This window comes from Stappia indica, assembly GCF_009789575.1.
GTDB classification, from domain to species: domain Bacteria; phylum Pseudomonadota; class Alphaproteobacteria; order Rhizobiales; family Stappiaceae; genus Stappia; species Stappia indica_A.
On sequence record NZ_CP046908.1, the window covers coordinates 224399 to 453521 of the forward strand.

Below are 229123 nucleotides of genomic sequence, written 5' to 3' on the forward strand. Positions count from 1 at the left end.
ATGGGAGGTGGAGACCGCCGCCGCTGCCGCCCTGCCGCTCGAACGGCTGTTCGTCTCGACGCCGTTCCGCTTCCGGCCCGATGTCGTGCGGCTGATCGAGGCTGTGGCGGAGGGGACGGTCGGCGAGATCCGTTCGGTCGAGGCGACCTGGCGACGCCGCTCCGGCATCCCGCGGCCCGGCTCCTGGTACACCGCGCGCAGGCTGTCGGGCGGCGGCGTACTTGCGGACCTGGGGCCGCACCTTCTCGATACGGCGATGACATTGCTCGGCTGGCCGGAAATGACCGTGCTCGCCGCGCGGTTGACGGCGGCGGCGGACGCCCAGACCGATGGCGGTGCCAGCACCTGGATGGCGGCGGGCGCGGCCGACGACCTGCCCCTCGACGTGGAGATCGCCGCCGATGCGTCGTGGCGCGACGCGCGCGGGCGGGACCTGCGCCTGCACGCCAGCTGGCATGACGATGTTGCCGCCGACGCCACCGTGATCGAGGTCGCGGGAACGCGCGGCAGGCTGCGCCTCGACACGCTGTTCGGCTTCGCGCCGGGGCCTTCGCTTGGCCGCTTGTCGGGCACGGTCGACGCCTCGATCCCGCTCCGGCGCCAGCCATCGGCCGACTTCGCGAGGATGCTCCGTCTTGTGCAGCAAGGCCGTGCGGCAACCGGCGCACAGGGCCTTGCGGTCATGCGCCTGATTGCCGGTGCCTATGACCGCGGCGGGGTCGTCTCGCCCGGCACGGCGGCGACCGACGTGCCGCGATAGGGCAGCCAGTACCACCAGTTCCGCGCCTCGGCCGGCAGGTCGGGGTCGCGCACCTGGGCGACCGCGCAGCGGAACACGTCCTCGACGCAAGGATCCACCGGCCTGCCGACGCGGGCGGTGAACGCCATGTACATCTCGGCCGGATCCGCCTTGGCCAGGTCGTCGAAGGAGCGGTAGCCGAGCGCCCAGATATCGGCGGCGAGCGAGGGGCCGACCGAGCCGAGCGACTGGAACCGCGCCAGCGCGGAGAGCATCCGGCAGCGATCGAGCGGGATGCCGGTCTCGGCGGCAAACTGCTCCGGCGGCGTCCATGCGGTGTCGCGCAGCCGGATCCGCGCGCGCCGCAGCGCCGTCCGCTCCTGCGGCCGCAGCGGCAGTTGGGGCGCGGCCGTCTTGAAGGCGCGGGGATCCCGGGCAGGTGCGCTCATCTTCCGTCCAGACAGGGTTGGGTGTTCTGGACCTGCGATGCCGGCAGCATCGACGATCCGCCCGAATATACACGCAAAAGTATAAGGATGAAACTGTTGACCGCTCCGATTGTTTGCAGGATGATCCTTGCCTGAGGCTGCAACCCGTCTGACATGAGTGCGCCAACATGACCCGAGCGGTTGTCATTGCCGGCATGGGGGTGAACTGCTCGGCCGGGGCGACGCTTGCGGCGTTTCGCAGCTCCCTGCGGGAGGGACGGCACGGCCTGTCGCCGCTCGAGGGCATCCCGGTGTCGCGCAGCAACGCGACCGCCTCGCAGATCAAGTCCGTTTCCCCGACGCTTCCCGGCCGGCTGCGCCGCATCGCCCGCACGGCGATTTCCGAGGCGCTGGCCCATGCCGGCATCGCCGCCGGCAGCGACGAGGCCCGGCGCATGGGCCTGTATTTCGCCACCGTTTCCGGCGACGGCCACACCGCCGAGCGCCTGTTCGGCGAGGTGCCGGAACCGGCGGAAATGACACGCCGCCACCGCCTGGCGCTCGCGACCTTTCCCTCCGGCACGCTGGCCGACCGGCTCGCCCGCGACTTCGGCCTGGAGGGGCCGCGCCAGGTCAATTCCAACGCCTGCGCCTCCGGTCTCATCGCGCTGGCCGCCGCGACCTATGCGATCCGCACCGGGCGGATCGATGCGGCGGTGGTGTGCGGCGCCGACCAGTTGAAGCCCATCACCTATTGGGGCGCCGACAGGTCCGGCATCATCGGCCCGACCGTCCGCCCGTTCCACCGGCTGCGCAACGGCACCGTCTTCGGCGATGGCGCCGGTGCGGTGGTGATCGAGGCGGCGGAGCACGCGCTGGCGCGCGGCGCCCGTCCGCTCGCCGAGATCGCCGGCGTCGCGCTCGGCTGCTCCGACGATCCGCACGAGATCATCCCGCAGCTGGAGGGCAGCGGCATCGCCCGCTGCATCGCCGCGGCGCTGGCGGAAGCGGGCCTTGCGCCGCAGGACATCGGCTACATCAACTGCCATGCCAGCGGCACGGTCAACATCGACATCAGCGAATATGCGGCCATCCGCAAGGCGTTCGGTGCGGCCGCCGACGACATTCCCGTCAGCGCGACCAAGTCCTTCACCGGCCATCTGTCCTCCGCCTCGGCGATCATCGAGCTGGTCGTCGCCATCGACGCGGTCGCCACCGGCTACCTGCCGGAAACGCTCGGTCTCGACGATCCGGACCCCAAGCTGCCGCTGCGCCATGTTCCAAAGGGCGGGCTCCAAGCGCTGCCTCGCCCGGCCCTGTCGCTGTCGATGGGCGGGGGCGGCGTCAACACCGCCGCGGTGCTGAAGCCCTTGCCGGAGGCAGGCGCGCCTCCCCTCGGCGCTGCTGCCCCGCCCCGTGCGACACCGGCCGCCCCGCCGCGCCTGGTCGCCGCCCTCACCCTGTCCGGTGCCGCGCCGCGCTCCCTCGGCTCTCGCACCGGTGCCGGCCTCCACTGGCTGCCGCTTGCCGATCTCGACACCCTGTCCGGCGGCGAGGCCAATGCCCATTACAACCGCGCCGCGCGGCTGGCGCTCGCCGCGACGACGGGCCTCGTCGCGCGGACAGGCCTCTCGGAGGAGGAACTGCGGTCCGAGCGGCTCGCGCTGGTCGTCGCCACCGCGCTCGGCGGTACCGCCACCTGGAGCGACCTGCTCGCCCGCACCTATGCGATCAACCCCCGCCACATCACCCCCTCGATGGCCCTGTCGCACGGCGCCCATCTCGGCGCGACGCTGACGGCCCGCGCCTTCGGCATCGTCGGCCCCACCGTGACGCTGACCTGCGGCGAGACCAGCGGCCTCGCCGCCCTTGCGCTGGTCTGCGACATGATGGCGCTCGGGCTGATCGACCGGGCGCTCGTCTGCGGCGTCGACATTGCCGACGAGCCGACATGCCGCGCGCACCGGCTGCTCGGCATGCCGGACCTTGCCCCGCGCGATGCGGCGACGGCGATGCTCATCGAGGCACCGGGCATTGGCTCGAACCGTCCGGCCCTCGGCCGTCTCGCCGCGGTGGCCGAGACAAGCCGGGCCGTCGGTGCCGGCCGGCCCGGCGAGACGGCCGCGCAGGCATCGCTTGCCGCCGCGCGAGCCTGCACCAGCGTCGACCTCTCCCGTTGCCGCATCGTCGAGGCTGCTGCCTCCGGCGGCGACGGACCGCTCGCCGCCCTCGCCGCAGCCCTTGCCGAGACGCTGTCGGAATGCGGCGACGCGCCAGAGGAAGGAGCCGCGCCGCCGGCAACCCTGGCGCTCGTGGCGGCCGGGCGCGGCGGCGTCGGCGCAACGGCGATCCTGCAGCACGGAGGGTGGACGTGACCGGAGCGCCGCAGTGGCAGGACGCGGTCGCGCGCGGGCTCGATGCGGCCATCGCCGACTATCGTCGCGACAATCCCGGCTCTGCCCGCTACCGCGAGACGGCCGCCGACGTGCTGCCTGGCGGCGGCACCCGCTCTTCCTATCATTTCGCGCCCTTCCCGCTGGTGCTGGCTTGCGGGTCGGGCGACCGGGTGAGCGATGTCGACGGCCGGACGCGTCTCGACCTCAACGCCAATTTCGGCGTCAGCGTGCACGGGCACGGCTTCGCGCCGATCGTCGAGGCGGTGCGGGCGCAATCGGAACGCGGCTTCTGCTTCGCCGCGCCGAACCCGCTGGAGGCGGAGCTCGCGCGGCGCATCTGCGAGCGCGTGCCCTCCATCGAGCTGCTGCGCTTCACCTCGTCCGGCACGGAAGCGGTCATGGCCGCGCTGTCTGTCGCCCGCGCTTTTACCGGGCGCCGCCGGGTCGCCAAGCTGCATGGCGGCTATCACGGCTCCTCCGACTTCGGCACCGCCAACGGTCCGGGCAGCGCGCCGGACCTCGGCAGCAATTCCGCCCGGGCTGCAGCCGTGCCCGCCGACATTCTGCCGCTGTCGGTGGACGAGCCGGACCGGCTTGTCGCCAGCCTCCGCGAGGCGGCGGACGACCTCGCCGCCGTGGTGGTCGAACCGGTCCAGGGCGCCGCCGGCCTCATCCAGGTCCCGCCCGAGCTCCTCGCCCGCATCCGTTCGGTGACGCAGGAACTCGGCATCCTGCTGATCTTCGACGAGGTGATGATGTTCCGCATGCATCGCGGCGGGGTGCAGTCGATGCTGGGCCTGCGCCCGGACCTGACCGTGCTCGGCAAGCTGATCGGCGGCGGCCTGCCGGTCGGCGCATTCGGCGGGCGGGCCGACATCATGGGGCTGTTCGACCCGTTCCGCGAAGGAGCGATCCGCCTTGCCGGCACGTATAACGGCAATCCGATGACCATGGCCGCCGGCATCGCCTGCCTCGACGCGCTGGAGGAGGCCGACTTCACGCGGATGGATCACCTCGCGCAGGCACTTGCGGGCGCCGGCAACGCGGTCCTGGCGCGCCGCGTCGTCCCGGCCTCCATCGTCGCCGCCGGCGGCTTCTTCTGCCTGCATGCCCTTCCGCGCCCGGCGCGCTCGCACGCACAGTTGCTGCAGCAGGACCAGGCGCTGCACCGGCTGCTGCATCTGGGGCTGATCAACGAAGGGGTGCTGGTGACGCCGACCGGCATGGGCGTCGTGTCCACGCGCACCGGCCCGGCGGAGGTCGACGAGTTCGGCGCGGCGCTGGAGCGTGTCCTTGCGCGCTATCTCCGCCCGGCGCAGGCTTGAGGGACCATGTGCGGCATCACTGCCCTCTATCCACGGTCCGGCGCAGTCCCTCCGTCCGCGCCGGCGATCTCGGCCATGCTCGAGACGATGCGTCGGCGCGGGCCCGACCACAGCGGCATCGCGATTGCGGCATCGGGAGCGCTCGGCGCCGCCCGGCTGCGGATCCGCGACCCGGCCGCAACCGCCGACCAGCCCTTCGCCAATCACGACGCGACGCTGCGCATCGCCTTCAACGGCGAGATCTTCAACAACGACGCGCTTCGCAAGCGCCTGGGGCCGCCGCCGGGCGGCTGGCGCACCGGCTGCGACGTCGAGACCGTCCTTTCCGGCTACGAGGCGCTCGGCCCTGCAATCGTTGAGGAGCTTGAGGGCCAGTTCGCGTTCGCGATCCTCGACGACCGCAACCGCACGATGCTGGTCGCGCGCGACCCCTTCGGCATCTGCCCCTTGTTCCTGGCCGAGGTCGGCGATCTCGTCGTGGCCAGTTCCAGCCTGCGTGCGATCCTTGCCGGGTTTCCGGGCCGTTTTCGCCGGCCGGATCCGCTCGGCATTGCCGAGACGCTGCTGCTGCGCTTTCCGCTGGCGCCGAACACCGTCGTTGCCGGCATCCGCCAGCTGCCGCCCGGAGAGCTTGCCGTCTTCGACGGAGAACGGGAGCACCGCAGGCGCCATTGGAGCCTGCCGCAACCGGCGGCGCCGACGGGCGGCCAGGATGAAGAGGACCGGCTGGCCGAGTTGCTGGAGCATGCCGTTGCCGGCAACTGCCTGTCGGATGCTCCCGTCGGCCTCTTCCTGAGCGGGGGGCTTGATTCCGGCATCGTCGCCGCCCTTGCCGCGTCGCGGCTGGCCTCCGGCACGCCGGCCGCCACGCTGGCGTTTGCCGGACCCGACGGCGAAGGCGAGGCCGCGCGCGCCCTCGCAGCCCGCTTCGGCTACCGTTCGCATCTCGTCGACGTCGAGACGCTCGATCCGCACGCCCTGGTGGCCGACACGCTCGATGCCATGGACATGCCGCTTGGCGCCCGCGATGCACCGGCGGTCATGGCGATGGCCCGCGCGCTGCGCGAGGCGGAGCCCGCGGTCAAGGTGGTCCTCACCGGAACCGGTTCGGACGAACAGTTCGGCGGCTACAGAAACACCTATTTCGGCCCGGCCGAGGGCTCGCTGGAGCAGCAGATCTCCCATTTCATGGCCTGCTACTCGGCTATCGATCCGTCCCGGCGCGCCTCGGTTCTCGCTCTTGTCGGGCCGGATGCGGTCGCCGACATGACCGCCCGACTGGCCGCAACGCTTGCCGCGATGGCGCCCGGGCTCGCCTCCACCACGCCGGCACGCGTTCTCGATCTTCTCTACATGACCACCCACCTGCCCGGATGGGAGCTGGCGACAGCCGACATGATGTGCATGCATTGCTCGCTGGAGGCGCGGGTTCCGTTCCTAGACCGGCACCTCGTCGGCTTCAGCCTGACCCGCGCCGATCCGGACGCGCGCAACGGAGCTCCCGACAAGGCCCTGCTCCGGCGCACCGCCGCCCGCTGGCTCGGCGCCAAGGCCAGCGCCCGGCCCAAGCTTCCGCTCAGCCGGCCGCTCGCGGCCTGGATCGAGCGCGCAGCCCCCTGGCAAGGACAGCCCGCCGGTCCCCTCGCCGATCTCGGCCTCGATCCTTGCGCGCTCGCGCAGATGACGGGACCCGGCGCATCGTTCGACCTGCGCTGGCGGGTGCAGGTCCTCCAGCGCTGGCTCGACCGGCACCTTGCCGGCTGAGGGGGAGAGGAAGCGATGGCAGGACAGGCCCCGGACATCGTCATCGTCAGCGGCCTGCCGCGCTCCGGCACCTCGATGATGATGCGCATGCTTGCCGCCGGCGGTCTCGACCTGCTGGTGGACGAACAGCGGCAACCGGACAGTCACAACCCCTACGGCTATTTCGAGTTCGCTCCCGTCCGCCGGATAGCCATCGACCATGCGTGGCTCGACCAGGCCCGGGGCAAGGCCGTGAAGGTCGTCGTTCCCCTGTTGATGCGCCTGCCCGCACGCGCCCGCTGCAAGGTGGTGCTCATGCACCGCGATCTCGAGGCGACGGCCCGCTCGCAAGGCCGGATGATCGCGGCCGCCGGCGGCGATCCGGGCGCCCCTGAAGACTGGACGGCCCCTCTTGCGGCTCTCCAGCAAGAGGCGCAGGACTGGTGCGCACGCCTCGGCCCGGGGCGGACCCTGGCGGTTTCCTACGAGGACTGCCTCCGCGATCCGCCGGCTGCGGCCGGCCGCGTCGCCGCGTTCGTTGCCCCCGATCTTCCCTTCCCTCCCGACACCGCCGCTATGGCCGCCGCCGTTGCTCTGCCCCGCCCTTCTGTCTGAATCTCGCCCTGCTCCTCTGCGCCGGCCCTAGGCATTTCTACCTCTACGGAAGCGGGAGAAGCAAAAACAATACATCTTTATGTTGCTTACCTGGCGAGATCGGCGCACCATATGGTTGCCAGCGCATCCGCTCGCATTATTGGGTTGTATTTTTCTGCTTGCCGCGTTGCACGCTCAGGCGTGGCGTCGTGTCGGTCCGGATCGAGATGGATCCGGCCAGAGCGCCATCTTTTCGCCTCGACACATCAGTGGACCAGCTTGAAAAGGGAGATCACCATGCCTTCCGTTGAACTTGCAGAATCCCGAAATGCCAAGATCCAGGTGCGCCTGACGGCCGACAGGGGCACCATACCGCGCATCGTCATGGCCGCCTGTGGCGGAGAGGACATGCTCGCGCGTGTCTCTTATCCGATCGCCGAGATGCAACAGCGCGGCTTCGGCAAGAGTGTCATCGAAGACCGCAGCGTCAAGGACTTCTCTCTCAAGGACTACATGGCCGACTTCGACGCAGCCATCAAGACGACGCGCGCCAAGTCGCCCGTTCTTCTGGGATATTCCCATGGCGGTTACTTCACGACGGCCTACGCGCTTCACAATCCGGGCGCGGTCTCCGCTCTCATCCTCGTCGAACCGGCGCTGTTCACCGAGCGCGCCGAACTCGAGCACCGTGCCGAGCTCGCGTCCAAGGGCGATAGCGACGGCGCCATCCAGGCGATGCTGAGCTATGTCGACCGGTCCGTCGGCCTCGACCGGTCGAAGTCGACCAAGATGTCGAAGGCCATCGTCAGCGAATCCCAGAGCAGCGAGACGCTGGCCCAGGAGTTCCTGATCCGCGCCCGCAACCCGATCTCGAAGCGGGACCTGACCAAGCTGACGATGCCCGTGCTGCTGATCGGCGGCACGGAAAGCCGCGTCGCCGACTCGGTCGAGAAGGCTGCGGCGGTGATCCCCTATGCCAACGTCGCCTGGATCCGCGGCGCCGGGCATCTCGACCTGCTGTGGAACGGCAGCGCCGAGGTGGGCGCCAAGGTCTCGGCCGTCATCAACGGCTTCATGGAAACGCTCTGAACGGCGCTTCGCCAGCGGTGCCGGGGGCTCTCCCCGGCGCCGATTTTCAGCAAAAGCCCATTTTCAGCAAAAGACTGCCTGTCGGAGACGTTCTGCGCTCAGGATGTCTGCGCCATGCCGATCAGGTCGGCGACGTCGCGCGGACGGGACAGGAGCAGATCGCACGCCACCGGCCGCGCCCCGCCCCACAGCGCCAGGATCGCCGGAACCCGGGCTTGGCGCGCCGCCTCCATGTCCGTTGCAGTATCCCCGACAAATCCGTGGCACAGCGGTGCGCCGAGCCGGTCGAGGCACAGCAGCAAGGGGTCCGGCGCCGGCTTGCCCGGCCCTTCGTCGCCGGCGACCAGCGCATCCACATGGGCGATCAGGCCGCAACCGGCGAGCACCGACAGGGAGCGCGCGCGATCCTTGCCGGTCACCACGCCGATCAGGCAGCCGAGGCTCCGCAATCCGGCGAGCAACTCGGCAACGCCGTCGAGCGGCACCGCGAGGTGGTCGAGCCGGCGGGCATGGGTGCGAAACGTCTCGCCGAAACCCGCGGGCAAGTCGAGTTGCCGGGCGATGTCCTCGATCGGCCGGCCGAGGCGGTCACGGAAGCCGGAAACGAGTTCCTCGCCGTCGCGGCCGATCTCGGCGCAAGCGCCGACGAAGGCGGACCGCGCGACATCCCAACTGTCGATCAGGACCCCGTCGAGATCGAAAAGCAGACAATGACGCGCGCCCGGCATTGAGCGTCCCTACCCTTGCGTGTGCAATGGAGCTTGTGCGACTTTACTGCGAAATGCGGCGGGCACCAATGTCTATTTGCCCCGGCTCCGCCTCACCCGTTCCAGCCCGGCAGCCTTGCGGCCTGTTCGATCCAGCTTGCCAATTGCGCCTCGTCCGGCCCCTCGTCCTCGTGGATATGGACGTAGCGCGTCGCCTCGTCCTTGGAGGCGACGGGCGGCGGCGGCTCCAGCTGCGCACCGCGGAAGAAGGCGAGCTTGATGTATCTGTTGAAGCAGTGGACGCCGAGGAACCAGCCCTGCCCCTCCACGCCGTAGAGCGGCGAGTTCCATTTCACCGCCTTGCGCACGTCCGGCACGGTGCGCTCGACGAGCGCGTCCAGCTTGCGGCCCGCTTCTCTCTTCCAGCCCGGCATGGCCGCGATATAGGCCTGGACGGGCTCGTCGCCCTCGCCCTTGGCGATCTGCGGATTGCCGCCGGACAGCAGCCTGGGTTCCTTCGGCGCTCCGCGTTTTTCGGCGGCCCTCACGCCTGCTCCTGCAGGCCGCCCCCCTTTTGCCCGTCGCGCCGCGTCAGCCAGGGCCGGGCGAACAGCCACAGGCCGGTCAGCATCAAGGGGATCAGCGGCACCAGGGCCAGCACCCCCACCAGGACGGAGGGGGTGCCGGCAAGGTTCATGGCGATGTTGGCGAGCACGGCCAGGGTGAAGGCGAGCGACAGCCAGCGGTGGGTCTGGCGGATCCATCCGTTGCGGGTCATGGCAATCTCCAGGTTCGGGGGTAACGGTCCGGTTCAGGTCGCGGCGGAGCCTGTCACTCCATCCGCGCCAGCACCTCTTCCATCTTGTCGAGGAAATGCGGCCAGCCGGCCTTCGCGCCGCCGAAATAGCGCGGCTGGTCGCGGCGGAAGCCGGTCTGCTCCATCCGCAGCCGCGTCCCGCTGCCCGTCGGCGTCAGCGTCCAGGTGACGATGCTCTTCAGATCGTGATCGCCCCAGCTATAGGCGAGCAGGTGCGGCGGCTCGATGTCCAGCACCTCGCAGTCGACCGAGCCCCAGTCGGCGCGAAAGCCGAAACGGTGGCCGATGGCCGGGCGGAAATCGCCCTTCATCAGCCATTCCTCGATCAGGTGCGGTTCGGTCAAGGCGCGCCAGATCTTCTCCGGCGGGTGGGCGATATCGCGTTCCATCACCACCGACAGCGTGTCGTCCTGCGTCTGCGTCACTGATCCATCCTTCCAAGCAGGTCTTCCAGGGCATCGAACCGGGCTTCCCAGAAGCTGGTCATCCGCCGCGTCCAGTCGGCCAGCGGAGCAAGGGCCGTCGCATCGGCGCTGTAGTGGGTCTGTCGGCCCGCCTGGCGGTCGCGCACCAGTCCGGCCTGCTTCAGCACCGAAAGATGCTTGGAGACCGCCGGCTGCGACACTCCGGCCTGCGCCGTCAGCGCACCCACCGTCTGCTCGCCGTCGCGGCACAGGCGCTCGAAGAGCGCCCGCCGCGTCGGATCGGCGAGCGAACGGAACAGGATGCCCTGCGCAGTGTCTTGTGCGGTTTCTTGAGCGGCGTCTTGAGCGTGCGGCATGAACCCATAACTCCGTGGCTATGTATTTTCTCATAGCCGGATGGTTATGGATTCGTCAACCCCGCCCCGGTTGCCCCGTTCCCGTCTTCAGGTGTCCTCGCCGCCGTTGCGGCGGGCTACCAGCCGCAGCTGCTTCTCGATCTCGATCAGCGCGAAGAATACCGCGCCCACCGCAACGATCAGCACGCCGTCGAAAAGCGGCACGGCCGTGGTGCCGAAGATCGCCTGCAGCGGCGGCAGATAGGTGATGGCGAACTGCGCCAGCGTGATGACGATGACGCTGGCCCAGACCATCGGCGTGCCCTTCGCCGCCTTCCAGGTCAGCGACGTGCCGTAGATGTTGCGGATGAAGAACAGGTGGAAGATCTCCAGCACCACCAGCGTGTTCACCGCCATGGTGCGGGCCAGCTCCGGCGCATGGCCCCGGTCGACTGCATAGAAATAGATGCCGAAGACGGCAGCCAGGAACAGGCCCGAGACCAGCAGGATGTGCCACAGCAGCTCGCCGCCGAGGATCGGCTGGTGGCGCGGCCGCGGGTGGCGGCGCATCGTGTCCTCCTCGGTCGGCTCGAACGCCAGCGCAAGGCCGAGCGTGACCGCGGTGATCAGGTTGACCCACAGGATCTGCACCGCCGTGATCGGCAGCGCCATGCCGAGCAGCAACGCCAGGGCGACGGTCAACGCCTCGCCGCCGCTCGTCGGCAGGGTCCAGCTCAGCACCTTCTTGATGTTGTCGTAGACGGTTCGCCCCTCGCGCACGGCGGCGGCGATGGAGGCGAAATTGTCGTCGGCCAGCACCAGGTCGGCCGCCTCCTTCGCCGCCTCGCTGCCCTTGCGGCCCATGGCGATGCCCGCGTCCGCGCGCTTCAAGGCCGGCGCATCGTTGACGCCGTCGCCGGTCATCGCGACGGTCAGGCCATGCGCCTGCAGCGCGGTGACCAGCCGCAGCTTGTGCTCCGGGCTGGTGCGGGCGAAAATATCGGTCTCCACCACCTGCGCCGAAAGCTCCGCGTCGTCCATCGCGTCGAGATCGTTGCCCGTCAGCACCCGGTGCGGGTTCTTCAGGCCGATCTGCCGGCCGATGGCCGCTGCCGTGCCGGCATGGTCGCCGGTGATCATCTTCACCCGGATGCCGGCGCCGTGGCACTCGGCGACGGCGACGACCGCCTCGGGGCGCGGCGGGTCGATCAGCCCGACAAGGCCGAGAATGACGAGGCGCCCGGCCAGTTCCTCCTTGCGCAGCACGGCCGGATCGCCAGAGGGCTGCCCGTCCTCGTCGAGGGTCGCCAGCGCCAGCACCCGCTGGCCCTTCTGCGCGATCGCATCCATCTCCCGGGTCCAGAAGGCCTTGTCCAGCGGTTCGCTTCCCCCTTGCGGGGTCCGCTGGCCGGCGCACATCGCCAGCACCTGTTCTGGGGCGCCCTTGACATGCAGCTCCGTTCGGCCGTCGGGGCTGCGATGGCGCACGGCCATATAGCGATGCGCCGCATCGAAGGGTATTTCGGCAAGCCTTTGGTGATCGGCAAAGGGCGCGTGGCCCTCGCCCGAGATCTTGGCGGACAGCGCCATCAGCGCCCCTTCCATCGGGTCGCCCTCGGTGCGCCAGCCCTCGTCGTGCGGATGCAGCGCGGCGTCGTTGCACAGGGCGGCCGCGCGGGCGATCTCCATCAGGACGCCGTGCTCGCCTGCCGCGATATCCCGGTCGTCCAGCCGCAGCGTGCCGTCCGGCGAATAGCCCTCGCCGGTCACGGCAAACAGGTGCCGCGAGGTGGCGACGGTCGCCGCCAGCATCTCGTTGCGGGTCAGCGTGCCGGTCTTGTCGGAACAGATCACCGAGACGGAACCCAGCGTCTCGATCGCCGGCAGGCGGCGGACGATGGCGTTGCGCCGGGCCATTGCCTGCACGCCGACCGCCAGCGTGATGGTCAGCACCGCCGGCAGGCCTTCGGGGATCGCGGCGACCGACAGGCCGACGACGGCCATGAACAGCTCGCCGAAGGGCATGTGCACCACATAGTAGCCCCAGGCGAGCAGCAGCCCGGCGATCAGCAGGATCAGCAGCGTCAGCCAGCGGGCGAAACTGTCGAGCTGGCGGATCAGCGGCGTCGTCAGCGTCTCCACCGAGGACAGCAAGCCGCTGATGCGGCCGATCTGCGTGGTCCGGCCGGTGGCGACGGCAACGCCGCGCCCGGTACCGGCCGTGACCAGCGTGCCGCTATAGGCCATGCCGTGGCGGTCGCCGAGCGGCGCGTCGGCCGCCGCGGTCCGCGTTTCCTTTTCCGCCGGCACGGATTCGCCCGTCAGCAGCGCCTCATCGATCCGCAGGCCCGCCGCCTCCAGCAGCCGCAGGTCGGCCGGTACCCGCTGGCCCGCCTCCAGCAGCACGATGTCGCCGGGCACGATCTCAACGCTGGCGATGCCCTTGCGGCGCCCGTCGCGCAGCACCGAACTGTGCGGCGCCAGCATGTCGCGGATCGCGTCCATCGCCTGTTCGGCGCGCCCTTCCTGGATGAAGCCGATCACCGCATTGACGATGACGACCGCCACGATGACGCCGGTATCGACATAGTGGCCGAGCAGCGCGGTGACGGCCGCCGCCCCGATCAGCACATAGATCAGGACATTGTGGAACTGGCTGAGCAGCCGGATCAGCGGGCCCCGGCGCGGTGCTTCCGGCAGCCGGTTCTCGCCATATGTCGCCAGCCGGCAGGCAGCCTCCTCGTCGGAAAGACCGGATGGCGCGGCATCGAGCGCGGCCAGCACCTCGCCCCCCTCGCGCGCATGGGCATCAAGGACATCGCGCTCGCTGGTCGGGGTCATGTCATGCATCCGTGATCTCGGGGGCGAGAAACGATCCGGCCCCAATCTGGCCTCCCGAACAGCCAGGTCCTAGTCCGGGAAACACCTAGGAGCAGGTCTGCGCGTGTGCAGAAACCCGCAGCAGGTCCTTGCACCTGGCCGGCCACTTGAGACCCTCCGTACCTGAATGCGTTCTTCGCGCGCTACAGGCTGGAGCGGAACACCTCGCCGCCCTTCATGATCAGCCGCAGCGACGTGTCCGGCGTTCCCAGGAACGACAGATCCGTCTCGGGTTCGCCATCGACCACCAGCAGGTCTGCGAGCGCGCCCGGCGCCACGACGCCGACCGGCGCGCGGTAGGGATTGCGCTCGCCCGACATGGCAAGCAGCTCGCCGGCGCGCCCGGTCGCCGCACGCAGCGCCTCCAGCGGGCTCATGAACCGGGTGAGCTTGGCCAGCTGGCGCCCCTGCGAGGCCGCGTTTCCGGGGCTCATCAGCACATCGGTGCCGAAGACGGAGCGCACCCCCAGCTCGCGCGCCATCGCATAGGCCCCCACGGTCCCTTCCGAGACCCGTTGCTGGTCGGCGCGCATGCGCGGATCGGCGTAGACATTGGCGTCCTCGTCGGTGAGGAAGGGCTGCAACGACCACCAGATGCCTTCGTCGGCCATCATCGCGATGGTCTCCTCGTCGGCGAGCTGGCCGTGCTCGATGCAGCGCACGCCGGCGCGGATGGCGCGCTGGATGCCCTTCGGCGTGTAGACGTGAACGCAGACATAGGTGCCCCAGTCCGACGCGGCGTCGACGCCGGCGCGCAGCTCCGCCTCGGTGAACTGGGTGCTGTCGAGCGGGTCGTAGGCGGACGACACGCCGCCGCCGGCCATCATCTTGATCTGGCTGGCGCCGCGCATCAGCTGCTCGCGAACCCGGCGCAGCACCTCGTCGACGCCGTCGGCGATCGCGGTGACGCCGACCCGGTCGGGATAGCTCAGCGGATCGCGGTCGGCCCTCGGCAGGTCGTTGAGCATGCGGAAATCGCCATGCCCCGAGGTCTGCGAGACCAGGGCGCCGGAGGGAAAGATCCTCGGTCCGGCGACGACGCCTTCATCGATCGCCCGCTTGAGCGCGAAGGCGGGTCCGCCGACGTCGCGCACGGTGGTGAAGCCGCGCAACAGCGTGGCCCCGGCCTCGCGCGCGGCCAGAAGGTGCACATAGGCGATGTCGCCGGTAAGCGCCGTGACCTGCGAAACGCTGACCAGCGTCGAATGCCAGTGGCAGTCGATCAGCCCGGGCATGGCGACGCGGCCGCCGCAATCGAGCCGGGTCGCCTCGGCCGGCCCCTGGCCTTTCGGCGGCAGGGCCGAGATGACGCCGTTCTCGATCAGGATGTCGACATCGTCGCGGATGCTCAGCTCCTGCCCGTCGAAGAGCCGCAGATTGGTGAGGAGCAGCGGCCGGCCCGGCTCGCCCGTCTGGGCGCGCGAGGGAGCAAGACCGAAACCGGCGAACAGGCCTACGACCGCCGCGGCACCGCCGATCAACTCCCGGCGCGACAGATCCGCCTCGATCCGGCGATAGGCGGCAAGCGTCTGCGGCGCGCCGCAGCGACAGGCCATGGGAAGCCCGTCCTGATGTGGGGTCCCCGTGAAACAACAGGCGCACAGAAGCATCACATACCTCGCTGGACATGCCGGAACGCATGCCATTGTGGGTCGCGTTCGACAGGACTGTCAAACCACAGCGAAGACTATCGTCAGTTTCAACAATAGACGTTCTGATATGACGAAATATTCAAGGTAAACGCGGCCCGTGAAACCGGCATGACAACTGGATGAAAGCGTAAGAAAATGGCTCTTCTCAAACTTTCCCAGCAGCCGGAAACTGGCACTCTTCCGGGTACAACGGCAACACAGGATGCCAAATTGCCGCCTGGGCAATTGACGCTTGGAGCTGCGGGGCAGTAGCGTTCAAGTCGCCTGTGCAGCACACCCGTGCTGCGGACTGGATCGCACGCGTTGCAAGGATCACGCGTTGCAAGCAAGGAGCGGCCCCATGGTCGACGGATCTGAGGGCTCGACGCCCACATTCAGCCGACGAATCGCCCGTCGGGCGCGGGTCCTTGCCGCCCTTGTGCCGGCGCTGCTCGTTTCGGCCCAGTTGCTGGCGCGCCCTGCCCATGCCGAGGACGGCTGGCGCTTCCAGGTCACGCCTTATGCCTGGGCGCCCTCCCTGTCGGGCAGCATCCGGCCGCGCCCGTTCCTGCCGACGGCCTCCTTCGACCGCCGCTTCAGCGACATCCTCGAAAATCTCGACGGCGCCTTCTTCCTCACCGGCACGGCCCGCTACGACCGCTTCGTGATCTTCGGCGATTTCACCTGGTCGGCCGTTACCGAGCAGGACCGGATCGCCCTGCCCTTCGCACCCTTCGGCTTCGATGTGCACGGCCAGGTGCGGCAACTCTCGGCGACGCTCGCCGGCGGTTATTCCGTGGTCGACCGGCCCGAGTTCACGCTCGACCTGCTGGCCGGCGTCCGCCTGTGGCATATCGATGCCAGCGTCAATATCCGCGGCACCGGCCTTGCCGCCAGCAAGAGCGACACCTGGGCCGATCCGGTGCTGGCCGCACGGGCGCGGTGGCAATTCGCGCCCGACTGGTCGGTCATTGCCCTTGCGGATGTCGGCGGCTTCGGGGTTGGCTCTGAGGTCACCTGGCAGGCGGTCGGCACGCTCAACTACCGGATCAACGATCGCGTCTTCCTGTCGGCCGGCTACCGGCACATGGCCTTCGACTATGATCGCGGCGGCATGAAGCTCGACATCGACATGAGCGGCCCGCTGGCCGGCGTCACCTTCCGGTTCTGAAGGCCCGCCGGGTCAGGATGCGCCCGCCCGCGGGCAGCGCAGGTCCTGGTTCTCGCCTTGCTGCGGATTGCGCCGCGAGGTGGCGAAATCGCGCCGCACATGGTCCCACCAACAGCCGAGATAGGAGCGGTCCGAGCGTGCCGTGAAGGCCTCCGGCGCCGTCTTCGTCAGCTCCGGCAGCCGCGTCCAGGGCACGTTCGGGAACGTGTGGTGCTCGTTGTGATAGCCGGTGTTGAAGAACAGCCGGTTGACCCAGCCATAGGTGGAGCGCGTCGGCACCTCGTCGTCGTCGCCCGGATGCTCGCTCAAGGACTGGCCGAGATTCGAGATGCCGCACTTGCCCAGAAAGATCGACAGCGCCCAGTTGTGATAGAGCCAGCCGAGCCAGCCGAAGGCCGCCAGCAGCACCAGGTTGACGCCGATGGACCAGCCGATGAACAGCCGCCGCTGCCATGCGGGCGCGCGGGTCGAGCCGATATGGCGCTGGCGGTCGCGCGACACCCGGCCCGTCAGCCGCTCGTAGAGCCGCGGGAAGATCTCGTCCGAGATGATGAAGCCGAACGGCAGCAGGTGGACGACCAGCGTTGCCACCGTCAGCACCCGCTGCAGGCGCGGCCGCCCTTCCACCAGCATTTCCCGTGCCTTGAAGGCGCACAGGTCCTCGTGTTCGTAGTCGCGCTCGTAGTCGCCGATATAGGGGTGATGGCTCGACAGGTGCTCGTGCTGGTAGGTCAGCTGCTTGCCGAACGAGCCGAGGATCGTCTCCAGCCCCAGGTCGAAGGCGAGCTTCGCCTTTTCGCCGCGAAAGATCAGCCGGTGCGCCGTCTCGTGCACCAGGGCGCCGGCCGCATGGATGACGAACTGGCCGATCAGGAAGGCGGCGAGGAACACCACCAGCAGGTTGCTGTCCGACACCGCCCAGGCAACGCCCCAATGCAGCGCCAGCAGCACGGGCACGAACAGCACGGTGCGCCAGTCCGGCCCGGCCAGCGTGCGCAGCTCCGGATGAGTGCGCAGGATGTCCTTGCGCATCTGCAGGTGGCGGCGCGACTGCGGCGAGATCGGGCCATTGCCGCTCGTTGAAGCCTCGCTCGGGGACGGTGATGTGTCGATGCTGCTCATGGGGGCCGGAACGTAAGGGGCTGCCGAAGTGACTGGCAGCAAGCAGGCTGAGGGGCGAACAGTCAAACGGAATCTGCCACAATCCTGCCATCAGGAAAACTGACGCTGGCGCCGCGAGACTGCGAGGCCGAATGCCGGACGAACGATGGCGGTCGGTCGCAACTCATAAAAATTGAAACAATTGCCTTAAAGGCGCTTTCACGACTCGCGGGTATCCGTTTCTGTTTGGGGGAGACCGGAGATGACGATGCCAGAATCCCTTCGCGCCCCTGCCGCTGCCCGCAATGCGGTCCGGATTGCGATTCTGGCTGCTTTCGCCGTCCTGCCGGGGGCGGCGCTTGCCGACAGCGACCCGCAGCAGCAGACGACGCTCGACGCGGCCGCCGCTCTTGCCGGGCGGGCTGCGGGATCTGATCTGGAGCGGGTCCGCGGCGACGTCGTGGAGCTGGCGGATCTCGCCCGCCGCCATATCGACGAGGCCGGTCTCGATGCCGCCTTGAAGGATTTCCTGTCGCCGCCCTGGACGCGCGAGGCCAACGGTCTGCACCTTTGGGGCGTCACCACCGACGGCGTCAGCTGGTTCGACACCGGCCACCCGGAGCTCGTCGGCATCGACGTGTCTAACATCACCGATATCGAGGGACGGTTCTGGACCCAGCTTGCCGAGGCCTCGGCAAGCGGCACGGGAGACAAGGTGTTCCTGCTTCTCTTCCCCCATCCCAGGACGGCCCGCTCGGCGGCGGGATATCACACGTGTTTCATGCTGGACGACGACGAGCGGATCCTGTGTGCAGGGGCATTCGAAGATGCGCCGACCGGATAGCCTGATCGGGCGCCTGCGGTTTTCCAACTGGCCGGTCACGGCAAAGGTGATGGCCGCGCCGCTGGTCAGCCTGATCGCGCTGGCCGCGATGACGGTGCTTGCCTGGCAGGCATTGACCACGCAGCGCGTGGCCATCATCACCAACCTGTCCCGGCTGGAGGCGGTGCTCGACCGCGCCTACGAGGTCTCGCATCACCTGGCGAGCGTCGAGGCCAATCTCTACAAGCTCTCCATGTGGAGCGAGATCGGCGTGCGCGGGGCCGAGCTTGAAGGGACGCTGCGGTCCATCAATTACGGCCTCGAGCGGGCAGCGACCGACATCGCGATGCTGGAAGGCGCGGAGCTCGAGGGCGTCGACAAGCTCCGCGAGGCGTTCGGCATCTATCGCCAGAACACCTCGCAGGCGGTGCTGCTGATCCTGCGCAACGCCACGCTCGGCGCCGTCGCCACCCGCGGCGGCCACAAGACCTATGCCGAGGTGGAGGCCCAGGCCCAAGCCCTCGGCAGCAACGCGTCCGAGCAGTTTCGCCAGGCGACCGAAGAGGCCGCGGCGACGTCCGACCGGTTGATCCGCAACTTCGTCATCCTGTCGCTGCTGGGAGCCTTCGTCGCCGTTGCCGCCAGCATCGCCGCCTCGCGCGCGATCATCCGGCCGGTGACCGGTCTGGTGCGGACCATCCGGGCACTGCTGCAAGGAGACCTTGCGACACCCGTCCCCCACACGGCCCGGCGCGACGAGATCGGCAGCATTGCCGTCTCGGTGCAGGAGCTGCAGCGCGCCTTGGTCAGCAACCGCGAGCTGGCGCAGGAGCGCGAGCAGAAGCAGGCGGAGCTGGAGTTCATCGCCGCCCATGACGGGCTGACCGGCGTTGCCAACCGCAAGGCCTTCGACGCCTATCTCGACAAGGCGGCACAGGCGGTCGGTCCCGACGGCGAGCTGATCTTCCTGCTGGTCGATCTCGACAGTTTCAAGCCGATCAACGACGCCTACGGCCACGAGGCCGGCGATACGGTGCTGAAGGTGCTGGCGCAGCGCTACCGCAACCTGGTGCGCCCCGGCGACATGGTCGCGCGCCTCGGCGGCGACGAATTCGCCATCGTCATCGTGTCGCAGGAGGGCAGCCGCGATCCGGAGCACTTCGCCAAGCGCGTGCTGGAGGCGACGGTCAATCCGGTGCGCCATGGCCCGCGCGAGCTCAGGGTCGGCGCCAGCATCGGCGTTGCCGGCAGCCAGTCCGTGCCGGGCGGCGCGCAGGCGCTGATGGGTGCGGCCGACCGGGCGATGTATGTCGCCAAGCAGGAAAAGCGCCCCTCCTACGCGGTCTATTCGCCGCAGATGGCGCCGCAGCGCTACGGGCTGGAGGACAAGGAGGAGATCGAGCGGGCCCTGCGCGAGGGCGAGTTCGTGCTGCATTACCAGCCCAAGGTCGCGCTCGCCGACAACGGCCATGCCGGCTTCGAGGCGCTGGCCCGCTGGCGCCATCCCCAGCGCGGACTGCTGACGCCCGACAAGTTCCTGCCCCGGATCGACAGTTTCGGCCTGCAGGCCGACTTCACCATGCAGATGGCCCGCCAGGCGGTTGCCGATCTCAAGCGCTTTGGCGAGCTCGGCCTCGACAGCGGCGGCGTGTCGCTGAACCTGGAGGAATCCATGCTCGCCACCCGCAGCGGCATGGACGAGCTGCGCCGGCTGGTGATGGAGAACCAGCCGCTCGCCCGTCTGATCACGCTGGAGATCACCGAGGACGTGTTCATCGCTCGCGCCGCGGAGACGATCCGCGACAATGTCGACATGCTCGCGGCCCTCGGCATCCGCATCTCGATGGACGATTTCGGCACCGGCTACGGCTCGTTCAAGCACCTGCGCGAATTCACCATCCACGAGTTGAAGATCGACTGCGAGTTCGTCCACGGCATCGGTCGCGACCGCTCGGCCGAGGTGATCATCGACGGCTTCCTGGCGATCGCCTCCGGCCTCGGCGCCGTCGTGGTGGCGGAAGGGATCGAGACACGCGCCCAGGCCCGCTACCTGCTTCAGCGCGGCTGCCAGTTCGGCCAGGGCTTCCTGTTCTGCCGTCCCATCCCCTTCGAGGCGGCGGTGGAGTATCTCAACGAGCAGCAAACCCGTTCCTGCGCGGGCTGAGCGGATTTTTGCCGCCGCGCACTTGTTTGTGCGCCGTCGGTTCCCGCAAACTCGCCGGGCGACTCGTCCAGCCGAAAGGGCCCGCCGATGATCTGCCGCCTTCCCCGCCCCTCACTTTCCCGCCTTTCCCTTGCCGCCGCCTGCGCTGCCGCGCTGCTTTCTGCCGCGCCCGCCATGGCCAACACGCCGTGCGGCGGCGACTTCGGCGCGTTTCTGAACGGCGTCGCCGACGAGGCCCGCACCAAGGGGCTGCCGGATGCGGCGATCCGCAAGACGCTGGGCGGCGCGCAGATCGACAGGACGGTGCTCTCGCGCGACCGCGCGCAAGGCGTCTTCAAGCAGGATTTCCTGACCTTCTCCAAGCGCTCGGTCAGCGGCTACCGGCTGAAGCACGGCGCCGGCAACATGAAGAAGTTCGCCAGGACCTTCGCCCGCGCCGAGGCCGACTACGGCGTGCCCGCCCCGGTGATCACCGCCTTCTGGGCGCTGGAGACGGATTTCGGCGCCGTCCAGGGCGACTTCAACACGGTGAACGCGCTGGCGACGCTCGCCCATGACTGCCGGCGGCCCCAGCTCTTCCGCCCGCAGCTTCTCGCCGCCATCGAGATGGTCGCCCATGGCGACCTCGACCCGGCCCGCACCACCGGCGCCTGGGCCGGCGAGATCGGCCAGGTGCAGATGCTGCCCGAGGACATCATCCGCTTCGGCAAGGACGGCGACGGCGACAACCATGTCGACCTGAAGAACAGCGCGCCGGACACGATCCTCACCGCCGCCGGCTTCATCAAGAGCCTCGGCTGGCGCGCCGGCGAGCCCTGGCTGACCGAGGTGAAGCTGCCCGCCAGCCTGCCCTGGGAAAAGACCGGCCTCAACTTCGACACCACCGTCGGCGAATGGGCCAGGGCCGGCGTCACCGCCCGCGAGGGCCGCCTGCCTGCGGCGAACCTTCCCGCCGCCCTCTTGATGCCGCAGGGCCACAAGGGCCCGGCCTTCCTCGCCTACCCGAATTTCCGCGTCTATCTGGAGTGGAACCAGTCGTTCATCTACACGACGACCGCCGCCTATCTGGCAACGCGGCTCGCCGGCGCATCCCGCTACGATCCGGGCAATCCGGAGCCCGGCCTGTCGGACGCGCAGATGCGGCAGTTGCAGGAAAAGCTTGCCGCAAGGGGCCACGACGTCGGCAAGATCGACGGCATCCTGGGCGCCGGCACCCGTGCGGCGGTGCGGGCCGAACAGCTGCGCCTCGGCCTCCCCGCGGACGGCTGGCCTACACCTGCGCTTCTGGCGCGTTTCTAACGCGGTGGATTTCGATCCCGGCGACAAGGTTGCTCGGCCGCTTTGAGCCCGGAGCAGACAAGCAAACTTTCTACAATGATCCACATCAACACGTGAAAAGAAAACTGAGATTACCCTCAACACATTCAGCGCTGTAAAACGAGGGGACAATGAAGATAACCCGCCGCAGATTTACGCAGGTCGCCAGCTCCGCCATTGCGTTCACAGCCGCAGGGGTAATCGGACTTCCCGCTCGGGCCGCCATTACCGTTTCCCCCGAAGTGGCCCGCGCCATCGCGAAGGAGGCCTATATCTATGGCTTCCCCATGGTGGATTGCTACCGCATCATGTGGGCTTACTTCGTCAATGAGAAGAGCAGGGAATACAAGGGACCGCCGAACGGTCTGTACAGCGAGGCCAACGTCTACACACCTGCCGACACGGCCGTGCAGACCCCCAACTCGGACACGCCGTATTCCTTTTGCTGGCTTGATTTGCGAGCCGAACCGATTGTACTGACCTTGCCGAAGATCGAAGCGAAACGCTACTACTCGGTTCAGTTGGTCGACTCCTACACGTATAACTTCGATTATCTTGGCACCCGTGCAACCGGAAATGACGGTGGCAGCTTTCTGATCGCCGGTCCGGGCTGGAAGGGCGAGACGCCAGAAGGCATCGCCAAAGTCATTCAGGCCGAGACGGACTTCGTGCTGGCGATCTACCGCACACAACTGTTTGGCCCGAAGGACATCGACAAGGTCCGCGCGATTCAAGCGGAATACAAGCTCGCACCGCTTTCCGCCTTTGCGGGAACTCCGGCCCCGGCCGCCGCGACGCCCGTGAACTTCGCAACACCTCTGTCTGCCGCCGATGAACGGACCTCGCTTGAACTGTTCAATCTGCTGTCCTTCATACTTCAGTACGTCCCGGTTCTTCCCGATGAAAAGGATCTGCGGGACCGCTTTGCCCAGATCGGCATCGTTCCGGGCGAAAAGATCGACATCGCCTCCTTGTCGAGCAAAATGGCTGAGGCGCTGAAGGCTGGAATGGTCGACGGGCAGGCAGAGATTGACGCGCGCCGAAAGACAACTGAGACTTCGGAGAACCTGTTCGGGACACGGGCTTTCATCAATGGTGACTATGTGAACCGTGCAGTGGGCGCCCAGATGGGAATTCTCGGGAATTCAAAGGAAGAGGCCTACTATGGCCTTTTCGGAGAAGCGGCGGATGGCAAGCCGCTCTCGGGCGAGACTAGCTATGTGATGCGATTTGAAAAGGGTCAGCTTCCGCCCGCGAAAGCGTTCTGGTCGATTACCATGTACGACCTGCCGCAGCAGTTTCTCGTGGCCAACCCGATTGACCGTTATCTGGTCAACTCCCCCATGGTTCCTGATCTGGTGACGGAGGCCGACGGCAGCATATCGATCTACCTCTCGGCAACGAAACCCGAAGGAGCTAAGGCCAAGAACTGGCTGCCCGCACCGAAGGGTCCCTACATGGCGGTGCTGCGGGTCTACTATCCAGAGGCGTCCGTGCTCGATGGCACATGGAAGCAGCCGGAAGTGCAACTCGCGAACTGATACACATGCGCGTCTCGATCGGTCAGGCTTGGAGAGCAGCTCAACCAGATCCGCCGACATTACAGGCCCGGGCGTTATTCGCCCGGGCTTTTATTGTTTGTGTGATGTCAGCTAAGGACGTGGAGCGTTGATGGCCTGCCGGACGCAGAGAACCGCTCCGAGCGGCAGCGCGCGACGCGGCCGTCCGAGTTCCACAACAGGCCTACGCGGTTAAATGAACCGCGATAGAGGTGGCGCCGAAAGCGGACATCGGTCTTCCATCATTTATGAGTTCACGACCTAGCCGATCTCGATCTGGTCGTTCGACGACGGCGTGTCGGCCATCTTGCCGTCCGGCTTTTCCTCGCCCGTCTTCTTGTGCAGGAAGCGGATGCCGGCCTCGTCGCCGTTCATCCAGACGAGCTCGGCCTCGACCTTGATGGCGCGCTTGGGAAACTCGAAGACGAACCGCTTGCTGAGCGCCGAGTGGCCCTTCATGCGTACGCGGCAGCCGGTGATGCTGAGATCCTCGACAAGGCAGGAGATCGACACGCCCCGGTCGACGATGATCGCCGGGATGGTGCAGGAGGCTCTCGGGGCGGAGCGGATTTCCCCGCGCACAGTCGGCTTGTGGCGCATGTGTCAACTCGCGGGCACGCCGGCGGCAATTTCCGGCAGTCGGGCAATTGTCTGACGATTGTTAGCTGCCCTTGTCTGAACGGGAGGTAAAGATCCTGCCTTTGCGCTGTCTGCGGCATCCGGCGGGCGCTTGCTTGCGTAAGGTCAGGCAGTGGCGGTGTTCGCGGGCCAGATCCTGCGAGATCCGCCTGTCCCGCCTCCGCCGGCGCGGCGGAAGGCCAACCAGCCGGAGGCCGTCATGCCGCTTGCCGCCCTGCCCCGCTTCACGCCGAACCTGTCGTTCCCGTCCTGGCTTTGCGCCGCGCTGCTTGCGCTTGGCGTCCTTGCCGCGCCGGCCCGCGCCGATGACGCCGCCTCCCTGCGTGCCCTGGTCGAGGGCCAGATCGCCGCGATGCGCGCGGGCGATGCCACGGCGGCCTATGGCTATGCCGCCCCGGCGATCCGGCAGATGTTCCCCTCGCCGGACCGGTTCATGCAGATGGTGAAGCGCGGATATGCCCCGGTCGTCGCGCCGCGCTCGGTGACGTTCGGCCGGTTGCGCGAGACCTCGCGCGGTCCCGTGCAGGAGGTCTTCCTCACCGACAGCGGCGGCACCGACTGGCTGGCGCTCTACACGTTCGAGCAACAGGGCGACGGAAGCTGGAAGATCGCCGGCTGCGTGCTGACCAAGAGCCCCGGCGCCTCGGCCTGAGGCATCAGGTCGCCGAAGTCTAAATCCAACGGCGCCAGGTCGCCTCTCTGTTAGTCGAGCGGCGCCAAATCGCCTCTTTGCTAGTCCAGCGGCGCCAGGTCGCCTCTCTGTCAGTCGAGCGGCGCCAGGTCGCCGCGGGCCCAATCCTCGCGCGTCTTCGCCCGGAAGTCCTCGAACCGGCCGTCCTCGATCGCCGCGCGCATCTCGCGCATCAATGTCTGGTAGTAGGCGAGATTGGTCCAGGTCAGCAGCATGGCGGCCAGCCCCTCGCCGGCCTTCACCAGATGGTGCAGATAGGCGCGCGAATAGTCCCGCGCCGCCGGGCAGTCCGAGGCCTCGTCCAGCGGGCGCGGATCGTCCGCATGGCGGGCGTTCTTCAGGTTCACCTTGCCGTAGCGCGTATAGGCGAGGCCATGGCGGCCGGCACGCGTCGGCATCACGCAGTCGAACTGGTCGATGCCGCGCGCAACGCTCTCCAGGATGTCTTCCGGCGTGCCGACGCCCATCAGGTAGCGCGGCTTGTCCACGGGCATTGCCGGCGTCGTCACCTCCAGCATCGCCAGCATCACGTCCTGCGGCTCGCCGACCGCCAGCCCGCCGACGGAATAGCCCTCGAACGGCATCTCCCCCAGTGCCTGCGCCGAGGCAATCCGCAGGTCCGGCACGTCGCCGCCCTGCACGATGCCGTAGAGCGCCTGGCCGCGCCCCGGCCCGCCCATCGTCTCGAACTGCGCGCGCGAACGCTCGGCCCAGCGGAGCGACAGGCGCATGGCGCGCTCCACGTCCTCGCGCGGCGCCGGCAGCGCGATGCACTCGTCGAGCTGCATCTGGATGTCGGAGCCGAGCAGCTGCTGGATCTCGACCGAGCGCTCCGGCGTCATCACATGGCGCGAGCCGTCGATATGGCTCTGGAAGGTGACGCCATCCTCGGTCAGCTTGCGCAGCTGCGCCAGCGACATCACCTGGAAGCCGCCGGAATCGGTGAGGATCGTGTGCGGCCAGTTCATGAAGGTGTGCAGCCCGCCGAGCCGGGCGATGCGCTCGGCGCCCGGCCGCAGCATCAGGTGATAGGTGTTGCCCAGCACCACGTCGGCGCCCAGCTCCCGCACCTGGTCAGGATACATCGCCTTCACGGTCGCCTGCGTCCCCACCGGCATGAAGGCCGGCGTTGCGACCCGCCCGTGCGGCGTGACGATCTCGCCGCGCCGGGCCATGCCGTCGGTCGCGAGAAGGCGGAAGGAAAAGGGCGCGGTCATGCAGGATCCTTGGGGAAGAGAAGCGAGCCATCGCCATAGGAATAGAAGCGATAGCCGGTCGCGATGGCATGGGCATAGGCCGCGCGCATCGTGTCGAGGCCCGACAGCGCCGACACCAGCATGAACAGGGTCGAGCGCGGCAGGTGGAAATTGGTCATCAACGCGTCGATGGCCCGGAACCGGTAGCCCGGCGTGATGAAGATCGAGGTCTCGCCGGCAAAGGGCGCCAGGCCCTCCTCGCCCTGCGCCGCGCTTTCCAGGATGCGCAGCGAGGTGGTGCCGATGGCGACGACCTTGTTGCCGCGCGCCCGCACGGCGCGCAGGGCGGCGACCGTCTCAGTGCTCACCTCGCCCCATTCGGCATGCATGCGGTGCTCGTCGGTGTCGTCCGCCTTGACGGGAAGGAACGTGCCCGCCCCCACATGCAGCGTCACCCGGTGCCGCTCGATGCCGCGCGCGTCCAGCGCCGCCAGCAACTCGTCGGTGAAGTGCAGCCCGGCGGTCGGCGCGGCGACGGCCCCGTCCTTTTCCGCAAAGATCGTCTGGTAGTCCTGCCGGTCCTGCTCGTCCTCGCCGCGCTTGGCCGCAATATACGGCGGCAGCGGGATATGGCCGACGGCGGCGATGGCCTCGTCCAGCATCGGGCCGGAGAGGTCGAAGGCGAGCAGCACTTCGCCCGTGTCGCGCTTTTCCGCGACCGTCGCGTCCAGCGTGCCCAGCAGGCAGGCCTTGCCTTCCCCCCCGGACTGCACGCCGAACTGCACGCGGTCGCCGACGACCAGCTTCTTGGCAGGGCGCACGAAGGCCCACCAGCGGTCCTCGCCTGCGCGCAGGTGCAGCGTCGCACCGATCCGCGCCACCGCCTCGCCGCGCGTGCGGGTGCCTTCCAGCTGCGCCGGGATCACCCGCGTGTCGTTGAAGACCAGCGCATCGCCCGGCTCCAGCAGCATGGGCAGGTCGCGCACGCCGCGATCGTCCAGCACCGGCTCGCCATTCGGGCGCACCACCAGCAGGCGCGCGGCATCGCGCGGTCGGGCCGGACGCAGCGCAATGCGCTCCGGCGGCAGCTCGAAGTCGAAATCGTCGACGCGCATGGCCTTGCAAAAACCCGGTGAAAGATGGCGTTGGTACAGGGTTTCGGCTCATATCCCTCCCCTGCCGCGCGGTCAACCGCGCGCCCTCTCCACCCGGCCTGGGCAGCGCTTTTCCCTTCGGGAACCGGACGGCGTCCGGCGCGTTCTGCAGGGGACCCGGATTCGGAGCGCCCTTGCGACAATGCGGATGCGGGCGCAACTATTTTGCGATGCACAATCTGCATGGCTGCCGTGCACAATCTGCGCTTTTTTTCGGGGGGTGAAAAAAGTATCTCTTGGTCATCGGATCGGAGCGCTGACGCGGGATGACCCAAGCAGCCAACTCCCGCACAGATCGTGCATATGAGGATGCCATGTTCGACTCTCTCGCCCGCAAGTACCGCAGCTGGCGTACGTACCAGACCACCGTTTCCGAGCTGTCGCGGCTCTCGACCCGCGAGCTCAACGATCTCGGCATCGCCCGCGGCGACATTCGCTTCGTCGCCCGTCGCGCCAGCCGTTAACAGTTCACGTTCAAGGAGATAGACCTCCTCCCCTGTCTCCTGACGTGTTGCCGACGGGATATCCTCCTCCCAATCCCGTTCGGACATTGCGACGCCCGCCGGTACCTCCTCCCACCGGCGGGCGTTCGCATTTTTTGCGTGCATGCCGCAAGGCCGGGCGACCCCGGCGAAAGCCGCAAGGCGGGCATGCGAAAATAGCGCCTCACAAACGGCGCGAAGCACTCCATATGAGTGCCACCGAACGATGACGCAGCGCAGCATAGCGTGCGAAGAGCGGCCGCTTCGGGAGCAATAAGAAGAACATCACGGAGTTGGAAATGTTCACGACCCTCGCTCGCAAGTACCGCAACTGGCGTGCCTACAACAGCACCGTCACCGAGCTTTCTCGCCTGACCCCGCGCGAGCTTGACGATCTCGGCATCTCGCGTGGCGAGATCCCGGCCGTCGCTCGCCGTGCGGTGATCGGCTAACCAATCACGGACCGGGGCGCGACCCTCCTCCCACGCGCCCCAGATCGTGCACCGACGGGTCTTCTCCTCCCGGACCCGTCAGGCAAAAGCGCCGCCCGCCGGTTTCCTCCTCCCGACCGGCGGGCGGACGCGGCCCCCGCAAGACGGGGACCGACAGGGAGCGGGCCGGCGACAGCCGCCACACAGGAACACCACATCGCCGGGCAGAGGCACCAACGGACCAGCGCAAGAACGCGCGGCGTCCGGCAGGCAGCCCGTCCGGTTCGACCACCCCCGGTTTCGCACTCAAGGACAACGACCATGATCAACACGCTCATCCGCAAGTACAATTCCTGGCAGCAGTACCGTCGCACCTATGACGAGCTGTCCCGCCTCTCCAATCGCGAGCTCAGCGACCTGGGCATCGGCCGCGGCGATATCGACTACATCGCCCGCAGCAACCATCGCTAAGCGCTCGCTCCGCCTCGCGGGGGCACCGCAGCCGAAAACGCCGTCCCATTCGGGGCGGCGTTTTCATTTAAGTCGCTGAAATACCTGATCTTTCAAATTTTTATGCTGCTCTGCACAAAAAGCGGGGCTGATATGCAAGATCGTCTCTTTAAATAGACGCGGGACTCGCCCATATCAGGGGCAACGGAGCCAAGCGATCCTCCTCCCACGCTTCGCTCCCGTTCAGGCCGGTGTTCCTCCTCCCTCACCGGCCCTCCAAAACGACGCCCACCGGATCCTCCTCCCACCGGTGGGCGTTCGTTTTTGGACCTGGCCCTTTCCCCCGACATCTCTTCGCATGCACTGCCGCTCCGGCGCGAGCTCCCTTGCGCGGACCTCTCCCTGCGTCTTCCCGGGCAAGGCGAAGCCGGAGGTCCGGGGTGACCTCGGTGGGGATGCGAGATTGTGCCTTTCGCGCGGACGCTGTCGTGGGCGCAGACCAGCCACCCTCCCAGGACGTCATCCCGGCCAAGCGCAGCGCAGAGCCGGGATCCATTGGCAACCCCGGCAGTCGCGGACTTTCAAAGCGCCAGCCTCCCTCTCTGTTCGTCATCAACTCAGATCGTTGAGGTGGTCTCTCAGTCCGGCAGTGAAGACGACGACGATCTTTCGCAACTCGGCGAGGAAAGCACGTCGTCCGCCTCACCCAAAGGCTGTCGTCCCGGTTTCGGCGAAGCCGAAGACCGGGAACCAGTACCCCCGAACGGTTCGGGCGAGGCCTCAGCGCTGCCGCAGGAACGCCGGTGGTGGCTAGCTTCGCGCTGCCATCAGCCCCGGCGGATACTGGACGCCTGCCTGCGCAGGCGTGACAGCGGAGGGTGGAACGAGTGCCGCCCGCCTCACGTCCGCTCTGGAAACCAATAGACCCCGGATCTCGCTCCGCTCGTCCGGGGCGACGACAGAGGGTGGGGCGAGGCCGTGCCTCCTACTCGGACGTCATCCCGGCCAAGCGCAGCGCAGAGCCGGGATCCATTGGCAACCCCGGCAATCGCCAGCGTTCGCGGGGCCAGCCACCCTCTCCGCCCGTCTTCCCGGCCGCTACGGTGACGGGCGACTTTGCGCAGGACTCGCTTTCGTCTTCCCGGGCGAGCATCGCACGCCCCGGGATGACGAAGAGAGGATTGCGTACAGAAGAGGACAAACGCAACGGGCGCGCCCCTACGCGCCTGTCTTCTCGGCCTTGGCGCGGGCGAAGCGCGCCTTCAGCTGCGCGCCGCGCCCTTCCTTCACCACCTGCCGCGCCCGGCCCAGCGACAACGCATCGGCCGGCACGTTCTCGGTGACGACGCCGCCGGCCGCCAGATACGCCCCGTCGCCGATGGTGACCGGCGCCACCAGGGTCGAGTTCGACCCGACGAACGCGCCCGCGCCGATATCCGTGTGGTGCTTCAGGAAGCCGTCATAGTTGCAGGTGATGGTGCCGGCGCCGATATTGGCGCCCGCCCCCACCCGCGCATCGCCGATATAGGTGAGGTGGTTGACCTTGGCCCCGGTCTCGACCCGGGCATTCTTGATCTCCACGAAATTGCCGATATGCGCGCCGGCGCCGATCTCCGCGCCGGGCCGCAGCCGCGCGTAAGGCCCGAGCGTTGCGCCCTCCGCGACCCGCGCGTCCTCCAGATGCGAGAAGGCGCGGATCGTCACCCCGTCGCCGACCTCGACGCCGGGACCGAACACCACGTTCGGCTCCACCACCACGTCGCGGCCGAGCCGCGTGTCATGGGAAAAATGCACGGTCTCCGGTGCCACCAGCGTCGCGCCGCCCTCCATCGCGGCGATCCGCGCCTGGCGCTGGTAGTCGGCCTCCACCCGGGCCAGTTGCACCCGCGTGTTGATGCCCTGCACCTCCCACTCGTCGGCCCGCTCGGTGACGACCGAAAGACCCAGCTCGGCGGCGATTTCCACCGCGTCGGTCAGGTAGTATTCGCCCTTGGCATTGGCATTGCCGATCCGCTGGACGATCCCGGCAAAGCGCGTGCCGCGAAAGCCCATGATGCCGGAATTGCAGAAGCGCACGGCCCGCTCGGCCTCGCTCGCGTCCCGTTCCTCGCGGATCGCCAGCAGCCGGTCGCCCTCCGTCAGCAACCGGCCGTAGCCGGTCGGATCCTGCGCCTCGAAACCGAGCACCACCACGTCGGCGCCCTCGTCCAGCCTTGCGCAGACCCGCGCCAGCGTTTGCGGCGAGACCAGCGGCGTGTCGCCGAACAGCACCAGCACCTGGTCGGGCAGATCGCGCCAGGCGGGCTCGGCGGCGCGCGCCGCGTGGGCGGTGCCCAGCCGGTCCTGCTGCACATGGCACTGCGCGTCAGGTGCCCGGCGTGCCACCTCGGCGACCAGCTCCGGCATGTCGGGCCCCACCACCACGGACACCCGGCCGATCCCGGCCGCATCGACCGCCTTCAGCACATGGCCGACCAGCGACAGCCCGGCGACCTGGTGCATCACCTTGGGCCGGTCGGACTTCATCCTTGTGCCGAGGCCGGCGGCCAGGACGATGGCAAGGCGGGACGTGGACGGCATTGCAAACCTCTCGCATGAGTTCCGGCGGGCCAGTCATCGGAATCCGGCGCCCGTCCGTCAAGTCGTTGCACCGGCCTGCCCGGCACTTTGTCGCAGGAAACACGAGAACGGATGTTGGCGAAAGCCGGCGCGGACGGATATTCAGGTATCCGAATAGGTTTTCACACTCGGGCGGGCGGAACATGAACACAGCGACGGCATCAGTCCAGGCCGGGGCGGCAGACGAACCCTGGCTGCGGCATTTCCCGATCACCTTCTTCGCGGTGGTGATGGGTCTTGCCGGCCTGTCGCTGGCGACCCGCCGCATGGAGGTCGCGCTGTTCGGCGCGCCCGGCACGGCCAGCTTCGCGCTGACGCTCGTCACCGCCGCTACCTTCTGCGTCATCGCCGCGGTCTATCTCGCCAAGACGCTGCGCCACACGGATGCGATGAAGGCGGAGTGGAACCACCCCGTGCGCATCGCCTTCTTCCCGGCGATCACCATCGGCGTGCTGCTGGTCTGCTCCGGCATCCTGCCGCGCGCGCACGGCCTCGTCGAGGCGGTGTGGATGGTCGCGACGGCCGCGCATCTCGTCATCATTCTCGGCGTCGTTTCCGCCTGGATCAGCCACCGCACCTTCGAACAGGCGCATCTGACGCCGGCCTGGTTCATTCCCGCCGTCGGCAACGTGCTGGTGCCGGTCGCCGGCGTCGATCTCGGCTATGTCGAGATCTCGTGGTTCTTCTTCTCCGTCGGCATGCTGTTCTGGCTGATCTTCCTGACGCTGGTGTTCAACCGGCTGATCTTCCACAACCCGATCGCCGAGCGCCTGTTGCCGACGCTGGTCATCCTGATCGCACCGCCTTCGGTCGGCTTCGTCGCGTGGATGCTGCTGAACGGCGGCCAGGTCGATGCCTTCGCCCGCGTCCTCTATTACAGCGCGCTGATGTTCGTGCTGGTGACGCTGACCCAGGTCGGGCGCCTGTTGCGCCTGCCCTTCTCCATGGCCTGGTGGGCCTATTCCTTCCCGCTCGCCGCCTTCACCATCGCCTCGGCGCTGTTTGCCGAATCGACGGGCGCCGCCTTCCAGCGCACCCTCTCCTTCATCGCCTATGGCGTTCTGTGGGCAGTGATCGCGATGCTGGTCGTCAAGACCTTCGCCGCGATGCGGCGCAACGAGATCTGCCGCCCGGAGTAAGGAAGGTGAGGCCTGCGCCTCACCTCACCACAGCGTCTTGCGCGCCCGCTCCGGCCATTCGCGGTCATAGGCCTCGCCGCCGACCGTCGCCTCGCTCAAGGCGGACAGGATCGCGCCGGGCGTCGGCAACCCGCTTGCCGCCTCCTGCGCGTCCCGCTCCCACAGCCGCGAACGCACGATGGCCCTTGCGCACTGGAAGTAGACCTTCTCCACCTCGATCAGGATCACGCTGCGCGGCGCCTTGCCGTCCACGGCAAAGTCTTCCAGCAGCTGCGGATCGGCGCTGATCGTCGCCCTTCCGTTGAGGCGCAGCGTCGTGCCGCTGCCGGGAATGAGAAAGAGCAGCGCCACGCGCGGGTCGCGCACGATATTGCGCAGCGAATCGATGCGGTCGTTGCCGCGCCTGTCGGGCAGCGCCACGCGCTTCGCATCCAGGATGCGCACCACCTCGCCCCGGTCGCCGCGCGGCGAGCAGTCCAGCCCCTCCGGCCCGGCGGTCGCCAGCGCCACGAAGGGCGAGGCCTTGATCAGGGCGGCATACTCGTCGCTGATCCAGTCGATCTCCTTGACCGTCGAGGCCGCCCCCGGCGTGCCATAGAGCGCTTCCAGCTGCTCCACCGTGGTGATCGTCGTCATGCGCCTCTAACTCCTTGTTCCCGTCGGCCTTCTGCTCCCGGTCGGGCCCGGCCGCGCGCAAGCTAGCAGCGGGAAGGTGCGGGCGAAAGAGCAGTCGGCCGGGCAGTGGACACGGGCAGCCCGTTCCCCCCTCCCTGTCCCGGACGGCGCGGGCCACGACAGGCAGGCCGAGCCCCACGGAACTCTCTCCCCCCTTGAGGGGGAGATGTCGGCGAAGCCGACAGAGGGGGGTAAGCAGCGCCCACGATGGAGCGCAGCCCTCTCCTTTCGTCCTCCCGGACGGCGCGCAGCACCGAGCCGGGACCGGAGAGCCGAGGGCCTATGGGGCACGCTCCTGAAAGATGCCACGGCCGCCGTGCCTCTCCGGTTCCGGGTCGCGGCTTCGCCTTGCCCGGAATGACGACCGAGGGGTTGGTGTGCAAGGCGGAAACGACCCGCCGCCCCGCCACCTCGCCCTCCGGCTGTCGTCCCGGTTTCGGCGCAGCCGAAGACCGGGATCCAGTAACCCCGAACGCTCCCGATCGAGGCCGCTGAGCCCGCCGCCGGGTGACCGTTGCTCTCGCACGACCACACGCGCCGGCGGATACTGGATGCCTGCCTTCGCAGGCATGACAGCGGAGAGAATGGCCGCGGCCTCCCGCCTCGTATCTGCCCGCGTCCTCCCGGACGGCGCGGGCCACGACAGGTAGGCAGAGCCCCACGGAACTCTCTCCCCCCTTGAGGGGGAGATGTCGGCGAAGCCGACAGAGGGGGGTAAGCAGCGCCCACGATGGAGCGCGCCCCTCTCCTTTCGTCCTCCCGGACGGCGCGCAGCGCCGAGCCGGGACCGGAGAGCCGAGGGCCTATGGGGCACGCTCCCGAACGATGGGCCGCAAAGAACGCCACGCGCAACGAAAAAGGGGCAGGCGCCGCATGGCCCCTGCCCCTTTGGTTCGTCGTGTCCGCTCCAATGCGCGGGCGCGCGTTACGCGATGTCGGCCGCGACCTTCATCGAGACGATCTTGTCCGGATTGACCACCGGCTCGCCGCGCTTGATCTTGTCGACATTGTCCATGCCCTCGATCACTTCGCCCCAGACCGTGTACTGGCGGTCGAGGAAGCGGGCGTCGGTGAAGCAGATGAAGAACTGGCTGTCGCCGGAATTCGGGTCCTGGGCGCGGGCCATCGAGCAGGTGCCGCGCACATGCGGCTCGGCGTTGAACTCGGCGCGCAGCTTCTTGCCCGAACCGCCGGTGCCGGTGCCGCGCGGGCAGCCGGTCTGGGCCATGAAGCCCTCGATCACGCGGTGGAAGACGATGCCGTCGTAAAAGCCCTCGCGCGCCAGCTCCTTGATGCGCGCGACGTGGTTCGGCGCAAGGTCCGGGCGCATGTTGATGACGACCTGGCCCTGGGTGGTTTCCATAACCAGCGTGTTTTCTGCATCCTTGTATTCGGCCACCCTCGGTCTCCTTCGTATGTTCGTGGAATCTGTGTCGAGCTGTTCGTAGCGTCAGTTGGCGTCGGCGGCAACGCGCATGCGCACGATCTTGTCCGGGTTCTGCACCGGCTCGCCGCGCTTGATGGTGTCGACGTGCTCCATGCCCTCGACCACCTCGCCGAACACCGTGTACTGGCCGTTCAGCCAGTCGCCGTCGGCGAACATGATGAAGAACTGCGAGTTGGCGCTGTCCGGGCTCTGCGAGCGGGCCATGCCGAGCGTGCCGCGGCGGAACGGCTCGGACGAGAATTCCGCCTTCAGGTCCGGCAGGTCTGAACCGCCCATGCCGGTGCCGGTCGGGTCGCCCGTCTGGGCCATGAAGCCGTCGATCACCCGGTGGAAGACGATGCCGTCATAGAAACCCTTGCTCGCCAGCTCCTTGATGCGCGCGACATGGTTCGGCGCAAGGTCGGGCCGCAGGCGGATCACCACCTGCCCGTCCTTCAGGTCGAGCAGCAGCGTGTTTTCGGGGTCGGTCGACTGGGCGCCGGCCGGCGACAGGCCGATAACGGCGGCAAGGAGAAGCGCGGAAAAGAACGAAGCAAGGCGTGCCATGGAAGGAAAGTCTCCCGCAACGGGGGTTGGAACTGTCAGCGCGGGGCCGCCAGCCGCTCGGCCAGGCGTTCCGCGACATGAGCCGGAACGAAATGGCGGACATCGCCGCCCATCTTGGCGATCTGCCTGACCAGCGTGGCGGTGATGTGGCGGACTTCCGGAGAGGCCGGCAGGAACACCGTCTGCACGTTCGGCTCCAGCGAGCGGTTCATGCCCGCCATCTGCATCTCGTAGTCGAGGTCGGTTCCGTCGCGCAGCCCCCGCACCAGGAAGGCGGCGCCGTTGCGCCGGGCCGTCTCGATGACCAGGTCGTCGAAGGAGATCACCTCGATGCGCCCCGCATCGGCCGCGCCGAAGGCATCGCGCGCGACGCGGGCGATCATCGCCACCCGCTCCTCGAAGCTGAACATCGGCGACTTGCCGGGATGGACGCCGATGGCGACGACCACCTTGTCGGCAAGGTCGAGCGCGTGGCGCAGGATGTCGACATGGCCGTTGGTGACGGGGTCGAAAGAGCCGGGATAGAGCGCGGTGCGTGTCATGCCGCCGATGTACAGGGCGAGCCGCTTTCAGGCAAGCGGGACGAAGGGGCGAAGCCCCATGCGCGCGCCTTCACCCGGCAAGGTCCTGCATGACGGCCCGGCCGGCGAGCCGGGCGACGGCGAGCAGCCGCTCCAGGTCGTGCCCGTCGCGCGCCCTGGCCGAAAGGCCGGCCATCACGGTGGAGACGAAATCGGTCACCCGCTCCGCCTTGTCCGGATGGCGCGCGGCAACGTAGCGGCGCACCGTGTCTTCGGCGGCTGTATAAAAGACGCGGGCCGCCTCGCGCGCCTCCGCGTCGTTGCAGCGGATCCCTTCCAGAACCAGGCACCCGGCAGCCGCCGGATCGGCCGCATAGCGGCGCGCCGCCTCCTCGATGAGAGCCGCAAGGCTCTCGCCGACCGGACGGCCGGGGCTCAGGATCTCGTCGAAGGGAATGGCCGCCGTTGCCGAGTAGCGCTCCAGCGCGCGCGCATAAAGGCCTGCCTTGTTGCCGAAGGCGGCATAGAAGCTCGGCGGGTTGATGCCGAGCGCCTCGGTGACGTCCGCAACGCTCACGGCATCGTAGCCGCGGGCGCGGAACATCTGCTGCGCGGTCGCGACCGCCTCCTCGGGATCGAAGCGGCGCGGGCGGCCGCGCGGGCGGGATATATTTTTAGTCATCGCTATAAAAATCCTTGAACAGCCCTTCCATAGCCTTATGTAGCGTCCACTACGTTAATACTCAAGGAGGGCCAGATGGCCGACTTTCAGGGAAAATCCGTCCTCGTGCTCGGCGGCAGCCGCGGGATCGGGGCAGCGATCGTCAGACGGTTCGCGGCAGAGGGGGCGAACGTGACCTTCACCTATGCCGGGTCGAAGGAGGCAGCGCACAAGCTGGCGGCCGAGACCGGCGCTACGGCGGTCATGACGGACAGTGCCGACCGGGATGCGGTGATCGCCCGGGTCCGCGACAGCGGGCCGCTCGCCGTGCTGGTGGTGAATGCCGGCGTCGCCGTCTTCGGCGACGCGCTGGAGCAGGATCCCGACGCCATCGACCGGCTGTTCCGGATCAATGTCCAGACCCCCTACCACGCCTCCGTCGAGGCGGCGCGGCAGATGCCGCAGGACGGCCGGATCATCGTGATCGGCTCCGTCAACGGCGACCGCATGCCCGTCCCCGGCATGGCCTCCTACGCGCTCAGCAAGTCGGCGCTGCAGGGCCTGGCCCGCGGGCTGGCGCGCGATTTCGGGCCGCGCGGCATCACCGTGAACATCGTGCAGCCGGGCCCCATCGACACCGATGCGAACCCCGCCGACGGGCCGATGAAGGAGCTGATGCACAGCTTCATGACCATCAAGCGCCACGGCAGGCCGGAAGAGGTCGCCGGCATGGTCGCCTGGCTCGCCGGCCCCGAGGCCGGCTTCGTCACCGGGGCGATGCACACGATCGACGGCGGCTTCGGCGCCTGACGGGCGGAAGGCCCGGCGCAAAAAGCGCGGGGGCAGGCGTCTGCCCGCCCCGCGCCTCGCGAGCCGAGCTGGCTACTCCGTCAGCTCCCCGTGAGTTCCATGAAGCGGATGCGGTTGCTGAACGGGTCGGTGACCTGCAGCTCGAGCCGCCCTCCCTGGTCCTCCAGCCCCGGCTTCATGTAGCGGTAGTCCTTGGCCTGCAGCTCCCGGTGCAGGTCTCGGATGCCGGGCATGTAGACGCACATGTTGCCGCCGGGCGTCGCGTCGCCGGCATGTTCCGACAGGTGCAGCCGCAGTCCGGAGCGCGAGATCTGCATATAGAGCGGAAAATTATCGCCGTAGCGGTGCTCCCAGTCGAGGGAGAAGCCGAGAAAGCCGAAATAGAACTCGCTCGCCTTGGCGACGTCGAAGATGCGCACGATCGGCACTGCCTGCTCAAGGCGGAGGCTCTCGCGGCTCTCGGCCGCCTCGCCCCCACCTTCGCCCTCCCCGATCTTCGCGGCCAGCACGTTCCAGTTGGCAAGGCCGAACTGGCGGGCGACGATTTCCAGTGCTTCGCTGTGGGTGATGGTCAGGTTTTTCTCGGCAAGAGCCTCGCGCATGGCCTTGGCCATGAGCTTCGAATGGCGATGGTCGCGCATGTCCGTTTCCTCGTCACGGCGAAGTCCTCGTCAGCACCCGCATTACCGACGCCTTCGCCCGACGGTTGAACGGTCAGGACGCATCGCTTCGGAGGCATTCGCCATGCCCCGCCATATTCACGGCGGGGTGCGGGCTGCCGGCTGCCTCCGGCCATGGCGCAGGATAGCGCGCGGCCCCGCCCCTGTCAGCCGGCGAGTGGCAGGCCGTAAGTCTCGGCACCCCTCCTTGCACGCGGCGCCTCCGCCGGTAAAACGGTGGAAGCCCAACCGGACAGCGAGACGAGACCTTGCCGATCCTGCCGACGTTCCGCACCGCCCGCCTCACCATAAGGCCGCGAACCCTCGCCGATCTGGACGCCTGCCTGGCCATGGACCGCGATCCCGAGGTGATCAGGTTCGTGCCCAAACCCTGGACCGATCCCGCCGGCCACGCGGCTTTCGTGCGCGGGCGGATGCAGGCCGATTACGGGCCGGGCCTCGGCTACTGGTCGGTGTTTGCGCATGACCGGCCGGAGCATTTCCTCGGCTGGATCCTGCTGATCCCCTGTGACGGCATCGGGCCGGAGATCGAGATCGGCTGGCGCTTCCTGCGCGAGACCTGGGGCAAGGGCTATGCGACCGAGGCGGCGCAGCCCGTCCTCGACCATGCGATGGACACGCTGGCGCTCGACCGTGTCGTCGCGGAAATCGATCCCAACAACGCAGGCTCGATCAAGGTCGCCCGCAAGCTCGGCATGACCGACGAAGGCCTGATCCACAAGGACGGCGCGACCTGGCACGCCTTCGCGATGCGGTAATGGCGGCGCAAACCAAGGCAAGGCAGCGCGACTTCGAATCCTCTCAGCCCGTGGCCACGTCGTTTCCCCGCCGGCGCCATTGTTTTGTAATTGTTGCCGTAAAGTCACTCACTGCGAATTTATTTAAGTCGCGCCGCTTTTCTGCTAGACTGTTGCTCATAAGCAAAAGGAGGCGCAGGACATGCGTGGCATTGCAGCTTTGGGCCTTGGCGGCCTTGCCGCCATTGCCATATCCGTTGCCGTCGGAGGCCTGACACTCGGCACCGCGGATCAGATCAACACCGCGAAGAAGGGCGACCGCATGGCGCGCACGGTGCAGGTCGCCTGTGCCGCCGGCACCATGCAGGACGTGGCACCGGGCTGCGCGGATCTTGCCCGCAGCGTCGATCCCGCCTCCGCGCCCGCCTGGCACACCATCGCCACGAGCGACGGCGCCACCACCGTTCTCGCGCGCGCCCGCGTTTCGGAGTGATCCGATCGTCCTGACCTCGGACCTCTCCCGGCACGGCGCGGCGCGCAAGCCTCGCGTCCTGCCCGCAGCAGCGTGACGGCGGGTTCCCCGCCTCGCCGTCATGCGCTCCCCCGGCCCCCTCTTCACTCTCCTCCCGTGCCGCTTCGCGCCTGCCCGCGCCCGATCACCGACCTTTCACCGGCCTTTCACCTTCGCGCGAGCTTCGCCGTTTGCGCGCGCCTGCCTCTTGGCCCGCGTCCGGGCGCTCCCCATCTTATCTTTCAGGGTTGCAGGGGATGCGTGCCGCGCGGTCCCCGGCTGGACCGGCACCATGCCGGTCGCGGGCAGAAAGCAGGAGCGTTTCGCATCCGCGAAGCGTCCGGAACCGCCGAAAGGCCATGCGATTGATGCATGGCTGGCATGCGAAAGCATGCCCGGCTTATACGCAACTCGCTGCAATCGTTCACAAAAGCAGCACAGGCCGTTCACGGAATACTGAACCGGCAAAGCCTTGCCAATCCCCTCGGGATACTACATATGGCGGTGCATGATGACGATTCACAAAATTCATCAGCTGTCGACTCCGATCGCCCTTTGGGGTGCCGGCGTCGTGCTGCTTGTCGCAACGCTCGGGGCCGGATTGGCCGCCTCGGATGTCGACGCCGCGGCGGAAACCGCTGCCAACATGCAACCTTCTGCCCACGAGCGCGTTGTCTCGGCAGGCAAGGACGAACGTGCCATCGCGCAAACCGTCGAGGCGGTGTGCGGCGGCATCATCTTCCGGGAAGAGGATCCCGATTGCTTCGCCGGCACCCCGCCGCAGAAGCATCCGGTGATCGCCGAGCCGGCGACGGGCAACCAGGCGCTGCCGGTGCAACCCTCCGGATCGTGATCCGCGTCACGGTTTCCTTGCCCGTTATGCCTCAATGTGGGGCCATCGAAGAACGGTACTAAGCAGGGACGTGACGACAATGACCTTCATTCACGATCATGGCGAACAGCACGCTCATCGCATCCGGGATCTGGCGATTGCCACCGTCGCGGCCCTGGCCGTCTTCGGCGGCATCGCAAGCATCGCCCACACCGTCCAGACGGCTTCGGCCGGCGGGATGCAGAGCGAGATGGCAGCCCCCAAGACCGACCGCGGCGCCGCCGGGCTCCCGGCTGAGTGCCAGGGCCAGACCTGGGGTCACTGGACGGCGAGTTGCGCCTCGGCGCTGAGCGGCACCAAGGGCATGCGCCAGGTGCAGTTCACCACCGTCGAGACCCGCGAGCCGGCCGCCAACACCTCGGTCCTGGAGCGCGTTCCGGCCAGCTCCTGATCCCCGGGTGCCGTCCGCCGGCAACCCAAGAGCTGCATCGGGCGCCGCATGCCGGCGAGCCGATACTAAAAAGGGTCGCCGCATGCCGGCGAACCGATACTAAAACGGGCGCCGCATCCCGGCGATCCGACACTGCAAAAGGCGACGCCCTGCACCCCGCAGGCGTCGCCTTTGCCGTTTCAGAAGGCCGAGGGAACGGGCCGGGCGACGTTCCGCCTCTCCCGAGAACAATCACGGCTCCGTGATCGTCTCAGAATCGCATACCCTTGGCGCGAACCTCCGCAACCCGGATCCGCAAAGGCTCTGCCCGATGTATCTCGCCGCCCTCTTCGCCCTGCTGCTTGCGGCCCTTGTCGCCGCCGCCTTCGGCCCCATGCGCCTTGCCGGCCTGCTGACCGTCGCCAGCTTCCTCGCCGCCGTGCTGGTCTACCTGCACCACGCGACCGATCCGCTGCCGCTGTCGTTCTGAAGGGGCGCATCATGATCTCCAGATCCTTCGAGACCACCCTCAACGCGCTCGCCCTCCTCGCCATCTCCGCCGTGCTCGGCGTCGCCTTCCTCGACCAGTTCGCCAATGGCGAGCTGCCCTGCCCGCTCTGCCTGCTGCAGCGCGCCGGCTTCCTGCTGCTGGCCGTCGGTCCGGTGCTGAATGTCGCGCGCGGCCCCCGGCCCGCCCATTACGGCGTGACGATCCTTGCAGGGCTTCTGGGGGCGGGCTTTGCCATGCGCCAGGTGCTGCTGCATATCGAGCCGGGCGACGCGGGCTATGGCGCACCCTTCCTCGGCCTGCATTTCTACACCTGGGCCTTTGTCGTCTTCGTCGCGGCCGTCGCCGCCTCAGCGCTCATGCTGGTGCTGCGTGCGCCCATTGAGGAGGCCCGCCCGGCCGGAACCCGCGCTGTCCGCCTGACCGGGCTGTCGCTGGTTGCGGTGCTGCTGGTGCTGGCGATGGCCGCGCTCAACACGGCGAGCACGCTCATCGAGTGCGGCTTCGAAAGCTGCCCGGACAATCCGACCGTCTACCGCCTGCTGCAATAGGCAGGCCCCGACGGGCTCTAGCTGGCGGCGATCATCGCGCGGATGCCATCGGCGATGAACTGGATCGACAGCGCCGCCAGCAGCACGCCCAGCAGCCGCGTCACCACCACCGCGGCGGTGTCGCCCATCATCCGCTCGATGCGGTCGGCCAGCAGGAACGACACGAAACAGGCGCCGATGATCACCAGGATCACCAGCGCCAGGCCCAGATAGGTCACCGTGTCGGTTGCCTGCGAGGACAGCAGGATCACGGCCGAGATCGCCGCCGGACCCGCGATCAGCGGGATCGCCAGCGGAAACACGGCGACGTCGTGCAGCTCCTCCTGATGCGCCGCGTGCTGCGACAGCGCCTTTTCCGCGGTCTCGGATTTCCGGCGGTTGCGCTTCTCGAACACCATCTCGATGGCGATGATCAGCAGCAGCAGCCCGCCGGCGATCTGGAACGCCGGCACGGAGATGCCGAGCATGCCGAGAACGCCGCGCCCGGCGACCAGGAAGAGGAACAGGATCGCGCCGCCGATCAGCGTCGCACGCACCGCGATGCGCCGGCGCGTGGCGGCCGTGGCGCCGGCCGTGACCGCCAGGAACATGGGCGCCAGGCCCACCGGATCGATGGTCACGAACAGCGTCGCGAAGGCGTTGATGAAATAGTCTGCCAGCATTGCGCAAGCCCCCCGCGCGACTCGTCCGACCCCGTTATATCAGCCAAAATACGGTGTGTGGGCATGCGGGCGGCACCCCTTGTCCGAACTTTCCCTTGGGAAACTGACAAGCCTCTGTTTTGGCTATGGTTTTCGCGTCGCAAAATGCCCTGGCCGATTTGGCTGGCAGCGCGAAATCGGCTATAAGATCGGGACAGATTCAACAAGTGTGAGAGATCCCTTGACCGATCGGGACACGAACGCACCTACCGGCGGCCTGCCGTCCGATATCAGGCCCGTTTCCATCACCGACGAGATGAAGCGCAGCTACCTCGATTACGCCATGAGCGTGATCGTCAGCCGTGCCCTGCCGGATGTGCGCGACGGGTTGAAGCCGGTGCACCGGCGCATCCTCTACTCGATGCACGAGAACAGCTACGAGTGGAACAAGCCCTACCGCAAGTCGGCCCGCGTGGTCGGCGACGTGATGGGTAAATACCACCCCCATGGCGACAGCGCGATCTACGACGCGCTCGTGCGCATGGCGCAGAACTTCTCGCTGCGCCTGCCGCTGATCGACGGCCAGGGCAACTTCGGCTCGGTCGACGGCGATCCCGCCGCGGCCATGCGATACACCGAGTGCCGGTTGCAGAAGGTCTCGGCGCGCCTCCTTGACGACATCGACAAGGAGACCGTCAACTTCCAGGACAACTACGACAATTCGGAGAGCGAGCCGGTCGTTTTGCCGGCAAAGTTCCCGAACCTGCTGGTCAACGGCGCCGGCGGCATCGCCGTCGGCATGGCCACCAACATCCCGCCGCACAATCTCGGCGAGGTCATCGACGCCTCCATCGCCCTGATGGAAAATCCGGCGATGACCACGGCCGAGTTGATGGAGATCGTGCCCGGTCCCGACTTCCCGACCGGCGGCATCATTCTCGGCCGCTCGGGCATCCGCTCGGCCTATGAGACCGCGCGCGGCTCCATCGTCATGCGCGGCCGCGCCGAGATCGAGGAGATCCGCAAGGACCGCTACGCCATCGTCATCACCGAGATCCCGTATCAGGTGAACAAGGCGTCGATGATCGAGAAGATCGCCGAGCATGTGCGCGAAAAGCGCATCGAGGGCATTTCCGACATCCGCGACGAGTCCGACCGTACCGGCATGCGCGTCGTCGTCGAGCTGAAGCGCGATGCGGTCGGCGACGTGGTGCTGAACCAGCTCTACCGCTACTCGGCGCTGCAATCGACCTTCGGCGCCAACATGGTGGCGCTGAACGGCGGCCGGCCGGAGCAGCTCGGCCTGAAGGACATGCTGACCGCCTTCATCGCCTTCCGCGAGGAGGTGATCGGCCGACGCACCCGCTTCCTGCTGAAGAAGGCGCGCGACCGCGCCCATGTCCTCGTCGGTCTCGCCATTGCGGTCGCCAATATCGACGAGGTCATCGCGCTGATCCGCACCGCGCCGGACCCGGCCACCGCCCGCGCCCAGCTGATGGAGCGCAACTGGCCGGCCCATGACGTGGAGCCCTTGATCCGCCTGATCGACGATCCGCGCCATATGGTCAACGAGGACGGCACCTACAAGCTGTCCGAGGAGCAGGCCCGTGCCATTCTCGACCTGCGCCTGCAGCGCCTCACCGCGCTCGGCCGCGACGAGATCGCCGACGAGCTCAACAAGATCGGCGAGGAGATCCGCGACTATCTCGATATCCTGCGCTCGCGCTCCCGCATTCTCGACATCATCCGCCAGGAGCTGACGGACATCCGCGAGGAGTTCGCAACGCCCCGCCGGACCGAGATCATGGACGGCGGCGCGGACCTTGAAGACGAGGATCTCATCCAGCGCGAGGAGATGGTCGTCACGGTCAGCCATGCCGGCTACATCAAGCGCGTTCCGCTCGACACCTACCGGGCGCAGCGGCGCGGCGGCAAGGGCCGCTCGGGCATGTCGACCAAGGACGAGGATTTCGTCACCCGCCTGTTCGTGGCCAACACGCACACGCCGGTGCTGTTCTTCTCCTCGCGCGGCATCGCCTACAAGCTGAAGGTCTGGCGCCTGCCGCTCGGCGGCCCGACCTCGCGCGGCAAGGCGCTGGTCAACATGCTGCCGCTCGAGCAGGGTGAGCAGATCACCTCGATCATGCCGTTGCCGGAGGACGAGGAGAGCTGGGGCAACCTCGACGTGATGTTCGCCACCACGCGCGGCACCGTCCGCCGCAACAAGCTCTCCGACTTCACGCAGATCAACAAGAACGGCAAGATCGCGATGAAGCTGGAGGATGGCGACGGCATCGTCGGCGTCTTCACCTGCACCGAGCATGACGACGTCATGCTGACCACGGCGCTCGGCCAGTGCATCCGCTTCGCCGTCACCGATGTGCGCGTCTTCGCGGGCCGCAACTCGGTCGGCGTGCGCGGCATCAACCTTGCCGACAGCGACCGCGTCATCTCCATGTCGATCCTGCGTCACTTCGACTGCACGGCCGACGAGCGCAGCGCCTATCTGCGCTGGCGCCGCCTGATGCGCGGCGAGGCCGACGAGGCCAATGGCGAGGCGAACGGCGAGGACGAGAGCGAGGGCGTGCCCGCGGGCGAGCTGACGCAGGAGCGCTATGCCGCCATGAGCGCCACCGAGCAGGTGATCCTCACCATCTCGGAAAACGGCTACGGCAAGCGGTCCTCGTCCTTCGAGTACCGGGTGACGGGCCGCGGCGGCAAGGGCATCACCGCCATGGCGGTGACCAAGCGCAACGGCCCGCTCGTCGCCTCCTTCCCGGTGGAAGACAGCGACCAGATCATGCTCGTCACCAATGGCGGCCAGCTGATCCGCTGCCCGGTCGACGGCATCCGCATCGCCGGCCGCGCCACCCAGGGCGTCATCGTCTTCAACACCGCCGAGGGTGAGGAAGTCGTCTCGGTCGGCCGCGTCTCCGACGAGGAGGACGCGGAAGACGCGGTGCTCGACGAAGCCGGCGGCGAGACCCCGGCGTCCGGTTCCGACACGTCGGGCGATGCCGGCGACGACGAGACCGGTGACGACGAGGCTGGCGAGGACGAAGCTCCGGGCGACGACGCCTGACCCGCCTCACCGCCTGAAGACACCATCACGGGCCGCAGGACACTCCTGCGGCCCTTTTGTTTGCGCGCTTCGCTTGCCCGGGAAGACGCAAGGAGAGGCATGCGCGACAAACACCTGCCGACGGCGCCAATGGTTCCCGGCTCTCCGGCCTTCAGCCTCGTCCGGGAAGACGCCAGCGGAGGTTGGAGCGACAAACACCTGCCGACGGTGCCTCTGGTTCCCGGCTCTCCGGCTTCGCCTGCGGCCGGGATGACCTCCGAGAGAGAGGCACGTCCTCGCATCCCCTCTGCCGTCACCCCAACCTCGTCCGTCACTCCACGGCCGGAGATCCAACCTCAGCCGTCACCCCGGACGCAGGCGAAGCCGGAGATCCGGGGCCTATTCGTTCCCAGAGCGGCAGCAAGGACACCGAAACCTCTCCTCGTCCTCCCGGACGGCGCCCGCTTTCGCGCACCGCCCTCACTGTTCGTCATTCCGGGCAAGCGCCAGCGCGACCCGGGACCGGAGAGCCGAGGGCCGCCCCCTTCACCCGTTCGGGCTGAACAGGTGCACCGGCTCGGCGACGCCGCGAAGGCGATGCTCGCCGAGATCGTCCAGCGCCACGTCGAGCCCGCGCGCGGCCGCCTGCGAGATCAGGATCTCGCGGCCGAGCTCCTTGGTCAGCGCCTCGATGCGGCTCGCCGCGTTCACCGCCGGGCCGATCACCGTGAAGTCGAGCCGCCCGGCCGAGCCGACATTGCCGAAGAACACCGTGCCCTCGTGCAGCGCGATGCCGGTGCGCAGCGGCGCCCACACATCCCGCATGTCTGCGACCGCCGCCGGCGGCGCCGCGTTCAATTCCGCGATCCCGGCAAGGGCCGCCCGCGCCGCGCGCAGGGCCGCGGTTGCCGCCCCCTCGCCTTGCGGAAACACCGCCAGAACCCCGTCGCCCATGAATTTCAGGATCTCGCCGCCTTCCGCGATCACCGCCCCGGCCAGCCGCTCGAAATAGGCGTTGAGCAGCGCCGTCATCGCCGGCCCCGGCAGCCGCGCCGACAGATCGGTGAAGCCGCGCAGGTCCGACATCCAGATCACCGCATCGATTTCCTCGCCGACGCCGCGCCGGATGCTGCCCTGCAGCACCTTGCCCCCCGCCGCCGGCCCCAGATAGGCGTCGAGCAGGTTCGCCGAGATCCGCCGGTCGACATGCCGGGCGACATGCAGCGCCAGGATCGACAGCAGCCGGGCGATGCCGGCCCGCTCTCCCTCAGTGAAGCCGCCCGGCTGGCGCGTTGCCAGCGACACCAGGTTGTGCTGCCCGCCGCTCCCGCTGCCGGTCTCGCCGCCTGCCGTCAGCGGCAGCGCCATGTAGTGGCTGTAGCCGAGTTGCCCGAGTTCCCGCAGCAACGGGTAGCGCGCCGAGGTCTCCGCATCGATGGTCCGGTCGAAGGCCTCGCCCCGCTCGATCACCGCATGGATCGGGCTCAGCCGATAGGCATCCGTCGCCAGGATCTCCTCGGCCACCTGGATCTCGTCGCAGATCCCGTCACCCGCCTCCCAGTTCCAGGCAAAGCCGTAGATCTGCGGGTGCAGCGTGCCCACATGCAGGCTCGCCCGCTCGACCGCCGGCAGCGCCGCCGCCATGCGCCAGCAGAACGCCTCGAAGAAGTCCAGCACGTCGCCGACCGCCAGCGCCTCGCCCAGCAGCCAGGCTTCCACATCGGCGAGCGTTCGGCCAAGCGCCCCTTGCGCCTCCGCCTCGCGCTGCGAGCGCCGGCGCAGCACCACCCCCTTCGCATAGGACCTTGGAAACGGATCGAGCCCCGCCATTCGCGTCTTCCCCTCTCGCCGCCCGGTCACCTGCGAACGGCAATTCACGGCCGCACTTTACCTCAAGCGGACAGGCACGGGGACAAGTCGGAAAGCAGCTGCCGCGCCCCGGCGGGGATAAGTGCCGCGCCCTGGCGGGGACAAATGCCGACGCGCCAGCCGCCCGGCAGCATCGGCGATTTCGGGAGATTGAGAGGCCCCGCGTCAAAATTTCGCGATTTCGAGACGGAATTTTGCAAAATCCGTCTCGAAATTCTCAAGGCCTATTCGGCTGCCTCGGTCTTCGGCTTTATCACCGGCTCCATCGCGCTCAGTTCCGCCGGATCGAGATGGCACAGGATCCTGTGTCCATCGCCGAAGCTGCGCAGCGGCGGCAGCTCGACATCGCAAGTGCCCGGCATCATGTAGGGGCAGCGGGTGGAGAACGGACAGCCCGGCGGCGGGTTGGTCGGCGACGGGATTTCCCCCTTGAGCACGATATGCCGCTTCTCGATCCGCGTGTCGGCGATGGGCACGGCGGCCAGCAGCGCCTCGGTGTAGGGATGGTAGGGCGGCGCGAAGATATCCTCGGTCGTGCCCTGCTCCATGATCCGGCCGAGATACATCACCACCACCCGGTCGGCGAGGTACCGCACCACCGACAGGTCGTGGCTGATGAACAGCATCGTCGTTCGGTTCTCGCGCTGGATGTCCATCAGCAGCTCGGTCACCGCCGCCTGCACCGAAACGTCCAGCGCCGACACCGGCTCGTCGGCGATCACCACCTTCGGATTGCCGGCGAAGGCCCGCGCGATGCCCACCCGCTGCTTCTGTCCGCCGGACAGCTGGCGCGGCTTGCGCTTGGCGAAATCGCGCGGCAGCTTCACCGTGTCGAGCAGCCGGAAGACGATCTCCTCCACCTCCTCGTCCTTGCTGGCGACCCCGAACTTGCGGATCACCCGGGCGATCTGGCTGCCGACCGAATGCGACGGGTTCAGCGTGTCGAACGGGTTCTGGAACACCATCTGCAACTTCGAGATCGTCTCGGCCTTGCGCCGCTGCACCGGCAGGTCGCCGAGCTCCACATTGCCCAGCATCACCTTGCCGTCGGTCGCATCCTCCAGCCCCATCAGCACCTTGGCGAAGGTCGACTTGCCGCAACCGCTCTCGCCGACGATGGCCACCGTCTCGGCCTCGCGCGCGGTGAAGCTCAGCTTCTCGTTGGCCTTCACCACCCGCTCGCCGCCCCGCACGAACAGCCCGCCGTCCTCGATCAGGTAGTGCTTGGTCATGTCCTCGACGGACAGCACGACATCGCCCGCCTCGACCGGCGGCTTCGCCTCGCCCTTCGGCAGGTCGCGGTCCCAGTCGATCTCCTGGAACCGTTCGCAGCGCACCTTGTGGTCGTCGTCGCCCGGCACCGCATGCATCGGCAGGCGGCCGACATTGCACAGCCCGTCGCGGAAGAAGGTGCAGCGCGGCCCGAAGTTGCACCCCTCGGGGCGCTCGTGCGGCAGCGGCAGCTGGCCCGGAATTGCCACCAGCGGATGGGCGTTCTTGTCGGCGCCGGGCAACGGGATCGAGCCGAACAGTCCCCGCGTGTAGGGATGGCGCATCTCGTCGAAGACGTCATGGATGTCCCCGACCTCCACCGCCTCGCCGGAATACATCACGGTCAGCCGGTCGCAGGTCTCCAGGATCAGCCCGAGATTGTGCGAGATGTAGATCATCGAGGTGCCGAACTCCTCGGCGATCTCGTTGATCAGCTCGACGATGCCCGCCTCCACCGTCACGTCCAGCGCGGTCGTCGGCTCGTCGAGCAGCAGCAGCTTGGGGTTCGACAGCAGCGCCATGGCGATCACCACGCGCTGCTGCTGGCCGCCGGAAATCTGGTGCGGGTAGGACGCCAGGATGCGCTTGGGGTCCGGCAGGCGCACCTTGGCCAGCATCTCCTCGGCCCGCACCAACGCCTCGCGTTCGCTCAGGCCGTCATGATAGATCGGCACCTCGGCCAGCTGGTCGCCGATGGTCATCGACGGGTTCAGCGAGGCCATCGGCTCCTGGTAGACCATGGCGATGCGCGAACCGCGGATCTGCCGCAGCTCCTCCTCGCTCATCTGCCGCATGTCGCGGCCCTCGAACAGGATTTCCCCGCCGACGATGGCGCCGTTCTTGCCCATGTACTGCATGATGGCGAGCGCCACGGTCGACTTGCCGCAGCCGCTTTCGCCGACGATGCCGTGCGCCTCGCCCGGCATGAGCTTCAGGTTGAAGTCGACCACGGCCGGGATCTCCCCGGCGCGCGTGTAGTAGGAGATGCAAAGGTTCCGGCACTCCAGGACGGGCACCTGTTCGGCGGCGAGCTCGCTCATTGTGTCCCCCTCCTCAGTCGCGCAGGCTCATTTCCCGAAGGCCGTCGGCCATCAGGTTGAAGCCAAGGATCAGGCTCGAAACGGCCAGCGCCGGCACGAGCAGCATGTAGGAGAACTTCCACAGCATCGCCGTCTTTGCGCTCTCGCGGATCATCAATCCCCAGTCCGGGTCGGGCGGCTGCAGGCCGAGGCCCAGGAAGGTCAGCGTGGTGATCGCCACCGTGGTGTAGCCGAGCCGCAGGCAGGCATCGACGATGATCGGCCCGCGCACGTTCGGCAGCAGCTCGAAGACCATGATGTAGAGCGGATGTTCGCCGCGGGTCTGCGCCGCGTAGACGTAGTCGCGCGTCTTGATGTCGAGCGCCAATCCCCGGACGATGCGCATGATCGCCGGCGCCGAGGCGAAGGTCACCGCCACCACGATGTTGAAGCCCGACGGTCCGAGATAGTTCAGGATGACGATGAACAGCACCATCACCGGGAACGACAGCAGCACGTTGGCGACGAACGAAATGATCTCGTCCCACCAGCCGGCCAGATAGCCGGAGATCAGGCCGAACATGGCGCCGAACACATAGGCGACCATGGTCGCCGTGACGCCCCATACCAGCACCCGCTGGCAGCCCCAGATCATGCGCGACAGCATGTCCCGGCCCTTGAAGTCGGTGCCGAGCCAGAAGAACAGGCCATTCCGCTCGGTCAGGGGCGTGGCGAACGGGGCGATCGGCTTGTTCGGGTCCATCAGGGGCAGGTACGGCGCGCTTACCGCCATCAGCAGCCAGAAGAACACCAGCGTCAGCCCGATCACCGCGACCCGGCTTTCGCGAAAGGCGCGGATGCCCAGCACGTAAAGCATCAGCGTCGCAGGGATCGCCGGCAGCAGCACGGTCCGCGCCTCGCCGCCGATCGTCTGTCCGAACATCACATAGGCCATCAGCGGCACCCACATCAGCAGGATCAGCGCGATGACGGGCTTGGGCCGCGACAGGCGGTCGAGGGCGGAGGGGCCGGACGGGATCTCGGTCACTGCCATTGAGTGCGTCTCCGGTCCTTACGCAAAACGGATGCGTGGGTTCAGGAAGGTGTAGCCGATGTCGGAGATGATCTGCGACAGCACGGCGACGGCGACGGCGACCAGCGTGCAGGCCTGCACCACTTCCACATCGGGAAACAGCGCCGCCTCGAGCAGCAGCTTGCCGAAGCCGTCATATTCGAAGAAGACCTCGACCACGACGACGCCCGACAGCAGCCAGTTGAGCTGCAGCACGATCAGCGTGAACGGCGCGATCAGCGCGTTGCGCAGCGCGTGCCGCATCACGACCCGGCGGTACGGCAAGCCCTTCAGGATCGCGGTGCGGATGTATTGCGAGGTCATCACCTCGGCCATCGAGGCGCGGGTCATGCGCGCCACATAGCCGAAGTCGTAGATCACCAGCGTCAGCACCGGCAGGATCAGCTCGCGGAAGCTGAACCCGCCGATCATCGCCGATTTCACCGGCAGCCAGCCGAGGCCGAGGGCGAAGATGATGGTCAGCAGGATGGCGCTGGCGATCTCCGGGATGCTGGTCGTGAAGACCGATATGAACGAGATGCTCCGGTCCTGCAGCGACCCTTCCTTCATGCCGGCCAGGATCCCGAGGATCAGCGACAACGGGATCATCAGCGCGAAGACGAAAAAGGCCAGGATGCCGGTATTGGCCAGCCTATCCGCCAGCAAGGGGCCGACCGGACGGTTCTTCTCGTAGGAGAAGCCGAGATCGCCGCTCAGGATGTTGCCCACCCAGTTGGCGTAGCGCTGGTAGAACGGCACGTCGAGGCCGCGTGCGGCGAGCCAGCTCTTGTAGCTCTCCTCGGTCAGGGCCGAGACGGCGAAGCCGCCAAGTTCTTGCACCGCCAGCCGTTTCTTGAACTCCGGCGTGTCGAAGATCGCGAACAGCAGCAGCGAGGAGACCGCCATGATCAGAACCATCTGAACCAGGCGTCTCAGGATCAGTTTCAGCATGTGGCGCCCACCGTGTCGGCCCCTCGATCATGCCTCAAGCGCGGCATGCGGGCCCTCCCCCTGACCTCGGCAAAAGACCGCCGCGCCGGAAATATCCCGGCGCGGCAATCGGTTGTCGGCGTCAGCTCATCCAGACCTTGTTGAACTGGTGATACTGGGTCGGGTGGGCCGGATAGCCGTTCACCGACTTGGAGGCCATCGTGTAGACCGGCCGCCAGATCGGCATGACCATCACGGAGGCGTCCTGCAGGATCTGCGAAGCCTTGGCGAGCAGCCCCTTGCGGGCCTCCACGTCGAGCGTCGCCTCGGCCTCGTCGAGCGCCGCGTCGAACTCGGGCGAGGCGAAGCCGGACTCGTTCCACGGCACGCCCGTGCGGTAGCCGAGCGACATCACCATCGTGCCGAGCGGACGGTGGGTCCAGGCGGTCGCGCCGAACGGCGTCTTGGTCCAGATCTCCCAGTACTTGGAAGCCGGAATGACGTTGATGTTCAGCGTGATGCCCGCGTCCTTGAGCTGGTCGCGCATGGCCTCGGCGGCCGTCTGGTGCCACGGGCCGTCCGTGTTGCCGACATCGATCGTGATCGTGATGCCGTCGGGATGGCCGGCCTCGGCGAGCAGCGCCTTGGCGCCCTCCACGTCGCGGGTCAGCGGCGCCAGCGCCTGGTAGTCCGGATGCACCGGTGCCACGTGGTGGTTCTCGCCGACATCGCCGCCTTCCGGGTAGACCAGCGGCTTGATCGCGGCGTTGTCGATGGCCATGGTCACGGCCTTGCGCACGCGCTCGTCGGTGAACGGCTCGGCATCGACGCGCATGCGGCAGCACAGGCACTGCGCCGTGCGGGCGGCGATGATGTTGCCGTCGATGGCCTTGGCCAGCTCCATCTGCTCGACGCCGAAGTCGTAGATCGCATCGACGCTCTGGCCGGCAAAGGCGGTCAGCTGGTTGTCGGCGTCGAAATTGTAGTAGTGGATCTCGTCGAGAAACACCGTGCCGCCCCAATATTCGAAGGGCTGGCCGCCGGCCTCGGTCACCTTCTTGAGGATGCAGCGGTCACCGACGACGTTCTCGGTGATCGTGTAGGCGCCGGTGCCGTTGATCGCGTCGTCGAGCGGCGGCTTGAAGCCGCGATGCACGATGGCGGTCGGGTAGTTGTACATATCCTCGGGGAAGGACAGCACCGGCTTGGTCAGGTTGAAGCGGATCGTGTGATCGTCGACGATCTCGATGGCGCCGTCGATGAGGCTCTTCTTGCCGTCTTTATCCTCGACCATCGCCGAGACCGACGAGAGGCCGATATTCGACGAGCCGAGATCCGGGTTGGTCCAGCGCTCGAAGTTGAACTTGACGTCCTCGGCGGTGAAATCGTCGCCGTTGTGCCACTTCACGCCCTTGCGCAGGTAGAAGGTCCAGGTCTTCAAATCCTCGGATGCTTCCCAGCGCTCGGCCAGCATCGGCCGGGTCACGTTGTCCGGGCCGGTCATCGCCAGGTATTCCAGCATGTGGCGCGTCTGGTTGGAGGCCTGGGTCCACGAGAAGGTCGCCGGATCGTCGATCTTCTGGACCTGCATCGCCACCTTCAGGATGCCGCCGGCCTTGGCGTTCGGGTCGTCCGCCGGGAACGGCAGGTTGGCCGCGTCCTGCGCGACCGCCGGGCTCGGCAGGCCGGCCATCGCATAGGCCGCACCGGCACCGACGCCCAGCAGCGCCGCGTATCGGACGAACTCGCGGCGGCTCAGCCGGCCGCTGTCCATCTGTTCCTGCGCTTCCCTGACTTTCGGATGCATCTTGCTTGACGTCTCGTTGGTCGACATGCCCTGTCTCCCCTCCAACCGATTGCTGTGTTTGCTCTTTTTCACTGCCGCCGCGGGCCGGAAGCCCGCCGCGCATGTCGTTCCTGGCCTTGCCGACCTCGCCTTGCGCTGGCGCGCGAGCGAGGTCCGACTGCGGACCTGCCCTGGAGATCCTCCGTGTCGGCCGGTCGCCGTTCCGGCCCCTCGCCGGATGTGCGAACCGATGGTCTTTTCCGATGCCGCAGCGTCCCGCAAGGCGGCTGCCGCAGATCGGATCGCGTCAACCTAACATGCAATCATGGTGCCTTGGCAAAGCCTTGCAGCCATTTTTTTGAGATCCGGCTCGGGCGTGTCGGTATCGAACAACGGATCGTCGCATAATCGATATCGCCTTTCCCTCGTTGACGGCGCTAGGCTCCTGTCATATCGCGCGTATTGAAACGCGAACGCTTCCGAAACAACTGGCCGTGTGCTTGTCGTTTTCGGAAACGGCTGGACTTTACTAAGACGGATACGAAACTAGACGTCCGCAACCGCAGCGGGGAGCCGGGTTCGCATGGCCGAAACGGACGAAATCGAGGGCGTCGCTCCGGGCGGCGACGAGACCGCCGGCCGTCGCCGCGGACGCAGGGGCCGCCGGGAGGTCCAGGGCCATTCGGACGCCATCGAACAGAAGCCGTTCCGGGCCCGCCGCAATCCCTTCGCGCCGGTCCAGGCGGTCTCCGAAGATCAACTTGAGGCGATCCATTCCGCCTCGCTCGACGTCCTGGAAAATATCGGTGTCGATTTTATCAATAGCGAGGCGAAGGCCCTTCTGAAGGCCGCCGGTGCCGATGTTTCCGCCTCGTCCGACCGAATCAGGCTGGATCGCGGCCTGGTTCTGGAGGCGCTCGCCAGCGCGCCGGCGGAGTTCATCCTCCACGCGAGGAACCCGGAGCGGAACCTCAAGGTCGGCGGCGACAGCGTCATCTGGAGCGGCGTCGCCAGCGCCCCCAACTGCGCCGACGCGCAGCGCGGCCGGCGCCCCGGCAGCCAGCAGGACTATCGCGACTTCCTCCGCCTCAGCCAGGTCTTCAACGTCATCGACCTGAACGGCGGCTACCCGGTCGAGCCGGTCGACATCCACGCCTCGGTACGCCATCTCGACTGCATCTCAGACTTCGTGACGCTCACCGACAAGGCGTTCCACATCTATTCGCTCGGCCGCGAGCGCAATCTGGACGGCATGGAGATCGCCCGGATCGCACTTGGACTGACACATGAGGAATTCGAAAGAACTCCTTCTGTCATATCGATTATCAACTCGTCGTCGCCGCTGCGTCTCGACACGCCGATGCTTCAGGGTATCATCGAGATGTCGCGGCGCGGCCAGCCGATCGTGCTTACGCCCTTCACCCTTGCCGGCGCGATGGCGCCGGTCACGGTCGCGGGCGCCCTGGTGCAGCAGAACGCCGAGGCGCTGGCCGGTCTCGCCTTCGCCCAGATCGTGCGTCCCGGCGCGCCGGTCGTCTATGGCGGCTTCACCTCCAATGTCGACATGAAGTCCGGCGCCCCCGCCTTCGGCACGCCGGAATACATGCAGGCGGCGCTTGTCGGCGGCCAGCTCGCCCGCCGCTACAATCTGCCCTACCGCTCCTCGGCCGTCTGCGCGGCCAACTCGCCCGACGCCCAGGCCGCCTGGGAGACGGTGTTCTCGCTCTGGGGCGCGCTGATGGGCGGCGCCAACTACATCAAGCACGCCGCCGGCTGGCTCGAAGGCGGGTTGACCGCCGGCTTCGAGAAATTCGTCATCGACATCGACCTTTTGCAGATGATGGACGCCTTCCTGCAGCCGCTCGACACCTCGCCGGACGCGCTGGCGGTCGAGGCGATCCGCGATGTCGGGCCCGGCGGCCACTTCTTCGGCACCGCCCATACGCAGGCCCGCTACAAGACCGCGTTTTATCCGCCTATCATCTCCGACTGGCGGAACTTCGAGACCTGGCGCGATGCCGGCTCGCCGACCGCCTACGACAAGGCGCAGGTGGTCTGCAGGAAGGCGCTGGCCGAATACGAGGCCCCGCCCCTCGATCCGGCCATCGCCGAGGAACTGGCGGATTTCGTCGCCCGGCGAAAGGCCGAGGGCGGCGCGCCCACCGACTTCTGACGCGGCCGGCACGCGGCCGCGTTCCAACTCATTTTCCAGACAAGCAGGGAAGCAGACGAATGAAATCCCAGGCTCGCGTGGTGGTGATCGGCGGCGGCGTCGTCGGCTGCAGCGTCCTTTATCACCTGACCCGGAGGGGCTGGACCGACGTGCTGCTGATCGAGCGCTCGGAGCTCACCTCCGGCTCGACCTGGCATGCGGCCGGCGGCTTCCACACCCTGAACGGCGACCCGAACGTCGCCAAGCTGCAGGCCTATACCGTCTCGCTCTACAAGGAGATCGAAGAGCTTTCCGGCCAGTCCTGCGGGTTGCACCTGACCGGCGGCCTGCAGCTCGCCGATACGCCCGAACGGCTCGACTGGCTGAAGATGGCCCATGCCCGCGGCCGTTACCTCGGCATGGAAACGGAGATCATCTCGGCGAAAGAGGCCAAGGAGCTGCTGCCGCTGATCGACGAGCGACACTTCGTCGGCGCCATGTGGGACCCGATCGAGGGCCATCTCGACCCCTCCGGCACCACCCATGCCTATGCCAAGGCGGCGCGCAAGGCCGGCGCCGAGATCTCGCTGCGCAACCGCGTTGTCGAGCTCGCCCAGAAGCCTGACGGCACCTGGCTGGTCGTCACCGAGCAAGGCACGGTCGAGGCCGAACACGTGGTCAATGCCGGCGGCTTGTGGGCGCGCGAGGTCGGCCGCATGGTCGGGCTGGAACTCCCCGTCCTTGCCATGGAGCACCACTACCTGCTGACCGAAGACATGCCGGAAATCGCCGAGATCGTCGCCTCGACCGGCAAGGAGATGGTCCACGCCATCGACTTCTCCGGCGAGATCTATACCCGCCAGGAGCGCGGCGGCATGCTGCTCGGCACCTATGAGCGCGCTGCGACGCCCTGGAGCCCGCGCCAGACGCCCTGGGACTTCGGCCAGGAGCTGCTGGCGCCGAACCTGGAGCGCATCGCCCCCTCGCTGGAGATCGGCTTCGAGCACTTCCCCGCGCTCAAGCACACCGGCATCAAGCAGTTCGTCAACGGCCCCTTCACCTTCGCCCCCGACGGCAATCCGCTGGTCGGTCCGGTGCGCGGCCTCACCAATTTCTGGTGCGCCTGCGCGGTGATGGCCGGCTTCAGCCAGGGCGGCGGCGTCGGCCTTGCCCTCTCCAACTGGATGGTCGACGGCGATCCGGGCTTCGACATCTGGGGCATGGATGTCGCCCGCTTCGGCCCCTGGGCCAGCCTCGCCTATACCAACGCCAAGGTGCGCGAGAACTATTCCCGCCGCTTCCGCATCCGCTATCCGAACGAGGAGCTGCCGGCCGCCCGTCCGCACCAGACGACGCCGCTCTACGACCGCATGCGCGCGCAAGGCGCCGTGATGGGCGACAGCTGGGCGCTGGAAACCCCGCTCTGGTTCGCGCCAGAGGGCACCGAGCCGCGCGACATCGTCTCCTTCCGCCGTTCCAACGACTTCGAGCACGTCAAGGCCGAGTGCCAGGCGGTGCGCACCGGCGTCGGCATCACCGAGATCGCCAATTTCGCCAAGTACGAGATCGCAGGCCCCGGCGCCGAAGCCTTCCTCGACAAGCTGATGACCAACCGCATGCCGGCGCTCGGCCGCATGGTTCTGACGCCGATGCTCAACGAGACCGGCAAGCTGATCGGCGACTTCACCATCGCCCGCATTGCCGACGACCGCTTCCTGATGTGGGGCTCCTCGCAGGCCGAGATCTATCACATGCGCTGGTTCGAGCGGCATCTGCCGCAGGACGGCTCGGTGCGCGTGACGCCGATCAATCTCGGCTGGGTCGGCCTGTCGATCGCCGGTCCCAGGGCGCGCGACCTGCTGGCGCGGGTCACCGGCGACGATGTATCGAACACCGCCTTCCCCTTCATGGCCAGCCGGGCGATGGATGTCGCCGCGGCCCCCTGCCATGTCAGCCGCATCAGCTATACCGGCGACCTCGGCTACGAGATCTGGATGGCGCCCCATTACGAACGCCGGGTCTACGACGCGTTGAAGGAAGCGGGCGCCGATCTCGGCCTGCGCGACTTCGGCATGCGCGCCCTGCTCTGCCTGCGGCTGGAAAAGAACTTCGGCACCTGGTTCCGCGAGTTCCGCCCGATCTACGGGCCCTATGAGGCCGATCTCGGCCGTTTCGTCGCCCTGAACAAGGGCGATTTCATCGGCCGCGAGGCAGCCCTGCGGGAGAAGGAGAGCGGCGGCACGCTGCGCCGGGTCAGCTTCGTCGTCGAGGCGAACGATGCCGACGTGATCGGCGACGAGCCGATCTGGCACGAGGGAAAGGTGGTCGGCTGGATCACCTCCGGCGGCTACGGCCACTTCGTCGACGCCTCGCTGGCGCAGGGCTACCTGCCGAAGGACCTGGCCGCGCTGGGCGCGGACGGCGCCTTCGAGATCGAGATCATCGGCGAGCGGGTGAAGGCCCGCATCATCAACGAGCCGCTGTTCGACCCGCGCGCCGAACGCATGCGCATGTAGCCGAGCGGCACGGCGCGTCAGCTTCCGGGGTTCATCTCGCGGAAGCAGGCGATCACATGGCTGGCGAAGGCATCGCTCGCCTTGCCGGCATTGCCCGCCTCCTTGAGGATCAGGTGGTAATCGCCGATCTCCGGCAGGCCGTGGCGCGCGTCGAGCTTCTGCAGCGGCGGCGTGATGACGCTGGTCGGAAACGGCGCAACGGCGAGGTCGGCCAGCAGCGCCGCCTCCTGGCCCGCGCTGTGAAAGCTCTGATAGGCGATGCGGTAGGGATGCTCGGCCTTGTCGAGCGCGATGCGCGCGGCCTTGCGCCAGGGGCAGCCGGACACCGACAGCGCCAGCGGCAGCGGGTTGCGGCTATAGGCAACGCCCCCTTCCAGCCCCGCCCAGGCGAGCGGCTCGGTGTAGACGATCTCCCCGCCGCGGGCGAGGTCGCTGTCGGGCCGCGCCGTATAAAGGATCAGGTCGAGCTGGCCGTCCTTCAGCTTCTGCAGCAGCGGCGGGCTGCCGTCGAGATGCACGTCGACATTGACCGCCGGATGCGAACGAGCGAAGCGCGTCAGGATGTTGGGCAGGAATCGCGTGCCGAAATCCGACGGCGCGCCGAAGCGCACCTCGCCCTCGATGGAGGGCGAGCGGAACATCGCCACCGCCTCCTCGTTGAGCAGCAGGATGCGCCGCGCGTAACCGAGCAGTGCTTCGCCCTCCGCAGTCATGCGGACACTGCGCCCCTCCCTTGCGAAAACCGCAGTGCCGAGCAGCGTCTCCAACTTCTTCACCTGCATCGAGACGGCCGAGGGCGTGCGCCCGATCACCTCGGAAGCCTTTGAAAAACTTCCTGTTTCCGCGATGACGAGAAAAGTCCGATAGAGGTCCATCTCGATCAGCGGCGTACCTTTTCCTGGCACCAGGTCCATGGCTCGGCCTCCTTGCGCTTCAGTTCAATGAAATTGATCATATACATGAGTTCTTTTGGTTTGCCTGATAGCACGAATGCGACCATATCCCGGTCAGGGCGGCATGACAGTTCGCCCGCGCGCGAACCGCCCGGCCGCCACGACACGCAACTCGAGCACATGGAGAGCGACATGTCCTACCTGACCCGGGTACTCGGCAACACTTTCGGCATCGCGACGCGCGTCCATGCGCTTTCGGTCGCCGACACCGACCCGCGCACCCTTGCCGATCTCGGCATGTCGGGCGACGCGGCGAAGCAGGCCCGCTTCCAGTCGTTCCGCGCCGGCGAGCCCGGTGCCTCGAACGCTGCCCGCCTCGGACTGAACGGTCGCTGAGCACGCATCCCCGCCGGCCCACCGACCGTATCGATCCGCTGTAACGACAAACCGCCGAAGCTCACGCTTCGGCGGTTTTCGTTTTTCGTGCAGGCGTGACGAGGAACCGCTGCTCAGAGGCGGCGGTTGACCAGGTTCTCCAGATATTCCTGGCGGCCCGAGACCGGGCGCGGATCGATCCCCTCGCGCTCGACGCGCGCGGCGATCTCCTCCAGCGTGCGCTCGCCCTTCAGCATGGCGACCGCCTCCGGCGCCTGCCATCCGGCGTAGCGCCTGGCCATCGCGTCCGACAGATCGCCCTTTTCCAGAAGCTCGGCCGCGGCCAAAAGTCCGCGGGCGCAGGTGTCCATGCCGCCGATATGGCCGTGGATCAGGTCGGCCGCGTCCAGCGACTGGCGGCGGAGCTTGGCATCGAAGTTGAGCCCGCCGGTGGTGAAGCCGCCCGCCTTGAGGATGTAGTAGAGCGCCAGCGCCACTTCCGGCACGTTCATCGGGAACTGGTCGGTGTCCCAGCCGGACTGGTAGTCGTTGCGGTTCATGTCGATGGACCCGAAGATCCCCAGCGCGGAGGCGAGCGCCACCTCGTGCTCGAAGGAATGGCCGGCGAGCACCGCGTGGCCGACCTCGATATTCACCTTCACCTCGTTCTCCAGGCCATAGGCCTTGAGGAAGCCGTAGACGGTGGCGACGTCGAAATCGTACTGGTGCTTGGTCGGCTCCTGCGGCTTCGGCTCGATCAGGATCGCGCCCGGAAAGCCGATCTTGTGCTTGTAGTCGACGACCATCGACAGGAAGCGCCCCATCTGGTCGAGCTCCTGGCGCAGGTCCGTGTTGAGCAGCGTCTCGTAGCCCTCGCGCCCGCCCCACAGCACGTAGTTCTGGCCGCCGAGCTGGTGCGTCACGTCCATGCAGGCCTTCACCTGGCCCGCCGCATAGGCGAAGACGTCCGGGTCCGGATTGGTCGCCGCGCCGGCCATGTAGCGGCGGTGCGAGAAGAGATTGGCCGTGCCCCACAGGAGGCGCGTCTTCGAGGTCTCCATTTTGCGGGCGAAGACCTCGGCGATCTCCTGCAGGTTGCGGTTGCTCTCGGCGAGCGTCGCGCCCTCCGGCACCGCGTCCCGGTCGTGGAAGCAGAAGAACGGCACGCCGAGCAGGTCGAACATCTCGAAGGCGACGTCGGCCTTCAGGCGCGCCATCTCCATCGTCTCGCCGAACCACGGCCGCTCGAAGGTCTGGCCGCCGAACGGATCGCCGCCCGGCCAGCAGAAGCTGTGCCAATAGGCGACGGCAAAGCGCAGATGCTCCTCCATCCGCTTGCCCAGTACGAGCCGGTCGGCATCGTACCAGCGATAGGCAAAGGGATTTTCGCTCTCCGGCCCCTCATAGCGGATGGCGGGAATGCCGTCGAAAAACGCAGTCATCGCAGAACCTCTTTCAGTGCCGGATAAAGGGCCCGGTAGCGGGCGAGCCCTTCCTCGTGGAAGGAACGCAAGGCCCCGTCGGGGCCGATGGAATGCGCCGTGGGCGGCGGGGTGAAGCGGTCCGCACCGCATGCGCCGGTGGCCGCCGCACGGCCGAGCCGCGCCGCACCGAAGGCAGCGCCGAAATCCCCGTTGCCCGGCACGTCGATCTCGATGCCGAGGACCGTCGCCAGGATCTCCAGCCAGTTGCGCGAGCGGGCACCGCCGCCGATGGCGGTGGCGCGTTCCACGCGGGTGCCGGCGGCCGACAGCACGTCGAGGCAGTCGCGGAAGGCATAGGCGACGCCCTCCAGCACGGCGAGCGCGAGATCGGCCCGGTCATGCGCCTGCGACAGCCCGACGAAACTGCCGCGCGCCGAGGCATCGTTATGCGGTGTGCGCTCGCCGGAGAGATACGGCAGGAACAGCACCGGCGGCCCGTCGCGCCGGGAGCGCTGGCGGGCGGCGGCCTCCGCCTCCAGCGTCGCGACATCGCAGCCCGAAACCCGCGCCAGCCAGTTGAGGCTGTCGGTCGCCGACAGGATCACGCCCATCTGGTGCCAGGTGTCGGGCAGCGCGTGGCAGAAGGCATGGACGGCGCCGGCGGTGTTCGGCCGGAAACGGTCGGTCGCAACGAAAAGCACGCCGGAGGTGCCGAGCGACAGGAAGGCCTCGCCCGGCCGCACCGCACCGATGCCGCAGGCGCTGGCGGCATTGTCGCCGGCACCGCCCGCCACCACCGGTGGACGCGCAAAGCCCCAGCGGGACGAGAGCTCCGGCAGGATCGTGCCGGTCGCATCGGTTCCTTCGGCAAGGCTCGGCATGTTGGCGCGCGTGAGACCGGTTGCGGCGAGCAACTCGTCCGACCAGTCGCGCCGGGCAACGTCGAGCCACAAGGTGCCGGCGGCGTCCGACATGTCCGAGGCCGCCGTGCCGGTCAGGCGCAGGCGGACGTAATCCTTCGGCAGCAGCACCAAGGCGGTCCTGGCAAAGATTTCGGGCTCGTGCCGCGCGACCCATTCCAGCTTCGGCGCGGTGAAGCCGGGCATGACCAGATTGCCGCCGATGCCGCGAAAGTCCGCCCGCGCATCAAGCGCCATGCACTCGGCTTCCGAGCGGCCATCGTTCCACAGGATCGCCGGGCGCAGCACCTCGTGCGAGGCGTCGAGCAGGGTCGCTCCGTGCATCTGCCCTGAAAGGCCGATGCCGGCAACGGCCGACATTTCGGACGGATAGCTGCGGGAAAGCTCGTCGAGCGTTGCGACCACCGCCTCCCACCAGGCGTTCGGGTCCTGCTCGGACCAGCCGGGATGCGGCCGGGAGACGGTCAGCGCGCTGGAGGCGGAGGCAAGGATCGCGTCCGTCTCGTCCATGAGCACGGTCTTGACCCCGGACGTGCCGATGTCGATTCCCAGATACACGCGTCCTCCCGCGCCGCCATGCGGCTGTTCATATTATTTTCGATACCAAAATATACCATGGCGCGAGGAAATAAAGAGGCTCGATGAAAAGCGGCGGCGCGTCTGGATCGCGCCGCCGGATAAGGGGTTCGGAACCGCCGGTCACGCGGCGGCGCTCGATGTCCCCACGCGCCCCATGGCCCGCTGCTCGGCAAGGGCAAGCACGGTCACCGCGACGGCCTGCACGCCGAGAAAGGCGTAGCCGAGCCCCGTCGGCGAGACGAGACCGAACAGCGGCAGGGCGATGCTCGCCGCCACCCAGAGCCAGTTGCCCGCAACGACCACGAAGACGCCCGCTGCCGGCGGGGCTGACGGCGCTGCAACCGCCAGCATGAACAGCGCGACCGGCAGCAGCACGAGCCCCGCGTAGAACAGGAGAGCCTCGGGAAGGCCGAGCGGCGGCGCCAGAAGGCCGCCCGCCGCAAGCAGCAGGCCGCCCATCACAAGGCAGGTGACGGCATCGAGACCGAGAATGGCGCGAAGGGACAGGCGGTCGAAGATCTGCAACATGGGAACTCTCCTTGGCTGGCAGGCCGGCCTCATGCCGGGCTGGATGGCGGGAGAGAACCACCGCGACGTCATCAAGGCGATTACCTCCAAGGTCATTGAAGTCAGAAAGGATCGCGGGCACGATCCGGCCATGATGAAGATGCCGCCCGCGAGCTTTCCCTATCTTCTGCGCCAGTGGCGCGGCCGCCGGCGCCTCAGCCAACTGGCGCTGGCCGCCGAGGCGGGCCTGTCGCAGCGCCATCTCAGCTTCCTGGAATGCGGCAAGGCGCAGCCGAGCCGGGAGATGGTCTCGCGGCTGGCAGACCAGCTCGCCCTGCCCTTGCGCGAACGCAATGCGATGCTGGTGGCGGCCGGCTTCTCCCCGGAGGCAGGCGAACGTGGCGCGGACCATCCCGACCTTGCCGCCGCGATGGAGGTGGTCGGGCGCATCCTCGACGGCCGCGCCCCTCACCCGGCCCTGGCCGTCGACCGCAGCTGGAACCTGGTGCGCGCCAATGCCCCGGCGCTGGCCCTGCTCGACGGCATCGCACCGCACCTGCTCGAGCCCCCGGTCAACGTGCTGAAGGTCAGCCTGCACCCGGACGGCCTTGCCCCGCGCATCCGCAACTACCGCGAATGGCGCGCCCATCTGCTGGAGCGGCTGGGCCGGCAGGCCGACATGTCCGGCGATGGCGAGATTGCCGCGCTGGTGGAGGAACTGGGAGCCTACCCCGTGCCGAGGAGCGCAAAACCGCAGCCGGTGGCAGGCCGCGACAGGCATGCAGGCATCGCCGTGCCGCTGGAATTGCTCGCCGGCGAGACGGTCCTGTCCTTTCTCAGCACGACGACGGTCTTCGGCACCGCGCTCGACATCTTCCTGTCGGAACTGACCATCGAGTGCTTCTTTCCGGCCGACGCGGCGACCGCGGCGGCGATGACGGCGCCTGCCGCAAGCTCTGCCGAGAAGTCCGCGGCCGGGTGATCAGTCGTCGGGGCCCGAGCGCATCCGCTTGATCGCCCCGCGCTGCTTCTTCGCGGCGAGCCGGCGTTCCTTGGAGGCCTTTGTCGGCCGCGTCGCCTTGCGCGGCTTCGGGCGTTCCAGCGCCTTGCGCACCAAGGCGGCGAGACGCTCCAGCGCATCCAGGCGGTTGCGCTCCTGGGTGCGGAACCGGTCGGCCTGGATGAGGATCTCGCCGGCCAGCGTCAGCCGGCTGCCGGCAAGGCGGGAAAGCCGCTCCTTGACGTCCTCGGCGAGCGTCCGGTTGCCCGAAAGGTCGAAACGAAGCTGCACGGCGGTCGCGACCTTGTTGACGTTCTGCCCGCCGGGTCCCGAAGCGCGCACGAAGCTCTCCGACAGGTCGCCGGCCGGGATGCTCACCCCCGGCGCCACCTCCAGATCCATGTCCGCCACTGACGCCATCGCCGTTCCGTTCCGTTTGTCTGTCGCCGCGGGGCATGCGCTTGGAACGCCCCCGGTGCAATGCTATGTCGGTCGCCAGGACCAGATATGAGGGGCGCCAGCGTGACACCGGACCGCGACATCAAGCGACTGATCGAGATCATGGCCGCCCTGCGCACGCCCGGGACCGGCTGCCCCTGGGATCTGGAGCAGGACTTCGCAACGATCGCCCCTTACACGATCGAGGAAGCCTACGAGGTCGCCGACGCGATCCAGCGCGGCGACATGGTCGACCTGCGCGAGGAACTGGGCGACCTGCTCCTGCAGGTGGTCTATCACGCCCGCCTTTCCGAGGAACAGGGGGCTTTCGCCTTTCCCGACGTGGTGGAGGCGATCACCGCCAAGATGATCCGCCGGCATCCGCATGTCTTCGGTGACGACGATGCGCGCTCGGCCGGCATAGCCAAGGGCATGTGGGAGAAGATCAAGCAGCAGGAGAAGCTGGAGCGCGCCAGCGCCCGGGCGGCGGCAGGTCTCGGCGAAGAGCGCCGTCGGTTCCTCGACGACGTGCCGGCGATCTTCCCTGCCCTGACCGAAGCGGAAAAGCTGCAGCGCCGCGCCGCGCGCGTCGGCTTCGACTGGGGCAGCGCCGGTCCCGTGCTCGACAAGATCCGCGAAGAGACCGAGGAACTGGCGAGCGAGATCGCAGCGGAGGACGGCACCACGCCCGACCGCGAGCGCATCGCTGGCGAGATCGGCGACCTCATCTTCGCCGTGGCGAACCTGGCGCGGCATCTCGAAATCGACCCGGAAGAAGCGCTGAAGCGCACCAACCGCAAGTTCCGTCGCCGCTTCGCAGCCATCGAGGACGCCGCCGAAGGCGAAGGCCGCACGCTGGCCGAGATGAGCCTCGACGAGATGGAAACGGTCTGGCAGGCGGCGAAGTCGCAAGACGCCTGAGGCCGCGGCGGCGGACTTCAGTCCGCCGCGTCCTCGTCGATCTCGGTGAAGGCGCCGCGATAGCGGGCGGTGAACTCGCCCTTGCGGCGCTCGCCGACGCGCACGCGCAAGGAGATGCCCTCCTCGCCATCCGTCCGCCGCAGCACATCCGTGTTGCGATAGAGCCAGGCGAGCCCCTCGCCGTCCTCCGGCGCCAGCGTCATCTCGTAGACGAGACTGTCCTCGGCCAGCCGCAGCTCCACCCGCGCCAGAAGATCCGCAACACCCTCGCCGGTCACGGCGGAGACGGCAACAGGGCCCTCGTCGATGCGGTTGGCAGCAAGCAGCGTCTGCCGGTGTTCGTCGGACAGCTTGTCGACCTTGTTCCAGACCTCGATCAGGCGGCTGCTTTGCGCCTGTTCCAGACCCAGGGCATTGAGCGTCGCGGCGACATCGGCGGCCTGGGCCTCGGTATCCTCGTGCGAAATGTCGCGCACATGCAGGATCAGGTCGGCCTCAGTCACCTCCTCCAGCGTCGCCCGGAAGGCGGCGATGAGATGGGTCGGCAGGTCGGAGATGAAGCCGACCGTATCCGACAGGATGACGTCGCGCCCATGCGGCAGCGTCACCCGCCGCAGCGTCGGATCGAGCGTCGCGAACAAGAGGTCCTTGGCGAAGACCTCGGCCTGGGTCAGCCGGTTGAACAGGGTCGACTTGCCGGCATTGGTGTAGCCGACCAGCGCGACGACCGGTTGCGGCACCTTCTTGCGCTTGGCCCGGTGCAGCTCGCGCGTGCGTGTGACCTGCTCCAGATCCTTTTCCAGCCGGTTGATCCGCTCCTGGATCAGGCGCCGGTCGGCCTCGATCTGGGTTTCGCCGGGACCGCCGACGAAACCGAGGCCGCCGCGCTGGCGCTCCAGGTGGGTCCAGGATCGCACAAGCCGGCTTTTCTGCCACTTCAGGTGGGCAAGCTCCACCTGCAGCGTGCCTTCCGCCGTGCTGGCGCGGTCGCCGAAGATCTCGAGAATGAGGCCGGTACGGTCGAGCACCTTGCAGTGCAGCGCTTTTTCCAGGTTGCGCTGCTGGATCGGCGTCAGCGGATGGTCGACGACGACGAGCTCGATCTCCTCCGCCTTCACGATGGCGGCGAGTTCCTCGACCTTGCCGCTGCCGAACAGCGTGCCCGGCTTGGGCGTGGCGACCGTGACGATGCCGCTGGAGACGATCTCGAGGTCGATGGCCGCGGCAAGGCCGATCGCCTCCTCAAGCCGCGCCTCGGGCGAGCGACGAAGCTGGGCACCGCTCTCATCGCGATGGCGGCCGGTGAGCACGGGAACGACCACGGCAGCGCGCGCGCCAGCGGCCCCGCGCGGGCCCTCGAACGGATTGTCCGGTTCCTGCGCGGGTTTGTCCTTCCGATTCGAGCGGGGCTGGTTCTTCAATCAGCCCGCCGTCTTCTCGCCGGTCTCGTCCGGCTCGAACAGCTGCACCGGAGCATTCGGCATCACTGTGGAAATTGCGTGCTTGTAAACAAGCTGTGAGTGTCCGTCGCGGCGCAGAAGAACACAGAAGTTGTCGAACCAGGTCACGACGCCCTGCAGCTTCACGCCATTGATCAAAAAGATCGTCAGCGGGGTCTTCTGCTTGCGTACATGGTTGAGGAAGGTGTCCTGAAGGTTTTGAGCGCGGTCAGCCATGTTTTATTTTTTCCTGCATTCGCATTGTCGTTTATTGGTGCGCCCAGCCGGAAACAAAATCTGCCGCCATGCAGTCCTGCTGCCCGCAGCATTGCGCCCGGCAGATCCGACGTCAAGAGCCCGGGGGAAGACCCTCGGGCGCACGATGCCAGTCTAGCGCATCCTCGTTGCCATTGCTGCCCGTTTATATGACACAGCCTGCCTCAAGTCACACCGCACTGACTTCGGCCGTTTCATGGAACATGCGTCGCAACTCTCGCGTCACCTCGCCGGGATGCCCATTGCCGATCGACTGATCGTCGATCCGCACCACCGGCATCACCACGGTCGTCGCCGCGGTCATGAAGGCTTCCTTGGCCTGCTTCGCCTCTTCCAGGCTGAAGGCCCGCTCCTCGAAAGTGAGGCCGTTGCGCTCGATCATGTCGAGCACGACCTGGCGGGTGATGCCCTTCAGGATGCCGCTTGCGGCCGGCCGCGTCACAAGACAGTTGTCCTTGGTGACGATCCAGGCATTGGTCGAGCCGCCTTCGGTCACCATGCCGTCGCCATCGACGAACCAGGCTTCCTTGGCACCGGCCTCTTTCGCCTTCTGCTTGGCCAAGACGTTCGGCAGCAGGCCGACGGTCTTGATGTCGACGCGCTCCCAGCGGTTCTCCGGTACGGAAATCACCGAGACGCCCTTTTCGGCCAGGGCAGCAGCCGCCGCCGGCTGAGACGAACGCGCCGTCACCACCAGTGCGGGCTCGACGGAGGCCGGCGGGAAGACGTGGTCGCGGCGCGACACGCCGCGCGTCACCTGCATGTAGACGAGGCCGTCGCGCACCTTGTTGCGGCGAACCACCTCGTGCAACACCTGCGACAGCGCCGCCCGGCCCATCGGCATGCGGATCAAGAGCTCGCCCAGCGACCGCTCGAGGCGGTCGAGATGGCGCCGCTCGTCGACGAGATGGCCGTGCCAGATCTCGCAGACCTCGTACACGCCATCGGCGAACTGGTAGCCCCGGTCCTCGATATGAATGGCGGCCTCCGCGTGCCGGACATAGCGTCCGTTCACATATGCGATGCGGCTCATGCTTCCTCCAGTCGATTGCGGAACGCGGCAGCCCGGCCGCGTATCAGAAGAATTCCAGGCTGACGCGGAACATCTGCTCCACCTGCCGCACCCGCTCCGCGATGGCGAAAAGCACGCAGCGGTCATGGGCGCGGATCACGGTCGAGCCGTCCGGCGTGATGACGGTCCCGTCGCGGAAGACTGCGCCGACGCGAATGCCGTCGGGCAGTTCGACCTCCCGCAAGGGCTTGCCGACAAGCGGCGAGGTTTCCAGCGCCTCGGCCTCGATGACCTCGGCCGCGCCGTTCTGCAGGGCATGGACGCCGCGGATACGGCCGCGCCGCACATGCTGCAGGATCTTGGAAATCGTCACTTGCCTCGGATTGACGAAGGCGTCAATGCCGAGCGCATGGGCAAAGGTCGGGTAGCTCGGATTGTTGAGCAGCGCCAGGTTGCGCTTGCAGCCGAGCTTCTTGGCCATGACGCAGGAGAGGATGTTGACCTCGTCCTCGTTGGTCAGCGCGATCAAGGTGTCCGCGTCCTGGATGTCGGCTTCCTTGAGGATGGTCTGGTCGAGCGCGCTGCCATGCAGGATCACGGCGCGCTTCAAGGTGTCGGCGATGCTGAGCGCGCGCTCGCGCGAATGCTCGATGATCTTGACCTTGGCGGCCGACTGGCGCTGCTCCAGCGTGCGCGCGACATAGTGGCCGATATTGCCGCCGCCCGCGATGACGACCCTTGTCGCCTCCGGCTCCTCATGGCCGAAGATCGCCAGCGTCCGCCGCACCTGGTCGCGCCGCGCGACCACATAGACGAGGTCGTCGACGAACAGCGTGTCAGAGCTCTTGGGAACAAAGAGATGATTGCCGCGAAAGACGCCGGTGACCACGGCGCCGAGATCGGGAAACAACTCCGTCAACTGGCGCAGCGGTGTGTTGACCACCGGGCAATCCTCCCGGCAGATCAGGCCGACCACCACCACCTGATCATCGGCAAAACGCACGGTCTCCACCGCGCCCGGCAGCGCAAGGCGGCGCAGCACCATCTCGCCCACCTCGATCTCCGGCGAGATGATCACGTCGATGGGCATGTTGTCCCGGGAGAAGAGGTCGCTCCAATGCGGCTTCAGATAGCTCTGCGCACGCACGCGCGCCACCTTGGTCGGCACCTTGAACAGGGAATGGGCCACCTGGCAGGCGACCATGTTGACCTCATCATAAAGCGTGACGGCGATCAGCATGTCGGCCTGGTCGGCACCGGCCTGCGCCAGCACGTCCGGATGCGCGCCATGACCGACGAAACCGCGCACGTCGAGCGTGTCGCGGATCGCGTTGATCAGCCGCGGCGAGGAATCGATGACGGAGACATCGTTCTGTTCGGCCGCAAGCTTCTCGGCAATGCCGTAGCCCACCTGGCCGGCGCCGCAAATCACCACTCTCATCGGATCGAAGTCCCTTCAAGGTGTCCGGTCAATCCGGAACCTACCACGTCGCAACGGCTATGAAAGACCAAGCGACTTCAGCTTCCGGTGCAGGGCGGAACGTTCCATGCCGACGAACTCCGCCGTGCGGGACACGTTGCCGCCGAACCGCTTGATCTGGGCCTGCAGATAGTCCCGCTCGAACATCTCGCGCGCATCCCGAAGCGGCAGCGCCATCAGATGCTCGCCGCCGCCATTGGTTGGCAGGCTCGGCACGTCCGCGCCGATCTCGCCCGGCAGCAGGTCGGCGGTGATCACCGCTTCCGGATCGCCGCGGGTGAGGATCATCAGCCGTTCGACGTTGTTGCGCAGCTGGCGCACGTTGCCCGGCCAGTCGTGTGCCTGCAGCACCGCCATCGCATCCTCGCCGATCTTGCGGATCGGCAGGCCGGACGCGGCCGAAATCTGCTCCATGAAGAAATGGACCAGGTCGGGAATGTCGTCGCGCCGCTCGGCCAGCGGCGGCACCTGCAGCGGCACCACGCCGAGCCGGTGGAACAGGTCCTCGCGGAAGCGCGCCTCGGAGATCTCGCCCTCCAGATTACGCGCACTCGACGACAGGATGCGGATGTCGACGTTCACCTTGCCGACGCCGCCGACGCGGGTGAAGGTCTGGTCGACCAGTACGCGCAGGATTTTGCCCTGGGTCTCGTAGGGCATGTCGGCAACTTCATCGATGTAGAGCGTGCCGCCATGGGCCTCTTCCATCGCGCCGACCTTGCGGATGCGCCCCTCGGTGTCCTCGATCCCGAAGAGCTCGTCCTCCATGCGATCCGGCGTGATCGTCGCCGCATTGATCACCACGAAGGGATTGCGCGCGCGCTGCGACATCGCGTGGATCGTGCGGGCGGTCAGCTCCTTGCCGGCGCCCGAGGGACCAATGATCAGCACCCGGCTGTTGGTCGGGGCAACGCGCTCGATCATGTGGCGCAGGTTGTTCATCGCGCTGCTGGCGCCCAGCAGCTCCGGCGCATCGCCGCTGCGCTGCCGCAGCTGCTTGATCTCGCGCTTGAGCGAGGATGCCTCCAGCGCCCGCTCGGTGATCAGCACCAGCCGGTCGGCCTTGAACGGCTTCTCGATATAGTCGTAGGCACCGCGCTTGATGGCCGAGACCGCCGTCTCGACATTGCCGTGGCCGGAAATGATGACGACCGGCAGCTCGGGGTCCTGCGCCTTGATCGCATCCAGCAGCTCGAGCCCGTCCAGCCGACTGCCCTGGAGCCAGATGTCCAGCACGACCATGGATGGACGGCGTTCCTGGATGGCAGCGAGCGCGCTGTCGCTGTCGCCGGCCGTGCGCGTCTTGTAGCCCTCGTCGTCGAGGATGCCGGCGATGAGGTCGCGAATGTCGGCCTCGTCGTCGACGATCAGGATATCATACGCCATCTGTAGCAACCGTCTCCGGGGTCACGGACGCCTCGCCTGTGTCTGACGGAAGATCCGCCGTGTTTCTTACCATCGTCAGGCGGACCATGGCCCCTCGCCCGCCTCCGACGCTCTCGTCCCGCACCGGCGCATCGAGAAGTTCGATGCCGCCGCCATGCTCTTCCATGATCTTCTTGACGATTGCGAGACCAAGGCCGGTGCCCTTCTCCCGCGTCGTCATGTAAGGCTCCAGCAGCCGCTGTCGGTTCTCCACCGGCAGGCCGATGCCATTGTCCACCACCTCGATGGCGATGGTTTCGCCGTCCTGGTGCACGGTGACGTCGATGCGGCCCTTGCTGCCGTTGTCGGCCGGCACCGCCAGCACCGATTCCGTCGCGTTCTTGATGACGTTGGTCAGCGCCTGTCCGACCAGCCTCTGGTCGAACCGCGCCTTCACCGCCGTCTCGGGGAGATCGGTGCGGATCGAAATGTCCGGATTGGCGACGCTCTGCAGGAAGGCGGCCTCGCGCACGGTGGTGCGCAGATCGCTGCTGCTCATCGTCGGCTTCGGCATGCGCGCAAAGGACGAGAACTCGTCGACCATGCGGCCGATGTCCCCGACCTGGCGGATGATCGTATCGATGCACTGGTCGAACACGGTGCGGTCGTCGTCGACGATCTTCTTGCCGTAGCGCCGGCGGATGCGCTCCGCCGACAGCTGGATCGGCGTCAGCGGGTTCTTGATTTCGTGGGCGATGCGGCGTGCAACGTCGGCCCAGGCCGAGGTGCGCTGGGCGGTGACGAGGTCGGTGATGTCGTCCAGCGTGACCACGAAGCCGTGCTCGCTGCGGGTCGACTGCTCGCTGGTCACCCGCACGTTGACGCTGCGCTCGCGCCCGTGCCGGTGCAGCGACACCTGCGTCTCGGTCATCCGGTCGTCGGCGCGCGCCAGCACGTCCTCCACGACAGAGGCAAGCTCCGGCACCACGCGGCCGAGCGGTTCGTCCAGAAGCGCGCTCTCGCTGACGTCGAGCAGCGACAGAGCCGAGCGGTTCACCAGCGTGATCCGGCCGCTATCGTCGATGCCGATGACGCCGGCGGTGACGCCCGACAGGACCGCCTCGGTGAAACGGCGGCGACGGTCGATCTGGTCGTTCGCCGCCAGCAGCGCGTCGCGCTGGCCGCGCAGCTGCGCCGTCATGTTGTTGAAGGTGGTGCCGAGATTGGCAAGGTCGCCCGCCGACTTGTCGGTCTCCACCTGGACATAGAGATTGCCCTTGGAGACCTGATCGGCCGCGCCGATGAGCCGGCGGATCGGCGAGACCAGCTGGTTGGCGAAACCGAAGCCGATCCAGATCGACGACAGCAGCAGCACCAGTGTGACGCCGGTATAAACGAGCGCGAAAGCCACCTGCACGCCGAAGCGGCTCTGCTCCATGCGCCCGTACTGGCTCGCCCCGTCCTCGGCCAGACGCATGTAGTCGACCACGCGCTTGTCCATCGCGCGGGTGACATAGAGATACATGTCGTCATAGGCGGAGAGCTTCATCACGCCGCCGACGAGATTGGACACGCCGGGCGCGATCAGCACCGGCTCGCCGGCCGCCGCCTGTCCGAACGCCTCCACCGGCGGCAGGATGACCTCCACGTCCGGGTTGACGACGACGCGGGTGATCACCGTGCCGTCCGGCTTCATCAGATAGGCCCCGCCGAGCGCACGCAAGGTGGTCTGCGTCTGGAAGAAACTGTCGAAACGGGTCGGCTCGAAGTCGTAGACCGCCTTGGCCCGGTCGATGTCGTTGGCCATGGCGATGAGGTCGCCGCGCAGCACGCGGGCGTGCTCCTGCAGATAGGCCTGCGCGACGGTGAGCGCATTGTCGATGATCAGCCGGGTGCGGTCCTCGAACCAGCGGTCGAGGCCGCGGTCGAGGGTGATGGTCGCGAGAATGGCGACAAGAACTGCGGGAACCGCCGCCACGACGCTGAACAGCGTGACGATGCGCCCATGCAGGCGAGCCGCCGCCCGCCCTCGCCTGCGCGCCTGCAGCAGCGCTGCAAATTCGAGCCCGATCAGCAGCAACAGGATGGCGACGAGAACGCCGTTGATCACCATCGCAACCTGCGCGACGGGACCGTCCGGCGCGATCGGCGTCACGCCCATCAGCACGAAGAAGGTCAGGGTGATGGAAATCAACGAAACGATGACCAGCACGAGGCCGATGCGGCGCACGCGCAACCCGCTCCGACCGCTGTCGGATGGAGAATCTGCTCCGCTGGTTCTCTCGGCAAGCACAGTCGGCAACCGTCGCTAGAATCGGCCCAGGCGGGTCCGTTGCTGGGAATGCGGCACCCTTACCACACAATGTTGCCAAATTACGACAGAGATGCCGCCGCGTGAAGCCGACGTCAGCGGTTGGAGCGGATCACCTGGACGTCGAGGTCGCGGATTTTCTTGCGCAGCGTGTTGCGGTTGACGCCGAGCAGTTCCGCCGCCTTGATCTGGTTGCCGCGCGTGGCGGCGAGTGCTGCGCCGATCAAGGGATACTCCACCTCGCGCAGGATGCGATGATAGAGCCCGGGAGGCGGCAGCGCATCGCCGAAAGCCTGGAAGTAGGTGTTGAGATAGCGCTCGACCGAGCCCGAAAGGTCGATCTGGGCATTCTCCTCCTCCTCGACGCTGGGCGCCGGCTGGCTGAGTTCCTGGTCGATCAGCGCCGCGGAGATGACGTCCTGCGGATAGAGCGCGGACAGCCGGCGGACGAGGTTTTCCAGCTCGCGCACATTGCCCGGCCAGCGGTAGCGGCGCAGCCGGTCGATGGCAGCGGTCTCGATCTGCTTGGCCGGCAGCCCTTCTTTCTCCGCCAGCGTGAAGAAGTGCCGCACCAGGTCCGGAATGTCCTCGATGCGCTCGCGCAGCGGCGGGAGCCGGATCGGCACCACATTGAGCCGGTAGTAGAGATCTTCGCGGAAAAGCCCCTGGTTGATCAGCTGACGCAGGTCCTTGTTGGTGGCCGCGACGATGCGCACGTCGGTGCGGATCGGCACCCGCCCGCCGACGGTGGTGTATTCGCCCTGCTGCAGCACGCGCAGGAGCCGCGTCTGCGCCTCCATCGGCATGTCGCCGATCTCGTCGAGGAACAGCGTGCCGCCGTCGGCCTGCTCAAAGCGTCCGGCCGATCGTTGCTGCGCGCCGGTGAAGGCGCCCTTCTCGTGGCCGAACAGCTCGGCCTCGATCAGGTCGCGCGGGATCGCCGCCATGTTGATCGCGACGAAGGGGCCGTTGCGGCGCTTGCCGTAGTCGTGCAGCGCGCGGGCGACCAGTTCCTTGCCCGTTCCGGACTCGCCATTGATCATGACGGAAAGGTCGGTCTGCATCAGCCGGGCGAGCACCCGGTAGATCTCCTGCATGGCCGGCGAGCGGCCGACCAGCGGGATGTTCTCGCCCGCCTCCTCCGGCTCGTCGAGCTTCATCCGGCGCGGTTCCGAAAGGGCGCGGCCGACGATGCTGGTCAGCTCCTTCAGGTCGAAGGGCTTGGGCAGATATTCGTAAGCCCCCTTCTCCGAGGCCCGGATCGCCGTCATGAAGGTGTTCTGCGCGCTCATCACGATGACCGGCAGGTCGGGGCGCAGCTTCTTGATGCGCGGCAGCACGTCGAAGGCGTTCTCGTCCGGCATCATCACGTCGGTGACGACGAGGTCGCCATCGCCGGAACTGACCCAGCGCCACAGCGTCGTGGCGTTGGACGTGAGCCGGACGGTATAGCCGGCCCGCGACAGCGCCTGGTTCAGCACCGTGCGGATTGCGGCGTCGTCATCGGCAACGAGGATGGTCCCGGTCGGCATGGTCGGTGTCCCAGATGTCAGATTTCGTCCTGCGTCGCGTAAGCGGGCATCAGGATGCGGAAAACGGTGCGGCCCGGCTGGCTGTCGCATTCGATGACGCCGCCGTGGTCGCCGATGATCTTGGCGACGAGCGCAAGCCCCAGGCCGGAGCCGTTGGCCTTGGTCGTCACGAAGGGGTCGAAGAGATGCGGCAGCAGGTCCTCGGGAACGCCCGGACCGTTGTCGCGTACGCAGAACTCCAGCGGCAGGCTCACCCGCTCCCGCGAGCCGGGCACCGACAGGCGGATACCGGGGCGGTAGGCGGTCGTCAGGGTGATCTCGCCCGCCGGTTCGCCCGCCACCGCCTCGCTGGCGTTCTTCACCAGGTTGAGGAACACCTGCACCAGCTGGTCGCGATTGGCCAGGACCAGCGGCAGGGACGGGTCGTATTCGACGTTGATCGGGATGTTGCGGGCAAAGCCGGAATTGGCGAGGCGCTGCACATGGTCGAGCACCACGTGGATGTTGACCGGCTCGCGCTCCACGGGCCGCTCGTCGGAGAACACTTCCATCCGGTCGACCAGCTTCACGATACGGTCGGTCTCGTCCATGATCAGCCGGGTCAGCGGGCGGTCGTCCTCGGCGGCTGAGGCTTCCAGCAGCTGCGCCGCGCCGCGAATGCCCGACAACGGGTTCTTGATCTCGTGCGCCAGCATCGTCGCAAGGCCCGAGACGGTGCGCGCCGCACCGCGCGAGGTCAGCTGGCGGTCAATCTTTTCCGCCATGCCCCGCTCCTGCAGCATCAGGACGACGGCGCCCGGCCGGTCGGCCACCGGTGCGGCGATGATGTCGACGATCTTCTCGGCGCCGATGCGCGGCGAGCCGATGTCCACCTTGTACTCGTTGACCGGCGCGCCCCGCTCCCTCACCTGCGAGATCAGCATCAGCAGCGGGCTGCCGAACGGCACGAAATGGGACACCGGATGGCGGCGGAGCACCTGCGCGCTGGCGCGGAAGAAGCTCTCCGCCGCCATGTTCGCCTCGATGATGCGCCCTTGCGGATCGACGAGGATGAGCGGGTGCGGCAGTGCATCGAGGATCTGCCCGTTGGTGCCGGGGATCGGGCCGGCGGCGGCTTCGCGTGCGCCTCTCATGCGGCGGCCTCCAGGCTGAATGCGGTCTCCGCCCCGCCCGCAAAGCAGGCTCGAACGCCGGCGGTGACGAAGCCCGCGTCTTCCGATGTCAGGATCTTCTGGCGCATGGGGCCGGGCACGCCGGGTGCGCCGGCATCCAGGTACCAGGCGATATGCTTGCGGGCGAGGCGCAGCCCTTTTTGCGAACCGTAGAGCTCGCGCATCATCTCGATATGCTCGCAGACGAGTTCACCGAGCTCGGCGCCCGAAGGCACAACAGGAGCCGGCAGGCCGTCGAGCCCGGCAGCGATGGCTCCCGGCAGCCAGGGGCGACCGTAAGCAGCGCGGCCGACCATGACCGCATCGGCGCCCGACCGGTCCATCATCTCGCGCGCATCCTCCACCGAGGTGCAATCGCCATTGGCGACGAGCGGAACGGAAATTCGCTCGCGCACCGCCCGGATCGCATCCCAATCGGCCTGGCCCTTGTAGAACTGGCAGCGGGTGCGGCCATGGACGGTGATCATCGCGATGCCTGCCGCCTCGGCCCGCGCGGCAAGCTCCGGCGCGTTGAGCGAATCGTGGTCCCAGCCAAGGCGCATCTTCAGCGTCACCGGCACGGAAACCGCGCCGACGGTGGCTTCCACCAGTGTCAGGGCATGGTCGAGATCGCGCATGAGCGCAGAGCCGGAATAACCGGAGGTCACCTTCTTGGCCGGGCAGCCCATGTTGATATCGATGACGTCGGCCCCAGCGGCCTCTGCCAGGCGCGCTCCCTCGGCCATCCAGCGGGCCTCGCGGCCGGCAAGCTGCACCACATGCGGCGCGCCGGCGATTCCCTCGCTGCGCAGACGGGTTTCGGGATGCCCCTCGGCAAGCTGCTCGCACGCCACCATCTCGGAAACGACGAGCCCGGCGCCGAAGCGGTGCGCCAGACGCCGGAAAGCCACATCGGTAACGCCGGACATGGGCGCGAGAAACACGCGATTGGCGCTCTCCACCGTCCCGATCCTGATGCCGCGGCTGTCTGCGCCGCCGTCCTGAATGCTCATATGATGTGCACTTTCCACTGTGCCTACAGAATAGACAATGTCGTTTACGCTGCAAGTGCGAAATTCGCGCGTCCGACATAAGCCTTGTGGATGCGCGGCGAAACCGTCAAAACCGCCGCATCCGCATTGACGACCGGACATGACGATGACCGCGCCCGACCATTCCCCGCCTAGCGCTGCCGGCCGAGTGGCCATGCTGATCGTCGCGGCAGGCAAGGGCCTGCGCGCGGGCGGCGGCGTGCCCAAGCAGTACCGACAGATCGGCGGCACACCTGTGCTGCGCCGCACAATCGAGGCGGCGCTCGCCTGCGACCGCGTGTCTGCCGTCGCGGTGCTGATCGGCGAGAACGACGACGCCCACTATGCCGACTGCATTGCCGGGCTCGCCGATCCGCGCCTGCAGCCGCCGGCCCGAGGCGGCGACACCCGCCAGGCAACGGTGCTGAACGGCCTGCGGGCGCTCGAACACCTCGCCCCGGACATCGTCCTCATCCATGACGGGGCCCGCCCCTTCGTCTCGATTGAGGTCATGAACGCCGCCATCGACGCGATTGCGGCCGGCCACCGCGCAGCGGTTGCCGCCGTCCCCGTTTCCGATACGCTGAAGCGGGCAGATCCGGAGAGCGGCGCAATCCTCGGTACGGTGGAGCGCAGCGGACTTTATGCCGCGCAGACGCCCCAGGCCTTCCGCTTTAGCGATATCCTGGACGCGCATGAGCGCGCAGCAAGCGAAGGCCTCGCGTCCTTCACGGACGATGCAGCCGTTGCCGAATGGGCCGGCCTTGCGGTCGTGCTTACGCCCGGTGAGGCCGGCAACGTCAAGATCACCACGGCGGAGGACCTGCGCCGCTTCGACAGGGACAGCGCCACCAGGGAGCCTCGCATGGACATGGAAACACGGGTCGCCACCGCCTACGACGTGCATGCATTCGAGGCGGGCAACGGGGTCGTTCTCGGCGGCATCGCCATTCCCCACGACCGCGCGCTCATGGGCCACTCCGACGCGGACGTGGTGCTGCACGCGCTCACCGACGCGGTGCTGGCAACCATCTGCGACGGCGATATCGGCCATCACTTTCCGCCAAGCGATCCGCAGTGGCGGGGCGCGGCCTCCGACCAGTTTCTCGACTACGCGGTCGACCGGCTGCGCCAGCGCGGCGGGCGGATCTCGCATCTCGACGTCACCATCGTCTGCGAACGCCCGAAGATCGGGCCGCACCGCGAAGCGATGCGCGCGCGCATCGCCGAAATTTGCGGCACGCCGCTTCACCGGGTATCGGTAAAGGCCACGACCTCGGAACGGCTCGGCTTCACGGGGCGCGAGGAAGGCATCGCGGCTCTGGCGACCGCCACCGTCCGCCTGCCGGAGCAGAATGACGACATCACCGCGCAAGGAGGCCATGCGTGACCGATCTCGCCCGCGTCGAGGACAGTGCGGCCTGCGTCATCCGCGAGGCGACTGCCGCAGGCCTGCTGCTGACAACCGCGGAATCCTGCACCGGCGGTCTGATCGCCGGGGCTCTCACGGAGATCTCCGGCTCGTCGGCGGCGGTCGACCGCGGGTTCGTGACCTATTCCAACGAAGCAAAGAGCGACATGCTGGGCGTGCCGGCCGATCTGATCGCCCGCGTCGGCGCGGTCAGCCGCGACGTCGCGATCGCCATGGCCGAGGGCGCACTCGCGGCCTCCCGCGCCGATGTGACCGTCGCCGTGACCGGGATCGCCGGACCGGGCGGCGGCTCGGCGGAAAAGCCGGTCGGTCTCGTTCACATGGCTCTGTCTGCCAAGGGCCTTCCGACGCATCATGAGGAGTTGCGCCTCGGCGATGCCGGGCGGAGCGCAGTGCGCCTTGCCACCGTGGAGCGCGCCCTGGCCGCCCTGTCGCAGACCATTGCTAAAGTTTTATCGGTTCGTGAAACCGGCGAATGACCAGTTCAACAACGGCTTTCCCCTGTTAATTGTTTTTTCTGGGGAATGCACCCAAAGTCCTGTTCAAACAAGGACATGTAACATGCGTAAGACCTGCCTGACCGTTGCCCTTGCGATTGCCCTTCCGGCAAGCGCGCTTGCCGACGACATCCACATGATCTCGCGGCACTCGGACGGCACTTTCTATGGCAGCCACAAGGTGTTCACGCGTGCCGGCGATAATCTCTACGAGATCTCGCTCTGCGGCCATGCCTACTACGCCCGTGCAGCAACGGTCGCCTGGATGAACTACGAGGCAGAGGAAGGCCGCGACGTCGGCCTGGAGTTGAACCAGGGTAAGGGCTGGTACCGCATCTGCGAAGAGCCGAGCGAGCAGGTCAAGCTCGCCGATATCGGCGTCGAGGGAACCAATGCGGAGGTGATGCGCGCCAGCGAAGAGGCGATGAACCGCCGCATGCGCTTCATCTACATCCGCCAGGTCTTCTCCAAATACGGAAATTCCGGCGCCGCCTCATCGTCCTATCACGCAAGGTGATGCGCGGGGAGCCAGGCTAGCCGGCGCCGTAGACCACGTCGGCCCGCGCCTCGAAGGCGTCGGAGAACTTCCTGAAAGCCCGGTCGAACATCGCCGACATGAGCGCACTCAGCGTGCGGCTCTTGAACTCGTAGGTGATGTCGAAACCGACCTCGCAGGCATCCTCGCCGAGCGGCTTGAACGTCCAGACATTTTCCAGATGCCGGAACGGGCCGTCGAGATACTCGACGAGAATGCGCCTGTTGTCAGGCTCCAGCGTGACCCGGCTGGTGAAGGTCTCGCGAAACAGCTTGTAGGCGACGGTCATGTCGGCGACGAGCACCTCGCGCCCTTCGCCGAGATCCTTTCGCCCCCTCACCTGCAGTTTCTCGCAAAGCGGCACGAATTCGGGATATTTCTCCACATCGGCGACCAGCGCGAACATGTCCTCGCTGCTGTGAGCCACCTTGTGGACGGTCTGGAATGACGGCATGTGACTTTCGGTCCTGCGTCTTTCTCGTGTCGGCGGCCCGGCGCGCGGCCGGGCCGGAAGATCAGGCGGAAGCGGCCTGGCCCAGCTTGGCGGCGCGCGCACGCTTCAGGTCGGCGAAGTCCTCGCCCGCGTGATGCGAGGAACGGGTCAGCGGGCTCGCCGAAACCTTCAGGAAGCCCTTCGCATAGGCGATCTTCTCGAACGCCGTGAACTCGTCGGGCGTCACGAAGCGCATCACCGCGTGATGCTTGGAACTCGGCTGCAGGTACTGGCCGATGGTCAGGAAGTCGACATCTGCGGTGCGCAGATCGTCCATCAGCTGCAGCACCTCGTTCCGCTCCTCGCCGAGGCCAACCATGATGCCCGACTTGGTGAACATGCCGGGGTCGATCTCCTTCACCTGCTGCAACAGGCGGATGGAGTGGAAATAGCGCGCACCGGGACGCACCGTCAGGTACTTCGACGGCACCGTCTCCAGATTGTGGTTGAAGACGTCGGGCCGCGCGCGAACCACCGTCTCCAGCGCGCCGGGTTTGCGCAGGAAATCGGGCGTCAGCACCTCGATGGTGGTCGAGGGCGCGCGCTCGCGGATCGCCTGGATCACTTCGGCGAAATGGCCGGCACCACCGTCGGCAAGATCGTCGCGATCCACCGAGGTAATGACGACATGCTGAAGGCCCATCGTCGCGACCGCCTCGGCAACGCCGCCCGGCTCCTTCGGATCGACCGGGCCGGGCATGCCCGTGCGCACGTTGCAGAAGGCGCAGGCGCGGGTGCAGGTATCGCCGAGGATCATGAAGCTGGCATGCTTCTTCGACCAGCATTCGCCGATATTCGGACAGCCCGCTTCCTCGCAGACGGTCACGAGATTGTTGGAGCGAACCACCTGCTGCGTCTCCCGATAGACGGGGGACGTCGGCGCCTTCACCCGGATCCAGGCAGGCTTGCGCTGGATCGGGTTGTCGGGCCGGTGGGCCTTTTCCGGGTGGCGGGGCCGCTCGGCCTGCGAGTTGCCCTGGGTAACCGTGTCGAGGAGTGTAACCATGGCACCTAAGTGTCGCTGTTGGGGTGAAAGGTCAAGCGGTTCCGCGCCGGTCTGCTATACCGCCGCAGCAGGTCTCATATAGCTTTTCAACTGCGCAACGGCGGCCTCGCCGAGCGGCTGCGAGCGGCGGGTGGCCTCGTTGATCTGCACGACCACGCTGCGCGCCTTCGCGAGCGACCGTCCCTGCTGGCAGATCACCTGCTCCAGCGTCACCGAACTGCGCCCGATGCTCGCGACCGCCGTGCCGATCTCCACCGTGCCGGGCCACAGGCCCTCGGCAAGAAAATCCAGTTCCAGCCGGGCGATCACAAAGGCCGCACCCGGTTCGGCGAGTTCGCCTGCCACATGGAACAGAAGCTCCACCCGGCCGGTCTCCAGAAACGTCGAGTAGACCGCGTTGTTGACGTGGCCCTGGCGATCTGTGTCGCTGTAGCGCAGCTTGTCGCTCGTGCGCAGCGGAAAGGCATCGATGACGGAAGCGTCGCTCAACCGCGGATCTTCCGCCAGACAAACAACAGCAGGATCGCGCCCACCGTCGCCAGCACCAGCTGGTCGATGAACCCGCCCGACACATTGAGCTTGAAGATTTCTGCAAGCTTGCCGCCGACCAGCGCGCCGATCAGACCGACGACCAGGCTGCCGAAGAAGCCGCCGCGGCTGTCGAGCACGCGGTGCGCCACGGCACCGGCGATCAGCCCGATCAAGATCCAGAGGATGATGCCCATTCTGCCCTCACCTGAAAGCCGGCCGGGGATCGCCCGGCCGGTAATGTTACCCGTCCGATCAGGCAAGCACCCGAGCGATCAGCACCACGACAATCGCGCCGACCGCCGCGACGATGACCTGATTCACGAAGGCATTGCCGACATTGATGTTGATGCCGGCAAGGTTGAACAGGAAGCCGCCGACAAACGCACCGATCAGGCCGGTGATGAGATAGCGGACAAGACCGCCGCCGCCGATCAACAGGCTGGCGAGCCAGCCGGCAATGAGACCGATGGCGCACCAGATGAGGATGTTCTTGACGTCCATGTCGAAAGTCCCCGTTTGTGAAATTGCGCCGGAAGGCACCCGCCAAGGGTAGACGCTTCGAGGCGCAACTCAAGATCGGACCGACGCCTGTCCTCAGGCGTTCAGCACCCGGCCATAGGCGTCGAGCACGCTTTCCTTCATCATTTCCGACAGGGTCGGATGCGGGAAGATCGTGTGCATCAGCTCTTCCTCGGTGGTCTCCAGGTTCATGGCGACCACGAAACCCTGGATCAGCTCGGTCACTTCCGCGCCGACCATATGCGCACCGATCAGCTCGCCGGTCTTCTTGTCGAAGATCGTCTTGATCATGCCCTGATCCTCGCCGAGCGCGATCGCCTTGCCGTTGGCCGCGAAGCTGTAGCGTCCGACGCGGATGTCGCGGCCCTGCTCCTTGGCCTTGGCCTCGGTCAAACCGACGGAGGCGACCTGCGGGTTGCAATAGGTGCAGCCCGGAATGCGGCCCATCTCCATCGGATGGACGCCCGGCACGCCGGCGATCTTCTCGATGCAGATGACGCCCTCGTGCTCGGCCTTGTGGGCCAGCATCGGCGGCCCGGCGACATCGCCGATGGCATAGAGGCCCGGCACGTTGGTCTTGCCGTAGCCGTCTATGACGATGCAGCCGCGGTCGGTCTTGACGCCGAGCGCCTCGAGGCCGAGGCCTTCGATATTGCCCTGGACGCCGACGGCGGAGATCAGACGGTCGGCGGTGATCTTCTCCACCTTGCCGTCCTTGGTCTCAACATGCGCGGTGACGGAATTGGCGCCCTTCTCAACCTTGGCGACCTTCGCCTCGGTGAGGATCTTCAACCCTCGCTTTTCCAGCTGCTTGCGGGCGAAGGCGGAGATCTCGGCGTCTTCCACCGGCATGACCTGCGGCATCACCTCGACGACGGTCACCTCTGCGCCCATCGAGCGATAGAAGGACGCGAACTCGATGCCGATGGCGCCCGATCCCATCACGACCAGCGACTTGGGCATGACGTCCGGCTTCATCGCCTCGAAATAGGTCCAGATCAGCTTGCCGTCCGGCTCGATCCCCGGCAGCGCACGAGGACGCGCGCCGGTCGCGACGATGATGTGCTTGGCCGTGTAGGTGCCCTCGCCCTTGACACCCTTCGGCACCGGGTTCTGCGGCTCGACCACCGGCTTCGTCGACTTGCCGACGCTGATCTCGCCGGGCTTGGTCAGCTTCGCCTCGCCCCAGATCACGTCGATCTTGTTCTTCTTCATCAGGAAGGCGACGCCGCCGTTGAGACGGGCCGAGACGCCGCGCGAACGGGCAACCACGTCCTTGACGTCGGCGGTCATCTTGCCCTCGAGCTTCAGGCCGAAGCTCTTGGCGTGGTTGGCGTTATCGAGGATCTCCGCGGACCGGAGCAGCGCCTTGGTTGGAATGCAACCCCAGTTGAGGCAGATGCCGCCAAGATGCTCGCGCTCGACGATCGCGGTCTTGAGGCCGAGCTGCGCCGCACGGATGGCCGTGACATAGCCTCCCGGACCCGAGCCGATGATGATGACGTCGTAGGACGTGCCGCTCATGAAAAGTCCTCCAGATAGGACGGCGGGCGCGCCGCAAGGCTGCGCCCGGCGGAAACCGGAATTGATGGCGAGACGGCCGGCGCCGCGATGCGGCGCCGGCCTGTTGGATCACACCAGCATGCTCATCGGGTTTTCGATGAACTGCCGGAACGCAGCCATCAGTTCCGCGCCGAGGGCGCCGTCGACCGCACGGTGGTCGGTCGACAGGGTCACCGACATGACGGTGGCAATCGCCAGCGCACCGTTCTTGACCACGGCGCGCTGTTCGCCCGCGCCGACCGCGAGAATCGTCGCGTGCGGCGGGTTGATCACCGCGGCAAAGTCCTTGATGCCGAACATGCCGAGGTTGGAGACCGACGTCGTGCCGCCCTGGTATTCCTGCGGCTGCAGCTTGCGGCTGCGGGCGCGACCGGCCAGGTCCTTCATCTCGTTGGAGATCGCGGACAGGGTCTTCTCGTCGGCCCGGCGGATGATCGGCGTGATCAGGCCACCCTCGATGGCCACCGCAACGCCGACATCGGCGTGCTTGTGGACCAGCATGCCGCCGTCGGTCCAGCTGGCATTGGCCGCCGGAACCGCCTTCAGCGCCAGTGCATGGGCCTTGATGACCATGTCGTTGACCGAGAGCTTGTAGGCCGGCTTGCCGTCCTTGTCCTTCGGCGCCGCGTCGTTCAGCTGGGCACGCAGGGCCAGCAGCGCATCGAGCTCGCAATCCACCGTCAGGTAGAAATGCGGCACGGTCTGCTTGGACTCCGTCAGACGCTTGGCGATGGTCTTGCGCATGTTGTCATGCGGCACGACCTCGTAGCTGCCCTCCTCGAAGAGCTTGAGCACCTGGCTTTCGGCCATGCCGGACGGCGCGGCAGCCTTGGGAGCCTCGGCAGCGGCGGGCTTCTCGGCCGCAGCGGCCTTCGGCGCATCCGCACCCTTGCGGCCGGTACCGGACTTCAGCGCCTCGTCCACATCGCGCTTGACGATGCGGCCATGCGGACCGGAGCCGGAGATCGCGGCAAGGTCGAGGCCGTCCTGCGCCGCAAGCCGGCGGGCGAGCGGCGAGGCAAAGATGCGCTCGCCCTTGTCGCCGGCCGGGGCCGGCGGTGCCTTGGCGGGAGCCGCCTGCTCGGCAGCGGTCGGAGCGGACGGCTCCGACTTTGCAGGTGCCTCGGACTTCGCAGGCGCTTCGACCTTGGCAGGTGCAGCACCGGCCTTCGCGGCGCCGGCGAGCGAGGAGGCATCCTCCCCCTCTTCCAGCAGCAGCGCGATGACCTCGTTGACCTTCACGCCCTCGGTGCCTTCCGCCACGAGGATCTTGCCGACCGTGCCCTCTTCGACCGCCTCGACTTCCATGGTCGCCTTGTCGGTCTCGATTTCCGCGATGACGTCGCCGGAGGAGACGGTGTCGCCCTCCTTGACCAGCCACCTGGCGAGATTGCCCTCTTCCATCGTCGGCGAGAGGGCCGGCATCAAAATCTTGATTGGCATCGTCTCTTCCCCGCCTCAGGCCGTGTAGGTGACGGCTTTGACCGCGTCGATGACTTCCTTCACCGAAGGCAGAGCCAGCTTCTCGAGGTTGGCCGCGTAAGGCATCGGCACATCCTTGCCGGTGACCCGCAGGATCGGCGCATCGAGCCAGTCGAACGCCTTCTCCTGGACCTGATAGCCGATCTCCGAGGAGACCGAGCACATCGGATAGGCTTCCTCTACCGTGACCAGGCGCCCGGTCTTCTTCACCGAGGCGATGATCGTGTCGATGTCGAGCGGACGGATCGAGCGCAGGTTGACCACTTCGGCGGAAATGCCGGCAGCCGCCAGTTCCTCGACCGCCTTCATGACATAGGTCATGCCGATGCCCCAGGAGACGATGGTGACATCGCTGCCCTTGCGCTCGACCTTGGCCTTGCCGATCGGCAGGACGAAGTCCTCGACATCCGGGATCTCGAAGGTCTGGCCGTAGAGGATCTCGTTCTCGAGGAACACGACCGGGTTCGGATCGCGGATCGCGGCCTTGAGCAGGCCTTTGGCATCGGCCGCCGACCACGGCTGCACGACCTTGAGGCCCGGAACATGCGCATACCAGGCCGCGTAGTCCTGGCTGTGCTGGGCGGCAACGCGGGCCGCCGCACCATTGGCGCCGCGGAACACGATGGGCGCGCCCATCTGGCCGCCGGACATGTAGAGCGTCTTGGCGGCGGAGTTGATGATCTGGTCGATCGCCTGCATGGCGAAGTTGAAGGTCATGAACTCGACGATCGGCTTGAGGCCGGCCATCGCCGCGCCGACGCCAAGGCCGGTGAAGCCGTGCTCGGTGATCGGGGTGTCGATGACGCGCCTGGCCCCGAACTCCTCGAGCAGGCCTTGCGAGATCTTGTAGGCGCCCTGATATTCGGCGACTTCCTCGCCCATCAGAAAGACGTCGCCGTCGCGGCGCATCTCTTCCGCCATCGCATCGCGCAAGGCTTCGCGAACGGTGGTCTTCACCATCGGCGTGCCTTCCGGCACATCCGGATCGCTGACGTCATCAGGGGCCGGAGCGACGGGCGCCGCGGCAACCGGAGCCGGCTTTTCGGCCGGGGCCTCGGCTGCCTTTTCCTGCGGCGCGGGCGCTGCAGCAGCGGCCTTCGGCGCCGCGTCGAGGGCGGATGCGTCCTCGTCCTCGCCCAGCAGCATGGCGATGGGCGTGTTGACCTTGACGTTCTCGGTGCCCTCGGCAACGAGGATCTTGCCGAGCACGCCCTCGTCGACCGCCTCGACCTCCATGGTCGCCTTGTCGGTCTCGATCTCGGCGATCACATCGCCGGCGGCGACGCTGTCGCCTTCCTTCTTCACCCATTTGGCCAGGGTGCCCTCTTCCATCGTCGGGGAGAGGGCCGGCATCAGAATCTCAATCGGCATCGTACGCTCCCGCGATCAAAGAAGAATGTCGGTGTAGAGCTCGGAAACATCCGGCTCCGGATCCGTCTGCGCGAACTCGGCGGACTCCGCCACGATCTCGCGCACCTCCTTGTCGATGGCCTTGAGGTCGTCCTCGCTCGCCCATCCATTGTCCAGCAGACGCTTGCGGACCTGCTCGATCGGATCGTGCTCGGTGCGCATCTTCTGGACCTCCTCCTTCGACCGGTACTTGGCCGGGTCGGACATGGAGTGGCCGCGATAGCGATAGGTGATCATTTCGAGGATGTACGGGCCCTTGCCCGAGCGGCAGTGCTCGAGCGCCTTCTCGCTGGCCGCCATGACGGCGCGCACGTCCATGCCGTCGACCTGCTCGCCGGGAATGCCGAACGAGGCGCCGCGCTGCGAGAGATCCGTCGTCGCGGAGGCGCGCTCGACGCTGGTGCCCATGCCGTACTTGTTGTTCTCGATGACATAGACCACGGGCAGCTTCCACAGCTGCGCCATGTTGAAGCTCTCGTAGACCTGGCCCTGGTTGGAAGCGCCATCGCCGAAGAAGGTCATCGCGACCGCACCGTTCTCGCGGTAGCGGTTGGCAAAGCCGAGGCCGGTGCCGAGCGAGACCTGGGCGCCGACGATGCCGTGGCCACCGTAGAACTGCTTTTCCTTGGAGAACATGTGCATGGAGCCGCCCTTCCCCTTGGAATAGCCGCCCCGGCGTCCGGTCAGCTCGGCCATGACGCCCTTCGGGTCCATGTCCATGGCGAGCATGTGGCCGTGATCACGATAGCCGGTGATCATCTGGTCGCCGTCCTTGGATGCCATGCGCATGCCGACGACGACCGCTTCCTGACCGATATAAAGGTGACAGAAGCCGCCGATCAGGCCCATGCCGTAAAGCTGGCCGGCCTTTTCCTCGAAGCGGCGGATGAGCAGCATGTGCCGATAGGCACCCAGCTCCTGCTCCTTGGTGAACTCTACGATCGCGGGCGACGATTTGGCCGCCCCTCCCTTCGACCGGGCAGCGCTCTTCGAGCGTGCACCGGAGGTCTTGCCAGACGTTCCAGCCATGTCCCTCGTCTCGGTTTTGCGTCCCTTGCGGGACTGCGTTTCCCCTTCAGCAATCTAGCGGAAGGTACGCGAGGGGAAAAGTCAATGAAAGCCGGAAGTTGATGGCGCAAGAATCATATTATGTTGCTGATATTGAACATGTTTTTGAAATTTAACTGAAAGATGGTTCAAAATTCGCTTTGAACCTGTTTTCGGTTACTCTGCAGAGGCGCGGCTCGGGCGCAGGATCGCCAGCTCCTGCGAATGCACCAGGTTCAGGCTTGCGCGCGCCCGCTCGTCGATCATGTCCGGATCGAGGCTTTCGGGGCGCAGCAACATCACGCGCCTGAGCAAGTCTTCGCGTTCCCCGCGCACCACGGCAAGCTCTTTCTCGAGCTCGGCATAGCGATGCTCGATCCGTGCCTTGCCCACGAGACCGAGCTCGCCGTTCAGCGCGTGAAAGGCGAAGTAGGCAACAAGCCCCACGGCAATCGCGGGCACCGTGAGGCGCTGGCGAAGGGTACGGCGGCGATGGCGAGTGGAATTGAACGGCACGGAAGCGACCCGACTCGATACGAACAGTTCGACGGGATCACTATCGGCCATCAGCCTTAATGGTTGGTTGCCGCCCGGGCGAAAGGCTCAGGCGGCAGCGGTTTCTGCCTCCGCAAGGCGCACCAGCTTGAGCAGCACGGCAGCGCTGCCCTTGAGCCGCTGCTCGGCGCTGTCCCAGTCGCGCGCCAGGACCACCTTCTGGTCGGGGCGGATCTTCGCCAGGACGCCCTGCTCGGCGATATAGGATACCAGCCCGGCCGGATTGGCGAAGGAGCTGTTGCGGAAGGCGATGACCACGCCCTTCGGCCCGGCATCGATCTTCTCCACATTGGCCCGGCGGCACAGCCCCTTGATGAAGACGATCTTCAGCAGGTGTTCCACCTCTTCCGGCAGCGGACCGAAACGGTCGATGAGCTCGGCGCCGAACGCGTCGATCTCCTCCGGCGCGGCAAGGTCCGCCAGCCGCCGATAAAGAGACAGGCGCAGCGGCAAATCGGCGACATAGCTTTCCGGGATGAGAACAGGCGTCCCGACCTGGATCTGCGGCGACCAGGTCTCCTCGGCCTCGGCACCGTCGCCGGTGCGCAGCTGCGCCACCGCCTCTTCCAGCATCTGCTGATAGAGTTCGAAGCCGACTTCCTTGATGTGCCCCGACTGCTCCTCGCCGAGCAGGTTGCCCGCACCGCGAATGTCGAGGTCGTGGCTGGCGAGCTGGAAGCCGGCACCGAGGCTATCGAGCGATTGCAGCACCTTGAGTCGTCGGTCGGCGGTGGTCGTCAGCGACTTGTTGGCCGGCACCGTGAACAGCGCATAGGCCCGCGTCTTCGACCGGCCAACGCGCCCGCGCAGCTGGTAGAGCTGGGCAAGGCCGAACATGTCCGCCCGGTGGACGATCAGCGTGTTGGCGGTCGGGATATCGAGACCGGATTCGACGATGGTCGTCGACAGAAGCACGTCGTACTTGCCCTCGTAGAAGGCGTTCATGACGTCTTCCAGCTCGCTCGGCGCCATCTGGCCATGCGCCACGGCAACCTTCACCTCCGGCACGCTCTGCTCGAGGAAGGTCTTCTGATCGGCAAGATCGGAGACGCGCGGGCAGACATAGAAGCTCTGGCCGCCGCGATAGCGCTCGCGCAGCAGCGCCTCGCGCACCACCACCGGATCGAACGGCGAGATGAAGGTGCGCACAGCAAGCCGGTCCACCGGCGGCGTCGCGATCAGCGACAGTTCCCGCACGCCGGTCAGCGCCAGCTGCAGGGTGCGCGGGATCGGCGTCGCCGACAGGGTCAGCACATGCACCTCGGATTTCAGCTCCTTGAGCTTCTCCTTATGCTTCACGCCGAAATGCTGCTCCTCGTCGATGATCAGCAGACCGAGATCGCGGAAGGTGACGCCCTTGCCGAGGAGGGCATGGGTGCCGACGACGATATCGACCGAACCGTCGGCAAGGCCCTTCTTGGTCGCCGCTAGATCCTTGGCCGGCACCAGCCGCGAGGCGTGCGCGACATTGATCGGCAGGCCCTGGAAGCGCTCGGAGAACGTCTTGAAGTGCTGGCGGGCCAGCAGCGTCGTCGGCACCACCAGCGCCACTTGGCGGCCGGTCATCGCGGCGATGAAGGCCGCCCGCAGGGCCACCTCGGTCTTGCCGAAACCGACGTCGCCACAGACCAGACGATCCATCGGGCGCCCGGACGCAAGGTCCTCGAACACCGCGTCGATGGCGTTGAGCTGGTCCTCGGTCTCGTCATAGGGGAAGCGCGTCGCGAACTCGTCGTAGACGCCTTCCGGCGGAACGATGGGCGGAGCGGTACGCAGGGCCCGGGCGGCAGCGGTCTTGATCAACCCGTCGGCGATCTCGAGGATCCGCTTCTTCATCCGGGCCTTGCGGGCCTGCCACGCCCCGCCGCCCAGTTTGTCGAGCTGCGCCTCGGTATCTTCCGATCCGTAGCGGGTCAGAAGCTCGATGTTCTCGACCGGCAGGAACAGCTTGTCGCCGCCGGCATATTGCAGCTCGAGACAATCGTGCGGCGCGCCGGCCGCCTCGATGGTCCGCAGACCGATGAAGCGGCCGATGCCGTGGTCGACGTGAACCACGAGATCGTTCTGGGCAAGGCTTGCGGCCTCGGTCAGGACGTTGGCGCCCGACGCCTTGCGGCGGCGCTGGCGCACCAGGCGGTCGCCGAGAATGTCCTGCTCGCAAATGACGGTGAGGCCGTCGACCTCGAAGCCCTGCTCGATGCCGAGCACGGCGAGCGCGGCCATGCCCTTGGGCAGGCCCAGCGCATCGCGGTCGGTCGCAACGGGCGCTGCACGGTCGAGACCGTGATCGGCAAGGACGTGCGACAGGCGCTCGCGCGATCCCTCGCTCCAGCAGGCGATGACGATGCGGTCGCCTGCCTTGCGCCGGGCGCTGGCATGGGCCGCCAAGGCATCGAAGACGTTGACGTCGCCGGCGGAGCGCTCCGCCGCGAAGCTGCGCCCCTGCCGGCCGCCGAGCTCCAGCACCTGCTGCCCCGTTCCGGGCGGCACGTCGAAGGCCGACAGACGCAGGCTCGCACCATCCGCAAGGGACGTCGCCCATTCCTCGCCGGTCAGGTAGAGCGCGTCCGGCGCCAGCGGCTTGTACGGCACCGCTCCGGAGCCCGAGGACTTGCCCAGCACATCGACACGCGCCTGATGGTGTTCGGTGATCTGCTCCTGACGCTCGCGCACCACGTCGTCGATGGCGGCAGAGAGAACGAAGGGCGCACCCGGGCAGTAGTCGAACAGCGTGGCGAGCCGCTCGTGGAACAGCGGCAGCCAGTGCTCCATGCCGGCATAGCGGCGGCCTTCGCTGATCGACTGATAGAGGATGTCGTCCCGGTCGGCAGCGCCGAAGCTTGCCACATAGCCCTTCCGGAACCGCGAGACGGTCTCGTCCGTGAGCACCACCTCGCTCATCGCGACGAGATCGAGATGCTTGATCTGCCGCGTCGTGCGCTGGGTTTCGGTATCGAAGGTACGCAGCGACTCCAGCGTGTCGCCGAAGAAGTCGAGGCGAACGGGCGCTTCCATTCCCGGCGCGAAGACATCGACGATACCACCGCGCACAGCATACTCGCCCGTGTCCTGCACGGTCGAGGAGCGCACGAAGCCGTTGGTCTCCAGCCAGGAGACCAGCCCGCCGAGATCGACCCGGTTGCCCGGACGGGCGCTCCAGCTCTGGCTGCGGGCGAAGTCCGGTACCGGCAGGCGCTGCAAGGCGGCATTGGCGGTGGTGAGAAGGATCGTCGGCCGCTCGAACGCGGAGCTCCCGCCAGCAAGCCGGCTGAGCGACGTCAGGCGCCGGGCGACGAGCGCGGAAGTCGGCGAAACCCGGTCATAGGGAAGGCAGTCCCAGGCCGGCAGGTCCAGCACATCGCAATCGGGCGCGAAATAGGCGAGCGCATCCTGCACGCTGCGCGCATGGCTGGCATCGCGCGCGACGAAGACGAGGGCAAGGCCCGGACCCGCATCCTTGACGAGAGCCGCCAGTACATAGGCTTCGGCGCCGTCCGGCACGCCGGTGATAACGGCATTGCCTGCCTTGAGGGAGAGTTTGTCGACCACGATTCGGTTCCCGGCCCGGCCAGCCACGCCCCATGCGGCTGGCGGAGAGTTTAGCTGCTCTTGCTGCGATAGGCGGCGATGGCGCGATACAGCGCGGTGTCGTGCTCGGCCGGGACCGGCTTGCGCCCGATCATCCAGGCGAACAGCTCCTGGTCGGAGACATCCATCAGCACTTCCAGCGTGGCAAGATCCGCCTCGCTCATCGTCCCGGCATGCTCGCCCACATAGCCGCCGAGGAGAATGTCCATCTCCTTCATGCCGCGATGCTGGCAGCGATAGAGAATGCGCTTGCGCCGCGCGTTGTCGTCGTCGCGCTCGCTTTCGGACGTGACCGTGCGGTCTGCCATGCCGTTTCCTTTGTCTTCGCCAGCGCCCGCTGGGGACGCATCTGCCCGGCCGCACGGGTGCGGCCTTGACAGAACCCTGATCGTGCGCGGGTTATAGCGGTCCCCGCGTGAAACTCAATGCACGGGGCTGCCGCCGGTTCCAGCGACCGTGCCCTTGGCAGCATGTCCACCAGCCAGAAGACCGGCCCGCTTCCTGTCCATGCGCCCTTCGATCCTCGACCCCCTGTTCGCTCCCGTTTCGTCCCTGCCGGGCGTCGGCTCCAGGCTGGCGACTCGGCTTGTCAGCCTGCTGGGAACGGACCCGGAACGCGAGCCGCATGTCATCGACCTGTTGATGCACATCCCGAGCGGCATCATCGACCGGCGCCTGCGCCCCGGCATCGCGCGTGCACCGGAAGGAGCCATCGTCACGCTGGAGGTGCGGATCGACCGCCATCAGGCCCCTCCCCGCGGCAGTCGCGCCCCCTACCGGATCTTCGGCCACGACGACAGCGGCGAGATCGCCTTCGTGTTCTTCCATGCCAATTCCAGCTGGCTGGAAAAGTCCATGCCGGTGGGCGCCGATCTCATCGTCTCCGGCCGGGTCGAGTGGTTCAACGGCCGCCCACAGATGGTTCACCCCGATCATGTGGTGCCGGCGGAGGAGGCCGACACGCTGCCGCTGGTCGAGCCCGTCTATCCGCTGACGCAGGGCCTGTCGGGCAAGGTGCTGCAAAAGGCCATCGCTGCGGGCCTGGAGCGCGTGCCGGATCTTCCCGAATGGCTGGATGCTGCCCATGGCAAGCGGGCGAACTGGCCCTCGTTCCGCGAGGCGCTGATCGCGCTGCATCGGCCGGACGAGGCGCGCCTTGCCGAACAAGGCGAGGACAGCGCAGCTTTGACGCGCCTCAGCTATGACGAGTTTCTCGCCAACCAGCTTGCTCTTGCCCTCGTGCGGCGCTCGCTGCGCCAGACACGGGGCATCGGCCGCACATTTGACGGAGCCTTGAAGGCAAAGATCCTGGCTGCCCTTCCCTATTCCCTCACAGACGGCCAAGCGCAGGCAGTCCGGGAGATCGAGGAGGATCTCGCCTCGCCGATCCGCATGCTGCGTCTGCTGCAAGGCGATGTCGGCGCCGGCAAGACCGTGGTGGGTCTGCTCGCAGCGGCCGCCGCCATCGAATCGGGCGCCCAGACCGTGATGATGGCACCGACCGAAATCCTCGCCCGCCAGCACCATGCCTCACTCGCCCCGCTGTGCGAGGCCGCCGGCATTCGACTTGCCGTCCTCACCGGACGAGACGGCGCCCGGCACAAGCGCGAGACGCGGGCAGCGCTGGAAGCCGGCGAGATCGACCTTCTCGTCGGCACCCACGCGCTTTTCCAGTCGGACATCGCATTCGCCAATCTCGGCCTGGCCATCGTCGATGAGCAGCACCGCTTCGGCGTCCACCAGCGCCTGATGCTCGCCTCCAAGGGACAGAGCGTCGACATGCTGGTGATGACGGCAACGCCCATCCCGCGCACGCTCGTGCTCACCTATTTCGGCGACATGGAAGTCTCCCGCCTGACGGAAAAGCCCGCCGGCCGTCAGCCGATCACCACGGTCGCCGTGCCGCTCGACCGCATGGACGAGGTGGTCGAGCGCCTGCGTGCCGCCTTGCAGGAGGGCAAGAAGGCTTACTGGGTGTGCCCTCTCGTCGAAGAATCCGAGAAATCCGACCTTGCTGCGGCCGAGGAGCGCCATGCGGTCCTGACGCAGCTCCTGGGACCGCGCGTGGCGCTGGTGCACGGGCGCCAGAGCAGCGACGAGAAAGACGCTGCCATGCGCGCGTTCAAGGACGGCCCCGTCCAGCTTCTGGTTGCCACCACCGTGATCGAGGTCGGCGTCGATGTGCCGGAAGCCTCCATCATCGTCATCGAACACGCCGAACGGTTCGGCCTGTCGCAGTTGCACCAGCTGCGCGGCCGGGTCGGGCGCGGCAAGGAAGCCTCGACCTGCCTCCTGCTCTACAAGACGCCGATCGGCGAGACGGCCCGCGCGCGTCTTTCGATCATGCGCGAGACCAACGACGGCTTCCTGATCGCCGAGGAAGATCTGCGCCTGCGCGGCGAGGGCGAAATTCTCGGCACCCGCCAGTCCGGCACGCCGGGCTTCCGCATCGCCGATGCGGGTACCCAAGCAGAGCTGCTGGAGACCGCGCGCGACGACGCCCGGCTGGTGCTGGAGACGGAGCCGGCCCTCGACGGCAAGCGCGGGCCGCATCTCAGGATGCTGCTCTATCTGTTCGGACGCGACGAGGCCGTCCGCCTGCTCCGCGCCGGATGACGTCGGGAGCTGCTCTCCGGCACGATCTCAACCAGGGGAGGCGGTGGCCTCGTCCTCGTTCTTCTGCAGCTGTGCCGAGGCCAGCTTGTCGTATTCCGGGCTGACCAGGCCCGCGGAGATGACAAGCTTCGCCGCTTCTTCCACCGTCATGTCGAGTTCGATGATCTCGTTCTTGGGAACGTAGAGCAGGAAGCCCGAAGTCGGATTCGGCGTCGTCGGCAGGAAGACGGCGGTGACATTCGCCCCCTCCTTGTCGAGCCGGTGCGCGACCTCGCCGCGTGCATCGGTTGCGATGAACACGATCGCCCACAGGCCCGGGCGGGGATACTGGATGATCGCCGCCTTCTTGAAGCTGTTGGAACGCTCCGCCAGCACCGTCTCGAAGATCTGCTTCAGGCCGCTGTAGAGATTGCGCACCACCGGCATGCGGCCCAGCAGCAGCTCGCCATAGGACACCAACGTCTTGCCGGCGATATTCGCCGTCAGGAAGCCGATGACGACGAGCGCGAGGAACGCGACGATCAGGCCCACGCCCGGAACCGGAAGGGGAAGATAGGTGTCGGGATTGTATACCTGCGGGATCAGCGGCTTGATCCAGCCGTCCACCCACTGGACGATCGACCAGGTCAGATAGGCCGTGATGCCGAGCGGGCCGGCAATGATCAGTCCGGTAAGGAAATAGTTCCGCAGCCGGGTCATTGCCCTCGGCCGCGCCGCTGGCGCCGGGACTGGCTCCAGCTCTTCGGGATTGCTGCTTCCGCTCATAGTCGCTTCACGTCCTGCCATGCGGCGATACGGCTCTGGCTGTACCGCCCTCGCACGCTGCCCACCCTCGCACACTTACGATGTTGCAGCGCCGAACTAGCCCCCTGCCCGAACATTTGATAGTCAGCCTGAGCGATTGAGCAAGTCGCCATGGAGACAAACCGGTTTCATGGACCAGAATGCACCCACGCCCGGCTCGTCTTGGGCCCTGCGTCTCGGTTACCGGCTGCTCGGTGCATTGCTGGTGGCGATCGGCATAGTCGGCGCGTTCCTGCCGCTGCTTCCCTCCACCATCTTCTTCATCGGTGCAACGGCTTGCTTTGCCCGCTCCTCACCGGCACTCGAAGCCTGGCTGCTCGAGCACCCGCAATTCGGCCCCGGCATCCGCGCCTGGCGCGACGAGCGGGCGATCCGTCCGCGCGCCAAGATCGCTGCACTGTGCGGAATGGCATTCGGCTATGCCGTCTTCCTGCTCTCGGCCAAGCCGACCTTGCCGCTGGCCGTTTTCGTCTCCGTTGTGCTGATGGGCTGCGCGACCTATGTCGCCTCGCGTCCCTCGGGCTCCGAGTTTGACTGAAACAACCTGGCTGCCTCTTTCTCACCAATGGTTTACCATCGCGCGACAAGGCGTCGCACCATGTGATGCCGGTCACGGCGACAGGACACTCCTGCGCGCAGACTTGCCTCATCCCGTCATCCGATCCCGCAAGGACAGGCCGACGGTCAAACCAGAGAATGCGAGGATTTGGCAATGACCAGGAGATCACATGTCTTTGCAGGCGCGACCTGCGCCGACCCGCCGCCCCTGACTGCAAGCCTGCGGGCTGCCGTTTGGTTGCTCATGGGAATGACGCTGGCCTTTTTCGCCCTTCTGCAGACGCCGGCTGCGGCCCAGCCGCTGGACCTTGGCCGCGACAGGCCCATCATCCTGCCCGAGCGGCCGATCCTGTGCGCCCCGCCGCGGGTGATGCAGAACGGCCGTTGCGTGCGCCCCGACCGGCCGATCCTGTGCCCGCCGCCGCGCGTGATGCGTGGCGGTCGCTGCGAAATGCCCGAACGTCCGGCCGTCTGCCTGCCGCCCAGGGTCATGCGCAATGGCCAGTGCGTGCTGCCGGCCCCGGTGATCTGCGCGCCCCCGCGGGTGATGCAGAACGGCCGCTGCATCATGCCTCCGATCGTCTGCCGCCCGCCGCAGGTTCGCCGCGGCAACCGCTGCGTCATGCCGGAACGTCCCGAAGTGTGCCGTCCGCCGATGGTGATGCGCGGCGGCCGCTGCGTTGCGCCGCCGGTCATCTGCCGTCCGCCGGAAGTGCGCCGTGGCAATCGCTGCGTGATGCCCGACCGGCCGCCGGTGTGCCGTCTGCCCTACATCTACTCCGCCCGCGAGCGGCGCTGCATCCTGCCGGTTCCGGTGCCGCCGATCGTCACCCCGCCGGCCTGCATTGCGCCCTGGCAGTACTCGCGGTCCGCAGGCGGCTGCATCTGCCCGAGCGGCTATGTGGTCGACCGCGGCGAATGCGTGCGCCGCGACAGCCAGGCCTGCACGTTCCCGTTCGTCTATTCCTCGAACCAGAACCGCTGCGTCTGCGCACAAGGCTATCGCCCCTTCGGCGCCGGCTGTGCACCGGAGCGTCCCGCCCCCACGCCGCAGGAGAACATCTCCTGGATCCAGGCCTGCCTGAACGCCGCCGGCTACGATGCCGGGCCGGTGGATGGCCTGACCGGCCGGCGGACCCGCGACGCCTGGGCCAGCTTCCGCGAGGACAGCGACCTTGGCACCGACGAGGCTCCATACACGGACCCCGCAACGCTGGCCAAGCTCTTCGCCGCCTGCAATCCGGCCGGCGAGAGCGAGAATAGTGCACCCGCGCCCGATACAGGCACTGGCGGGGATTCGGGTGCCGACGGCACGGATGCGAGCGATACAGGCAGTGTGCCCTCGGCCGGCCCGTTTGCCGCCGCCCCTGCCCTGTGCGCCAGCGGCCGTCTCTACAGCCTGCTCAGCGCCGAAGACGAAAGCCTGGAGCCCTGCGGCCGCAGCTGCATCCCGGCGCCGGAAGGCATGAGCGAGGAAGAACTGCTCCAGCAGCAGGACCGTCAAGGCATCACCTGGTGCCGCTCCTGCGTCACCGTCGGTGCGCTGGGCATGCTGTGTCCCGCTGCGGCCGACGATGAGGAGACGGAAGCCGACGGGCAGAAGCCGGCGAACTGATCGTCCTCGACGCCCGCAAAAACACGGCCGCCCGGAGATCTTCCGGGCGGCCTTTTCGTTGCAGCGTGGATACGGGCAGCGTGGATACGGACGCGACCGCCTATTCCACCGTCACGGATTTCGCGAGATTGCGCGGCTGGTCCACATCCGTGCCCATGAAGACGGCGGTGTGATAGGCGATCAGCTGCACCGGCAGCGCGAAAACGATCGGCGCGATGAACTCCGGCACGTCGGGCACCACGACGGTGCGCCAGGTCGGCGCGCCGCAGGCGGCGGCCCCCTTCTCGTCGGTGATCAGCACCACCTTGCCGCCGCGCGCCGCAACCTCCTCCATGTTGGAGACGGTCTTCTCGAACACCTGGTCGAACGGTGCGATGACGATCACCGGAACATCCTCGTCGATCAGCGCGATCGGGCCGTGCTTCAGCTCTCCGGCCGGATAGCCTTCCGCGTGGATGTAGGAGATTTCCTTGAGCTTGAGCGCGCCTTCCATGGCAAGCGGGAAGCTGGTGCCGCGCCCGAGATAGAGCACGTCGCGCGCCCGCGACAGCGGCTGGGCCAGGGCTTCTATCTCCGCCTCGAGCGACAGCGCGCGGTTGACCGTGCCCGGCACCTCGGCAAGGGCGCGCACCAGCGCGGCGGCCTCATCGGCGGAGACATGGCCGCGCTGCACGCCCGCATGCACCGCAAGCGAGGCAAGGACCGCCAGCTGGCAGGTGAAGGCCTTGGTCGATGCGACGCCGATCTCGCGCCCCGCAATCGTCGGAAACACCAGGTCGGCCTCGCGGGCGATGGTCGACTCCGGCACGTTGACCACCGCCGCGACCTTGATGCCCTGCGACTTGCAGTAGCGAAGGCCCGCCAGCGTGTCCGCCGTTTCGCCGGACTGCGAGATGAACAGCGCCATGTCGCCCTTGAGGATCGGCATTTCGCGGTAACGAAACTCGGAGGCGACATCGATGTCGACGGGCAGCCTTGCGTAGCGCTCGAACCAGTACTTCGCGACGAGGCCGGCGTAATACGCCGTTCCGCAGGCCGAGATGATCAGCCGGTCCAGCGGCGCGAAGTCGATGGATGTGCCGTTGGTGAAGGTCGTCTGCATCTTCGACAGGTCCAGATAGCGCGACAGCGTGTGGCCGATGACCTCCGGCTGCTCGTGGATCTCCTTCGCCATGAAGTGGCGATAGTTGCCCTTGTCGATGGTCAGCGAGACGGCCTGCGAGGCGATCACCGGCCGCTCGACCGGCGCATTGGAAGCGTCCATGATTTCGCAGCTGTGGCGGGTGAGCACCACCCAGTCGCCTTCCTCCAGATAGGAGATCCGGTCGGTGAAGGGCGACAGCGCGATGGCGTCCGAGCCGAGGAACATCTCGCCCTCGCCATAACCGACGGCGAGCGGCGAACCGCGCCTTGCACCGATCAGCAGATCCTCCTGACCTTCGAAGAGGAAGGCCAGTGCGAAGGCGCCCCGGAGCTTGGGCAGGGTCACGGCCACCGCATCGCGCGGGCTGGCGCCGCGAGCGAGCTCGCGCGAGACCATATGCGCGACGACTTCCGTATCCGTATCGCTGGAGAGCTTCGCGCCGCCGGCCTGCAGCTCGCCGCGCAGCTCCAGATAGTTCTCGATGATGCCGTTATGGACGACGGCAACGCCCGGCGCCGAATGCGGATGGGCGTTCGCCTCGGTCGCTGCGCCATGCGTTGCCCACCGGGTGTGGCCGATGCCGGCAAGACCGGCAATCGGCGAGCGCTCCAGCTTGTCCTGGAGGTTGCGCAGCTTGCCCGGAGCGCGGCAACGCAGCAGCCGGCCAGCGTCGAGCGTTGCAACGCCGGCCGAATCGTAGCCACGATATTCCAGCCGCTTCAGCGCATCGACCAGCAGGCCCGCGACCGGCTGCTTTCCCAAGATCCCGACAATTCCGCACATATGTGAGTGTCTCCAAAGGCCGCAGTCAGGCGCGTGCCATTTCGACGTTGCACCTGTCGTGTCTGGCCACACCCATAGCGAACGCAGCCTCTTTCCGCACAATCAAAACCTGTTTCAATTCGTGACACGGATTTGCAAACAAAGACGAAACAGCCCTCCCGCCATCTCCGCAAAATTGCCTAAAACCCTTTGTGTCGACAGAAACTTCAGGCCTTGTTAACCATGTCCGGCGTTTTCTGGAACGAGACGAAGCAAGCGCGGGATACGCGGCGTGAAACCGCTGAAGGCGAGCAAGGGAAGAAGGCCGGTTCAAATCACCGGCGACACGCGGTCCGTCGCGCTCTGGGGCGGCGGTGCGATGCTCTTTGCCGTGGTCGGTGCTGCATCTGTTTTCCTTGCGCAAGATCCTCCCTTTCATGGCCGCACTGCCGGTGCGGTGCTGTTGCCCGCGCTGGGCGAAGTCGGAAACACCGCCTCCATTTCCGCGCGCAAGCCCGGCGGAATCGAGATCTACGCCTCGGACGGCGGGGTCGAGGGCGCACAGGCCCGCCGCCTGATGCAGGCCGAACTCGAAACGCTGCGCCGCGAGGTCGCCGAATTGCGGCGCGCCATGTCGGTGATGCACGAGCGCGGCGAGATCATAGCCGAACGCAGGGAGCAGGCTGACGCGCAGCCTCCATCCGCCACCTTCCGCGAGAACGTGGATGCGGCCGTCGACGCGCGTGCGGGACCTGCGAGGCCGGTCGAGACCGTACCTGCGCCGACCGCACGACAAACCGCACCGCAAGCCACTCCGCGCACCGTGGACGCAGCACCCGCGAAGGCCGAGGCGGTCGAAACCAAGCCGGAAAACCTCATCGAGGCCGCCCTGCCCGAGACCTTGCGACAGCCGGTGCGGATCGTTGCTCTGCCGGTGCCTGGAGAGGCGACGACAACCGCGTCCATTCCCGCCTCCGGTGAGCAGGGTGCCGTCATCGAAGAACCCACCCTTTCCGTGAATGTCGCCGCCGGTCATATCGCCTCGGACAGCGGCGACCGGATCCAGCGCACCGACTTCGGCATCGACCTCGGCCTGCACGCCTCTCGCAGCGCAGCAGAAGAGGCATGGACGGGTCTGCGCGCGGCACGCAAGGACCTGCCGGGGCAGCTCATCAGCCGCATCGTCCCCGAAGAGCATGGCAAGGGCGTGCGGCTCTATGTCGGCCCCTACCCCAACGCTGCCGATGCAGCTGCGACTTGCGTCCATATCGCCGACGAGGGTATCAGTTGCCGGCCCGTGCCGTTCCCGCGGGACCGCGCCGAGTAACGCCAGGCCCAAGGCCCGGCCGGCCGGAAGCCCCAACGGCCCCCCTCCCCAGGTCAGGCTCTCCATGTTCGATCCCACGAATGTCCGGCAGCGGGCCTTTGCCCTGCTTCTCGTGATGCCGCTCTTCTTCGCGTCCAACATCGTCATCGGCCGCGCCGCCGCCGGCACGGTGGAGCCTTGGACGCTCGCCTTCCTTCGCTGGCTCGTCGCCCTGCTGATCCTCTTGCCCTTCGCCCTGCCGGGCCTCAAGGCGCATGGGCGCGACATCGCCCGGAACTGGGATCTCATCGGCCTGATGGGCCTGCTCGGGATGTGGTTCTGCGGCGCCGGCGTCTATTTCGCGTTGCGCTATACCAGCGCGACCAACGGAACGCTCATCTACACCTCTTCGCCTGTGCTGATCCTGGTGCTGGAATGGCTCTTCCGCGGCCGCGCCATCGGCCGGCGCGAGGCCATCGGCATCGTGCTGGCGATCCTAGGCGTCGTCGCCATCGTGGTGAAGGGGTCGCTCGCCCAGTTGTTCGCCCTCCGCTTCAACGCAGGCGACGTGATCTTCGCCATCGCCGCCCTCAGCTGGGCGGTCTATTCCGTGCTGCTGAAGCGCAGCACGCTCTCCGCTGTCCCGACGATGTCGCTGTTCGCGGCCCTCGCCTTTGCCGGTGTCGTCACGCTCGCCCCCTTCATGCTGGTCGAGATCGCCGAGACCGGACATTTCCCCGCCTCCCTGGACGCCTGGCTGTCGATCTTCGGCCTCGCCTCCATCTCCTCGGTTCTGGCCTTCTACTGCTTCCAGCACGGCGTCGCAGTGGTTGGACCATCGACAGCCGGGCTCTTCATGTACCTGCTGCCGCCTTACGGTGTGCTGATGGCCGTGGTGTTCCTGGGCGAAGAGCTGCATGGCTATCACTTTGCCGGCTTTCTTTTGATCATGGCCGGCCTGCTGCTGGCCACTGCACCAGGTGCCCTGTGGCGCCGGATTGCGGCAAAGCTGCCGCCGTCGCTCGCCAGTGCCTTCCCCCGCCGCACCTTGCACGGCGCGGAGTAGACCGCCGAAACCCCACGAAAAAGCCGCCGGACCAAAGGCCCGGCGGCTGCGAACACTCCAGCCGAAAACAGTCGGCGCTCAGCCGAACATGTCGGCGGTAATGCCCTCGTACCAGCCGACCGATTCCTCGTATGTCGTCTTTCTCAGGGCCGCATCCTCCCCCGTCTGGCTGATGAAGCTGTCGACCGAGGCGATCTTTTCTTCGCCGGCTTCATATCTCGCGCCGACCTTCACCCCGTCGTCGGTTGCGATGAGGCTCCAGCAGGTGTTGGAAAACCGTGGCGGGAACTTGCTGGATCCGGTCAGGTCGGCCCGGATCGCCATTGCCGCAACCTTGGCCTGGCTGTTGGCGGAGAAACCGGACTTCGGCATGTCGCCGGCAATACAGGCATCGCCGATGACATGGATGTTCGCGTCCGCCTTGCTCTGCATCGTCGCCGGTTCGATGGCGCAATATCCGCTCTCGTTGGTCAGGCCCGCCGCCTCGGCAATCCGCCCGGCTTTCTGCGCGGGAATGATGTTCGCGACGTCCGCCTTGATCGTATCGAGACCGGTGACGATCTCCCCCGTCTGCGGATCAACGCTCTCGATGCCGCCATGGATGGATGCCGGCAGCCACTCGACCATGCCGGGATAGTGCTTCTCCCAACCCTCCATGAACAGCGCCTGCTTAGAGAACGCTTCCTTGGGATCGATCACCACGATCTTCGCCGTCGGGTTGGACTGCTTGAGCAGATGCGCGACCATCGAGATGCGCTCATACGGTCCCGGCGGGCAGCGATAGGGGTTGGGCGGCGCCACCATGGCGAAGGTTCCGCCCTCGCGCATCGCCGCGATCTTGTTCTTCAAAAGCGCGGTCTGTGTCCCAGCCTTCCAGGCGTGCGGCATCAGCGAAGAGGCTTCCAGCGAATAGCCCGGCACGCTGTCGTAGATGAGATCGATGCCCGGCGCGACCACGAGCTTGTCGTAGGGAACGCTGCCGCCGCCGGCGAGCGCCACCGTCTTGGCGTCCCGGTCGATGCCGATGGCCCAGTCGTGGACGACATTGACCCCGAAGTCGGAGGCCAGCTTGTCGTAGGTGTGACCGATGGATTCCAGCGAGCGGAAGCCGCCGAGATACAGGTTCGAGAAGAAGCAGGTGTAGTAGGCTTTCGTCGGTTCGATCAAGGTGACGTCGATGCCGCCCTGGCTGTCCTTGGCGAGATAGCGCGCCGCTGTCGCGCCGCCGGCACCGCCGCCGATCACGACGACCTTCGGGCGTGCCTGGCCATAGGCCGCACGTCCCATTCCCGTCAGAAGGCCCGCACCGGCAACCGCCGCCGCGCCCTTCGCAAACCCACGCCGTGTGATACGCATGTCCTGCTCCTCCCGTTCCCGCTTTGCGGGCTGCCCTTGAATTTTCAACCCAAAGTTATCCCCTTCTCCACTCCTCACTCAAGCGTTTCGAAATAGACTGCCAGCGACGCGATTTCCTCGTCCGTCAGGCTTGCGGCCACGGAGCGCATGACCGGGTTGTCCCGGTGCTTCGACCTGTAGGCATGAAGGACGGTGACGAACCGGCGCGCCGGCCAGCTGGTGATGGACGGGATGCCCTTGTCCTCGCCGCTCGCCTGGTGGCAGGTGACGCACTCGCTGGACAGGTACTCGCCATAGGCAGGGTCGCCCGCAATCGACAGGATGTGCTCGGGCAGATCCGGATCGCCTGCGGAGGCATGCACGGGCGCAGTCGGCGGCGTCTCGGGAATGTTGGACGGGCCTGGAGAGTGCTGACGGATGAAGGCGACGAGCGCCGTCCGGTCGGCCTCGTCCTTGAGGCCGCGGAACTTCATCCGCGTGCCTTTCACGGTACCGGGCGGATCGGCGATGAAGGCAGCAAGCGCCGCCTCGTCCCAGACGAGACCGTCCTGCCCGGCCTGCTCCATCGCATCGGAATAGCGGAACCCCTCGAGGGTTCCCGCCCGGCGACCGAAGATGTTGTTGAGATAGGGTCCGACCGCGTGTCGTGCCTTCGGCCCGACCTGATGGCAGGACTGGCACTGGCGGAACAGCTTGCTGCCCCGGTCCGCCAGTTCGTCGCGCGCCTGTGCCGAAGGCAGGCTTCCCGCCCAGGCAATCGCAAGCGCAATGCCCAGAATGCCAGACAGAACGCCGGACCGAACGCCACTCATTGCCATTCCCGCACTTCCCCCTCCCAAGGTGACGAGAAACGATCGCGACCCGCTATCCCGGGCCGGCTGTCTAGTCGACGGACATGCCGGCGGCCTCTTCATCCTCCGGTGTCACGTCGATGATGCGGGCCCGCTTCGTGATTTTCACATCCGTCTTGCAATCCGTCATGCAAGGCTCGGCCGCGGCCTTCATCGGCTCTTCCGGCCGCGTGTCGTCGATGAACCCGCCCTCGTTCGGCATCTTGATCGAGGTGAAGTTCTCCTTCGAGAGCTCGAACTCCTCATCCGTCACGACGTCGTTCAGATAAAGAAGATACGCAACGATAGCATAGGTTTCGTCGGGCGAAAGGCTCTGCGCGTTCCCAAACGGCATGGCTCTGTAGACGTAATCGTAGACAGTCGACAGATACGGCCAGTAGGAGCCGATCGTCTTCACCGGGTCGTGCGACGACAGCGAGCCGGCACCGCCAGCCAGCACCGGCCAGCGTCCGGCGCCCTCGCCGAAATCGCCGTGGCACACCGCGCATTGCTCGGAGAAGATGGCCTCGCCCTCAGCGACTGTTCCGCGTCCTTCGGGCAGGCCCTGTCCGTCCGGGCGCACGTCGATGTCCCAGGCGGCAACCTCCTCGGGAGTGGCCGGCGTTCCAAGGCCGAGCTTGCCGGCGCTCGCCGGCATGCTGCCGGCGACGGCCAACGCCAGGACGAGAGCTGCGGACTTAAGAAATCTCGACATTTTCCACGCTCCCATCGGCCTTGACCTCCCAGGTCTGGATACCGTTGTTATGATAGATGGAATTGGTGCCGCGGGCGGCACGCAACGCGTCCTTGGTCGGCTGCACGTAGCCGGCATCGTCATGGGCGCGCGACTGCAGCAGCAGCGGCGACCCGTCCCAGTCGAACTCGTAGTAGAAGCGGTGCAGCGCCTTCGGCAGGCTCGGCCCGTCGATCCGCGCCTGGTGCCAGTTGCGGCCGCCATCGGTGGTGACATCGACGCGGGTGATGCGCCCATTGCCCGACCAGGCAAGGCCGGTCAGCACGGTCTGGCCGCGGCCATGCAGGATGGGTGCCTGGGGGCTGGGATTGGTGATCACCGACTTGGTGTCCATCACCCAGGTGAAGCGCCGCGCCTTGCCGCCCTCCAGCAGATCCGTATATTTCGACGTCTCCTCGCGGGCATGCCACGGCTCGTCGCCCACCTCGATGCGGCGCAGCCACTTCACCCACATGTTGCCTTCCCAGCCCGGCACAACAAGGCGGGCCGGATAGCCCTGTTCGGGGCGCAGCGCCTCGCCGTTCATCTTGAAGGCGACCATGCAGTCGTCCAGCGCCTTCTCCAGCGGGATGGAGCGGTTCATGCCGGCGGAATCGCCGCCTTCCGGCATGACCCAGCGGGCATTGGTCTTCACCCCCGCCTCTTCCAGCAGGTATTTCAGCGGCACGCCCGTATACATGACGCAATGAACCATGCCGTGGGTGAACTGGCAGCCGTTCAGCTGGGCACCGCGCCACTCCATGCCGGAATTGGCGGCGCATTCCAGGAAATACAGCCGGTTCTCGCGCGGGAAGCGCTTCAGATCATCGAGCGTGAAGACCAGGGGCGTGTCGACCAGACCGTTGATCATCAGCCGGTAGTCCGTCGGATTGACATCGGCGACGCCGCTGTGATGACGCTCGAAGCACAACCCGTTCGGGGTGATGACGCCGTCCAGCTCATGCAGCGGCGTGAAGTTCACCGAGCTCTCGCGCGAGGCCGTGAGCCACTCGACGCTGCGGCGCACCACATGCGCCTCGTATTCGGACGGAACGCCGTAGGGCGCCGCATCGACGCCCGCGCCCAGATAGCGGCTCCAGTCGGCGACGTTCGGCGGCAGGTTGTCGGGATTGACCTCCGATCCGCGGGCAAGACCGCCGGTCGCGACCAGCCCGCCGACGGCAAGACCCGCCTTCAGAAGCGAGCGGCGGCCGGGGCTTGCCGGCGCGCCGTCAGGTCCTGGTGTTTTCTTCATGTCGTCCTCCGCAGGCATCTTTTCAGATATGCGATTTCATATGATTGAACATTAAAGTCGGAGCTCCGCCCCGCGTCCGATCTCTCAGAGCCCGGTGACGCGCACGGCGCGGTTCGGCTCGAGCGTAACCGTTCCGTGATCCTTCAGATGGGCCTCGACCACATCCCAGATCGCCGGGCCTTCCGTCCCCTCGTTCACACTGGCCCAGCCGGTCACCACATAGCTCTTGTTCGCCTCGACTGCCGTCCCGTCGGCGATGACCGTCATCTCGGAAATCCGGCTTCCGATCTCCTTGGTAGGATCGATCGAATAGGCCATGCCGCCGACGCGGACCATGTCGCCGCCCTGCTGGTAGTAGGGATCGGCGTTGAAGAGATTGTCCGCCACGTCCTCGAGGATGTCCTTGAGCATCGTGCCGGTCATCTCCGACCGGTAGGCCGCCGGATAGGTCATCGATGTCGCGTTGTGCAGGTCCTCGACCGTGATCGGTTGGCCGGCCGGAACCGACGTGCCCCAGCGGAATCCCGGCGACAGGGCGATCTGCGCCTCGCGCTGCTCCAGCAGGGCATCGCAGATGAGATCGTCGAACGTGCCGTTGAAGTTGCCGCGGCGGTACAGCAGCGTTTCGGTCGTCGCCAGTTCGCGCGCCAGCTCATCCGCATGGGGCGCGCGGATCTTCTCCACCAGCGCCGTCATCTCCGCATCGGGTGTAATGACGTCCGAGAAGATCGGGATCAGCCGATAGCGGAAGTCCTTCACTTCGCCGCCCTGCACGTCGAGATCGAGGCGCGAAAGGAACTTGCCGTTGGAACCGGTGGCGACCAGCAGCGTCTTGCCCACCTTCACCGGCTCGGGCAGTGCATCGTGCGTGTGGCCGGTCAGGATCACGTCGAGACCGGTTACCCGGCTCGCCAGCTTGCGGTCGACGTCGAAGCCGTTATGCGACAGCAGGACGACGAGCTCCGCACCCTCCGCCCGCACCGCATCGATATTGGCCTGGACTTCTTCCTCGCGGATGCCGAACGACCAGTCGGGCATCATCCAGCGCGGATTGGCAACCGGCGTATAGGGGAAGGCCTGGCCGATGACGGCGACCTTGACCCCGCCCCGCTCGAAGATGCGATAGGGCTCGAAGACCGCCTCGTCCCATTCGGTGTCGCGGATATTGCTGCCGAGGAAGGCATAGGGAAGTCCCTCGACCAGTTCCTTCACGCGCTCCGCACCGTAGGTGAACTCCCAGTGCCCCGTCATCGCATCGGGCGCCAGCGCGTTCATGACCTCGATCATGTCCATGCCGCCGGTCTTCAGCGAGGTGTAGCTGCCCTGCCAGGTGTCGCCGCCGTCGAGGAACAGCATCCGGTCCTCGCGCTCGGCGCGGATCGACTTGAGCACGGTGGCGATGCGGTCGATGCCGCCCATCCGGCCATAGGCGCGCGACAGGGAATCGAAGTCGACCGAGGTCAGCGCATAGGCCTCCGGAGAGCCCGGCTGGAGATTGTAGAGCTTGAGGAAATCCTCGCCGGTCACATGCGGTGGCAGACCCCTGACTTCGCCGACGCCGAGGTTGGTCGAAGGCTCGCGGAAGTAGACCGGCATCAGCTGGGCGTGGATGTCCGTCAGATGCACGAGGGTGACATTGCCGAGCGGCCGGAACGACAGAAGATCGTCCTGGGTCAGGCTCTGCTGGGCCGCCAGCCGCGCCCACTGGCCGAAGCCGGAACCGCTGGTCAAGGCACCGGCGGCCACTGCCGCCATCAGGAACTCACGCCGCGAAATCATGCTCGCTCATCCACTTCCGGGTCGTCCGCCGCCAGGGCTTGTTCGCGAAGGCATAGCGGGGCCGTTGCGCCGCAAGGGCGCGAACGGAACAGTCTGTTGTCAAACGGGTCGGGGCGGCCCGCGCCGCCCCGGATCGGGCGCGCGCCTAGTTGCGCACCGCCGGCGTCTCGACCGAAAGCCCCGTCCCGCGCCAGGCGAGATAGGTCTCCAGCGCGACGAACTCGTCCGACCCAACGTCATAGGGTTCGGCACGGACATCCGCCATGCAGCCCTTGAGGCGACGGTGCAGCGAGCCCATCTTCTGCCACTTCAGCCGGTATGTCGGGAAGCCGTTGGACTGGCCCTGGCTGAGATGGTCGGCGCGGATATAGTTGCCGTAGTTGCTCTCGTGGCAACTGGCGCAGGCGAGATCCAGCTGGCCGCTGCGGGTGTAGTAGATCTCCTTGCCCTTGTCCCACCAGCTCTGCATGTCTCCGGCCTTGAGGTCGAGCGCGACAGGCATGCCGCGGGACTGCAGGCCGACATAGGCGGTCATGCCCAGCATCTGGTCGGATTCCCATTTCCAGGCATCCGCGCCCATGCGCTCGGTCCGGCAGGCGTTAACATACTGCTCCATGGCCATCGGCTTGCCGGCCGCCTCGTTCCACTTCGGCATGGAGGCGCGCACGCCCTTCATGCTTTCCGAGGCATCGCCATGGCAGCTCTCGCAGGACTTGCCCGCGCTGCCCTCGACCGTCGACCAGAGCGCCTCGCCCTGCTCGACCATCAGGAAGCCCGGATTGTTGAAGTCGTCGAGCTCCAGGTCCTGGGTTTCCTTGGTTCGGAACTCGAAGCCCGAGATCACCTCGCTCAGGGGGTGCCCTTCCGGCGGCGCCGCGCGCGTCACGATGGTCGTACCGTCGATGCTCGGCATCTGGGTCTCGTCACCGTTCGCGGCGCCCGTCGCCAGGACCGCGATAGCGGCGGTGCCGGCGATAAGTGTGCCCGCAAGTTTCTTCATAAGCCTCCCCCTGTGATGCGAGCTGCCAACCCGCCTTATGCCGTTCGACTGTCCGCCGGCGACCTCCATCGCCGGCAGGGGCCGCCTTACTCGACGGTGATCTTGGATTCGCTGGAATAGACCGAGCCGTCGTCGTCCACCCAGGTGAACTTGAACGTGCCCGTCTCCGGCACCCTGGCGCTGAATTCCAGGTAGGGATTGGCCGAGATCGCCGGCTCGAGATCGCAGGAGAAGACGGTCTTCCCGTTGAACTCGCAGGTGAACTTGTTGATGATCGACCGCGGAATGACATTCCCTTGGTCGTCCTTGCGCTGGCCGGACTCCATCTTGTGGGAAATGAGGGTCTTGATCTGGATGACCTCGTCCTTGGACGCCGTCTTCGGCACCTTGACGCGGGGCTTGGAACTGGACATCTCGCGCTCCTGCTGGCGATGAATGTAGAAGAATGGACGCAGGCAGGCCGGCTTAGCCGCCGCAGCCGCCGATCGTCACCTTGACGGTCTTGCGGTCCATGAAGACCTTGCCCGTCGACGTCTTGGCCAGCGCGATCACATCCTGCGTCTTGGCAAGGCGCATGCGGGTGGTGGCATCCGCGGAGCCCGACATGGACGAGAAGTGGAACGTCGCCACCCCCGGCTGCGGGTTGCCTGCCGCCAGCAGCATGACGGCGGTCACGTGGTCGGCCTCGGTCATCGGGCTGTCGACGGAAACGCCGATCGGCACGGTGTTGCCGTTCTCGGCGATCTCCGGCGCGGACAGCGAAACGGTGCCCGTCTCAACGGAGGCACCGCCGGCAAAGGCATCGATGGCCGCCTGCACCTTGGCGTCTTCGGCCGATGCAAGGCGCGGCAGGCCCGTCATTCCGAGAATGGCGGCTCCAGCACCAAGGGCCAGCGCCTGGCGTCGTGTCATGTTCATCTTGAGTTCCTCGCGAAAGATCGACTGGTCGCAGCAGCCCGTCCGGCGTCCGCGGCTCAATCCTTGAGCGTCATCAGATAGGCGACCACATCCTCGACCTGCTGTGCGGTCATGATGGTCTTGCCGGCGAATTTAGGCGCCACCCGGTGGAAGCCTTCGTTGCGGTAGAAGGCCGGCATCACGGTGCCCTCGTAGACCATCTTGGGATTGACGATGATCATGCGCAGGGTCGCTTCGTCCCAGCGATCGGCAACGCCGTCGAGCGGCGGGCCGACTTCGCCATGGAACTGCTGGTCGGACAGCTCCGTCGCCGTATGGCAGGCAACGCAATTGCCCAGCCGGCGGTCGATCACCGCCTGGCGACCGGCAGCGGCGTCGCCGGGAACGCCTGTCAGCGATTTCGGAATGGTTCCGTCGACAACTTCGTAGGACACGATGTCTTCGGCAGCAGCCGCTGCAACGCCTGCAAGCAGGACGCACGCGGCCGTCATACCCCTACGAAAGAGGCTCATGGGCTGTTTTCCTTCCCTCTGACCGGCTTGCGCCAGCGTCAAGCCGGCGTTCCCGGCCTTGTCTTCTTGGTGGCCGATTCAACCGACCTGTCGAAACCGTAGCACCATCGGGAAGGGCAATCAATTCACATATTCATTTATGAGAATACATCGATGCGACCGCATTCTCCCCCCAGGGTGCGGGGTCGAGCTTACCCTATGACGGCGAGAGCGGGAAACGTTTCGAGCAACCAGAAGGAGAGCCGCGCCATCTGTCCGGTCATGAAGGCGACGCCGGTAATGATCAGGAACACTCCCATCACCCGCTCCACCGTCACCATGTGCTTGCGGAAGCGGCGCATGAACCGCATGAACGGCCCGGCAAAAAGGCCCGCAATCAGGAACGGCACGCCGATCCCCAGCGCGTAGGACCCGAGCAGGACAGCCCCCTGAATCACCGATTCCTCGGTGCCGGCAACGAACAGGATCGCTGCCAGGATCGGCCCCACGCACGGCGTCCAGCCGAAGGCGAATGCAAGGCCGATGGCATAGGCGCCAAGCAAGCCGGCGGGCTTGCGCTCCACATGCACCCGCGCCTCCCGGTACAGCAGGCCGATGCGGAACACGCCGAGGAAATGCAGGCCCATGACGATGATCGCCGCGCCCGCGATATAGCCGAGCACCTGGATATGCTGCGTGACGAACTGGCCGATGAAGGATGCGCTGGCACCCAGCGCCACGAAGACGGTCGAGAAGCCGAGAACGAAGGCCAGGGAGGCGAAGAACACCTTGCGCGGATCGGCCTTTTCCTCCTCGCCCTCCCCCGTCAGCTGATCGAGGGAGACGCCGGCGAGAAAGCCGAGATAGGGCGGAACCAGCGGCAGGACGCAAGGCGACACGAAGGAAAGGAGGCCCGCGAAAAACGCGCCGATGACTGTGACGTCCTGAAACATGAGCCTACCTGCTTGCTGCCTGGGACCGGGCGGGACGCCGAGGTGAGCGGCGATCCGATATCGCCCGGCATAACGGATACACGCTACACGGCAATGTGACCCCTTGCCTCAACTCGTATTCCCCTTTTCGCATATGATCCACTTGTTTTGGTATAGGCTGGCGGGATAGACGTGTCCCCTCACCTTTTGGCGAGCAGGAAGAAAGATCATGCGCTGGCCGGTCCCGACGCTTCCCCTGATGCTGGTGACGGCTCTTGCCGTTCTTGCCGCCCCGCATGCGCGCGCGGCCGAACTCGTCATGTTCGAGCAGAAGGGCTGCGAATGGTGCATCCGCTGGCATACGGAGATCGGGCCGATCTACCCCAAGACCGAGGAAGGCCGGCAGGCGCCACTTCGTCGCGTCGACATCCACGAGCCGATGCCCGATGATCTGGCGTGGTTGAAGGGCGAACGGTTCACGCCCAGCTTCGCGCTGATCGAGGACGGCCGCGAGATCGGCCGCATTCGCGGCTATCCCGGAGAGGACTTCTTCTGGGGCCTTCTCGGGCAGATGATCGAGAAGCTGAAGCCGTCCGCAGACGGCATGCAGGGCCGTCCCGCCTCGGGCTGAACCGAGGCGGATGCGTCGCGCGCACCGGCCCTGTATACTGACCATGACAACTTTCCCGCCCGCGTCCCGCGCGCGAGCGGACCGACGACAAGGGATACGCATTTGGCACTGCCGGGAATCAAGGAACTCCAGTGTTCGGACGACCTCGACAGGATCGTGGACCGCGCGAAGACCGCGAGCGACTTCCTGAAGGCCATCGCTCACGAGAGCCGATTGCTTATCCTGTGCATCCTGGCGGAAGGCGAAAAATCCGTCACGGAGCTGGAGGCCCTGCTTTCGCTCCGCCAGCCGACCGTTTCCCAGCAGCTCGCACGGCTGAGAATGGACAAGCTCGTCACGACGCGGCGCGAGGGCAAGACAGTCTACTACCGTCTGGCGAGTGACGATGCCCGCCAGATCATCGAGGCGGTCTATACCGTCTTCTGCCGGAACTGATCCGGCCGGAACGCCCTCCGGCGGACGACGGACCGCCGGCGGAGACGATCGATAGATCCAGTCGTACGCGAGGGGGAGGCGCGGCCGATGGAGATGCAGACATCCTTGGTGATGGCGCTGTGCGGCTTTGCCGGCGGCGTTGTGCTGGGCCTTGCCGCGCGTGTCGGCCGGTTCTGCACCATGGGCGCGCTCGAGGACGCGTTTCTCGGCGGCGACATGAGACGGCTGCGCAGCTGGGCGCTGGCGATTGCCGTCGCGCTCGCGCTGACCCAGATCGCGATTGCCCTCGGCCATATCGATCCGGCGCGCTCGATCTACCTTCCCTCCACCCTCCCCTGGCTCGGCGCGATTGCCGGCGGGTTGATGTTCGGCATCGGCATGGCGCTCGTCGGCACCTGCGGGTTCGGTACGCTCGCCCGTATCGGCGGCGGCGACCTGCGCTCCGTCGTGACCTTTCTCGTCATGGCCGTTTCCGCCTACATGGCCATGCGCGGGATCACCGGCGTCCTGCGCCAGGTCCTGATCGATCCCTTCACGCTGTCGTTCGCCGCGCTGGGCGGCACGGCGCTCAACGACATTCTCGACAAGGCACTCGGCATCGAGACCGGCGCCGCCCTGGGGCTCGTCGTCGCCGGCATGCTGGGCGCCTGGGCGGTGCGCGACGGCACCTTCCGGTCCGAAACGCGCCTCGTCGTCAGCGGCATCGCCGTCGGCCTTGCGATCACCGGCGGATGGCTTGCCACCGGCCTGCTCGGCAACAATCCGTTCGAGCCGCAAAAACTCGAATCCTTCACCTTCGTGCGCCCGCTCGGCGACGCGCTGGTCTATGTCATGACCTATAGCGGCGCGACGCTGACCTTCGGCATCGGCTCGGTCTTCGGCGTGATCTTCGGGGCGGTGGCCGGCGCCCTGTTCAAGCGCGAGTTCCGCTGGGAGGCCTGCGACGACGTCCGCGAGCTTCGCCGCCACATGGTCGGTGCCTTCCTGATGGGAACGGGCGGCATCCTCGCCTTCGGCTGCACCATCGGCCAGGGCATCACCGCGGCCTCGGTGCTCGCCGTCTCCGCGCCGCTGGTGATGGTGTCCATCGCCGTCGGCGCACGCCTGGGCCTCGCCTGGCTGATCGAGGGCAGCATCATGGGCCTCTTCGGCCAGCGCGGCTCTCACGGCACCTGACACCGGAACTGTAAAGGCGGCGCGGAGGCGCGGCAGCGCCTCCCCCTTGCAGGTAACCTCGCCGTTCGCTCTGCCGGCGCCTCAGCGCTCGCGCACGACCAGCACCGACACCTGCGCATGACGGACCACCCGGGCCGCGTTCGGACCCAGCAGATAGTCCTTCAGCTCCGGCCGGTGCGAGCCGATGACGATGAGATCGGCGCCGACCTTGTCGGCCGCCACGAGGATCTCCTCGTAGATGTTGCCGTGGCCGATCACCGCCTGCACCCGCGTCCCCTTGGGCACATGCGTATCGATGAAGCCGTGCAGCGCGTCGCGCGTCTTCTGGATCGCCGACTTCTCGTAGTCGTCCGGGAAGAACGAGCCGACGATGCTGCGGCCGAAATCCGGCACCGCGGTGAAGACATGCAGCGTGTCGTCCGCCCCCACCGTCTCCATGGCGGCGGTGATCACCTTGGCCGAGGTCGGCACGTCGCCGAGATCGATACAGGCAAGAATATGCTTGAACATCGAACTCATGCGGTCGCCTCCTTGCCGGCCTTCAGCCGCTTCTCTTCCACCTGCTGCCGCTTGCGGCCGCGCTGGAGCATGTAGACCAGGCCGAGCAGCAGCAGCGCCGGAATGTAGAACAGCTCGCGCGGTGGCTGGGCGGTCGGCACGTCCAGCGTCTGGACGACCTGGTCGAAGTCGAAGCCGGCCTGCTGAGCCGGCGAATCGTAAGCCGTGCCGTCGACGATCAGCTTTCCGTCCTGCTCGAACACCATCAGGCCGAAGGCTTCAAGTCGCTCCTCACCCGTCGCCTCGCTGCCGACCGGGATCATCATCGTCAGCGTGATGGGATCGCCGACATCGTTGATGCCCGCGACGGTCGTGCGCAACTCCGTCCCTGGCGTTGCCCGCTCCAGCGTCTCGACCAGGCTGGTCGGTTCGACCTGATCGTAGGGCGCGACGGCGAGGTCCATCCAGAAACCGGGACGGAACAACGTGAACGCCACCAGGATCAGCGCCGCCGATTCCCACAGCCGCGAGCGGACGATGAAGTAGCCCTGCGCCCCGGCCGTGAAGACCAGGATCGCCGCCGTCGCGACGATGAAGACCACGACGCCCTCCAGCGGCGTCACGTCGATCAGCAGGATGTCGGTGTTGAAGATGAAGAGGAACGGCAGCAAGGCGGTGCGCAGCGAATAGAAGAACGCCACGAAGCCGGTGCGTATCGGATCGCCGCCCGACACCGCCGCTGCCGCGAATGAAGCCAGTCCCACCGGCGGCGTCACATCCGCCATGATGCCGAAGTAGAAGACGAACAGGTGCACCGCCACGAGCGGCACGATCAGCCCGTTCTGCTGCCCCAGCGCGACGATCACCGGCGCCAGCAGCGACGAGACGACGATGTAGTTCGCCGTCGTCGGCAAGCCCATGCCGAGGATCAGGCTGAGGATCGCGGTGAAGATCAGGATCAGCAGGATCTGGCCCTGGCTCAGGAACTCGACCAGCGCCGCCAGCACCGAGCCGACGCCGGTTTGCGACACGGCACCGACGATGATGCCGGCCGCCGCCGTGGCGATGCCGATGCCGATCATGTTGCGGGCGCCGGCGATCATCCCGTCGATCAGCTCCGACCAGCCGCGCGCCACCGTTCCTTCCGTCGGCTCATTACGGAAATAGGCGAAGAGCGGGCGCTGGGTCAGCAGGATGAAGATCATCAGCACCGCCGCCCAGAACGCCGAGAGCGACGGCGACAGGCGCTCCACCATCAGGCACCAGATCAGCACGAAGACGGGCAGCAGGAAGTGCAGGCCCGACTTGATCGTCGGTCCCGGATCCGGCAGCCGCACCACCGGCACGTTCGGGTCGTCCATCTCCAGATCGGGAAACTGCGCGCAATATCGGACCAGGCCGACATAGACCGCCAGGAGGAGCGCCGCGACCGCCCACTGCGTCCAGTCGCCGGTAACGCGCGACAGCACATCCATGAAGAAGAACACGCCGAAGGCTGCGATGGCGGAGACGCCGATCACCAGCGCCCCGGTCGAGAGGACGCGCATGCGCGTGTCCTCGCCGGCGCGCGAGCGCAGCAGCGCCAGCACGCAGGCGATAAGCCCCAGGACAATCAGGACCGCGAACAAGCGGTTTCCGGAACCGCCGAGCGCCTCGAAGGCCGCGAACAGGTAGTAGATGCCGCCGGCGATCGCCAGCATCACCGAGATCGTCACGCCGAAGGAAATCAGCGCCCATTTCAGCGGCTTGGGCTCGTTCGCCCGCGGCAGGCCCTCCATGCCCTTCCGCATGGCTTCCAGATGCACGATGTAGACCAGCGCGATGTAGGAGATGATGGCCGGGACGAAGGCGTGCTTGACCACCTCGAAATACGAGATGCCGATATATTCGACCATCAGGAAGGCGGCGGCGCCCATCACCGGCGGCATGATCTGGCCGTTCACGGACGAGGCCACCTCGACGGCGCCGGCCTTTTCGCGCGAGAAGCCGACGCGGCGCATCATGGGGATGGTGAAGGTGCCGGTCGTGACCACATTGGCGATGGACGAACCGGAAATGAGGCCGGTCATGCCGGAGGCGACGACGGCCGCCTTGGCCGGGCCGCCGCTGAAATGGCCCATCAGCGAGAAGGCCACCTTGATGAAGTAGTTGCCCGCCCCCGCCTTGTCGAGCAAGGCACCGAACAGCACGAACAGGAAGACGAGATCTGTCGAGACGCCGAGCGCGATGCCGAACACGCCCTCCGTCGACAGCCACTGGTGGAAGGCGACGGCGTTGAAACTCGCGCCCTTCCAGGCCAGCAGGCCGGGCGCATAGGGCCCGAGGAACGTGTAACCGAGGAAGATGATCGCGACGATCATCAGCGGGGGGCCGAGCGCCCGGCGCGTTGCCTCCAGCAGGAACAGGATGCCGAGCACGGCGACGACGACGTCAGTGCCGTTCGGGTTGTTCGGACGGTCGGCAAGCCGCGTGCCCAAGAGGCTCTTGATCAGCGCGGTGTCGAAGACGAAGAGATAGAGCGCGCAGGCGGTCGCCCCGATGGCCAGCACCCAGTCCGCGATCGGCACGGAGCGCCGCGGAGAACTGCGAAAGGCAGGAAACACGAGATAGGCGAGGAACAGCGCGAAGGCGAGATGGATCGGCCGCGCCTCGCGGCTCGAGAACACGCCGAAGCCAAGGCTGTAGGGCAGCGGCGAGGCGATCCAGATCTGGAACAGCGACCAGGCCAGCGCGACGCCGGCGATCAGCATGGCCACCTGCCGGTTGGTCGGGTTGCGGCCGCCGGTATCGGTCGAGGCGACCAGATCCTCAAGCTCGGACGCGCTTAGCTGTCCCTTGTTCGTGCCTTCGCTCATGAGCCCCCCACAGGTTCCACCCAAGCCATGTCGCGTCCGCCGGACGTGCCTGACCACGATCTGAAAGAAAACGGGCCGGCGCGAAGGATTCGCGCCGGCCCCGGAGCTGGATTACATCCAGCCGCGCTCCTTGTAGTAGCGCTCTGCGCCCTCGTGCAGCGGCGCCGAGAGGTTGTTCTTGATCATGTCCTCTTCCTTCAGGTTCTCGAAGGCGGGATGCATCTGCTTGAAGCGGTCGAAGTTCTCGAACACCGCCTTGGTCACCGCGTAGATGACGTCCGGCGAGGTCTTGGCCGACGAGACGAAGGTGGCACCCACGCCGAAGGTCGTGGTGTCCTCGTCGGTGCCCGCATACATGCCGGCCGGGATGGTCGCCATGGAATAGAACGGGTTGTCGTCGACCAGCTTGCGGATCACCTCATTGTCGACATTGATCAGGCGCGACTCGCAGGACGTGGTCGCCTCCTTGATGGTTCCCGCCGGGTGGCCGACGGTGAAGACGATCGCGTCGATCTTGTTGTCGCAGAGGGCGGCAGACTGCTCAGCCGACTTCAACTCGGCAGCGAGCGAGAAGTCCGATGCGCTCCAGCCCATCTTGTCCATCACCACCTCGAAGGTGGCGCGGGCGCCCGAACCGGGATCGCCCATGTTGACGCGCTTGCCCTTGAGGTCCTCGAAGGTCTTGATGCCGGAATCGGCGCGCGCCACCACGGTGAACGGCTCCGGATGCACGGAGAAGACCGCACGCAGCTCTTCGAACTTGCCGTCCGGGAACGTGTCGGGAGCGGTTCCGTTATAGGCATGGTACTGCCAGTCCGACTGGGCGACGCCCATGTCGAGGTCGCCGGCGCGGATGCCGTTGATGTTGGACACCGAGCCGCCGGTGGTGTGCGTGCACTTGATGTCGTGCTCGGCCGAGCCGCGGTTGACGAGACGGCAGATCGCGCCGCCGACCTGGTAGTAGACGCCGGTCTGGCCGCCGGTGCCGATGGTGATGAAGGTCTCGGCCTGGGCCGTGCCGGACAGCGCCATGGCGCCGGCGACCATCGTCCCAAGGGTCAATGACTTGAAGAGTTTCATGCAGTGCCTCCCGTGATAGGCAGCGGTTTCGTGCGACACGCAAGGGCGGACCGTCAGGACGGGCCTCCCGGCTGGAAGCGCTTCAGGAAGATCGCAGGCCCCGTCCCCGGGGCCGTCATTCGCGCGCAAGGCCCGATCCGCTTCGGGATCGCGCCGCCTGCCGGCAGTCTCGAAAGCTGCCTTCGCACGAACGACCGCCTCCCCTCCTCGCTTCTGGCGCGTGAGCTGGACAGGACTGCCACAGCCTTCCCGCGAAAATGCGGAAAGTCAGGTTAGACCGAAACGTGACGATCTTCCAACCCCCTGTAGAGGTTCTGGAAAAATTGGAGAAAGGACCTTGGGAGGATTGCAGGACAATCTTGCAATATCGGACAGACGATCGGAGCGGCCGCGCATCGACGGCTGTCGCTCTTGTGTGCCAGAGCTTCAGTCGCCGCTCTTGCCGCCGTGGATGACTTCGAGGAAATTGCGGCGCAGCTGAGCCTCGTCCTGCCCTTCGCGCAAGCCCTGGCGCCATTGATCTATGACGAGGCGCAAGGCGAGCGTTTCGCGCGTATGCGGCAGGTGGCTGAGATAATCGGTGAAATAGTCGTCGAGCGCCTGACGGTCGAGCGCACCTTGTGCGATCAGCCCATGGATGAGAGCCATGGTCGCAGCGATGTGCCCCCGCAGGAACTCATACTCTGCCGTGCTGTTGCCGCCGGAGGTGTCAGACATCGTCTCGTGCGTCCGTCCTGTCGTTGTAGTGGTCACTCGCCTCTGCCGACAGTTGTACACAGCATAGGCCGGGTGGTCGATAGACGATGCGCGCCCCTTGCGGACAGAGCCGGCGCCGGGGCATCGCTCCCGTCATTCCCAAGCGTAACTCTACATCATGAAGGAAGGGTTTTCCAACCAGGCCGATGAGCAAATGCTCAACAAGCCGGCCCTTGCGCGAAACCGCGACCGCGGTCGCAAACGCCGTCGGAACAAACGCAGCGGAACGGAGGGCATATGAGCGGTTTCGGTGGGGCGCTTGCAGCGCGCTATCACCCACCTCGCCTCGCCCGGTATCTCTTCAAAACCACGGATACCGGGGAGATCTTGGTGAGCCCGCAGGGGCTCGAACCCTGGACCTACTGATTAAAAGTCAGTTGCTCTACCAACTGAGCTACAGGCTCACACGCGCGTTCCTGTAACAATGTGCGCCCGGCGTGACAAGAGGCGAATTGGCGAGGGTGGATAACCGCCCTCGCCGCACCGCTTATGCCGGCTTGATCTCGTCCCTTGCGACATCGGCTCCGGCATAGATGCCCTTGAGGCGTTCGCGCAGGATCTGCATGACCACATAAAGCACCGGGATCAGCACCACGCCGAGCGTGGTGGCGAACAGCATGCCGCCGAATACCGCGAATCCGATGGCCTTCTGGCTGGCCGCACCCGCACCGTTCGCGGTCACCAGCGGAACCACACCGAGCAGGAAGGCGAGCGCCGTCATCATCACGGCGCGGAAGCGCAGATGCGCCGCCTCGCGGGCCGCGGCAATGATCGACTTGCCCTTCTCCCGTTCCTCCATGGCGAACTCGACGATCAGGATGGCGTTCTTGGCGCCGAGACCGACGAGCATGATCATGCCGATCTGGGTGTAGAGGTTGACGTCGCTCCCCGTGGCCGCCACCGCGGCGAAGGCGCCGAGCAGCGCCACCGTCACCGACATCAGGATCGCCAGAGGCATCGACCAGCTTTCGTACTGGGCGACCAGGAAGAGATAGGCGAAGAGGATCGACAGCATCAGCACGATGACAACGACCGCGCCGGCGCCCTGCTGCTGCAGCGCCGAGCCGGTCCACTCGTAGGCGTAACCGGACGGCAGCGCCTCGGCAGCCCCCCGCTCCATTTCGGTAATGGTGTCGCCGGTGGACATGCCCGCCTTCGGCTCCGCATTGACCGATGCGGAGCGGAACATGTTGTAGCGATTGAGGATCTGCGGGCCGAGCACGTTCTCGACGCTGACGATGGACCGCAACGGAACCATGTCTCCCGCCTCGTTGCGCACATGCAGCTGCGCGATGTCGTCGGCCCGATCGCGCATGGCGCCCTCGGCCTGAATCATCACGCGATAAACGCGCCCGAACAGGTTGAAATCGTTGACGTAATACCCGCCGAGATAGGCTTGCAGCGTCTGGAAGACATCCGCGATCCGGATGCCGAGCAGCTTCGCCCGCTCCCGGTCGAGATTGACGAAGAGCTGCGGCACGTTCGCCCGGAAGGTCGAATAAGCCTGGGCGATCGAAGGCTGCTGATTCGCCGTGTAGACGAGCGAGCCGACCGCCGAGGCGAGATCCTGCGGCGTGCCGCCGCCCGTCTGCTGCACCTTCATCTCGACGCCGGCGGTGGTGCCGAGGCCGGGGATCGGGGGAGCGTTGAAGGCGATGATGTTGGCGCCGGGGATTGTCGAGAACGTCGCCCAGAGTTTCGCGAGGATACCGTTGGCGCTCAGTTCCGGCGTTTCGCGCTCGCCCCACGGCTTCAGCTTGACGATGACCATGCCCGAATTCGGCGAAAGGCCCGAATTGAGGATCGAGAAGCCGTTGACCATGATGAGATGCTGGATGCCGTCGATGCCTTCCAGCATCTCTTCCATCCGGTCGGTGATCTCGGTGGTGCGCGGCAGCGCCGCGCCGTCGGGCAGTTGCACGTCGACCATCAGGTAGCCCTGGTCCTCCAGCGGCAGGAAGCCCTGCGGCAGGCGGCCGCTCATCACCACGATCAGCGCGACGGCGGCACCGACACCGACAAGGCCGAGGAACGAGCGCGGCAGCAGGCGCGACACGATCCCGACATAGCCGTTGCGGGCACCGCTGATTCCCTTCTCGAACAGTGCCAGCAACCCGCGCGGCGGGCCCGAGCGCGCCTTCAGCACCAGGCCGCACAGGGCCGGCGACAGGGTCAGCGCGTTGATCGAGGAAATCACCACCGAGACCGAGATCGTCACGGCGAACTGCGAGTAGAGCCGGCCGGTGATGCCCGGCATGAAGATCGTCGGCACGAACACCGCAAGCAGCACCAGGGTGGTCGCGATCACCGGCGTGGTGATCTGCTGCATCGCCTTTTCGGTCGCTTCCTTGGCCGACAGACCTTCCTCGGCGATGATGCGCTCGACGTTTTCCACCACGATGATCGCATCGTCCACGACGATGCCGATGGCCAGCACCAGCGCGAAGAGGCTGATCGTGTTGAGCGACATGCCCGCCAGCAGCAGGACGGCGAACGTGCCGATCAGCGACACGGGGATGGCGATGGTCGGAATGATCGTCGCCCGCCAGTTGCCCAGGAACACGAAGACCACCGCGACGACCAGCCCAAAGGTCATCATCAGGGTCATGACCACGTCGTCGAGCGAGCGCTCGACGAATTCGGTCGTATCGAAGGGAATGTCGTAGGCGACATCCTCCGGGAAGGCCTTGGACAGTTCCTCCAGCCGCGCCCTCACGCCTTCGGCCACGGCAAGCGCGTTGGCGCCCGGCGCCTGGTAGATCGCCAGCACGGTTGCCGGCTTGCCGTCGTAGCGCCCGCTTGCGGCGTAGAACTGCGACCCGAGCTCCACCCGCGCCACATCGCCGATGCGCACCAGCGCCCCGTCCTCGCCCGTGCGCAGCACGATGTTGCGGAACTCCTCGACCGTAGACAGGCGCCCCTGCGCCCGCACGGTGTACTGGAACTGCTGCCCCTCGGGCGCCGGCGGTGCGCCGATCTGGCCGGCCGCGACCTGCAGGTTCTGATCCTGGATCGCCGCGATGAAGTCGGATGGCGTCATCGACAGGGCCGCCAGCCGGTTCGGGTCGAGCCAGATTCGCATGCCGTAAGCGAAGTCGGTGAGCACGTCGGCCTTGCCGACGCCCTTCACGCGGGCGAGCGAATCCTTGAGGTTGATCGAGGCGTAATTGGCGAGAAACAGTTCGTCATAGGTGCGGTTGGGCGAGAACAGCGTCACGACCAGCAGCATGTTGGTGCTGGCCTTCTGCACGGTCACGCCGCTGCGGGTGACGTCGGCCGGCAGCACGCTCGTCGCCTGCGACACCCGGTTCTGCACGTTGACCGCTGCAATGTCCGGATCGGTGCCGACATCGAAGACGATGTTCAGCGAGTAGCTGCCGTTGTCGGAGCTGTTCGACGACATGTAGAGCATGTTGTCGACGCCGTTCACCTCGGCCTCGATGGGCGCCGCGACGGTCTCTTCCAGCACCTGCGCGCTGGCGCCGGTATAGCTGGCGGAGACGTTGACGACCGGCGGGGTGATGTTCGGGAACTGCTCGACCGGCAGCGACATGTATCCCAGCGCGCCGGCGATGGTGATGACGATCGAGATGACCAGCGCGAATTTCGGCCGGTTGATGAAGATCCGCGAGAACATCGGCGTTACTCCGCCGAGCCGGCGGCGAGCGCGGCGTTGACCGGCACGCCCGGCCGCACCTTCTGAAGGCCGAGCGTGATCACGCGCTCACCCTCCTGCAGCCCTTTCGTCACGGCGAAGTCCGTGTCGACCTGCTGGCCGAGTTCGACATAGCGCTGCTCGACGGTCTCGTTGCTGCCCACCACCAGCACGAAGGGGCCGCGCTGGTCGCGCTGCACCGCCGACTGCGGAATGACGATCTCCTTCATCGACACCGGCGCTTCCACGACGACTTCGACGAAGGTGCCGGCGACCAGAAGCAGGTCGGGGTTGCGGAAGCGCCCGCGGACCGCGATCGTTCCCGTCTTCGGATCGACCACATTGTCGATGAAGACGATCTCGCCGTCCTGCTCGTAGCGCTTGCCGTTCGGCAGGATCACGTGGATGCCCGGCAACGCGGCCTTGTCGCCGACAGCGTCCGCCGGATTGGCGCCGCGCACCGCGTCCAGATAGTCCTTCTCGCTGATCGCGAAACTCACATACATCGGATCGGTACGCACCAGCCGCGCGATCGGGCCGCTCGACGGGCCGACCACATCGCCGACGCTGAAATTGCTCCTGCCGATCTTGCCGGCAAACGGTGCCGTGATGTCGGTGTAGCCCAGGTTGAGCTCGGCCTGGGTGATCGCCGCATTGGCGGCTGCGACCGAGGCATCGGCCTGCTCCTTGGCCGCAAGCGTCGCCTGATACTTGGCCTGGGAGACGTGCCCCTTGTCGAGCAGGTCCTTGTCGCGCTCCAGGTCGGAGGCCTTCAGCGCCGCATCGGCCGCAGCACGCGCCGCCTCCGCCTTGGCGGAGGCCAGCGCCGCCTCGTAGGGCGCGCGCTCGATGGTGAACAGCAGCTGGCCGCTCTGCACGGTCGCGCCGTCGTCGACATTCTTGGAATTGAGGAAGCCGGAAACCCGGGCGATCAGGTTGACGTCGTCGACCGCCTGCACGCGCCCGACGAAGCGGGCGGACTGGCGCACCTCTTTGGAGACGGCTGCCGCGACGGTGACGGAAGGGGGCGGTGCTTCCTGCGTCGAGCTGTCCTGCGACGGGTTGCAGGCGGCCAGCGCGACGGCAAGGCCCGGAATGAGGCTCACGCGCAGGAACGAACGCAGCTGGCCCATGATTGTAACCTCCCCCCGAGCGCCCGGATACCGGACGCCGGTCTATTAGACGAAAGAGAAGCGGTGATGACACCGCCCCTCGCACAGCCGTTTTCTGTAGCTTTCGGAAGGGTACGCAGGCAACTCAGTCAAAGACAAGCGCCAATCCGAAGTGGTCCCCGGCCGGCAGAACCAGGCCTTCGGGCGCCTCCACCGCATCGAACGATGCCTCCCGCAGCGTCTGCGCCAGGTGGGTGCGGTCGCGGGCTCGAAGGCCGAGCGCGGCAATCGCCGAACCACCGGGACCGATCTCCGGCGCATCGATGCCGTACAGCGAGGCAAAGGCTGCCGGCGGCATCAGGTGCAGCCGGCCGCGCGGCGTCTCGAGGGTGATCCCGAGGCTCGTCGCCCGCATTTCCCGCCGGCCGGTGAAGGCGGCGTAGAAGATGTGCTGCTCGGCCGGCTCGTCGCAGACGATCACCACCGATTCGAGCGCGGTGACGCCATTGGGATGGGTCTGGTACTCGGCCGACCAGAAGGTGTCCGGATAGCGGTTCAGGCAGGTGAAGAAGCCATGCGCGGGATCGCTGTCGTTGCGCACGAAGGTCAGGTCGAAGCCGACCTTGCGGATGCCCCCGTCGGGCAGCGTCGCCTCGCGGCCGAACGAGAACGGCGCGTAGACATGCAGGCCGGCCCGCTCGAAATCGCGGCGATCTGCCGCCGGATCGCGGCTTTCCATCACCAGCATCGAGGCGCCCTCGCGCGTCTTCAGGAAATCGCGGTTGAACGCACCGAAGGAGAACGTGTCGCCCGCCGCCTCCGGGATCAGCGTCTCGTCGCCGATCCCCAGGATCTCGATGAAGAAGCCGTCGAGCTGGACGAGGTGGTTTTCCGTGCCCCAGGGATGGCGGGCGCGCGGCGTGACGCGAAAGCCCAGCCTTTCCATGAAACGGGGGGCCGCGCCAAGATCGCGCACCGCCCAGACCACGTGATCGAAACCGCGTGCGCTCATCCCGTTCTCCCCTGCCCTTGTTGCGTCCGGCTGCTCCCGAGCGGAAGAGCCGGCCCGGCCGTCCTCAGACCAGGCGGCTCTGCTCGATCGCCGCGGCCACGAAGGACGCGAAGAGCGGATGCGGCTCGAACGGGCGCGACTTCAGCTCCGGATGGTACTGCACGCCGATGAACCAGGGATGGTCGTCGATCTCCACCGTCTCCGGCAGCTGGCCGTCAGGCGACGTGCCGGCAAAGCGCAGGCCCGCCTGCTCCAGCCGCTCGCGATAGGCGATGTTCACCTCGTAGCGGTGGCGATGGCGCTCGGAGATCATCTCCGACCCGTAGATGCCGGCGATCCGCGAGCCCTTCTGCAACCGCGCCTGATAGGCGCCGAGGCGCATGGTGCCGCCGAGTTCGCCGTCGGCGCGCCGGACCTCGATCTGGTTGCCCTTCGACCATTCGGTCATCAGGCCGACCACGGGCTCCGCCGCCTCGCCGAACTCGGTGGAGTTGGCGTCCCGAATGCCGGCGAGATTGCGCGCCGCCTCGATCACCGCCATCTGCATGCCGAAGCAGATGCCGAAATACGGCACCTTGTGCAGCCGGGCGAAACGGGCTGCCGCGATCTTGCCTTCCGCGCCGCGCTCGCCGAAGCCGCCCGGCACGAGAATGCCGTGGACGCTTTCCAGCCACGGGGTCGGGTCTTCCTTCTCGAAGATCTCCGACTCGATCCACTCGATGTTGACGCGCACGTTGTTGGCGATGCCGCCGTGGACCAGCGCCTCGATCAGCGACTTGTAGGCGTCCTTGAGGACCGTGTACTTGCCGATGATCGCGATGGTCACCTCGCCTTCCGGATTGGCGAGCGTCTCGGAAATGCCGATCCAGCGGGACAGGTCGAGCGCCGGCGCGCCGGTGATGCCGAACGCTGCCAGCACCTCGTCGTCCAGCCCTTCCTTGTGATAGGCGATCGGCACGTCGTAGATCGACTTGACGTCGTAGGCCGGGATGACGGCGCCTTCGCGCACGTTGCAGAACAGCGACAGCTTGCGCCGCTCGCTCTCCGGGATCTTGCGGTCGCAGCGGACCATCAGGATGTCCGGCTGGATGCCGATGGAGCGCAGCTCCTTGACCGAGTGCTGGGTCGGCTTGGTCTTGAGCTCGCCGGCCGTCGCGATGAACGGCATCAGGGTCAGGTGAATATAGACCGCATGGCCGCGCGGCAGCTCGTTGCCGAGCTGGCGGATCGCCTCGAAGAACGGCAGTCCCTCGATGTCGCCGACGGTGCCGCCGATCTCGCACAGCACGAAATCGTAGTCGTCGTTGCCGTCTAGGACGAAGGCCTTGATCGCATCGGTGACGTGCGGAATCACCTGGACGGTGCCGCCGAGATAGTCGCCGCGGCGCTCCTTGGCGATGATGTCCTGGTAGATCCGGCCGGTGGTGATGTTGTCCATCTTGTTGGCCGGACGACCGGTGAACCGCTCGTAGTGACCAAGGTCGAGGTCGGTCTCCGCGCCGTCGTCGGTCACGAAGCACTCACCGTGCTGGTAGGGACTCATCGTCCCCGGATCGACGTTGAGATAGGGGTCGAGCTTGCGCAGCCGCACCCGGTATCCACGCGCCTGAAGGAGGGCTCCAAGAGCCGCGGAGGCGAGTCCCTTGCCTAGGGAAGAAACCACGCCGCCGGTGATGAAGATGTATCGCGCCATGGACAAATACCATATCGCTGCGGGCGCTGATTCGAACGCCCGGCATGGAGTTAACACACAAGAAAATGCCCCGCGACGGGTATCGCGGGGCATTGGATGAAGACGCTTGCCGCCCTGGGCTTACTGCGCCGCCGGAACCTGCGGTCCGGAAGGCGTCTCGGGCGGACGCAACTGGTCGAGGATGCCGTTGCCGGAACCCGACGTTCCCTCGCCGACCGGCGCGCTCTGCGTACCGGGCGCGGCGTCGAGGATCGAGGCCGGACGGTCGCCGTTCTTGGCCAGCAGCGCAAGACCCAGCGAGGTCGCGAAGAAGACCGCAGCCAGAATCGCCGTTGCGCGGGTCAGCACGTTGCCGCTGCCGCGGCTGGACATCATCCCGCCACCGCCGCCGCCGATGCCCAGGGCACCGCCTTCGGAACGCTGCAGGAGAACCACCAGGACGAGCGCAAGCACGACCATAAGATGAATAACGATGACAACGGTTTCCATCGACAACCAGTCTTTCGTGTTCGGATTGCAGCGGGTTCTACACCAATGCCGTCACGGTTTCCACCCTTGATCGGCCCCGACTGCACTCATGGCAGCCAGCTGATGGCCGCATAACAAAAGGTTTGCCGGCGGATCAGCCGGCGGCCTTTGCGATCGCAAGGAAATCGGCGGCCTTCAGGCTGGCGCCGCCGACCAGCGCGCCGTCGACATTGTCGACCGACAGCAGCTCGCCGGCATTGGCCGGCTTCACCGAGCCGCCGTAAAGCAGCCGGATCGAGGCGGCCGAGGGCCCGAACCGTCCCTGCAGTTCCTTGCGCATATAGGCATGCATCTCGGCCACGTCATCCACCGTCGGCGTCAGGCCGGTGCCGATGGCCCAGACCGGCTCGTAGGCAACGACCAGCCGGGCGCCGTCCGCGCCCTCCGGCACCGAGCCGGCAAGCTGTGCGCCGACCACCTCGAGAGCCTTGCCCGCCTTGCGCTCGGCTTCCGTCTCGCCGACGCAGACGATGGCGATAAGGCCCGCCCGCCACGCGGCCTCCGCCTTGGCCCGCACCAGCGCGTCGCTCTCGCCATGATCGGCCCGGCGCTCGGAATGGCCGACGATGACCCAGCGCGCGCCGGAATCGGCCAGCATCTCGGCCGAGATGTCGCCTGTGTGGGCGCCGCTCGCCGCCGGGTGGCAGTCCTGGCCGCCGATGCTGAGGCCGCTGTCGCCGGCCGCAGCTGCGGCCGCGGCAACCAGCGTCGCGGGCGGGCAGATGGCGAGATCGACCGAAGCGGCGAGACCGCCGGCCGCCGCCTCCGCCATGGAACGCAGCTCGCCGAGCGCGGTCGCCAGCCCGTTCATCTTCCAGTTTCCGGCGATCAGCGGCGTGTTCCTGTCGGTCATTTCGGCATCCTCGGCTGGCATGCGGTCGGCGATGGGCGTGCCGGGCGGGCACATTCAATGCCGGTGCTACCAGAATTTCCGCCTCGTTCAAGACGATACGGCGCAAGCCTTTGCCCGAGCCTTTGCCCAAGCCATTGCCTGTGCCTTGCCCCTGCCGATCCGCATCTCTATGATCCGCCCGCTCCAGCTCGGATTTTACCCAAGGTCCGGGCCGTATCCTGTTGCCCCGGTAACGCCCCTGTAACGACGGAACCTGCAATGCTCGACACTCTGCGCAGCGGCGCAAAGTCATGGATTTCCAAACTCCTGATCGCTCTTCTCGTCATCAGCTTCGCGATCTGGGGCATTTCGGGTGATCTTCTCAATGTCGGCGGCGACCAGGTCGCGACCGTGGGCGACCGCAAGATCTCGATCGTCGAGTTCGACAATGCCTATCGGCGCGAGCTCGACACGATCGGCCGCAACATCGGACGGCCGCTGTCGACCGTCGAGGGCGCCTCGCTCGGCATTCCCGCACAGGTGCTCGGACGCCTGATCGCCGAAGCCGCGCTGAACGAGACCGCGGACGAGTACAATCTCGGCCTGTCCGACCAGCAGCTGGTCCGCCTCATCCAGGAGGCCCCGGCCTTCCAGGCGCCGGGCGGCGGCTTCGACCGCGCCCTGCTGTCGCGCGTGCTGATGGCCAACGGCCTGACCGAGGACGCCTTCGTCGCCGAGCGCCGGCTGCTGGAGGAGCGCCGCCAGATCGCCGATGCGATCAGCGGCGGCCTTGCGACCCCGGCGGCGATGCTGGAGGCGTTCAACCAGCACGCCAACGAGGAGCGCAGCGTCGACTACGTGGAATTCGGCGCCGACCAGGCCGGCGAGATCCCCGCCCCGACGGACGCCGAGCTCACCACCTATTTCGAGGCCAACCAGGACACGTTCCGCGCGCCCGAATACCGCAAGGTGGCGCTGCTGTCGCTGACGCCCGAGCGCCTGGCGCGCCCGGACGAGGTCAGCGAGGACGACCTGCGCCAGGAATATGCCGCGTCCGGCGACCGCTTCGGCGAGCCGGAGCGCCGCCGCATCCTGCAGATCCCGCTGGGCGATGCGGCCGCGGTCGAAGCGGCCCGCACCGCCCTTTCGGAAGGCAAGACCTTCGAGGACATTCTCGCCGAGCGCGGCCTGACGGAAGCGCAGGTGGAGCTGGGCAACATGGCTCGCACCGAGTTGCTCGACCCGGCCATCGCCGAGGCGGCGTTCTCGCTCGCCGAGGGCCAGACCTCCGGCATCGTCGAGGGTCGCCTGACCTCCGTGCTGCTCAAGGTCGCCGAGATCACCGAGGCGCACCAGTCGCCGCTGGAGGAGGTCGGTCCGGAACTGCGCAAGGAGGTCGCCCTGCGCCTTGCGACGCGCGAGGTGCTGGACCTGCATGACGAGATCGAGGACGCCCGCGCCGGCGGCGCGACGCTGCAGGAGGTCGCGGAGCGATTCTCCCTGACCCTCGACGCGCCGGCCGCCTTCGACAGCGCCGGCAAGGACCAGGCCGGCAATGCCGTCACGCTGCCGGACGCGAACGACCTGATCTCCGACGTGTTCGAGAGCGATGTCGGCATCGAGGCCGACATGCTGCAGCTCGGCCGCGACGGCTTCCTGTGGTTCGAGGTGCAGGAAGTCGTGCCGGCCCGCGACCGCACGCTGGACGAGGTCCGCCCGCAGGTCGTCGACGCCTGGACCGCGCAGCAGCGCACCCAGCGGCTCGACGATCTGGCCAAGTCCATCGTGGACGAGGTCCGCGGCGGCAAGTCGCTGCAGGACGTCGCCACCGAGCGCGGCCTGACTGTTGCCTCCGCGACCGGCATCAAGCGCAACGGCGCCAACGGCCCCCTGCCCGCCTCGGCCATCCCGTCCGTGTTCTCCGGTCCGGTCGGCACGCTCGGCAGCGCCGCGCACGAGGGAGGCCGCCGTCTCGTCTTCCGCGTTACCGGCGCCAATGCCCCGGCCTTCTTCCGCGAGGCCGGCGAGATCGCCGCGCTCGACCAGCGGCTGGCCGAGGCGCTGCAGAACTCGGTCATCGGCCAGTATGTCGGCGAGCGCGAGGCGCGTCTCGGCGTCAGCGTCAACCAGGCCAACATCAACCGGGTGCTCGGCCAGGGCGGTAGCTGATGCCGCCCCGGGTCCCTTTCGGGAGGACGTCGATTTGAGCAACCTCAAGACCCTGATCGCCAAGGCCGCCGACGGGCACGCCCTGTCGCGCGCCGAGGCCCAGTCCGCCTTCGACATCATCATGTCGGGTGCGGCGACCCCGGCACAGATCGGCGGCTTCCTGATGGCGCTGCGGGTGCGCGGCGAGACCGTCGACGAGATCGCCGGCGCCGTCGCGACGATGCGCTCCAAGATGGTCCCGGTCTCCGCCCCGGCCGATGCGGTCGACGTGGTGGGCACCGGGGGCGATGCCTCGGGCAGCTACAACATCTCCACCTGCTCGGCCTTCGTGGTCGCCGGCTGCGGCGTTCCTGTCGCCAAGCACGGCAACCGCTCGCTGTCGTCGAAATCGGGCGCCGCCGACGTGCTGGCCGCGCTCGGCGTCGACATCGACATCGGCCCGGCGCAGATTTCCCGCTGCATCCGCGAGGCGGGCCTCGGCTTCATGTTCGCGCCGAACCACCATTCGGCGATGAAGCATGTCGGCCCGGCCCGCACCGAGCTCGGCACCCGCACGATCTTCAACCTGCTCGGCCCGCTGTCCAACCCGGCCGGCGTCAAGCGCCAGATGGTCGGCGTCTTCGCCTCGCAATGGGTGGAGCCGATCGCCCGGGTGCTCGCCGCCCTCGGCTCCGAATCGGCCTGGGTCGTGCACGGCTCCGACGGTCTCGACGAGATCACCACGACCGGCCCGACCCGCGTCGCCGCTCTGGAAAACGGCGAGGTCCGCCTGTTCGAGATCTCGCCGCAGGATGTCGGCCTTTCGGTGCATCAGCCTGCCGACCTGAAGGGCGGCGAGGCGCCGGAAAACGCCGTCGCGCTCAAGGCGGTGCTGGAGGGCGAGAAGTCCGCCTATCGCGACACGGTCCTGATGAATGCCGGCGCGACGCTGGTGGTTGCCGGCCGCGCGCCGACCCTTGCCGAGGGCGTCGCGATGGCCGCGAATGCCATCGACAGCGGCAATGCGCTGGCCCGGCTGTCGCGCCTGGTCGAGGTGTCGAACGAGGCCCGCGATGGCTGACATCCTGGAAAAGATCGGCGCCTACAAGCGCCAGGAGATCACTGCCGCCAAGGCCGCCGTGCCGCAGGCCGAGATCGAGCGGCGCGCCGCAGACGCAGATGCCCCGCGCGGTTTCCTGAACGCACTGCGCGCCCGCAAGGCCGCCGGCGACTTCGGCCTGATCGCCGAGATCAAGAAGGCGAGCCCCTCCAAGGGCCTGATCCGCGCCGATTTCGATCCGCCGGCGCTTGCCCGCGCCTACGAGGCGGGCGGTGCGGCCTGCCTTTCCGTGCTGACCGACACCCCATCCTTCCAGGGCGCGCCGGAGTTCCTCGTCGCGGCCCGTGCCGCCACGTCGCTGCCGGCCCTGCGCAAGGATTTCCTCTACGACACCTATCAGGTGTTCGAGGCCCGCGCCTGGGGCGCCGACTGCATCCTGATCATCATGGCCGCCGTCGACGATGCGCTGGCCGCCGACCTGGAAGCGACCGCCTTCGGCCTCGGCATGGACGTGCTGGTCGAGGTGCACGATGCGGACGAGCTGGAGCGCGCGCTGCGCCTCGCCTCGCCGATGATCGGCATCAACAACCGCAACCTGAAGACCTTCGAGACGCGGCTGGAAACCAGCGAGGATCTGGCCGGGATGATCCCGGACGACCGCCTCGTCGTCGGCGAATCGGGCCTCTTCACCCCGCAGGATCTTGCGCGGATGGAGCGCTGCGGCATCTCTACCTTCCTGATCGGCGAGAGCCTGATGCGCCAGGACGACGTGACGGGTGCGACGCGCGCGCTGCTGGCGCGCCCCGGCCTTGCTGCGGAGTAGGACATGGTCGGCACATCTTCTGGAGACGCTTCCCCGCGCCTGACCCATCTGGACGAGAGCGGCGCGGCCAACATGGTCGACGTCTCGACCAAGGAGGTCACCTCCCGCGAGGCGCGCGCCGAAGGCCATGTGCGCATGAAGCCGGAGACGCTGGCGCTGATCCTGTCGGGCTCGGCCAAGAAGGGCGACGTCATCGCCACCGCCCGCATCGCCGGCATCATGGCCGCCAAGCGCACCCATGAGCTGGTGCCGCTCTGCCATCCGCTGCTGCTGTCCAAGGTCGCGGTCGACATCGTGCCGGATGAGGCGCTTCCGGGCTTGCGCGTCACCGCGATGGCCCGCGTTTCGGGCCAGACCGGCGTCGAGATGGAGGCGCTGACCGCCTGCTCGGTCACCTGCCTGACGATCTACGACATGGCCAAGGCCGTCGACCGCGGCATGACCATCGGCGGCATCCGCGTTCTCGCCAAGTCCGGCGGCAAGTCCGGCGACTGGACCGCGGCAAGCGAAACCAACCCCGCCTGACACAAGGCCAACTGACGTGAGGGACGGCTGACATGGCGCTGATCTCGGTCGACGAAGCCCTGTCGCGACTTCTCGGCGGCATCGAGCCTGTCGGAGGCGAGACCGTGCCGCTCGCCAGCGCCAACGGCCGCGTGCTCGCCGCCGACCTTGCCGCGACGCGCACCCAGCCGCCCTTTGCAGCCTCCGCCATGGACGGCTATGCGGTGCGCGCGGCCGATATCGCCGCGGTTCCTGCAACGCTCAAGCTGATCGGCGAAGCCCCTGCGGGCCGCGCCTTCACTGGTGCCATCAAGGCGGGCGAGACCGTGCGCATCTTCACCGGCGCCCCGCTTCCCGAAGGCAGCGACACGATCCTGATCCAGGAGAACACCGAGCGCGACGGCGATCTCGTCACCGCACTGGAAAGCGCCCCGCCGGGCAAGTTCGTGCGCCCCGCCGGGCTCGACTTCAAGGCCGGCGAGACGCTGCTCGCCGCCGGCACGCGGCTCGACTATCGCCGCCTTGCGCTGGCGGCGGCCATGAACCACCCCGTGCTGGAGCTGCGCCGCCGGCCGAAGGTCGCGATCCTGGCGACGGGCGACGAGCTGGTCGAGCCGGGCGAGCAGCCTGGGTCGGACCAGATCATCGCCTCCAACCATGCCGGCATTGCCGCCCTGGTCGAGGATTGCGGCGGCGAACCGCTGCAGCTCGGCATCGCCGCCGACCGGCGCGAGCACATTGCCGAGAAGATCGCCGGGGCACGGGCGGCCGGTGCCGACATTCTCGTGACGCTCGGCGGGGCTTCCGTCGGCGATCATGACCTGGTGCAGGAAGTGCTTGCCGCCTCCGGCATGGAACTCGGCTTCTGGCGCATCGCCATGCGGCCCGGCAAGCCGCTGATGGCCGGCCGGATCGAGGGCATGCGCGTGCTCGGCCTGCCGGGCAACCCGGTCTCCAGCCTCGTCTGCGGCGTTCTCTTCCTGCGCCCGCTGATCGACGCCCTGCTCGGCCGCCCGCCGCGCCGGCGCGACGCCGAGCTGCTGCCGCTGGCCGCCGATATCGGCGGCAACGACCAGCGCGAGGACTATCTGAGGGCCCGCATCCTGCGCCAGGACGATGGCACGGAGCGCGTCGCCCCGTTCGAGCGGCAGGATTCCTCCATGCTGGCAACGCTCACCCGCGCCGATGCGCTGGTGGTGCGCCCGCCCCACGCCGCCCCCCTGCCCGCCGGCACGCCGGTCCCGGTCCTGCGCCTGCCTCAAGGCTGAACCGGCCCCAGAGCTGAGCCGCCCCCGCACCTCGCCGCTTCTTGTTTCGTTCCTCCAGGGGCATTGTGGAACAAGGCAGGAACGGTTAGACTATGTTCATGATTTGTACATAGCCTGAGTCGCAGGCAGCGATCGGCAGCATCCGGCCGGCTTCGGCCCGGCTGCTGAGCCAGAGCGGGGGGACCCAAGCGCATGTTGACGCGCAAGCAGCACGAATTGCTCCTGTTCATCCACGAGAGGCTGAAGGAAACCGGCGTTCCTCCCTCGTTCGACGAGATGAAGGACGCGCTCGACCTGCGGTCCAAATCGGGCATCCACCGGCTGATCACCGCGCTGGAAGAGCGTGGCTTCATCCGCCGCCTGCCGAACCGCGCTCGCGCGCTGGAGATCGTCAAGCTGCCGGAATCCGTCGCGCCGGGCCTTGCCTCGCAGCGCGGCCAGGGCTTCTCGCCCTCCGTCATCGAGGGCTCTCTCGGCAAGACGCCGCCGGTGGAGCGGCCCCCCGCCCCGCCGCCTGCGGCCAATGACAGCGTCGAGATCCCCGTCATGGGCCGCATCGCCGCCGGCGTGCCGATCGAGGCGATCCAGTCCCACAGCCACACCATCGCCATGCCGGCCGACCTGCTCGGCAACGGCGATCACTATGCGCTGGAAGTGCGCGGCGATTCCATGATCGAGGCCGGCATTCTCGACGGCGACACGGTTGTGATCCGCCGTTCGGACAGCGCCGACAGCGGCGACATCGTCGTCGCCCTGATCGACGACGAGGAAGCGACGTTGAAGCGCCTGCGCAAGAAGGGCGCGTCCGTCGCACTGGAGGCCGCCAATCCGGCCTACGAGACCCGTATCTTCGGTCCGGGGCGCGTGCGGATCCAGGGCAAGCTCGTCTCGTTGTTCCGCCGCTACTGAGGGCGGGCGCCGGACGGAGCGCGGCACTGCACGGTTATTTCGGCGTCCAGGGTCGGCGACGCCCGTAGCTCGGGCGCACCGCGATATCGAGCGGCCCGGCAGCCCCGGCGTGAGGAATACCCTGCCGCGCCGGAGGGAACTTGGGAGAGTGCGCCGAAGAGAGCGCTCGAGGGGGCTCTGGAGGGACAGGGTCGGATGGGCCTGCGGGCACGCCCGCTGGTCCGGCAGGGGCCGCATCCGAGCCGCCGGAAAGGGCAGCGGAGACGGCAGCAGGATCGGCGGCATGCGTTGATGCCGCGGCGGAGCGTGGAGCCGGCGAAGGTCCGGCTTCCGGCATCGAAGAGGCCGCAAAATCGGGCGCAGAATCGGGCGCACTGAAATAGAGCGCAACGGCGCCGTCGCGGGCAAGCCGAGCGCCGTCGAACACTTGCCGCGCCCGGCAATCGGGCGGGGCGATCAGCGCTGAGACGATGATGTCGACCTTGCGGCAGTCCTCCTCGAAGGCGGCGCTGTCGCGCACCAGCGAGACCAGCAGTGCGGGCGGGCCTTGCGCCGCTGCGACGGGTCTTGGCTCTGGCCCTGATCCTGACCCTGGTCCTGGTCTTGGTCCTGGTGGCGCGTTGGCGGAGGTTCCGTGCCGGGTCCCCGCCCCCGGCGAGCCGTGCGCCCGCACCAGGCAGGCGAGCTTGTCGCAGTGCATATCCTTGGCGGAAATCCGCCGGTTCCCGTGCTCCCGTACGCCGACGCCGTCGGCCCGCAGCCACACCTCCGGCAGGAAGCCGCTCGGGCGCGAGGAAACGCGCAAGTCCCCCGCTGCATCACGGACGGCGATGGTCGTGCCGTTCGCCGATATCAGCATGTCCGGCTGCCGGTGCTGGGCATAAAGCAGCACCGAGGCGGCAAGCGGCAACAGGGCCACTGGGCGATATCCCCGCGGCGCGAGGCAGGCAATGAGCCCGGCCGCGACCACGGCCAGCGTGCCGGCGAGCGAGGGCGCACCGATCACCCCGTCATCCGGCGTCAACCCGCTCACCCAGGTTGCCATCGCCACGACAAGATCGATGCCCGCCCCCATCGCCGCGAGCGGCAGCGCCTCCAGCCCGAAGGGCAGCAGGGCCAGCGCCAGCACGGCGAAGGGCATCACGACCAGCGTCACCACCGGCATTGCCAGCAGGTTGCCGAGCGTGCCGAGCGGCGAGATGCGGTGGAAGTGATAGGCGCCGATGGCCCCGGTCGCGAGACCCGCGATCAGCGAGGTCAGCAGCAGGCCCCAGAACCACCCCGCAGCCCCCGACGTTGCCGCCTGCAGCAGCCCGCGGCCGGGCGGCGCCATCGGCGCCTTGCGTTCGCGCGCCGCGCGCCGGCGGGTGATCTCCTCATAGGCGGCGACCAGCGCGATGACGGCGGCGAAGGACATCTGGAACCCGGGATCGAGCAACGCCTCCGGCAGGACGGCGAGAATGAGGAAGACGGCAATCGCGACATTGCGCAACGTCAGGGCGCGCCGGGCGAAGATCCGCCCGCAAAACACCAGCACGATCATCACGAAGGCGCGCTGCGTGGCGATCGAGCCGCCGGAAATGCCGAGATAGAACACCGCCGCCGACATGGCCGCAACGGCCGCCCAGGCGTCGATCCGCCGTTCCTGCACGAGGTGCGAGGACAGCGCCAGCAGCCCCCGCACGACGAAGAAGACGGAGCCTGCGAACAGCGCCATGTGCAGGCCGGAAATCGCCAGGATATGGGCAAGGCCGGCGGTCCTGAGCGCCTCCGTCACCGGCTCGGGGATCAGCGACCGGTCGCCGGTGATCAGCGCGATGGCGAGCGCGGCCGCCGTCGTCTCGCCGAGCGCTTCGAGGATCCGCGCGGCAATCGCCAGGCGCAGGTGGGCGACCCCGGCCTTCAGCCGCAGGGACACGGGCGCCGGCCCCAGATCGACGCGGCTCGGCGCACCGAAGGCAAAACCGGTCGCGCCGATCCCGTCGAAGAAGGCGCGAAAGGCAAAGTCGTAGCCGCCGGGAATCACGGCAGCAGAAGGCGGCATCAGCCTGGCCCGCAGCCGCACACCCTCGCCCACGCCGATGCTCTCGCCATCCGGACCGCCGCGCAGGGATACGCGGACCCGGTAGGGCGTGGCCGTCGCCGCAAGCCGCTCTATCCCCGCAACGCGCAGGAGCAGCCGCGTGCCGCGGTCGGTGCGCTCGGCCTCCTCCACGAAGCCGGTCAGCGTCACGCTGCGCGCCCGGTCGATCACCGGCGCGCCGACCAGCTCGGTGCGCAGCGCCCCGGTGAAAACGCCCGACAGGACAAGGGCAAGCACCAGGAGCGGCAGGGCCGATGCACCGCGGCGCGCGGCGAGAAACCAGCCCGCCCAGGCAAGGGCGGCAGCGGGCGCAAGGACGAGGACAAGCGGCTCGGCCGGCAGGCGGAAATAGACGGCGATGCCGAGGGTGAAGGCGAGCGCGGCGTAGGCAAGCCCGCGACCCTGCGCAAGGCTTTCACTTGCTGCTGCCGCAAACCTTGTCCCCGGCCCCTGCGGTTCGTGCCATCCTGTGCGGGCTCGCCGACGACGGGCAAGCAGGTCCGCAAGCGGCAAGGCAGGCAGCGCAAGCCAGCGGCGCTCGGCCCGACGGCCTTGCACCGTGTCAGGTAGCGTGTCAGGCACCATGCCTTGTCGTGCCTGCCTGTCGTCGCCCTCGCCCGTCCGGGACACCCCAGCCGCCCCTCCCCCTGGCTGCTGCGTGCCACCGAACGCTCAAGCATTGGTGGCGCGCCGCCGCTGTGCTACACGGTCGCCGACCGTGCCAGAACCGGAGCGTTGCATTGCAACCCGGGTTCGCGCAAGACGCGAAACGGCACCGGACAGTCCCGAAGGCTCGCCGGACGCACCGTCCCGGCACCGCCACCGATCACGAGGCCTTTTGAATGAGCTCTCCCGTCGTCACGCGCTTTGCGCCCTCCCCGACCGGCTACCTGCATATCGGCGGCGCCCGCACGGCGCTGTTCAACTGGCTCTATGCCCGCCGCTTCGGCGGCAAGATGCTGCTGCGGATCGAGGATACCGACCGGGAACGCAGCACCGATGCGGCGATCTCCGCGATCCTCGACGGGCTGACCTGGCTCGGCCTCGACTGGGAGGGCGAGGCGATCTCGCAGTTCGCCCGCGCCGCGCGCCACCGCGAGGCGGCCGAGAGCCTGATCGAGAAGGGCATGGCCTATCGCTGCTACGCAACGCCGGAAGAGCTGACCGCGATGCGCGAGGAGCAGCGCGCCAACGGCCTGCCGCCGCGCTATGACGGGCGCTGGCGCGACCGCGATCCCTCCGAGGCGCCGGCCGGCGTCAAGCCGGCGATCCGCCTCAAGGCGCCGGTCGACGGCGAGACGGTGATCGAGGACAGGGTGCAGGGCCGCGTCGTCTTCCCGAACAAGGACCTCGACGACCTGGTGCTGCTGCGCTCCGACGGCACGCCGACCTACATGCTGGCCGTCGTCGTCGACGACCACGACATGGGCGTCACCCACATCATCCGCGGCGACGATCACCTGACCAATGCCGCCCGCCAGACGCTGATCTACCAGGCGCTCGGCTGGGACGTGCCGGTGATGGCGCATATCCCGCTGATCCACGGGCCGGACGGGGCCAAGCTGTCGAAGCGCCACGGCGCGCTCGGCGTCGAGGCCTATCGCGCCATGGGCTACCTGCCGGCCGCCATGCGCAACTATCTCGCGCGCCTCGGCTGGAGCCATGGCGACGACGAGATTTTCTCGACCGAAGAGATGACCGGCTGGTTCGATCTCGACGCCATCGGCAAGTCGCCCTCGCGCTTCGACTTCAAGAAGCTGGAGAACCTCAACGGTCACTACATGCGCGCCGCCGGCGCGGATGAGCTGCTGGCCGACTTCACCAGCTTCCTGCCGCATGCGGAGAACGCGCAAGGCCTGCGCAACTGGCTGCAGGATCCGGCGCATGTCGAGATGTTCCGCACCGCCCTGCCGGGGCTGAAGGAGCGCGCCAAGACCCTGGTCGAGCTTGCCGACAGCGCCGAATACCTGTGGGTGCAGCGCCCGCTCGCCATGGACGAGAAGGCCGAAAAGCTGCTGGAGGCGGACGATGCGCGCAAGGTGCTCGCCGACCTGCATGGCCGCCTGTCCGCACTCGAGACCTGGAGCGCGGAAGCGACCGAGGAAGCCGTGCGCACCTATGCCGAGGAGACCGATCTCAAGCTCGGCAAGGCGGCGCAGCCGCTGCGCGCGGCGCTGACCGGCCGGGGCACCTCGCCCGGCATCTTCGATGTGCTGGCCGTGCTCGGCCGCGAGGAATCGCTCGCCCGCATCGCCGACCAGGCCGCCGGCTGACCCGATACGGCCCGGCACCTGCGCCGGCCGGAACCAGGCGGCGGCCCGATCCCGGCCGCCGCCTGCGGTTCACATGAACCCGCCGTCACCCTGTGACGAAAGCGTTAGGGAGGCGCGCTTGCGGGGAGCGGACAAATGGGATACGCAACATTCGACCTTTCCTCCCGCCGTGTGTCCGGCACGCCCCAGCCTCTCCTGGAAGCCGGCCCGGACGATCCTGCGGCGCGCTTCATACAAGGGGGTAGCCTGAATGAGCGACAACACTGCCAAGCTGACGATGGGTGACAAGTCCTGGGACTTGAAGGTGCGTCCGGGCTCCATCGGACCCGACGTCGTCGATATCGCCTCGCTTTATGCGCAGACCGGCTGTTTCACCTACGACCCGGGCTTCACCTCGACCGCCTCGTGCGAATCCGCCATCACCTATATCGACGGCGACGAGGGCACCCTGCTGTATCGCGGCTATCCGATCGAGCAGCTGGCCGAGCACGGTGACTTCCTGGAGAGCTGCTACCTGCTGCTCTACGGCGAGCTGCCGACCAAGGCCCAGAAGGACGACTTCGTGCATCGCGTGACCTATCACACGATGATCCACGAGCAGATGAGCCGCTTCTTCACCGGCTTCCGCCGCGACGCCCATCCGATGGCGATCATGGTCGGCACCGTCGGTGCGCTCTCGGCCTTCTACCACGACTCGACCGACATTTCGGACCCGCACCAGCGCATGGTGGCGAGCCTGCGCATGATCGCGAAGATGCCGACGCTTGCGGCCATGGCCTACAAGTATCACGTCGGTCAGCCCTTCGTGTATCCGCGCAACGACCTCGACTACGCCGCGAACTTCCTGCACATGTGCTTTGCGGTGCCTTGCGAGGACTACAAGGTCAACCCCGTTCTCGCCCGCGCCATGGACCGGATCTTCATCCTCCATGCCGACCACGAGCAGAATGCCTCGACCTCGACCGTGCGTCTCGCCGGTTCCTCGGGTGCCAACCCGTTCGCCTGCATCGCGGCCGGCATCGCCTGCCTGTGGGGCCCGGCGCATGGCGGCGCCAACGAGGCGGCGCTCAACATGCTGTCGGAGATCGGCTCGGTCGACCGGATCCCGGAATACATCGCCCGCGCCAAGGACAAGAACGATCCGTTCCGTCTGATGGGCTTCGGCCACCGGGTCTACAAGAACTACGACCCGCGCGCCCGCATCATGCAGAAGACCACGCATGAAGTGCTGGCCGAGCTCGGCATCCGGGACGATCCGCTTCTCGACGTCGCCATGGAGCTGGAGAAGATCGCTCTCAACGACGACTACTTCATCGAGAAGAAGCTCTACCCGAACATCGACTTCTACTCCGGCATCACGCTGCGTGCGCTCGGCTTCCCGACCACCATGTTCACCGTGCTGTTCGCCCTGGCGCGGACCGTCGGCTGGATCGCCCAGTGGAAGGAGATGGTCGAGGACCCGTCCCAGAAGATCGGCCGCCCGCGCCAGCTCTACACGGGCGCGGCACAGCGCGATTACCTGCCGGTCTCCCAGCGCCGCTGAGCGGATCGACAGACCTAAGCTTCGAAAAGGCCGCCTCCGGGCGGCCTTTTTGCGTTTGGGACGACGTGCGCGGGGGCGGCCGAAGCGGAGCAGCACGGCGGTGGTGGCATGGTTCCGGAGCGCGCCTCATAGGCGCCCGGCTCTCCGGTGCCGGCTCGGCGCTGACGCCCCGTCCGGGAGGACGCAAGGAGAGGTTCGGGGTTACTGGGTCCCGGTCTTCGGCTGCGCCGAAACCGGGATGACAGCCTGTGCGTGGAGTTCGCGCAGGCGTGTCCTCACCGCCGCTCTGGAAGCCAATAGGCCCCGGCGCGCGCTTCGCTTGGCCGGGGTGACGGCCGAGGGGATGCGAGGCCGTGCCAGTCTCGCCGGCTGTCGTCCCGGCCGCAGGCGAAGCCGGAGAGCCGGAACCGGAGAGGCACGGCGGTCGTGGCATGGTTCCGGAGCGGCGCTCCAACGCCGCTGCGTCAAACGGGGATAGAAAGCACCGCTCCAGTTGCGACAGCGGGGATAAGTGGCCGGAGACGGGCCCGCGCCATTTGCGCAGGCCGTCTCAATATTTCGGCAAGCTATTGAAAACGATTGAATATTTTTGAGACGGATTTTGCAAAATTTCAGCGCGAATTTGCGTTTGGCGTCTCAATTCGCGTCAAACGCCGATTGCCCGCCCAATCAGGCAGTCCGGCGGCGAGCCTCTTCCAGAACGATGCGCGCGGCGGCGCCCGCCTGGCTCTCGTCCCCCTCCAGCCGCATCACCGTGTCGAGCCGGGCGAAGGCATCGACCTGCCGCCGGCGGGCCGGGCCGTCGACCAGCAGCGGGGCGACCGCATCGGCAAGGGAGCGCGGGTTGGCGTCGTCGTCCAGGAATTCCGGCACGACATTCTCGCCGATGATGATGTTGGGCAGAACCATCGAGCTGACGCGGGCGACCGGCACGATGCGGTGCACGTCCTTGAGCCGGCGAAAGAACCAGTCGAGCTTGTAGGCGACGACCAGCGGCACGCCGGAAATCGCCAGCTCCAGCGAGACGGTGCCGGAGGCGGCAAGCGCCGCATGGGCCCGGCGGAAGGCGGCGAGCTTTGCCGCCTCGCCCGTCACCACCAGCGGCGGGTGCGGCCAGTCGGCAAGCTGCTCCTCGATCATCGGCCGCAAGCGCGGCACGGCCGGCAGCACCACTTCGAGGTCCGGATGCGTCTGCCGCAGGATCTCGACCGCGCCGCGGAAGTCCTGCAGCAGGCGGGTCACCTCGCTGCGCCGGCTACCCGGCAGCATCAGGAGCACCGGCGCCCCCTCCTCCAGCGCGCGCCGTTCGCCGGCGCCGGGACGGAAGTCACCGATCCGCTCGATCAGGGAATGGCCGACATAGCTGGTCGGCGGGCCGCCGAGCCTTTCGTGCACGCCGGGCTCGAACGGCAGGATCGCCAGCAGCCGGTCGACATAGGCGGCCATGCGGCGCGCCCGCCCCGGCCGCCAGGCCCAGACCGACGGCGAGACATAATCGACGATGGGAATGGAGGGCGCGCGCTTGCGCACCCGCTTGGCGACGTTGTGGGTGAAATCGGGACTGTCGACGATGACCAGCACGTCGGGAGCCGCGGCGACCACATCGTCGACGGTCCGGTAGACCCGGCGGACGATGGAGGGCAGCCGCGCCAGCACGGCGCTGAGCCCCATCACCGCGATATCCTCGATGGGAAAGAGGCTGGTCAGGCCCTGCGCTTCCATGCGCTCGCCGCCGACGCCCATGAACTCGACCGGCCGGCCGGCCTGCGCGGCGATGGCCGCCATCATCGGCGCGGCCAGTTGGTCGCCGGACTCCTCGCCCGCGACCACATAGACCCGCAGCGGGCGAACAGCGTCTTCGGTCATTGCCCGCCCTCCGCCTGCGCCGAGGCAGCCTTGCCGGAAATACCCCCGGAAATACCGTAGAGAAACACCCCCGAGCGCGCGGCGAGCGCCACCGTCTCGGCCCGCTCGGCGATCAGCACCCGGCCGGCCTCGATGGCGATGCCGGAGAGCCCCGCGTCCCGCACCCGTTGCACGGTGCCCGGCCCGATGGTCGGCAGGTCGACCCGCAGGTCCTGGCCCGGCTTGGCGCATTTCACCAGTACGCCGCCCTTGCCGCGCACCCGGCCGCGCTCGCGCAGCTCGCGGCAGCGCTCCAGCATGGAATCGGTGCCCTCCGCCCCCTCGACGGCGATGATGCGGCCGTGGAAGCAGACGGCAGCCTGGCCGATGTCGAGGCGGCCGAGCTCGGCGACGGTGGCCGCGCCCAGCTCCAGGTCGGCGAGCACCTCGCCCTTCGGCGGCGTGCCGGCCATGCAGCCGGGCTGCGCCAGCAGCTGCGGGGCAACCTCATGGGCCCCGACGACGCGGAAGCCTTCGGCCTCGAAGAAGCGGATGACCTTCTTGAGCAGGGAATCGTCGCCGCCGGCAAGCGAGGCGAGAATCTTCGGCAGCCGGCGCATGGTGCCGAGATCGCTGACGATCTCGCGCAGCTCCGGCCGGCGGGTGATGCTGCCGATCATCACCAGATCGCGCACCTTCTCCCGCTCCAGATGGCTGGCGAGCTTGCCGATCTGGCCCCAGCCGAGATGGACGGGAGAGAACGCCTCGACGGACGGGTCGGCCTCGCCCTTGATGGCGATGGCGACGACCCGGCGGCCGCGATCGCTGGCCGCGCGCAGCACCTCTGCCGGCAGCTTGCCGCCGCCGCAGATGACGGCGACAGGCCCCTCGCCGTCGATGTTCGTGGCTGTGTCGGATGCGTCGTGCATGGCCCCGTCCCCTGCCGGCGCCGACGGGCGGATCACCCGTCCTGGGCCGGCGTGCAGAAGCGGCGGTCGGTCTCGACCAGGATGAAATCCGTCACGCGGCGGACGAGCTCGACGCCCTCATGCGCGGCCGCGACCTGCTCCGCCCGCTGGCGCAACGTGCCCTCGGAGCTCTCGAACAGCTCCTTGTAGGCATTGCGCAGGGCGCGGATGTCGTCGCGGGCAAACCCGTGGCGCTTCAGCCCGACGAGGTTGAGCCCCATCAGGCGGGCGCGGTTGCCCATCACCATGCCGAAGGGAATGAGGTCGTTCTCAAGGCCCGCAAGACCGCCGACAAAGGCGTGGTCGCCGACGCGGGTGAACTGGATCGCCGCCGCGCCGCCGCCGAAAATGACGTTGTTGCCGACCGTGACATGGCCGGCGATCATCACGTTGTTCGACAGGATGACGCCGTCGCCGAGACGGGAATCATGGCCGACATGCGAGTTGGCGAGAAAGGCGCAGCGATTGCCGATCACCGTCTCCAGGCCGCCGCCCTCCGTCCCCGGATTGAGCGTCACGCCCTCGCGGATGATGCAGTCGGTGCCGACGGTGAGCGTTGCCTCCTCGCCGCGATACTTGAGATCCTGCGCCTGGTGCCCGACGGAGGCGAAGGGAAAGATCTGCGTCCGCGCCCCGACGCTCGTGCGGCCCGCCACGACCACGTGCGACTTCAGCACGACGCCGTCGCCCAGCACGACCTGCGGCCCGACATGGCAGAACGGCCCGATGGACACGCCCTCGCCGAGCCGGGCGCCGTCCTCGACGACCGCGGATGGGTGGATTGCGGAGTGAGCTGCCATCATGCCTGCCTCAGTGGTCGACCAGCATGGCGCTGATCTCGGCCTCGGCGACCTTGACGCCGTCGACCGTCGCAATGCCCTCGAACTTCCAGATGTTCGTGCGGTTGCGGATCTTGGTCATCTGGTAGCGAAGCTGATCGCCCGGCAGCACCGGCTTGCGGAACTTCGCCTTGTCGATGGTCATGAAGTAGACGAGCTTGGGCGTGTTCGACGGCCCGCGCGAATGCACGCAGAGCGCGCCCGCCGTCTGGGCCATGCCCTCGATGATCAGCACGCCCGGCATGACCGGCTGGTTGGGGAAATGCCCCATGAAATGCGGCTCGTTGGCGGTGACGTTCTTGATGCCGACGGCGGAATTGTCCCCGTCCATGTCGACGATCCGGTCGACCATCAGGAAGGGGTAGCGGTGGGGCAACAGCTCCATGATCCGCATGATGTCGGCGCTACCCAGTTCTTTGTTTTCGCCTTCGCTCATTCTTCTGTCCCCAGGCAACCAAAACCAGTCCGGTTCAAAATCTCAGTCCTTGTCCCGCGCGGAACCGGCTCCGCGCTCGGCCAGCTTGGCAAGCGTCATGATCTCGCGGAACCACACCTTCACCGGCTTGGCCGGAACGCCGCCATAGCGCGCGCCGGCCGGCACATCCGCTTCGACGACGCTGACGGCGGCGATCTGCGCGCCCATGCCGATGGTGATATGGCCGCGCACGCCGGTCTGCCCGCCGAGCGCGACATAGTCCTCCAGCGTCGCGCTGCCGGAAATTCCGACCTGCGAGACGATCACGCAATGCCGTCCGATCACCACGTTGTGGCCGATCTGGACCTGGTTGTCGATCTTGGTGCCCTCGCCGATGATCGTGTCGCGGTTGGCGCCGCGGTCGACCGTGGTGTTGGCGCCGATCTCCACATCGTTCTGGATGATCACGCGGCCGATCTGCGGCACCTTGAGGTGACCGCCCGGCCCCATGGCGAAGCCGAAACCGTCCTGCCCCGCGCACACGCCCGGATGCAGGATCACCCGGTCGCCGACCAGGGTGTGCTGCAGCACCGCATTGGCGCCGACCGTGCAGTCGCGCCCGATGCGCACGCCCGCGCCGATCACCGCATTGGCCTGGATGCGCGTGCCGCTGCCGATCTCAGCCTCCGGCCCGACGACAGCACCGGCCTCGACGATCACGCCGGCCTCGAGCCGGGCCGAGGCATCGATGCACGCCCGCGGCGAGATGCCGGAATTCGTGCCGTCGAGCGCGACGGGGCGCATGGAGGCGGGATAGAGACGGGCGAGCAGCTGCGCCCACGCCTTGTAGGGCTGGTCGGCAACCACGGGCACGACGCCGTCCGGAACCTTGTCCGCATGCTTGCGGGCAACGATACAGGCGGTCGCCGAGGTGGTGGCCAGCACCGGCAGGTATTTGGGATTGTCGAAGAAGACGATATCGCCGGCCGAGGCATCCTCGAGCGGCGCGACGCCGGACACCTGAACCTCCCCGCCGCCGCGCGGCAGGTCTCCCGTCACCCATTCGGCCACGGTCGCAAGGGCCACGGGCTCGAACGGGGCAAAGAAACAGGGGTCGCTCATCGTCTTCCCATAATGAATCCGGCCGCCGAATGTCGGCGGCCGGTCTTGAAATCGTGAACTGTCCGCCGGATCAGAAGCGCGTGCCGCCACCGATACGGAAGAACTGGGTCCGGTCGCCGGTTTCCTTGATGATCGGCCAGGCGAAGTCGGCGCGGATCGGACCGAAGGGCGACGCCCACTTGACGCCGAAGCCGGCGGACAGGCGCGGAGCGAAGCCGTTCGACTGGACGGTCGCAGGCGTTGCCGGGCCGCAGCCGGTGACGACGCAATCGGTGATCGCGCTGTCCGCATCCCACAGGGCACCGAAGTCGGTGAACACGGCGCCGGACAGGCCCAGCTCGCGCGGCAGACCAAAGATCGGGAACTCCGCTTCCGCATTGGCATGGACGTACCAACGGCCGCCGAGCGAATCGCCGGTGCGGGAGTCGCGCGGACCGATGCCCTGCATCTCGAAGCCGCGCAGCCAGGTGTCGCTGTGCTGGAACTGCTCCGAGGAGCGCAGATCGTCGCCGAGACCGTTCAGATAGCCACCGCCGGTGCGCAGGATGCCGATGACGCCCCACTCGGGCAGAAGCTCCTTGTAGGCGCGGGCATCGATGGTGGTCGACAGGTAACGGCTGTCGCCGCCGACGCCGGCGAACTCCTGGCTGAACGCCACGTAGAAGCCGTCGCGCGGGTCGCGCTTGCTGTCGCGGGTGTCGTAGACCAACGAGTAGCCGATGGACGAGGTCAGGTTGCGGCCCAGCGAGGACTGCAGACCGCCCGACAGATCCTGCGGCCGGTTCCAGGTCAGGTCCTCGTCGAAGATCCGGTAGATCAGGTTCAGGCGAAGCTCGTCGTCGCGCAGCGGCAGGCCGAAGGCGATGGAGCCGCCGGTCGTCTTGCTGTCGTAGCTGCGGTAGTCGTTGGCCTCGAAGTTGCGGCGATAGACGTCAAGCGACAGCGAGACGCGGCGGCCGAGGAAATACGGCTCGGTGAACGCGAACTCGTAGACCTGGTTCGAGGCGCCGGCACCGACCTTGGCGCGGACGAACTGGCCGCGGCCGAGGAAGTTGCGCTCCTGCAGCGTGATGTCGCCGATGACGCCGTCGGCGGTCGAGTAACCGACGCCGAAGCCGATCTCGCCGGTCGGCTGCTCCTCGATGTCCACATTGACCACGATGCGGTCCGGCGAGCTGCCGCGCGAGGTGGTGATGCGGACATCCTTGAAGAACTGCAGGTCCTTCAGACGGCGCTCGGCCTTGTCGAGCAGCACGCGGTTGAAGGCATCGCCCTCGGCGATGTCGAACTCGCGGCGGATGACGTATTCGCGGGTGCGGTCGTTGCCGCGGATGTTGATCCGCTCGACATAGACGCGCGGGCCTTCCTCGACGAAGTAGGTCAGCGAGATCGTGCGGTTCTCGTAATCGCGGGTGGCGCGCGGACGGATCTGCGCGAAGGCATAGCCCTGGCGCGAGACGTCGAGCGTCATGTCCTCGAGGGTCTTCTCGACATCGAGCGAGGAATAGGTGTCGCCGGCGCTGGTGCGGATCTTGCGGCGCAGCTCCTCCGGGTCGACATCGGTCAGCGTGGTCTGCAGGTCGATGTCGCCATAGGTGTACTGCTCGCCCTCTTCCACCGTGAAGGTGACGTAGAAGACGTTCTCCTCGCGGTCGAGGTCGGCAACCGCCGAGACGATGCGGAAGTCCGCATAGCCGTGACGGTAGTAGAACTGGCGCAGCAGCTCCTGATCCGCGTCGAGACGGTCAGGATCGAAGGAATCGGTGGTGCGCAGGAAGCTCAGCAGACCGCTTTCGCGGGTGCGGATCACGTCGGCGAGACGGCCGTCGCTGAACTTGCTGTTGCCGATGAAGGTGATGCGCTCGATGCCGGTGCGGTCGCCCTCGTTGATCTCGAAGACGAGATCGACGCGGTTGTTCGAACGGCTGATGATCTTGGGCTCGACGGTCGCGCGGTAGCGACCGGAGCGCCGATAGGCCTCAAGCACGTTCTGGACGTCGGACTGCACCTTGGCGCGGGTCAGCATCGACCGCTCCTCGGTCCGCACCACGCCGGTCAGCGTCTTGTCGTCGAGACGGCGATTGCCCTCGAACGAGATGCGGTTGACCATCGGGTTCTCGGTGACGGTCACCACCAGGGACCCGCCCTGCTGGTTGATCGCCACATCCTCGAACAGGCCGGTCGCGTAAAGGGTCTTCAGCGACTCGTCGATCTCCGCCGGCCCGAAGGCCCGGCCGGGCCGGATCGTCAGGTAGCTCTCGACGGTCGAGGCCTCGATACGGGTGTTGCCGCGGACGACGATCCGGCTGACCACCGCCGCAGACGCCTCGTCGGCACCCAGGCCGGCAAAGCTCCACGGCATGATCGGCGCGACACCGCTCATCACGGCCGCAACCAGGATCGTTCTCGTCAGGTTCTGCACACGCTGCATAAGGACGCTTCGCCTTCGCTTTTCTGCCAAGCCCTTGATATGTCGCCTCGGGCAACGGACATGGCAGTCGAGATTCTCTATATCCGTCAGTCGTTTTACAGGCTTTTGGATCGGACGCAACCGCCCAGGCTCCGCAAAACCCGTTTCCCTTCGGATCGTTGCACCTTCGACACGCTTCTTACCCTGTCCCCGCTACAGGCCCAGCTACAGGCCCAGCTACAGGGAGGTCAGGTGAAGCACGTCATTCCAAGTCGCGAACACCATCAGGAACAGCACGATGGCGATCCCGATGCGGAAACCGTATTCCTGCGCCCGCTCGCTGAGCGGCTTACCCCGCAAGGCCTCGGCGGCGTAGAACATCAGGTGTCCGCCGTCGAGCATGGGAATGGGCAGCAGGTTCAAAAGGCCGATGCTGACCGACAGCACGGCCGTCAGATTGAGCAGCGCGCCGAAACCGAGCGTCGCGACCTGCCCGGAAATCTGCGCCACGCGGATCGGCCCGCCGAGCTGGTCGGCGGATTCGCGGCCCGTGACGATGCCGGCCAGGTAACCGGCGGTGCGCGTGACCACGAACCAGGTCTCGCGGCTGCCCTCCACGACGGCCTCGACAGGGCCGAAGCGGCGGACCACCACGTCTTCCTCGCTGGCGCTGCGGCTGACGCCGAGCAGGCCGACCGACTGGACATTGCCGAAGCGGTCGGTGATCTCGCGGCGCTGCGGCGTCACCTCGACGGTGAGCTGCTGGCCGCCGCGATCCACCAGCATGGCGAGCGGCAGGTCGGCGCTGACGCTGACGATGCGCTGCATGTCGGAGAAGGTCTCGATGCGCTGCCCGTCGATGGCCAGCACCATGTCGCCCTCCATCAGGCCGGCGGCCTGGGCAGCGCTGTCGGGCTGGATCGCGTCGACGCGCGGCGAAATCTCCGGCCGGCCGAACAGGCCGAACAGCAGCGCGAAGATGACGATGGCGAGAATGAAATTGGCGATGGGGCCGGCGGCGACGATGGCCGCGCGGCGCGAAACCGGCTTGGTCTGGAAGGCGCCGGCGCGCTCTTCCTCGCTCATGCGGGCAAGCGCCTCCTGGTCGGGCACGCTCGCCTCGTTCTCGTCGCCGGCGAACTTGACATAGCCGCCGAGCGGGATGGCCGAGAGCTTCCAGCGCGTGCCGTGACGGTCGTTGCGGCCGAACAGCTCCGGCCCGAAGCCGACCGAGAAGGCCTGCACCCGCACCCCGCACCAGCGCGCCACCAGGAAGTGGCCGAGCTCGTGGAAGAACACCACCACGGTGAGCACGAACAGGAACGGCAGGGCGTAGCCTGCGAAAGACCCGAACAGCGATCCGATCAGTTCCATGTCATCTCCTTGCCGGACCGGCAGTTTCGTCTTTGCATGTTAACAACCCGTTCGCGGGCCTCAGCCCGCCTGTTCGGCGATCGCCTCCAGCGCCATCGCGCGGGCGATGGCGTCGATGCGCAATACGTCGTCCACCGAGGCCGGCTCGACGAGGTCGCCGGACGCGGCCATGCGCTCCAGCACCCTCTCCGCCGTAGCGGCGATCCCGAGAAACCCGATCCCGCGATCGAGAAAGGCCCTGACGGCGATTTCGTCTGCAGCATTGAGAGCGGCCGTCGCAGCCGTGCCCGCGACCATCGCCTCGCGGGCGATGCGCAGGGCCGGGAACCGCGCCGGGTCCGGTGCCTCGAAGCTGAGCGTTGCCAATGCGGCGAGATCAAGGCGCTGTGCCGGCGTCGCCATGCGGCGCGGCCAGGCAAGACAGTGCGCGATGGGCGTGCGCATGTCCGGTGCGCCGAGCTGGGCGAGCAACGAGCCGTCGCGATATTGCACCATGCCGTGCACGACGGATTGCGGATGGACCAGGACGTCGAGCTGGTCCGGCCCCAGCGGAAACAGGTGGAAGGCCTCGATGATCTCGAAGCCCTTGTTCATCATCGTGGCGCTGTCGATGGAAATGCGCGCGCCCATGCTCCAGTTGGGATGGCGCAGCGCCGCCTCGGGCGACACATGGCGCATCTCCTCCAGCGACAGGGTGCGGAACGGCCCACCGGACGCAGTCAGCGTCAGCTTTTCCACCTGGTCGAGATTGCCGCGCTCCAGCACCTGGAACACGGCATTGTGCTCGGAATCGACCGGCAGGATGGTGGCGGAGGCCGCCCGCGCGGCCGCCATGAACAGATCGCCCGCGCACACCAGGCATTCCTTGTTGGCAAGGCCGATGGTGGTGCCGCGCGCCGCCGCCGCAATGGTCGGCGCAAGGCCGGCCGCCCCGACGATGGCCGCAATCACCATGTCGGCAGGCCGCGTGGCCGCCTCGCACACCGCCTGCGGCCCGGCCGCCGCAGTGATGCCGGTGCCGGCAAGTGCGTCCTTCAGCCGCTGGTAGGCGGCGGGGTCCGCGACCACCGCATGCTCGGCACCGACCGCGATGGCGGCGCGGGCAAGCTCCTCGGCCCGGTCGTTGGCGGTGAGCGCGACGACATGGAAGCGCTCGCGGTTGCGGGAAACGAGGTCGAGCGTCGAGCCGCCGATGGAGCCGGTCGCGCCGAGCACGGTCAGGCGCAGCGGATCCGTGCCCGCGCCCACGCCAGCCCCCTGCCCGCCCGTCGCGGTCTCCATGCTTCCCACTTGCACCTTCAAGATCTCAATACCCTTGCAGGGCGATCACCGCGCCGACCGGATCGACCAGCGAGCCGGCAAGGACGGCCGCCACCAGGTAGCCGAGCACGCCGGCACCCGTCAGGCCGTCGACCCGGTCCATGACACCGCCATGGCCGGGAATGATATGGCCGGAATCCTTGACGCCGAAATGGCGCTTCAGGGCCGATTCGAGCAGATCGCCGGCCTGCGAGAAGACCGACAGGATGCCGGCCGACACGATCCACAGCGACAGCGGCACGCGCCCGACAAGCGCGCCCATCGCGGCGCCGACGAGAAGCGCCGCCGCCAGCCCGCCGAGCGCGCCGCTCCAGGTCTTCTTCGGCGAAACGCGCGGCCACAGCTTCGGCCCGCCGATCCGACGGCCGACGAAATAGGCCAGGATATCCGTTGCCCATACGACGGCGAACAGGAAGAGGATCATCACGAAGCCTTCCGCACCGTGCCGGAAGGCGATCAGCGCAACGCCGGTCAGGCCGGCATAGAGCACGCCGGTGCCCATCCAGCCGACGGACGCTGCGCCCGAGACCTGCCCCCACACCCAGAGCAGCGCGGCGAAGGCGAAGGCGAGCCCCAGCGCCAGCGGCACGAGGCCGAGCGCCGCGGCAACCAGCATCGCGGCGATGCCGATACCGGAAACGACGATGGCCGCGAACTCGCGGCGCGCCTGGACGATGACCGTCCATTCCTGCAGGAGGATCGCAGAGCACAGCGCCGCACCGGCGGCAAAGGCCCAGCCGCCGAGCCAGGTGATGGCCAGAACCGCGGGCGCCAGCAGCAGGGCAGAGACCACCCGCAGCTTCAGCTCGCTCGCCCTGGGCCTGCCTCCCCCCTCGGCGCCCTGGCTCATCTGGCGACTTTCGCCGACAGGCCTCCGAACCTGCGGTCGCGGGCCGAATAGGCCTCGATCGCGCGGTCGAAGGCCGCCTCGTCGAAGTCCGGCCAGTGCAGGTCGGGAAAATAGAACTCGCTATAGGCGGACTGCCACAGCAGGAAGTTGGAGAGCCGCTGTTCGCCGCTGGTGCGGATGACGAGATCGGGATCGGGCAGGCTCGCGGTGTCGAGCCGCGCGGCAATCGCCGCCTCGTCGATGTCGCCGGGCGTAATGCGCCCCGCCGAAACATCCTCGGCAAGGGCGCGCATCGCCCGCACCATCTCGTTGCGGGCGCCGTAGTTGAAGGCGACGACGAGGACCATGCCGGTATTGTCGCGGGTAAGGTTCTCGCCCTCCTCGATCAGCGACAGGATCGAGGGCTCGAGGCCGCTGCGCTCGCCGATCATCCGCACGCGCACGTTCTGCCGGTGGATCTCGGCAAGGTCGCGCCGCACGAAGCGCTCCAGCAGCGCCATCAGGAAGCCGACCTCGGCGGCCGGCCGGCTCCAGTTCTCGGAGGAGAAGGAGAAGATCGTCAGCACCTCGACGCCGCGCCGGGCGGCGTGCTTGACGATGCGCCGCAAGGCCGAGACGCCGGCCCGGTGGCCTTCGGTGCGCGGCAGTCCGCGAGAAACCGCCCAGCGACCGTTGCCGTCCATGATGACGGCGACGTGCCGCGGCACAGCGATCCGCTCCCCGGCTTCGGCCGGGGCGGACACGTCAAGGCCAGCCGTCACCGTCATCTTTTGCTCCCCGCCACTTGGATCAAACCGCGATCCTGGGGTCAGATCTGGGAGATTTCTTGTTCCTTCTTCGCCAGCATCGAGTCGATCTCGGTGATCATCTCGTCGGTCATCTTCTGGACCTTGTCGGCGTGGACGCGGCTGTCGTCCTCGCTGATCGTGCCGTCCTTTTCCAGCTTCTTCAGCGTGTCCATGCCATCGCGGCGCACATGGCGCACGGCGACCTTGGACTGCTCGGCATACTTGTGCGCGATCTTGATGAGATCCTTGCGGCGCTCCTCGTTGAGCTCCGGGATCGGCAGGCGCAGCGTGGTGCCGTCGACGACCGGATTGAGGCCGAGGTTGGATTCGCGGATGGCGCGCTCGACGGCGCCGACCATCGACTTGTCCCACACCTGCACGGAGATCATGCGCGGCTCGGGAACGCTCACGGTCGCCACCTGGTTGATCGGCATCTCCGAACCGTAGGCATTCACCGTGATCGGATCCATCATGCTGGACGAGGCGCGTCCGGTGCGAAGCCCGGCGAGATCCGTCTTCAGCACGCCGAGCGCACCGTTCATCCGACGCTCGAGGTCGCCAAAATCGATACCCTGGTCCGCCATCTTGTCCTCTCTTATTGAAGCATCTTCCCGTGAAACCGGGAGGCTCGAAACCCTTGGCGTCTTATTTCCATGACGGCGGCGGCAAAGGCAAGCCCTGCAAGCGCTTTTGCAAGGGATGCCGCGCCGCCCGGCGGGCTCTGCTAGTCGGAGATCACCGTATAGCGGCCGGAGCCGTTCATCACGTCGACCAGGGCGCCGGGGGTGCGAATCGAAAAGACGATGACCGGAATGGCATTGTCGCGTGCGAGCGCGATGGCGGTGGCGTCCATCACCTTGAGGTCGCGTCCCAGCACCTCGCCGGGGGTCAGCGTGTCGTAGCGCTCGGCATCCGGCACCTTCTTGGGGTCGTCGGAATAGACCCCGTCGACGCTGGTGCCCTTCAGGAAGGCATCGCAGCGCATCTCGGCCGCACGCAGGGCCGCGCCGCTGTCGGTGGTGAAGAACGGATTGCCCGTGCCGCCGGCGAAGACGATGACATCGCCGTCTTCCATGTAGCGCTCGGCGCCGCGCTGGGTGAAGGTCTCGCAGATCGAGGGCACCGGCACGGCGGACAGGACACGCGCGGGAACGCCGAGGCGCCGCAGCGCATCGGCCAGCGTCAGCGAGTTCATGACCGTGGCCAGCATGCCCATGTGGTCGCCGGTGACGCGGTTGCCGCCCTTGGCGGCGATCGCCACGCCGCGGAAGATGTTGCCGCCGCCGACGACGACGCCGACCTGGGCGCCGAGCGAGACCGCCTCGGCAATTTCCTTGGCCACCCGGCCGACCGTCTCAGGGTCGATGCCGAAATCCTGCGAGCCCATCAGCGCCTCGCCGGAGAGCTTGACCAGCACGCGCCGCCAGCGGAGTTTTCCCGTCATTGTTCTTCTCGTCGTGATCAGGGCCAGTGTGTCTTGAGCAGACACGAAAACGCAAGCCGATCCGTCGGACGGGCTTGCGCGCATAGAAGAAGGGCGCCGGAATGACCGGCGCCCTCCTGGACTTAATTGCCGACGGCCGCCGCGACTTCCGCGGCGAAATCGGTCTCTTCTTTCTCGATGCCTTCGCCGAGCGCATAGCGCACGAAGCCGACCAGCTTCACCGGCTTGCCCAGCTCCTTGCCGCACGCCTCGACGGCCTGCTCGACGGTCTTGTCCGGATCGATCACGAAGGCCTGCTTCACGAGGGTGACTTCCTCGTAGAACTTGCGCAGACGGCCCTCGACCATCTTCTCGATGATGTTCTCCGGCTTGCCCGACTCGCGCGCCTGCTCGGCGAAGATCTGGCGCTCGCGCTCCACGACCTCCGGATCGAGGTCCTCGACGCCCAGCGACAGCGGGTTGGTCGCGGCGACATGCATCGCGATCTTGCGGCCGAACGCGTTCAGCTCGCCGGTATCGCCTTCGGACTCAAGCGCCACCAGCACGCCGATCTTGCCGAGATTGTCGGCGATCGCGCTGTGGACATAGGTGGCGACGACGCCCGACGACACCGACAGGACGGCGGCGCGACGCAGCGACATGTTCTCGCCGATGGTAGCGATGGCGTCCTTGATCGAATCGGAGACGGTCTTGGACGAGCCCGGGAAGGTCGCGTTGCCGAGAGCCTCGACATCGCCGCCGACCGACAGGGCCGCATTGGCGGTGCCGGAGACCAGCGCCTGGAACGCATCGTTGCGGGCGACGAAGTCGGTCTCGGAGTTCAGCTCGACGACGGCGGCCTTGGTGCCCTCGGCGGCGACGCCGACCAGACCCTCGGCGGCCACGCGGCCGGCCTTCTTGGCGGCCTTGGCCAGACCCTTGGTCCGCAGCCAGTCGATGGCCGCTTCCATGTCGCCGTTGTTCTCGGTGAGGGCTGCCTTGCAGTCCATCATGCCCGCGCCGGTCTTCTCGCGGAGCTCCTTCACCATCGCAGCGGTAATGGTCATAGATTGCCTCGTTGACGGGTTGTCACCCCGGCAGCTTTAGCCGAGGCCATACTTAAGAATGATGACAGGCGCCGCCGGAAAGGCGGCAGCCGGCGGAAGGTTTCCGCCGGCCCGGGTCTATCCCGTCAAGCCTGGGCTTCTGCAGCCGCTTCCGCGGGGGCTGCCTCGGCAGCTTCCAGCGCCGGCTCCACCGGAGCCTCCTCGGCGGCACCGACGTCGATGCCCATGCCACCCTGGGCGCGGGAGATGCCGTCGATGGCAGCGCGCGCGATCAGGTCGCAGTAGAGGGTGATCGCGCGGCCGGCGTCGTCATTGCCCGGAACCGGGTAGTCGATGCCGTCCGGATCGCAGTTGCTGTCGACGATCGCGGCGACCGGGATGCCAAGGCGCTTGGCTTCCTGGATGGCGATGGCCTCGCGGTTGGTGTCGATCACGAAGATCAGGTCCGGCAGGCCGCCCATGTCCTTGATGCCGCCCAGGTTCCGCTCGAGCTTCTCGCGCTCGCGGTCCATGAACAGGCGCTCCTTCTTGGTGAGGCCGCTCGGGTTGCCGAGGGTCTCTTCGAGCTTGCGCAGGCGCTGGATCGACTGGGAGATGGTCTTCCAGTTGGTCAGCATGCCGCCGAGCCAGCGGGCGTTGACATGGTACTGGGCCGAACGGCGAGCCGCGTCGGCAACCGACTCCTGAGCCTGGCGCTTGGTGCCGACCAGCAGCACGCGGCCGCCGGCTGCAACCGTGTCGGACACGGTCTTCAGCGCCTGGTGCAGCAAAGGCACGGTCTGGGCGAGATCCAGGATGTGGATGTTGTTGCGGACGCCGAAGATGTAGTTCCCCATCTTGGGGTTCCAGCGGTGCTTCTGGTGGCCGAAGTGGACACCGGCTTCCAGCAGCTGGCGCATCGTGAAATCGGGCAGGGCCATAGCCTTGCAACTCCTTGATTTTCCGGTTGTACCTCCGCAGGGTGTGACAGCGCTCACGCACCGACACCGGATGGACCCCGTCCGTGACGAAAACCGACCCTGCGTGTGGAATGCGCGCGTTATACTGACCTGCGCGCCACAAGACAAGCCCCGCCGGCCCGCCTTTTGCCTCGCCTGCCGCGAAAAAGATGCGGCTGGCGGGAGGGTGGCGCCGCTTTCTTCGGAGGTCCATGAGTCGCGGTGGGTGAGAGCTTTACGCCGCTGGGCGCAACGCCGAGGCCTGAACCGAACCGCCCGCGGTTACTGGGTCCCGGTCTTCGGTAAGCCTGAACCGGGACGACAGGCTGAGGGATGGGCGCGCGTCGCGCATCTTCGCTACCGCTCTGGCAACCAATAGGCCGAGGAGATGCGAGGCGGCTGCCAGTCTCCCCGGCCGAGGGGATGAGGGCGCGCGCGCCCTTTCGGACGTCCCCCCCTGCCAGCCCCCCTGCCCGGCCGGATCAGGCCAGCTGCACCTCGACGACGCCGGGGATGGTCTTGACCGCGCCGGCCATCTGCGGCGTCAGGCGGTAGCCGCCCGGCAGCTTGACCTCGACCTCGCGATTGCCGTCGCCGCACAGCACCACGACGCTGACCTCGCCGTCGCCCCGGTCGCCCAGATGCCGCGACAGGCGCGACACCGCCTGCTCGTTGCGCAGGAAAACAGTGAGGCTCTTCTGCACGCGCGAGGCCTCTTCCTCCAGCGGGCGCACCGACTGGATGCGCAGGCTCGGCTCGTCGTCGCGCATGTCCGCGCCGACCAGCAGCACCACCGAGACGCCCGGCTCCAGCGCATCGCGGAACTGGGCCAGCGCCTCGGAAAACAGCAGCGCCTCGAACTGGCCCGTGGGATCGGACAGGCGGACGATGCCCATGCGGTTGCCCGAGCGGGTCTTGCGCTCCTGGCGCGCCAGCACCGTGCCGGCGAGACGGCCGGCGGACGCCCCCTGCTTCACGGCCTGCGAGAACTCGCTCCACATCTGCACGCGCATGCGCTCCAGCAGCGGGCGGTAGGCATCGAGCGGATGGGCGGAGAGATAGAAGCCGATGGCCGCCTGCTCGCGCTGCAGCTGCTCCTCCGGCAGCCAGGCCTGCGCGTCGGGCAGATGCACCTCCTCGCCCTCCTCGCCGCCGCCGAACATGTCGTTCTGGCCGCTGGTCTTTTCCTCGTCGGTTCGCTGGGCGACGCCGATGATGCGGTCGAGCCCGGCAACGAGCCGCGCGCGGTTGGCCTCCAGCTCGTCGAAGGCCCCGGCATTGACGAGGCTTTCCAGCGTCCGCTTGTTGAGCTGGCGCGCGTTCACCCGCGAGGAGAAATTGCCGAGGCTGGAGAACGGACGCTCCTCGCGCATGGCGATGATGTGCTCCATCACGCCCTCGCCGACGCCCTTGATCGCGCCCATGGCGTAGCGGATCTTGTCGCCCTCGACGGTGAAATGCACGCCGGAGCGGTTGATCGAGGGCGGCAGCACCTTGATCGCCATGCGCCGCGCCTCGACGCAGAAGTCGCTGAGCTTGTCCGTGTTGCCGAGATCGAGCGTCATCGACGCGGCCATGAACTCGACCGGGTGGTTCGCCTTCAGCCAGGCCGTCTGGTAGGAAACGAGCGCATAGGCGGCGGCGTGCGACTTGTTGAAGCCGTAATTCGCGAACTTGGCGACCAGGTCGAAGATCGTGCCGGCCTGCCCCTTGTCGACGCCGCGCTCGACCGCGCCCTCGACGAAGCGGGCGCGCTGCACCTCCATCTCCGCGGCGATCTTCTTGCCCATGGCGCGGCGCAGCAGGTCGGCTTCGCCGAGCGAGTAGCCCGAGAGCACCTGGGCGATCTGCATCACCTGCTCCTGGTAGACGATGATGCCGTTCGTCTCCTTCAGGATCGGCTCGAGCAGCGGATGCAGATAGTCCGGATCCTGCTCGCCATGCTTGACGGCGTTGTAGACCGGGATGTTGTCCATCGGGCCGGGACGATACAGCGCCACCAGCGCGATGATGTCCTCGAACCGGTCCGGCTTCATGCCGGCGATGGCCCGGCGCATGCCCTGGCTTTCCAGCTGGAACACGCCGACCGTCTCGCCGGCCGCCAGCAAGCGGTAGGTCGCCGGGTCGTCCATCGGCAAGCCCGCCATGTCGACGGTGATGCCCTTGTCTGCGATGAGCTTCACCGCCGTGTCGATCACCGTCAGCGTCTTCAGGCCGAGGAAGTCGAACTTCACGAGGCCGGCCTGCTCGACCCACTTCATGTTGAACTGGGCGACCGGCATGTCGGAGCGCGGGTCGCGGTAGAGCGGCACCAGCTGCTCCAGCGGCCGGTCGCCGATGACGACGCCGGCGGCGTGGGTCGAGGCGTGGCGGTAGAGGCCCTCCAGCTTCTGCGCCATGGCGAGCAGGCGCGCGACAGTCTCCTCCTCGCGCTGCGCCTCCTGCAGGCGCGGCTCGTCGCGGATCGCCTGTTCCAGCGTGATCGGCTGGCCGGGCACCGCCGGCACCATCTTCGACAGGCGGTCGACCTGGCCGTAGGGCATCTGCAGCACGCGGCCGACGTCGCGCAGCACGGCGCGGGCCTGCAGCGTTCCGAAGGTGATGATCTGCGCCACCTGCTCGCGCCCGTACTTGCGCTGCACGTAGCGGATGACCTCTTCGCGCCGGTTCTGGCAGAAGTCGATGTCGAAATCCGGCATCGACACGCGCTCTGGGTTGAGAAACCGCTCGAACAGAAGCGCGTAACGCATTGGATCAAGGTCGGTAATGGTCAACGACCACGCAACAAGCGAACCGGCACCCGAACCACGGCCCGGCCCCACCGGGATGTCCTGCGCCTTCGCCCACTTGATGAAGTCGGCAACGATCAGGAAGTAGCCGGGGAAGCGCATGCGCTCGATGACGCCAAGCTCGTAGTCGAGCCGGTCCCAGTAGTCCTGCTCGCTGACGCCGTCGGCAAGACCATGCGCCTCGATCCGGCCGGCAAGGCCCTCACGCGCCTGACGGCGCAGCTCCTCGACCTCGGCGATGAAGGCGGCTTCCGGATCGGCGGAGGCACCGGCGAATTGCGGCAGGATCGGCGAGCGCTTCATCGGCCGGGCATGGCAACGCCGCGCGATCTCCACCGTGTTCGCCGTCGCCTCCGGCAAATCCGCAAAGAGTTCAAGCATTTCCGCGCGCGTCTTAAAGCGATGCTCCGGCGTCAGCCGGCGGCGGTCGTCCTCAATGATGACGCGCCCTTCGGCAATCGCGATCAGCGCGTCATGCGCCTCATAGTCGTCGGCGGAGGCGAAGAAGGGCTCGTTGGTGGCGACCAGCGGCAGGCCGAGCTCGTAGGCGAGCGCGAGGGTCGCGGCCTCGCTGGCGATCTCCTCGGGCATGTCGTGGCGCTGCAGCTCCACATAGATGCGGTCGCCGAAGGCGGCGGCAAGCCGCGCCAGGCGCGCGCGGGCCTTGTCCGGTTCCCCAGCGACAAGCGCCTGGCCGACCGGCCCGCCGACGCCGCCGGTCAGCAGGATGACGCCGGCCGAGCGATCCTCCAGCCGCGAGATCGGGATGTGCGCGCGCATGGACGGGTCGGTGTCGAGATAGGCGCGGCTGACCACGTCCATCAGGTTGCCGTAGCCCTCGTCGGTCGCGGCGAGCAGCACAACGTCGCCAAGATGCTCGGTGCCCCGCCCCTTGCGCACGCCGCCGTCGCCGAAATCGACGGCAAGCTGCACGCCGGTGATCGGCTGGATGCCGGCGCCCCAGGCCTTGTCGGAAAACTCCAGCGCGCCGAAGAGATTGGAGGTGTCGGTGATGGCGAGCGCGGGCTGGCCGTCGGCGCTGGCGAGCCCGACGAGCTTGCCCACCGGCAGCGCGCCTTCCAGCAGCGAATAGGCCGAATGAACCCTGAGATGGACGAAGCCGGGATCGCTCATCTTTGCCCGCCGTTCCTGCCTGCCGAAAATGCCGGGCGGCGCGCATGCGATCAGGGCTGTTGCGCGATCGGGTAAGGCGGCCGCCTGTCGTGGTCGAACGGACAGTGTTTCCCGTCCGCCCTCCAATGTCGACCCGCCCTGCCCGCCGATCCCCAGATATGGGCACGCCATGCACCGTCAATTGACGAGACCGGCGAGAACCGCCGGCGGACGGCAAGCCTTTCGGATGGTCAGGCGGTCAGCAGCTCGGCGATGGCGCTGCTCCACAGCAGCATGGTGGTGCCGAACAGGGTCAGTGCCGCCAGTGCGGCCAGGTCCTGAAAACTATCGCGAAACTCATCGAACATGGTAGCCTCCCTTGCCCAGGAACTCTCGGTGAACTCTCGATAATTCGAGTATGTTCATGTTTTGTTCTTTTTGCAACCCCCGTCATTCCGACGGCACGACTCATGGTTAGCGCGCGGTTAAACCGGGTGCAGGGGCGCGGTCCGGAGCGAGGGCGCAGAGGAGCCCCCCTCCGCAGGCATGAGGCGGCATGCCTCTGCCTGGCGTCTTCCCGGACGAGGACGAAGGCCGCAGATCCAGGGACCGGCGAGACACGGCGCTCGTGGTATGGTTCAGGAGCGCACCTTATACGCCCTCGGCTCTCCGATCCCGGCTCGGCGCTAACCGTCCGGGAGGACGAAAAGAAAGAACCGCGCTCCATCGCGAGCGCCGCATACCCCCCTCTGTCGGCTTCGCCGACATCTCCCCCTCCTCTCTTCTTCTTGGGAGGGGGAGAGTGACGCGTGGGCTTGGCCCGCGTGTCGTCGCCGGTCTCAAGGCGCCTTTCGCCGCTCGTCCAGCAGTGATTGCGCATGGGCAAGATTTTGAGACGCGATGCCGTGATAATACGGCGCTGTCTCGGGCGTCCACTCCTCCAGCGCCAGCCGGTAGGCGGCGAGCGCCTGTTCCAGCCGCGCCGTGCCGGCCTCGCGCGTACCCAACTCTCGCAGCGCGTTGCCGAGATTGTTCTGCGTCGTCGCCCAGTCGAGCGGCACGCGCTCTCGCGTCCACTCCTCCAGCGCCAGCCGGTAGGCGGCGAGCGCCTGTTCCAGCCGCGCCGTGCCGGCCTCGCGCGTGCCCAACTCTCGCAGCGCGTTGCCGAGATTGTTCTGCGTCGTCGCCCAGTCGAGCGGCACGCGCTCTCGCGTCCATTCCTCCAGCGCCAGCCGGTAAGCGGTGACGGCTTGCTCCAGCCGCGTCGTGCCGGCCTCGCGCGTGCCCAACTCTCGCAGCGCGGTGCCGAGATTGTTCTGCGTCATCGCCCAATAGAGCGGCACGCCTTCCCGCGTCCATTCCTCCAGCGCCAACCGGTAGGCAGTGGCCGCCTGCTCCAGCCGCGCCGTGCCGTCCTCGCGCTCGCCCAACTCGGCAAGCGCATTGCCGAGATTGTTCTGCGTCATCGCCCAGTCGAGCGGCACGCGCTCCCGCGTCCGCTCCTCCAGCGCCAGCCGGTAGGCCTCGACCGCCTGTTCCAGCCGCGCCGTGCCGGCTTCGCGCGTGCCCAACTCTTGCAGCGCAGCGCCGAGATTGTTCTGCGTTGTCGCCCATTGGAGCGGCACGCGCTGCCGCTTGCGCTCCTCCAGCGCCAGCCGAAAGGCCTCGAGCGCCTGCTCCAGCCGCGCCGGGTCACCCGCGCGCGCGCCTAGGTTCCGAAGCGCGTTGCCGAGATTGTTCTGCGTCGTCGCCCAGTCGAGCGGCACGCGCTCGCGCGCCCGCTCCTCCAGCGCCAGCCGAAAGGTCTCGACCGCCTGTTCCAGCCGCGTCGTGCCGGCCTCGCGCGTGCCCAACGTTTGCAGCGCGTTGCCGAGATTGTTCTGCATCATGGCCCAGTCGAGCGGCACGCGCTCGCGCGTCCGCTCCTCCAGCGCCAGCCGATACGTCTCGACCGCCTGCTCCAGCCGCGCGGTGCCGGCCTCGCGCGTGCCGAGCTCGGCACGCGCGAGGCCGAGATCGTTCAGCGCCATGCCGCGCTGATCGGCATCGGCAGCAAGGTCGACCGTGTGGCGGGCAAGGGTGATCACCACTTCAAGATCGAGATTGAGCCCCTTGTCGCGGCCGCGTTGGTACCAGTCGTCCTGGACGGCGCGCAAATGATCGAACAGGCTCGCGCCCTCGGGAAGCTCGATCTCCGCCTTACGGACAAGGCGGGCGGCAGCGCTCTCGGCATCGCGGCGCAGAAGGTCCTGTTCGATGGCAGCGTCGAGCAGGCGCAGGCTGCGGGCACGGGACTCCTGCCGGCGCTCTTCCAGAAGGCGGGCTTCCTCCGCCTCCCTGACGAGCGCAGCGTCAATTGCGCTTGCTGCTTCGTCATAGGCGCCGGTGGCGGCGAGCGCGGCGACACGGGCCAGCACCTCGTCGACAAAGGCACCGAGATTGGAGTCCTGCCGCCCTTCCTGCTGGACGCGAATGGCGATCTCGACAGCGTTTTCCAACTCGCGGAAGGCCTGCTGCGGGTCGGAAATGTCGGCGGAGATCAGGCGGGCCAGTTCGATCAAGGCTGCGTCGGTGATGCCGCTGGCGCGGGCGGTGGCAACTCGATCCTCCATCGCCGCAAGCAGGCGGGCCTCAAAACCGGTGAGGTCCTCTCGCGTCGCCATTGTGTCGCGGATCGCTTTGGTATCCTCACGGATCGCGCCGGTGTCCTCCTTGATCGCTGTCATGCGCTCCAGGAGTTCGCGCCATAGCGACGGACGCAGATCGTCGACGAACTCGGCATCGGCGAGCAGGCGCGCGCAGGCGCGTTCGATCACCTGCCGCAGAAAGTGGCGAGCGAGTTGGTTGGCGGGGTCCTTCGGGCCCTTGTCCTTGTAGATGTCGGGTCGCGTCGATTCGGCGCGCTCCAGCACCAGCACCGCGATCCCGTCTGGTTGCAGGTCCTTGCCGACGAGGTCGGCTGGCGCCGGCATCGCCCGCGGCAGCACGTCGATAAAGGAGGCTTTCGCATGGGCGAGGTCCCCCATGTCGGTTTGGGACGATCGAGGCACCCAGGCCGCCATCTCGGCCTCGACCTCAAGGGCCGTGCGCTCGATCACGCGCTCAAGATCGCGGCGACGGGCGCTCGACAACGCGCCGAACCACGCGCCGCCGGCAAATACCGCCTCGACCGCGCCGGGAAGAACAGGGAGACCGGTTAGTCGTGCGCCCGTCGCGATGAGACAGCCGGCGGCCATCTTCACAGCTTCGCGGATCGCGGATTTTTCCCCCAATGCAGCCCCCGCACCTCTCGTCCCCTGCCCGTCATCCTAGCAAGGCGGAAGGCGATCACAAGCGGGAGATGCAACCGGGGTAGGCGCGCGCGAGGCTCGGCCGGCGCGTCCTCGCCGCCGCTCTGGAAACCAATAGCCCCCGGATCTCGCGATGCTCATCCGGGGTGACCTCGGAGGGTGGGGCAAGGCCGTGCCACTCTCTCGAGTGTCGTCCCGGACGAGGCCGAAGGCCGAAGATCCGGGAACCATTGGCGCCCTCAGTGGGCACGAGGCGGGTGGCGCTTGCTCCACTCTCGGCTGTCATACCTGCGAAGGCAGGTATCCAGTATCCGCCGGGGCGGATGGTGGTGCGAAGCTAGCAGCCTCCGGCGTTCCGGCGGCAGCGCCGAGGCTTCACTCGAACCGTTCGGGATTACTGGATCCCGGTCTTCGGCTGCGCCGAAACCGGGATGACATCCTGTGGGTGGGTTAGCGGCGGCGTGTCGTTTCCGCCGTTTCCTTCGGAAATATCTCTCCCGCCGCCTTTACGCGCCCTGCCGAGCCCCCGCAACGGGCGTCAGAGCTCGATGATCTGCTGGTCGCGCAGGGTGATGCGGCGGTCCATGCGGCCCGCCAGCTCCATGTTATGGGTGGCGATCAGCGCGGCAAGGCCGGAAGCGCGGACGAGCGCCACCAGCGCGTCGAAGACATAGCCGGCGGTGCCGGGATCGAGATTGCCGGTCGGTTCGTCGGCCAGCAGGATGCGCGGCGCGTTGGCGACGGCGCGGGCAATCGCCACGCGCTGCTGCTCGCCGCCCGACAGCTCGGACGGACGGTGGCTCGCCCGGTTGCCGAGGCGCATGTAGTCGAGCAGCTGGCTCGCCCGCTCCTCGGCCTCGCGCTTGTCGAGCCCGCGGATCAGCTGCGGGATGACGAGGTTCTCCAGCGCCGTGAACTCGGGCAGCAGATGGTGGAACTGGTAGACGAAGCCGAGCTCGGTGCGGCGCATGCGCGTGCGGTCGGCATCGTCCATGGCGCCGCAGGCCCGCCCGCCGACATAGACCTCGCCGCTGTCCGGCCGCTCCAGCAGGCCGGCAATGTGCAGCAGCGTCGACTTGCCCGCGCCCGAGGGTGCGACCAGCGCGACAAGCTCGCCCGGATGCAGCGCGAGATTGGCGTCGATCAGGATGTCGAGCTTGCCCTCGCCCTCGCGAAAGCTGCGGTTGATGCCCGCAAGCACCAGCGGCAGGTCGCCGAGTGCGTCGGTCAGGGCCTGTTCCTGTTCGTGAGCCATGGTCATTCGTATCTCAGCGCCTCGACCGGATCGAGCCTGGCGGCCCGCCAGGCGGGATAGAGGGTCGCCAGCAGCGACAGCACCATCGCCATCACCACGACGGTGAAGGTTTCGCCGGTGTCCATGTCGGCCGGCAGGCGGCTGAGGAAATAGAGCTCGGGCGAGAACAGCTCGGTGCTGGTCAGCCAGGAAATGCCCTGGCGGATGCTCTCGACATTGAGGCAGACGACGAAGCCGAGCGCAAAGCCCGCCAGCGTGCCGACGATGCCGATGCTGGCGCCGGTGATCAGGAACACGCGCAGGATGGTGCCGCGCGTCGCGCCCATCGTGCGCAGGATGGCGATGTCGCGGCCCTTGTCCTTCACCAGCATGGTCATGCCGGAAATGATGTTGAGCGCCGCCACCAGCACGATCAGCGTGAGGATCAGGAACATCACGTTCCGCTCCACCTCCAGCGCGGAGAAGAAGGTCATGTTGCGCGCCCGCCAGTCGCTGACGAAGGCGGGCCGTCCGGCGCCCTCCTCCACGGCGGTGCGCATCGGCCCGACGCTGTCGGGATCGTCGGTGAAGACCTCGATGCCGGTGACGATGCCTTCCTGGTTGAAGAAGAGCTGCGCCTCCTCCAGCGGCATGAAGGCGATGGTGCCGTCGTATTCCGACATGCCGATCTCGAAGATCGCGCGCACCGGATAGCCCTTGACCCGCGGGGTGACGCCGAGCGCGGTGACATTGCCGCGCGGCACGACGAGGGTGACCATGTCGCCGACGGTGACGCCGAGCTGGCGCGCCATGCGCGTGCCGACGGCAAGGCCGCCGGCCGTGTCGAAGCCCTCCAGCGTGCCGACGCTGACCGTGCTGGCGACCAGCGGCAGCTTGACCATGTCGGCCTCGCGCACGCCGCGCACCAAGGCGCCGAACGCGCCCGAGGGGCCGGAAATCAGCGCCTGCCCCTCGACGAAGGGCAGCGTGAAGGTGACGCCCTCGAGATTCTCGATGCGCGCGGCGACCGCGTCGTAATCGTCGAGCTCGCTGCCGATGGGCTGCACCAGAAGATGGCCGTTGATGCCGAGGATCTTGGACAGAAGCTCGCCGCGGAAGCCGTTCATCACCGCCATGACGATGATCAGCGTCGCAACGCCCAGCATGATGCCGAGGAAGGAGAAACCGGCGATGACGGAGATGAACGCCTCGCGGCGCCGCGAGCGGAGATACCGCCCTGCCAGCATCCATTCGAACCGGGCGAAGGCCGGCGTGTCGACGGACTTCGCCGACCCGGCCCCAGGCTTTGCGGCTGCGTTCATTCCCATTCCCTGTGCCAGTCACGACGTGCCAGTCACGATGCGCCGGTCGCGACCGTGCGGTCTTGCCCGGGCAGGTTCAGCCGGCGGCGGAGTTCCCGCCGTCCGGGATGCCGGCCCCGCAGGGCCGGCCCGCGGGTCAGGACGCCAGCTCGCCGACGAGACGAGTGACAGCTTCCTGTGGCGAAACCGTGCTGCGCTCGCCGCTTGCCCGGTTCTTGATCTCGACGACGCCGTCCTTGAGGCCGCGCGGTCCGACGATAAGCTGCCACGGCAGGCCGATGAGGTCCATTGTCGCGAACTTCGCGCCCGCCCTCGTGTCGACGTCATCCACAAGCACCTCGATGCCGGCGGCGGTCAGCTGGCGCTCCAGGTCGGCGCAGGCCGCGTCCGCCTCCGCATCGCCCGGCTTCATGTTGACGAGGCCGACATGGAACGGGGCGACCGAGGCCGGCCACTTGATTCCCGCCTCGTCGTGATGCGCCTCGATGATCGCGCCCAGAAGACGCGACACGCCGACGCCGTAGGAGCCCATGTGCACCGGCACCTCGACGCCGTCCGGGCCGGCGACCTTGGCGCCCATCGGCTCGGAATACTTGGTGCCGAAATAGAAGATGTGGCCGACCTCGATGCCGCGTGCCGACATGCGCGCATCCTCCGCGACCGCCTCGTAGGCGGCTGCATCGTGCATCTCGTCGGTCGCCGCGTAAGGAGCCGTCCAGGCGTCGATGACCGGGGTCAGGTCGCTGTCGAAATCGGTGTCCGCGCCCGGGATCGGCAGGTCGAGGATCGCCTTGTCGCAGAACACCTCGCTCTCGCCGGTGGAGGCGAGAATGATGAACTCGTGGCTCATGTCGCCGCCGATCGGGCCGGTGTCGGCGCGCATCGGGATCGCCTGCAGGCCCATGCGGGCGAAGGTGCGCAGATAGGCGACGAACATGCGGTTGTAGGCATGGCGCGCGCCTTCCTTGTCCAGATCGAAGGAATAGGCGTCCTTCATCAGGAACTCGCGGCCGCGCATGATGCCGAAGCGCGGGCGCACCTCGTCGCGGAACTTCCACTGGATGTGGTAGAGGTTCATCGGCAGGTCTTTGTAGGACCGCACCGAGGCCCGGAAGATGTCGGTGATCATCTCCTCGTTGGTCGGCCCGTACAGCATCTCGCGCTCGTGCCGGTCGGCAATGCGCAGCATCTCCTTGCCATAGGCGTCGTAGCGCCCGCTCTCGCGCCACAGGTCGGCCGGCTGGATCGTCGGCATCAGGAGCTCCTGCGCGCCGGCCCGGTTCTGCTCCTCGCGCACGATCTGCTCGATCTTGCGCAGGACCCGCAGGCCCATCGGCAGCCAGGCATAGATGCCGGCCGCCTCCTGACGGATCAGGCCCGCACGCAGCATCAGCCGATGCGAAACGATTTCCGCCTCCTTCGGCGTTTCCTTGAGGATGGGAAGAAAGGTGCGGGACAGGCGCATCGGCTGGCTTCTCGGGCTTCGGTGGCTGGCAGGAACGGCGCGCGAGTGCGACGCCTGAAGTTTGCGCAGTGAAAGCGCATGCGCCGGAAAAACACAAGTCCTGCCCGTCGCGAAGGTGGCGCGAAACCGCGAAAATCGCGCACCCCGTCCGGAGCCGCGCGAGTTCAACCCCCTCCCCGCAAAAAATTTGGGCTGCCCTTGCACAAAATGGTGACAAGGGGATAACGATGCGTTATGGTCCGTCCTCATAACAAGGCAAGAAGCTGCAAGGCTTACTTTGCCGAAAAACAGACATCGCGGTCTGAGTCTTGGGAGGAAGAGCCTTCTGGCGCGTCGTAACTGACTGCTGCCCGCCGAAACAGATCTTATTTGCCTTTGGCGAACGAAGGTGCGATACGCGAAACCTAAAAAGCAAGGCCTTGTGCCTTGCTTTTTTCTTTTGTGGCCTCTGCTTCAACCGAAAACATGCTTGCGCATTACGCAGGGCGCACAGGCTACATGCCGCTTTCGCCCGGTGAAAAACGAAAGCCGCTGCCTGCGGATCTTGCAGAGGTGTTTTCCGAAAAACTTGGGTCCAGGCCTTGCGGACAATCGCGAGGGCGCGCTCAGCTGCGCTCAGCGAACCAGGCGTCCAGCGGCATGATCACCGGCGGAACGCCGTTCGCCTCCGGCCAGGAATCGACCGCGAAGGCCGCCCCGCTCCCGGTCTCGCGCACCACGGCGGTTGCGTGCGGATAGCGGCCGTCGAGGAAGAAGCCGCGCGCCACGGGGCTCGCCACCTGGTGATGGGCGAGATAGCCGGCGCGGGCGGCGACGCTCAGCACGCTGGTGGTGTTGGTCGCCTCGTCGATGCAGTCCATCTGCCCCGGCACGCCGGCATTGTGCAGGTCGTAGCCGCCGACATCCTTGTCCGAACCGACGACCGGGCCGATGGTCTTCTCCGACCAGGCGATGGCCTGGGCAATCGCCGCACGCTCGGCCGCCGGCGACTTGCGCCCCTTGGCAAGGATCGCCTTGAGGCGGCGCATATGGGCGGGCGAGAAGTCGAAGGGCGTCTTCCGCGCGCAGCCGAAGGCATGGCAGACATAGATGCGGGTCCCGGCGGGAGCGACGCCGCCGCGGGCCGAATACCAGCCGCCGATATTGCCGGAGGCCTGTCCGGCACAGCCGGCCAGCAGCAGGCACCCGAGCGCAAGCAACGCCTTGCCGCGCGGCGCAATGCCCCGCCGTCCCGCATCCCCGTCCCGAATCATCGCGCTCCCCCGGCCCTTGTCCCCTCTGTTATCCTTCCTGCGTTTGCCTGATGGAAGGGGACGCGGTAAGTCAGCCTTGAAACGGATACGCCCGGACGGCATCTGCCCCCGGGAACGACAAGCGCGGAGAGTGTAGCGAGATGCAGCCAGTTCATGTCATCGGCGGGGGCCTTGCCGGTTCGGAGGCAGCCTGGCAGCTTGCCCGGCGCGGCGTGCCGGTGGTGCTGCACGAGATGCGCCCGGTGCGCGGCACCGATGCGCACAAGACGCAGGACCTTGCCGAGCTGGTCTGCTCCAACTCCTTCCGCTCCGACGATGCCGAGCAGAACGCCGTCGGGCTGCTGCATGCGGAGCTGCGCGATGCCGGCTCGCTGATCATGGCCAGCGCCGATGCACACCAGGTGCCGGCCGGCGGAGCGCTCGCCGTCGACCGCGACGGCTTTGCCGCGGCCGTCACCGCCGCGCTGGAAGCGCATCCGCTGGTGACGATCTGCCGCGAGGAAATCGCCGGCCTGCCGCCGGCGGAGTGGGACAGCGTCATCATCGCCACCGGGCCGCTGACCTCGCCTGCCCTGTCGCAGGCGATTCTCGAGGCGACCGGCGAGGACGCCCTCGCCTTCTTCGACGCCATCGCGCCGATCCTGCATTTCGACAGCGTCGACCTCGACACCTGCTGGTTCCAGTCGCGCTACGACAAGCCCGGCCCCGGCGGCTCGGGCAAGGATTACATCAACTGCCCGATGGACAAGGCGCAATACGAGGCCTTCATCGACGCCCTGATCGCCGCCCCCAAGGCGGAGTTCAAGGAGTGGGAAGAGAACACGCCCTATTTCGACGGCTGCCTGCCCATCGAGGTGATGGCCGAGCGCGGCCGCGAGACGCTGCGCCACGGACCGATGAAGCCGATGGGCCTGACCAACGCGCACAAGCCGGACCAGAAGCCCTATGCGGTGGTCCAGCTGCGCCAGGACAACGCGCTCGGCACGCTCTACAACATGGTCGGCTTCCAGACGAAGCTGAAGCACGGGGCGCAGCTCGAGGTGTTCCGGACGATCCCGGGGCTGGAGGATGCCGTCTTCGCCCGGCTCGGCGGCCTGCACCGCAACACGTTCCTGAACTCGCCGAAGCTGCTGGACGGCACGCTGCGCCTCAAGGCACGCACCGAGCTGCGCTTCGCCGGCCAGGTGACGGGCTGCGAGGGCTATGTGGAATCGGCGAGCGTCGGCTGCATGGCGGGCCTGTTCGCGGCGGCCGAGCGGCTGGGCGAAGCCTGCCCGCCGCCGCCGGAAACGACGGCCATGGGCGCCCTGCTCGGCCACATCACCGGCGGGCATATCCTGCGCGACGAGCCGGGCCCGCGCTCGTTCCAGCCGATGAACGTGAATTTCGGCCTGTTCCCGCCCATCGAGGCGCCGAAGACCGACGAGGACGGCCGCCGCCTCAAGGGCAAGGACAAGACCAGGGCGAAGAAGCTGGCGATGACCCGCCGGGCGCGCGAGGACTTCGGCCGCTGGATCGCCGGCACGGTACCCGTGCGCGACGCCGCCGAATAGGCGGGGAAGCGTCGCGCACAAACAGGGCATGCCGCGCGACGCCGCCGAACAGGCGGGAAGCGTCGCGCACAAACAAGGCATGCCGCGCGACGCCGCCGAACAGGCGGGAAGCCAGGAGACCGGCGGCCGCTCAGGCCGCCGGGGCGGCCTGCGTGCTGTCCTGCGCCGCCGGATCGCCCGAACGCGCCTCGGCCTTGGGCAGCCCTCCGTCGCGGCCGAAATAGGTCGTCGTCGAGGGGAATGCGAAATCGGAGCCGTGCGCCCGCACGATGGTGCCGATCTCGACCAGCAGCTCTTCCTGGATCGTGAGAAACTCGACCCGGTCGGCCGTCGAGATGTAGGTGAACAGCTCGATATCGAGCGAATAGGCGCCGAATCCCACGAAGGAGACCCGCAGCGCCACCTGGTCCATGACCCTCGGATGCCCCATCAGGTAGCTGCGGATCGCATCGACGACCGCAAGCATCGCCTTGGAGTCGGTCTCGTAGCGCAGGCCGAGCGTGTGGCGGAACAGCAGACGGTCGCGCCGGCTGAAGTTGACGATCTTGCGCCTGGCGAGATCGGAGTTCGAGACCGTGATCAGCGTGCGGTCGAGCGCGCGAATGCGCGTGGAGCGGATGCCGATGGCCTCGACGGTGCCGGCAAGCCCCTCGAACTCGCAATATTCCCCCACCCGCACCATCCGGTCGGCATAGAGGATGACGCCGCCGATAAGGTTTTCCAGCGTCGGCTGGGCGGCAAGCGCGACGGCCAGGCCGCCGACGCCGAGGCCGGCGATGACGCCATAGACCGGAATGCCGATCCGGGTGGCGCCATAGCCGAGCAGGACGACGGCGAGCGCGAAGCCGACCAGGCGGAAGGCCGAGAGCAGCAGGCTGGAATCGAGGCTTGCGGCCGGCACGGCCGGGTTCTTCATCACCCAGCTCGCAAGCAGATCGACGGACTGGTAGGCGAACCAGGCGACGCTCGCCCACTGCAACGCCTCGCAGACGGCGCCGACGACGATCATCGGGTCGCCGGTGATGTTCACCTGCACCTCGGCCAGATACCGGAAGGCGAGCGCCGTCAGGAACAGGCAGAGCGGATGCTGCATCCGCCGCAGGCGGCGGCGCACGTCGGAGAGAGGCACCGCCCGCCAGCGGTTCCAGCGCTGCAGTCCGAGCGGAACGGAAACGGCAGCGGCGACAAGCAGCGCCATCGCGATCCACTGCCAGACGGCCTGGTTGCCGAACTGGCCGCGAAGCCAGTCCGGCCCGGCAAGAATGAGATCGTACCAGCGCGGCGCCACGAGAGTGCCGGGCGTGTAGATGTAATAGGCATAAAGGTCCTCGCCGGCATCCGAGCGCGAGGGAAACAGCTTGACCGCCTCGTAGTCCTCGGGGATCCGGGCGACCGTCTGGCGGGAGACAAGATAGCGGACCTCGCCCTTCTCGGTCCCCACCTCGGCGATGACGAGATCCGTGCCGGGCAGCGTCCAGCGCGCCGGCAGATCGGCGGCCTCCTGTGCATCCAGGAAAGTGCCCGCCGCCTCTCCCGGAACGTTGTCGAGATCGGGCAGATAGATGCGGTCCAGAATCTCCTGGAACTGGAGCGTGATTTCCACAGCGGTGCTCGCACGCGCCGTCTGCGGGATATCCGAAAGGTCGAAGACCTCGCCCGCCTTGTCGATGAACATCCGCACGACGGCGAGCTGCCGGTGCTGCTGTTCGGAGAGGAAGAGGTTGCCGCTGCCCTGAAACTCGTCGCGCACTTCGATCCAGAGCCGGCTGGCCTCGTGCATGAGCAGGAGGAAACTCTCCAGCGCAGCGCGCGGGCTCGATGTGTCCGGCGGGGCGATGGGATAGTCGCGGAACAGGCGCTGGAGATCGGGAATGCGGCTCCTGATCTCGCTCTCCACCTCATCGGAGGAGATCTTGCCGGCCTCGCTCGGAGCGTCCGGCTGCTGCAGCAGGGCCTGCTGCGCCGGGACTTGCAGCCCGGCGTCCTGTGCCCCTGCAGGACCGGCAAGCGGCCCCACGACGACCAGCAGAAGCGCCAGGGCGCCAAGCCAGGCAAACCCGCGTGCGCCTGCCGACCGAAATCCGTCTGTACCGCTTCGCAATATCTTGTCCCCGCCCAAGCCGGTTGCTGCCTATTTCCTAAACCGGCGGCGAGCCTGGAGGAGAAAGCTGAAATCGATGTTAAGGGCGCGGTGCGGCAAGCCCCAGCTTACGCGAGGGAGCTGCGGCAGCCCTTGCGCGCGCGGCGCCAGGAGCGCCACAGGATCCAGTGCTTGGCGAGCGGCGACAGGTCGGCGACCGAGTTGAGCGGATCTTCGCCCCGCCGCTCGATCCGCGACAGCAGCGGCTCCGCCAGACAGACCGGCAGGAAGGCGGGGATCGCCTCGCCCGGAACGTCGCCGATGCGCCGGCGCAGTTCGTGGAGGTGTCGGCGAGCGATGGCGACGAGATCGGAAATCACGCCCTTGAGCTCCGGCGTCGGCTCGCCTGCGAACACGCGCTCGCGGTCGACGCCGTGCGCATCCAGCATGTCGCCCGGCAGGTAGAGCTGGCGGCGGCGGGCATGCCAGGGCAGAGCGCGCAAAAGCCCGGTGATGGCATAGGCGACGCCCGCATGGCCGGCCGCCTCCGCCGTGCCGGGATCGCGCCCCTGGCACAGGATCATCGCGGCCAGCTGGATCAGCACCGACGAGGTCTCGCCCGCATAGCCTTCCAGATCGCCGAGCGTCGGCATCGGGTCGTCGTAGAGATCGAAGACCCGTGCGTCGATCAGGTTGACGAAGGGCGCGAGCGGCAGGGAATTGGCGGCGATGGTCTGCCGAATGGCGCCGGCAACCGGGTGCTGGTCGACATCGGCCCCTGCCGGCGCCTCCAGCGTGTCCCGCCACCACTGGAAGCGGATCTCGCCGGGCATGGGATCGGAGACGATCTCGCGCGCCCGCGCGATCTCCATGTTGAACGCATAGAGCGCGGCAAGCCCGTCCTGCGCCGCTCCACCGGTGTAGAGCAGCGACAGGTAACGGTCGAAGTCGAACTTGCGCACGAGGGAGAGGCAATGGCCGTCCCCCGTGCCATCCTTGGCCCACATTCAGGGACACCTAGCGCGCGAGGGGGAAATGGGGAGCCCGAAACGGGCAGAAGGGAGCGAAAGGACGACCGGCCGGGGCCGGTCAGTCCACCGCCAGCAGGACCGCGGCGACCGCCCGGTCCTCGGAGAGAAGCACATTATAGGTCCTGACTGCCGCGCCGGTGGACATCGGGTCGGCCATGATGCCGGCTTCGCGCGCCGCCGAGCGCAGGTCCGCGGTCAGCGGCACGAGGTCCGCCCCGGTGCCGACCAGGAGCACCTCGATATCCGCGACCTCCTCGAAGACACGCTCCAGCGCATCCCGGTCGAGCTGCTTCGGCGCCAGGTCCGCAAACCCGTAGATGCCGCTGGGAACGCACAGGATCGAGCCGCGATGCGACATGCCGGCAAAGCGGAAGCCGCCACCGCCATAGGCCTCGATCGGCGCGCGGCCGGGAAAGTGCGCGTCGCGAATGACGATGCCCTGTCCGCGGCCGGCCATGTGCTGGTCTCCCTGCCGGCGATCAGGCGGAGGCGGCCGAGGAGCCGCCCGCGGACGCCTTGCCCTCGCCGCCGTCCGGCGTGTCCCCGTCCTCGCCGGCAATGCTCGACGGGCGCAGGTTCAGCAGGATCAGGAAGGGCGCGGCCAGGAAGACCGACGAATAGGTGCCGATCACCACGCCGAAGATCATCGCCAGCGTGAAGGAACGGATCACCTCGCCGCCGAAGAAGTAGAGCGCGGCGAGCGCCAGCAGCGTGGTCAGCGAGGTCATCACCGTGCGCGACAGCATCTCGTTGATCGAGCGGTCGAGGAGCTCGGGCAGCGGCTGCTTCTTGTACTTGCGCAGGTTCTCGCGCACGCGGTCGTAGACGACGACGGTGTCGTTCAGCGAATAGCCGATGATCGTCAGGATCGCCGCGATGCTCGACAGCGAGAAGTCGAGCTGCAGCACCACGAACAAGCCTATCGTGACGACGATGTCGTTGATCGTCGTCAGGATCGCGCCGACGGCGAAATGCCATTCGAAGCGGAACCAGATGTAGAACATGATGACGAGCAGCGAGGCGACGACGGCGATCAGGCCGGCCTGGGCCAGCTCGCCGGACACGCGCGGGCCGACCACCTCGACGCGGCGGAACTCGACGCTCTCGGCGAAGCTCTCGCGCACCAGCGACACGACCGCCTGCTGCGCCATCTCGCCGCCTTCCGGCTGCTGCACGCGCACCAGGACCTCGTCAGGACCGCCGAACTGCTGCACCTGGACGTCGCCCAGATTGAGCGTGCCGAGCTGGGTGCGGATCGACGAGATGTCGGCGGGCGATTCCATCGTCTTCATTTCGAAAACGGTGCCGCCGCGGAAGTCGATGCCGAAGTTCAGGCCGACCGAGAAGAACAGCGCGATGGAGGCGAGGAACATGACCGCCGACAGCGGATAGGACACCGTCCTGAACCGCATGAAGGCGATGTGTGTGTTGTCCGGGACAATCTTCAAGAGCATGGTCTTTTCTCCCGGCGCTCAGAGCGTCAGTTTGCTGGGGCGCTTCCAGCGCACCCACAAGGACACGAGCAGGCGCGACACCGTGAAGGCCGAGAAGACCGTCGTGAAGATGCCGATGGCCAGCGTCACGGCGAAGCCGCGGATCGGGCCGGAGCCGAGCTGGAAGAGGATGAGCGCCGCAATGAGCGTCGTGATGTTGGCGTCGAGGATGGTCCCCAGCGCCCGCGAATAGCCCGCGTCGATGGCGCTGATGGCGGAGCGGCCGGCCCGCAATTCCTCGCGGATGCGCTCGAAGATGAGCACGTTGGCATCGACCGCCATGCCGATAGTGAGCACGATGCCGGCGATGCCCGGCAGCGTCAGCGTCGCCTGCAAGGTGGTCAGGGCGCCGAAGATCATCACGATGTTCGTCGCCAGCGCCATGTCGGCGATGACGCCGAAGCGGCCATAGGCGAGGATCATGAAGACGATCACCAGCGCGCCGCCGATCAGCGCGGCGATGCGGCCGGCATCGACCGAATCCTGTCCCAGGCCCGGACCGATGGAGCGCTCCTCCACCACCGACAGCTTGGCCGGCAGGGCGCCGGCGCGCAGCAGCACGGCGAGGTCGTTGGCGCTTTCCACGGTGAAGCTGCCGGAAATCTGGCCCGAACCGCCGGTGATCGGCTCGCGGATGACCGGGGCAGAGATCACCTCGTTGTCGAGGACGATGGCGAAGGGCCGGCCGACATTGCGCTGGGTCGCGACCGAGAAGGTGCGCGCGCCCGAGGTGTTGAAGCGGAAATTGACCACCGGCTCGTTGCTGCGCGTATCGAAGGACACCTGCGCATCCACCAGGTCCTCGCCCGTCAGCAGCGGCGTTTCCTCCAGCAGATACGGGAACGGCGGATCGTCCATCGAATACATGACGACGGTGCCGACCGGCGGGCGGCTCTGCAGCGCCTGCTCCGGCGACATCGACTGGTCGACCATGTGGAAGGTCAGCTGCGCGGTCTGGCCGATCAGCTCCTTCAGGCGCTGGGGATCGCCCTCGCCCGGCGCTTCCACGAGGATCCGGTCCTCGCCCTGGCGCTGGATGCTGGGTTCCGTCGTGCCGAACTCGTCGAGACGCAGTCGAATCACCTCGATGGACTGCTGCACGATGGTGCTGATGCGCTGGGTCAGGCCCTGCTCGGTATAGGTGAAGCGGACGAGGCCGTCGTCGGCCACGTCGATGGCGAACTCGTTGACGGTCTGGCCGCCGAACAGGTTCGTCACCAGCGGGTTGGTCAGCTCGTTCAGCCGGGTGCGGGCATCGGCCAGGCGAGCGGTATCGCGAATGCGCACCTGCACGCCGTTGCCCTGCACGCCAAGGCCGGTATAGCCGATGCGCGGCTCGTCGCGCAGCTTCTGGCGGATGTCGCCTTCCAGCGTCTTCAGCCGCTTCTGGACATAGTCGGTGCGGTCCACCTCGTAGAGGAGATAGGCACCGCCCTGAAGGTCGAGACCCAGCACGATCTGGCGAGAGGGCAACCAGTCCGGCAACGCGCGCAATGCTGCAGGCGACAGGAAGTTCGGCAGGGTGGTGATCGCCCCGGCGAGAATGACGAGGACGATCAGCGTGACCTTCCAGCGTGCGAAATAGAGCATGACGTTGCCGCTTCTGGTGTTCCGGCGGGCCGCCTGCTGACGATCCGCCGGACTGGGAAAAGGTTAGACCCGAAAGGTCAGCCGTTGTCCTTGACGGGCTCGGACTTGGACCGGACTTCCGTGATCATGCTGCGCACGGCGCGCACCTTCAGCCCTTCGGCCAGTTCCAGCTGCACTTCGCTGTCGTCCACCACCTTGGAGACCTTGCCGATCAGACCGCCGGCGGTCACGACCGTGTCGCCGCGGCGCAGGTTCGCGACCAGCTCCTGGTGCTGCTTCATGCGCTGGCGCTGCGGGCGGATGATCAGGAAATACATGATCACGAAGATCAGCACGAACGGCAGCAGCGACATCAGAAGGTCGGTCGAGCCACCGGCGCCGGCTCCCTGCGCATAGGCTGGCGAAATCAGCATGTACATCTCCCTTAGCCGCCCGTGTATCGCGTTTTCGCGATCACTCCACGAGGCCGGCTCCTGAATGAAAGTCGCGCGGACTATACAAGTCGCGCCGGTCTTTGCAAGACGAACCGCGCGGTTCGCGGCCCGCTTCCGCCGGTGTTTTCCCGGCTTTGGCGCAGCCGTCGACCGTGCTAGGAAATTCCCCCCGCACTTCTGCTGCCGGTCATCTTGACCCGGCAGGCCCCATCACAAAAGACCCACGGCACAGATATGGATCCCGCACAGCAGTACAAGACCCAGGTCGACCAACTGGCCAGCCGCCTCGACACCTTGATCGAGCTGATTTCCCGCGCGGTGCCGCCGGCCCGCCCTGCCCCGGACTTTGCCGCCGCCGACGCCTTCGTCTGGCAGGCCGACACGAGTTCGCTGGAGCCGGTGGCGAAGGTCAACCGGGTGGATATCGGCCTGCTGCAGGGCGTCGACCGGGCCCGCGACCAGCTGGTCGACAACACCATGCGCTTTGCCAGCGGCTTTGCCGCCAACAACGTCCTTCTGTGGGGCGCGCGCGGCATGGGCAAGTCGTCGCTGGTCAAGGCGACCCATGCCCATGTCAACGCCGAGCTGGCGGGCCGCGGCCTGCCCGACCGGCTGAAGCTGATCGAGATCCACCGCGAGGACATCGAGAGCCTGCCGGCCCTGATGAAGCTGGTGAAGGCCGGCGGCCACCGCACCATCGTCTATTGCGACGATCTCAGCTTCGACAGCGGCGACGCCTCCTACAAGTCGCTGAAGGCCGCGCTCGACGGCGGCATCGAGGGCCGGCCCGACACGGTGCTGTTCTACGCCACCTCCAACCGCCGCCACCTCTTGCCGCGCGACATGATCGAGAACGAGCGCTCGACCGCGATCAATCCGGGCGAGGCGGTGGAGGAGAAGGTCTCCCTCTCCGACCGCTTCGGCCTGTGGCTCGGCTTCCACAAATGCAGCCAGGACGAGTTCCTCGCGATGATCGACGGCTACGTGACGCATTACGGCCTCGACTACGACCCGGCGACCTTGCGCGCCGAGGCGCTGGAATGGTCGACCACCCGCGGCAGCCGCTCGGGCCGCGTCGCCTTCCAGTTCATCCAGGACCTCGCCGGCCGGCTCGGCCGCAGCCTCGCCTGACGGCGGCCTTTGCGCAAAACCGCAGGTTGAACAGACACCATCCCGTCCCCACCTGCCCGACACGGACGGCGGAACCAATGGGGACGGGATGCGCAAACCAGCAAGGACAGGCCGCAGGCTCATCGCGGTCGCGATTCTCGTTGTTCTCGGCCTTGCGGCCGTGGCCCTCGCCCTGCCCGGCCTTTCCGACTTCGATCTGGACGCGCGCGACCAGCGCGAGCTGCCGTTCACGGCGGGCGGCGCAACGCTGTCCGGAACCCTGCTCCTGCCGGACGGGGCTGGAGAACACCCCGACGCCGTGGCCCTGCTGGTGCACGGCGACGGACCGCAGGACCGCTGGTCGAACGGCGGCTATCTCCCGCTCGTCAACGCACTGCTCGATCGTGGCATCGCCGTCTACTCCTGGGACAAGCCGGGGATCGGCGCCAGCACCGGCGACTGGCTGGACCAGTCGATGCAGGACCGCACCGAGGAAGCCCGTGCCGCCTGGGCGGCCGTTGCACAGGCCCTGCCGCAAGCGCGCGGGCGCATCGGCTTTCTCGGATTCTCGCAAGCGGGTTGGGTGCTGCCGGCGCTTGCCGCCCACGACGGCCCCAGGCCGACCTTCTTCGTGCTGGTGGGCGGGGCGGTCAGCTGGCAGCGGCAGGGCGACTATTTCACCACGCGCCGGCTGGAGGCCGAAGGCCGCACGCCGGAAGAGATCGCGCAGCAGCTGATCGAGGCCGAACGAAGCGAGGAGGAGATGTTCTCCGCTCTCGCCGCCGGCACGCTGCCCGAGGTGGACGCGGCCCGGCAGATGGGGACGTCGGTGGAGCGTCTCGCCTTCATCCGGCGCAACCGCCATGCGGACGCCAGCGACGCCATCGCGCAAGTGGATACGCCGTTCCTGGCCGTGTGGGGAGAAGAAGATCTGAATGTCGATCCGCAGGCGAATGCGGGCGACTATCGGCAGCTGCTCCCGCCCTCCCCGCACCATCGCGTCGAGGTGCTGCCGGACGCAACGCACGGGCTGCTGCGGGCGGGCCTGTTCGGCTACCAGCTCGCCGACGAGATGCCCTGGTATGCAAAGGGCGCCTTCCTGCTGCTCGGCCGCGAGGCCTACGCGGAAGGCGCCATTCCGCTTGTCGGGGACTGGATCGTGAAGACGGTGCAAGGCGCAAACTGAGGACATACGGGCCCTCGTCCGCGCCTGTCGCTTACATCGGCGGCTTGAGCCGCGGGAGAACCTGGTCGGGGCCGAGCTCCGGCTTGGTGCCGGCCAGCGGATCCTCGCCGGCGGCCGCTTCCGCCGAGATCGGCGGGCCGCTGTAGTTGGGCGGCGGGGCAACGCTGGAGGACTGCTTGCAGTCGGTCAGCCACACGTCGTAGACGGCGTGTTCGACCGCGTGCAGGCCGGGGCTCGCCGCGAACATCCACCCGGTGAAGATCCGCCGCACCTCGTTGTTCAGCGTGATCTCGTCCACCTCGACGAAGGCGGTGGTCTGCGGCGCCTCGGTCTCGGGGCGGGTGTTGCACTGGCGCGGCGTCACCTGCAGCGCGCCGAACTGCACCGTCTCGCCGATATAGACGTCGAAGCTGATGATGCGGCCGGTGATCTTGTCGAGACCCGAGAACACGGCGACCGGGTTCTCGATCTTTTCGGCAAGGGCCGGCGACAGGCCCGTCAACAGCACCATCGCCGCGCCCGCCACACCGGGCAGGAAGCTCCGCAACTCCGCAGCCAGCTTCATCCGCACTTCCCTCGCTCAGCTTGCCGGATCACGCATGCGACAGATCGGCAAGGCGCTTGCGCGCCTCCATGACCTTGTCGCGCAACTCCACGAGTTCCGCCCGCTTTTCCTGTTCCGCGACGACGATCTCTTCCGGCGCCTTGGCGACGAAAGCCGGATTGCCGAGCTTCTTGTCGATCCGGGCGATCTCGCCGTCCAGCCTGGCTTCCTCCTTGGCAAGCCGGGCCGCCTCGGCACCAAGGTCGATGAAATCGGCAAGAGGAAGGCAGAAAACCGCCTCTCCACTGACAATCTGCACCGAGCCGCGCGGCGGCGCATCGGCCAGCGAGACGTTTTCGGCACGCGCCAGCCGCAGCAGCGCCGCCTCGTGGGTGGCGAGCCGCTGGCGGGTGACCTCGTTGGCGCCGGTGACGACCAGCGGCACGCGGGCGCCGGCCGGCACGTTCATCTCGGCACGCACCGAGCGGATCGAGGTGATCAGGTCCACCAGCCAGTTGATCTCGGAGGCCGAGGACTGGTCGCCGCCGGCCGAAACCGGCCAGCGGGTGTGGACGAGCAGCCGCTCGCGGGCGGCTCCGGCATCGCCCTCGACGCTGCGGGCCCACAGCTCCTCGGTCATGAACGGCATGAACGGATGCAGCACCTTGAGGACCTCGTCGAGAACCCAGGCGGCGGTGGCGCGGGTTTCCTCGCGCGCATCCTCGCTGCCCTCGCCGAAGATCGGCTTGGCCAGCTCCAGATACCAGTCGCAATAGGTGTTCCAGACGAAGCGGTAGGCCGCGCCCGCCGCCTCGTTGAAGCGGAAGCCTTCCAGCGCCTCGGTGACCTCGGCGATACAGCGCCCGGTCTCCGTGACGATCCAGCGGTTGACCGTCTCGCGCACCGCGGCCGGATCGAAGCCGGCCGGGCGCTTGCCGCCGTTCATCTCCACGAAGCGGGCGGCGTTCCACAGCTTGGTGACGAAGTTGCGGTAGCCGGCAACGCGGCCCGTCGCCAGCTTGATGTCGCGCCCCTGGGCTGCCATCGCCGCCAGGGTGAAGCGCAGCGCGTCGGCGCCGTACTCGTCGATCAGGGCGAGCGGGTCGATGACGTTGCCCTTCGACTTCGACATCTTCTGGCCCTTCTCGTCGCGGACCAGGGCGTGGATGTAGACCGTGTGGAAGGGCTCGGTCTTCATGTAGTGATCGCCGAACATCATCATCCGGGCGACCCAGAAGAAGATGATGTCGAACCCGGTGATCAAGACGCTCGTCGGGTAGTAGTTGGCGAGCTCCGGCGTCTTGTCCGGCCAGCCGAGCGTCGAGAACGGCCACAGCGCCGAGGAGAACCAGGTGTCGAGCACGTCCTCGTCGCGGTAGAGCGCGGCCGCGCCCTCCCCGCCGGCATCCCAGCGGGCGAGCGCGGCTTCCATGTCGATGACCTCGACGTCGCGGGCATAATGCGCGCGCGCCGCCTCAAGCGCTTCTTCCTCGCTGCGCTCGACGAAGATCTTGCCGTCCGGGCCGTACCAGGCCGGAATGCGGTGACCCCACCACAGCTGGCGCGAGATGCACCAGGGCTGGATGTTCTCCATCCACTCGTAATAGGTCTTGTCCCAGTTGCGCGGGACGAAGTTGGTCCGGCCCTCGCGCACGCTGGCGATCGCCGGCTGGGCCAGCGTCTTGGCATCGACATACCACTGGTCGGTCAGGAGCGGCTCGATCGGCACGCCGCCGCGGTCGCCATGCGGAACCATATGCGTGTGCGGCTCGATCCGGTCGAGCAGGCCGAGCTCCTCCATCCGCGCAACCAGACGCTTGCGCACGTCGAACCGGTCGCAGCCCTCATAGGCCGAGATCGTCTCGGTGAGCTCGGCGCTTTCGGCAACGCCCTGCAGGAACTCCGGGTTCTCGGCAAGGCGCACCTTCGCCTCGCGGTCGAGCACGGAGATCATCGGCAGGTCGTGGCGACGGCCGACCTCGAAGTCGTTGAAATCATGCGCCGGAGTGATCTTGACCGCGCCCGAGCCCGCATCCGGATCGGCATAGTCGTCGGCGACGATGGGGATGCGGCGCCCGACCAGCGGCAGCACCACATGCTTGCCGATCAGGCCCTTGTAGCGCGGATCCTCCGGGTTCACGGCAACCGCCGTGTCGCCGAGCATGGTCTCGGGGCGGGTCGTGGCGACGGTGATGTAGTCGCGCGTCTCGAACTCGGTCGCGTTGCCGTCCTCGTCCCAGGCAACCGGCGCCTCGAACGTCTCGCCGCCCTCCAGCGGATAACGGAAGTGCCAGAGATTGCCCTTGATCTCGATCTGCTCGACCTCGAGGTCGGAAATCGCGGTCAAGAGCTTCGGGTCCCAGTTGACCAGCCGCTTGTCCTTGTAGATCAGCCCGTCGCGGTACAGCCCGACGAAGACCTCCAGCACGGCGCGGGACAGGCCCTCGTCCATGGTGAAACGCTCGCGCGACCAGTCGCAGGAGGCACCCAGCCGCTTCAGCTGGTTGATGATCATGCCGCCGGATTCGGCCTTCCACTCCCACACGCGCTCGACGAAGGCCTCGCGGCCCATGTCGCGGCGGCCCGGCTCCTGGCGCTCGGCCAGCTGGCGCTCGACGACCATCTGCGTGGCGATGCCGGCATGGTCCATGCCCGGCTGCCACAACACGTCGCGCCCGCGCATGCGCTCGAAGCGGATGAGAATGTCCTGCAGCGTGTTGTTGAGCGCATGGCCCATGTGCAGGGAGCCCGTCACGTTGGGCGGCGGGATGACGATCGAATAGGACGCTGCGCCCGGTTCGGCGCCGGCTCCCGCCTTGAAGGCATCCGCCTCGTCCCAGGTCTTGGCGATCCTGGGTTCGACTGTGGCAGCATCATAGGTCTTGTCGAGCATCGGTTTTCCCGGGGATTTGAGAACTGATCGCGTGGTTACTCGCTGGCGCGGCGCCAAGTCAACCATTGCGCGGTGGCATCGCGCGGTGGCGGGGGCGCCACCGGAAACGAAAACGCCGCCCGGTGGGCGGCGTTTCGAGCGGAAGCAGCGCCTGGGGCTCAGCGCCCGCGCGATACCCGCTCGATCTCCTGGCGTACGAGCCGCTCCACCAGAGGCGGAAGGTTCTCGTCGAGCCAGCCCTTCAGCATCGGCCGCAGCATCTCCTTGACGAGATCCTCCAGCGTGCGGGCATTGTTGGACAGGATCGTGCCGGCGAGATTGTGGAACGCCGCCTGGACCGCCTGGTTGGCGTCGGGAGACAGCAGGTCCTCGCCGTCCGGGCCAGCAGCGGCACGGGGCGCCGCGCGCGGGGCGGGCCTGGGCGCGGGCGCCGGCTCGGGCTCCTCGTCGACGAAGGCGACATCGCCGGCCTCGTCGTCGTCGGACCCCAGTCCCTCGACCATGTCGAAGGTATCCATGTCGTCTTCGGCCTCGACCGCCTGGGCCTCGGTCAGCTCCAGCACGTCGTCGGCATCGGCCTCGGCGTCCACCTCGGCTTCGGCTTTCGCCGCCACCGGCTCCTCGATCTCCACCTCGATCTCGTCGTCGCCGGCGGAATCGAACAGCTTGTCGAGGTCGTCCTGCGACATCTCCTCGCCGGCGGCGGGCATCGCCTCTTCCGGCTCGGCCGCTGCCTTCCCGCCTGCAGACGTGTCTTCATCGGAGATGATCCGGCGAATGGACGCCAGGATTTCTTCCATTGAAGGTTCTTGAGCTTGACTGGCGTTGGCCATACCGATCCCCGCACTCGAAAACTCTGCGTCCGGCCCAGGGGCCGGGAAGCTTCTGACCGTCTGCAGCCCTTGGTGGAACTGCCGAGTCGATCACGAAAAACTATAACGTGTTAAGCCGCCGGGGGAAACGCACCACCGCGCCGCGATGCCCCATGCCGACCCGAACGGGCCAACAATTCCCCGATTCGGGCCATTTTGCACGAAAAACCGCCCCTGAACTCCCAGGAGCGGTCCTTCCCGATGCAGCAGTGCGGACGGGACGGGCCCGCCGCTTTCGCTCAGCGGCCGTCCGGCGTCTTCAGGCCGTACCAGCTGTTGCGCACCTTCTTGTAATGCGCGGTCTCGTCGTAGCGGGCCACGGCAAGGCCGATCTGGTCGGACGTCAGGCGCCCGCTGGCCGAAATCAGCGAATAGGCCGCGACCGTGCGGTTGCGCTGCGCGCTGATCAGGCTGACGCGGCTGTTGACCAGATCGAACTGCGCGTTGAGCACGTCCAGCGTGGTGCGCTGGCCCACGCGCTGCTCCTCGATGACGCCTTCCAGCGCCAGCTGGTTGGCCGAAACCGCATCCTCGCCGGCCTGGATCGAGGCCAGCGCCGCCTGATACTGCCCCCAGGCGGAGACGACATTGGCGCGAATCTGGTCGCGTGCCACGTCGAGCTGGATCTGGGTCTGGCCGAGATCTTCCTTCGCCTGCCGCACGCGCGACGACACCGCGCCGCCCTGGTAGAGCGGGATGGACACGCGGCCGAAGATGCTGGCGCTGTCCACCGTGTCGGTGTTCGGCGAGGACGGCGGACGCCACTGGCGCTGCAGGTCGGCCTCGACGGTGACGGTCGGCAGCAGCTCGCCCTCGATGGTCTTGACGCCGAACGTGCCGGCATCGACGAGGTGCTGCGCCGCAAGGATCGACGGATGGTTGGCGGCGCTGAGCTTCAGCGCCTCATCCAGCGAGCGCGGCATCCGGCCATAGATCGTGGTGCGTGCGGACAGCGACTTCGGGTCCGAGCCGACGACCTGGCGGTAGATGGCCCGCGCGGTGTTGACGTTGGCCATCGCCAGGTTGAGGTCCGACTGGGCCTCCGAGTAGCGGGCCCTCGCCTGCGACACGTCGGTGCGGGTGCCCTCGCCCACCTCGAAACGGTCCTGCGCCGCGCGCACCTGCTCCGAGAGGAAGGCAAGGCTGCTGCGCCGCAGCGAGACGATGGCGGTGGTGCTGATGACGTCCATATAGGCGGTCGCCGCATCCAGCATCACCGCCTGCTCGGTCGCCCGCAGGCTCTCGCGCTCGGCCCGCACCACGGCCTCGGCCTGGCGAACCGAGTTCACCGTGCGGAAGCCGCGGAACAGGGCCTGCGAAATCGACAGGCCGACGGAGGCCGTGTTGCCGTAGCGCGAGCGGCCCGGATCGCTGTTGGTGTGCTGCGCGCCGACATCGAGGCGGCCGAAGATCTGCGGACGCCAGCCCGACAGCGCCTGCGGCACCGATTCATTGACCGAGCGCAGCGCCGCACGGGCCGCGTTCAGCGTGGGATTGTCGGAATAGGCCTGAGCCAGCGCCTGGTCGATCGACTGCGCGCGTCCCGTCGCGGGCACGCCAGCGACCGCCACCGCAAGCGCGGTCGCAAAGAGCCATGAACCCGTCCGCTTCACCTTGAACACCCCTGTACAACTCCGGAGCAGCCGCGACGGCAGAATCACCGGCGGCCGACTTCTGTTTGACGCGGGTCCCTGTGACCCATGATCCTGCCTGTGCGGATCTGCGGTTTTCCGGTCCGCCCCAGGGGCGCCCGCCGCTTTTTGATCCTCGCAAAGCGCTGCAGTCTTCGCCGCTGCGCCATGCCGGTTGCCCGCCCTCCGTCGGACAGTCCACGGCATGCGTACTGTTATCCCCCACCGGTCGCGACACAACCTTTCAAAGGTAACCGTGCTCGCATTCGGGAGGGGCTGCGACCTCTCGGCAACACCTGTGTCCGAAAGTCACGTCGCGGAACATGAAAAGGGCCGCGCAGACACTCGTCCGGCGCGGCCCTGAACCTTGCAAAAAACCTTGGAAAACCGTCAGAAGACGAATTCCTTCGGGCGCTCGAAGCCCGGCAGCAGATGCGCCGAGGCGTTGAAAGCAAAGCGCCCGGAGACCGCATCGCCCGAGCGCACATGCAGCTCGGCCTGGCCCGCACCGCCGAGGCCGCGCACGACCACGAGCCGGCCGCCGTCCTTGAGCTGCGCCGTCAGGGACTGCGGCAGCACCTCGACGGCGCCGTCGACGAAAATCACGTCATAAGGGCCTTCCGAGGCGCCGCCCTTGGCAAGGTCGCCCTCGATCACCGCCGCGTTCTCGATGCCGAGCTCCACCAGCAGCTCCGAGGCGGCCGCCGCGATCTGCGGATCCGACTCGATGCCGACGACCGAGCCGGCCAGCTGCGCGAACACAGCGACGCTGTAGCCGGTGCCGCAGCCCACGCACAGCACCACCTCGCCCGGCTGGACGGCAGCGAGCTGCACCAGCTTGCCGAACACATGCGGCTTCATCAGGTAGCGGCTGGTCTCCCCGCTCGCCGCGAGGATGTCCTGGTCGCTATAGGCGATGCAGCGCTTGGACGCCGGTACGAACCGCTCCCGCGGCACGCTTTCCATCGCGTCCAGCACCCTCAGGTCCGTGACGTCGTTGGTCCGCAGCTGGTTGTCCACCATGTGGGTGCGGACCTGCTCGTAATCGCCCATTGCACGCCTCTTTGCGTTCTTGCCCCGGTCCGGCAGCACCCGGCCCGGTCTTGCGCCGGCCCGCCAAAGCGGACCTGCAAACCCTCATCCGGTTCCTTACCGGGGTCCGGCCCGCCTGACAAGCCGCACGCATGCGCAAGACCCGGCAAGGCCCCTTCCGCGAGATAACGATGCAATCACGGCGTGCATTCGAGGATGGATCTGGGGGTGACGGGATAGCAGGCGATTGCCGGTGCAATCACGCAAGGCCTTCGGTGACAGGACGACACCGGCGACACCATATTGCGGCATCAGCCTGCCGAGGGAGTGCGTAATGCTGTTTGGCGATCCCAATGACAAGACCCCCGCCCAGTCGGGCTGGTCTGTCGACTGGCGCTTCGACCAGCTCTTGCTGAAGCTGGGACGCTACGACCAGATGCCGCTTGCCCGCGGGCTCGCCGGACGCAGGTTCGGCTGCGACGACCTGTCTCTCCTCAGCGGAGAGCAGAAGGCGCAATTCATCTCCGACTGCGAGCACGAACTGGCGATCGCGATCGCCCTCGACGGACCCATGACCGTCACGCGGCCGGGCAAGCGCCTGTCGCGCCAGCGGCCGCGCCGCCGTCAGCGGCTGCTGGGCGGCTTGAAGGGCAGGTCGTCGAGCGTCAAGCCGGAATAGACCTTGAGCCAGTAGACCCCGGCGAAGATCACGGCCGCGACGACCGTGGTGATCAGCGCCTTCTTCAGCAGATGCGGCCGCTGGGGCGCGCTGGATTCGGTCCCCGGGATCACCTCCCCGCCTTCTTCCTGCGTCACCACGCCGATCGGCAGGATCGCGAAGAGGATGATCCACCAGATGACGAAATAGATCGCGAGCGAGGATACGAGAGACACCGCTTTGCCTTTTTAACGAGATCGATTGCGCGCCGGGCGGGCAGCAGGCCGTCAGACCTGCTCCAGCTCCACCAGGGTGCCGTTGAAATCCTTCGGGTGCAGAAACAGCACCGGCTTGCCATGGGCGCCGATCTTCGGCTCGCCCGTGCCCAGCACCCGCGCCCCCTTTTCCACCAGCCGGTCGCGGGCGGCGAGGATGTCCTCCACCTCGTAGCAGACATGGTGGATGCCGCCGGACGGATTGCGCTCCAGGAAGGCATTGATCGGCGAGTTCTCGCCGAGCGCTTCCAGCAGCTCGATCTTGGTGTTGGGAAGCTCGATGAAGACGACGGTGACGCCATGGTCCGGCTCGGGCTGGGGCTGCGACACCCGCGCCCCCAGCGTGTCGCGATAGGTCGCCGTCGCCGCCGCAAGGTCCGGCACGGCGATGGCCACATGGTTCAGGCGTCCGATCATCAGCTTCCCTCCACAACGCAACGACGGCCGGGCCGTAACGCCCCATCCGCCAGTCATTATCCGCCAGTCATGACCCACAAGTCATGACGCATGGCGGGCACGCCCGCCACCCGTCATTTGGTCACACGCGCTGGACCAGCGCCTCGGTCAGCGGCTTCTTACCCCAGCAGTCGCGCACGGCCGCGCGCGCCGCCCGCCGGGCCGCCTCGGCCACCACATCGTCGTCCTTGCGCCGGTTCTTCGGAATGCTCTCCAGCGCGGAGATCACCTCGTCGATGACGATGTCTTCCAGGTCGTCGCCCTCGCGGTCGGTCTCCGGCAGGCCGAACAGAGAGGCCATCGGCTCGCCGATCAGCGCACCCTTGGCATCGATCACGACGCTGACGGTGACGGCGCCGGCGAAGGACAGCTTGCGCCGCTCGTTGACGCCCATCTCCTCGACATCGCCATAGAGCAGGCCGTCCTTGACCGTGATGCCGGTCGGCACCTCGTCGACGACCGCCAGCTTGCCCGTCCCCAGCCGCACCACGTCGCCGTTGCGGGCGATCAGCGTGTCCTTGATGCCGTGGCGCAGCGCCAGATCCCGGTGCGCCTTCAGGTGCATCGCCTCGCCATGCGCCGGGATCAGCGCCTTGGGCTTCAGCAGTTCGTAAAGCTGCACCAGCTCGTCCTGGCGCGGATGGCCGGACACATGCACCAGGGCGTCGCGGTCGGTGACGATGTCGACCTCGGCCTCCGCCAGCTTGTTGACGATGCTGCCGACCGCCTTCTCGTTGCCCGGGATCGTGCGGGAGGAGAAGATCACCGTGTCGCCCTTGGACAGCGCCACGTTGCGATGGTCGCCGGACGCGATGCGGGCAAGCGCCGCCCGCTCCTCGCCCTGGCTGCCGGTCAGCAGAAGCACGACGCGCTCCGGCGGCAGGTAGCCATAGGCATCCTCGGAGAGGAAGGCGGGAAGATCGTCGAGATAGCCGAGTTCGCGGCAGACCTCGATGGTGCGGTGCATGGAGCGGCCCATCACCACGACGTCGCGCTCGGCCTGCTGCGCGGCGAGCGCAACAGAGCGGATACGCGCCACGTTGGAGGCGAAGGTTGTCACCGCGACGCGGCGCTTTGCCTTGCGGATGACCTGGGTGAGGCCCTTGGAGACATCCGCCTCGCTCGGGCTCGAGCCCTCGCGCGGCGCATTGGTGCTGTCGCAGATCAGCGCGACCACGCCCTCGTCGCCGATCTCGGCCAGGCGCTGCGTGTCGATGGGCAGGCCGATGCCCGGCGTCGGATCGATCTTCCAGTCGCCCGAATGCAGCACGGTGCCGGCCGGGCTGCGGATCGCCAGCGCGCAAGGCTCGGGAATCGAGTGCGACATGGCGACGAACTCGACCTCGAACGGGCCGATCTCGACGCGCGCGCCCTGCTTCACCACGGTCACCGGGATCTTGCCGACGCCCGGCTCGCTCAAAGCCTTCGCCTCCAGCAGCGCCGCCGTGAAGGGGGTCATGTAGAGCGGTGCCTTGAGCCGCGGCCACAGGTGCACGATGGCGCCGTAATGGTCCTCGTGCGCATGGGTGATGACGATGCCGTCGAGCCGGTCGAGCTCTTCCTCGATGAAGCGGATGTCGGGAACGACGATGTCGACGCCGGGAAGGTCCGGCCCGGCAAAGGTGACGCCGCAGTCGACCATCAGCCAGCGGCGGTCATGGGCCGGGCCGTAGCCGTAGAGCGCCATGTTCATGCCGATCTCGCCGAGGCCGCCGAGCGCGACGAACACGAGCTCGTTCTCGCCCGTACTCGCGCCCTTGCCCTTGCCGCCTGCCCTCTTTCTGGTGGCCATTGAATACTCCTGTCTGGACCGGGCAGGCAGCAGCAATCCTTGCGGATCCCGCCCCGGCCGGTCGTTCGAATGCCGATATGGGCCGTCCGCCTCATGCGGACAGCCTCGTGTCGCGTCTGTGGTCACCGGCAGGGCATCCGCGACATGCCCGCCTGCAATCTCGTCGTCAGCCGGCCGGTTGGCCGGGGGCGGACGTACCAAGAGCCGCGCCATCGAAGAACACATCGCCCGCGGCGATGGTCTGCCTCGTGTCGCCGGTCTCCAGCACCAGCCGCCCGTCCGGGTCGAGCCCGGAGAAAATCCCGTTCAGTTCGCGGTCCTCAAGCCGCACCCGGATCGGCGCGCCGATGCCGACGGCACGGCGCCGCCAGTCGTCCAGGGTCTGCGAGAACGGCGCCTCGCGCCAGCGCGCCATGTGCTGCGCGACGCTGGCGGCAAGCGCTTCGAAAGCGCGCTCCGGGCCGACCGGAAAGCCGAGCCCGGCAAGGTTCGCCGCCTTGTAGTCCGGCAGCTCCGGATGATGCGAAAGGTTGAGCCCGAAGCCGCATACCACCGCGCGCCGTCCGTCGGCAAGCATGGTGGCCTCCAGCAGGATGCCGGAAATCTTGGCGCCGTCCACCAGCAGATCGTTCGGCCACTTGAGCCGGATTAGCCCGTAGGAGCCGGTCATCGTGTCGACGGCATCGGCAAGGGCAAGCGCCGCGACCAGCGGAAACTGGCCGATCCGCGCAGGCGGCACCGGATCGATGGTCAACAGGGAAGCATATAGGTTGCCGGGTTCGGAAACCCAAGGGCGCGCCCGCCGGCCGCGCCCTGAGGTCTGGCGGCCGGCGACGATCCACAGATTGCCCGGATCGCCCTCTCCGGCCGCGGCAAGGGCCGCACTGTTGGTCGACCCCAGTTCCGCGTGGGCGGCAACCCGGTATCCAGCGACGCCGGGAACCTCGCGGACCCGGCCATCGAAGGCGAGCGTGCTCAGAACAGCGTCCCCGCTGCCGTGCCGGCCATCTCGACGATGGACCCGGCGAAGACGACGAAGAACACCACGAAGGCCGAGGACAGGCCGAGGGTGAACTTCAGCTCCACCGGCATCGGCAGGAACTGGCGCGCCGGCTCGTCGAAGAACATCACCTTGCAGATGCGCAGGTAATAGTAGGCGCCGACCACCGAGGCGAGCATACCGATCACCGCCAGCGGATAGAGCCCCGCCTCGACCGCCGCCAGGAACACGTAGAACTTGGCGAAGAAGCCGACGAACGGCGGGATGCCGGCGAGCGAGAACATCAGAATGCCGAGCAGCACCGCCATCGGCAGGTTGGTGCGCGACAGGCCGGCAAGATCGGAGATCTCCTCGACCATGCCGTCCTTGCGCCGCATCGACAGGATGCAGGCGAAGGCTCCCAGCGTCATCGCCAGATAGGCGGTCATGTAGATCATGACGCCCTCGACACCGGCCTGCGACCCGGCGGCAAGACCCACCAGCGCAAAGCCCATGTGGCCGATGGAGGAATAGGCCATCAGGCGCTTGATGTTCTTCTGGCCGATCGCGGCGAAGGCGCCGAGCGCCATCGAGGCGATGGAGATGAAGACGACGATCTGCTGCCAGTCGTGGGTCACCGGCTCGAAGGCCTCGATGACGACGCGGGTCAAGAGGCCCATGGCGGCGATCTTCGGCGCGGCGGCGAAGAAGGCCGTCACCGGGGTCGGCGCGCCCTCGTAGACGTCCGGCGTCCACATGTGGAACGGCACGGCCGAGATCTTGAAGGCAAGGCCGGCGAGGATGAACACCAGGCCGAAGACCAGGCCGAGCGAGGAGCCGCCCTGCGCGGTGACCGCCGCGGCAATGGCCGCAAAGCCGGTCTGGCCGGTGAAGCCGTAGACCAGCGACATGCCGTAGAGCAGCATGCCCGAGGAGACCGAGCCGAGGACGAAATATTTCAGGCCCGCCTCGGTGGAGCGCACGCTGTCGCGGTTGAACGCCGCGATCACGTAGAGCGCCAGCGACGACAGCTCGAGGCCGAGATAGAGCGTGATCAGGTCGTTGGCCGAGAGCATCAGGAGCATGCCGAGCGTCGACAGCACGATCAGCACCGGATACTCGAACCGCTCGAAATTCTCGTTGCGGGCGAAGGCCACCGACATGGCGATGGCGAAGCCCGAGCCGATCAGCGTCAGCAGCTTGAGATAGCGGGCGAAGCCGTCCAGCACGAAGGCGCCGTGGAAGCTCAGCGTCTCGGTGATGCCGAACTGTGCCGGCAGCAGCAGCGGCAGCGCCGCCACCGCCAGCAGCGCGACCGACAGCGCGGTCACGTAGGGCGTGATCCTGCGGCCGCCGAACACGCCGATCATCAGGAGCGCGAGCGCACCGACGGCGAGAAACAGCTCCGGCAGAGCGGGCGAGAGATCCGGGAGTTGGGAATAGGCGTTCATGGCGTCTTTCGTCCTCGGGACCTTACTGCGCCAGCATGGCGGTCGAGTGGGCCGCCTCGATCGCGGCCTGGTATTGCGTGACGAGCGCGCCGACGGAGGCGGCGGTGGCATCCAGGATCGGCGCCGGGTAGAAGCCGAACAGGATGGTCAGGATGATCATCGGAACCAGGATCACCTTCTCGCGCAGCGTGAGGTCGGTGATCGACTTAAGGCTCTCCTTGTCGAGCACGCCGAACACCACGCGCCGGTAGAGGAAGAGCGCATAGGCAGCCGACAGGATGACGCCCGTGGTGGCGATCAGCGCCACGAAGGTGTTGACCTGGAACGCGCCCATCAGCGTCAGGAACTCGCCGACGAAGCCGCTGGTGCCCGGCAGGCCGACATTGGCCATGGTGAAGATCAGGAAGGCCACCGCATAGAACGGCATCCGGTTCACCAGCCCGCCATAGGCGGCGATGTCGCGGGTGTGCATGCGGTCGTAGATCACGCCGACGCACAGGAACAGCGCGCCCGAGACGATGCCGTGCGAGAGCATCTGGAACAGCGCACCCTGCACGCCCTGCTCCGTCATGGTGAAGATGCCCATGGTCACGTAGCCCATGTGCGCCACCGAGGAGTAGGCGATCAGCTTCTTGATGTCTTCCTGGGCGAGCGCCACCAGCGAGGTGTAGACGATGGCGACCACCGAGAGGGTGAAGATCAGCGGCGCGAACATCTCGCTCGCCAGCGGGAACATCGGCAGCGAGAAGCGCAGGAAGCCGTAGCCGCCCATCTTCAGCAGGATCGCCGCCAGGATGACCGAGCCGGCCGTCGGCGCCTCCACGTGCGCATCCGGCAGCCAGGTATGCACCGGCCACATCGGCATCTTCACCGCGAAGGAGGCGAAGAAGGCCAGCCACAGCCAGGTCTGCATGCCCGCCGGGAAGCCGTGCGACATCAGCGTCGGGATATCGGTGGTACCGGCGTTCCAGTACATCGCCATCAGCGCGATCAGCATCAAAAGCGAGCCGAGCAGCGTGTAGAGGAAGAACTTGTAGCTGGCATAGACGCGCCGCTTGCCGCCCCACACGCCGATGATCAGGAACATCGGGATCAGGCTGGCCTCGAAGAACACGTAGAACATGACCAGGTCCAGCGCGCAGAAGACGCCGATCATCAGCGTTTCCAGCACCAGGAAGGCGATCATGTATTCCTTCACCCGCATCTGCACGCTCTGCCAGCTGGCGAGGATGCAGAAGGGCATCAGGAACGTGGTCAGGATGACGAACAGCATGGAGATGCCGTCGACGCCCATCCGGTAGCCCATGTTGGCGCCCAGCCACTCCCCGCTTTCCTGGAACTGGAAGCCGGGATTTGCCGCATCGAAGCCGCCCCAGATGAAGAGCGACACGATGAAGGTGAACACCGTGGTGATCAGCGCCACGCGGCGCATGTTCTCCTTCGCCCCCTCGTCCTCGCCGCGGACCAGCAGGATGAAGAAGACGCCGACCAGCGGAAGGAAGGTCGTGATCGAAAGAAGCGGCCAGTTGCTCATCAGTGAGCGCCCCCGACGGAGAACATGGACCAGGTGATCAGCGCGGCGACGCCGATCAGCATGGCGAATGCGTAGTGATAGAGATATCCGGTCTGCAGGCGCACGGCCCAGGAGCTGACGTCCTGGACGCGGGCGGCGATGCCGTCCGGTCCGAGCCGGTCGATGGTCGCCCCGTCGCCCTTCTTCCAGAGCTGGCGGCCGAGCCACATGGCGGGCCGGACGAAGATCGCGTCATACAGCTCGTCGAAGTACCACTTGTTGAGCAGGAAGCGGTACAGGCCGTCGTGACGCTCCGCCAGGCGGCGCGGGATCTCCGGCGAGCGGATGTAGAACAGCCAGGCCATGGCGAGGCCGCCCAGCATCATCACGAAGGGCGAGGCCTTCACCCACAGCGGCACCTCGTGGATGTCGTGCAGGATGTGGTTCTCCTCGGACGTGAACAGCGCGCCCTTCCAGAAGCCCTCGTAGCCCTCGCCCATGAACACGCCGGCAAAGACGAGACCTGCGAACAGCGCGCCGACCGCAAGGATCATCAAGGGCACGGTCATCACCAGCGGGCTCTCGTGCACATGCTTCATCACGTCCACGGAGGCACGCGGCTTGCCGTGGAAGGTCATGAAGGCAAGGCGCCAGGAGTAGAACGAGGTCAGGCCGGCAGCCGCCACGGTCAGCCAGAAGCCGTACATGGCGAAGGCGTTGTGGCCGACATAGGCCGCCTCGATCACGCCGTCCTTGGAGAAGAAGCCGGCGGTCAGCGGGAAGCCGGTCAGCGCCAGCGTGCCGATCACCATCATCCAGTAGGTCAGCGGGATGTGCTTCCGAAGACCGCCCATCTTGCGCATGTCCTGCTCGTTCGACACGGCATGGATCACCGAGCCGGCGCCGAGGAACAGCAGCGCCTTGAAAAAGGCATGCGTGAACAGGTGGAAGATCGCGATCGAGTAGCCGCCGACGCCGAGCGCGACGAACATGTAGCCGAGCTGCGAGCAGGTCGAGTAGGCGATCACGCGCTTGATGTCGTTCTGGACGAGGCCGACGGTCGCGGCGAAGAAGGCCGTCGTCGCGCCGAAGAAGGTCACGACGGTGAGCGCGGTGTGCGACAGCTCGAAGACCGGCGACAGGCGCGCCACCATGAACACGCCCGCGGTCACCATGGTCGCGGCGTGGATCAGCGCGGAGACCGGCGTCGGGCCTTCCATCGCGTCCGGCAGCCAGGTGTGCAACAGGAACTGCGCCGACTTGCCCATGGCGCCCATGAACAGCAGCAGGCAGGTCACGGTCAGCGCCGCGTCCTGGGTCAGCTGGTAGCCGAGGAAGTCGAGGACGACGCGCGGCTCGCCTTCCACGAAGGCCTGGGCATTGGCGAAGATCGCGTCGTAGTCGGCCGAGCCGAACAGCACGAAGAGGCCGAAGATGCCGAGGATGAAGCCGAAGTCGCCGACGCGGTTGACCACGAAGGCCTTCATCGCCGCCGCGTTGGCCGAGGGCTTCTGGTACCAGAAGCCGATCAGCAGATACGAGGCGAGACCGACGCCCTCCCAGCCGAAGAACATCTGCAGCAGGTTGTCGGAGGTCACCAGCGTCAGCATGGCGAAGGTGAACAGCGACAGATAGGCGAAGAAGCGCGGCCGGTGCGGATCGTGGTGCATGTAGCCGATGGAGTAGACATGCACGAGCGCGGACACGGAGTTGACCACCACCAGCATGACGGCGGTCAGCGTGTCGACGCGGATGGTCCACTCGACATCGAACGTGCCGGAGGTGATCCAGCGCATCACCGGCTCCTTGACCACGGCGGTCTCGCCGTAGCCGATGGAGAAGAAGCCGATCCACGACAGGATGGCCGCCACGATCAGCAGGCCGGAGGTGACGTATTCGCTCGCCTTGGCGCCGATCACTCGGCCGAAGAGGCCGGCGATCAGGAAGCCGATCAGGGGCAGAAAGACGATAAGCTGGTACATCCTGCCCTTACCCCTTCATCATGTTGACGTCTTCAACCGCGATCGAGCCGCGGTTGCGGTAGAACACCACCAGGATCGCAAGGCCGATGGCCGCCTCGGCGGCCGCCACGGTCAGCACCAGCAGCGCGAAGACCTGCCCGACCAGATCGCCCAGGAACGCCGAGAAGGCGACCAGGTTGATGTTGACGGAGAGCAGCAGGAGCTCCACCGACATCAGGATGACGATCACGTTCTTGCGGTTCAGGAAGATGCCGAAGATTCCGATGGTGAACAGAATCGCGGCGACCGCCAGATAGTGTGACAGACCGATTTCCATGGGCGCCTCGTGATGCTCCCCCGAGTGAGACCTTTGGCAGTGCGCGGCCCGGGCAGGCGCGCACCTGGCATGTGAATGGCGGGATCCTCAGATACCCTTGCCGGTTTCGACCTTGCGCACCTCGACCGACGCTTCGCGCGTGCGGCCGACCTGCTCAGAGATGTTCTGCCGCCGCACGCCTTCCTTGTGGCGCAGCGTCAGCACGATGGCGCCGATCATCGCCACCAGCAGGACGAGGCCGGCCGTCTGGAAGAACAGGATGTAGCGGGTGTAGACGAGCTCGCCGAGCGCGCGGGTGTTCGACATGTCCGCAGGCAGTGGCGCGGGCGCCGCCGTCGTTCCGGCAATCTCCGGCGATATCACCCAGGCGCCGAGCACGAACAGCAGCTCGACAAGGAGGATCATGCCGATCAGGCCGCCCACCGGCATGTACTGCAGGAAGCCCTGGCGCATCTCGACGAAGTCGACGTCGAGCATCATCACCACGAACAGGAACAGCACCATCACCGCGCCGACATAGACGACGACGAGCAGCATCGCCAGGAACTCGGCCCCGAGCAGGATGAACAGGCCCGCAGCGTTGAAGAAGGCGAGAATCAGGAACAGGACGGAGTGCACCGGATTGCGGGACGCGATGACCATGAAGGCCGACGCAACCGCAACAGCGGCGAAGAGATAGAAGAAGATGGCTTGCAGGACCATGTCGCGGTGTGCCCCCGTCGTCCCCGTTTAAGTCGCAGCCGCGTCGCGGCTCCAGATGAATTGGGCGCTTCCGGCGCGCAGCGGCCTCGTCTTAGACCACGGGCCGCGCGCCGTCCACTCCCGCCGCCTCAGCGATACGGCGCGTCCATGGCGATGTTGCTGGCGATCTCCCGCTCCCAACGGTCGCCGTTCGCCAGCAGCTTGTCCTTGTCGTAGTACAGCTCCTCGCGCGTCTCGGTGGCGAACTCGAAGTTCGGCCCCTCGACGATCGCGTCCACCGGGCACGCCTCTTGGCAGAAGCCGCAGTAGATGCACTTGACCATGTCGATGTCGTAACGGGTCGTGCGCCGCGTGCCGTCGTTGCGGCGCGGGCCGGCCTCGATGGTGATCGCCTGCGCCGGGCAGATCGCCTCGCACAGCTTGCAGGCGATGCAGCGCTCCTCGCCGTTCGGATAACGGCGCAGCGCATGCTCGCCGCGGAAGCGCGGGCTCACCGGCCCCTTCTCGAAGGGGTAGTTGATCGTCGGCTTCGGCTTGAAGAAGTAGCGCATCGCCAGGAAGAAGGCGGAGACGAACTCCTTCAGCAGAAGCGATTTTGCCGCCTGTTGCAGTGCCATGGCGTCTAGCCCCGTGGTTACGTTTTCCTCTGGCCCGCCCGCCGGTCCCGCAAGCCCCGACAAGGGCGCGAACCGCAAGCGGCCAAATCCTCGATTGCGCCGGCATGCCGCCCATCGGCCGCCGGCTGCGAAGTCCCCGCCCGCCTATCCGGCAAGCGCGCTGCCGGCCAGGTACCCGACCACCGGAAACCCGACCAGCGAGAAGGCCATCACCAGGATCTGGATCTGGCCCATGTATCGCCCGAGCAGGCTTTCCCGCCCGCTCTGCTGCTTCTGCCGTTCCGCCGCCGCCCGCAGGACGCCGACGACGATCTTGTAGTCGATCCAGCCCACATAGAGGCCGATGGCGGCGCCGATCAGTCCTGCAATCGAGACCGACATGCCGCCCTCTCCCTTACGTGCCCGTCGGGGCCCAGCCCATCGCCATCAGCACCGCCGCGACGATGAACACCATGGCCAGCGACAGCGGCAGGAACACCTTCCAGCCGAGGCGCATCAGCTGGTCGTAGCGGTAGCGCGGGACCATCGCCTTGACCATGGCGAACATGAAGAACACCAGCAGCGACTTCAGCAGGAACCAGACGAAGCCCGGCACCCAGGTGAAGGGGGCGAAGTCCAGCGGCGGCAGCCAGCCACCCATGAAGAGGATGGTCGTCAGCGCGCACATCAGCGCGATCGACACATACTCGCCGAGCATGAACATCATGTAGGGCGTGGAGCCGTATTCGACCATGAAACCGGCGACCAGCTCGGACTCGGCCTCGGCCAGGTCGAACGGCGGACGGTTGGTCTCCGCCAGCGCCGAGATGAAGAAGATCACGAACATCGGGAACAGCGGCAGCCAGTACCAGTTCAGGAAGGCCAGCCACGGCACCCCGAGCGCGCTGGCAAGGCCGGTTTCCTGCGCCCGGACAATGTCCGTCAGGTTCAGCGAGCCGACGCACAGCAGCACCGTCACGATGACGAAGCCGATGGACACCTCGTAGGAGACCATCTGCGCCGCCGAGCGCAGCGCCGACAGGAACGGGTACTTCGAGTTCGAGGCCCAACCGCCGATGATGATGCCGTAGACGCCGAGCGAGGAGATCGCCAGGATGAACAGGATGCCGACATTGATGTCGGCGATCACCCACCCATCGGCGACCGGAACCACCGCCCAGGCGGTCAGCGCCAGCGTCACGGTGACCAGCGGCGCCAGCAGGAACAGGCCCTTGTTGGCGCCGGCCGGGATCACCGGCTCCTTCAGCACGAATTTCAGAAGGTCGGCAAACGACTGCAACAGGCCCCAGGGCCCGACGACGTTCGGGCCGCGACGGATCTGCACCGCCGCCCAGACCTTGCGGTCCGCGTACAGGATGTAAGCCACGATCAGCAGCAGTGCGACCAGCAGCAGCACGCTCTGTGCCACCATGATGATCAGCGGGAAGAGGTAATCCGCCCAGAAGTCCGCCATCATTGCCCCCGTTTACTCCGCGGCCTCTGCCGCGCGTGCCTTGGCGAGGGCCGAACATTCGGCCATCGTCGCGGAGGCCCGCGCGATCGGATTGGTCAGGTAGAAGTCGGTGATCGCCGGCTGGAACGCCTCGCCGGCCATCTTGCCGCCGAGGTCCGCCGCCTTCGCGGCGCCTGCGCCGCCGTCGTTCTCGATGGCGTCGATGCCGGCCATCAGCGGATGCGCCGCATAGAGCGCCTTGCGCAGGTCCTGCAGCGAATCGAACGGCAGCGCCGCCCCCAGCTGCGCGGACAGCGCCCGCAGGATCGCCCAGTCCTCGCGGGCCTCGCCCGGAGGGAAGGCCGCACGGTCGCCGAGCTGCACGCGGCCCTCGGTGTTGACCCAGGTGCCCGACTTCTCGGTATAGGCCGCACCCGGCAGGATCACGTCGGCGCGGTGCGCGCCGCGGTCGCCATGGGTGCCGACATAGACCACGAAGGCCGAGCCGAACGCGTGCATGTCCATCTCGTCGGCGCCGAGCAGGAACACGACATCCATCGCGCCCTCGCCTGCCGCCTGCTGGATCCCGGCCGTGCCCTTGCCGCCCTCGCCCGGCACGAAGCCGATGTCGAGGCCGCCGACGCGCGAGGCCGCGGTGTGCAGCACCGAGAAGCCGTTCCAGTCGGCACCGACCGCACCGACCGAACGGGCGAGCGCAGCCGCAGCCGACAGGACCGCCGCGCCGTCAGTGCGCGACAGCGCGCCCTGGCCGACGATGATCAGCGGACGCTCGGCGTTCTTGAGAACATCGGCAAAGCCGTGCTTGCCGGCCGCAAGATCGGCCAGCGTCTCGGCGCCGGCGCCCAGATACGTCGCCGGATAGGTCAGGTCGGCCTGCTGGCCGATGACGCCCACGGGCAGCGGGCCCATGCGCATGCGCTTGCGGATGCGCGCATTCAGCACCGGTGCCTCGAGCCGCGGGTTGGAGCCGATGATCAGCACCGCATCCGCGTTCTCGATCCCCTCGATGGTCGCGTTGAACAGGTAGGAGGACCGGCCGAGCGCCGGGTCCAGCGCTGCCCCGTCCTGGCGGCAGTCGATGTTCGCCGAACCGAGCGCCGTCATCAGGCTCTTCAGCGCGAACATCTCCTCGACGCTCGCCAGATCGCCGGCAATGGCCGCCAGCTTCTCCGGGCTCGACGCCTTCACCTTGGAGGCGATGGCGGCGAACGCCTCGCCCCAGCTGGCCGGGCGCAGCTTGCCGTCGACGCGCACATAGGGGCGGTCGAGGCGCTGGGTCTTCAGGCCGTCCCAGATGTAGCGGGTCTTGTCGGAGATCCACTCCTCGTTGACCGCCTCGTTGAGACGCGGCAGCACGCGCATGACCTCGCGGCCGCGGGTGTCGACGCGGATCGCCGAGCCGACCGCATCCATCACGTCGACGGTCTCGGTCTTCTTCAGCTCCCACGGACGGGCCTGGAAGGCATAGGGCTTGTGGGTCAGCGCACCGACCGGGCACAGGTCGACGACGTTGCCCTGCATCTCGGAGGAGAGCGCGTTCTCCAGGTAGGAGGTGATCTCGGCATCCTCGCCGCGGCCGATCAGGCCGAGGTCGGCGACGCCGCAGACTTCCGTGGTAAAGCGGACGCAGCGCGTGCAGTGGATGCAGCGCGTCATGATCGTCTTCACCAGCGGGCCGATATACTTGTCCTCGACGGCGCGCTTGTTCTCCGCATAGCGGGACGCGTCGACGCCATAGGCCATGGCCTGGTCCTGCAGGTCGCACTCGCCGCCCTGGTCGCAGATCGGGCAGTCGAGCGGATGGTTGATCAGCAGGAACTCCATCACGCCCTCGCGGGCCTTCTTGACCATCGGGGTCTTGGTGAAGACCTCCGGCGCCTCGCCGTTCGGGCCCGGGCGCAGGTCGCGCACGTTCATGGCGCAGGACGCGACCGGCTTCGGCGGTCCGCCCTTCACCTCGACCAGACACATGCGGCAGTTGCCGGCGATCGACAGCCGGTCGTGGAAACAGAAGCGCGGCACCTCGGCACCCGCCGCCTCGCAAGCCTGCAGCAGCGTGTAGTCCTGCGGAACCTCGATCTCCTTGCCGTCGACAAAGATCGTCTTGTTCATGCCTTGCTGCCCTCGCGGCTTGCCCGCAGCGCCCTTTTCGCGCGCGAACGTGTCGTCCTGTTTCCTGCGACCATCTCTGCGGCCGCCTTACTGTGCCGCTGCCAGCGACTGCGCCGGCTTGCGGCTCTTGGCCACGTACTGGTCGATGCGTTCCTCGATCACCGGCCGGAAGTTGCGGATCAGGCCCTGGATCGGCCATGCGGCCGCATCGCCGAGGGCACAGATCGTGTGGCCTTCCACCTGCTTGGTGACGTCGAAGAGCATGTCGATCTCTTCCCGTGCGGCATTGCCGGCCACCATGCGCTCCATCACGCGCCACATCCAGCCCGTGCCCTCGCGGCACGGCGTGCACTGGCCGCAGCTCTCGTGCTTGTAGAAGTACGACAGGCGGGCAATGGCCTTGATGATGTCGGTCGAGCGGTCCATCACGATCACCGCTGCCGTGCCGAGGCCCGAACCGTGCCCGCGCAGGCTGTCGAAGTCCATCGGACAGTCGATGATGTTCTCCGCCGTCACGCAAGGCACGGAGGAGCCGCCCGGGATCACGGCGAGCAGGTTGTCCCAGCCGCCGCGGATGCCGCCGCAATGGCGGTCGATCAGCTCGCGGAATGGAATGCCCATCTCCTCCTCGACCGTGCAGGGGCGGTTCACGTGGCCGGAGACGCAGAACAGCTTGGTGCCCGCGTTGTTCGGCTTGCCGAGACCCGAGAACCACGCCGCGCCGCGGCGCAGGATGGTCGGGGCAACGGCGATGGACTCCACGTTGTTCACCGTCGTCGGGCACCCGTAGAGGCCGACATTGGCCGGGAACGGCGGCTTCAGGCGCGGCTGGCCCTTCTTGCCTTCCAGGCTCTCCAGCAGCGCGGTTTCCTCGCCGCAGATATAGGCGCCGGCGCCGTGGTGGACATAGATGTCGAAGTCGTAGCCGTTCTTGTTGTTCTTGCCGATCAGACCCGCCTCATAAGCCTGGTCGATGGCCGCCTGCAGGCGCTCGCGCTCGCGGATGAACTCGCCGCGCACATAGATATAGGCGGCGATGGCACCCATCGCGTAACCGGCGATCAGGCAGCCCTCGACCAGCGTGTGCGGGTCGTGGCGCAGGATCTCGCGGTCCTTGCAGGTGCCCGGCTCGGACTCGTCCGCATTCACGACGAGATAGGCCGGACGCCCGTCCGACTCCTTCGGCATGAACGACCACTTGAGGCCGGTCGGGAAGCCCGCACCGCCGCGCCCGCGCAGGCCCGACGTCTTCATCTCGTTGATGATCCAGTCGCGGCCGTTGTCGAGCAGGCCCTTGGTGCCGTCCCAATGGCCGCGCTGGCGCGCGCCATCGAGGCCCCAGTCGTGCAGGCCGTAGATATTGGTGAAGATCCGGTCCTGATCCTGCAGCATCGCGATCCCCTTCCCTTAGGACTTGCTCGTGGGCACGTCGCCACCGTCGACGCGCCTGGAGAAATCGGTTTCGCCACCGGACGCCAGCACCTTGGCCTGCGCGATCCAGTCTTCGCGATCGATACGCCCCTTGAACTTCAGCCGTGTGTCGACCCAGGCCTTGTTCTCCTCGTTCCAGGAGGCGATCTGGTCGAAATGGTAGACGCCGAGTTCGTTGAGGATGCCCTCGATCTTCGGGCCGACGCCCTTGATCCGCTTGAGGTCGTCGGCCTTGCCGCCGCGCGCGCCCTTCAGCAGCTCCGGCTCCGTCTCGCCGGCAACGCCGCCGGCCAGGTCCAGGCTGGTCTGCGGGCTCTCGTGGCTCTTGACCGCCGCGACCGGCTTGCCGGCCTCCGACGGCTTCGGGCCGGCATCGCTCGCCGCCGGAGCGTCCGGAACCTTCGTCTTCGTCTCGGGCTTCGCCTCGGCCTTGGCAAGATCCGCCGGCTTGCCGGCCCGCGGGGCCGGTGCCTTCGTGGTCGTGCCGGTCGCCTCGGCGGCGCCCGGAATGCCGTTATAGTCGTTGCCGCCGCCATTGATCGAGGCGCCGGCAAAAGCGTGCGAGGCCACTTCCGCGCCCTTGACCACATGCGGAAGCGGATCGCCGCCGCGGGTCTTGTCGGACAGGCCGGTCAGCGTGGTCGGACCGCCTTCCGGAGCGCCGAAGCGACGGCCGTTCTGCGGGCCCGGCGTCACTTCGCGCCCGGCGGAAATGTCGTCGATGAGCTTTTCCAGGCTCTCCGGCGTCAGATCCTCGTAGGTGTCCTTGAAGATCTGCACCATCGGCGCATTGACGCAGGCGCCGAGGCACTCGACCTCTTCCCAAGAAAAGTCGCCATCGGCCGACAGCTCGTGCGCATGGGCCGCGATCTTCGACTTGCAGACGCGGACGAGATCTTCCGCGCCGCGCAGCTGGCACGGCGTGGTGCCGCAGACCTGGATATGCGCCTTCTTGCCGACCGGGGCCAGCTGGAACATGGTGTAGAAGGTCGCGACCTCGAGCACGCGGATATCCGGCATGCCGAGCATTTCGGCGACATAGCGGATCGCCGGCTCGGGCAGCCAGCCCTCGTGCTGTTCCTGCGCCCGCCACAGCAGCGGGATCACGGCGGAGGCCTGCCGGCCGTCCGGATAGCGCGCGATGATTTTCCTGGCCCATTCCAGATTGGCCGCCGTGAAGGCGAAGCTCTCGGGCTGCTCAGGGTGAAGGCGACGAACGGCCATTACCGGTCCACCTCTCCGAACACGATATCGAGGGAGCCGAGCACCGCCGACACGTCGGCCAGCTGATGTCCACGGCACATGAAATCCATCGCCTGCAGGTGGGCAAAGCCGGGGGCCTTGATCTTGCAGCGATAGGGCTTGTTGCTGCCGTCGGCGACGAGATAGACGCCGAACTCGCCCTTCGGCGCCTCGACGGCCGCATAGACCTCGCCTTCCGGCACGCGGTAACCTTCGGTGTAGAGCTTGAAGTGGTGGATGAGCGCTTCCATCGAGCGCTTCATCTCGCCGCGCTTCGGCGGAACCACCTTGCCGTCCAGCGACGAGACCGGCCCCTTCTCCACCGTCAGCTTCTCCAGGCACTGCTTCATCAGCCGCACGGACTGGCGCATCTCCTCCATGCGGATGAGATAGCGGTCGTAGCAGTCGCCGTTCTTGCCGATCGGGATGTCGAAATCGAGTTCGGCATAGCACTCATAGGGCTGCGACTTGCGCAGGTCCCAGGCCGCGCCCGAACCGCGCACCATGACGCCGGAAAAGCCCCGCGCCCATGCGTCCTCCAGCGACACCACGCCGATATCGACGTTGCGCTGCTTGAAGATGCGGTTGTCGGTCAACAGGCCCTCGATGTCGTCCAGCGTCTGCAGGAACGGATCGCAGAAGTCCCAGATGTCGTCGAGCAGCTCCTTCGGCAGGTCCTGGTGCACGCCGCCCGGCCGCACATAGGCGGCATGCATGCGCGCGCCGCAGGCCCGCTCGTAGAAGACCATCAGCTCTTCGCGCGGCTCGAAGCCCCACAGCGGCGGGGTCAGCGCGCCGACGTCCATCGCCTGCGTCGTCACGTTCAGCAGGTGCGACAGGATCCGGCCGATCTCCGAGTAGAGCACGCGGATCAGCTGGCCGCGCTTGGGCACGGTGATGCCGAGCATCTTCTCGACCGCCAGCGCGAAGGCATGCTCCTGGTTCATCGGCGCGACATAGTCGAGCCGGTCGAAATAGGGCACCGCCTGCAGGTAGGTCTTGTGCTCGATCAGCTTTTCGGTGCCGCGATGCAGCAGGCCGATATGCGGATCGACACGCGTCACCACCTCGCCGTCCAGCTCCAGCACCAGGCGCAGCACGCCGTGCGCCGCCGGATGCTGCGGGCCGAAATTGATGTTGAAGTTGCGGACCTGAGCCTCTGCCATCGGCTGCCTCAATTGGTCTTGGCTTTTTCGTCGCCGGGCAGGATGTATTCCGCACCCTCCCAAGGCGACATGAAGTCGAAGTCACGGAATTCCTGGTTGAGCCGGACCGGCTCGTAGACCACCCGCTTCTTCTCGTCGTCGTAGCGAACCTCGACATAGCCCGTCAGCGGGAAATCCTTGCGCAGCGGATAGCCGTCGAAGCCGTAGTCGGTCAGGATCCGGCGCAGGTCCGGATGACCGGAGAACAGCACGCCGTACATGTCGTAGGTCTCGCGCTCGAACCACTCCGCACCGGCGAACACGTCGATGATGGAGGGAACCGGCGTCTCCTCGTCGGTCGCCACCTTCACGCGGATGCGCAGGTTCTGCTTCGGCGACAGGAAGTGGTAGACCACGTCGAAGCGATTGTCCCGCTGCGGCCAGTCGACGCCGCACAGGTCCGTCAGGTTGACGAACTGGCAGCTGGAGTCGTCGCGCAGGAACCGCACCACCTGGACGATCTCGGAAGACCGTACCAGCAGCGTCAGCTCCCCGTACGCGACGTTGTAGCCGTCGAGGGCATCGCCCAGATGCGCCTGAATGTGTTCGCCAAGCTCGGCGAGCGTCTCGTCCATGATCCTGACCCGTCTAGTCGCTTGCGGGAGGCGTGCCGGCCGGGCCGGCACTCCGCGGGCGGCGTTCAGCGTTCGATCGTTCCGGTGCGGCGGATCTTCTTCTGAAGCAGAAGAACGCCGTAGAGCAGCGCCTCGGCCGTCGGGGGACAGCCGGGAACGTAAATATCGACCGGGACGACCCGGTCGCAGCCGCGCACCACCGAATAGGAGTAGTGGTAGTAGCCGCCGCCATTGGCACACGAGCCCATGGAGATGACGTAGCGCGGCTCCGGCATCTGGTCGTAGACCTTGCGCAGGGCCGGAGCCATCTTGTTGGTCAGCGTGCCGGCGACGATCATCACGTCCGACTGGCGCGGTGAGGCGCGCGGCGCGAAGCCGAAGCGCTCGGCGTCATAGCGCGGCATCGACATCTGCATCATCTCGACCGCGCAACAGGCGAGGCCGAAGGTCATCCACATGAGCGAGCCGGTGCGCGCCCACTGGATCAGATTGTCGGTCGCGGTGACGACGAAGCCCTTGTCGGCCAGTTCGTCGTTGATGTCCATGAAGAACGGATCGTTGGCCCCGACAGGCTTGCCGGTGGCCGGATCCAGGATGCCCTTCGGAGCCTGGGCGATGAGCGGCTGCTGCGACGTCAGTCCCATTCCAGGGCCCCCTTCTTCCATTCGTAGATGAAGCCGACGGTCAGCACGCCGAGGAAGGCCATCATCGACCAGAATCCGTACCAGCCGAGGTCACCGAACGCGATCGCCCAGGGGAACAGGAATGCCACTTCGAGATCGAAGATGATGAACAGCAGCGCGACCAGATAGAAGCGGATGTCGAACTTCATGCGCGCATCGTCGAAGGCGTTGAAGCCGCACTCGTAGGCCGACAGCTTTTCCGAATCGGGATTCTTGTAGGCGAGCAGGAACGGCGAAACCAAAAGCGCGAGGCCGATGACGAGCGATACCCCGATGAAGACGAGGATCGGAACGTAATCTCTCAGGAGCTCTTCCATGTCCTAATGTCCTTCCGCCGGGCCATTTTCGCTGCCGGAACCCTGTGTTCCATGCAACGTGTCCGGCCGCGCGACGCGCAGCCGGTCCCTCTATCCCGGCGATTGCGGCGGATGCGCGTGGAGGCACGCTCCCGCCAGTGCCCATGGGGCACGCTTAGCCCACGCACAAACGCAACGCAAGTCCGACGACGGTGTAATTGAAAGCGGTTTTTTGCAGGCGCGAAGGACCCCTGCGTCAGTTGTCGCCCGAAAGCGGCGGGCCGCCCGCGGGCAGGCGCTTTGCAATGGCCGGCCATTCCTTCAGGAAGGCCGCGCGGGCGCGCCGGCCCGGCGAGCCGCGCTTGCGCGTCTCGTCCTGCACCAGCCGCACGAAGACCAGCCGCCGCCCCTCGCCCGCGCCCTTCGCCTCGGCCCAGCCGACGAACCAGCCATAGCCGCGCGAGCGGTCGAAACTGCCGTCCGCGCGCCGCGGATAGGCCCCGCCCGGCTTGCCCGTCAGCGTCCAGCCCGCCCCCGCCTCGTGCGCCGGCAGCAGGGCCTCCGCCTGCGCCTGCGCGCGCTCCGACAGCGGCAGCGTGCGGTTCACGAGCTTGGTGAGAAACAGCGCCTGTTCGCGCCCCGACACCGTCAGCGACGAGGCGATCCAAGCCCGCTCCAGCCCGTTGTCTTCACCCGGATCGCCGGAGAAGTCGGCATTGCCGAAGCCGAGCGCGCTTGTGCGCTGCTCCAGCACCGCACGGCCGAGCTGCCTTGCCATGCGCTGCGAGTACCAGACGACGGAATGCTCCATCCAGTGAAGAGGATCGACGTCGCCGCGCCAGGCATCGCCGCCCCAGTCGACTTCGCCCCTGGCCCAGGTCCAGACCGGGGAATGCGCGCCGTCCAGGACGCCTTCCTCGTAGCCGATGGCCGCGAGCGGCACCTTGAAGGTGGAAGCCGGCGTGACGCGCGCGGCGCAGTCGCCCTCCTCCAGCAACACGGAGCGGGTCTGCGATTCGATCACCATCGTGCACAGGACCCCGGCCTGCGCCGGCGCAGCAGCCGCTCCCATGACCGGAACCAGAACTGCAAATGCCGCGCCCGTGATCCGTGCCATCGATGCCCCCTCCCCGTTCGTTCCCGAAAGCTTGGCCCGAAAGCTTTGCCCGAAGTCTTGGCCCGAAGTCTTGGAAAGGCGAGCCCGCCACGCAAATGGTGCGACAATGTGTCGGCCCGCTTGCTTGTGCACAGGAGAGACGAAACCGCGCTACGCAAGGCGAAGACGCGGCCCGAAGGCCTGTCCGTCGCCCTGGCGTCCGGTCTGGATAAGTCTGGACTGTCAGGAGAAAGAAAGGGGCGAGTGGCGCGAGTGACGGGGCTCGAACCCGCGACCTCCGGCGTGACAGGCCGGCACTCTAACCAACTGAGCTACACCCGCTCGCCCGCTTCGCATTGCTGCGAAAGGCTCCCGTAAAAGGTGAGTGGCGCGAGTGACGGGGCTCGAACCCGCGACCTCCGGCGTGACAGGCCGGCACTCTAACCAACTGAGCTACACCCGCTCACCTCATGGCGACGCTTGGCCGCCGGGAGTGGCGGTGATGTACGGCGAGCCGCGCGTCAAGTCAAGCGCAAGCGGCCGCTCATGTGACGATTGTGCAAAGAGCCTTTGCCTCCCGCCCTCCCCGCTTGTGGAAAACGAAAACGGACGCGCCGGGTGGGCGCGTCCGCTGCAACGTTTCTGCCCGCCGCAATGGCGCGGCAAAGGCGAAATCCCTTACAGGCTCGCGAGATACTTCATCGGGTCGACCGGCTTGTTGCCCCGGCGCAGCTCGAAATGGAGCTGCGGCTGGCTCACCGAGCCGCTGGAGCCGGCCTTGGCGATGGTCTGGCCGCGCTGCACGCCGTCGCCGCGCTTGACCAGCAGCGAGCTGTTATGGGCATAGGCGGAGACCCAGCCGTCGTCGTGGCGCACCAGCACCAGGTTGCCGAAGCCCTTCAGCTCGTTGCCCGAGTAGATCACCGTGCCGTCCTCGACCGCCTTGATCTCGGTGCCTTCCGGCAGGGCCAGGTTGATTCCATCGTTATGCGCGCCGCCCGGCTTGGGGCCGAACTCGGAGATGATCCGCCCGCGCGCCGGCCAGCGGAAGCGCCGCTCGCCGGTTGCCGCCGGCTCCGGCGAGGTCTCGCGGGACACGGCGATCGGCGCGGTCGGCGCCGGCTCGTCGCGCGCCACGGCGGGGCGCGCCGGCGTCTTCGGGGTGGATGCTGCCGGCTGGCTCGGCCGGCTGGACAGTGCCGCCGGCTTGCGCTTGGGCTGCGCGGCAAGGCCGGCATTGCCCGGCTGCGGCGTGGTCAGGGAGGCGACGCGAACCTGCGCGCCGGGCTTGGCCTGCGGACGCGGCGCGCCGGCAAGGCCGGCCCCGGCCGGGATCGATCCGGTGACGGTCGGCGAGCCGCCGGCCGCCGGCAGGCGCGTCGTCGGCTGCGAGGGCACCGCGGAGGCGATGTTCGGCGCCCCGTGCGAATAGGTCGGGATGGTCACGCGCTGGCCGGCGGCGAAGCTGCCGTTGGCGTCGGTGCCGTTGATCTCGCCCAGCACGTGCTGGGGAATGCCGTAGCGCCGCGACAGGCTGGCGACCGTATCGCCCTGGCGTGCGGTGATCTGGGTGGCGCCGGCCGTCGTCCAGCCGCGCACCGTGCGCACCTCGCCGGACGGGGCCGCCGGGGCGGGAACCGCTCGCGGCGCACTCGTGGCTGCCGGCACGCCGGCATAGGTGCCGGAGGTCGTCGGCGTGCTGGTCCGCGCCGAGCCGATGGAGCCGGTCGAGACCTGCCGGTTTGCAGCCGTCGGCGGCGGCAGCGTCGAGCGCTGGACGGCGCCGGTGGAGGCGCCGGTGGACTGGCGCGGCCCGGCCGCGACACTGTCGAAGCTCGGCTGCGACTTGCTGCCCAGCATCGCGCGCTGATTGTCGGTATTGCCGGTGAAGATCGGATCCTCGAACCGCTCGACGCCGCCGCTGCAGGCTCCCGCGAGCGCGGCGAGCACGATCACGATGGCGGTCTGCGTAAGCAGTCGGGAGGAAGGGCGAAGAACCTGCATTGTCATGGCGCTACTCGGACTGAAGACACCTGAAATCATGATGTCGATTAAATGCCGGTAACGTTGATAAAGACTTAAAGTCGCGCCCCGCCCGTAAACCAATTTGCGTTTTCGTGCCGGAAATCTCCGGCCGGCCTGCATCCGCGCTCCATGCCGGCCGCCGATTACAGCCGGCTCGCCGTCCCTTCCACCAGCGGCACGAATCGCACCTCGGCCAGCACCTTTTCGGAAATGCGCCCGCCCTGCTTCTCCACCAGCACCAGTTCCTGCACGCTGCCCTTGGGCCCGCGCGGCATGATCAGCTTGCCGCCCTCGGCCAGCTGATCGAGCAGCACCTTGGGGATCTCCGGTCCGGCGGCCGTCACGATGATCCGGTCATAGGGCGCATGCTCGGCCAGGCCCTCCAGCCCGTCGCCGTGATGCACGCGCACGCTGGTGATGCGCAGCGAGGCCAGCCGCTCGCGCGCCAGGTCGACAAGGGTGCGGTAGCGCTCGATGCTGTGCACCTCCCCCGCCATCAGGCCGAGGATCGCCGCCTGGAAGCCGGAGCCGGTGCCGACCTCCAGCACCTTGTGCGCCGGGCCGATATCCAGCGCATCGGTCATCCGCACCACGAGGCTCGGCTGGGAGATGGTCTGGCCGCACTCGATCGGCAGCGCCGTATCCTCGCCCGAATGCCGCTGCATCGCGGCGGACAGAAACAGGCGCCGCGGCACGCGCTCGATGGCGGAGAGCAGCCTTGTGTTGCGGATGCCTTGCGAGCGCAGGCGCAGGATCAGCGCGGCCGTCGCTTCGCGGTCGGCCTCGGCCTGCCGTTCGGCGGCGCTGCGCATGTCCTCTCCGTCGGCCGGCCAGCCATCGTCTCGGCCATCGCCGTTGTCGCTCACCAGCCCCTCCCTCGGCCATCGCTGGCCGGAGACGCGAAACCGCGCCTTTAGCCCAGCAGGTCTTTCAGTTCGCCGAGCAGGTCGTGCGCCGTCAAGTCCAGCTTCAGCGGCGTCACCGAAATGCGGTTGTGCACCAGAGCGGACAGGTCGGTGTCGCGCGGCGGATCCTCGTCCGCATTGCGGAAGCCGAGCCAGTAATAGGGCACGCCGCGCCCGTCGGTGCGCGCATCGACGCCGAGCTCGCTCACCTTGCGCTTGCCCTGCCGCGTCACCTCGACGCCCTCGACCTCGTCCGGCGCGCAAGGCGGGAAGTTGAGATTGAGCAGCGTGTCGGGCGGGAAGCTGAAGCCGAGCAGCCGCTCGATCAGCTTCGGCGCATGGGAGATCGCGCAGGAATAGTCGGCGCGCGCGCCCTTCGACCAGGCAACGCCCTGGGACAGCGCGATGGAGCGGATGCCCATCAGCGTGCCTTCCATGGCGCCGGCGATGGTGCCGGAATAGGTCACGTCGTCGGCCGCGTTCTGGCCCCGGTTGACGCCCGACAGGATCAGGTCCGGCCGCTTGTCGGTCAGGATCTCGCGCACGCCCATGATGACGCAGTCGGTCGGCGTGCCGCGCACGGAGTAGCGGCGCTCGCCCATCTCGCGCAGGCGCAGCGGGTCGTGCAGGGTCAGCGAGTGCGCCACGCCGCTCTGGTCGGTCTCGGGCGCCACCACCCACACGTCGTCGCTCAGTTCCCCGGCGATCTGCTCCAGCGCGGCAAAGCCGGCTGCGTGGATGCCGTCGTCGTTCGTCAGCAGAATGCGCATCAAAGCCCCTCGATCGTCTCGATGCCGCCCATATAGGGCCTCAGCGCCTCGGGCACCGTGATGCTGCCGTCCGCGTTCTGGTAGTTTTCAAGGACCGCGATCAGCGCGCGGCCGACCGCAATGCCCGAGCCGTTCAGCGTGTGGACGAACTTCAGGCCCTTCTCGCCCTGCGGGCGGAAGCGCGCGTTCATGCGCCGGGCCTGGAAGTCGCCGCAGACCGAGCAGCTGGAAATCTCGCGATAGGCGTTCTGCCCCGGCAGCCAGACCTCGATGTCGTAGGTCTTGCGCGCGCCGAAGCCCATATCGCCGGCCGACAGCGCCATCACCCGGTACGGCAGGCCGAGCCGCTTCAGCACTTCCTCGGCGCAGCCGGTCATCCGCTCCAGCTCGTCGAGCGATGCGTCCGGGTGCGTCACCGACACCAGCTCGCATTTCCAGAACTGGTGCTGGCGCAGCATGCCGCGCACGTCGCGCCCGGCAGACCCCGCTTCCGAGCGGAAGCACGGGGTCAGCGCGGTCACGCGCAAGGGCAGGTCCGCCTCGTCCAGCGTCTCGCCGGCCACCATGTTGGTCAGCGGCACCTCGGCGGTCGGGATCAGCCAGCGCCCGTCGGTGGTCTTGAACAGGTCCTCGGCGAACTTCGGCAGCTGCGAGGTGCCGTAGAGCGCCTCGTCGCGCACCAGCAGCGGCGGCGACACTTCCATATAGCCGTGCTCGCCGGTCTGCAGGTCCAGCATGAACTGGCCGAGCGCCCGCTCCAGCCGGGCCAGCCGGCCCTGCAGCATGACGAAACGCGCGCCGGCAATGCGCGCGGCCCGCTCGAAGGCGAGGCCCGGCAGCGCGCCGGCGATCTCGAAATGCTCTTTGGGGGTGAAGTCGAGGCTGCGCGGCGTGCCGACACGGCGCAGTTCGACATTGTCGCTCTCGTCCTTGCCGTCCGGCACGTCGTCATGCGGCATGTTGGGCAGCACGGACAGGGCGTCCTGCAGCTCGGCATCGATCTGCCGCTCCTGCTCCTCGCCCTGCTGGATCTTCGCCTTGAGGCTCGCCACCTCGTCGATCACCGCCTGCGCGGCCTGCTCGTCACCGGAGGCCTTGGCCCTGCCGATCTCGCGCGAGGCGGCGTTACGGCGCTCCTGCGCCTGCTGCAGCTCGGCGACGAGCGCCCGCCGCCGGTCGTCGATGGCGATCAGCCGCGCCGCCTGCGGCTCCAGTCCGCGCCGGTCCATGGCGCGGTCGAAAGCCGCGGCATTGTCGCGGATCCACTTGATGTCGAACATGAGAAACCCCGGGATTGCTGCCGGCGCGCCGGAATGGCAGATCGTCGGTCGCGGCCCGGATCAGGTCTCCGCCTCGGCGGCCTCCCGCTCGGCCCGCTTCTTCTCGACCAGCCTGACGCAGATGATCGACACTTCGTAGAGAAGCAGTGTGGGAAGTGCAAGACCGATCTGGCTGATCGGATCCGGCGGCGTCAGCACCGCCGCCGCGATGAAGGCGATGACGATGGCGTATTTGCGCTTGGTCCGCAGCCCCTCGGCCGTGACCAGCCCGACGCGGCCGAGCAGCGTCAGCAGCACCGGCAGCTGGAACACCAGGCCGAAGGCGAAGATCAGCGTCATGATGAGGCCGAGATACTCGCTCACCCGCGCCATCAGCTGGATCTTGGCCGTGCCGCCCGTTCCGTCCTGCTCCATCGACAGGAAGAAGCCCATGGCCAGCGGCATCACCATGAAGAAGACCAGCGAGGCGCCGATGGCGAACAGCACCGGCGTCGCGAAGAGGAACGGCAGGAACGCGCCGCGCTCATGCTTGTAGAGCCCCGGCGCCACGAACATGTAGAGCTGGCCGGCGATCACCGGGAAGGCGATGAACAGCGCGCCGAAAAAGGCGAGCTTCAGCTGGGTGAAGAACAGCTCCTGCGGCGCGGTGTAGATCATCTCCACCGGGTGTCCGGCGGCATTCTCGTAAGGGATGACGAGGATGTTGTAGATGTCCTGCGCGAAGTAGAAGCACACGATGAACGCAAGGAGCGTCGCAATCACCGATCTCAGCAATCGGCTGCGCAATTCGATCAAGTGTTCGATGAGCGGCGCCTTCGAGGCGTCGATGTCTTCCTGGCTCATGCCGTCCTGTCACTCGCCGTGTTGGCCGTGCCGCTCTCGCCCGGCGTTGCGGAACCCGGTGTCGCCGGGGTCTTTGATGCCGGAGCTCCCGCCGCCGCAGCCTGGGCCGCCTGCGCCTGGGGCGCCGGCCCGGTGCCGGTCTCGGATGCGCCCGCCGGCGTCGTGCTTTTCCCGCCCGCCTCGTCCGCCGGCTTGGCCGCCGCCGTGTCGGCGGGCTTGGCCTCGGCCGGCTTCGGCGGCTTGCGATCCGTCTCGATGGATTTCTTGATGTCGCCGAGCGGATCGAAATTCGCCGCCTTCTCGACCTGCTTCTTCATGTCGGCGATGTCGGCCTGCTGTTCGGCCTCGCGCAGCGCCTCGTTGAAGGTCGACTGGAACTCGCCGGCCATCCGCCGCACCTTGCCGATCGTCTGGCCGAAGGTGCGCAGCATCCGCGGCAGGTCCTTCGGCCCGACGACAAGGATCATGACGACCGCGACAACAAGCAGTTCCGTCCAGCCGATATCGAACATGTCGATCCGTCTTCCGCGTTCGAAGGGTCAGTGTCCGCATCCGCACGCCGCCCGCGAAGGGGCGGCATGGCGCAGGCGTCCGGCTCGTCCGGCGCTCAGCCCGCCTGGGACTTGTCCTCGGACTTGCTGGTGACCACGGTCTCGTCGGCCTTGTGATCGATCGTCTTGCGGCTGGCGGCGGTGTCCGTCTCGGCCTCGTCGTCCTCGTTGAGCCCCTTCTTGAAGCTCTTGATGCCCTTGGCGACGTCGCCCATGAGCTCGGAGATCTTGCCGCGGCCGAACAGCAGAACAACGATCACCGCGATGATCAGGATCTGCCAAATGCTGATACCCATACGCCCAACTCCCTGGTCTTCCGGTGCACGCGCTCCGGCGCGGCACTATTGCAACAAAGCGGTCGCCACCGCAACCGGACCCTTGCGGCCCTATTCCCCGCTTTCGCGCGGGAAGGCGATCACGTCTCTGGCATCGAGGCGCACCCCGACATCCATGCCGACGGCGAAGCGCCCGCCGTCGCGAATCCTTGCGTGGAGCGGCAGGTCGAGCCCCTCCACCGCCACCTCGACGAGATCGACCTCGCCGATGAACCGCCGGCGCATGATGCGCCCGACTTGCCCCTCGCCCGGCTCGCCGAGCAGGATGCCTTGCGGGCGCACGCAGACGTCGACTTCCATGCCGCGGACGATGCCCTCGGCCGGAAAGCGGCCGAACAGCGTCTCCACCTCGTTGTCGCGCGCGCTCGCCTCCAGCTCGTTCAGCTCGGAGAAGAAGCGCGCCGCGAACATGTCGACGGGCCGGTTGTAGAGATCGTCGGCGCTGCCGACCTGCACCAGCCGGCCCTTGCGCATCAGGGCGATGCGGTCGCCCATGCGCATCGCCTCTTCCGGGTCGTGGGTGACCATCACGCAGGTCGCCCGCGTCTCGCGCAGCACCGCCAGCGTCTCGTCGCGCACCGTGTCGCGCAGCCGCCGGTCGAGGCCGGAGAACGGCTCGTCCATCAACAGCACGCCCGGCCGCGGCGCAATCGCGCGGGCCAGCGCCACGCGCTGCTGCTCGCCGCCCGACAGGGCGTGCGGGTGATCGCCCGCATGCGAGGCGAGCCCCACCCGGGTCAGCGCCGTCAGGGCGGTCTGACGTGCTTCATTGCGGCCCATATGCGTCAGCCCGAAGGCGACGTTTTCGGCAATCGTCAGATGCGGGAACAGCGCATAATCCTGGAACATCAGGCCGACGCCGCGCCGCTCCGGCGGCAGGAACACCTGCGGTCCGGCCACCTCGCGCTCATTGATTAGCACCCGCCCCGACGACTGGCGCTCCACCCCGGCGGCGATGCGCAGCAAGGTGGTCTTGCCGCAACCCGAATGGCCGAGCAGGCACAGCACCTCGCCCGGCTCCACGGTCAGCGAGACCGAGCGCACGGCCGCCAGGTGACCGTAGGAATGGCTCACGGCCTCGAAGCTCAGCCGCGCCGCGATGGTCGCGCCGGCCGTGCCGCGCGTGCCCCAGCGCCGGACCGGCGCCTCGGCCTGCCTTGCGTCAATCGTCGCGGTCATGGTGCGGCTCGTCTTCGTCTTGCATCAAATCGAACAATTCAGCCTCGTCGATCGGGTCTTCCTCGTCCCGAAGGTCCGAGGAATCGTCAGGCACCGGCACGGTGAACCCGGCCGGCACGGCGCTGTCGAGCAGGCCGGAGCCCTTCAGTTCCTCGAGCCCCGGCAGGTCGCCGACCGAAGTCAGCATGAAATGCTCCAGGAATCCTTCCGTCGTGCCGTAGGTCACCGGCCGTCCCGGCGTCCTTCGCCGCCCGCGCATGCGGATCCAGCCGGTTTCCATCAGCACGTCGAGCGTGCCCTTCGAGGTCGACACGCCGCGGATCTCCTCGATCTCCGCCCGCGTCACCGGCTGGTGATAGGCGATGATCGCCAGCGTCTCCAGCGCGGCGCGCGAAAGCTTGCGATCCTCCACCTGCTCGCGCGCCAGCAGATAGGCGAGATCCTCGGCCGTGCGAAATCCGAATTTTCCGCCGATTTCCACAACATTCACGCCGCGGGTCGCATAGGCGCGGCGAAGCGTGTCTATCAAGGCGCGAACGTTGGTGCCGGCCGGCAACCTTGCCGCGATCTCCTCGACGCTGAGCAGGTCGCGCGAGGCGAAGAGCAGCGCTTCCGCCATGCGCAGTCCGCTTTCCGGCGAGGGTTCGGGCATTGCCTGCAGGTCGTCGAGCGGCAACTCGCCGTCCGTTTCGTCCCGCACTACCTCGTCGCCCTGCGCTGCCTGCTCCCGGCCGCTCGTCACGTCACGCCTCGTTCTCTTCGCCGGTTTCCGGCGCTGGCGCCCCCTCGGCGGGTCCGCGCTCGCCCGGATCGGGCCTGCGTCTCAGGTAGAGCGGGGCGAACGGCTCTGCCTGGCGCAATTCAAGCTCTCCCTCGCGCACGAGTTCGAGACTTGCCGAAAAGGTGCTGGCCCGCACGGTGCTCGCCTTGCTGCCATCACCGATATACTTCGACAGATAGGCATCCAGAGGCATCCAGTCCATATGCAATCCGACAATCCGCATCAGCAGGTCGCGCGCTTCCTGCAGCGACCAGACGGTGCGCCGGCGCACCTGGACGGAGGTGACGGAGGTCCGCTGGCGCTGCGCCGCATAGGCGATGAGCAAGTCGTAGAGCGTCGCCGACCAGGCGCTGCGCCGGGCAATCGACACCGCCTCGGGCCGTCCCCTCGCGAAGATGTCCCGGCCCAGCCGGTTGCGGTTCATCAGCTTTTCCGCCGCCTTGCGCATCGCCTCCAGCCGCCGCAGGCGAAAGGCCAGCGCTGCCGCCATCTCCTCGCCGGAGAGCTGGTCCTCTTCCTTCTGCTCGGGGATCAGCAGCCGCGATTTCAGGTAGGCGAGCCAGGCCGCCATCACCAGATAGTCGGCCGCCAGCTCCAGCCGCAGCCGCCGCGCCTCGGCGACGAATTCCAGATACTGCTCGACCAATGCCAGGATCGAGATGCGGGCGAGATCGACCTTCTGCTTGCGGGCGAGCGTCAGCAGCAGGTCGAGCGGCCCTTCGAAGCCGTCGACATCCACCACCAGCGCCGGGTCCGTCGTCGCGCGGTCAGACGCAACGCTTGCCGGATCCGGATCCTCGAAAAAGGTGTCCTGCACCCCTGCCCCCAGCTGCCTCGCCCGAACCGCCCGGATCGGTCGCCGGGCCGGACTTTGTCAGGGTTCCCTTTTAGGACAGAGCGCGCGCCTCCGCCAGCAAGGCGTCGAATTCGGCGCGCGCTGCCCGCCGATCGAGCGGCGCCGGTTGCGGCACTGCCCGCAGCGCCGCCTGCGCCCGTTCCAGCGCCTTGCCCGACAGGTCCGGGCTCGCGCCGGCCACCGCGACCATCTCCGCCATCTCGCCGTTGCAGTGGAGCGCCATGTCGCAGCCGGCGGCAAACAACAGCTCCACCCGCTCGCCCACCTCGCCGCCGAGCGCCTTCATCGACAGGTCGTCGCTCATGAGCAGCCCGTCGAAGCCGATGGCCCCGCGCACGATCTTCTCGATCACCCGCGCCGACTGGGTGGCCGGGCGCTCGGGGTCGACCGCGGTGAAGATGACATGCGCGGTCATCCCGAGCGGCAGGTCGGCAAGCGCCCGAAACGGCGCGAAATCCGTCTCCTCCAGCTCGGCCAGTCCCGCCTCCACCACCGGCAGATGATAGTGGCTGTCCACCGTCGCCCGGCCGTGACCCGGCATGTGCTTGATCACCGGCAGCACGCCGGCCGCCAGCAGCCCGTCGGCAAAGGCCCGGCCGATGGCCGCGACCTCCTCTGGCCCTGCGGCATAGGCGCGGTCGCCGATGGCATCGCTCGTCCCGGCCACCGGCACGTCGAGGATCGGCGCGCAGTCGACGGTGATGCCCATCTCGAGCAGGTCCGTGCCGATCAGCTGGCCGCCGAGAAACGCGGCCCGCAGGCCCGCCTCGCGGTTGGTGGCAAGCAGCTGCCCGTAGATCGCCCCGGCCGGATAGTCGCCGACCAGCGGCGGGCGCAGGCGGCGCACCCGGCCGCCCTCCTGGTCGATCAGCACCGGTGCATCCGCCCGCCCGACGCATTCGCGGAAGTCGGCGCACAGCGCGGCGATCTGCTCGGCGGACTGGCAGTTGCGGCCGAACAGGATCAGGCCCCAGGGCTGCTCGCGCGCCAGGAACGCCCGCTCCTCCTCGCTCAAGGAGAGGCTGGAACACCCGGTGATGAAGGCCTTGGTCATCGGCTGGAAATCCCGTGTCGTCCCGGCCGCCTCAAAGCGCCGGTCATTGGGTGGAAGGTTCGCGTGTCGCGAAAACGGGCGGCCCGTCGTCCGGTCCGCCCGCTTGCAATTCTGTCCTCTCGCCGCAAGGGCGCGGCCCGTCAGTTCCGGCGCACGAAGCAGTCGCCGCCGGCCGCCTTCAGCCGCTCGCAGAGCGAGATCGCATCGTCGCGCGAGGAGGTCGGGATGCGCACCCGGTAGAAGGTGCCGCGGTCGCCGAGATCCGCGCGCTCGATCACCGGCGAGACGCCGCCGAGCACCGCGCCGTAGCGCCGCTGCAGGTCGCCGAAGGCCGCCTGCGCCTGTTCCTGTGTCCGCTGCGACGACACCTGCACGATATAGGTGCCGGCCGGGATCGTGCCGGTGGCCGGGGCGGAGGCCTGCGTTGCCGCCGGCTGCTGCGGCTGGGCCGGGGCTGCCGGCGCCGGCGTCGTGCGCGGCGCCTGAGCGGTCAGGTCGAGCGGCGCCTGCGTATTGCGGGCAGGTTCCGCCTGACGCGGGGCAGCCGCATTGGCCGCCAGCGTGTCGATGTCGCCCGGCTTGGTCCGCGGCACATTGGGGCCGGTCGGGTCGGTGCCCGCGGTCTCGGTACCGCCGGTCGCCGGTGCCGGCGTCTGGCCCGGTGTCTGGGTCGAAAGATCGCCCGACAGCTGGTTCGCCGCCCCGTTGGCCGCCCCATTCGCGGCCTGTCCGGCCGCGTCCAGCGTCGAGGTCAGCTGGTTCTGCGCGCCCTCGCCCGCACCGCTGGTGATCGGCGTGGTCGAGACCTGGCGCACGCCGTTCGCGTCGGTCGCCGGCTGTCCGTTCGCCGTTGCCGGCTCCTCGGGGCCGCTGCCGGGAATGCGTGCCGTGTCGGTTGCAGCGCCCGGCGCATCGCCGGAAATGATGGTGCCGTCGGGACGCACGACGACCGTGCGCACCTTGCGCGGCCCGGACGAAATGCCCGGCGAGCCGTCCGCGTCGTCGTTTCCGGTCAGCGGAGCCGGCGGCAACGAGGCCACCGGGGTCTCGTCCTGCAGCACGAGGCGTTCGTCGCCGTCGCTGCCGACGCGGTCGTAGATCAGCTTGTTCTGGCCATCGCTCGAGGAGGTCTGGCTGTCGGGATAGACCTTCAGGTCCTCGCCGTCGGCGGTGATCACCGGCGGCGGGCCGGACATCTCGTCGCCGCCCAGGTTGGTCAGCGCGAAAACGCCCCCGCCCAGCACCACGACGCCGAGCACGGCGGCTGCAACATAGAGCCCGCGCTTCGACTTGGCGGCCGGCTCGGCCGCCTCCTGCTCGCGCTCCGAATGCGGCGGCAGCACGCCGTGGCCGCCGAGCTGCGGATCGCCCTCGCGCATGGCCTGCGCCACCTCGTCGAGGTCGTAGCCGCCCGGCGGCGGTGGGGCTTCCGCCTCGCCGGCAAAGATGTCGTCGACCGCCTCGTCGTACTCGTCGCGATAGCGCGGCGAGGAAGCGCCTGCCGCCACCGCACCAGCTGCGGCAGCCGTGCCGTAGTGACGTGCACCGGGCGCAGCGCCGAGGCCGAGCAGATCGTCGTCGTCCTCGTCCCGGCGCGCCTCGTAGCCGTCCTGCCCGTAGCCGTCCTGCCCGTAGCCGTCGTCTGTATAGTCGCCCTCTTCGGCATAGTCGTCGGCCGCAGCCTCGGCCGGAGCGCCCGCGCCCCAGGCAGGCTCAGCGGCACGCGGGCCGCGCAGCGCACCGAGCAGCTCGTCCTCCAGCGAGGCGAGCGGATCCGGCGCAGCAGCGGCTGCCGGCGCAGCAGCCTCTTCCGCGGCAAGCTCATCGGCGAAATCGTCTGCGGCGTCCTCGTCGTAATAGCCGGCATCGTCCGCCTGGGTCGCAGACCCTGCCCACAGCTGCGCCGGGGCATAGGCCGGCGCCGCGCGCACCTCGGCAGCGCGCCGGGCATAGGCATCGAGCGGCTGCGCCTCTGGCGCATCCGGCTCGGCATAGTCCTCGTCCGCGTAGCCGTCTTCGGCATAGGCCTCGTTGCCGTAGCCGTCGGCCGGTTCGGCCGCATAGTCGTCCTCGGCGTAGGGCTGGCGGGCATAAGGGTCTTGCGGATCGACCAGTCTCTCGTCGACCAGTCCCTCGTCGACCAGCGCGCGGTCGGCATAGACCTCGTCCACATAGGGCTGCGGGGCCAAGGTCTCCGTCTCGCGGCGATCCTGCGGGAAACTGTCGTCGGCGAGCGCCTCCGCCTCGTCCTGCGGATAGCCCTCATGCGGGTCTTCGTAGGCCTGCCCCTGATAGTCCTGGGGCTTCTCGTAGGTCTCGGGCGCATAGGTGCCGAAATCGTCGGACAGCCCGGCCTCGAGCTCGCGCGCCCACGCTTCGTGGTCGATCAGGTCGCGCGAGGCGTCGTAGCTGGTCTGGCCACTGGTCTGGCCACCGCCCTGAACGGCCGGCGCCTCGCCTTCGGTGCCGAGCGCGACCGGGCGGTAGCGGGCATTGCCCTCGCTGACGATGCGCGCCAGCTCGACGAGCGGATCCTCTTCGAACCCGGCATCGTCCCCGGACTGGCCAGCATCCGCCTGGTATCGATCGCCGCGCTGGTCCTGGACCGGAGTGTTCGAGCGACTGGACATGGTGCTAGGGACTTCTCCGCTGACTGCGGCGCGCCTTGCGCACCGGCGATCCATCCCGCCCTATCGCATCTCTTCCGGGGCCTCCACGCCGAGAATGCCGAGGCCGGAGGCAAGAACCAGAGAGATTGCATGTACGAGACCCAGGCGGGCCAGTGTTGTTTGTCGATCTTCAGCGTTAATAAAACGTAATTGCGGCGAATCCTTGCCTTTATTCCATTGCGAATGCAGGGCACTGGCCAGTTCGTGCAGGTAGAACGACACCCTGTGCGGCTCGTGTGCTTCCGCTGCGCTTTCCACCAGCCGCGGCCAGGCGGCGAGCTTCGCGGCAATGTCGCGCTCGCCCGAATCGGTCAGCAGCGAGAAGTCCGCCTTTCCAAGAGCTTGCGGCGAAACCGCCTCCGCGCCGAACTCCTCGCCGGCCTGGCGCAGCACCGAGCGGCAACGGGCATGGCCGTACTGCACGTAGAAGACCGGGTTGTCCTTCGACTGCTCGGTCACCTTCTGGAAGTCGAAGTCGAGCGGCGCGTCGTTCTTCCGGTACAGCATCATGAAGCGCACCGGGTCGCGGCCCACCTCCTCCACCACGTCGCGCAGCGTCACGAACTCGCCGGAGCGCTTCGACATGGTCACCTGCTCGCCGGCGCGGAACAGCTTCACCAGCTGGCACAGCCGCACGATCACCTTGGCCTCGCCCCTGGAGATGGCGCGTCCGACCGCCTCCAGCCGCTTGACGTAGCCGCCGTGGTCGGCGCCCAGGATGAAGATCATTTCCTTGAAGCCGCGCTCGTATTTCGACAGGAAATACGCGACGTCCGCTGCGAAATACGTGTAGGACCCGTCAGACTTCTTCAGCGCCCGGTCGATGTCGTCGCCGAAATCGGTGGCGCGGAACAGCGTCTGCTCGCGGTCCTCCCAGTCGTCCGGCAGCTGGCCCTTCGGCGGCGGCAGCGTGCCCTCGTAGACGAGGTCGCGCGAGCGCAATTCGTCCAGCATCCGGTCGATCTGCGACCCGTTGGCGCCGTCGCGCGCATGCAGCGTGCGCTCGGAGAAGAACACCTCGTGCCGCACGTTGAGCAGCGCCAGGTCCGCGCGGATCAGGTCCATCATCGCGTCGATGGTGGCATCCTTGACCAGCACCATCCGCTCGCGCTCGTCCATCGCCAGCAGGCGGTCGGCATACTTCTCGGCCAGCATCTGCCCGACCGGCACCAGATAGTCGCCCGGATAGAGCCCTTCCGGGATCGCGCCGATCTCCTCGCCGAGCGCCTCGCGGTAACGCAGGAAGGCGGAGCTCGCCAGCGTGTCGACCTGCGAGCCGGCATCGTTGATGTAATATTCGCGGGTGACGTCGTAGCCGGCGAAGTCGAGCAGCGAGGCAAGCGCATCGCCCACCACCGCGCCGCGGCAATGGCCGACATGCATCGGCCCGGTCGGGTTGGCCGACACGTATTCGACATTGACCTTCAGCCCGCCGCCCATGACCGAGCGGCCGTAATCCGTGCCCGCCGCCAGGATCGCGGCCACGATCTTCGCCCACACGCCCTCGGTCAGCCGCAGGTTGATGAAGCCCGGCCCCGCCACCTCGGCGCTGACGATGTCGTCGTTTTCCGCCAGCCGCGCGGCCAGCTGCTCGGCGAGCGCGCGCGGGTTGGTCTTCAGCGGCTTGGCCAGCACCATCGCGGCATTGGTGGCCAGATCGCCATGGGCGCTGTCGCGCGGCGGCTCGACCACGCAGCGCTGCAGCAGTTCGGCGCTGACGTCGTCGCCCGGATGCAGCTCGCGGATCGCCGTCCGGACCAGGTCGGCATAATGGCTGAAGATGTTCATGTCGGTCTTTCGGTGTCTTGGCGCAAAACGGGCGAAACGGTCGGCGGCGACCTATCCCAAATCGGGAGTGTGGTCAAACAGCCGCCCGTGTTCCTCGATGGCGAAACGGTCGGTCATGCCGGCGATGAAGTCGCACACGCGCCGTGCGCGCCGGGCCTCGTCGGCCTCATCGAGGCCGCGCCGCCACTCCTCCGGCATCCGCGCCGGCTCCTCCATGTAGGCGGCGAAGAGCTCGCGCACCACCGCCGCAACCTCCCGGCGCACCGCCAGCACCGACTCGTGCCGGTAGAGATTCGCGAAGAGAAACGCCTTCACCTGTTTCTCCCGCGCAGCCATCGCATCGGAGAAGGTCACGACCGGCTCCCCGGCCCGGCGGATGTCCTCGACGCTTTGCGGGGCCAGCCGCTCCAGCCGCCGCACCGCCTCGCCGATCACGTCTTCCACCATCCGGGTGATCGAGCGGCGGACGATCTCGTGGATGCGCCGCGCCTCCTCCAGCCCCGGATAGCGGGCATCGACCTCCGCCAGGATATCGGCGAAGAACGGCACCTCGCCGAGCTGGTCCAGCGACAGCAGCCCGGCGCGCAGGCCGTCGTCGAGATCGTGCGCGTCATAGGCGATGTCGTCGGCAATCGCCGCGGCCTGCGCCTCCGCACTCGGCCAGGTGTCGAGCCGCAGATCCTGCTTTTGCGCGTGCTGAGCGATGGCGAAGGGCAGTCCTGTCTCGGCGAACTTGCCGAGCGGCTTGCCGTCGGCACCCGTCAGCGGGCCGTTGTGCTTGACGAGGCCCTCCAGCGTCTCCCACGACAGGTTCAGCCCGTCGAACTCGGCGTAGCGCCGCTCCAGCAGCGTCACGATCCGCAGGGACTGGGCATTGTGGTCGAAGCCGCCATAGGGCGCCATGCAGGCGTCCATCACGTCCTCGCCCTCGTGGCCGAAGGGCGTGTGGCCGAGATCGTGCGCCAGCGCCAGACATTCGGCCAGGTCCTCGTCGAGCCTCAGCGCGCGTGCCAGCGAACGGGCGATCTGCGACACCTCGATCGTATGCGTCAGCCGGGTCCGGAAGTGGTCGCCCTCGTGATAGACGAAGACCTGCGTCTTGTGCTTCAGCCGCCGGAACGCCGTCGAATGGATGATCCGGTCGCGGTCGCGCTGGAACGGCGTGCGCGTCGGGCTCTCCGGCTCGGGCACGAGCCGGCCCACGCTGTGATCGGGATCGGTGGCGTAGGGCGCGCGCGGCTGGGCTCCATAGCCAAGCGGTGCGGTCATGAGGGCTCCCCGGGTCGTTGCGACGGCATCCCTCAGGCGGTCCGGCCGGCCTCCGGCGCGGGCTCGCACTGCGGCGCCATCCATGCGAGACTGTTGACGCATGCTCGCGCTGTTCATACCTATTCGGTAACGCCTTGCACAGGGCGGCATGCGAGCGAGCGGCGGAATTTTGCGCGAAGGCCGAAGGGCCGCGCACCTTTCGCCCCAAGATGCCGACTGTGCGGGCCGGAAAGCCGAAGAGCCGCAAGGCCGGCGGCCTTCCGCACACCGCAAGCGCCGCCAGCGCTCCCATCGTGGAGAACGCCGCGGCCCGAAAGAGAGTGACGACCATGGCCGATCACATTGCATCGACGGCGCAGGACGCGAGCCCCCAGACCGCGACCGCACAAGCCAGCGTGGAGCTGAGCGACGCCGCCGTGCGCCGCATCGCCCGCATCCTGTCTTCCGAGCCGGCGGGCACCAGCCTGCGTATCTCGGTGGAAGGCGGCGGCTGCTCCGGCTTCCAGTACAAGTACGACCTGGTCACCGAACAGGAAGAGGGCGACATCGTCCTTGCCCGCGACGGTGCCAGCGTGCTCGTCGATCCCGTATCGCTTCAGTACATGGAAGGTGCGGTCATCGATTTCGTCGACGACCTGATGGGCCAGTCCTTCCAGATCCGCAATCCGCTCGCCACCGCCGGCTGCGGCTGCGGCACAAGCTTCGCCATCTGACGGCGACCCTTCTCGCCACGCATCACGGGACAACGCCGTTGAAAATCGCCACCTGGAACATCAACGGCGTCAAGGCGCGCCTCGACGTAACGCTTGCCTGGCTGCGCGAGGCGGCGCCCGATGTCGCCTGCCTGCAGGAGATCAAGTCGGTCGACGAGGGCTTCCCGCGCGCCGCCTTCGAGGAACTCGGCTACCATGTCGAGACCCACGGCCAGAAGGGCTTCAACGGCGTCGCCATTCTCTCGCGCACGCCGGTGAGCGAGGTCCTGCGCGGCCTTCCCGGCGACGACAGCGACGAGCAGGCCCGCTACATCGAGGCGCGGATCGAGACCCCGATCGAGACAAAGGACGGCGATGCCCGCCCCTTGCGCGTCGGCTGCCTCTACCTGCCGAACGGCAATCCGCTCGGCACGGAGAAGTTTCCCTACAAACTGGCCTGGATGCAGCGGCTCATCGTCCATGCCCGTGCGCGCCTCGCCGACGAGGAGCGCTTCCTGCTGCTCGGCGACTACAACGTCATCCCGCAGCCGATCGACGCGCGCAATCCGCAGAACTGGGTGGACGACGCGCTGTTCCAGCCGGAAAGCCGCTCGGCCTTCCGCGCGCTTGTCGGCCTCGGCTTCACCGAGGCGGTGCGCGCCGTCAACACGGACGCGGACGTCTACACGTTCTGGGATTATCAGGCCGGCGCCTGGCAGAAGAACAACGGCATCCGCATCGACCATGTGCTGATGTCGCCGGAGGCGACCGACGGCTTCGAGGGCGCCGGCATCGATGCCCATGTCCGCGCCTGGGAAAAGCCCTCCGACCACGTTCCCGTCTGGGTCCGCCTCGCCGCGTAAGGGCGAGGGGCCGCCGTCCGCCTCACATTCGCTGAGAGTACCTCTGGGTCCCGGCTCTCCGGCTTCGCCCGCGGCCGGGATGACCTTCCGAGAGGAGGAAACGCCCTCACCTCCCCTCGGCCGTCACCCCGGCCAAGCGCAAGCGCAGAGCCGGCAACTGTGTTTACGTTGGGCGATATGGGACGTTGTCGCGCAGCATGGCGTTGAGGCGGATGAGGAGTTTTCGTGCGGTTGCGATGAGGGCGATCTTGCGGGCTTTTGCGGTTTTGGTGATGCGGTCGGCGAAGGCCTTGAGATCGGGGCAGACGCGCGCGGCGATCAGTGCGGCCATGTAGAGCGCCTTTCTGACACGGGCGCGACCGCCGGCGATGCAGCGCTGTCCTTTGAGTTTGCCGGAATCGTGATTGAGCGGGGCGAGCCCGGCCAGCGCCGAAAGCCGCTTGGGTCCGGTCCTCCCAAGCTCGGGCATGAGTGCCAGCAGGACCTGGGCAGAGACCGGGCCGATACCCGGCGCGCTGGCCAGAAGGCGGGCCTGATCGCGCAACTCCCGCTGCGCCTTCACGTGGCGCTGGATCTCCGCCTCCACGCGGGCGATGGCCTCGCCCAGACGGGTGATCGCAGCTTCGAGGTCCTCGCGCACGAACGGGTCCTGGACCTGGGAGAGGCGGTTCTTCTCCATGACGCGCATGGCGACGATCTGGTCGCGGCGCGCGCTCAGCTCCGCCAGGCGAAGGCGGTGGGGACAGGGCGGCGCGTCGGGTTCCGGCCGCAGCCGCTCGCCGAGATCGGCCAGCACCACCGCGTCCAGCGCATCGGTCTTGGCCTTGCGCCCGCGCGCCTGGGCATAGCGGCGCACAAGCGTCGGGTTGAGCCGGGCGCTGGCGACGCCGGCCCGGTGCAGGCGCTCGCGCAGGATCCGGTCGTAACTCCCGGTCGCCTCGAAGACGACGAGGCAGTGCGTCCGCGCCAGATGTCCGGCCCACCTCTCCACCGCCGCAGCCGTGTTGTCGATCCGCCGCACACGGCCCTCGGCCGGGTCGAAGAGGTCCAGCCAATCCTTGGAAACATCGCATCCCACGTAGCGATCGAATATAGTCATGAGGCCTGTCCCTGTGATGCGAGGTCTGTTGCAAGCAGCCTCGTGCAACTGTTCAGGTTGATCATGCGAAGCGGGACGGGGCCAATGCCGGCTCACGGTCTCACAACGACCAGGGGCCCAACGGCCTCCGTCCCGCAAGCATCATGACACAACACAGACATACAGGGGCCTATTGGCTTCCAGAGCGGCGGCGAGAGCACGCACGCGTGAACCTCACGCACAGAGTGTCGTCCCGGTTTCGGCACAGCCGAAGACCGGGACCCAGTACCCCCGAACGGTCGCGAATGAAGCCTCGGCGCCGCCACAAGCGAGTTTCGCCGGCGGAAAACGCCCTCGCGCCACCATCCACTCGGGCGAATACTGGATACCTGCCTTCGCAGGTATGACAGCGGTGAAGGTGGCGGTGGGCTTCCGCCTCACACCCGCTGAAGTTGCCAATGGGTCCCGGATCTTCGCCCTTACGGCCTCGTCCGGGATTGTTCGTCTGAAGAGATGGTAGAGTTTGGGTGGTCTCCCGGCCTGAACCGCCGGGAGACCAGTGGCAGGCGACCGGACCGGGATTGGGCTTTCGCCCGTCGTCATCATGGTCCCTGCCGCTTCCTTTTCCCGCTTGGAGAGTTGATTGGGCCTCTGGCTGACACCACGCCCGCGAACAATCCGAAGCACGATCAGGATACCACCGCCATGGCCTTTCTGGAACATGCCCCGTCCCACGTCGTCGGCATCGACGTGTCGAAGCTGACCCTTGCCGTCTGTCCGGCGCCGGGCAACACCGCCTGCACCGCCGCCTGCACCGTGGCCAGCACCGTGGCCAACACGGCCCGGGCGATCCGCAAGCTGGTCGCCGGCCTGCCCTCCGGGACGCTCATCGTCTGCGAGCCGACCGGCGGCCACGAAGCCCTGCTGCTGGCAGAGCTCGCGGCCGCAGGCATCGCCTGCCACCGCGCCGACACCCTCAAGGCCAGGGCCTTCGCCCGTTCCTTCGGGCGACTGGCCAAGACCGATGCCATCGATGCCGCACTGCTGGCCGCCTATGGCCAGGAGCGATGGCGCCACCTTCCGCTCCACCGCCCGGCCGATCGCACCCAGGCGCAACTCGCCGCGCTCGTCGCCCGCAGGCACGACCTCATGGCCATTCGCGGCGCCGAACTCAACCGCGCCAAGTCGCCCGGATGCACCCTGGTCTCGGCCTCCTGCAGGAGCCTCGTCAGAACGCTCGACCGCCAGATCGAGACCATCGACACGGCCATCGCAGGCCTTTGCGCGCAATGCACCCTGCTCGCAAGGCGTATCGCCCTCTACCGCTCGCTGCCGGGCGTGGGGCCAAGGACCGCCATCTCCCTGGCCGCCGCCATGCCCGAGCTCGGCACCATGACCGGAAAGCAGGCCGCATCCCTGGCGGGCCTTGCCCCACACCCCAACGACAGCGGAACCTTGAAGGGCTACCGCAAGACCCGCGGCGGACGCCCGCAGATCCGTTCCATCCTCTTCATGGCCGCCCTCAGCGCCGCACGCTGCAAAGGGCCGCTGCGACCCGTCTTCCAGAGGCTCATCGCAAACGGAAAGAAGCCCATCGTCGCCCTAACCGCGCTCATGAGAAAGATCGTCGTCATCCTCAACGCAAGAATGAGAGACCACCTCAACGATATGAGTTGATGACCTTTCGAGAATGACGCTCCGCCTCACATCCCCTCTGCCGTCACCCCGGCCAAGCGCAAGCGCAGAGCCGGGGCCTATTGGCTTCCAGAGCGGTGGCGACAACGCGCTCCCCGAAAACCGCCCCTACCCACCCGGCAGGCACAGGGGCGCTGCGGCGAGCGTCATCGGCGCGCGGGCGGAGGTCGGGCACGAGCGGTCGAGCGTTTCCCAGGTGGTGTTGTTGAGCACCATCGAGCAGCGGGCAAGGCGCGGCCCCTCGGGGCTGCGCAGGCAGACCGTCTCGCCGAGCCGGTAGTTCACCCCGAAATAACGGCAGGTGCAGTCCGGCCCGCCAAGGGCGGCGCTGCCGTCGGCGATGGAGACCACGCCCGGCCCCCTCGCCCCGCCGGAAACGATCTCGACGGCAGCGGACGGGCCGGCGAACGCCAACGCCAGAAGCATGGCGCAGGCCAGGCCCGGCAGGGCGAACCCCGGCAGGAACTCAGGACCGAGCGAAGAAGAAAAACGCGCAAACGGCCTGGTGACGGCGGCTCCCGGAAGAGCCGGCGCCGCCCGCCCGTCACGGGCCCGTCTGATACGGATGCGGGGCAGCCAGGTCCTGCGCATGCAAAAGCCTAGCACAGGCGCCGGGCTTTCGCGAGCATTCCTGACGCTGCGGCAGGCCGCAGTCGCGCGAAGTCCCGCCCCCCGCCTTGCCGCCCGCGGGATGAGAGCGAGCGAACGAAAACGGGCAGGGAAATCCCCTGCCCGCCTTCAAATCTGCCGCAGGAAACCCGTCCCGCCTTACTGCGTCTTCTCGGCGACCACCGCGCCGTTCTTCGACAGCCAGTTGTCGGCCATCGCCGCGGCCCGCCGGCGCACCTTCTCGGAGGCAAGGCCGAAGCTGCGCTCCTGCGCCTCGCCGATCCACACGGCATCATTGCCGTGCGCCCGGCGCTGGGCGACCGTCAGCCACATCAGGCCCGCGGTGCGGTTCTCGTTGCCGCCGAACTCGCCGTTCGACAGCAGCTCGCCGAGCCGCGCCTGCGCCATCAGGTGGCCCTTCTGCGCGGCCAGCTTCAGCCAGCGCGCGGCCATGTGCGGGTCGCGCTCGGGCTCGTCGAGATACAGCATGCCGAGATGGAACTGGGCATCCGCGTCGCCGAAATAGGAGGCGGCATAGGTGAAGATCTCGCGCGCCCGCGCCACGTTCGGCTCGATCGCGCTGTTGTTGATGCCGGTGAGATAGTAGGAGCCGAGCTCGACGAAGGCGCTGGCGATGAACGGAGCGCGCGGCGAACTCGGGCTGTCGTCGGCATATTTCGAGGCGACCTGGCGAAAATACTCGAACGCCTTGATGTCGTCTTCCTGCACGCCGTCGCCGCGCGAATACATCCGCCCGAGCTTCCATGCGGCGAGCGGATGGCCCTGCTCGGCCGCAAAGCGCAGGGAATCGAGCGCCCGCTCCTTCTCGCCGGCATAGTAGAACTGCGCGCCGACGCGCAGCGCCTCGCCCGGCGAGAGATCCTGCGAGGCAGGTGCCGCACCCGAAAGCTTGGCGGCGGCTTCCGCAGCCGTCTCCTGTGCCTGTACCGCGACCGGCGCTGCCAGCGCCAGGAAAACGGCAAACGCCAGGCCTGAACCGATGATCCGTATCATTGACCACCTCGCGCCCGCGCCGGGTCGCACGCCTTCGTATGCCGGTCGCAGTCGCGGCCCTGTCGCATCTTGAAAGCCCGCCTTTCGCGCAAGCGTCCTGTCCCTTATTCGCGGATCCGTCGACCGGTCGGCCAAGGCTCGATCGCCTGTGCGCCGGGCGGGTCCGTCAGGTTGCGCGGCGCATCTCGGCGCCACGTCCCCCCCTGTTGTTTTGCCCCTTGATCCTCATCCGGAAAGTGACCTTCCCGGAGTGCCCGCTTCCAGCCTGCGGCGAACCTGCCAGTCGCCGTCTGCCGCCTTGCGAGCCGTCTCTTCCCTGATGTTCCGGAGCCTAGACCGGCAACTGGGCAAGAGTAGGACCGTGTCCGTCACCCCGTCGCCGCAATCGCGACCTCTGGCATCGGGCACGGCTCACGGTGGCCGTCAAAAGATGGCCGAAACGCGGCACACCCGCCCCGATTGCGCGCCCGTTGCACGAGTCCGGCAACACTGTTGCAGACTCGTCACAAACGACAAGGCCGGCGCCCGGCGCCACTTGCCCCTCAGGCCATGAGAATGTTGAGCAGCGCCGAGACGAGCAGCGCACCCGCTGCCACCAGGTCGGCCCGACGCGCTACATGACTGGACGAAATGATGTTCATGACGCTTACCCTCGTGCATGGGCCAAGGCCCCGTGACGACCACGGTGCCCATCATGCCGGCGATCCGTTGAAAAACGGTTGTCTGCGAGGGGCTGAAGGCTTGATCCTTGGCCGAATCCATCGCACTTGGCAGAATCACAGTTGATTCGGGCGCAGCCTGGCGCCCCCGACCGGACAGAGCATGACCACCGAACACGACCTCTTCGAAGCCGGCGGTACGCCCGCCCCTGCCAGCAAGGGTCCGCAGGCCGACCCGGCTGCCCGCCCGGCCGCGAGCCCGAGCGCCCCGGCCGCCCGCCGCAGCGCGTCCCCGCGCGCCGAGCGCGGCGACGGCTCCGACTACACGGCCGAGCATATCGAGGTGCTGGAGGGGCTGGAGCCGGTGCGCCGGCGTCCCGGCATGTATATCGGCGGCACCGACGAGCGCGCCCTGCACCATCTCTTTGCCGAGGTCATCGACAACTCGATGGACGAGGCGGTCGCCGGCCATGCCAGCTGGATCGAGGTGACGCTGGGCGCCGACGGCAGCCTGACCGTCGTCGACAACGGCCGCGGCATCCCGGTCGATCCCCATCCCAAGCATCGCGACAAGTCCGCGCTCGAGGTCATCATGACCACGCTGCATGCGGGCGGAAAGTTCGACAGCAAGGTCTACGAGACCTCCGGCGGCCTGCACGGCGTCGGCGTCTCCGTGGTCAACGCCCTGTCGCAGGAGCTGACCGTCGAGGTCGCCCGCGCCCGCAAGCTCTATCGCCAGGTGTTCCGCCGCGGCGTGCCGGCCGGCCCGCTGGAATGCGTCGGCGACGTGCAGAACCGGCGCGGCACCCTGGTGCGCTTCGTTCCCGACGAGCAGATCTTCGGCAAGGGCGCGGCCTTCAAGGCGGCGCGCCTGTTCAAGATGGCCCGCTCCAAGGCCTATCTCTTCTCCGGCGTCGAGATCCGCTGGCGCTGCGACCCGGAGGTCGCGACGCGCGAGGGCGTCGAGCCGGAGGCGACCTTCCACTTCCCCGGCGGTCTTCGCGACTATCTCCAGGACGCGCTCGGCAAGGAGCGGCGGGTCATCGACGACACCTTCGCCGGCCGCACCAAAGACACCGGCCGCCACGGCGCCGTCGAATGGGCGATCACCTGGTTCGCCGGCGACGGCTTCATCAATTCCTACTGCAACACCGTGCCGACCCCTGAGGGCGGCACCCACGAGGCGGGCCTTCGCTATGCCCTGCTGCGCGGGCTCAAGGCCTATGCGGAGCTGACCGGCAACAAGAAGGCCTCCGTCATCACCGGCGACGACATCGTCACCTCGGCCGGCGCCATGCTCTCCGTGTTCATCCGCGAGCCGGAATTCGTCGGCCAGACCAAGGACAAGCTGGCGACCTCCGAGGCGACCCGCATCGTCGAGACGGCCGTGCGCGATGCCTTCGACCACTGGCTCACAGCCTCGCCGAACCAGGCCAACAAGCTGTTGGAATGGGTGATCGACCGCGCCGACGAGCGG

198 protein-coding genes and 3 tRNA genes (2 of these 201 cut by a window edge) are annotated in these 229123 nt (G+C 67.4%); 56 read left to right on the top strand and 145 right to left on the bottom strand.

From position 1 onward, the window contains the following. A protein-coding gene (locus tag GH266_RS01095; RefSeq protein ID WP_158192249.1) for a Gfo/Idh/MocA family protein crosses the window boundary here: on the top strand, window positions 1–760 show its 3' portion. 314 nt of this gene lie to the left of the window's left edge; the window shows 760 of its 1074 coding nt (coding positions 315–1074); its start codon lies off the left edge, out of view; its stop codon occupies window positions 758–760. On the opposite strand, the gene GH266_RS01100 is transcribed toward GH266_RS01095, so the two are convergent. Continuing rightward, window positions 703–1188, bottom strand: a complete 486-nt coding sequence (locus tag GH266_RS01100; RefSeq protein ID WP_158192250.1) for a helix-hairpin-helix domain-containing protein — start codon at window positions 1186–1188, stop codon at window positions 703–705. The genes GH266_RS01095 and GH266_RS01100 overlap by 58 nt on opposite strands. Before the next feature lie 167 nt (window positions 1189–1355). On the opposite strand from GH266_RS01100, the gene GH266_RS01105 reads away from it, so the two are divergent. From GH266_RS01105 to GH266_RS01125, 5 genes are all read left to right on the top strand, one after another. Next, window positions 1356–3542, top strand: a complete 2187-nt coding sequence (locus GH266_RS01105) for a beta-ketoacyl synthase N-terminal-like domain-containing protein (protein ID WP_158192251.1) — start codon at window positions 1356–1358, stop codon at window positions 3540–3542. After that, complete coding sequence (locus tag GH266_RS01110; protein WP_158192252.1) at window positions 3539–4888, top strand: aspartate aminotransferase family protein; 1350 nt, start codon at window positions 3539–3541, stop codon at window positions 4886–4888. The genes GH266_RS01105 and GH266_RS01110 overlap by 4 nt, the downstream gene beginning before the upstream one ends. Window positions 4889–4894: 6 nt before the next feature. Beyond that, complete coding sequence (gene asnB, locus GH266_RS01115; protein WP_158192253.1) at window positions 4895–6652, top strand: asparagine synthase (glutamine-hydrolyzing); 1758 nt, start codon at window positions 4895–4897, stop codon at window positions 6650–6652. A gap of 15 nt (window positions 6653–6667) precedes the next feature. Further along, the gene (locus tag GH266_RS01120; protein WP_158192254.1) at window positions 6668–7246 is read left to right on the top strand and encodes a sulfotransferase family protein; all 579 of its coding nucleotides are present in this window, start codon (window positions 6668–6670) and stop codon (window positions 7244–7246) included. Between the two features lie 276 nt (window positions 7247–7522). Continuing rightward, the gene (locus GH266_RS01125) at window positions 7523–8314 is read left to right on the top strand and encodes an alpha/beta fold hydrolase (protein ID WP_158192255.1); all 792 of its coding nucleotides are present in this window, start codon (window positions 7523–7525) and stop codon (window positions 8312–8314) included. Window positions 8315–8412: 98 nt separating this feature from the next. Here the strand turns inward: GH266_RS01125 and GH266_RS01130 are convergent, their stop codons facing one another. The 7 genes from GH266_RS01130 to GH266_RS01160 all read right to left on the bottom strand — a co-directional run bounded on the left by GH266_RS01130 (window position 8413) and on the right by GH266_RS01160 (window position 15034). Next, on the bottom strand, window positions 8413–9042 hold the full coding sequence (locus tag GH266_RS01130) for an HAD family hydrolase (protein WP_158192256.1): 630 nt from the start codon (window positions 9040–9042) through the stop codon (window positions 8413–8415). 92 nt (window positions 9043–9134) lie between these two features. Continuing rightward, complete coding sequence (locus GH266_RS23320) at window positions 9135–9569, bottom strand: DUF1801 domain-containing protein (protein ID WP_158192257.1); 435 nt, start codon at window positions 9567–9569, stop codon at window positions 9135–9137. After that, window positions 9566–9799, bottom strand: a complete 234-nt coding sequence (locus GH266_RS23405) for a hypothetical protein (RefSeq protein ID WP_158192258.1) — start codon at window positions 9797–9799, stop codon at window positions 9566–9568. The genes GH266_RS23320 and GH266_RS23405 overlap by 4 nt, the downstream gene beginning before the upstream one ends. Before the next feature lie 53 nt (window positions 9800–9852). Next, entirely contained in the window at window positions 9853–10263 is a 411-nt protein-coding gene (locus GH266_RS01145; RefSeq protein WP_158192259.1) for an SRPBCC family protein, read from the bottom strand. Further along, window positions 10260–10619: an ArsR/SmtB family transcription factor gene (locus GH266_RS01150; RefSeq protein ID WP_158192260.1), complete on the bottom strand. Its 360-nt coding sequence runs from the start codon at window positions 10617–10619 to the stop codon at window positions 10260–10262. Before GH266_RS01150 ends, GH266_RS01145 begins: the two co-directional genes overlap by 4 nt. An 87-nt stretch (window positions 10620–10706) precedes the next feature. Continuing rightward, entirely contained in the window at window positions 10707–13448 is a 2742-nt protein-coding gene (locus GH266_RS01155; RefSeq protein ID WP_425329556.1) for an HAD-IC family P-type ATPase, read from the bottom strand. A 173-nt stretch (window positions 13449–13621) separates the two neighbouring features. Next, the gene (locus tag GH266_RS01160; protein WP_158192262.1) at window positions 13622–15034 is read right to left on the bottom strand and encodes a metal-dependent hydrolase family protein; all 1413 of its coding nucleotides are present in this window, start codon (window positions 15032–15034) and stop codon (window positions 13622–13624) included. Window positions 15035–15470: 436 nt separating this feature from the next. On the opposite strand from GH266_RS01160, the gene GH266_RS01165 reads away from it, so the two are divergent. Then, complete coding sequence (locus GH266_RS01165) at window positions 15471–16280, top strand: porin family protein (protein ID WP_158192263.1); 810 nt, start codon at window positions 15471–15473, stop codon at window positions 16278–16280. A 12-nt stretch (window positions 16281–16292) separates the two neighbouring features. Here GH266_RS01165 and GH266_RS01170 read toward each other — a convergent pair whose 3' ends face one another. Further along, window positions 16293–17402 (bottom strand): fatty acid desaturase, encoded by a 1110-nt coding sequence (locus GH266_RS01170; protein WP_158192264.1) that lies wholly within the window; start codon window positions 17400–17402, stop codon window positions 16293–16295. A gap of 247 nt (window positions 17403–17649) precedes the next feature. Between GH266_RS01170 and GH266_RS01175 the strand changes: the two genes are divergently transcribed. The 4 genes from GH266_RS01175 (at window position 17650) to GH266_RS01190 (ending at window position 23226) form a co-directional block, all read left to right on the top strand. Next, window positions 17650–18225 carry a hypothetical protein gene (locus GH266_RS01175; protein ID WP_158192265.1) on the top strand — a complete coding sequence of 192 codons (576 nt, stop codon included), beginning with the start codon at window positions 17650–17652 and terminating at the stop codon, window positions 18223–18225. Then, a complete protein-coding gene (locus tag GH266_RS01180; protein WP_158192266.1) occupies window positions 18209–20368 on the top strand; it encodes a putative bifunctional diguanylate cyclase/phosphodiesterase in 2160 nt (719 codons plus the stop codon). Before GH266_RS01175 ends, GH266_RS01180 begins: the two co-directional genes overlap by 17 nt. A gap of 87 nt (window positions 20369–20455) precedes the next feature. Further along, complete coding sequence (locus tag GH266_RS01185) at window positions 20456–21667, top strand: lytic murein transglycosylase (RefSeq protein ID WP_158192267.1); 1212 nt, start codon at window positions 20456–20458, stop codon at window positions 21665–21667. Between the two features lie 149 nt (window positions 21668–21816). Then, window positions 21817–23226, top strand: a complete 1410-nt coding sequence (locus GH266_RS01190; protein ID WP_158192268.1) for a DUF1254 domain-containing protein — start codon at window positions 21817–21819, stop codon at window positions 23224–23226. A 279-nt stretch (window positions 23227–23505) separates the two neighbouring features. Here the strand turns inward: GH266_RS01190 and GH266_RS01195 are convergent, their stop codons facing one another. Beyond that, the gene (locus GH266_RS01195; protein WP_158192269.1) at window positions 23506–23844 is read right to left on the bottom strand and encodes a PilZ domain-containing protein; all 339 of its coding nucleotides are present in this window, start codon (window positions 23842–23844) and stop codon (window positions 23506–23508) included. A 238-nt stretch (window positions 23845–24082) separates the two neighbouring features. On the opposite strand from GH266_RS01195, the gene GH266_RS01200 reads away from it, so the two are divergent. After that, window positions 24083–24535, top strand: coding sequence for a DUF4864 domain-containing protein (locus GH266_RS01200; protein WP_158192270.1), 453 nt, complete (start codon window positions 24083–24085; stop codon window positions 24533–24535). Between the two features lie 110 nt (window positions 24536–24645). Here GH266_RS01200 and tgt read toward each other — a convergent pair whose 3' ends face one another. Both tgt and queA read right to left on the bottom strand, forming a co-directional pair. Then, window positions 24646–25791: a tRNA guanosine(34) transglycosylase Tgt gene (gene tgt, locus GH266_RS01205; protein ID WP_158192271.1), complete on the bottom strand. Its 1146-nt coding sequence runs from the start codon at window positions 25789–25791 to the stop codon at window positions 24646–24648. Further along, window positions 25788–26885 carry a tRNA preQ1(34) S-adenosylmethionine ribosyltransferase-isomerase QueA gene (queA, locus tag GH266_RS01210; RefSeq protein ID WP_158192272.1) on the bottom strand — a complete coding sequence of 366 codons (1098 nt, stop codon included), beginning with the start codon at window positions 26883–26885 and terminating at the stop codon, window positions 25788–25790. Before queA ends, tgt begins: the two co-directional genes overlap by 4 nt. Before the next feature lie 353 nt (window positions 26886–27238). Between queA and GH266_RS01215 the strand changes: the two genes are divergently transcribed. The 3 genes from GH266_RS01215 (at window position 27239) to GH266_RS01225 (ending at window position 28308) form a co-directional block, all read left to right on the top strand. Continuing rightward, on the top strand, window positions 27239–27388 hold the full coding sequence (locus tag GH266_RS01215; RefSeq protein WP_067215052.1) for a DUF1127 domain-containing protein: 150 nt from the start codon (window positions 27239–27241) through the stop codon (window positions 27386–27388). A gap of 317 nt (window positions 27389–27705) precedes the next feature. Beyond that, window positions 27706–27858: a DUF1127 domain-containing protein gene (locus GH266_RS01220; RefSeq protein WP_067333458.1), complete on the top strand. Its 153-nt coding sequence runs from the start codon at window positions 27706–27708 to the stop codon at window positions 27856–27858. A gap of 300 nt (window positions 27859–28158) precedes the next feature. Next, window positions 28159–28308 carry a DUF1127 domain-containing protein gene (locus tag GH266_RS01225; RefSeq protein WP_158192273.1) on the top strand — a complete coding sequence of 50 codons (150 nt, stop codon included), beginning with the start codon at window positions 28159–28161 and terminating at the stop codon, window positions 28306–28308. A gap of 1197 nt (window positions 28309–29505) precedes the next feature. Here the strand turns inward: GH266_RS01225 and glmU are convergent. Continuing rightward, entirely contained in the window at window positions 29506–30867 is a 1362-nt protein-coding gene (gene glmU / locus GH266_RS01230) for a bifunctional UDP-N-acetylglucosamine diphosphorylase/glucosamine-1-phosphate N-acetyltransferase GlmU (protein WP_158192274.1), read from the bottom strand. Between the two features lie 182 nt (window positions 30868–31049). Between glmU and GH266_RS01235 the strand changes: the two genes are divergently transcribed. After that, the gene (locus GH266_RS01235; RefSeq protein WP_158192275.1) at window positions 31050–32045 is read left to right on the top strand and encodes an SLAC1 anion channel family protein; all 996 of its coding nucleotides are present in this window, start codon (window positions 31050–31052) and stop codon (window positions 32043–32045) included. Between the two features lie 24 nt (window positions 32046–32069). Here the strand turns inward: GH266_RS01235 and GH266_RS01240 are convergent, their stop codons facing one another. The 5 genes from GH266_RS01240 to GH266_RS01260 form a co-directional block, all read right to left on the bottom strand. Continuing rightward, window positions 32070–32681 (bottom strand): pyridoxamine 5'-phosphate oxidase family protein, encoded by a 612-nt coding sequence (locus GH266_RS01240; RefSeq protein ID WP_158192276.1) that lies wholly within the window; start codon window positions 32679–32681, stop codon window positions 32070–32072. Between the two features lie 964 nt (window positions 32682–33645). Beyond that, window positions 33646–34083: a peptidylprolyl isomerase gene (locus GH266_RS01245; protein ID WP_158195985.1), complete on the bottom strand. Its 438-nt coding sequence runs from the start codon at window positions 34081–34083 to the stop codon at window positions 33646–33648. Between the two features lie 87 nt (window positions 34084–34170). Then, window positions 34171–34713 carry a peptidylprolyl isomerase gene (locus tag GH266_RS01250; RefSeq protein WP_158192277.1) on the bottom strand — a complete coding sequence of 181 codons (543 nt, stop codon included), beginning with the start codon at window positions 34711–34713 and terminating at the stop codon, window positions 34171–34173. A 35-nt stretch (window positions 34714–34748) separates the two neighbouring features. Continuing rightward, window positions 34749–35255, bottom strand: a complete 507-nt coding sequence (gene coaD / locus GH266_RS01255; protein ID WP_158192278.1) for a pantetheine-phosphate adenylyltransferase — start codon at window positions 35253–35255, stop codon at window positions 34749–34751. Between the two features lie 70 nt (window positions 35256–35325). Further along, window positions 35326–35916, bottom strand: a complete 591-nt coding sequence (locus GH266_RS01260) for a TetR/AcrR family transcriptional regulator (protein ID WP_158192279.1) — start codon at window positions 35914–35916, stop codon at window positions 35326–35328. Between the two features lie 75 nt (window positions 35917–35991). Between GH266_RS01260 and bdcA the strand changes: the two genes are divergently transcribed. Then, the gene (gene bdcA / locus GH266_RS01265; RefSeq protein ID WP_158192280.1) at window positions 35992–36705 is read left to right on the top strand and encodes an SDR family oxidoreductase; all 714 of its coding nucleotides are present in this window, start codon (window positions 35992–35994) and stop codon (window positions 36703–36705) included. 80 nt (window positions 36706–36785) lie between these two features. Here bdcA and GH266_RS23325 read toward each other — a convergent pair whose 3' ends face one another. Beyond that, window positions 36786–37346, bottom strand: coding sequence for a glyoxalase superfamily protein (locus GH266_RS23325; protein ID WP_158192281.1), 561 nt, complete (start codon window positions 37344–37346; stop codon window positions 36786–36788). A gap of 287 nt (window positions 37347–37633) precedes the next feature. Here GH266_RS23325 and GH266_RS01275 point away from each other — a divergent pair, with 287 nt between their 5' ends. From GH266_RS01275 to GH266_RS01300, 6 genes are all read left to right on the top strand, one after another. Beyond that, window positions 37634–38143, top strand: a complete 510-nt coding sequence (locus tag GH266_RS01275; protein WP_199270417.1) for a GNAT family N-acetyltransferase — start codon at window positions 37634–37636, stop codon at window positions 38141–38143. 181 nt (window positions 38144–38324) lie between these two features. Continuing rightward, window positions 38325–38615 carry a hypothetical protein gene (locus GH266_RS01280; protein WP_158192282.1) on the top strand — a complete coding sequence of 97 codons (291 nt, stop codon included), beginning with the start codon at window positions 38325–38327 and terminating at the stop codon, window positions 38613–38615. 490 nt (window positions 38616–39105) lie between these two features. Next, window positions 39106–39486 (top strand): hypothetical protein, encoded by a 381-nt coding sequence (locus tag GH266_RS01285; RefSeq protein ID WP_158192283.1) that lies wholly within the window; start codon window positions 39106–39108, stop codon window positions 39484–39486. Between the two features lie 79 nt (window positions 39487–39565). Next, window positions 39566–39916, top strand: a complete 351-nt coding sequence (locus GH266_RS01290) for a hypothetical protein (RefSeq protein WP_158192284.1) — start codon at window positions 39566–39568, stop codon at window positions 39914–39916. Between the two features lie 310 nt (window positions 39917–40226). Next, the gene (locus GH266_RS01295; RefSeq protein WP_158192285.1) at window positions 40227–40385 is read left to right on the top strand and encodes a DUF5993 family protein; all 159 of its coding nucleotides are present in this window, start codon (window positions 40227–40229) and stop codon (window positions 40383–40385) included. 11 nt (window positions 40386–40396) lie between these two features. Further along, the gene (locus GH266_RS01300) at window positions 40397–40954 is read left to right on the top strand and encodes a disulfide bond formation protein B (protein ID WP_158192286.1); all 558 of its coding nucleotides are present in this window, start codon (window positions 40397–40399) and stop codon (window positions 40952–40954) included. A 17-nt stretch (window positions 40955–40971) separates the two neighbouring features. Here the strand turns inward: GH266_RS01300 and GH266_RS01305 are convergent, their stop codons facing one another. Continuing rightward, on the bottom strand, window positions 40972–41616 hold the full coding sequence (locus GH266_RS01305; protein WP_158192287.1) for a MarC family protein: 645 nt from the start codon (window positions 41614–41616) through the stop codon (window positions 40972–40974). A 295-nt stretch (window positions 41617–41911) separates the two neighbouring features. On the opposite strand from GH266_RS01305, the gene gyrA reads away from it, so the two are divergent. Then, complete coding sequence (gene gyrA, locus GH266_RS01310; RefSeq protein ID WP_209001600.1) at window positions 41912–44677, top strand: DNA gyrase subunit A; 2766 nt, start codon at window positions 41912–41914, stop codon at window positions 44675–44677. Window positions 44678–45202: 525 nt separating this feature from the next. Here the strand turns inward: gyrA and GH266_RS01315 are convergent. The 5 genes from GH266_RS01315 to GH266_RS01335 form a co-directional block, all read right to left on the bottom strand. Further along, the gene (locus tag GH266_RS01315; protein WP_158192289.1) at window positions 45203–46486 is read right to left on the bottom strand and encodes an adenylate/guanylate cyclase domain-containing protein; all 1284 of its coding nucleotides are present in this window, start codon (window positions 46484–46486) and stop codon (window positions 45203–45205) included. Between the two features lie 263 nt (window positions 46487–46749). Next, on the bottom strand, window positions 46750–48837 hold the full coding sequence (locus tag GH266_RS01320; RefSeq protein WP_158192290.1) for a dipeptide ABC transporter ATP-binding protein: 2088 nt from the start codon (window positions 48835–48837) through the stop codon (window positions 46750–46752). 13 nt (window positions 48838–48850) lie between these two features. Next, complete coding sequence (locus GH266_RS01325) at window positions 48851–49870, bottom strand: ABC transporter permease (RefSeq protein ID WP_199270418.1); 1020 nt, start codon at window positions 49868–49870, stop codon at window positions 48851–48853. Window positions 49871–49888: 18 nt separating this feature from the next. After that, window positions 49889–50839: an ABC transporter permease gene (locus GH266_RS01330; protein ID WP_158192291.1), complete on the bottom strand. Its 951-nt coding sequence runs from the start codon at window positions 50837–50839 to the stop codon at window positions 49889–49891. A 121-nt stretch (window positions 50840–50960) separates the two neighbouring features. Further along, window positions 50961–52652 carry an ABC transporter substrate-binding protein gene (locus GH266_RS01335; RefSeq protein ID WP_199270419.1) on the bottom strand — a complete coding sequence of 564 codons (1692 nt, stop codon included), beginning with the start codon at window positions 52650–52652 and terminating at the stop codon, window positions 50961–50963. A gap of 535 nt (window positions 52653–53187) precedes the next feature. On the opposite strand from GH266_RS01335, the gene GH266_RS01340 reads away from it, so the two are divergent. Both GH266_RS01340 and GH266_RS01345 read left to right on the top strand, forming a co-directional pair. After that, entirely contained in the window at window positions 53188–54777 is a 1590-nt protein-coding gene (locus tag GH266_RS01340) for a trimethylamine methyltransferase family protein (RefSeq protein ID WP_158192292.1), read from the top strand. 59 nt (window positions 54778–54836) lie between these two features. After that, entirely contained in the window at window positions 54837–57272 is a 2436-nt protein-coding gene (locus GH266_RS01345; RefSeq protein ID WP_158192293.1) for a GcvT family protein, read from the top strand. Window positions 57273–57289: 17 nt separating this feature from the next. On the opposite strand, the gene GH266_RS01350 is transcribed toward GH266_RS01345, so the two are convergent. Next, window positions 57290–58186, bottom strand: a complete 897-nt coding sequence (locus GH266_RS01350; RefSeq protein ID WP_158192294.1) for a LysR family transcriptional regulator — start codon at window positions 58184–58186, stop codon at window positions 57290–57292. 171 nt (window positions 58187–58357) lie between these two features. On the opposite strand from GH266_RS01350, the gene GH266_RS01355 reads away from it, so the two are divergent. After that, a complete protein-coding gene (locus GH266_RS01355) occupies window positions 58358–58561 on the top strand; it encodes a hypothetical protein (protein WP_158192295.1) in 204 nt (67 codons plus the stop codon). Window positions 58562–58674: 113 nt separating this feature from the next. Here the strand turns inward: GH266_RS01355 and xylA are convergent, their stop codons facing one another. The 3 genes from xylA to GH266_RS01370 form a co-directional block, all read right to left on the bottom strand. Then, window positions 58675–59982 carry a xylose isomerase gene (gene xylA, locus GH266_RS01360; protein ID WP_158192296.1) on the bottom strand — a complete coding sequence of 436 codons (1308 nt, stop codon included), beginning with the start codon at window positions 59980–59982 and terminating at the stop codon, window positions 58675–58677. After that, window positions 59979–61442, bottom strand: a complete 1464-nt coding sequence (xylB, locus tag GH266_RS01365) for a xylulokinase (RefSeq protein WP_158192297.1) — start codon at window positions 61440–61442, stop codon at window positions 59979–59981. The genes xylA and xylB overlap by 4 nt, the downstream gene beginning before the upstream one ends. A 141-nt stretch (window positions 61443–61583) precedes the next feature. Next, window positions 61584–61991: a hypothetical protein gene (locus GH266_RS01370; RefSeq protein ID WP_158192298.1), complete on the bottom strand. Its 408-nt coding sequence runs from the start codon at window positions 61989–61991 to the stop codon at window positions 61584–61586. On the opposite strand from GH266_RS01370, the gene GH266_RS01375 reads away from it, so the two are divergent. Beyond that, entirely contained in the window at window positions 61990–62952 is a 963-nt protein-coding gene (locus GH266_RS01375) for a helix-turn-helix domain-containing protein (protein WP_244953754.1), read from the top strand. The genes GH266_RS01370 and GH266_RS01375 overlap by 2 nt on opposite strands. Here the strand turns inward: GH266_RS01375 and arfB are convergent, their stop codons facing one another. Continuing rightward, complete coding sequence (gene arfB / locus GH266_RS01380; RefSeq protein WP_158195990.1) at window positions 62953–63372, bottom strand: alternative ribosome rescue aminoacyl-tRNA hydrolase ArfB; 420 nt, start codon at window positions 63370–63372, stop codon at window positions 62953–62955. It abuts the gene before it with no gap. Between the two features lie 120 nt (window positions 63373–63492). On the opposite strand from arfB, the gene mazG reads away from it, so the two are divergent. Then, window positions 63493–64329 carry a nucleoside triphosphate pyrophosphohydrolase gene (gene mazG, locus GH266_RS01385; RefSeq protein ID WP_158195991.1) on the top strand — a complete coding sequence of 279 codons (837 nt, stop codon included), beginning with the start codon at window positions 63493–63495 and terminating at the stop codon, window positions 64327–64329. 17 nt (window positions 64330–64346) lie between these two features. Here mazG and hflX read toward each other — a convergent pair whose 3' ends face one another. The 9 genes from hflX to dusB all read right to left on the bottom strand — a co-directional run bounded on the left by hflX (window position 64347) and on the right by dusB (window position 75908). Continuing rightward, on the bottom strand, window positions 64347–65750 hold the full coding sequence (hflX, locus tag GH266_RS01390) for a GTPase HflX (RefSeq protein WP_158192299.1): 1404 nt from the start codon (window positions 65748–65750) through the stop codon (window positions 64347–64349). After that, the gene (gene hfq / locus GH266_RS01395) at window positions 65751–66005 is read right to left on the bottom strand and encodes an RNA chaperone Hfq (RefSeq protein ID WP_067215116.1); all 255 of its coding nucleotides are present in this window, start codon (window positions 66003–66005) and stop codon (window positions 65751–65753) included. Window positions 66006–66213: 208 nt separating this feature from the next. Next, window positions 66214–67077 carry a D-amino-acid transaminase gene (locus GH266_RS01400; protein WP_158192300.1) on the bottom strand — a complete coding sequence of 288 codons (864 nt, stop codon included), beginning with the start codon at window positions 67075–67077 and terminating at the stop codon, window positions 66214–66216. A gap of 43 nt (window positions 67078–67120) precedes the next feature. After that, window positions 67121–68497, bottom strand: coding sequence for a Trk system potassium transporter TrkA (gene trkA / locus GH266_RS01405; protein WP_158192301.1), 1377 nt, complete (start codon window positions 68495–68497; stop codon window positions 67121–67123). A gap of 57 nt (window positions 68498–68554) precedes the next feature. Next, the gene (gene ntrX, locus GH266_RS01410) at window positions 68555–69922 is read right to left on the bottom strand and encodes a nitrogen assimilation response regulator NtrX (RefSeq protein ID WP_158192302.1); all 1368 of its coding nucleotides are present in this window, start codon (window positions 69920–69922) and stop codon (window positions 68555–68557) included. After that, complete coding sequence (locus GH266_RS01415; protein WP_425329557.1) at window positions 69912–72137, bottom strand: sensor histidine kinase NtrY-like; 2226 nt, start codon at window positions 72135–72137, stop codon at window positions 69912–69914. Before GH266_RS01415 ends, ntrX begins: the two co-directional genes overlap by 11 nt. Window positions 72138–72307: 170 nt before the next feature. Continuing rightward, the gene (gene ntrC, locus GH266_RS01420) at window positions 72308–73744 is read right to left on the bottom strand and encodes a nitrogen regulation protein NR(I) (RefSeq protein ID WP_158192303.1); all 1437 of its coding nucleotides are present in this window, start codon (window positions 73742–73744) and stop codon (window positions 72308–72310) included. 17 nt (window positions 73745–73761) lie between these two features. After that, window positions 73762–74877, bottom strand: coding sequence for a two-component system sensor histidine kinase NtrB (locus GH266_RS01425; protein ID WP_158192304.1), 1116 nt, complete (start codon window positions 74875–74877; stop codon window positions 73762–73764). Next, window positions 74874–75908, bottom strand: coding sequence for a tRNA dihydrouridine synthase DusB (dusB, locus tag GH266_RS01430; RefSeq protein ID WP_158192305.1), 1035 nt, complete (start codon window positions 75906–75908; stop codon window positions 74874–74876). Before dusB ends, GH266_RS01425 begins: the two co-directional genes overlap by 4 nt. Window positions 75909–76053: 145 nt before the next feature. On the opposite strand from dusB, the gene GH266_RS01435 reads away from it, so the two are divergent. The 3 genes from GH266_RS01435 (at window position 76054) to GH266_RS01445 (ending at window position 78372) form a co-directional block, all read left to right on the top strand. Continuing rightward, window positions 76054–77316 carry a bifunctional 2-C-methyl-D-erythritol 4-phosphate cytidylyltransferase/2-C-methyl-D-erythritol 2,4-cyclodiphosphate synthase gene (locus tag GH266_RS01435; protein WP_244953757.1) on the top strand — a complete coding sequence of 421 codons (1263 nt, stop codon included), beginning with the start codon at window positions 76054–76056 and terminating at the stop codon, window positions 77314–77316. Beyond that, window positions 77313–77837: a CinA family protein gene (locus GH266_RS01440; RefSeq protein WP_158192306.1), complete on the top strand. Its 525-nt coding sequence runs from the start codon at window positions 77313–77315 to the stop codon at window positions 77835–77837. Before GH266_RS01435 ends, GH266_RS01440 begins: the two co-directional genes overlap by 4 nt. A gap of 82 nt (window positions 77838–77919) precedes the next feature. Further along, window positions 77920–78372, top strand: a complete 453-nt coding sequence (locus GH266_RS01445) for a hypothetical protein (RefSeq protein WP_158192307.1) — start codon at window positions 77920–77922, stop codon at window positions 78370–78372. A 16-nt stretch (window positions 78373–78388) separates the two neighbouring features. Here the strand turns inward: GH266_RS01445 and GH266_RS01450 are convergent, their stop codons facing one another. The 12 genes from GH266_RS01450 to GH266_RS01505 form a co-directional block, all read right to left on the bottom strand. Beyond that, entirely contained in the window at window positions 78389–78844 is a 456-nt protein-coding gene (locus GH266_RS01450) for a type II toxin-antitoxin system RatA family toxin (RefSeq protein ID WP_158192308.1), read from the bottom strand. A gap of 61 nt (window positions 78845–78905) precedes the next feature. Continuing rightward, window positions 78906–79889, bottom strand: coding sequence for a lipoyl synthase (gene lipA / locus GH266_RS01455; protein WP_158192309.1), 984 nt, complete (start codon window positions 79887–79889; stop codon window positions 78906–78908). 54 nt (window positions 79890–79943) lie between these two features. After that, the gene (locus tag GH266_RS01460; protein WP_158192310.1) at window positions 79944–80378 is read right to left on the bottom strand and encodes an acyl-CoA thioesterase; all 435 of its coding nucleotides are present in this window, start codon (window positions 80376–80378) and stop codon (window positions 79944–79946) included. Continuing rightward, window positions 80375–80614 (bottom strand): GlsB/YeaQ/YmgE family stress response membrane protein, encoded by a 240-nt coding sequence (locus GH266_RS01465; protein WP_158192311.1) that lies wholly within the window; start codon window positions 80612–80614, stop codon window positions 80375–80377. Before GH266_RS01465 ends, GH266_RS01460 begins: the two co-directional genes overlap by 4 nt. Before the next feature lie 58 nt (window positions 80615–80672). Then, the gene (locus GH266_RS01470; protein ID WP_158192312.1) at window positions 80673–80921 is read right to left on the bottom strand and encodes a GlsB/YeaQ/YmgE family stress response membrane protein; all 249 of its coding nucleotides are present in this window, start codon (window positions 80919–80921) and stop codon (window positions 80673–80675) included. Between the two features lie 93 nt (window positions 80922–81014). Continuing rightward, window positions 81015–82463 carry a dihydrolipoyl dehydrogenase gene (gene lpdA, locus GH266_RS01475; RefSeq protein ID WP_158192313.1) on the bottom strand — a complete coding sequence of 483 codons (1449 nt, stop codon included), beginning with the start codon at window positions 82461–82463 and terminating at the stop codon, window positions 81015–81017. 108 nt (window positions 82464–82571) lie between these two features. Then, complete coding sequence (locus GH266_RS01480) at window positions 82572–83945, bottom strand: pyruvate dehydrogenase complex dihydrolipoamide acetyltransferase (RefSeq protein WP_158192314.1); 1374 nt, start codon at window positions 83943–83945, stop codon at window positions 82572–82574. Between the two features lie 15 nt (window positions 83946–83960). Further along, a complete protein-coding gene (locus GH266_RS01485; protein ID WP_158192315.1) occupies window positions 83961–85355 on the bottom strand; it encodes a pyruvate dehydrogenase complex E1 component subunit beta in 1395 nt (464 codons plus the stop codon). A gap of 15 nt (window positions 85356–85370) precedes the next feature. Beyond that, window positions 85371–86423 (bottom strand): pyruvate dehydrogenase (acetyl-transferring) E1 component subunit alpha, encoded by a 1053-nt coding sequence (pdhA, locus tag GH266_RS01490; protein ID WP_067215155.1) that lies wholly within the window; start codon window positions 86421–86423, stop codon window positions 85371–85373. A gap of 195 nt (window positions 86424–86618) precedes the next feature. After that, window positions 86619–87008, bottom strand: coding sequence for an FtsB family cell division protein (locus GH266_RS01495; RefSeq protein ID WP_199270420.1), 390 nt, complete (start codon window positions 87006–87008; stop codon window positions 86619–86621). A 36-nt stretch (window positions 87009–87044) separates the two neighbouring features. Then, window positions 87045–90545, bottom strand: coding sequence for a transcription-repair coupling factor (gene mfd, locus GH266_RS01500; RefSeq protein WP_158192316.1), 3501 nt, complete (start codon window positions 90543–90545; stop codon window positions 87045–87047). Window positions 90546–90595: 50 nt separating this feature from the next. Next, a complete protein-coding gene (locus GH266_RS01505; RefSeq protein ID WP_158192317.1) occupies window positions 90596–90892 on the bottom strand; it encodes an FAD assembly factor SdhE in 297 nt (98 codons plus the stop codon). A gap of 199 nt (window positions 90893–91091) precedes the next feature. On the opposite strand from GH266_RS01505, the gene recG reads away from it, so the two are divergent. Continuing rightward, the gene (recG, locus tag GH266_RS01510) at window positions 91092–93200 is read left to right on the top strand and encodes an ATP-dependent DNA helicase RecG (RefSeq protein WP_158192318.1); all 2109 of its coding nucleotides are present in this window, start codon (window positions 91092–91094) and stop codon (window positions 93198–93200) included. 27 nt (window positions 93201–93227) lie between these two features. On the opposite strand, the gene GH266_RS01515 is transcribed toward recG, so the two are convergent. Beyond that, window positions 93228–93899, bottom strand: coding sequence for a DUF502 domain-containing protein (locus tag GH266_RS01515; protein ID WP_158192319.1), 672 nt, complete (start codon window positions 93897–93899; stop codon window positions 93228–93230). 235 nt (window positions 93900–94134) lie between these two features. Between GH266_RS01515 and GH266_RS01520 the strand changes: the two genes are divergently transcribed. After that, a complete protein-coding gene (locus GH266_RS01520) occupies window positions 94135–94542 on the top strand; it encodes a YbaN family protein (RefSeq protein ID WP_158192320.1) in 408 nt (135 codons plus the stop codon). 270 nt (window positions 94543–94812) lie between these two features. After that, window positions 94813–96177: a peptidoglycan-binding domain-containing protein gene (locus GH266_RS01525; protein ID WP_158192321.1), complete on the top strand. Its 1365-nt coding sequence runs from the start codon at window positions 94813–94815 to the stop codon at window positions 96175–96177. Window positions 96178–96277: 100 nt separating this feature from the next. On the opposite strand, the gene glmS is transcribed toward GH266_RS01525, so the two are convergent. Next, window positions 96278–98104: a glutamine--fructose-6-phosphate transaminase (isomerizing) gene (glmS, locus tag GH266_RS01530; RefSeq protein ID WP_158192322.1), complete on the bottom strand. Its 1827-nt coding sequence runs from the start codon at window positions 98102–98104 to the stop codon at window positions 96278–96280. 271 nt (window positions 98105–98375) lie between these two features. On the opposite strand from glmS, the gene GH266_RS01535 reads away from it, so the two are divergent. Beyond that, complete coding sequence (locus GH266_RS01535) at window positions 98376–99410, top strand: SPOR domain-containing protein (protein ID WP_158192323.1); 1035 nt, start codon at window positions 98376–98378, stop codon at window positions 99408–99410. Window positions 99411–99474: 64 nt separating this feature from the next. After that, entirely contained in the window at window positions 99475–100455 is a 981-nt protein-coding gene (locus GH266_RS01540) for a DMT family transporter (protein WP_209001520.1), read from the top strand. A 78-nt stretch (window positions 100456–100533) separates the two neighbouring features. Here the strand turns inward: GH266_RS01540 and GH266_RS01545 are convergent, their stop codons facing one another. The 10 genes from GH266_RS01545 to GH266_RS01590 form a co-directional block, all read right to left on the bottom strand. Then, on the bottom strand, window positions 100534–101811 hold the full coding sequence (locus tag GH266_RS01545; RefSeq protein WP_158192324.1) for an NAD(P)/FAD-dependent oxidoreductase: 1278 nt from the start codon (window positions 101809–101811) through the stop codon (window positions 100534–100536). Window positions 101812–101885: 74 nt separating this feature from the next. Beyond that, complete coding sequence (locus GH266_RS01550; RefSeq protein ID WP_158192325.1) at window positions 101886–102623, bottom strand: c-type cytochrome; 738 nt, start codon at window positions 102621–102623, stop codon at window positions 101886–101888. 70 nt (window positions 102624–102693) lie between these two features. Continuing rightward, window positions 102694–103356, bottom strand: coding sequence for a c-type cytochrome (locus GH266_RS01555; RefSeq protein WP_158192326.1), 663 nt, complete (start codon window positions 103354–103356; stop codon window positions 102694–102696). Then, on the bottom strand, window positions 103340–104629 hold the full coding sequence (gene soxC / locus GH266_RS01560) for a sulfite dehydrogenase (protein ID WP_158192327.1): 1290 nt from the start codon (window positions 104627–104629) through the stop codon (window positions 103340–103342). Before soxC ends, GH266_RS01555 begins: the two co-directional genes overlap by 17 nt. Before the next feature lie 84 nt (window positions 104630–104713). Continuing rightward, on the bottom strand, window positions 104714–106408 hold the full coding sequence (gene soxB, locus GH266_RS01565) for a thiosulfohydrolase SoxB (protein ID WP_158192328.1): 1695 nt from the start codon (window positions 106406–106408) through the stop codon (window positions 104714–104716). A 145-nt stretch (window positions 106409–106553) separates the two neighbouring features. Beyond that, window positions 106554–107408 (bottom strand): sulfur oxidation c-type cytochrome SoxA, encoded by an 855-nt coding sequence (soxA, locus tag GH266_RS01570; RefSeq protein WP_158192329.1) that lies wholly within the window; start codon window positions 107406–107408, stop codon window positions 106554–106556. 86 nt (window positions 107409–107494) lie between these two features. Continuing rightward, on the bottom strand, window positions 107495–107821 hold the full coding sequence (gene soxZ / locus GH266_RS01575) for a thiosulfate oxidation carrier complex protein SoxZ (protein ID WP_158192330.1): 327 nt from the start codon (window positions 107819–107821) through the stop codon (window positions 107495–107497). Between the two features lie 52 nt (window positions 107822–107873). Next, entirely contained in the window at window positions 107874–108326 is a 453-nt protein-coding gene (gene soxY, locus GH266_RS01580; protein ID WP_158192331.1) for a thiosulfate oxidation carrier protein SoxY, read from the bottom strand. A 56-nt stretch (window positions 108327–108382) separates the two neighbouring features. Continuing rightward, window positions 108383–108838 (bottom strand): sulfur oxidation c-type cytochrome SoxX, encoded by a 456-nt coding sequence (gene soxX / locus GH266_RS01585; protein WP_158192332.1) that lies wholly within the window; start codon window positions 108836–108838, stop codon window positions 108383–108385. A 191-nt stretch (window positions 108839–109029) separates the two neighbouring features. After that, window positions 109030–109770 (bottom strand): cytochrome c biogenesis CcdA family protein, encoded by a 741-nt coding sequence (locus tag GH266_RS01590; RefSeq protein WP_158192333.1) that lies wholly within the window; start codon window positions 109768–109770, stop codon window positions 109030–109032. A 208-nt stretch (window positions 109771–109978) separates the two neighbouring features. On the opposite strand from GH266_RS01590, the gene GH266_RS01595 reads away from it, so the two are divergent. The 3 genes from GH266_RS01595 (at window position 109979) to GH266_RS01605 (ending at window position 111991) form a co-directional block, all read left to right on the top strand. After that, on the top strand, window positions 109979–110380 hold the full coding sequence (locus tag GH266_RS01595; RefSeq protein WP_244953758.1) for a thioredoxin domain-containing protein: 402 nt from the start codon (window positions 109979–109981) through the stop codon (window positions 110378–110380). Between the two features lie 108 nt (window positions 110381–110488). Then, window positions 110489–110815, top strand: coding sequence for a metalloregulator ArsR/SmtB family transcription factor (locus GH266_RS01600; protein WP_425329580.1), 327 nt, complete (start codon window positions 110489–110491; stop codon window positions 110813–110815). Between the two features lie 87 nt (window positions 110816–110902). Beyond that, window positions 110903–111991 carry a YeeE/YedE family protein gene (locus GH266_RS01605; protein ID WP_158192335.1) on the top strand — a complete coding sequence of 363 codons (1089 nt, stop codon included), beginning with the start codon at window positions 110903–110905 and terminating at the stop codon, window positions 111989–111991. A gap of 81 nt (window positions 111992–112072) precedes the next feature. Here the strand turns inward: GH266_RS01605 and GH266_RS01610 are convergent, their stop codons facing one another. The 11 genes from GH266_RS01610 to tpiA all read right to left on the bottom strand — a co-directional run bounded on the left by GH266_RS01610 (window position 112073) and on the right by tpiA (window position 126033). Beyond that, window positions 112073–112510, bottom strand: a complete 438-nt coding sequence (locus GH266_RS01610) for a universal stress protein (protein WP_244953759.1) — start codon at window positions 112508–112510, stop codon at window positions 112073–112075. Next, entirely contained in the window at window positions 112507–115344 is a 2838-nt protein-coding gene (locus tag GH266_RS01615; protein ID WP_158192336.1) for a TRAP transporter permease, read from the bottom strand. The genes GH266_RS01610 and GH266_RS01615 overlap by 4 nt, the downstream gene beginning before the upstream one ends. 111 nt (window positions 115345–115455) lie before the next feature. Continuing rightward, window positions 115456–116424 (bottom strand): TAXI family TRAP transporter solute-binding subunit, encoded by a 969-nt coding sequence (locus GH266_RS01620; protein ID WP_158192337.1) that lies wholly within the window; start codon window positions 116422–116424, stop codon window positions 115456–115458. 426 nt (window positions 116425–116850) lie between these two features. Beyond that, entirely contained in the window at window positions 116851–117141 is a 291-nt protein-coding gene (locus tag GH266_RS01625) for a hypothetical protein (RefSeq protein ID WP_158192338.1), read from the bottom strand. Between the two features lie 367 nt (window positions 117142–117508). Continuing rightward, window positions 117509–117584 (bottom strand) — tRNA-Lys (locus tag GH266_RS01630). An 83-nt stretch (window positions 117585–117667) separates the two neighbouring features. Further along, window positions 117668–120817 carry an efflux RND transporter permease subunit gene (locus tag GH266_RS01635; protein ID WP_158192339.1) on the bottom strand — a complete coding sequence of 1050 codons (3150 nt, stop codon included), beginning with the start codon at window positions 120815–120817 and terminating at the stop codon, window positions 117668–117670. A gap of 5 nt (window positions 120818–120822) precedes the next feature. Further along, complete coding sequence (locus tag GH266_RS01640; protein ID WP_158192340.1) at window positions 120823–121968, bottom strand: efflux RND transporter periplasmic adaptor subunit; 1146 nt, start codon at window positions 121966–121968, stop codon at window positions 120823–120825. Window positions 121969–122092: 124 nt separating this feature from the next. Beyond that, window positions 122093–122959 carry a VOC family protein gene (locus GH266_RS01645; protein WP_158192341.1) on the bottom strand — a complete coding sequence of 289 codons (867 nt, stop codon included), beginning with the start codon at window positions 122957–122959 and terminating at the stop codon, window positions 122093–122095. A gap of 64 nt (window positions 122960–123023) precedes the next feature. Continuing rightward, window positions 123024–124652 (bottom strand): CTP synthase, encoded by a 1629-nt coding sequence (locus GH266_RS01650; protein ID WP_158192342.1) that lies wholly within the window; start codon window positions 124650–124652, stop codon window positions 123024–123026. Between the two features lie 120 nt (window positions 124653–124772). Then, window positions 124773–125141, bottom strand: a complete 369-nt coding sequence (gene secG, locus GH266_RS01655) for a preprotein translocase subunit SecG (RefSeq protein WP_158195998.1) — start codon at window positions 125139–125141, stop codon at window positions 124773–124775. A gap of 133 nt (window positions 125142–125274) precedes the next feature. Next, the gene (gene tpiA / locus GH266_RS01660; protein ID WP_158192343.1) at window positions 125275–126033 is read right to left on the bottom strand and encodes a triose-phosphate isomerase; all 759 of its coding nucleotides are present in this window, start codon (window positions 126031–126033) and stop codon (window positions 125275–125277) included. Between the two features lie 258 nt (window positions 126034–126291). Here tpiA and GH266_RS01665 point away from each other — a divergent pair, with 258 nt between their 5' ends. From GH266_RS01665 to lexA, 6 genes are all read left to right on the top strand, one after another. Further along, complete coding sequence (locus tag GH266_RS01665) at window positions 126292–128181, top strand: peptidylprolyl isomerase (protein ID WP_158192344.1); 1890 nt, start codon at window positions 126292–126294, stop codon at window positions 128179–128181. 34 nt (window positions 128182–128215) lie between these two features. After that, entirely contained in the window at window positions 128216–129241 is a 1026-nt protein-coding gene (trpD, locus tag GH266_RS01670) for an anthranilate phosphoribosyltransferase (RefSeq protein WP_158192345.1), read from the top strand. Further along, window positions 129234–130043: an indole-3-glycerol phosphate synthase TrpC gene (gene trpC, locus GH266_RS01675; RefSeq protein WP_158192346.1), complete on the top strand. Its 810-nt coding sequence runs from the start codon at window positions 129234–129236 to the stop codon at window positions 130041–130043. The genes trpD and trpC overlap by 8 nt, the downstream gene beginning before the upstream one ends. 3 nt (window positions 130044–130046) lie before the next feature. Next, window positions 130047–130568, top strand: a complete 522-nt coding sequence (gene moaC, locus GH266_RS01680) for a cyclic pyranopterin monophosphate synthase MoaC (protein ID WP_158192347.1) — start codon at window positions 130047–130049, stop codon at window positions 130566–130568. Between the two features lie 32 nt (window positions 130569–130600). Beyond that, window positions 130601–131815, top strand: a complete 1215-nt coding sequence (locus GH266_RS01685) for a molybdopterin molybdotransferase MoeA (RefSeq protein WP_158192348.1) — start codon at window positions 130601–130603, stop codon at window positions 131813–131815. A 192-nt stretch (window positions 131816–132007) separates the two neighbouring features. Continuing rightward, on the top strand, window positions 132008–132724 hold the full coding sequence (lexA, locus tag GH266_RS01690; protein ID WP_158192349.1) for a transcriptional repressor LexA: 717 nt from the start codon (window positions 132008–132010) through the stop codon (window positions 132722–132724). A 34-nt stretch (window positions 132725–132758) separates the two neighbouring features. Here the strand turns inward: lexA and GH266_RS01695 are convergent, their stop codons facing one another. Further along, window positions 132759–135392, bottom strand: coding sequence for a ComEC/Rec2 family competence protein (locus GH266_RS01695; RefSeq protein WP_158192350.1), 2634 nt, complete (start codon window positions 135390–135392; stop codon window positions 132759–132761). Between the two features lie 257 nt (window positions 135393–135649). Between GH266_RS01695 and gltX the strand changes: the two genes are divergently transcribed. Both gltX and gltA read left to right on the top strand, forming a co-directional pair. Then, the gene (gene gltX, locus GH266_RS01700; RefSeq protein WP_158192351.1) at window positions 135650–137080 is read left to right on the top strand and encodes a glutamate--tRNA ligase; all 1431 of its coding nucleotides are present in this window, start codon (window positions 135650–135652) and stop codon (window positions 137078–137080) included. Between the two features lie 250 nt (window positions 137081–137330). Further along, window positions 137331–138623: a citrate synthase gene (gltA, locus tag GH266_RS01705; protein WP_158192352.1), complete on the top strand. Its 1293-nt coding sequence runs from the start codon at window positions 137331–137333 to the stop codon at window positions 138621–138623. A 669-nt stretch (window positions 138624–139292) separates the two neighbouring features. On the opposite strand, the gene lpxB is transcribed toward gltA, so the two are convergent. The 20 genes from lpxB to GH266_RS01805 form a co-directional block, all read right to left on the bottom strand. Continuing rightward, the gene (gene lpxB / locus GH266_RS01710) at window positions 139293–140489 is read right to left on the bottom strand and encodes a lipid-A-disaccharide synthase (RefSeq protein ID WP_158192353.1); all 1197 of its coding nucleotides are present in this window, start codon (window positions 140487–140489) and stop codon (window positions 139293–139295) included. After that, window positions 140486–141397, bottom strand: a complete 912-nt coding sequence (locus tag GH266_RS01715; RefSeq protein WP_209001521.1) for an LpxI family protein — start codon at window positions 141395–141397, stop codon at window positions 140486–140488. The genes lpxB and GH266_RS01715 overlap by 4 nt, the downstream gene beginning before the upstream one ends. Before the next feature lie 32 nt (window positions 141398–141429). Further along, window positions 141430–142239, bottom strand: coding sequence for an acyl-ACP--UDP-N-acetylglucosamine O-acyltransferase (gene lpxA, locus GH266_RS01720; RefSeq protein ID WP_158192354.1), 810 nt, complete (start codon window positions 142237–142239; stop codon window positions 141430–141432). 7 nt (window positions 142240–142246) lie between these two features. After that, complete coding sequence (fabZ, locus tag GH266_RS01725) at window positions 142247–142711, bottom strand: 3-hydroxyacyl-ACP dehydratase FabZ (RefSeq protein ID WP_158192355.1); 465 nt, start codon at window positions 142709–142711, stop codon at window positions 142247–142249. Window positions 142712–142753: 42 nt separating this feature from the next. Then, a complete protein-coding gene (gene lpxD, locus GH266_RS01730; RefSeq protein WP_158192356.1) occupies window positions 142754–143812 on the bottom strand; it encodes a UDP-3-O-(3-hydroxymyristoyl)glucosamine N-acyltransferase in 1059 nt (352 codons plus the stop codon). A gap of 70 nt (window positions 143813–143882) precedes the next feature. Beyond that, entirely contained in the window at window positions 143883–146243 is a 2361-nt protein-coding gene (bamA, locus tag GH266_RS01735; RefSeq protein ID WP_158192357.1) for an outer membrane protein assembly factor BamA, read from the bottom strand. Window positions 146244–146459: 216 nt separating this feature from the next. Continuing rightward, window positions 146460–147596: an RIP metalloprotease RseP gene (gene rseP / locus GH266_RS01740; RefSeq protein WP_158192358.1), complete on the bottom strand. Its 1137-nt coding sequence runs from the start codon at window positions 147594–147596 to the stop codon at window positions 146460–146462. 60 nt (window positions 147597–147656) lie between these two features. Continuing rightward, a complete protein-coding gene (gene dxr / locus GH266_RS01745) occupies window positions 147657–148877 on the bottom strand; it encodes a 1-deoxy-D-xylulose-5-phosphate reductoisomerase (protein WP_158192359.1) in 1221 nt (406 codons plus the stop codon). 25 nt (window positions 148878–148902) lie between these two features. Beyond that, window positions 148903–149766: a phosphatidate cytidylyltransferase gene (locus GH266_RS01750; protein WP_158192360.1), complete on the bottom strand. Its 864-nt coding sequence runs from the start codon at window positions 149764–149766 to the stop codon at window positions 148903–148905. Then, window positions 149763–150533 carry an isoprenyl transferase gene (locus GH266_RS01755; RefSeq protein ID WP_158192361.1) on the bottom strand — a complete coding sequence of 257 codons (771 nt, stop codon included), beginning with the start codon at window positions 150531–150533 and terminating at the stop codon, window positions 149763–149765. The genes GH266_RS01750 and GH266_RS01755 overlap by 4 nt, the downstream gene beginning before the upstream one ends. A gap of 41 nt (window positions 150534–150574) precedes the next feature. Continuing rightward, window positions 150575–151138: a ribosome recycling factor gene (frr, locus tag GH266_RS01760; protein WP_158192362.1), complete on the bottom strand. Its 564-nt coding sequence runs from the start codon at window positions 151136–151138 to the stop codon at window positions 150575–150577. Window positions 151139–151278: 140 nt separating this feature from the next. Next, window positions 151279–151998: a UMP kinase gene (gene pyrH, locus GH266_RS01765; protein WP_158192363.1), complete on the bottom strand. Its 720-nt coding sequence runs from the start codon at window positions 151996–151998 to the stop codon at window positions 151279–151281. A 122-nt stretch (window positions 151999–152120) separates the two neighbouring features. After that, entirely contained in the window at window positions 152121–153044 is a 924-nt protein-coding gene (tsf, locus tag GH266_RS01770; RefSeq protein ID WP_158192364.1) for a translation elongation factor Ts, read from the bottom strand. A gap of 125 nt (window positions 153045–153169) precedes the next feature. Then, window positions 153170–153964 (bottom strand): 30S ribosomal protein S2, encoded by a 795-nt coding sequence (gene rpsB, locus GH266_RS01775; RefSeq protein ID WP_158192365.1) that lies wholly within the window; start codon window positions 153962–153964, stop codon window positions 153170–153172. 500 nt (window positions 153965–154464) lie between these two features. Further along, window positions 154465–157905, bottom strand: coding sequence for a DNA polymerase III subunit alpha (gene dnaE, locus GH266_RS01780; RefSeq protein WP_158192366.1), 3441 nt, complete (start codon window positions 157903–157905; stop codon window positions 154465–154467). An 818-nt stretch (window positions 157906–158723) separates the two neighbouring features. Continuing rightward, window positions 158724–161120, bottom strand: a complete 2397-nt coding sequence (locus tag GH266_RS01785; protein ID WP_199270422.1) for a tetratricopeptide repeat protein — start codon at window positions 161118–161120, stop codon at window positions 158724–158726. A 592-nt stretch (window positions 161121–161712) separates the two neighbouring features. Further along, entirely contained in the window at window positions 161713–162435 is a 723-nt protein-coding gene (locus tag GH266_RS01790; RefSeq protein WP_425329558.1) for an ABC transporter ATP-binding protein, read from the bottom strand. Next, complete coding sequence (locus GH266_RS01795; RefSeq protein WP_425329559.1) at window positions 162432–163736, bottom strand: lipoprotein-releasing ABC transporter permease subunit; 1305 nt, start codon at window positions 163734–163736, stop codon at window positions 162432–162434. The genes GH266_RS01790 and GH266_RS01795 overlap by 4 nt, the downstream gene beginning before the upstream one ends. A gap of 130 nt (window positions 163737–163866) precedes the next feature. Next, window positions 163867–165195, bottom strand: coding sequence for a proline--tRNA ligase (gene proS, locus GH266_RS01800; protein WP_158192367.1), 1329 nt, complete (start codon window positions 165193–165195; stop codon window positions 163867–163869). A gap of 605 nt (window positions 165196–165800) precedes the next feature. Continuing rightward, window positions 165801–166448 (bottom strand): hypothetical protein, encoded by a 648-nt coding sequence (locus GH266_RS01805; RefSeq protein ID WP_209001523.1) that lies wholly within the window; start codon window positions 166446–166448, stop codon window positions 165801–165803. 140 nt (window positions 166449–166588) lie between these two features. On the opposite strand from GH266_RS01805, the gene trmFO reads away from it, so the two are divergent. Next, window positions 166589–168001 (top strand): methylenetetrahydrofolate--tRNA-(uracil(54)-C(5))-methyltransferase (FADH(2)-oxidizing) TrmFO, encoded by a 1413-nt coding sequence (gene trmFO / locus GH266_RS01810; RefSeq protein WP_158192368.1) that lies wholly within the window; start codon window positions 166589–166591, stop codon window positions 167999–168001. A gap of 130 nt (window positions 168002–168131) precedes the next feature. Here the strand turns inward: trmFO and GH266_RS01815 are convergent, their stop codons facing one another. The 6 genes from GH266_RS01815 to yajC form a co-directional block, all read right to left on the bottom strand. After that, window positions 168132–170102, bottom strand: a complete 1971-nt coding sequence (locus GH266_RS01815; RefSeq protein WP_158192369.1) for a mechanosensitive ion channel family protein — start codon at window positions 170100–170102, stop codon at window positions 168132–168134. A 107-nt stretch (window positions 170103–170209) separates the two neighbouring features. Continuing rightward, the gene (locus GH266_RS01820; RefSeq protein ID WP_158192370.1) at window positions 170210–171088 is read right to left on the bottom strand and encodes a phytoene/squalene synthase family protein; all 879 of its coding nucleotides are present in this window, start codon (window positions 171086–171088) and stop codon (window positions 170210–170212) included. Window positions 171089–171170: 82 nt separating this feature from the next. Continuing rightward, the gene (locus GH266_RS01825; RefSeq protein ID WP_158192371.1) at window positions 171171–171569 is read right to left on the bottom strand and encodes an Mth938-like domain-containing protein; all 399 of its coding nucleotides are present in this window, start codon (window positions 171567–171569) and stop codon (window positions 171171–171173) included. 22 nt (window positions 171570–171591) lie between these two features. Beyond that, window positions 171592–172566: a protein translocase subunit SecF gene (secF, locus tag GH266_RS23410; RefSeq protein ID WP_199270423.1), complete on the bottom strand. Its 975-nt coding sequence runs from the start codon at window positions 172564–172566 to the stop codon at window positions 171592–171594. Window positions 172567–172584: 18 nt separating this feature from the next. Further along, complete coding sequence (gene secD, locus GH266_RS23415; protein ID WP_199270424.1) at window positions 172585–174195, bottom strand: protein translocase subunit SecD; 1611 nt, start codon at window positions 174193–174195, stop codon at window positions 172585–172587. Window positions 174196–174272: 77 nt separating this feature from the next. Next, the gene (gene yajC, locus GH266_RS01835; protein WP_158192372.1) at window positions 174273–174608 is read right to left on the bottom strand and encodes a preprotein translocase subunit YajC; all 336 of its coding nucleotides are present in this window, start codon (window positions 174606–174608) and stop codon (window positions 174273–174275) included. 255 nt (window positions 174609–174863) lie between these two features. Between yajC and GH266_RS01840 the strand changes: the two genes are divergently transcribed. Both GH266_RS01840 and GH266_RS01845 read left to right on the top strand, forming a co-directional pair. Then, window positions 174864–175760, top strand: coding sequence for an ATP-binding protein (locus tag GH266_RS01840; protein WP_158192373.1), 897 nt, complete (start codon window positions 174864–174866; stop codon window positions 175758–175760). Window positions 175761–175848: 88 nt separating this feature from the next. Then, window positions 175849–176925 (top strand): alpha/beta hydrolase family protein, encoded by a 1077-nt coding sequence (locus tag GH266_RS01845; protein WP_158192374.1) that lies wholly within the window; start codon window positions 175849–175851, stop codon window positions 176923–176925. Window positions 176926–176956: 31 nt separating this feature from the next. On the opposite strand, the gene GH266_RS01850 is transcribed toward GH266_RS01845, so the two are convergent. From GH266_RS01850 to GH266_RS01870, 5 genes are all read right to left on the bottom strand, one after another. Next, window positions 176957–177490 (bottom strand): DUF2155 domain-containing protein, encoded by a 534-nt coding sequence (locus GH266_RS01850; protein ID WP_158192375.1) that lies wholly within the window; start codon window positions 177488–177490, stop codon window positions 176957–176959. Window positions 177491–177518: 28 nt separating this feature from the next. Next, complete coding sequence (locus GH266_RS01855) at window positions 177519–180362, bottom strand: valine--tRNA ligase (protein ID WP_158192376.1); 2844 nt, start codon at window positions 180360–180362, stop codon at window positions 177519–177521. Window positions 180363–180520: 158 nt separating this feature from the next. Further along, window positions 180521–181162 carry a PopZ family protein gene (locus tag GH266_RS23585; protein WP_342354286.1) on the bottom strand — a complete coding sequence of 214 codons (642 nt, stop codon included), beginning with the start codon at window positions 181160–181162 and terminating at the stop codon, window positions 180521–180523. Between the two features lie 311 nt (window positions 181163–181473). Continuing rightward, a complete protein-coding gene (locus GH266_RS01865) occupies window positions 181474–182856 on the bottom strand; it encodes a TolC family outer membrane protein (protein WP_244953760.1) in 1383 nt (460 codons plus the stop codon). A 399-nt stretch (window positions 182857–183255) separates the two neighbouring features. Continuing rightward, entirely contained in the window at window positions 183256–183918 is a 663-nt protein-coding gene (locus GH266_RS01870) for a protein-L-isoaspartate O-methyltransferase family protein (RefSeq protein WP_158192379.1), read from the bottom strand. 313 nt (window positions 183919–184231) lie between these two features. On the opposite strand from GH266_RS01870, the gene GH266_RS01875 reads away from it, so the two are divergent. Next, entirely contained in the window at window positions 184232–184576 is a 345-nt protein-coding gene (locus GH266_RS01875; RefSeq protein WP_158192380.1) for a hypothetical protein, read from the top strand. On the opposite strand, the gene GH266_RS01880 is transcribed toward GH266_RS01875, so the two are convergent. The 36 genes from GH266_RS01880 to GH266_RS02055 all read right to left on the bottom strand — a co-directional run bounded on the left by GH266_RS01880 (window position 184522) and on the right by GH266_RS02055 (window position 221036). Continuing rightward, window positions 184522–184791: a DUF1467 family protein gene (locus tag GH266_RS01880; protein ID WP_158192381.1), complete on the bottom strand. Its 270-nt coding sequence runs from the start codon at window positions 184789–184791 to the stop codon at window positions 184522–184524. The two genes, GH266_RS01875 and GH266_RS01880, sit on opposite strands and share 55 nt — an antisense overlap. Window positions 184792–184842: 51 nt before the next feature. Further along, on the bottom strand, window positions 184843–185247 hold the full coding sequence (gene mce, locus GH266_RS01885; RefSeq protein ID WP_158192382.1) for a methylmalonyl-CoA epimerase: 405 nt from the start codon (window positions 185245–185247) through the stop codon (window positions 184843–184845). 121 nt (window positions 185248–185368) lie between these two features. After that, on the bottom strand, window positions 185369–187078 hold the full coding sequence (locus GH266_RS01890; RefSeq protein WP_158192383.1) for a ribonuclease J: 1710 nt from the start codon (window positions 187076–187078) through the stop codon (window positions 185369–185371). 166 nt (window positions 187079–187244) lie between these two features. Continuing rightward, on the bottom strand, window positions 187245–188057 hold the full coding sequence (locus tag GH266_RS01895) for a biotin--[acetyl-CoA-carboxylase] ligase (protein WP_158196004.1): 813 nt from the start codon (window positions 188055–188057) through the stop codon (window positions 187245–187247). Next, a complete protein-coding gene (gene nuoN / locus GH266_RS01900) occupies window positions 188054–189508 on the bottom strand; it encodes an NADH-quinone oxidoreductase subunit NuoN (protein ID WP_158192384.1) in 1455 nt (484 codons plus the stop codon). The genes GH266_RS01895 and nuoN overlap by 4 nt, the downstream gene beginning before the upstream one ends. A 22-nt stretch (window positions 189509–189530) precedes the next feature. Then, entirely contained in the window at window positions 189531–191042 is a 1512-nt protein-coding gene (locus tag GH266_RS01905) for an NADH-quinone oxidoreductase subunit M (RefSeq protein ID WP_158192385.1), read from the bottom strand. Further along, window positions 191042–193003 carry an NADH-quinone oxidoreductase subunit L gene (gene nuoL, locus GH266_RS01910; RefSeq protein WP_158192386.1) on the bottom strand — a complete coding sequence of 654 codons (1962 nt, stop codon included), beginning with the start codon at window positions 193001–193003 and terminating at the stop codon, window positions 191042–191044. The genes GH266_RS01905 and nuoL overlap by 1 nt, the downstream gene beginning before the upstream one ends. A 7-nt stretch (window positions 193004–193010) precedes the next feature. Further along, the gene (gene nuoK / locus GH266_RS01915) at window positions 193011–193319 is read right to left on the bottom strand and encodes an NADH-quinone oxidoreductase subunit NuoK (RefSeq protein WP_067215325.1); all 309 of its coding nucleotides are present in this window, start codon (window positions 193317–193319) and stop codon (window positions 193011–193013) included. A gap of 87 nt (window positions 193320–193406) precedes the next feature. Next, complete coding sequence (locus GH266_RS01920) at window positions 193407–194021, bottom strand: NADH-quinone oxidoreductase subunit J (protein ID WP_158192387.1); 615 nt, start codon at window positions 194019–194021, stop codon at window positions 193407–193409. Window positions 194022–194149: 128 nt separating this feature from the next. Further along, on the bottom strand, window positions 194150–194638 hold the full coding sequence (nuoI, locus tag GH266_RS01925) for an NADH-quinone oxidoreductase subunit NuoI (RefSeq protein WP_158192388.1): 489 nt from the start codon (window positions 194636–194638) through the stop codon (window positions 194150–194152). Between the two features lie 144 nt (window positions 194639–194782). Further along, the gene (locus GH266_RS01930) at window positions 194783–195019 is read right to left on the bottom strand and encodes a hypothetical protein (protein WP_158192389.1); all 237 of its coding nucleotides are present in this window, start codon (window positions 195017–195019) and stop codon (window positions 194783–194785) included. A 13-nt stretch (window positions 195020–195032) separates the two neighbouring features. After that, complete coding sequence (gene nuoH, locus GH266_RS01935) at window positions 195033–196091, bottom strand: NADH-quinone oxidoreductase subunit NuoH (protein WP_158192390.1); 1059 nt, start codon at window positions 196089–196091, stop codon at window positions 195033–195035. Window positions 196092–196103: 12 nt separating this feature from the next. Beyond that, the gene (gene nuoG / locus GH266_RS01940) at window positions 196104–198203 is read right to left on the bottom strand and encodes an NADH-quinone oxidoreductase subunit NuoG (protein ID WP_158192391.1); all 2100 of its coding nucleotides are present in this window, start codon (window positions 198201–198203) and stop codon (window positions 196104–196106) included. Between the two features lie 87 nt (window positions 198204–198290). After that, a complete protein-coding gene (nuoF, locus tag GH266_RS01945) occupies window positions 198291–199595 on the bottom strand; it encodes an NADH-quinone oxidoreductase subunit NuoF (RefSeq protein ID WP_158192392.1) in 1305 nt (434 codons plus the stop codon). 15 nt (window positions 199596–199610) lie between these two features. Then, window positions 199611–200858: an NADH-quinone oxidoreductase subunit E gene (locus GH266_RS01950; RefSeq protein WP_158192393.1), complete on the bottom strand. Its 1248-nt coding sequence runs from the start codon at window positions 200856–200858 to the stop codon at window positions 199611–199613. Next, window positions 200858–202042, bottom strand: coding sequence for an NADH-quinone oxidoreductase subunit D (locus tag GH266_RS01955; protein ID WP_158192394.1), 1185 nt, complete (start codon window positions 202040–202042; stop codon window positions 200858–200860). Before GH266_RS01955 ends, GH266_RS01950 begins: the two co-directional genes overlap by 1 nt. A gap of 8 nt (window positions 202043–202050) precedes the next feature. Continuing rightward, window positions 202051–202656, bottom strand: coding sequence for an NADH-quinone oxidoreductase subunit C (locus GH266_RS01960; RefSeq protein WP_158192395.1), 606 nt, complete (start codon window positions 202654–202656; stop codon window positions 202051–202053). Between the two features lie 65 nt (window positions 202657–202721). Beyond that, on the bottom strand, window positions 202722–203300 hold the full coding sequence (locus GH266_RS01965; RefSeq protein ID WP_067215347.1) for a NuoB/complex I 20 kDa subunit family protein: 579 nt from the start codon (window positions 203298–203300) through the stop codon (window positions 202722–202724). After that, window positions 203291–203656, bottom strand: a complete 366-nt coding sequence (locus GH266_RS01970; protein WP_158192396.1) for an NADH-quinone oxidoreductase subunit A — start codon at window positions 203654–203656, stop codon at window positions 203291–203293. Before GH266_RS01970 ends, GH266_RS01965 begins: the two co-directional genes overlap by 10 nt. 235 nt (window positions 203657–203891) lie before the next feature. After that, entirely contained in the window at window positions 203892–204752 is an 861-nt protein-coding gene (locus tag GH266_RS01975; protein ID WP_158192397.1) for a penicillin-binding transpeptidase domain-containing protein, read from the bottom strand. Window positions 204753–204996: 244 nt separating this feature from the next. After that, window positions 204997–205073: transfer RNA gene (locus GH266_RS01980), tRNA-Asp, on the bottom strand. Between the two features lie 44 nt (window positions 205074–205117). Then, a tRNA-Asp gene (locus GH266_RS01985) sits at window positions 205118–205194 on the bottom strand. Window positions 205195–205409: 215 nt separating this feature from the next. Then, complete coding sequence (locus tag GH266_RS01990; RefSeq protein ID WP_199270425.1) at window positions 205410–206741, bottom strand: M23 family metallopeptidase; 1332 nt, start codon at window positions 206739–206741, stop codon at window positions 205410–205412. 158 nt (window positions 206742–206899) lie between these two features. After that, on the bottom strand, window positions 206900–207622 hold the full coding sequence (locus GH266_RS01995) for a protein-L-isoaspartate(D-aspartate) O-methyltransferase (protein WP_244953761.1): 723 nt from the start codon (window positions 207620–207622) through the stop codon (window positions 206900–206902). Between the two features lie 47 nt (window positions 207623–207669). Further along, entirely contained in the window at window positions 207670–208431 is a 762-nt protein-coding gene (gene surE / locus GH266_RS02000; protein ID WP_158192398.1) for a 5'/3'-nucleotidase SurE, read from the bottom strand. Continuing rightward, window positions 208431–209711, bottom strand: coding sequence for a serine--tRNA ligase (gene serS, locus GH266_RS02005; RefSeq protein ID WP_158192399.1), 1281 nt, complete (start codon window positions 209709–209711; stop codon window positions 208431–208433). Before serS ends, surE begins: the two co-directional genes overlap by 1 nt. A gap of 60 nt (window positions 209712–209771) precedes the next feature. Continuing rightward, window positions 209772–210554 (bottom strand): twin-arginine translocase subunit TatC, encoded by a 783-nt coding sequence (gene tatC, locus GH266_RS02010; RefSeq protein ID WP_158192400.1) that lies wholly within the window; start codon window positions 210552–210554, stop codon window positions 209772–209774. Beyond that, the gene (tatB, locus tag GH266_RS02015; RefSeq protein ID WP_158192401.1) at window positions 210551–211066 is read right to left on the bottom strand and encodes a Sec-independent protein translocase protein TatB; all 516 of its coding nucleotides are present in this window, start codon (window positions 211064–211066) and stop codon (window positions 210551–210553) included. The genes tatC and tatB overlap by 4 nt, the downstream gene beginning before the upstream one ends. A 95-nt stretch (window positions 211067–211161) precedes the next feature. Continuing rightward, entirely contained in the window at window positions 211162–211401 is a 240-nt protein-coding gene (locus tag GH266_RS02020) for a twin-arginine translocase TatA/TatE family subunit (protein WP_158192402.1), read from the bottom strand. Between the two features lie 90 nt (window positions 211402–211491). Then, complete coding sequence (locus GH266_RS02025; protein ID WP_158192403.1) at window positions 211492–212619, bottom strand: ABC transporter ATP-binding protein; 1128 nt, start codon at window positions 212617–212619, stop codon at window positions 211492–211494. Further along, a complete protein-coding gene (gene scpB / locus GH266_RS02030) occupies window positions 212603–213271 on the bottom strand; it encodes an SMC-Scp complex subunit ScpB (protein WP_158196007.1) in 669 nt (222 codons plus the stop codon). The genes GH266_RS02025 and scpB overlap by 17 nt, the downstream gene beginning before the upstream one ends. Window positions 213272–213362: 91 nt before the next feature. Next, window positions 213363–214217, bottom strand: a complete 855-nt coding sequence (locus GH266_RS02035; RefSeq protein WP_199270426.1) for a segregation and condensation protein A — start codon at window positions 214215–214217, stop codon at window positions 213363–213365. Between the two features lie 70 nt (window positions 214218–214287). After that, window positions 214288–215310, bottom strand: a complete 1023-nt coding sequence (gene nagZ / locus GH266_RS02040) for a beta-N-acetylhexosaminidase (RefSeq protein WP_158192404.1) — start codon at window positions 215308–215310, stop codon at window positions 214288–214290. 140 nt (window positions 215311–215450) lie between these two features. Next, window positions 215451–217940, bottom strand: coding sequence for an SPOR domain-containing protein (locus tag GH266_RS02045; protein WP_158192405.1), 2490 nt, complete (start codon window positions 217938–217940; stop codon window positions 215451–215453). A gap of 60 nt (window positions 217941–218000) precedes the next feature. Beyond that, a complete protein-coding gene (gene argS, locus GH266_RS02050) occupies window positions 218001–219767 on the bottom strand; it encodes an arginine--tRNA ligase (RefSeq protein WP_158192406.1) in 1767 nt (588 codons plus the stop codon). A 51-nt stretch (window positions 219768–219818) separates the two neighbouring features. Continuing rightward, window positions 219819–221036, bottom strand: a complete 1218-nt coding sequence (locus tag GH266_RS02055) for a deoxyguanosinetriphosphate triphosphohydrolase (protein ID WP_158192407.1) — start codon at window positions 221034–221036, stop codon at window positions 219819–219821. Between the two features lie 329 nt (window positions 221037–221365). Here GH266_RS02055 and erpA point away from each other — a divergent pair, with 329 nt between their 5' ends. Continuing rightward, complete coding sequence (gene erpA, locus GH266_RS02060; RefSeq protein WP_158192408.1) at window positions 221366–221749, top strand: iron-sulfur cluster insertion protein ErpA; 384 nt, start codon at window positions 221366–221368, stop codon at window positions 221747–221749. A gap of 38 nt (window positions 221750–221787) precedes the next feature. Beyond that, window positions 221788–222591: an exodeoxyribonuclease III gene (gene xth / locus GH266_RS02065; RefSeq protein ID WP_158192409.1), complete on the top strand. Its 804-nt coding sequence runs from the start codon at window positions 221788–221790 to the stop codon at window positions 222589–222591. Between the two features lie 163 nt (window positions 222592–222754). Here xth and GH266_RS02070 read toward each other — a convergent pair whose 3' ends face one another. Beyond that, a complete protein-coding gene (locus tag GH266_RS02070; RefSeq protein WP_158192410.1) occupies window positions 222755–223690 on the bottom strand; it encodes an IS110 family RNA-guided transposase in 936 nt (311 codons plus the stop codon). A 684-nt stretch (window positions 223691–224374) separates the two neighbouring features. On the opposite strand from GH266_RS02070, the gene GH266_RS02075 reads away from it, so the two are divergent. Beyond that, window positions 224375–225346: an IS110 family transposase gene (locus GH266_RS02075; protein ID WP_158192411.1), complete on the top strand. Its 972-nt coding sequence runs from the start codon at window positions 224375–224377 to the stop codon at window positions 225344–225346. 126 nt (window positions 225347–225472) lie between these two features. On the opposite strand, the gene GH266_RS02080 is transcribed toward GH266_RS02075, so the two are convergent. Further along, on the bottom strand, window positions 225473–225790 hold the full coding sequence (locus GH266_RS02080) for a hypothetical protein (protein WP_158192412.1): 318 nt from the start codon (window positions 225788–225790) through the stop codon (window positions 225473–225475). Between the two features lie 342 nt (window positions 225791–226132). Further along, entirely contained in the window at window positions 226133–226987 is an 855-nt protein-coding gene (locus tag GH266_RS02085; protein WP_158192413.1) for a tetratricopeptide repeat protein, read from the bottom strand. A gap of 822 nt (window positions 226988–227809) precedes the next feature. Here GH266_RS02085 and parE point away from each other — a divergent pair. Further along, on the top strand, window positions 227810–229123 hold the 5' portion of the coding sequence (gene parE, locus GH266_RS02090) for a DNA topoisomerase IV subunit B (protein WP_158192414.1). Its footprint extends 765 nt past the window's final position; 1314 of the gene's 2079 nt are visible here — the first part of the coding sequence; the start codon lies at window positions 227810–227812; its stop codon lies beyond the right edge, outside the window.

What these genes read in the sequence shown, in the direction of transcription:
- GH266_RS01125 (WP_158192255.1), top strand. Translation starts at nt 7,523, where the DNA reads ATGCCTTCCGTTGAACTTGCAGAATCCCGAAATGCCAAGATCCAGGTG.
- GH266_RS01300 (WP_158192286.1), top strand. Translation starts at nt 40,397, where the DNA reads ATGATCTCCAGATCCTTCGAGACCACCCTCAACGCGCTCGCCCTCCTC.
- bdcA (WP_158192280.1), top strand. Translation starts at nt 35,992, where the DNA reads ATGGCCGACTTTCAGGGAAAATCCGTCCTCGTGCTCGGCGGCAGCCGC.
- GH266_RS01165 (WP_158192263.1), top strand. Translation starts at nt 15,471, where the DNA reads ATGGTCGACGGATCTGAGGGCTCGACGCCCACATTCAGCCGACGAATC.
- GH266_RS01240 (WP_158192276.1), bottom strand. Translation starts at nt 32,681, where the DNA reads ATGACGACGATCACCACGGTGGAGCAGCTGGAAGCGCTCTATGGCACG.
- GH266_RS01235 (WP_158192275.1), top strand. Translation starts at nt 31,050, where the DNA reads ATGAACACAGCGACGGCATCAGTCCAGGCCGGGGCGGCAGACGAACCC.
- GH266_RS01845 (WP_158192374.1), top strand. Translation starts at nt 175,849, where the DNA reads ATGCGCAAACCAGCAAGGACAGGCCGCAGGCTCATCGCGGTCGCGATT.
- GH266_RS01220 (WP_067333458.1), top strand. Translation starts at nt 27,706, where the DNA reads ATGTTCACGACCCTCGCTCGCAAGTACCGCAACTGGCGTGCCTACAAC.
- GH266_RS01805 (WP_209001523.1), bottom strand. Translation starts at nt 166,448, where the DNA reads ATGATTCGGGACGGGGATGCGGGACGGCGGGGCATTGCGCCGCGCGGC.
- GH266_RS01290 (WP_158192284.1), top strand. Translation starts at nt 39,566, where the DNA reads ATGACCTTCATTCACGATCATGGCGAACAGCACGCTCATCGCATCCGG.
- GH266_RS02055 (WP_158192407.1), bottom strand. Translation starts at nt 221,036, where the DNA reads ATGACCGCACCGCTTGGCTATGGAGCCCAGCCGCGCGCGCCCTACGCC.
- GH266_RS01990 (WP_199270425.1), bottom strand. Translation starts at nt 206,741, where the DNA reads ATGACAATGCAGGTTCTTCGCCCTTCCTCCCGACTGCTTACGCAGACC.
- GH266_RS01195 (WP_158192269.1), bottom strand. Translation starts at nt 23,844, where the DNA reads ATGCGCCACAAGCCGACTGTGCGCGGGGAAATCCGCTCCGCCCCGAGA.
- nuoF (WP_158192392.1), bottom strand. Translation starts at nt 199,595, where the DNA reads ATGCTGCAGGATCAGGACCGGATCTTCACCAATATCTACGGCCTGCAC.
- pdhA (WP_067215155.1), bottom strand. Translation starts at nt 86,423, where the DNA reads ATGGCTGGAACGTCTGGCAAGACCTCCGGTGCACGCTCGAAGAGCGCT.
- soxZ (WP_158192330.1), bottom strand. Translation starts at nt 107,821, where the DNA reads ATGTCCAGTTCCAAGCCCCGCGTCAAGGTGCCGAAGACGGCGTCCAAG.
- rpsB (WP_158192365.1), bottom strand. Translation starts at nt 153,964, where the DNA reads ATGGCCCTGCCCGATTTCACGATGCGCCAGCTGCTGGAAGCCGGTGTC.
- rseP (WP_158192358.1), bottom strand. Translation starts at nt 147,596, where the DNA reads ATGGAACTGATCGGATCGCTGTTCGGGTCTTTCGCAGGCTACGCCCTG.
- soxB (WP_158192328.1), bottom strand. Translation starts at nt 106,408, where the DNA reads ATGATTTCGCGGCGTGAGTTCCTGATGGCGGCAGTGGCCGCCGGTGCC.
- argS (WP_158192406.1), bottom strand. Translation starts at nt 219,767, where the DNA reads ATGAACATCTTCAGCCATTATGCCGACCTGGTCCGGACGGCGATCCGC.
- GH266_RS02080 (WP_158192412.1), bottom strand. Translation starts at nt 225,790, where the DNA reads ATGCTTCTGGCGTTGGCGTTCGCCGGCCCGTCCGCTGCCGTCGAGATC.
- gltX (WP_158192351.1), top strand. Translation starts at nt 135,650, where the DNA reads ATGAGCTCTCCCGTCGTCACGCGCTTTGCGCCCTCCCCGACCGGCTAC.
- GH266_RS01685 (WP_158192348.1), top strand. Translation starts at nt 130,601, where the DNA reads ATGGCGCTGATCTCGGTCGACGAAGCCCTGTCGCGACTTCTCGGCGGC.
- GH266_RS01445 (WP_158192307.1), top strand. Translation starts at nt 77,920, where the DNA reads ATGCGTAAGACCTGCCTGACCGTTGCCCTTGCGATTGCCCTTCCGGCA.
- GH266_RS01635 (WP_158192339.1), bottom strand. Translation starts at nt 120,817, where the DNA reads ATGTTCTCGCGGATCTTCATCAACCGGCCGAAATTCGCGCTGGTCATC.
- tatC (WP_158192400.1), bottom strand. Translation starts at nt 210,554, where the DNA reads ATGAGCCAGGAAGACATCGACGCCTCGAAGGCGCCGCTCATCGAACAC.
- GH266_RS01505 (WP_158192317.1), bottom strand. Translation starts at nt 90,892, where the DNA reads ATGGCAGACCGCACGGTCACGTCCGAAAGCGAGCGCGACGACGACAAC.
- nuoN (WP_158192384.1), bottom strand. Translation starts at nt 189,508, where the DNA reads ATGAACGCCTATTCCCAACTCCCGGATCTCTCGCCCGCTCTGCCGGAG.
- GH266_RS01950 (WP_158192393.1), bottom strand. Translation starts at nt 200,858, where the DNA reads ATGGCCGTTCGTCGCCTTCACCCTGAGCAGCCCGAGAGCTTCGCCTTC.
- soxX (WP_158192332.1), bottom strand. Translation starts at nt 108,838, where the DNA reads ATGAGCCTCTTTCGTAGGGGTATGACGGCCGCGTGCGTCCTGCTTGCA.
- soxY (WP_158192331.1), bottom strand. Translation starts at nt 108,326, where the DNA reads ATGAACATGACACGACGCCAGGCGCTGGCCCTTGGTGCTGGAGCCGCC.
- GH266_RS01425 (WP_158192304.1), bottom strand. Translation starts at nt 74,877, where the DNA reads ATGAGAGGCGCACGCGAAGCCGCCGCCGGCCCGATCCCCGGCACCAAC.
- GH266_RS01245 (WP_158195985.1), bottom strand. Translation starts at nt 34,083, where the DNA reads ATGGAAACCACCCAGGGCCAGGTCGTCATCAACATGCGCCCGGACCTT.
- GH266_RS01605 (WP_158192335.1), top strand. Translation starts at nt 110,903, where the DNA reads ATGGAGATGCAGACATCCTTGGTGATGGCGCTGTGCGGCTTTGCCGGC.
- queA (WP_158192272.1), bottom strand. Translation starts at nt 26,885, where the DNA reads ATGCGCGTCGACGATTTCGACTTCGAGCTGCCGCCGGAGCGCATTGCG.
- recG (WP_158192318.1), top strand. Translation starts at nt 91,092, where the DNA reads ATGCGCCCTTCGATCCTCGACCCCCTGTTCGCTCCCGTTTCGTCCCTG.
- GH266_RS01540 (WP_209001520.1), top strand. Translation starts at nt 99,475, where the DNA reads ATGTTCGATCCCACGAATGTCCGGCAGCGGGCCTTTGCCCTGCTTCTC.
- GH266_RS01850 (WP_158192375.1), bottom strand. Translation starts at nt 177,490, where the DNA reads ATGAAGCTGGCTGCGGAGTTGCGGAGCTTCCTGCCCGGTGTGGCGGGC.
- serS (WP_158192399.1), bottom strand. Translation starts at nt 209,711, where the DNA reads ATGTTCGACATCAAGTGGATCCGCGACAATGCCGCGGCTTTCGACCGC.
- moaC (WP_158192347.1), top strand. Translation starts at nt 130,047, where the DNA reads ATGGTCGGCACATCTTCTGGAGACGCTTCCCCGCGCCTGACCCATCTG.
- nuoK (WP_067215325.1), bottom strand. Translation starts at nt 193,319, where the DNA reads ATGGAAATCGGTCTGTCACACTATCTGGCGGTCGCCGCGATTCTGTTC.
- GH266_RS01525 (WP_158192321.1), top strand. Translation starts at nt 94,813, where the DNA reads ATGACGCTGGCCTTTTTCGCCCTTCTGCAGACGCCGGCTGCGGCCCAG.
- GH266_RS01620 (WP_158192337.1), bottom strand. Translation starts at nt 116,424, where the DNA reads ATGAAACTCTTCAAGTCATTGACCCTTGGGACGATGGTCGCCGGCGCC.
- GH266_RS01340 (WP_158192292.1), top strand. Translation starts at nt 53,188, where the DNA reads ATGGCCGAAACGGACGAAATCGAGGGCGTCGCTCCGGGCGGCGACGAG.
- lpdA (WP_158192313.1), bottom strand. Translation starts at nt 82,463, where the DNA reads ATGAGCGGCACGTCCTACGACGTCATCATCATCGGCTCGGGTCCGGGA.
- GH266_RS01545 (WP_158192324.1), bottom strand. Translation starts at nt 101,811, where the DNA reads ATGCGTATCACACGGCGTGGGTTTGCGAAGGGCGCGGCGGCGGTTGCC.
- lexA (WP_158192349.1), top strand. Translation starts at nt 132,008, where the DNA reads ATGTTGACGCGCAAGCAGCACGAATTGCTCCTGTTCATCCACGAGAGG.
- GH266_RS01315 (WP_158192289.1), bottom strand. Translation starts at nt 46,486, where the DNA reads ATGGCGGGGCTCGATCCGTTTCCAAGGTCCTATGCGAAGGGGGTGGTG.
- GH266_RS01280 (WP_158192282.1), top strand. Translation starts at nt 38,325, where the DNA reads ATGCGTGGCATTGCAGCTTTGGGCCTTGGCGGCCTTGCCGCCATTGCC.
- asnB (WP_158192253.1), top strand. Translation starts at nt 4,895, where the DNA reads ATGTGCGGCATCACTGCCCTCTATCCACGGTCCGGCGCAGTCCCTCCG.
- coaD (WP_158192278.1), bottom strand. Translation starts at nt 35,255, where the DNA reads ATGACACGCACCGCGCTCTATCCCGGCTCTTTCGACCCCGTCACCAAC.
- GH266_RS01190 (WP_158192268.1), top strand. Translation starts at nt 21,817, where the DNA reads ATGAAGATAACCCGCCGCAGATTTACGCAGGTCGCCAGCTCCGCCATT.
- GH266_RS01295 (WP_158192285.1), top strand. Translation starts at nt 40,227, where the DNA reads ATGTATCTCGCCGCCCTCTTCGCCCTGCTGCTTGCGGCCCTTGTCGCC.
- dxr (WP_158192359.1), bottom strand. Translation starts at nt 148,877, where the DNA reads ATGGAGACCGCGACGGGCGGGCAGGGGGCTGGCGTGGGCGCGGGCACG.
- GH266_RS01320 (WP_158192290.1), bottom strand. Translation starts at nt 48,837, where the DNA reads ATGAGCGAGCTCGCCGCCGAACAGGTGCCCGTCCTGGAGTGCCGGAAC.
- GH266_RS02045 (WP_158192405.1), bottom strand. Translation starts at nt 217,940, where the DNA reads ATGTCCAGTCGCTCGAACACTCCGGTCCAGGACCAGCGCGGCGATCGA.
- GH266_RS01890 (WP_158192383.1), bottom strand. Translation starts at nt 187,078, where the DNA reads ATGGCCACCAGAAAGAGGGCAGGCGGCAAGGGCAAGGGCGCGAGTACG.
- GH266_RS01160 (WP_158192262.1), bottom strand. Translation starts at nt 15,034, where the DNA reads ATGGCCTGTCGCTGCGGCGCGCCGCAGACGCTTGCCGCCTATCGCCGG.
- nuoG (WP_158192391.1), bottom strand. Translation starts at nt 198,203, where the DNA reads ATGAACAAGACGATCTTTGTCGACGGCAAGGAGATCGAGGTTCCGCAG.
- GH266_RS01920 (WP_158192387.1), bottom strand. Translation starts at nt 194,021, where the DNA reads ATGGTCCTGCAAGCCATCTTCTTCTATCTCTTCGCCGCTGTTGCGGTT.
- GH266_RS01930 (WP_158192389.1), bottom strand. Translation starts at nt 195,019, where the DNA reads ATGTCGGTCTCGATTGCAGGACTGATCGGCGCCGCCATCGGCCTCTAT.
- ntrX (WP_158192302.1), bottom strand. Translation starts at nt 69,922, where the DNA reads ATGGCGTATGATATCCTGATCGTCGACGACGAGGCCGACATTCGCGAC.
- GH266_RS01785 (WP_199270422.1), bottom strand. Translation starts at nt 161,120, where the DNA reads ATGGCCGCCGGCTGTCTCATCGCGACGGGCGCACGACTAACCGGTCTC.
- GH266_RS01200 (WP_158192270.1), top strand. Translation starts at nt 24,083, where the DNA reads ATGCCGCTTGCCGCCCTGCCCCGCTTCACGCCGAACCTGTCGTTCCCG.
- GH266_RS01375 (WP_244953754.1), top strand. Translation starts at nt 61,990, where the DNA reads ATGGGAACTCTCCTTGGCTGGCAGGCCGGCCTCATGCCGGGCTGGATG.
- GH266_RS01795 (WP_425329559.1), bottom strand. Translation starts at nt 163,736, where the DNA reads ATGGGAATGAACGCAGCCGCAAAGCCTGGGGCCGGGTCGGCGAAGTCC.
- GH266_RS01335 (WP_199270419.1), bottom strand. Translation starts at nt 52,652, where the DNA reads ATGTCGACCAACGAGACGTCAAGCAAGATGCATCCGAAAGTCAGGGAA.
- GH266_RS01130 (WP_158192256.1), bottom strand. Translation starts at nt 9,042, where the DNA reads ATGCCGGGCGCGCGTCATTGTCTGCTTTTCGATCTCGACGGGGTCCTG.
- frr (WP_158192362.1), bottom strand. Translation starts at nt 151,138, where the DNA reads ATGGCGGACCAGGGTATCGATTTTGGCGACCTCGAGCGTCGGATGAAC.
- GH266_RS01645 (WP_158192341.1), bottom strand. Translation starts at nt 122,959, where the DNA reads ATGAGCGCACGCGGTTTCGATCACGTGGTCTGGGCGGTGCGCGATCTT.
- dnaE (WP_158192366.1), bottom strand. Translation starts at nt 157,905, where the DNA reads ATGAGCGATCCCGGCTTCGTCCATCTCAGGGTTCATTCGGCCTATTCG.
- nuoH (WP_158192390.1), bottom strand. Translation starts at nt 196,091, where the DNA reads ATGGCGGACTTCTGGGCGGATTACCTCTTCCCGCTGATCATCATGGTG.
- secF (WP_199270423.1), bottom strand. Translation starts at nt 172,566, where the DNA reads ATGCTCTTGAAGATTGTCCCGGACAACACACACATCGCCTTCATGCGG.
- GH266_RS01790 (WP_425329558.1), bottom strand. Translation starts at nt 162,435, where the DNA reads ATGACCATGGCTCACGAACAGGAACAGGCCCTGACCGACGCACTCGGC.
- erpA (WP_158192408.1), top strand. Translation starts at nt 221,366, where the DNA reads ATGGCCGATCACATTGCATCGACGGCGCAGGACGCGAGCCCCCAGACC.
- GH266_RS01330 (WP_158192291.1), bottom strand. Translation starts at nt 50,839, where the DNA reads ATGCTGAAACTGATCCTGAGACGCCTGGTTCAGATGGTTCTGATCATG.
- scpB (WP_158196007.1), bottom strand. Translation starts at nt 213,271, where the DNA reads ATGCCCGAACCCTCGCCGGAAAGCGGACTGCGCATGGCGGAAGCGCTG.
- hfq (WP_067215116.1), bottom strand. Translation starts at nt 66,005, where the DNA reads ATGGCTGACCGCGCTCAAAACCTTCAGGACACCTTCCTCAACCATGTA.
- GH266_RS01450 (WP_158192308.1), bottom strand. Translation starts at nt 78,844, where the DNA reads ATGCCGTCATTCCAGACCGTCCACAAGGTGGCTCACAGCAGCGAGGAC.
- glmU (WP_158192274.1), bottom strand. Translation starts at nt 30,867, where the DNA reads ATGCCGTCCACGTCCCGCCTTGCCATCGTCCTGGCCGCCGGCCTCGGC.
- GH266_RS01615 (WP_158192336.1), bottom strand. Translation starts at nt 115,344, where the DNA reads ATGAGCGAAGGCACGAACAAGGGACAGCTAAGCGCGTCCGAGCTTGAG.
- lpxB (WP_158192353.1), bottom strand. Translation starts at nt 140,489, where the DNA reads ATGACCGAAGACGCTGTTCGCCCGCTGCGGGTCTATGTGGTCGCGGGC.
- arfB (WP_158195990.1), bottom strand. Translation starts at nt 63,372, where the DNA reads ATGGATCTGGAGGTGGCGCCGGGGGTGAGCATCCCGGCCGGCGACCTG.
- GH266_RS01875 (WP_158192380.1), top strand. Translation starts at nt 184,232, where the DNA reads ATGCTGTTTGGCGATCCCAATGACAAGACCCCCGCCCAGTCGGGCTGG.
- secG (WP_158195998.1), bottom strand. Translation starts at nt 125,141, where the DNA reads ATGGAAACCGTTGTCATCGTTATTCATCTTATGGTCGTGCTTGCGCTC.
- GH266_RS23405 (WP_158192258.1), bottom strand. Translation starts at nt 9,799, where the DNA reads ATGACCCGCAACGGATGGATCCGCCAGACCCACCGCTGGCTGTCGCTC.
- GH266_RS01640 (WP_158192340.1), bottom strand. Translation starts at nt 121,968, where the DNA reads ATGGGCCAGCTGCGTTCGTTCCTGCGCGTGAGCCTCATTCCGGGCCTT.
- GH266_RS01260 (WP_158192279.1), bottom strand. Translation starts at nt 35,916, where the DNA reads ATGACTAAAAATATATCCCGCCCGCGCGGCCGCCCGCGCCGCTTCGAT.
- GH266_RS02070 (WP_158192410.1), bottom strand. Translation starts at nt 223,690, where the DNA reads ATGACTATATTCGATCGCTACGTGGGATGCGATGTTTCCAAGGATTGG.
- GH266_RS01175 (WP_158192265.1), top strand. Translation starts at nt 17,650, where the DNA reads ATGCCAGAATCCCTTCGCGCCCCTGCCGCTGCCCGCAATGCGGTCCGG.
- gltA (WP_158192352.1), top strand. Translation starts at nt 137,331, where the DNA reads ATGAGCGACAACACTGCCAAGCTGACGATGGGTGACAAGTCCTGGGAC.
- nuoL (WP_158192386.1), bottom strand. Translation starts at nt 193,003, where the DNA reads ATGTACCAGCTTATCGTCTTTCTGCCCCTGATCGGCTTCCTGATCGCC.
- GH266_RS01185 (WP_158192267.1), top strand. Translation starts at nt 20,456, where the DNA reads ATGATCTGCCGCCTTCCCCGCCCCTCACTTTCCCGCCTTTCCCTTGCC.
- GH266_RS01905 (WP_158192385.1), bottom strand. Translation starts at nt 191,042, where the DNA reads ATGAGCAACTGGCCGCTTCTTTCGATCACGACCTTCCTTCCGCTGGTC.
- GH266_RS01170 (WP_158192264.1), bottom strand. Translation starts at nt 17,402, where the DNA reads ATGAGCAGCATCGACACATCACCGTCCCCGAGCGAGGCTTCAACGAGC.
- lpxA (WP_158192354.1), bottom strand. Translation starts at nt 142,239, where the DNA reads ATGATGGCAGCTCACTCCGCAATCCACCCATCCGCGGTCGTCGAGGAC.
- GH266_RS01650 (WP_158192342.1), bottom strand. Translation starts at nt 124,652, where the DNA reads ATGGCGCGATACATCTTCATCACCGGCGGCGTGGTTTCTTCCCTAGGC.
- GH266_RS01250 (WP_158192277.1), bottom strand. Translation starts at nt 34,713, where the DNA reads ATGGCACGCCTTGCTTCGTTCTTTTCCGCGCTTCTCCTTGCCGCCGTT.
- GH266_RS01495 (WP_199270420.1), bottom strand. Translation starts at nt 87,008, where the DNA reads ATGGCCGATAGTGATCCCGTCGAACTGTTCGTATCGAGTCGGGTCGCT.
- GH266_RS01325 (WP_199270418.1), bottom strand. Translation starts at nt 49,870, where the DNA reads ATGGCAGTGACCGAGATCCCGTCCGGCCCCTCCGCCCTCGACCGCCTG.
- tatB (WP_158192401.1), bottom strand. Translation starts at nt 211,066, where the DNA reads ATGTTCGATATCGGCTGGACGGAACTGCTTGTTGTCGCGGTCGTCATG.
- GH266_RS01610 (WP_244953759.1), bottom strand. Translation starts at nt 112,510, where the DNA reads ATGAGTTCGATGTTCAAGCATATTCTTGCCTGTATCGATCTCGGCGAC.
- mce (WP_158192382.1), bottom strand. Translation starts at nt 185,247, where the DNA reads ATGATCGGACGCCTGAACCATGTGGCCATCGCCGTGCCGGACCTTGCG.
- GH266_RS01550 (WP_158192325.1), bottom strand. Translation starts at nt 102,623, where the DNA reads ATGAGTGGCGTTCGGTCCGGCGTTCTGTCTGGCATTCTGGGCATTGCG.
- GH266_RS01855 (WP_158192376.1), bottom strand. Translation starts at nt 180,362, where the DNA reads ATGCTCGACAAGACCTATGATGCTGCCACAGTCGAACCCAGGATCGCC.
- secD (WP_199270424.1), bottom strand. Translation starts at nt 174,195, where the DNA reads ATGCTCTATTTCGCACGCTGGAAGGTCACGCTGATCGTCCTCGTCATT.
- ntrC (WP_158192303.1), bottom strand. Translation starts at nt 73,744, where the DNA reads ATGCCGACCGGGACCATCCTCGTTGCCGATGACGACGCCGCAATCCGC.
- tsf (WP_158192364.1), bottom strand. Translation starts at nt 153,044, where the DNA reads ATGACCATTACCGCTGCGATGGTGAAGGAGCTCCGCGAGAAGACCGGC.
- GH266_RS01590 (WP_158192333.1), bottom strand. Translation starts at nt 109,770, where the DNA reads ATGTTTCAGGACGTCACAGTCATCGGCGCGTTTTTCGCGGGCCTCCTT.
- GH266_RS01515 (WP_158192319.1), bottom strand. Translation starts at nt 93,899, where the DNA reads ATGACCCGGCTGCGGAACTATTTCCTTACCGGACTGATCATTGCCGGC.
- proS (WP_158192367.1), bottom strand. Translation starts at nt 165,195, where the DNA reads ATGCGCCTGTCCCGCACCTTTCTTCCCATCCTCAAGGAAACGCCGAAG.
- GH266_RS01625 (WP_158192338.1), bottom strand. Translation starts at nt 117,141, where the DNA reads ATGTCTGACACCTCCGGCGGCAACAGCACGGCAGAGTATGAGTTCCTG.
- GH266_RS01465 (WP_158192311.1), bottom strand. Translation starts at nt 80,614, where the DNA reads ATGGGCATCATCCTCTGGATCTTGATCGGGCTGATCGCCGGTGCCGTG.
- GH266_RS01695 (WP_158192350.1), bottom strand. Translation starts at nt 135,392, where the DNA reads ATGGTGCCTGACACGCTACCTGACACGGTGCAAGGCCGTCGGGCCGAG.
- GH266_RS01470 (WP_158192312.1), bottom strand. Translation starts at nt 80,921, where the DNA reads ATGGACGTCAAGAACATCCTCATCTGGTGCGCCATCGGTCTCATTGCC.
- GH266_RS01400 (WP_158192300.1), bottom strand. Translation starts at nt 67,077, where the DNA reads ATGAGCCGCATCGCATATGTGAACGGACGCTATGTCCGGCACGCGGAG.
- GH266_RS01870 (WP_158192379.1), bottom strand. Translation starts at nt 183,918, where the DNA reads ATGGGCGATTACGAGCAGGTCCGCACCCACATGGTGGACAACCAGCTG.
- nagZ (WP_158192404.1), bottom strand. Translation starts at nt 215,310, where the DNA reads ATGACCAAGGCCTTCATCACCGGGTGTTCCAGCCTCTCCTTGAGCGAG.
- GH266_RS01715 (WP_209001521.1), bottom strand. Translation starts at nt 141,397, where the DNA reads ATGCACGACGCATCCGACACAGCCACGAACATCGACGGCGAGGGGCCT.
- soxC (WP_158192327.1), bottom strand. Translation starts at nt 104,629, where the DNA reads ATGAAGAAAACACCAGGACCTGACGGCGCGCCGGCAAGCCCCGGCCGC.
- yajC (WP_158192372.1), bottom strand. Translation starts at nt 174,608, where the DNA reads ATGCTGATTTCGCCAGCCTATGCGCAGGGAGCCGGCGCCGGTGGCTCG.
- trpC (WP_158192346.1), top strand. Translation starts at nt 129,234, where the DNA reads ATGGCTGACATCCTGGAAAAGATCGGCGCCTACAAGCGCCAGGAGATC.
- GH266_RS01225 (WP_158192273.1), top strand. Translation starts at nt 28,159, where the DNA reads ATGATCAACACGCTCATCCGCAAGTACAATTCCTGGCAGCAGTACCGT.
- lpxD (WP_158192356.1), bottom strand. Translation starts at nt 143,812, where the DNA reads ATGAGCGACCCCTGTTTCTTTGCCCCGTTCGAGCCCGTGGCCCTTGCG.
- GH266_RS01555 (WP_158192326.1), bottom strand. Translation starts at nt 103,356, where the DNA reads ATGTCGAGATTTCTTAAGTCCGCAGCTCTCGTCCTGGCGTTGGCCGTC.
- GH266_RS01105 (WP_158192251.1), top strand. Translation starts at nt 1,356, where the DNA reads ATGACCCGAGCGGTTGTCATTGCCGGCATGGGGGTGAACTGCTCGGCC.
- GH266_RS01975 (WP_158192397.1), bottom strand. Translation starts at nt 204,752, where the DNA reads ATGGCACGGATCACGGGCGCGGCATTTGCAGTTCTGGTTCCGGTCATG.
- GH266_RS01355 (WP_158192295.1), top strand. Translation starts at nt 58,358, where the DNA reads ATGTCCTACCTGACCCGGGTACTCGGCAACACTTTCGGCATCGCGACG.
- gyrA (WP_209001600.1), top strand. Translation starts at nt 41,912, where the DNA reads ATGAAGCGCAGCTACCTCGATTACGCCATGAGCGTGATCGTCAGCCGT.
- GH266_RS01180 (WP_158192266.1), top strand. Translation starts at nt 18,209, where the DNA reads ATGCGCCGACCGGATAGCCTGATCGGGCGCCTGCGGTTTTCCAACTGG.
- GH266_RS01370 (WP_158192298.1), bottom strand. Translation starts at nt 61,991, where the DNA reads ATGTTGCAGATCTTCGACCGCCTGTCCCTTCGCGCCATTCTCGGTCTC.
- GH266_RS02085 (WP_158192413.1), bottom strand. Translation starts at nt 226,987, where the DNA reads ATGATACGGATCATCGGTTCAGGCCTGGCGTTTGCCGTTTTCCTGGCG.
- tpiA (WP_158192343.1), bottom strand. Translation starts at nt 126,033, where the DNA reads ATGACCGACAGGAACACGCCGCTGATCGCCGGAAACTGGAAGATGAAC.
- GH266_RS01520 (WP_158192320.1), top strand. Translation starts at nt 94,135, where the DNA reads ATGGACCAGAATGCACCCACGCCCGGCTCGTCTTGGGCCCTGCGTCTC.
- xylA (WP_158192296.1), bottom strand. Translation starts at nt 59,982, where the DNA reads ATGACTGCGTTTTTCGACGGCATTCCCGCCATCCGCTATGAGGGGCCG.
- GH266_RS01155 (WP_425329556.1), bottom strand. Translation starts at nt 13,448, where the DNA reads ATGCATGACATGACCCCGACCAGCGAGCGCGATGTCCTTGATGCCCAT.
- GH266_RS01120 (WP_158192254.1), top strand. Translation starts at nt 6,668, where the DNA reads ATGGCAGGACAGGCCCCGGACATCGTCATCGTCAGCGGCCTGCCGCGC.
- GH266_RS02025 (WP_158192403.1), bottom strand. Translation starts at nt 212,619, where the DNA reads ATGACCGCGACGATTGACGCAAGGCAGGCCGAGGCGCCGGTCCGGCGC.
- GH266_RS01595 (WP_244953758.1), top strand. Translation starts at nt 109,979, where the DNA reads ATGCGCTGGCCGGTCCCGACGCTTCCCCTGATGCTGGTGACGGCTCTT.
- bamA (WP_158192357.1), bottom strand. Translation starts at nt 146,243, where the DNA reads ATGCAGCGTGTGCAGAACCTGACGAGAACGATCCTGGTTGCGGCCGTG.
- GH266_RS02020 (WP_158192402.1), bottom strand. Translation starts at nt 211,401, where the DNA reads ATGGGTATCAGCATTTGGCAGATCCTGATCATCGCGGTGATCGTTGTT.
- lipA (WP_158192309.1), bottom strand. Translation starts at nt 79,889, where the DNA reads ATGGTTACACTCCTCGACACGGTTACCCAGGGCAACTCGCAGGCCGAG.
- GH266_RS01305 (WP_158192287.1), bottom strand. Translation starts at nt 41,616, where the DNA reads ATGCTGGCAGACTATTTCATCAACGCCTTCGCGACGCTGTTCGTGACC.
- GH266_RS01215 (WP_067215052.1), top strand. Translation starts at nt 27,239, where the DNA reads ATGTTCGACTCTCTCGCCCGCAAGTACCGCAGCTGGCGTACGTACCAG.
- trmFO (WP_158192368.1), top strand. Translation starts at nt 166,589, where the DNA reads ATGCAGCCAGTTCATGTCATCGGCGGGGGCCTTGCCGGTTCGGAGGCA.
- GH266_RS23325 (WP_158192281.1), bottom strand. Translation starts at nt 37,346, where the DNA reads ATGCGCGACCATCGCCATTCGAAGCTCATGGCCAAGGCCATGCGCGAG.
- GH266_RS01965 (WP_067215347.1), bottom strand. Translation starts at nt 203,300, where the DNA reads ATGGGACTGACGTCGCAGCAGCCGCTCATCGCCCAGGCTCCGAAGGGC.
- GH266_RS01435 (WP_244953757.1), top strand. Translation starts at nt 76,054, where the DNA reads ATGACCGCGCCCGACCATTCCCCGCCTAGCGCTGCCGGCCGAGTGGCC.
- GH266_RS01150 (WP_158192260.1), bottom strand. Translation starts at nt 10,619, where the DNA reads ATGCCGCACGCTCAAGACGCCGCTCAAGAAACCGCACAAGACACTGCG.
- GH266_RS01955 (WP_158192394.1), bottom strand. Translation starts at nt 202,042, where the DNA reads ATGGCAGAGGCTCAGGTCCGCAACTTCAACATCAATTTCGGCCCGCAG.
- nuoI (WP_158192388.1), bottom strand. Translation starts at nt 194,638, where the DNA reads ATGGCACTGCAACAGGCGGCAAAATCGCTTCTGCTGAAGGAGTTCGTC.
- GH266_RS01100 (WP_158192250.1), bottom strand. Translation starts at nt 1,188, where the DNA reads ATGAGCGCACCTGCCCGGGATCCCCGCGCCTTCAAGACGGCCGCGCCC.
- GH266_RS01960 (WP_158192395.1), bottom strand. Translation starts at nt 202,656, where the DNA reads ATGGACGAGACGCTCGCCGAGCTTGGCGAACACATTCAGGCGCATCTG.
- GH266_RS01480 (WP_158192314.1), bottom strand. Translation starts at nt 83,945, where the DNA reads ATGCCAATCAAGATTTTGATGCCGGCCCTCTCGCCGACGATGGAAGAG.
- GH266_RS01485 (WP_158192315.1), bottom strand. Translation starts at nt 85,355, where the DNA reads ATGCCGATTGAGATTCTGATGCCGGCCCTCTCCCCGACGATGGAAGAG.
- GH266_RS01970 (WP_158192396.1), bottom strand. Translation starts at nt 203,656, where the DNA reads ATGGAAGAGCTCCTGAGAGATTACGTTCCGATCCTCGTCTTCATCGGG.
- GH266_RS02075 (WP_158192411.1), top strand. Translation starts at nt 224,375, where the DNA reads ATGGCCTTTCTGGAACATGCCCCGTCCCACGTCGTCGGCATCGACGTG.
- tgt (WP_158192271.1), bottom strand. Translation starts at nt 25,791, where the DNA reads ATGACCGCGCCCTTTTCCTTCCGCCTTCTCGCGACCGACGGCATGGCC.
- fabZ (WP_158192355.1), bottom strand. Translation starts at nt 142,711, where the DNA reads ATGAGCGAAGGCGAAAACAAAGAACTGGGTAGCGCCGACATCATGCGG.
- surE (WP_158192398.1), bottom strand. Translation starts at nt 208,431, where the DNA reads ATGCGCATTCTGCTGACGAACGACGACGGCATCCACGCAGCCGGCTTT.
- GH266_RS01750 (WP_158192360.1), bottom strand. Translation starts at nt 149,766, where the DNA reads ATGAGCCAGGGCGCCGAGGGGGGAGGCAGGCCCAGGGCGAGCGAGCTG.
- GH266_RS01350 (WP_158192294.1), bottom strand. Translation starts at nt 58,186, where the DNA reads ATGGACCTGGTGCCAGGAAAAGGTACGCCGCTGATCGAGATGGACCTC.
- glmS (WP_158192322.1), bottom strand. Translation starts at nt 98,104, where the DNA reads ATGTGCGGAATTGTCGGGATCTTGGGAAAGCAGCCGGTCGCGGGCCTG.
- GH266_RS01825 (WP_158192371.1), bottom strand. Translation starts at nt 171,569, where the DNA reads ATGGCCGGCCGCGGACAGGGCATCGTCATTCGCGACGCGCACTTTCCC.
- pyrH (WP_158192363.1), bottom strand. Translation starts at nt 151,998, where the DNA reads ATGACGGGAAAACTCCGCTGGCGGCGCGTGCTGGTCAAGCTCTCCGGC.
- dusB (WP_158192305.1), bottom strand. Translation starts at nt 75,908, where the DNA reads ATGAGCATTCAGGACGGCGGCGCAGACAGCCGCGGCATCAGGATCGGG.
- GH266_RS01665 (WP_158192344.1), top strand. Translation starts at nt 126,292, where the DNA reads ATGCTCGACACTCTGCGCAGCGGCGCAAAGTCATGGATTTCCAAACTC.
- GH266_RS01755 (WP_158192361.1), bottom strand. Translation starts at nt 150,533, where the DNA reads ATGACGGTGACGGCTGGCCTTGACGTGTCCGCCCCGGCCGAAGCCGGG.
- GH266_RS01840 (WP_158192373.1), top strand. Translation starts at nt 174,864, where the DNA reads ATGGATCCCGCACAGCAGTACAAGACCCAGGTCGACCAACTGGCCAGC.
- GH266_RS23585 (WP_342354286.1), bottom strand. Translation starts at nt 181,162, where the DNA reads ATGGAAGAAATCCTGGCGTCCATTCGCCGGATCATCTCCGATGAAGAC.
- GH266_RS01345 (WP_158192293.1), top strand. Translation starts at nt 54,837, where the DNA reads ATGAAATCCCAGGCTCGCGTGGTGGTGATCGGCGGCGGCGTCGTCGGC.
- trkA (WP_158192301.1), bottom strand. Translation starts at nt 68,497, where the DNA reads ATGAGAGTGGTGATTTGCGGCGCCGGCCAGGTGGGCTACGGCATTGCC.
- GH266_RS01820 (WP_158192370.1), bottom strand. Translation starts at nt 171,088, where the DNA reads ATGTGGGCCAAGGATGGCACGGGGGACGGCCATTGCCTCTCCCTCGTG.
- soxA (WP_158192329.1), bottom strand. Translation starts at nt 107,408, where the DNA reads ATGAAGAAACTTGCGGGCACACTTATCGCCGGCACCGCCGCTATCGCG.